The sequence below is a fragment of the Pseudoalteromonas sp. HL-AS2 genome, from assembly GCF_031198805.1.
GTDB classification, from domain to species: Bacteria; Pseudomonadota; Gammaproteobacteria; order Enterobacterales; family Alteromonadaceae; genus Pseudoalteromonas; species Pseudoalteromonas nigrifaciens.
In genome coordinates this window covers 1,614,803-1,845,488 of the sequence record NZ_CP133571.1, presented here as the reverse complement: position 1 = coordinate 1,845,488, position 230,686 = coordinate 1,614,803, and the positions used below count along the sequence as shown (strand labels likewise).

Annotated in this window: 197 protein-coding genes and 4 tRNA genes (2 of these 201 cut by a window edge); 124 read left to right on the top strand and 77 right to left on the bottom strand. The window is 39.4% G+C overall.

Annotated elements, in window-relative coordinates; all coding sequences use genetic code 11:
* The 4 genes from RB215_RS08655 to RB215_RS08640 all read left to right on the top strand — a co-directional run.
* Window positions 1-186 carry the final stretch of a UDP-glucose--hexose-1-phosphate uridylyltransferase gene (locus tag RB215_RS08655; protein ID WP_192532089.1) on the top strand. It extends 858 nt beyond the left edge of the window, so the window shows 186 of its 1,044 coding nt (coding positions 859-1,044); its start codon lies off the left edge, out of view; the stop codon is at window positions 184-186.
* Window positions 186-1,331: a galactokinase gene (gene galK, locus RB215_RS08650; protein ID WP_309216224.1), complete on the top strand. Its 1,146-nt coding sequence runs from the start codon at window positions 186-188 to the stop codon at window positions 1,329-1,331. The genes RB215_RS08655 and galK overlap by 1 nt, the downstream gene beginning before the upstream one ends.
* A gap of 41 nt (window positions 1,332-1,372) precedes the next feature.
* A complete protein-coding gene (locus tag RB215_RS08645; RefSeq protein ID WP_011328444.1) occupies window positions 1,373-2,935 on the top strand; it encodes a sodium/sugar symporter in 1,563 nt (520 codons plus the stop codon).
* 135 nt (window positions 2,936-3,070) lie between these two features.
* Complete coding sequence (locus RB215_RS08640; RefSeq protein WP_197182547.1) at window positions 3,071-4,045, top strand: aldose epimerase family protein; 975 nt, start codon at window positions 3,071-3,073, stop codon at window positions 4,043-4,045.
* Window positions 4,046-4,104: 59 nt separating this feature from the next.
* On the opposite strand, the gene RB215_RS08635 is transcribed toward RB215_RS08640, so the two are convergent.
* The 11 genes from RB215_RS08635 to RB215_RS08585 all read right to left on the bottom strand — a co-directional run bounded on the left by RB215_RS08635 (window position 4,105) and on the right by RB215_RS08585 (window position 13,830).
* Complete coding sequence (locus RB215_RS08635) at window positions 4,105-4,308, bottom strand: hypothetical protein (protein ID WP_309216223.1); 204 nt, start codon at window positions 4,306-4,308, stop codon at window positions 4,105-4,107.
* A 106-nt stretch (window positions 4,309-4,414) separates the two neighbouring features.
* Complete coding sequence (locus RB215_RS08630; RefSeq protein WP_309216222.1) at window positions 4,415-5,902, bottom strand: bifunctional 2-methylcitrate dehydratase/aconitate hydratase; 1,488 nt, start codon at window positions 5,900-5,902, stop codon at window positions 4,415-4,417.
* Between the two features lie 409 nt (window positions 5,903-6,311).
* Window positions 6,312-7,577: a RidA family protein gene (locus RB215_RS08625; RefSeq protein WP_208833874.1), complete on the bottom strand. Its 1,266-nt coding sequence runs from the start codon at window positions 7,575-7,577 to the stop codon at window positions 6,312-6,314.
* Between the two features lie 188 nt (window positions 7,578-7,765).
* A complete protein-coding gene (locus RB215_RS08620; RefSeq protein WP_179807373.1) occupies window positions 7,766-8,350 on the bottom strand; it encodes a HupE/UreJ family protein in 585 nt (194 codons plus the stop codon).
* A 59-nt stretch (window positions 8,351-8,409) separates the two neighbouring features.
* Entirely contained in the window at window positions 8,410-9,048 is a 639-nt protein-coding gene (gene ureG, locus RB215_RS08615; RefSeq protein ID WP_089368417.1) for an urease accessory protein UreG, read from the bottom strand.
* Window positions 9,049-9,078: 30 nt separating this feature from the next.
* On the bottom strand, window positions 9,079-9,786 hold the full coding sequence (locus tag RB215_RS08610) for an urease accessory protein UreF (RefSeq protein WP_197108153.1): 708 nt from the start codon (window positions 9,784-9,786) through the stop codon (window positions 9,079-9,081).
* Window positions 9,776-10,288 (bottom strand): urease accessory protein UreE, encoded by a 513-nt coding sequence (gene ureE, locus RB215_RS08605; protein WP_197108154.1) that lies wholly within the window; start codon window positions 10,286-10,288, stop codon window positions 9,776-9,778. The genes RB215_RS08610 and ureE overlap by 11 nt, the downstream gene beginning before the upstream one ends.
* Before the next feature lie 20 nt (window positions 10,289-10,308).
* Window positions 10,309-12,012: an urease subunit alpha gene (gene ureC / locus RB215_RS08600; protein WP_309216221.1), complete on the bottom strand. Its 1,704-nt coding sequence runs from the start codon at window positions 12,010-12,012 to the stop codon at window positions 10,309-10,311.
* Window positions 12,012-12,344 (bottom strand): urease subunit beta, encoded by a 333-nt coding sequence (locus RB215_RS08595; RefSeq protein ID WP_011328434.1) that lies wholly within the window; start codon window positions 12,342-12,344, stop codon window positions 12,012-12,014. Before RB215_RS08595 ends, ureC begins: the two co-directional genes overlap by 1 nt.
* A gap of 11 nt (window positions 12,345-12,355) precedes the next feature.
* Window positions 12,356-12,658, bottom strand: a complete 303-nt coding sequence (gene ureA / locus RB215_RS08590; protein WP_011328433.1) for an urease subunit gamma — start codon at window positions 12,656-12,658, stop codon at window positions 12,356-12,358.
* Window positions 12,659-12,921: 263 nt separating this feature from the next.
* A complete protein-coding gene (locus tag RB215_RS08585) occupies window positions 12,922-13,830 on the bottom strand; it encodes an urease accessory protein UreD (RefSeq protein ID WP_179807370.1) in 909 nt (302 codons plus the stop codon).
* Window positions 13,831-14,879: 1,049 nt separating this feature from the next.
* Here RB215_RS08585 and RB215_RS08580 point away from each other — a divergent pair.
* The 15 genes from RB215_RS08580 (at window position 14,880) to RB215_RS08510 (ending at window position 33,957) form a co-directional block, all read left to right on the top strand.
* Complete coding sequence (locus RB215_RS08580) at window positions 14,880-15,047, top strand: hypothetical protein (protein WP_157696008.1); 168 nt, start codon at window positions 14,880-14,882, stop codon at window positions 15,045-15,047.
* 92 nt (window positions 15,048-15,139) lie between these two features.
* On the top strand, window positions 15,140-16,027 hold the full coding sequence (locus RB215_RS08575) for a LysR family transcriptional regulator (RefSeq protein ID WP_089368414.1): 888 nt from the start codon (window positions 15,140-15,142) through the stop codon (window positions 16,025-16,027).
* A 100-nt stretch (window positions 16,028-16,127) separates the two neighbouring features.
* Entirely contained in the window at window positions 16,128-16,823 is a 696-nt protein-coding gene (locus RB215_RS08570; protein WP_193038396.1) for a pirin family protein, read from the top strand.
* 1 nt (window position 16,824) lies between these two features.
* On the top strand, window positions 16,825-17,556 hold the full coding sequence (locus tag RB215_RS08565; RefSeq protein WP_192532094.1) for a sulfite exporter TauE/SafE family protein: 732 nt from the start codon (window positions 16,825-16,827) through the stop codon (window positions 17,554-17,556).
* A 58-nt stretch (window positions 17,557-17,614) separates the two neighbouring features.
* Window positions 17,615-18,238, top strand: coding sequence for a nitroreductase family protein (locus RB215_RS08560; protein ID WP_217896478.1), 624 nt, complete (start codon window positions 17,615-17,617; stop codon window positions 18,236-18,238).
* Window positions 18,239-19,297: 1,059 nt separating this feature from the next.
* A complete protein-coding gene (locus RB215_RS08555) occupies window positions 19,298-20,176 on the top strand; it encodes an NAD(P)-dependent oxidoreductase (protein WP_182683406.1) in 879 nt (292 codons plus the stop codon).
* 139 nt (window positions 20,177-20,315) lie between these two features.
* The gene (locus RB215_RS08550; protein ID WP_309216220.1) at window positions 20,316-22,577 is read left to right on the top strand and encodes a chondroitinase-B domain-containing protein; all 2,262 of its coding nucleotides are present in this window, start codon (window positions 20,316-20,318) and stop codon (window positions 22,575-22,577) included.
* A 4-nt stretch (window positions 22,578-22,581) separates the two neighbouring features.
* Window positions 22,582-24,798 carry a heparinase II/III family protein gene (locus RB215_RS08545; protein ID WP_309216219.1) on the top strand — a complete coding sequence of 739 codons (2,217 nt, stop codon included), beginning with the start codon at window positions 22,582-22,584 and terminating at the stop codon, window positions 24,796-24,798.
* A 5-nt stretch (window positions 24,799-24,803) separates the two neighbouring features.
* The gene (locus RB215_RS08540; RefSeq protein ID WP_011328423.1) at window positions 24,804-25,148 is read left to right on the top strand and encodes a cupin domain-containing protein; all 345 of its coding nucleotides are present in this window, start codon (window positions 24,804-24,806) and stop codon (window positions 25,146-25,148) included.
* A gap of 2 nt (window positions 25,149-25,150) precedes the next feature.
* Window positions 25,151-26,458 carry an MFS transporter gene (locus RB215_RS08535; RefSeq protein WP_011328422.1) on the top strand — a complete coding sequence of 436 codons (1,308 nt, stop codon included), beginning with the start codon at window positions 25,151-25,153 and terminating at the stop codon, window positions 26,456-26,458.
* 73 nt (window positions 26,459-26,531) lie between these two features.
* Window positions 26,532-27,464, top strand: coding sequence for a sugar kinase (locus tag RB215_RS08530; protein ID WP_309216218.1), 933 nt, complete (start codon window positions 26,532-26,534; stop codon window positions 27,462-27,464).
* Window positions 27,465-27,521: 57 nt separating this feature from the next.
* The gene (gene eda, locus RB215_RS08525) at window positions 27,522-28,142 is read left to right on the top strand and encodes a bifunctional 4-hydroxy-2-oxoglutarate aldolase/2-dehydro-3-deoxy-phosphogluconate aldolase (RefSeq protein ID WP_309216217.1); all 621 of its coding nucleotides are present in this window, start codon (window positions 27,522-27,524) and stop codon (window positions 28,140-28,142) included.
* Between the two features lie 10 nt (window positions 28,143-28,152).
* Entirely contained in the window at window positions 28,153-29,235 is a 1,083-nt protein-coding gene (gene fbaA / locus RB215_RS08520) for a class II fructose-bisphosphate aldolase (protein WP_309216216.1), read from the top strand.
* A complete protein-coding gene (locus RB215_RS08515; protein ID WP_309216215.1) occupies window positions 29,232-30,212 on the top strand; it encodes a class 1 fructose-bisphosphatase in 981 nt (326 codons plus the stop codon). Before fbaA ends, RB215_RS08515 begins: the two co-directional genes overlap by 4 nt.
* Window positions 30,213-30,906: 694 nt before the next feature.
* Window positions 30,907-33,957: a TonB-dependent receptor gene (locus RB215_RS08510; protein ID WP_309216214.1), complete on the top strand. Its 3,051-nt coding sequence runs from the start codon at window positions 30,907-30,909 to the stop codon at window positions 33,955-33,957.
* A gap of 65 nt (window positions 33,958-34,022) precedes the next feature.
* Here RB215_RS08510 and RB215_RS08505 read toward each other — a convergent pair whose 3' ends face one another.
* Complete coding sequence (locus tag RB215_RS08505; protein WP_041454459.1) at window positions 34,023-34,754, bottom strand: FadR/GntR family transcriptional regulator; 732 nt, start codon at window positions 34,752-34,754, stop codon at window positions 34,023-34,025.
* Between the two features lie 403 nt (window positions 34,755-35,157).
* On the opposite strand from RB215_RS08505, the gene RB215_RS08500 reads away from it, so the two are divergent.
* Window positions 35,158-35,601 (top strand): hypothetical protein, encoded by a 444-nt coding sequence (locus RB215_RS08500; protein ID WP_309216213.1) that lies wholly within the window; start codon window positions 35,158-35,160, stop codon window positions 35,599-35,601.
* A 309-nt stretch (window positions 35,602-35,910) separates the two neighbouring features.
* Here RB215_RS08500 and RB215_RS08495 read toward each other — a convergent pair whose 3' ends face one another.
* Window positions 35,911-37,431 carry a catalase gene (locus tag RB215_RS08495; RefSeq protein ID WP_192532102.1) on the bottom strand — a complete coding sequence of 507 codons (1,521 nt, stop codon included), beginning with the start codon at window positions 37,429-37,431 and terminating at the stop codon, window positions 35,911-35,913.
* Between the two features lie 418 nt (window positions 37,432-37,849).
* Between RB215_RS08495 and RB215_RS08490 the strand changes: the two genes are divergently transcribed.
* The 10 genes from RB215_RS08490 (at window position 37,850) to RB215_RS08445 (ending at window position 52,780) form a co-directional block, all read left to right on the top strand.
* On the top strand, window positions 37,850-39,445 hold the full coding sequence (locus tag RB215_RS08490; protein WP_309216212.1) for a hypothetical protein: 1,596 nt from the start codon (window positions 37,850-37,852) through the stop codon (window positions 39,443-39,445).
* 170 nt (window positions 39,446-39,615) lie between these two features.
* Complete coding sequence (gene csm6 / locus RB215_RS08485) at window positions 39,616-40,752, top strand: CRISPR-associated ring nuclease Csm6 (RefSeq protein ID WP_309216211.1); 1,137 nt, start codon at window positions 39,616-39,618, stop codon at window positions 40,750-40,752.
* Window positions 40,753-40,822: 70 nt separating this feature from the next.
* Window positions 40,823-41,026: a hypothetical protein gene (locus RB215_RS08480; protein ID WP_309216210.1), complete on the top strand. Its 204-nt coding sequence runs from the start codon at window positions 40,823-40,825 to the stop codon at window positions 41,024-41,026.
* A 68-nt stretch (window positions 41,027-41,094) separates the two neighbouring features.
* Window positions 41,095-41,781 (top strand): VWA domain-containing protein, encoded by a 687-nt coding sequence (locus tag RB215_RS08475; protein WP_309216209.1) that lies wholly within the window; start codon window positions 41,095-41,097, stop codon window positions 41,779-41,781.
* 3 nt (window positions 41,782-41,784) lie between these two features.
* Window positions 41,785-42,480: a PP2C family serine/threonine-protein phosphatase gene (locus tag RB215_RS08470; protein WP_309216208.1), complete on the top strand. Its 696-nt coding sequence runs from the start codon at window positions 41,785-41,787 to the stop codon at window positions 42,478-42,480.
* On the top strand, window positions 42,467-43,870 hold the full coding sequence (locus tag RB215_RS08465; protein WP_309216207.1) for a protein kinase: 1,404 nt from the start codon (window positions 42,467-42,469) through the stop codon (window positions 43,868-43,870). Before RB215_RS08470 ends, RB215_RS08465 begins: the two co-directional genes overlap by 14 nt.
* A 3-nt stretch (window positions 43,871-43,873) precedes the next feature.
* Window positions 43,874-47,197, top strand: a complete 3,324-nt coding sequence (locus tag RB215_RS08460) for an AAA domain-containing protein (RefSeq protein ID WP_309216206.1) — start codon at window positions 43,874-43,876, stop codon at window positions 47,195-47,197.
* On the top strand, window positions 47,181-48,656 hold the full coding sequence (locus RB215_RS08455) for a hypothetical protein (RefSeq protein WP_309216205.1): 1,476 nt from the start codon (window positions 47,181-47,183) through the stop codon (window positions 48,654-48,656). The genes RB215_RS08460 and RB215_RS08455 overlap by 17 nt, the downstream gene beginning before the upstream one ends.
* A 3-nt stretch (window positions 48,657-48,659) precedes the next feature.
* Complete coding sequence (locus RB215_RS08450; protein ID WP_309216204.1) at window positions 48,660-51,023, top strand: AAA family ATPase; 2,364 nt, start codon at window positions 48,660-48,662, stop codon at window positions 51,021-51,023.
* The gene (locus RB215_RS08445; protein ID WP_309216203.1) at window positions 51,023-52,780 is read left to right on the top strand and encodes a hypothetical protein; all 1,758 of its coding nucleotides are present in this window, start codon (window positions 51,023-51,025) and stop codon (window positions 52,778-52,780) included. Before RB215_RS08450 ends, RB215_RS08445 begins: the two co-directional genes overlap by 1 nt.
* Before the next feature lie 396 nt (window positions 52,781-53,176).
* Here RB215_RS08445 and RB215_RS08440 read toward each other — a convergent pair.
* The 4 genes from RB215_RS08440 to RB215_RS08425 all read right to left on the bottom strand — a co-directional run bounded on the left by RB215_RS08440 (window position 53,177) and on the right by RB215_RS08425 (window position 55,975).
* Window positions 53,177-53,253, bottom strand: a tRNA-Val gene (locus tag RB215_RS08440).
* A gap of 145 nt (window positions 53,254-53,398) precedes the next feature.
* Window positions 53,399-53,475 (bottom strand) — tRNA-Val (locus RB215_RS08435).
* Between the two features lie 114 nt (window positions 53,476-53,589).
* Window positions 53,590-54,642: a DUF3080 domain-containing protein gene (locus RB215_RS08430; protein WP_309216202.1), complete on the bottom strand. Its 1,053-nt coding sequence runs from the start codon at window positions 54,640-54,642 to the stop codon at window positions 53,590-53,592.
* A complete protein-coding gene (locus RB215_RS08425) occupies window positions 54,620-55,975 on the bottom strand; it encodes an MATE family efflux transporter (protein WP_011328411.1) in 1,356 nt (451 codons plus the stop codon). Before RB215_RS08425 ends, RB215_RS08430 begins: the two co-directional genes overlap by 23 nt.
* Window positions 55,976-56,146: 171 nt before the next feature.
* Here RB215_RS08425 and RB215_RS08420 point away from each other — a divergent pair, with 171 nt between their 5' ends.
* Entirely contained in the window at window positions 56,147-56,773 is a 627-nt protein-coding gene (locus RB215_RS08420) for a riboflavin synthase subunit alpha (protein ID WP_179807349.1), read from the top strand.
* Here RB215_RS08420 and RB215_RS08415 read toward each other — a convergent pair.
* Entirely contained in the window at window positions 56,770-56,973 is a 204-nt protein-coding gene (locus RB215_RS08415; RefSeq protein ID WP_011328409.1) for a CPXCG motif-containing cysteine-rich protein, read from the bottom strand. The two genes, RB215_RS08420 and RB215_RS08415, sit on opposite strands and share 4 nt — an antisense overlap.
* A gap of 135 nt (window positions 56,974-57,108) precedes the next feature.
* Window positions 57,109-57,969: a fructosamine kinase family protein gene (locus tag RB215_RS08410; RefSeq protein ID WP_309216201.1), complete on the bottom strand. Its 861-nt coding sequence runs from the start codon at window positions 57,967-57,969 to the stop codon at window positions 57,109-57,111.
* 109 nt (window positions 57,970-58,078) lie between these two features.
* On the opposite strand from RB215_RS08410, the gene RB215_RS08405 reads away from it, so the two are divergent.
* The 4 genes from RB215_RS08405 (at window position 58,079) to RB215_RS08390 (ending at window position 62,409) form a co-directional block, all read left to right on the top strand.
* Window positions 58,079-58,771, top strand: coding sequence for a DUF445 domain-containing protein (locus tag RB215_RS08405; protein WP_309216200.1), 693 nt, complete (start codon window positions 58,079-58,081; stop codon window positions 58,769-58,771).
* A 115-nt stretch (window positions 58,772-58,886) separates the two neighbouring features.
* A complete protein-coding gene (locus tag RB215_RS08400; RefSeq protein ID WP_309216199.1) occupies window positions 58,887-59,672 on the top strand; it encodes a hypothetical protein in 786 nt (261 codons plus the stop codon).
* A gap of 100 nt (window positions 59,673-59,772) precedes the next feature.
* Window positions 59,773-61,155, top strand: a complete 1,383-nt coding sequence (locus RB215_RS08395; RefSeq protein WP_011328405.1) for an amidohydrolase — start codon at window positions 59,773-59,775, stop codon at window positions 61,153-61,155.
* A 12-nt stretch (window positions 61,156-61,167) separates the two neighbouring features.
* A complete protein-coding gene (locus RB215_RS08390; RefSeq protein WP_309216198.1) occupies window positions 61,168-62,409 on the top strand; it encodes an amidohydrolase family protein in 1,242 nt (413 codons plus the stop codon).
* A gap of 154 nt (window positions 62,410-62,563) precedes the next feature.
* On the opposite strand, the gene RB215_RS08385 is transcribed toward RB215_RS08390, so the two are convergent.
* The gene (locus RB215_RS08385) at window positions 62,564-64,786 is read right to left on the bottom strand and encodes an NADP-dependent isocitrate dehydrogenase (RefSeq protein ID WP_011328403.1); all 2,223 of its coding nucleotides are present in this window, start codon (window positions 64,784-64,786) and stop codon (window positions 62,564-62,566) included.
* Between the two features lie 797 nt (window positions 64,787-65,583).
* The gene (gene cspD / locus RB215_RS08380) at window positions 65,584-65,802 is read right to left on the bottom strand and encodes a cold shock domain-containing protein CspD (RefSeq protein WP_011328402.1); all 219 of its coding nucleotides are present in this window, start codon (window positions 65,800-65,802) and stop codon (window positions 65,584-65,586) included.
* Between the two features lie 209 nt (window positions 65,803-66,011).
* Here cspD and clpS point away from each other — a divergent pair, with 209 nt between their 5' ends.
* Together clpS and clpA are read left to right on the top strand one after the other, a co-directional pair.
* Window positions 66,012-66,320, top strand: a complete 309-nt coding sequence (gene clpS, locus RB215_RS08375) for an ATP-dependent Clp protease adapter ClpS (protein WP_011328401.1) — start codon at window positions 66,012-66,014, stop codon at window positions 66,318-66,320.
* 68 nt (window positions 66,321-66,388) lie between these two features.
* On the top strand, window positions 66,389-68,650 hold the full coding sequence (clpA, locus tag RB215_RS08370; protein WP_011328400.1) for an ATP-dependent Clp protease ATP-binding subunit ClpA: 2,262 nt from the start codon (window positions 66,389-66,391) through the stop codon (window positions 68,648-68,650).
* A gap of 210 nt (window positions 68,651-68,860) precedes the next feature.
* Here clpA and infA read toward each other — a convergent pair whose 3' ends face one another.
* The 4 genes from infA to trxB all read right to left on the bottom strand — a co-directional run bounded on the left by infA (window position 68,861) and on the right by trxB (window position 71,631).
* Window positions 68,861-69,079 carry a translation initiation factor IF-1 gene (gene infA / locus RB215_RS08365; protein WP_002962494.1) on the bottom strand — a complete coding sequence of 73 codons (219 nt, stop codon included), beginning with the start codon at window positions 69,077-69,079 and terminating at the stop codon, window positions 68,861-68,863.
* A gap of 90 nt (window positions 69,080-69,169) precedes the next feature.
* On the bottom strand, window positions 69,170-69,874 hold the full coding sequence (locus RB215_RS08360; RefSeq protein WP_041454455.1) for an arginyltransferase: 705 nt from the start codon (window positions 69,872-69,874) through the stop codon (window positions 69,170-69,172).
* Window positions 69,867-70,583, bottom strand: coding sequence for a leucyl/phenylalanyl-tRNA--protein transferase (aat, locus tag RB215_RS08355; RefSeq protein ID WP_011328398.1), 717 nt, complete (start codon window positions 70,581-70,583; stop codon window positions 69,867-69,869). Before aat ends, RB215_RS08360 begins: the two co-directional genes overlap by 8 nt.
* Before the next feature lie 97 nt (window positions 70,584-70,680).
* Entirely contained in the window at window positions 70,681-71,631 is a 951-nt protein-coding gene (trxB, locus tag RB215_RS08350) for a thioredoxin-disulfide reductase (protein WP_011328397.1), read from the bottom strand.
* Window positions 71,632-71,919: 288 nt separating this feature from the next.
* On the opposite strand from trxB, the gene pssA reads away from it, so the two are divergent.
* Window positions 71,920-73,245 (top strand): CDP-diacylglycerol--serine O-phosphatidyltransferase, encoded by a 1,326-nt coding sequence (gene pssA, locus RB215_RS08345; RefSeq protein WP_011328396.1) that lies wholly within the window; start codon window positions 71,920-71,922, stop codon window positions 73,243-73,245.
* A gap of 128 nt (window positions 73,246-73,373) precedes the next feature.
* On the opposite strand, the gene ald is transcribed toward pssA, so the two are convergent.
* Window positions 73,374-74,495 carry an alanine dehydrogenase gene (gene ald, locus RB215_RS08340; RefSeq protein ID WP_011328395.1) on the bottom strand — a complete coding sequence of 374 codons (1,122 nt, stop codon included), beginning with the start codon at window positions 74,493-74,495 and terminating at the stop codon, window positions 73,374-73,376.
* Between the two features lie 137 nt (window positions 74,496-74,632).
* On the opposite strand from ald, the gene lrp reads away from it, so the two are divergent.
* The 8 genes from lrp to RB215_RS08295 all read left to right on the top strand — a co-directional run bounded on the left by lrp (window position 74,633) and on the right by RB215_RS08295 (window position 83,908).
* Window positions 74,633-75,118, top strand: a complete 486-nt coding sequence (gene lrp / locus RB215_RS08335; RefSeq protein ID WP_309216197.1) for a leucine-responsive transcriptional regulator Lrp — start codon at window positions 74,633-74,635, stop codon at window positions 75,116-75,118.
* 192 nt (window positions 75,119-75,310) lie between these two features.
* Window positions 75,311-77,797, top strand: coding sequence for a DNA translocase FtsK (locus RB215_RS08330; protein ID WP_011328393.1), 2,487 nt, complete (start codon window positions 75,311-75,313; stop codon window positions 77,795-77,797).
* A complete protein-coding gene (lolA, locus tag RB215_RS08325; RefSeq protein WP_089368369.1) occupies window positions 77,797-78,423 on the top strand; it encodes an outer membrane lipoprotein chaperone LolA in 627 nt (208 codons plus the stop codon). Before RB215_RS08330 ends, lolA begins: the two co-directional genes overlap by 1 nt.
* Window positions 78,416-79,759: a replication-associated recombination protein A gene (locus tag RB215_RS08320; RefSeq protein WP_309216196.1), complete on the top strand. Its 1,344-nt coding sequence runs from the start codon at window positions 78,416-78,418 to the stop codon at window positions 79,757-79,759. The genes lolA and RB215_RS08320 overlap by 8 nt, the downstream gene beginning before the upstream one ends.
* Window positions 79,752-80,132, top strand: coding sequence for a fluoride efflux transporter CrcB (gene crcB / locus RB215_RS08315; protein ID WP_041454454.1), 381 nt, complete (start codon window positions 79,752-79,754; stop codon window positions 80,130-80,132). Before RB215_RS08320 ends, crcB begins: the two co-directional genes overlap by 8 nt.
* A gap of 8 nt (window positions 80,133-80,140) precedes the next feature.
* Window positions 80,141-81,445, top strand: a complete 1,305-nt coding sequence (serS, locus tag RB215_RS08310; protein WP_058373536.1) for a serine--tRNA ligase — start codon at window positions 80,141-80,143, stop codon at window positions 81,443-81,445.
* A 490-nt stretch (window positions 81,446-81,935) separates the two neighbouring features.
* A complete protein-coding gene (locus tag RB215_RS08305; protein WP_182683456.1) occupies window positions 81,936-83,177 on the top strand; it encodes a hypothetical protein in 1,242 nt (413 codons plus the stop codon).
* 296 nt (window positions 83,178-83,473) lie between these two features.
* A complete protein-coding gene (locus tag RB215_RS08295) occupies window positions 83,474-83,908 on the top strand; it encodes a hypothetical protein (protein ID WP_309216195.1) in 435 nt (144 codons plus the stop codon).
* A 247-nt stretch (window positions 83,909-84,155) separates the two neighbouring features.
* Here RB215_RS08295 and RB215_RS08290 read toward each other — a convergent pair whose 3' ends face one another.
* Window positions 84,156-85,346, bottom strand: coding sequence for a PQQ-dependent sugar dehydrogenase (locus RB215_RS08290; protein ID WP_309216194.1), 1,191 nt, complete (start codon window positions 85,344-85,346; stop codon window positions 84,156-84,158).
* On the opposite strand from RB215_RS08290, the gene RB215_RS08285 reads away from it, so the two are divergent.
* Complete coding sequence (locus RB215_RS08285; protein WP_011328384.1) at window positions 85,331-85,771, top strand: hypothetical protein; 441 nt, start codon at window positions 85,331-85,333, stop codon at window positions 85,769-85,771. The two genes, RB215_RS08290 and RB215_RS08285, sit on opposite strands and share 16 nt — an antisense overlap.
* 106 nt (window positions 85,772-85,877) lie before the next feature.
* Here the strand turns inward: RB215_RS08285 and RB215_RS08280 are convergent, their stop codons facing one another.
* Both RB215_RS08280 and RB215_RS08275 read right to left on the bottom strand, forming a co-directional pair.
* The gene (locus RB215_RS08280; RefSeq protein ID WP_182683460.1) at window positions 85,878-87,077 is read right to left on the bottom strand and encodes an Nramp family divalent metal transporter; all 1,200 of its coding nucleotides are present in this window, start codon (window positions 87,075-87,077) and stop codon (window positions 85,878-85,880) included.
* Between the two features lie 301 nt (window positions 87,078-87,378).
* On the bottom strand, window positions 87,379-88,641 hold the full coding sequence (locus RB215_RS08275; protein WP_309216193.1) for a valine--pyruvate transaminase: 1,263 nt from the start codon (window positions 88,639-88,641) through the stop codon (window positions 87,379-87,381).
* Window positions 88,642-89,170: 529 nt separating this feature from the next.
* Between RB215_RS08275 and RB215_RS08270 the strand changes: the two genes are divergently transcribed.
* From RB215_RS08270 to RB215_RS08255, 4 genes are all read left to right on the top strand, one after another.
* Complete coding sequence (locus RB215_RS08270) at window positions 89,171-90,253, top strand: endonuclease/exonuclease/phosphatase family protein (RefSeq protein ID WP_086998694.1); 1,083 nt, start codon at window positions 89,171-89,173, stop codon at window positions 90,251-90,253.
* Window positions 90,254-90,493: 240 nt separating this feature from the next.
* A complete protein-coding gene (locus RB215_RS08265) occupies window positions 90,494-90,913 on the top strand; it encodes an MAPEG family protein (protein ID WP_011328379.1) in 420 nt (139 codons plus the stop codon).
* 366 nt (window positions 90,914-91,279) lie between these two features.
* Window positions 91,280-92,716 carry a sodium:proton antiporter NhaD gene (nhaD, locus tag RB215_RS08260; RefSeq protein ID WP_179807000.1) on the top strand — a complete coding sequence of 479 codons (1,437 nt, stop codon included), beginning with the start codon at window positions 91,280-91,282 and terminating at the stop codon, window positions 92,714-92,716.
* Between the two features lie 350 nt (window positions 92,717-93,066).
* Window positions 93,067-94,443: an NAD(P)-binding domain-containing protein gene (locus RB215_RS08255; protein WP_011328377.1), complete on the top strand. Its 1,377-nt coding sequence runs from the start codon at window positions 93,067-93,069 to the stop codon at window positions 94,441-94,443.
* An 82-nt stretch (window positions 94,444-94,525) separates the two neighbouring features.
* On the opposite strand, the gene RB215_RS08250 is transcribed toward RB215_RS08255, so the two are convergent.
* Complete coding sequence (locus RB215_RS08250; RefSeq protein WP_058373524.1) at window positions 94,526-96,373, bottom strand: ABC transporter ATP-binding protein; 1,848 nt, start codon at window positions 96,371-96,373, stop codon at window positions 94,526-94,528.
* Window positions 96,374-96,545: 172 nt separating this feature from the next.
* On the bottom strand, window positions 96,546-97,343 hold the full coding sequence (locus RB215_RS08245) for a hypothetical protein (RefSeq protein ID WP_309216192.1): 798 nt from the start codon (window positions 97,341-97,343) through the stop codon (window positions 96,546-96,548).
* Between the two features lie 199 nt (window positions 97,344-97,542).
* Between RB215_RS08245 and RB215_RS08240 the strand changes: the two genes are divergently transcribed.
* Both RB215_RS08240 and RB215_RS08235 read left to right on the top strand, forming a co-directional pair.
* Entirely contained in the window at window positions 97,543-98,961 is a 1,419-nt protein-coding gene (locus RB215_RS08240; protein WP_086998636.1) for a M28 family metallopeptidase, read from the top strand.
* A 125-nt stretch (window positions 98,962-99,086) separates the two neighbouring features.
* Entirely contained in the window at window positions 99,087-99,533 is a 447-nt protein-coding gene (locus RB215_RS08235; RefSeq protein ID WP_011328373.1) for a DUF4826 family protein, read from the top strand.
* 61 nt (window positions 99,534-99,594) lie between these two features.
* Here the strand turns inward: RB215_RS08235 and RB215_RS08230 are convergent, their stop codons facing one another.
* The 5 genes from RB215_RS08230 to mnmA all read right to left on the bottom strand — a co-directional run bounded on the left by RB215_RS08230 (window position 99,595) and on the right by mnmA (window position 104,411).
* Window positions 99,595-100,062 (bottom strand): GNAT family N-acetyltransferase, encoded by a 468-nt coding sequence (locus RB215_RS08230; protein ID WP_011328372.1) that lies wholly within the window; start codon window positions 100,060-100,062, stop codon window positions 99,595-99,597.
* Between the two features lie 9 nt (window positions 100,063-100,071).
* The gene (locus tag RB215_RS08225; RefSeq protein ID WP_011328371.1) at window positions 100,072-101,217 is read right to left on the bottom strand and encodes a cupin domain-containing protein; all 1,146 of its coding nucleotides are present in this window, start codon (window positions 101,215-101,217) and stop codon (window positions 100,072-100,074) included.
* An 89-nt stretch (window positions 101,218-101,306) separates the two neighbouring features.
* Window positions 101,307-102,677, bottom strand: a complete 1,371-nt coding sequence (gene purB, locus RB215_RS08220) for an adenylosuccinate lyase (RefSeq protein ID WP_089368359.1) — start codon at window positions 102,675-102,677, stop codon at window positions 101,307-101,309.
* Window positions 102,678-102,708: 31 nt separating this feature from the next.
* Window positions 102,709-103,311 (bottom strand): high frequency lysogenization protein HflD, encoded by a 603-nt coding sequence (gene hflD, locus RB215_RS08215; RefSeq protein WP_011328369.1) that lies wholly within the window; start codon window positions 103,309-103,311, stop codon window positions 102,709-102,711.
* Window positions 103,311-104,411 carry a tRNA 2-thiouridine(34) synthase MnmA gene (gene mnmA, locus RB215_RS08210; protein WP_011328368.1) on the bottom strand — a complete coding sequence of 367 codons (1,101 nt, stop codon included), beginning with the start codon at window positions 104,409-104,411 and terminating at the stop codon, window positions 103,311-103,313. Before mnmA ends, hflD begins: the two co-directional genes overlap by 1 nt.
* Window positions 104,412-104,709: 298 nt before the next feature.
* Here mnmA and RB215_RS08205 point away from each other — a divergent pair, with 298 nt between their 5' ends.
* Window positions 104,710-105,981, top strand: coding sequence for a sensor domain-containing diguanylate cyclase (locus RB215_RS08205; RefSeq protein ID WP_309216191.1), 1,272 nt, complete (start codon window positions 104,710-104,712; stop codon window positions 105,979-105,981).
* Window positions 105,982-106,046: 65 nt separating this feature from the next.
* On the opposite strand, the gene RB215_RS08200 is transcribed toward RB215_RS08205, so the two are convergent.
* Genes RB215_RS08200 through RB215_RS08175 form a run of 6 tightly spaced genes read right to left on the bottom strand, consistent with a single transcriptional unit; the run spans window position 106,047 to window position 108,776 of the window.
* A complete protein-coding gene (locus RB215_RS08200) occupies window positions 106,047-106,730 on the bottom strand; it encodes a pseudouridine synthase (RefSeq protein ID WP_208833839.1) in 684 nt (227 codons plus the stop codon).
* Window positions 106,730-107,059 carry a TusE/DsrC/DsvC family sulfur relay protein gene (locus RB215_RS08195; RefSeq protein ID WP_011328365.1) on the bottom strand — a complete coding sequence of 110 codons (330 nt, stop codon included), beginning with the start codon at window positions 107,057-107,059 and terminating at the stop codon, window positions 106,730-106,732. Before RB215_RS08195 ends, RB215_RS08200 begins: the two co-directional genes overlap by 1 nt.
* Before the next feature lie 3 nt (window positions 107,060-107,062).
* Window positions 107,063-107,329 carry a sulfurtransferase complex subunit TusB gene (tusB, locus tag RB215_RS08190; protein ID WP_041454715.1) on the bottom strand — a complete coding sequence of 89 codons (267 nt, stop codon included), beginning with the start codon at window positions 107,327-107,329 and terminating at the stop codon, window positions 107,063-107,065.
* A gap of 20 nt (window positions 107,330-107,349) precedes the next feature.
* Window positions 107,350-107,706: a sulfurtransferase complex subunit TusC gene (gene tusC, locus RB215_RS08185; RefSeq protein ID WP_041454449.1), complete on the bottom strand. Its 357-nt coding sequence runs from the start codon at window positions 107,704-107,706 to the stop codon at window positions 107,350-107,352.
* Window positions 107,703-108,056, bottom strand: a complete 354-nt coding sequence (gene tusD / locus RB215_RS08180) for a sulfurtransferase complex subunit TusD (protein ID WP_309216190.1) — start codon at window positions 108,054-108,056, stop codon at window positions 107,703-107,705. Before tusD ends, tusC begins: the two co-directional genes overlap by 4 nt.
* A gap of 54 nt (window positions 108,057-108,110) precedes the next feature.
* Entirely contained in the window at window positions 108,111-108,776 is a 666-nt protein-coding gene (locus tag RB215_RS08175; RefSeq protein ID WP_041454448.1) for a Bax inhibitor-1/YccA family protein, read from the bottom strand.
* 251 nt (window positions 108,777-109,027) lie between these two features.
* Between RB215_RS08175 and RB215_RS08170 the strand changes: the two genes are divergently transcribed.
* The 21 genes from RB215_RS08170 to RB215_RS08070 all read left to right on the top strand — a co-directional run bounded on the left by RB215_RS08170 (window position 109,028) and on the right by RB215_RS08070 (window position 138,139).
* A tRNA-Ser gene (locus RB215_RS08170) sits at window positions 109,028-109,118 on the top strand.
* Window positions 109,119-109,219: 101 nt separating this feature from the next.
* A tRNA-Ser gene (locus RB215_RS08165) sits at window positions 109,220-109,310 on the top strand.
* A gap of 167 nt (window positions 109,311-109,477) precedes the next feature.
* On the top strand, window positions 109,478-109,858 hold the full coding sequence (locus RB215_RS08160; RefSeq protein WP_182676611.1) for a hypothetical protein: 381 nt from the start codon (window positions 109,478-109,480) through the stop codon (window positions 109,856-109,858).
* Between the two features lie 128 nt (window positions 109,859-109,986).
* Complete coding sequence (locus tag RB215_RS08155; RefSeq protein ID WP_011328359.1) at window positions 109,987-110,445, top strand: GAF domain-containing protein; 459 nt, start codon at window positions 109,987-109,989, stop codon at window positions 110,443-110,445.
* Complete coding sequence (locus tag RB215_RS08150) at window positions 110,445-110,723, top strand: hypothetical protein (RefSeq protein WP_011328358.1); 279 nt, start codon at window positions 110,445-110,447, stop codon at window positions 110,721-110,723. Before RB215_RS08155 ends, RB215_RS08150 begins: the two co-directional genes overlap by 1 nt.
* 15 nt (window positions 110,724-110,738) lie before the next feature.
* On the top strand, window positions 110,739-111,377 hold the full coding sequence (proQ, locus tag RB215_RS08145) for an RNA chaperone ProQ (RefSeq protein ID WP_086998613.1): 639 nt from the start codon (window positions 110,739-110,741) through the stop codon (window positions 111,375-111,377).
* 26 nt (window positions 111,378-111,403) lie between these two features.
* Entirely contained in the window at window positions 111,404-113,428 is a 2,025-nt protein-coding gene (prc, locus tag RB215_RS08140) for a carboxy terminal-processing peptidase (protein WP_011328356.1), read from the top strand.
* 159 nt (window positions 113,429-113,587) lie between these two features.
* Window positions 113,588-115,072, top strand: coding sequence for a Na+/H+ antiporter NhaC (nhaC, locus tag RB215_RS08135; RefSeq protein WP_011328355.1), 1,485 nt, complete (start codon window positions 113,588-113,590; stop codon window positions 115,070-115,072).
* A gap of 48 nt (window positions 115,073-115,120) precedes the next feature.
* Window positions 115,121-117,715, top strand: a complete 2,595-nt coding sequence (gene pepN, locus RB215_RS08130; RefSeq protein WP_309216187.1) for an aminopeptidase N — start codon at window positions 115,121-115,123, stop codon at window positions 117,713-117,715.
* Window positions 117,716-117,718: 3 nt separating this feature from the next.
* A complete protein-coding gene (locus RB215_RS08125) occupies window positions 117,719-117,940 on the top strand; it encodes a DUF2835 domain-containing protein (protein ID WP_086998601.1) in 222 nt (73 codons plus the stop codon).
* A gap of 253 nt (window positions 117,941-118,193) precedes the next feature.
* On the top strand, window positions 118,194-120,293 hold the full coding sequence (locus RB215_RS08120; protein ID WP_309216186.1) for a DUF1302 domain-containing protein: 2,100 nt from the start codon (window positions 118,194-118,196) through the stop codon (window positions 120,291-120,293).
* A gap of 13 nt (window positions 120,294-120,306) precedes the next feature.
* A complete protein-coding gene (locus RB215_RS08115; protein ID WP_011328351.1) occupies window positions 120,307-121,671 on the top strand; it encodes a DUF1329 domain-containing protein in 1,365 nt (454 codons plus the stop codon).
* A 131-nt stretch (window positions 121,672-121,802) separates the two neighbouring features.
* On the top strand, window positions 121,803-122,798 hold the full coding sequence (locus RB215_RS08110) for a YCF48-related protein (RefSeq protein WP_011328350.1): 996 nt from the start codon (window positions 121,803-121,805) through the stop codon (window positions 122,796-122,798).
* Window positions 122,798-125,119, top strand: a complete 2,322-nt coding sequence (locus tag RB215_RS08105; RefSeq protein ID WP_011328349.1) for an RND family transporter — start codon at window positions 122,798-122,800, stop codon at window positions 125,117-125,119. The genes RB215_RS08110 and RB215_RS08105 overlap by 1 nt, the downstream gene beginning before the upstream one ends.
* A gap of 210 nt (window positions 125,120-125,329) precedes the next feature.
* On the top strand, window positions 125,330-130,159 hold the full coding sequence (locus RB215_RS08100) for an NAD-glutamate dehydrogenase (RefSeq protein WP_011328348.1): 4,830 nt from the start codon (window positions 125,330-125,332) through the stop codon (window positions 130,157-130,159).
* 136 nt (window positions 130,160-130,295) lie between these two features.
* Window positions 130,296-131,306 carry a quinone-dependent dihydroorotate dehydrogenase gene (gene pyrD / locus RB215_RS08095; RefSeq protein WP_011328347.1) on the top strand — a complete coding sequence of 337 codons (1,011 nt, stop codon included), beginning with the start codon at window positions 130,296-130,298 and terminating at the stop codon, window positions 131,304-131,306.
* A gap of 179 nt (window positions 131,307-131,485) precedes the next feature.
* On the top strand, window positions 131,486-132,016 hold the full coding sequence (locus tag RB215_RS08090) for a cell division protein ZapC (protein ID WP_011328346.1): 531 nt from the start codon (window positions 131,486-131,488) through the stop codon (window positions 132,014-132,016).
* Between the two features lie 90 nt (window positions 132,017-132,106).
* Complete coding sequence (gene rlmKL / locus RB215_RS08085) at window positions 132,107-134,224, top strand: bifunctional 23S rRNA (guanine(2069)-N(7))-methyltransferase RlmK/23S rRNA (guanine(2445)-N(2))-methyltransferase RlmL (RefSeq protein ID WP_011328345.1); 2,118 nt, start codon at window positions 132,107-132,109, stop codon at window positions 134,222-134,224.
* Window positions 134,217-134,456 (top strand): glutaredoxin family protein, encoded by a 240-nt coding sequence (locus RB215_RS08080; RefSeq protein WP_041454446.1) that lies wholly within the window; start codon window positions 134,217-134,219, stop codon window positions 134,454-134,456. Before rlmKL ends, RB215_RS08080 begins: the two co-directional genes overlap by 8 nt.
* A gap of 15 nt (window positions 134,457-134,471) precedes the next feature.
* Entirely contained in the window at window positions 134,472-136,388 is a 1,917-nt protein-coding gene (locus RB215_RS08075; RefSeq protein WP_309216185.1) for an ABC transporter ATP-binding protein, read from the top strand.
* An 11-nt stretch (window positions 136,389-136,399) separates the two neighbouring features.
* A complete protein-coding gene (locus RB215_RS08070) occupies window positions 136,400-138,139 on the top strand; it encodes a DUF3466 family protein (protein WP_182676626.1) in 1,740 nt (579 codons plus the stop codon).
* Between the two features lie 93 nt (window positions 138,140-138,232).
* On the opposite strand, the gene RB215_RS08065 is transcribed toward RB215_RS08070, so the two are convergent.
* Window positions 138,233-138,739: a DUF2062 domain-containing protein gene (locus RB215_RS08065; protein ID WP_011328341.1), complete on the bottom strand. Its 507-nt coding sequence runs from the start codon at window positions 138,737-138,739 to the stop codon at window positions 138,233-138,235.
* On the opposite strand from RB215_RS08065, the gene RB215_RS08060 reads away from it, so the two are divergent.
* The 7 genes from RB215_RS08060 to tcdA are packed head-to-tail and all read left to right on the top strand — an operon-like array spanning window position 138,719 to window position 146,189.
* Window positions 138,719-140,986 carry a DNA internalization-related competence protein ComEC/Rec2 gene (locus RB215_RS08060; RefSeq protein ID WP_309216184.1) on the top strand — a complete coding sequence of 756 codons (2,268 nt, stop codon included), beginning with the start codon at window positions 138,719-138,721 and terminating at the stop codon, window positions 140,984-140,986. The two genes, RB215_RS08065 and RB215_RS08060, sit on opposite strands and share 21 nt — an antisense overlap.
* Before the next feature lie 60 nt (window positions 140,987-141,046).
* Window positions 141,047-142,792: a lipid A export permease/ATP-binding protein MsbA gene (gene msbA, locus RB215_RS08055; protein WP_309216182.1), complete on the top strand. Its 1,746-nt coding sequence runs from the start codon at window positions 141,047-141,049 to the stop codon at window positions 142,790-142,792.
* Complete coding sequence (lpxK, locus tag RB215_RS08050) at window positions 142,789-143,769, top strand: tetraacyldisaccharide 4'-kinase (RefSeq protein WP_011328338.1); 981 nt, start codon at window positions 142,789-142,791, stop codon at window positions 143,767-143,769. The genes msbA and lpxK overlap by 4 nt, the downstream gene beginning before the upstream one ends.
* Complete coding sequence (locus tag RB215_RS08045; RefSeq protein ID WP_011328337.1) at window positions 143,759-143,956, top strand: Trm112 family protein; 198 nt, start codon at window positions 143,759-143,761, stop codon at window positions 143,954-143,956. The genes lpxK and RB215_RS08045 overlap by 11 nt, the downstream gene beginning before the upstream one ends.
* A complete protein-coding gene (kdsB, locus tag RB215_RS08040; RefSeq protein ID WP_011328336.1) occupies window positions 143,944-144,705 on the top strand; it encodes a 3-deoxy-manno-octulosonate cytidylyltransferase in 762 nt (253 codons plus the stop codon). The genes RB215_RS08045 and kdsB overlap by 13 nt, the downstream gene beginning before the upstream one ends.
* Window positions 144,702-145,382 (top strand): TIGR01621 family pseudouridine synthase, encoded by a 681-nt coding sequence (locus RB215_RS08035; protein ID WP_179807014.1) that lies wholly within the window; start codon window positions 144,702-144,704, stop codon window positions 145,380-145,382. Before kdsB ends, RB215_RS08035 begins: the two co-directional genes overlap by 4 nt.
* Window positions 145,383-146,189: a tRNA cyclic N6-threonylcarbamoyladenosine(37) synthase TcdA gene (gene tcdA, locus RB215_RS08030; RefSeq protein ID WP_179807015.1), complete on the top strand. Its 807-nt coding sequence runs from the start codon at window positions 145,383-145,385 to the stop codon at window positions 146,187-146,189.
* A 34-nt stretch (window positions 146,190-146,223) separates the two neighbouring features.
* Here the strand turns inward: tcdA and RB215_RS08025 are convergent, their stop codons facing one another.
* The 3 genes from RB215_RS08025 to RB215_RS08015 form a co-directional block, all read right to left on the bottom strand.
* Entirely contained in the window at window positions 146,224-146,640 is a 417-nt protein-coding gene (locus tag RB215_RS08025; RefSeq protein ID WP_011328333.1) for a SufE family protein, read from the bottom strand.
* Window positions 146,641-146,654: 14 nt separating this feature from the next.
* Window positions 146,655-147,881, bottom strand: coding sequence for a SufS family cysteine desulfurase (locus tag RB215_RS08020; protein ID WP_309216180.1), 1,227 nt, complete (start codon window positions 147,879-147,881; stop codon window positions 146,655-146,657).
* A gap of 125 nt (window positions 147,882-148,006) precedes the next feature.
* On the bottom strand, window positions 148,007-149,293 hold the full coding sequence (locus RB215_RS08015) for a citrate synthase (RefSeq protein WP_011328331.1): 1,287 nt from the start codon (window positions 149,291-149,293) through the stop codon (window positions 148,007-148,009).
* 406 nt (window positions 149,294-149,699) lie between these two features.
* Here RB215_RS08015 and sdhC point away from each other — a divergent pair, with 406 nt between their 5' ends.
* The 8 genes from sdhC (at window position 149,700) to sucD (ending at window position 159,581) form a co-directional block, all read left to right on the top strand.
* The gene (sdhC, locus tag RB215_RS08010; RefSeq protein ID WP_011328329.1) at window positions 149,700-150,077 is read left to right on the top strand and encodes a succinate dehydrogenase, cytochrome b556 subunit; all 378 of its coding nucleotides are present in this window, start codon (window positions 149,700-149,702) and stop codon (window positions 150,075-150,077) included.
* On the top strand, window positions 150,068-150,415 hold the full coding sequence (gene sdhD, locus RB215_RS08005; RefSeq protein ID WP_011328328.1) for a succinate dehydrogenase, hydrophobic membrane anchor protein: 348 nt from the start codon (window positions 150,068-150,070) through the stop codon (window positions 150,413-150,415). Before sdhC ends, sdhD begins: the two co-directional genes overlap by 10 nt.
* Window positions 150,416-152,188 (top strand): succinate dehydrogenase flavoprotein subunit, encoded by a 1,773-nt coding sequence (gene sdhA / locus RB215_RS08000; RefSeq protein ID WP_011328327.1) that lies wholly within the window; start codon window positions 150,416-150,418, stop codon window positions 152,186-152,188.
* 10 nt (window positions 152,189-152,198) lie between these two features.
* Window positions 152,199-152,915 carry a succinate dehydrogenase iron-sulfur subunit gene (locus RB215_RS07995; protein ID WP_011328326.1) on the top strand — a complete coding sequence of 239 codons (717 nt, stop codon included), beginning with the start codon at window positions 152,199-152,201 and terminating at the stop codon, window positions 152,913-152,915.
* Window positions 152,916-153,003: 88 nt separating this feature from the next.
* Window positions 153,004-155,823, top strand: coding sequence for a 2-oxoglutarate dehydrogenase E1 component (gene sucA / locus RB215_RS07990; protein ID WP_011328325.1), 2,820 nt, complete (start codon window positions 153,004-153,006; stop codon window positions 155,821-155,823).
* Window positions 155,824-155,826: 3 nt separating this feature from the next.
* A complete protein-coding gene (gene odhB / locus RB215_RS07985) occupies window positions 155,827-157,365 on the top strand; it encodes a 2-oxoglutarate dehydrogenase complex dihydrolipoyllysine-residue succinyltransferase (protein WP_011328324.1) in 1,539 nt (512 codons plus the stop codon).
* 177 nt (window positions 157,366-157,542) lie between these two features.
* Window positions 157,543-158,709, top strand: a complete 1,167-nt coding sequence (gene sucC, locus RB215_RS07980; protein WP_011328323.1) for an ADP-forming succinate--CoA ligase subunit beta — start codon at window positions 157,543-157,545, stop codon at window positions 158,707-158,709.
* Window positions 158,709-159,581, top strand: a complete 873-nt coding sequence (sucD, locus tag RB215_RS07975; protein ID WP_011328322.1) for a succinate--CoA ligase subunit alpha — start codon at window positions 158,709-158,711, stop codon at window positions 159,579-159,581. Before sucC ends, sucD begins: the two co-directional genes overlap by 1 nt.
* Before the next feature lie 68 nt (window positions 159,582-159,649).
* On the opposite strand, the gene RB215_RS07970 is transcribed toward sucD, so the two are convergent.
* Window positions 159,650-160,720 (bottom strand): DUF3083 family protein, encoded by a 1,071-nt coding sequence (locus RB215_RS07970; protein WP_011328321.1) that lies wholly within the window; start codon window positions 160,718-160,720, stop codon window positions 159,650-159,652.
* Window positions 160,721-160,936: 216 nt separating this feature from the next.
* Between RB215_RS07970 and glnS the strand changes: the two genes are divergently transcribed.
* Entirely contained in the window at window positions 160,937-162,595 is a 1,659-nt protein-coding gene (glnS, locus tag RB215_RS07965; RefSeq protein ID WP_011328320.1) for a glutamine--tRNA ligase, read from the top strand.
* A gap of 113 nt (window positions 162,596-162,708) precedes the next feature.
* On the opposite strand, the gene fur is transcribed toward glnS, so the two are convergent.
* The 5 genes from fur to RB215_RS07940 all read right to left on the bottom strand — a co-directional run bounded on the left by fur (window position 162,709) and on the right by RB215_RS07940 (window position 165,254).
* Window positions 162,709-163,152: a ferric iron uptake transcriptional regulator gene (gene fur, locus RB215_RS07960; protein WP_011328319.1), complete on the bottom strand. Its 444-nt coding sequence runs from the start codon at window positions 163,150-163,152 to the stop codon at window positions 162,709-162,711.
* Between the two features lie 196 nt (window positions 163,153-163,348).
* On the bottom strand, window positions 163,349-163,876 hold the full coding sequence (fldA, locus tag RB215_RS07955; protein ID WP_011328317.1) for a flavodoxin FldA: 528 nt from the start codon (window positions 163,874-163,876) through the stop codon (window positions 163,349-163,351).
* Between the two features lie 12 nt (window positions 163,877-163,888).
* Entirely contained in the window at window positions 163,889-164,167 is a 279-nt protein-coding gene (gene ybfE / locus RB215_RS07950) for a LexA regulated protein (protein WP_011328316.1), read from the bottom strand.
* 2 nt (window positions 164,168-164,169) lie between these two features.
* On the bottom strand, window positions 164,170-164,391 hold the full coding sequence (locus tag RB215_RS07945) for a DUF2788 domain-containing protein (RefSeq protein WP_011328315.1): 222 nt from the start codon (window positions 164,389-164,391) through the stop codon (window positions 164,170-164,172).
* 95 nt (window positions 164,392-164,486) lie between these two features.
* On the bottom strand, window positions 164,487-165,254 hold the full coding sequence (locus tag RB215_RS07940) for an alpha/beta fold hydrolase (protein ID WP_086994251.1): 768 nt from the start codon (window positions 165,252-165,254) through the stop codon (window positions 164,487-164,489).
* A 263-nt stretch (window positions 165,255-165,517) separates the two neighbouring features.
* Here RB215_RS07940 and seqA point away from each other — a divergent pair, with 263 nt between their 5' ends.
* The 6 genes from seqA (at window position 165,518) to RB215_RS07910 (ending at window position 172,950) form a co-directional block, all read left to right on the top strand.
* Window positions 165,518-166,111: a replication initiation negative regulator SeqA gene (gene seqA, locus RB215_RS07935; RefSeq protein ID WP_089368346.1), complete on the top strand. Its 594-nt coding sequence runs from the start codon at window positions 165,518-165,520 to the stop codon at window positions 166,109-166,111.
* Window positions 166,112-166,120: 9 nt separating this feature from the next.
* Window positions 166,121-167,758 carry a phosphoglucomutase (alpha-D-glucose-1,6-bisphosphate-dependent) gene (gene pgm / locus RB215_RS07930; RefSeq protein ID WP_011328312.1) on the top strand — a complete coding sequence of 546 codons (1,638 nt, stop codon included), beginning with the start codon at window positions 166,121-166,123 and terminating at the stop codon, window positions 167,756-167,758.
* 97 nt (window positions 167,759-167,855) lie between these two features.
* Window positions 167,856-168,911 carry a succinylglutamate desuccinylase gene (gene astE / locus RB215_RS07925; RefSeq protein ID WP_309216174.1) on the top strand — a complete coding sequence of 352 codons (1,056 nt, stop codon included), beginning with the start codon at window positions 167,856-167,858 and terminating at the stop codon, window positions 168,909-168,911.
* Between the two features lie 264 nt (window positions 168,912-169,175).
* The gene (locus RB215_RS07920; protein WP_309216173.1) at window positions 169,176-170,390 is read left to right on the top strand and encodes a thiamine pyrophosphate-dependent dehydrogenase E1 component subunit alpha; all 1,215 of its coding nucleotides are present in this window, start codon (window positions 169,176-169,178) and stop codon (window positions 170,388-170,390) included.
* A complete protein-coding gene (locus tag RB215_RS07915; protein WP_011328309.1) occupies window positions 170,390-171,367 on the top strand; it encodes an alpha-ketoacid dehydrogenase subunit beta in 978 nt (325 codons plus the stop codon). Before RB215_RS07920 ends, RB215_RS07915 begins: the two co-directional genes overlap by 1 nt.
* Window positions 171,368-171,375: 8 nt before the next feature.
* Window positions 171,376-172,950, top strand: a complete 1,575-nt coding sequence (locus tag RB215_RS07910) for a dihydrolipoyllysine-residue acetyltransferase (protein ID WP_309216172.1) — start codon at window positions 171,376-171,378, stop codon at window positions 172,948-172,950.
* 76 nt (window positions 172,951-173,026) lie between these two features.
* Here the strand turns inward: RB215_RS07910 and RB215_RS07905 are convergent, their stop codons facing one another.
* Window positions 173,027-174,199: a putative manganese transporter gene (locus RB215_RS07905; protein ID WP_309216171.1), complete on the bottom strand. Its 1,173-nt coding sequence runs from the start codon at window positions 174,197-174,199 to the stop codon at window positions 173,027-173,029.
* Between the two features lie 197 nt (window positions 174,200-174,396).
* On the opposite strand from RB215_RS07905, the gene RB215_RS07900 reads away from it, so the two are divergent.
* Complete coding sequence (locus RB215_RS07900) at window positions 174,397-175,158, top strand: IS5 family transposase (protein WP_024600859.1); 762 nt, start codon at window positions 174,397-174,399, stop codon at window positions 175,156-175,158.
* A gap of 42 nt (window positions 175,159-175,200) precedes the next feature.
* Here RB215_RS07900 and RB215_RS07895 read toward each other — a convergent pair whose 3' ends face one another.
* A complete protein-coding gene (locus tag RB215_RS07895; protein ID WP_089368342.1) occupies window positions 175,201-176,826 on the bottom strand; it encodes a M28 family metallopeptidase in 1,626 nt (541 codons plus the stop codon).
* Window positions 176,827-176,954: 128 nt separating this feature from the next.
* On the bottom strand, window positions 176,955-177,716 hold the full coding sequence (locus tag RB215_RS07890; RefSeq protein WP_024600859.1) for an IS5 family transposase: 762 nt from the start codon (window positions 177,714-177,716) through the stop codon (window positions 176,955-176,957).
* 106 nt (window positions 177,717-177,822) lie between these two features.
* On the opposite strand from RB215_RS07890, the gene RB215_RS07885 reads away from it, so the two are divergent.
* The 4 genes from RB215_RS07885 to RB215_RS07870 all read left to right on the top strand — a co-directional run bounded on the left by RB215_RS07885 (window position 177,823) and on the right by RB215_RS07870 (window position 183,910).
* The gene (locus tag RB215_RS07885; protein WP_309216170.1) at window positions 177,823-178,635 is read left to right on the top strand and encodes a DUF3025 domain-containing protein; all 813 of its coding nucleotides are present in this window, start codon (window positions 177,823-177,825) and stop codon (window positions 178,633-178,635) included.
* Window positions 178,632-179,420, top strand: coding sequence for an ATP-binding cassette domain-containing protein (locus tag RB215_RS07880; protein WP_309216169.1), 789 nt, complete (start codon window positions 178,632-178,634; stop codon window positions 179,418-179,420). The genes RB215_RS07885 and RB215_RS07880 overlap by 4 nt, the downstream gene beginning before the upstream one ends.
* The gene (locus RB215_RS07875) at window positions 179,413-180,621 is read left to right on the top strand and encodes an ABC transporter permease (protein ID WP_011328303.1); all 1,209 of its coding nucleotides are present in this window, start codon (window positions 179,413-179,415) and stop codon (window positions 180,619-180,621) included. Before RB215_RS07880 ends, RB215_RS07875 begins: the two co-directional genes overlap by 8 nt.
* Before the next feature lie 229 nt (window positions 180,622-180,850).
* Window positions 180,851-183,910: an ATP-binding protein gene (locus tag RB215_RS07870; protein WP_309216168.1), complete on the top strand. Its 3,060-nt coding sequence runs from the start codon at window positions 180,851-180,853 to the stop codon at window positions 183,908-183,910.
* A gap of 120 nt (window positions 183,911-184,030) precedes the next feature.
* Here RB215_RS07870 and RB215_RS07865 read toward each other — a convergent pair whose 3' ends face one another.
* From RB215_RS07865 to RB215_RS07845, 5 genes are all read right to left on the bottom strand, one after another.
* Window positions 184,031-185,755 carry a proline--tRNA ligase gene (locus RB215_RS07865; RefSeq protein ID WP_309216167.1) on the bottom strand — a complete coding sequence of 575 codons (1,725 nt, stop codon included), beginning with the start codon at window positions 185,753-185,755 and terminating at the stop codon, window positions 184,031-184,033.
* 94 nt (window positions 185,756-185,849) lie between these two features.
* Window positions 185,850-186,554, bottom strand: a complete 705-nt coding sequence (gene tsaA / locus RB215_RS07860) for a tRNA (N6-threonylcarbamoyladenosine(37)-N6)-methyltransferase TrmO (protein WP_089368339.1) — start codon at window positions 186,552-186,554, stop codon at window positions 185,850-185,852.
* A gap of 204 nt (window positions 186,555-186,758) precedes the next feature.
* Entirely contained in the window at window positions 186,759-187,328 is a 570-nt protein-coding gene (locus RB215_RS07855) for an outer membrane beta-barrel protein (protein WP_309216166.1), read from the bottom strand.
* A 261-nt stretch (window positions 187,329-187,589) separates the two neighbouring features.
* A complete protein-coding gene (locus RB215_RS07850; RefSeq protein ID WP_309216165.1) occupies window positions 187,590-188,054 on the bottom strand; it encodes an acyl-CoA thioesterase in 465 nt (154 codons plus the stop codon).
* 121 nt (window positions 188,055-188,175) lie between these two features.
* Window positions 188,176-189,822: an electron transfer flavoprotein-ubiquinone oxidoreductase gene (locus RB215_RS07845; RefSeq protein WP_309216164.1), complete on the bottom strand. Its 1,647-nt coding sequence runs from the start codon at window positions 189,820-189,822 to the stop codon at window positions 188,176-188,178.
* Between the two features lie 219 nt (window positions 189,823-190,041).
* Between RB215_RS07845 and RB215_RS07840 the strand changes: the two genes are divergently transcribed.
* Both RB215_RS07840 and RB215_RS07835 read left to right on the top strand, forming a co-directional pair.
* Window positions 190,042-190,791 carry an electron transfer flavoprotein subunit beta/FixA family protein gene (locus tag RB215_RS07840; RefSeq protein WP_011328296.1) on the top strand — a complete coding sequence of 250 codons (750 nt, stop codon included), beginning with the start codon at window positions 190,042-190,044 and terminating at the stop codon, window positions 190,789-190,791.
* Window positions 190,792-191,718, top strand: a complete 927-nt coding sequence (locus RB215_RS07835) for an electron transfer flavoprotein subunit alpha/FixB family protein (protein WP_086993365.1) — start codon at window positions 190,792-190,794, stop codon at window positions 191,716-191,718.
* A gap of 296 nt (window positions 191,719-192,014) precedes the next feature.
* Here the strand turns inward: RB215_RS07835 and asnS are convergent, their stop codons facing one another.
* A complete protein-coding gene (gene asnS / locus RB215_RS07830) occupies window positions 192,015-193,412 on the bottom strand; it encodes an asparagine--tRNA ligase (RefSeq protein WP_011328294.1) in 1,398 nt (465 codons plus the stop codon).
* A gap of 304 nt (window positions 193,413-193,716) precedes the next feature.
* Here asnS and RB215_RS07825 point away from each other — a divergent pair, with 304 nt between their 5' ends.
* Complete coding sequence (locus tag RB215_RS07825) at window positions 193,717-194,151, top strand: ATP-binding protein (RefSeq protein WP_309216163.1); 435 nt, start codon at window positions 193,717-193,719, stop codon at window positions 194,149-194,151.
* Window positions 194,152-194,206: 55 nt separating this feature from the next.
* Here RB215_RS07825 and RB215_RS07820 read toward each other — a convergent pair whose 3' ends face one another.
* The 5 genes from RB215_RS07820 to bioA all read right to left on the bottom strand — a co-directional run bounded on the left by RB215_RS07820 (window position 194,207) and on the right by bioA (window position 200,050).
* Window positions 194,207-195,226 carry an ABC transporter ATP-binding protein gene (locus RB215_RS07820; protein WP_309216162.1) on the bottom strand — a complete coding sequence of 340 codons (1,020 nt, stop codon included), beginning with the start codon at window positions 195,224-195,226 and terminating at the stop codon, window positions 194,207-194,209.
* Window positions 195,227-195,240: 14 nt separating this feature from the next.
* Entirely contained in the window at window positions 195,241-196,740 is a 1,500-nt protein-coding gene (locus RB215_RS07815; protein ID WP_011328291.1) for an iron ABC transporter permease, read from the bottom strand.
* Window positions 196,740-197,780, bottom strand: a complete 1,041-nt coding sequence (locus RB215_RS07810; protein ID WP_011328290.1) for an extracellular solute-binding protein — start codon at window positions 197,778-197,780, stop codon at window positions 196,740-196,742. The genes RB215_RS07815 and RB215_RS07810 overlap by 1 nt, the downstream gene beginning before the upstream one ends.
* Window positions 197,781-198,593: a hypothetical protein gene (locus RB215_RS07805; RefSeq protein WP_011328289.1), complete on the bottom strand. Its 813-nt coding sequence runs from the start codon at window positions 198,591-198,593 to the stop codon at window positions 197,781-197,783.
* 155 nt (window positions 198,594-198,748) lie between these two features.
* Complete coding sequence (gene bioA / locus RB215_RS07800) at window positions 198,749-200,050, bottom strand: adenosylmethionine--8-amino-7-oxononanoate transaminase (protein WP_309216161.1); 1,302 nt, start codon at window positions 200,048-200,050, stop codon at window positions 198,749-198,751.
* A gap of 100 nt (window positions 200,051-200,150) precedes the next feature.
* Between bioA and bioB the strand changes: the two genes are divergently transcribed.
* The 7 genes from bioB (at window position 200,151) to RB215_RS07765 (ending at window position 206,336) form a co-directional block, all read left to right on the top strand.
* Complete coding sequence (gene bioB / locus RB215_RS07795; RefSeq protein ID WP_309216160.1) at window positions 200,151-201,191, top strand: biotin synthase BioB; 1,041 nt, start codon at window positions 200,151-200,153, stop codon at window positions 201,189-201,191.
* A gap of 58 nt (window positions 201,192-201,249) precedes the next feature.
* The gene (locus tag RB215_RS07790; RefSeq protein WP_309216159.1) at window positions 201,250-202,401 is read left to right on the top strand and encodes an 8-amino-7-oxononanoate synthase; all 1,152 of its coding nucleotides are present in this window, start codon (window positions 201,250-201,252) and stop codon (window positions 202,399-202,401) included.
* Window positions 202,398-203,282, top strand: coding sequence for a methyltransferase domain-containing protein (locus RB215_RS07785; protein WP_309216158.1), 885 nt, complete (start codon window positions 202,398-202,400; stop codon window positions 203,280-203,282). The genes RB215_RS07790 and RB215_RS07785 overlap by 4 nt, the downstream gene beginning before the upstream one ends.
* Window positions 203,283-203,347: 65 nt before the next feature.
* Complete coding sequence (gene bioD, locus RB215_RS07780) at window positions 203,348-204,031, top strand: dethiobiotin synthase (RefSeq protein WP_309216157.1); 684 nt, start codon at window positions 203,348-203,350, stop codon at window positions 204,029-204,031.
* A gap of 154 nt (window positions 204,032-204,185) precedes the next feature.
* Entirely contained in the window at window positions 204,186-205,055 is an 870-nt protein-coding gene (htpX, locus tag RB215_RS07775; protein WP_089368331.1) for a protease HtpX, read from the top strand.
* A 116-nt stretch (window positions 205,056-205,171) separates the two neighbouring features.
* On the top strand, window positions 205,172-205,624 hold the full coding sequence (locus tag RB215_RS07770; protein WP_309216156.1) for a DUF302 domain-containing protein: 453 nt from the start codon (window positions 205,172-205,174) through the stop codon (window positions 205,622-205,624).
* Window positions 205,625-205,673: 49 nt separating this feature from the next.
* Window positions 205,674-206,336, top strand: coding sequence for an NADPH-dependent FMN reductase (locus tag RB215_RS07765; RefSeq protein WP_193038564.1), 663 nt, complete (start codon window positions 205,674-205,676; stop codon window positions 206,334-206,336).
* Window positions 206,337-206,421: 85 nt separating this feature from the next.
* Here the strand turns inward: RB215_RS07765 and gloA are convergent, their stop codons facing one another.
* The gene (gene gloA / locus RB215_RS07760; protein WP_179807031.1) at window positions 206,422-206,949 is read right to left on the bottom strand and encodes a lactoylglutathione lyase; all 528 of its coding nucleotides are present in this window, start codon (window positions 206,947-206,949) and stop codon (window positions 206,422-206,424) included.
* Between the two features lie 285 nt (window positions 206,950-207,234).
* On the opposite strand from gloA, the gene RB215_RS07755 reads away from it, so the two are divergent.
* The 3 genes from RB215_RS07755 (at window position 207,235) to RB215_RS07745 (ending at window position 209,314) form a co-directional block, all read left to right on the top strand.
* Window positions 207,235-207,846, top strand: coding sequence for an excalibur calcium-binding domain-containing protein (locus RB215_RS07755; RefSeq protein ID WP_309216155.1), 612 nt, complete (start codon window positions 207,235-207,237; stop codon window positions 207,844-207,846).
* Between the two features lie 266 nt (window positions 207,847-208,112).
* Window positions 208,113-208,511, top strand: coding sequence for a hypothetical protein (locus tag RB215_RS07750; RefSeq protein ID WP_309216154.1), 399 nt, complete (start codon window positions 208,113-208,115; stop codon window positions 208,509-208,511).
* A gap of 77 nt (window positions 208,512-208,588) precedes the next feature.
* Window positions 208,589-209,314, top strand: coding sequence for a hypothetical protein (locus RB215_RS07745; protein ID WP_309216152.1), 726 nt, complete (start codon window positions 208,589-208,591; stop codon window positions 209,312-209,314).
* Between the two features lie 277 nt (window positions 209,315-209,591).
* Here the strand turns inward: RB215_RS07745 and RB215_RS07740 are convergent, their stop codons facing one another.
* A complete protein-coding gene (locus RB215_RS07740) occupies window positions 209,592-210,308 on the bottom strand; it encodes a metal-dependent hydrolase (RefSeq protein WP_309216151.1) in 717 nt (238 codons plus the stop codon).
* Window positions 210,309-210,518: 210 nt separating this feature from the next.
* Here RB215_RS07740 and RB215_RS07735 point away from each other — a divergent pair, with 210 nt between their 5' ends.
* Window positions 210,519-211,061 carry a hypothetical protein gene (locus RB215_RS07735; protein WP_011328271.1) on the top strand — a complete coding sequence of 181 codons (543 nt, stop codon included), beginning with the start codon at window positions 210,519-210,521 and terminating at the stop codon, window positions 211,059-211,061.
* Between the two features lie 28 nt (window positions 211,062-211,089).
* Here the strand turns inward: RB215_RS07735 and RB215_RS07730 are convergent, their stop codons facing one another.
* The 4 genes from RB215_RS07730 to RB215_RS07715 form a co-directional block, all read right to left on the bottom strand.
* Window positions 211,090-212,691: an MASE1 domain-containing protein gene (locus RB215_RS07730; RefSeq protein ID WP_011328270.1), complete on the bottom strand. Its 1,602-nt coding sequence runs from the start codon at window positions 212,689-212,691 to the stop codon at window positions 211,090-211,092.
* Complete coding sequence (locus RB215_RS07725; RefSeq protein WP_089368324.1) at window positions 212,678-213,307, bottom strand: response regulator transcription factor; 630 nt, start codon at window positions 213,305-213,307, stop codon at window positions 212,678-212,680. The genes RB215_RS07730 and RB215_RS07725 overlap by 14 nt, the downstream gene beginning before the upstream one ends.
* 384 nt (window positions 213,308-213,691) lie before the next feature.
* Window positions 213,692-215,071: an NAD-dependent succinate-semialdehyde dehydrogenase gene (locus tag RB215_RS07720; RefSeq protein ID WP_309216150.1), complete on the bottom strand. Its 1,380-nt coding sequence runs from the start codon at window positions 215,069-215,071 to the stop codon at window positions 213,692-213,694.
* A gap of 118 nt (window positions 215,072-215,189) precedes the next feature.
* The gene (locus RB215_RS07715; protein ID WP_011328267.1) at window positions 215,190-215,378 is read right to left on the bottom strand and encodes a hypothetical protein; all 189 of its coding nucleotides are present in this window, start codon (window positions 215,376-215,378) and stop codon (window positions 215,190-215,192) included.
* A 268-nt stretch (window positions 215,379-215,646) separates the two neighbouring features.
* Here RB215_RS07715 and RB215_RS07710 point away from each other — a divergent pair, with 268 nt between their 5' ends.
* On the top strand, window positions 215,647-216,504 hold the full coding sequence (locus RB215_RS07710) for an AraC family transcriptional regulator (protein WP_041454433.1): 858 nt from the start codon (window positions 215,647-215,649) through the stop codon (window positions 216,502-216,504).
* 320 nt (window positions 216,505-216,824) lie between these two features.
* Here RB215_RS07710 and RB215_RS07705 read toward each other — a convergent pair whose 3' ends face one another.
* Window positions 216,825-218,018: an acetyl-CoA C-acyltransferase family protein gene (locus tag RB215_RS07705; protein ID WP_309216149.1), complete on the bottom strand. Its 1,194-nt coding sequence runs from the start codon at window positions 218,016-218,018 to the stop codon at window positions 216,825-216,827.
* A gap of 361 nt (window positions 218,019-218,379) precedes the next feature.
* Between RB215_RS07705 and RB215_RS07700 the strand changes: the two genes are divergently transcribed.
* Together RB215_RS07700 and RB215_RS07695 are read left to right on the top strand one after the other, a co-directional pair.
* Window positions 218,380-219,300: a transposase gene (locus RB215_RS07700; protein WP_182683497.1), complete on the top strand. Its 921-nt coding sequence runs from the start codon at window positions 218,380-218,382 to the stop codon at window positions 219,298-219,300.
* Window positions 219,301-220,156: 856 nt separating this feature from the next.
* Window positions 220,157-222,268, top strand: coding sequence for a TonB-dependent siderophore receptor (locus tag RB215_RS07695; RefSeq protein WP_309216146.1), 2,112 nt, complete (start codon window positions 220,157-220,159; stop codon window positions 222,266-222,268).
* Between the two features lie 97 nt (window positions 222,269-222,365).
* Here the strand turns inward: RB215_RS07695 and msrA are convergent, their stop codons facing one another.
* Entirely contained in the window at window positions 222,366-222,965 is a 600-nt protein-coding gene (gene msrA / locus RB215_RS07690) for a peptide-methionine (S)-S-oxide reductase MsrA (protein WP_086996973.1), read from the bottom strand.
* A gap of 814 nt (window positions 222,966-223,779) precedes the next feature.
* A complete protein-coding gene (locus RB215_RS07685; protein WP_086996965.1) occupies window positions 223,780-224,301 on the bottom strand; it encodes a TetR/AcrR family transcriptional regulator in 522 nt (173 codons plus the stop codon).
* Between the two features lie 448 nt (window positions 224,302-224,749).
* On the opposite strand from RB215_RS07685, the gene RB215_RS07680 reads away from it, so the two are divergent.
* Window positions 224,750-224,947 (top strand): CPXCG motif-containing cysteine-rich protein, encoded by a 198-nt coding sequence (locus tag RB215_RS07680; protein WP_011328257.1) that lies wholly within the window; start codon window positions 224,750-224,752, stop codon window positions 224,945-224,947.
* An 89-nt stretch (window positions 224,948-225,036) separates the two neighbouring features.
* On the opposite strand, the gene RB215_RS07675 is transcribed toward RB215_RS07680, so the two are convergent.
* On the bottom strand, window positions 225,037-225,240 hold the full coding sequence (locus RB215_RS07675) for a hypothetical protein (RefSeq protein WP_011328256.1): 204 nt from the start codon (window positions 225,238-225,240) through the stop codon (window positions 225,037-225,039).
* A gap of 151 nt (window positions 225,241-225,391) precedes the next feature.
* Between RB215_RS07675 and RB215_RS07670 the strand changes: the two genes are divergently transcribed.
* Both RB215_RS07670 and RB215_RS07665 read left to right on the top strand, forming a co-directional pair.
* Window positions 225,392-225,892 (top strand): GNAT family N-acetyltransferase, encoded by a 501-nt coding sequence (locus RB215_RS07670; protein WP_208835166.1) that lies wholly within the window; start codon window positions 225,392-225,394, stop codon window positions 225,890-225,892.
* A 298-nt stretch (window positions 225,893-226,190) separates the two neighbouring features.
* Window positions 226,191-226,481: a hypothetical protein gene (locus tag RB215_RS07665; RefSeq protein WP_309216143.1), complete on the top strand. Its 291-nt coding sequence runs from the start codon at window positions 226,191-226,193 to the stop codon at window positions 226,479-226,481.
* 214 nt (window positions 226,482-226,695) lie between these two features.
* On the opposite strand, the gene RB215_RS07660 is transcribed toward RB215_RS07665, so the two are convergent.
* Complete coding sequence (locus RB215_RS07660; protein ID WP_309216142.1) at window positions 226,696-227,907, bottom strand: porin; 1,212 nt, start codon at window positions 227,905-227,907, stop codon at window positions 226,696-226,698.
* 717 nt (window positions 227,908-228,624) lie between these two features.
* Here RB215_RS07660 and RB215_RS07655 point away from each other — a divergent pair.
* Window positions 228,625-230,214, top strand: a complete 1,590-nt coding sequence (locus RB215_RS07655) for an ABC-F family ATPase (RefSeq protein WP_080516828.1) — start codon at window positions 228,625-228,627, stop codon at window positions 230,212-230,214.
* A 151-nt stretch (window positions 230,215-230,365) separates the two neighbouring features.
* On the top strand, window positions 230,366-230,686 hold the 5' portion of the coding sequence (purE, locus tag RB215_RS07650; RefSeq protein ID WP_011328251.1) for a 5-(carboxyamino)imidazole ribonucleotide mutase. 162 nt of this gene lie beyond the right edge of the window; the window shows 321 of its 483 coding nt (coding positions 1-321); its start codon is at window positions 230,366-230,368; its stop codon lies off the right edge, out of view.

Genomic DNA, 230,686 nt, shown 5'->3' with positions numbered 1-230,686 from the left:
GGGCAAGAGCATAGTGAATGGCAGCTTCATGCAAGCTTTTTTCCACCATTATTACGCTCAGCTACTGTGCGTAAATTTATGGTGGGTTACGAAATGATGGCTGAATCACAACGTGATTTAACCCCAGAGCAAGCAGCACAAAGATTACGTGATGTACCAAACGTACATTATAAGGAGGCTAAGTAATGCCAAGAACTACAATGCTTATTAGCCAATTTGAACAACATTTTAATTGCCCGCCAGAACAGCTATTTCATGCACCTGGGCGCGTTAACCTCATTGGTGAACACACAGATTATAATGATGGTTTTGTGCTACCCGCTGCGATTAATTTTGGCACCGACATTGCTGCAAAAGCACGAGCTGATCGCAACATTAACGTCTTAGCAATTGATTGTAACAGCGAAACCAATAGTTTTAGCCTAGATAAAATAGAATTTAGCCAACAACAAATGTGGGTTAATTATATTCGCGGCACACTGCAAGCATTAATGCAAAGCTATCCAAATATTAGTGGCGCCGACTTAGTGGTATCGGGAAATGTGCCACAAGGTACAGGTTTGAGTTCATCAGCTAGTTTTGAAATTGCTCTTTTAAAAACGTTTGCAACATTAAACAATATTCCGCTCGATGGTGTTAAAGCGGCACTTATGGGACAAAGTGCTGAAAATAACTTTGTCGGCTGTAATTGCGGCATTATGGATCAATTAATTTCGTCGATGGGCAAGCAAAGGCATGCCATGTTGCTCGATTGCAGAAGTTTAACCTTTGAATATGCTGTGATTCCAAAGGGAATGTCGTTAGTTATTGTTAACTCTAATGTTAAAAGAGGGCTGGTCGACAGCGAATACAATACCCGACGCGAGCAATGTGAAGCTGCAGCAAAGCACTTTAATAAACCGGCATTGCGCGATGTTACTCTTGAGGAACTAGAAGCAGAGCAAGCTAATTTACCGCCATTAATATATAAGCGCGCTAAACATATAGTCACTGAAAATACCCGTACCGAATTAGCTCTCAAAGCGCTAAACGTCAATGATATGGTAACCATGAGCCAACTTATGGCACAATCGCACCTATCAATGAAAAATGATTTTGATATTACTACCTCTCAAATAGACTTTTTAGTGGATATTACTGCTCAAGTTTTAGGCGAACAAGGCGGAGTGCGTATGACCGGTGGTGGTTTTGGTGGTTGTATCGTTGCTTTAACACCGGATCATTTAGTTGAGCAAGTACGTAACACTATTGACACACATTATTATGCAAAAACAGGGCTTCAAGCAGACGTTTACGTATGCCTGGCTTCTCAAGGTGCTTTTAGTAATTAATAAAACACAATAAAAATCAATAAGACAACAAGGTTAAAGTTATGAAATTACAACCGCTCGACATTGCCATATTTTTTACTTATGTGGTGGGGTTATTAGTACTCGCGCTGTGGATCTCGCGAGAGGAGAAAGGTGCCAGTAAAAATACTGAAGACTACTTTCTTGCTAGTAAAGCACTGCCTTGGTGGGCAATTGGTGCATCATTAATTGCTTCAAATATATCGGCAGAACAAATTATTGGCATGTCTGGTTCGGGCTATGCGATTGGTTTAGCTATTGCATCTTATGAGTGGATGGCAGCAATTACCTTAATTATTGTAGGTAAATATATGCTGCCGATATTTCTTAAAAATGAAATATTTACTATGCCGCAATATTTAGAGCAACGCTTTGATAGCAAAGTTAAAACAGTGTTAGCGCTGTTTTGGCTAGCGGTATATGTATTTGTAAATTTAACCGCTGTTTTATGGCTTGGTGGTTTAGCAATAGAAACCGTTGCCGGTGTTGACTGGATGTACGGAATGATCTTTTTAGCCTTATTTTCAGTCGCTTATTCACTTTATGGTGGTTTGAAAGCCGTTGCTTATACCGATATTTTACAAGTAGTACTGCTGGTATTTGGTGGCTTGTTTTTAAGTTACTTAGCACTAGATGCAGTGGCAGATGGCGACGGAATAATAGCAGGTTTTGGTGTTTTAACTGAGCAGCTACCTAACCACTTTGATATGATTTTAAGCCCAGATAGCCCGCATTATATGAGTTTACCTGGTTTATCAGTATTAATTGGTGGCCTGTGGATAATGAACATTAGCTACTGGGGATTTAATCAATATATTATTCAGCGCGCACTTGCCGCTAAAAACCTTAAAGAAGCACAAAAAGGTATTGCCTTTGCTGCCTATTTAAAATTATTAATGCCAGTAATTGTAGTGTTGCCAGGTATTGCTGCGGTTGTTTTATACCCGCAACTTACCACGCCAGATCAAGCGTATCCGTCTATGATGGCGTTAATGCCAACAGGTATTAAAGGTCTTATTTTTGCTGCATTAGTGGCGGCAATTGTTTCATCACTTGCCTCTATGACTAACAGTATTTCAACTATTTTCACTATGGATATTTACAGCAAGTTAAAACCAGGTAAATCACAAAAACATTATGTATTTATAGGCCGCTCAGCTGCATTAATATCTTTAGCTATAGCCTTGGTTGTGGCAGAGCCATTATTAGGTAAGTTCGATCAAGCGTTTCAATATATTCAAGAATTCACCGGTTTCTTTACTCCAGGTATCGTAGTGATTTTTGTAATGGGTATGTTTTGGTCAAAAGCCAGTTCAGCGGGTGCGTTAGCTGCGGCAATTGGCTCGGCTGTATTCTCAATCCTGTTAAAAGTTTACTGGGTAGCGCTGCCATTTATGGACAGAGTAGGCTTAGTATTTTTACTGTGTTTAGCATTGTGTGTAATTGTATCATTAGCTAAGCCAGATAAAGGCCAAGACAGTAGCGTTAGCCTAGACGATGTTAACTTTAAAACCTCAAGCAACTTCAACATAGCGGCATTGGGTGTAGTTATCATCTTAATCGCTTTGTATACTACTTGGTGGTAATGCAGAATGCTTACTCAGTGAGTATGACAGCCATAGCTATCTGCTCACGTGTTTAACGCAAAATATAGTGAATCAAAGCAGCTTAGGTTGCTTTGATTTTTTTGTGTTCTAATAGACATAACAAGAAAACAGTAAATGAATCAATTACACAGTTATATATTAAGCAATGAGCAAGGCATGCGGGTCGAAATATTAAATTATGGCGCGCGGGTTAAATCTATTTTATTTCCGGTAAACGATACACCCACAGAAATGACAGTCGGGTATGCCGATAGCAGTCGTTATTTAACCGATACTTATTATTTAGGTGCTACCTGTGGTCGCGTTGCTAATCGTATTAGTGGTGCGAGTTTTGAGCTTGAAGGTGAGCAATATTTACTGAGTAAAAATGATGGTGAAAATTGCTTACATGGCGGTGCGGATAACTTTTCTCTGCGTTTTTGGCAAGTGCAATCGAGTACTGCCAACGAAGTGATTTTGAGCTTAAGCTCAGAAGATGGCGACCAAGGTTTTCCTGGCAAGGTTGAAATGCAAATACGTTATCTTTTATCACATGATAATAAGTTGACTATGAGTTTTAGCGCAACCACAAATAAAGCAACCCCTATTAACGCTACTAATCATTGCTACTTTAATTTAGGTGAGCAAAATTGCTTGCCACTCACGTTACAAATAAATGCGGCCAGCTATTTAGAGCGTGACAATAACAGCTTACCAACTGGTAGAGTGTTAAGTGTCAAAAATAGTGACTTTTGTTTTGACCAACCGGTTATTATTGGCCAGCGTCTGCAGTCAGCTCAGCACCCACAACTAACAGGGCCAACAGGGTTTGATCATTGTTTTGTTATAAATCAGCCACAAGCAAACAAAGCAGCAGCGGTATTAAGCTCATTACGCAATAAAGTTAAAATGTCGTTGTACACCGACCAAGCATCTATACAGCTTTATACTGGTGCATTTTTAGCCGCACCATTAAGCCCTGATCAGGGAGTGTGTTTAGAAGCGCAAAATTATAGCGATGCAGTAAACTTTCCAGATTTTGAAAACTCAATACTAAAGCCGGGCGAAGTTTATAATAAATATATTAGCTATCACTTTGAAAATATTTAAATAAAGCTGTGCTAATACATAGCACAGCTTTATTGGCTATTTAGTATAAGGGCTATGAGCTATTTTTTAACGGTAATATCTTCGAGTATCTTTAAAATAGCCTGATTACTGTTTAATTTGGCTAAATCGATTAGGTAACTTTTTTCAAGATCTTGCATAGGTTGCTTTGTTAATAGCGCTTTTACTGACTCTTCTTCTGCATTTACTATGGCGGTTTTTAACGCTGCAAAGTTTGCGATACTGTGTTCATTTTGCTCAGTCATATTAAATCCTCTTATTGGCGCGAGTTGTGACTTTTAAAGTTATGGCCTTAACTACTTGGCCATACAATTAAATTTACGCGCTTTAATAAACTAGCCAGCGGTGTACTTACTCAATAACAAATAAGTCCATAAAGCTATTTACAGGCATGGCCTCAAGCGCTGTTTGATTTTTACAAAGCGTGAAAATAGTGTGGCATTGTTGATTTTCAAAGCGGGATGCTAAATTAGCTTTAAATTTTTGCTCCAATAGTGGTATCCCTTCTTCACGACGGCGACGATGACCCACAGGGTATTCTATAACTGTGTCCTCGGTGCTACTGCCATCTTTAAAGAAAACCTGAATAGCATTGGCGATAGAGCGTTTATCATCCTCTAAATATTCTTTGGTAAAGCGTGCATCTTCTACAATGTGCATTTTGTTGCGCAGCTCATCAATAATCGGGTGTGCGTTATGAAATTCGTCTTCGTAATGATCAGCGGTTAAATTGCCAAATATTAACGGCACTGCAATCATGTATTGTAAACAATGATCGCGATCGGCTGCGTTAGCAAGGGAACCCGTTTTTGAAATAATACGAATGGCCGACTCGTGAGTACGCACAACAATTTTATCAATATCAGCTAACCGATCTTTTACCTGAGGATGTAAAATAACCGACGCTTCAGCGGCTGTTTGGGCATGAAACTCAGCAGGAAACGATATTTTAAATAAAATATTTTCCATAACATAACTGCCGTAGTCTTGGGTGAATAAAAACTGCCGTTCGGCCTCAGGTTTAAGTGCTTGGTCTTTGTTGGTTTTAGAAAAAGAGACATCATAAAACCCCCATTGCGGGGCTGTTAACACGCTTGGAATGCCCATTTCACCACGCATAGATATATCAGCTAAATGAACAGCTCGGGAAGTTGCATCGCCAGCAGCCCATGATTTACGAGAGCCTGCATTGGGTGCATGCCTATAGGTACGCAGCGCTGAGCCATCTACCCAAGCTTGTGATATAGCGGCCATAATTTGTTGTTTATTGCCGCCCATCATTTTAGTGGTAACCGCAGTAGATGCAACCCGTACTAATAATACGTGGCATAAACCCACCCGATTAAACGAATTTTTTAGCGCTATTACGCCTTGAATTTCATGCGCCATGATCATGGCTTCTAGCACTTCGCGCATTTTTAAAGGTTGTTCACCCTTGCTCAGTCTCACTTGAGATAGATGATCAGCAACGGCTAAAATAGCACCTAAGTTATCTGACGGATGACCCCATTCGGCGGCCAACCAAGTATCGTTATAATCGAGCCAGCGAATAATACAGCCAATATCCCATGCCGCTTTTACAGGGTCGAGTACCAAAGATGTGCCCGGTACGCGTGCACCATTAGGCACAATAGTACCTGCTACTATAGGGCCGAGGAGTTTGCTGCATTCAGGAAATCGCAGCGCTAATAGCCCACACCCTAAAGTGTCTATTAAACAGTTACGGGCAGTATTGAGTGCTTCCTTGCTGCTTACTTTATAATTTAATACATAATCAGCTATATCTTGTATTACATGGTCGTAATCAGGGCGATTATTAATATCTACATTATTACTCATTTTTTATCCTTATTCGTTTAATGTTAACGATTAGAATGTGCACTGAGTATTTAATACATATTTATTAAACACTTTTATTTTTAACTAGTTTACGTTTCAACCATAGCACGAGCCGTTACCAGCTAATAGGGAAGCAGGTAAACATAATGTCGTATATTTAAAATACACTTATGACTAGGTGAAATTATTATGTACACAGAAATATTGGGCAGCTTTTGTATTCAATATTGTGCAATCTGTATTTAATTACCTAAATTCAAGATAATAGTGGAGACGCAAAAATTAAAAAGGGCAGCGTAGAGATCCGAGTGGATTTTGCGCTGCCCTTATTTATGCAAACTTAACGTTTAAAGTCATGTTTGTATTTAGTTGGTGATTAATCACCATTGCTTATAAACCCAGTTTACAATTATAACTTAGGTGGCGTACCTTCAGCGTTAGACACTACCGCATCAATTTGTACTAGCGCGTTCATAGGGATAGCTGATACGCCTACCACAGTTCTTGCTGGCAAATCACCTTTAAAGAAGCTGGCGTACACTTTATCAATAGCGGCAATATCGCTAATGTTTTTAACTTGAATGTTAACTTTTACAAGGTCGTCCATAACATGATCAATACTCTCTACAATGGCTTTAATATTGTTTAAGCACTGTGTTGCTTGTGTTGTTACGTCATCAGCTACAAGATTAGCCGTTTTTGCATCAATGGGTAATTGTGCTGAAATATGGTTGTAGTGCGAAAATGCCACTGTTTGTGTAGATAGGGCATTAATTGGTGCATTTTGTGTGTTACTTGCTCTAATAATAATGCCGTGTCTGTCCTCAACTGCTTGTGGTGGTGTGCCATCTCCATGGGATATAACTGCATCAATTTGTACTAAAGCATCCATAGGTAGTGCTGCAACAACCATGGTTGATCTTGCTGGTACGTAAGCTACAGCTCTGGCAATAGCTGAGTCTGGAAAAAAGGTTGTATAAACTTCGTTTATTGCGTCAATATCTGCCGGGTTTTTAACAAATATATTTACCTTAACTATGTCGTCAAAGGGTACGTCAATACTCTCTAAAATAGCTTTAATATTACTTAAACACTGTTTAGTCTGATTTTTTATACCACCGGTTACTATTTCTCCCGATTTAGGATCGACAGGTAACTGAGCAGAAATATTATTGTAATGAGAAAAAGCAACCGTATGCGTAGATACTGGGCATATAGGTGCATTATTGCTATTTTTTGCTACTTTAATTAAATCGCAAGGCGCTTGTGGTGTAGTGCCTTCGCCATTAGAGATAAGCGCATCCATTTGTACTAATGCCCCCTCTAGCGGTAAAGCTGCCACGGCAACTGTTGTGCGTGTTGGTAAGTAGTCTTGGAAGAAACTAGCGTATACGTCGTTTACAGCATCAATATCTGTGATGTTTTTTAAAAACACATTAATTTTAATCACATCGTCCATAACATGATCAATACTTTCAATAACCGCTTTAATATTTGTTAAACACTGTTTTGCCTGTGTTTTTATATCATCAGCCACAATGTTACCGCTTTTAGGATCAATCGGTAATTGTGCTGAAATATTATTGTAATGCGAAAAAGCAACTGTTTGTGTAGCTACAGTGCAGCTTGGTGCATTATTGGTGTTTCTTGAAAGCTTTATGATTGTGCCGCTCATCTTGATATTTCTCCTAGCTGAGATAGTTATAATGAGGTTTAAATTGACCACATTAAAAGTGGGTTTATTCTCGCAGACTATCTAGCTGCTGCTCGATAGTCATTGATTTGAAGGTAAGGGTAACCATAGCATCAACTATGTTAGCGACAGTAAAGCTACCCTAATGGGGATAATAAATTCAGTTGCTATTAGCCAACTGCCAATACGCCACCAATTACAGCAACAACACCGCCAAGTGCACGGGTAGCGCGGTTATCAGCTTTTAGCATAAGTGTGCCTAAACCACGACCAATAAAGGTGATAGCTAAAGTAGCAATAACAAAGCCTGCCATGTAGCTCAATATACTTGCGCCTTCAGCCATTTCTGCACCGTGGGCATAACCATGTGTAAGCATAAATAAAGCGACTAAGCTTGCGCCTAATACGGTTGGTAATTTAGCCATAGTGGCAATTAAAATACCGGCTAGTAATACGGTCATTGCAATACCGGTTTCAACGCCTGCAAAGCTTAAGCCACTCCAAGCAAGGGCCGCACCTAAAACCATGCCGCCAACTACAAATAATGGCGCGCCGCGTTTCATTGCTGTGCTTTGGCGAATACTCCAAAAGCCAATTGCTGCCATTGCTAATAAGTGGTCAATACCCATAAGTGGATGTAACAAGCCACTAAGAAAACCGTTATGGGTTTCAACGCCATGACCAGGGTGGGCTAAAGCTGCAGTAGCTGTTAGCATTAGGCCTAATCCCATCAGTAATTTGGTCATTATTTTCATACTATTCTCCGTTTATATTTTTTACTATTGAATTGTGTTTTGATTAAAAGTTGTGTTGCTTAATTAATACTATTTGGTTTGCCAGGTCGGCGTTCAGGTAACATGCCTTGCTTTAAAATAAAGCTGATGATTTCTTCTAAGCCAACACCATCGTAAAGGTTAGCAAAAACGAAAGGGCGTTCACCGCGCATTTTTTTCGAGTCACGTTCCATTACCTCTAACGAAGCATGTACATATTCTGCGATATCAATTTTATTAATTATTAATAAGTCAGACTTAGTGATACCTGGGCCACCTTTACGTGGAATTTTGTCGCCAGCAGACACGTCAATCACATAAAGTGTTAAATCAGAAAGCTCTGGGCTGAAAGTAGCTGATAAGTTATCGCCGCCAGATTCAACCAGTACTATTTCTAAATTGGGGTGGCGTGCTTGTAAGTCGTCAATCGCAGCTAAGTTCATAGAAGCATCTTCACGAATTGCCGTATGTGGGCAACCACCTGTTTCTACTCCTAAAATACGGTCCGCTGGGAGTGCGTCGTGTTTAAGTAAAAAGTCAGCATCTTCGCGGGTATAAATATCGTTTGTAACCACGGCTATATCATAGTGATCTTTCAATGCTTTACATAATTGACGTAATAAAGCTGTTTTGCCAGAGCCAACTGGGCCGCCAACGCCGATTCGTAAACAATGTGTCATTGCTGTTTTCCTTGTGTATATAGAAGCGTATTAGCTTCGAAATAATCTTGAATATTGTGTTTCGTGCTGTGCACTACCAAGCGCTAAGCCAGGCATAATTGGCCCAAGTTGGTCGTCGGCTAATGCTAATGCAGTGTCGATTGCGATAACCATTTTAGGTCGTAATTGCTCAATTAAACGCTGCGCTGCCGTGTGCCCAAGCGGCATTGCTTTACAGGCAACCGCCAGTTGGTTTTCTAACCAGCCCCAAACAAACCCGAGTAAGCTTTGGCGTACTGGAATTTGTCGTTGTTGGGCTAACCAGGCAAAAACGGTGACATAACCTGGGTCTTGCGGTAATGCTGCATGACCTTGCTCGATTTGTGGCTGTAACTGTAAACTGTTGAGCAAACGCATCAGGGCTAAGCCTAAGCGAGTATCTTCATCGCTTAATTCGGCAGTTTCACGATTTGCATGTAGCCATTCGTTCCAGTAGCTTAAACCTTCGCTGTCGCTTTTAGCCCAGCAGTTTTGTAGCCGAGCAAGTACCGGTAATTCGCAGCGCGTTAAACCGTCGTCAAGCACACCTTCTAACCATTCGCCAAGTTGTTGCTCATTAGTAACCCAGCCAAGTTCAAACGCGCTTTCTAACCCCTGAGACCAAGCAAAAGCACCAATTGGCAGCGCAGGGCTGATCAATTGCATCAAGCCTAATAATGCCAGATCACTGCTTTGTGTTGGCTCAGTATTAGTGTGCATGAGTATGACCATCGGCATGTGAATGTTCATGGGAGTGAGCATGCGATTGCTCACGACCCGCGTGTGCATATGCACCAGATTCTGGATCAAACGGTGCTTGATGGTGCGTTAATTGCGCGCCTAAAAGTACCGCTAACTCTTCTAATACATGATCTGGCGGAAAACGTATCCAATGGCGACCATCGGCATCAACGCCAATTGCAAGTGACACATGGCGGTTACCTAAGTGGTAACATAAACGTGCCAAAGGCAAGCCGTTTTCTATGTATGCAGTGGTAACCGGCTCATCGGCAGCGCTAATACTAAATACTTCGCCGCTGCTGGCACGCAGTAAATCGCCATTTCGAAGCACTGGGCCACGGTCAAGAAATAAACCAACATCATGACCATTGTCAGTCACTGCTTTTAGGCGACCACGAATACGTAACTCGTATGGCAAGGTGAGGGTGTCAAACACAGCATCTTGTGTGTTGCTATCTATTCTTTTTGTTAATTCAAACATTAAATTGTCCTAAAAATGGATTAAAACAAATGGTAGCGCTGGGCTAACGGTAATTCAGTCGCAGGTTCGCAGGTAAGTAATACACCGTCAGCGTGAACCTCATACGTTTGCGGATCTACCGTTAATACCGGGCAAGCATCATTGAGCTTCATATCGCATTTACGCACTTGTCGCACATTTTTACAGGCCACAAGCTGGCTTTTCAAACCGAGCTTTTCTTCAAGCCCAGTATTCATAGCAGCTTGGCTTACAAAGGTCATACGTGTTGCACTTACTGCTTTACCTAATGCACCAAACATACGGCGGTAATGTACTGGTTGTGGTGTAGAAATAGCTGCGTTTGGATCGCCCATTGCCGCACCTGCAATCATGCCGCCTTTTAATATAATTGATGGTTTAACCCCAAAAAATGGCGGTTTCCACAGTACTAAATCTGCAAATTTACCCACTTCTATTGAGCCTACTTCATGGCTTATACCGTGAGTGATGGCTGGGTTAATAGTGTATTTGGCAATGTAACGTTTTGCGCGAAAGTTATCGGCGCCCAGTGCTTCATCTTCTGGTAATAAACCACGTTGCACGCGCATTTTATGAGCGGTTTGCCACGTACGACACACTACTTCGCCAATGCGACCCATGGCTTGCGAGTCAGAGGACATCATCGAAATAACGCCCATATCATGAAGAATATCTTCGGCCGCAATTGTTTCACGGCGAATACGTGAGTCGGCAAAGGCTACATCTTCAGGAATGGTAGGGTCGAGGTGATGACAACCCATCAACATATCAAGGTGCTCATCCACGGTATTAATAGTGTATGGGCGAGTCGGGTTAGTTGACGACGGCAACACATTAGGCATAGCACAAGCAACAATAATATCAGGGGCGTGGCCACCACCGGCACCTTCAGTATGGTAGGTGTGGATACAACGATCTTTAAATGCCTCTAAAGTATCTTGCACGAAACCAGATTCATTGAGGCTATCAGCATGAATGGCAACTTGAATGTCGTAGCGATCGGCAACATCTAAAGCATTGCTAATAGAAGCGGGTGCTGCGCCCCAATCTTCATGAATTTTTAAACTCATAGCGCCGGCTTTAATTTGTTGCTCAAGTGCTTCGGGAGTACTTGCGCTGCCTTTACCTAGAAAACCAATATTAATCGGTAAATCGTCCACGGCTTGCATCATTTTGCCTAAATGCCATGGCCCCGGTGTATGTGTTGTAGCTACTGAGCCTGTTGCTGGGCCAGTGCCGCCGCCAATCATGGTGGTTAGGCCACTCATGAGCGCTTCGTCAACTTGTTGTGGGCAAATATAGTGCACGTGGGTATCAACGCCACCGGCGGTCAAAATTTGACCTTCACCGGCAATAATTTCGGTACCTGGGCCAATAATAATGTCTATATCGGGCTGTGTATCAGGGTTGCCAGATTTGCCAATAGCAGCAATGCGGCCATTTTTTAAACCCACGTCGGCTTTAATAATACCCCACCAGTCGATAATCACTGCGTTAGTGATAACCGTGTCCATAACGGCGTCATCACAGCGTTGGCTTTGACCCATGCCATCACGAATAACTTTACCGCCACCAAATTTTACTTCTTCACCATAATGGGTATGGTCGTGTTCTATTTCGACCCATAATTCGGTATCACCTAAACGAATTCTATCACCCGTGGTTGGGCCATACATGTCAGCATAGGCTTGACGAGATATTTTCATTACACGCTCTCCTGTTTAGGTTTATTGTCTAAAGGTCCCATTACTTCACCACGAAAACCGTAAAGACGACGTAAACCTGAATAGGGGATCAAAGATACTTCACGGGTTTGTCCTGGTTCAAAGCGAATTGCTAAACCAGCAGCAATAGCTAAGCGATAACCATAGGCTTGCTCGCGATCAAAACTCAGTGCTGGGTTACTTTCGGCAAAGTGGTAATGAGAGCCAACCTGTACAGGTCGATCCCCTTTATTAGCAACATTAATGGTGATGCTTTTACGGCCAACACACAGTTCAATATCGCCACTTTTTAGTTGATATTCACCTGGAATCATAACGAACTTCCTTAAACTATAGGGTTATGCACAGTGACCAGTTTGGTACCGTCAGGAAACGTTGCTTCTACTTGTACGTCTTGAATCATCTCAGCAATGCCTTCCATTACATCGTCGCGGGTCAACATTTCACGACCCAATGCCATCATTTCTGCCACTGTGCGCCCTTCGCGCGCACCTTCCATAATAGCGCAGGTGATTAGAGCAATTGCTTCTGGGTAATTTAGTTTTAGCCCTTTGGCTTTGCGTCGCTCTGCAAGTAAACCTGCAGTGAATAACATTAATTTATCTTTATCTCTGGGTGTTAATTCCATCGCTAACTCCATAGTCCTCGATGTTGTTATATTAATTACCTATGACTAATTGGCACAGGTAGTGTGTTCGCCTAAGCAAAAGCTAAGACGATATGTTTAAAATATCGGTACAGTTTTCTTCAGCCAAGAGGCTAATCATAAGCAATAACTAGGCTCTGCTTATAATTAACACCTTGGTAAATAATAGTGTTTAATTAATCACCTAAAGAGCATAGGCGATAGAATTATTGTTGTTATTTTTAGCCATGACAAACAGTTAAAAATTAGGTTAACCAAATCCGTGGTATGGTGGCTTGATGTCCGCTTAATAGCGGGCGAAGTATGTTGCGTACCTGTTCAAATAATTTCCATACTTGGTTACGTTCGTGCCCTAAATAGCGCACTAATAAAACGTCACGGCGGTAGGTAGCGGCCCAATTATTACTGGGCGGTAGTTGTTCACGCAGTGCAGCAATAGCTGCTGCTGGATCGTTTAAGCCAACAGTCCAAAATGTGCCATGTACGGTAGCACCACCTTGGCCCCATTTACCGTTAAATCTAGGGTGAGTGGGGTCTAAATTTTGACGCTCTAACCACAATGGCTTACCGTCTTGGGTTAACTTAAAACGCTGCTCAATACAGCCAGTAGCAAAGGGCAAATCACTGGCAGGGCGACCAAGGCCTAGTATTTCCCAGCCTAGGCACTTAGCTGTTTTAGCCAGTTCAATGTTAAATACTTGCAGCCCACGAGAGCCATCAAAGGCGAGGGTTTCTTGCGGTAACCACTCTAAAATGGCGTTGTCATCCACTTTTAAATTAGTAGTTTGGCTCCATGCAACCCCGTTGCTGTCGGCTTTATAAAGCTTATTGGCAGCAGGTGTGGTAATTAAACTATGCGCACCTTTAGTGAGCGAAATATCGATATTGAGCGCATCGCCACTCACAACCCCACCGGGCGGATGCAGTAAATACACGTGACAGCAACCATCTTTGCCTTCAGGGTAAAAAGGTCTTTGCACACGTAATGGACCATAATGACGAGCAATATTCATGCGCGTAACACGTGTATCGCCGCTGTTTTGAGCACAGAAGCCGAGCGTTAAAGAAGCCGCCCAGTGGCGATTGGCATCAAAGCTATGCCCAGATTTAGCGTCTGCCCGATGTGTTACGGGCATGGAGGAAAGTGTCATCATTCCAACATATACCTTTTATATCGGCCCAGCAGTGCACCTTTCGCTAAATTTATGGCTTTTCTGACGCGCAGGGGTATAGCCTTAAGATAGCAAAATCTTTAAGAACGTCCACATGTGTGGATTCGGTCAAATTGACGGAGTTGGCTTGTTAGCCTTCGCCGGATGTCAGTATGCGGGCAATTAATTGCCTGAAATTGCAAAACTGATGAAGATAAACTTCGAATACATATCAGGGTGTGTATCTACTTCCCGCAAATAGAGTCTGTTAAAGCTCAAATCATAGGGCGTGTAGAGTTGTGAGGAAATAGCTATGTTCTAGCTAGATGTTAGCTGAGGAAAATAAATTGTTCAGAAAAAAATTAAAAAAATTGCATTTTTTCAATGTGTTTAACTATTTGTTGTTATTTATTAATTAGATACGAGCTTTTACTGTTGGTACGAAATATGTACCAAAGGTTAAATTTGATTAAAATAACGCCTGTTTAAGCATTAGTACAATGCAGTACTAGCGGTTTCTAAGCTTTGGATTAGTATAAATATTAAGCCTTTGAGGGTAAAAAACACAAGCTCAGAAATAGCAATTAATGCAAATATACTTTTGCGCTAGTGTACTATTTTAGTGTTAAAATTATATTTTAGCTTAAAATACAGGCAGCTTAATAAGTTAAATTCCCTGTATGCTATGAATTATCTTTGCGATAAAACGGGCTAAATTATTTGCTGTTTTGTGCTGCAGCACTATTTACAAGTTATAGGTATAAACATTTATATAGGTATATACGTTTTAACCTAAAAATAAGACCCTAATTTAAAAGTAAGAATAAAAAACGATTATGTAAATTACCTGCATCTTTTGTGTAATTGCAATGACGTGCCACATTCTCAAAGAGAGAATGGTGCGGGCTAAAGTAACGCTATTCATTAATTAAATAAGAACAAAGGATGTTGGCTTTCGTTAAACTACAATATGAATTATAGATAATCGACTGTATATAAAATCAAAATAACATACGTTTATTTTTATAAAGCAACTTAAGAGGATGTTTATTATGGCTAAAGTGCTTAAAGCGAAAGAGCATGATATTGGTGGGTTAAATGTAAAACGCGTTTTACCTCATCAAGAAAAACGCATGGTAGGTCCATTTGTTTTCTTTGACCAAATGGGGCCAAATAATTTCCCTGAGATCCGAATAAAACTCACACCTATTTATGCATAATAACTAGGTGTGGGTTGCTCAAACTTAACTTGTCTGAAGATAATCTGCAGAATTAACAACAAAAATAAAATATAAAGCAATAAGAGGTAATCATGCTTAGAGTCACACTAGAGCAATGGCGAATGTTTCGCTCTGTGGTGCAATTTGGTGGCTTTAATCAAGCCTCACAAGGAATTCATAAAAGCCAGTCAAGTATTCATAATGCGGTGGGTAAAATAGAAAGCTCGCTCGATGTTAAGTTATTTGAAATTGAAGGGCGAAAAACTGTTTTGACTCAAGCAGGTGAGCTAATGCTTAAGCGCGCCAACTTTTTGCTTGATGAAGCCGCTAAGCTGGAAATAGTGGGTCATACTCTTGGTCAAGGCACAGAAGGGAGCCTAAAAATTGCAGTTGATGAAATGTTTCCACAAGCAAGGCTGTATAAAGTGCTTGATACTGTTTCTGCCCAATACCCAATGCTGCAAATTGAGTTGGTGGAGTCGGTACTGAGTGGGGCAAGCGAACTGATTGAGAATGCTGATGTAGATATTGCTATTTCACCGGTTGCATTAACAGAAGGTTTTAGTGAGCAACTTTGCCAAATAGACTTTATTGCAGTTGCTAATCCAGATCACACATTACATTCTTTGGGGAGAGATTTAACCGCAGAGGATTTAAAAAGTCATCGTCAAATTGTAGTGCGCGACTCAGGTATGCATCGTAAAAGTGATGCAGGCTGGTTAGGTGCTAACCAGCGCTGGACGGTGAGTCATTTACGTACTTCTATTGATATGATCTGCAGTGGTTTAGGTTTTGCTTGGCTACCTTTAACTTCTATTAAAAATGAACTAGCACAGGGCAAACTCAAAACACTCCCTTTGCAACATAACAGCAAGCGCTCTATGCAGTTGCATTTAATCTTTAAAGATGGCGACAGCTTAGGTCCAGCAGCCAGAGCTTTTTTAGCTGAACTAAGATACCAATGTGAAGAATTACAATAAACATTCTTTTAAATAGAATGATTGATACTAAAACAGCTAATTTTAATCGTATAAACACAGTAGTAAACTGGCTTCATTGAAATAGATGAAGGAATTTATAATGAAATATATAAGAAAGTCACAAGAGCGCAGCTCTGTCGATCTTGGTTGGTTGCAAAGCAAACATAGTTTTTCTTTTGGCAGTTACTACGATCCAAAACATATGGGTGTTTCAGCACTGCGCGTAATAAACGACGACATGGTTATGCCAGGTAAAGGTTTTGGGACGCACGGGCACCGCGATATGGAAATTATTTCGTATGTTATGCAAGGCGCATTAAAGCATGAAGACAGTGAAGGCAATAAGCACACTGTACCGGCAGGCGACGTACAACGTATGAGTGCGGGCAGTGGCGTAATGCATTCAGAATATAATGCATCTAACACTGACCAAGTTAAGTTTTTACAAATTTGGATACAGCCCAATAAAATGGGAATTAAACCAAGTTATGAGCAAAAAAGTATTGCGCAAAATGGTCCACTAACGCCATTACTTACACCAGAGGGCGGCGAAAATGCATTGTCAATTAATCAAGATGCAAGCTTGTCACGCTTAGTTTTAAACGCGCAACAAACGTTTATGCTGGCCTCGGGTAAGCAAATTGGTTACCTGCACATTGTAAAAGGTAGCGTAATGGTTGATGGTAAAGAATTTGCTGCAGGTGATGCCTTTGCGGTTGACCCTGCGACAGAGTTAAACCTTGAAGCAACAGCTGAACTTGAAGCTTTATGGTTTGAATTACCGGCGGATTTCTAGTATGGATATTACAACACTTGTTTTAATAGCAGCTGTTGTTGTGTTGATAGGTGTTTCAAAATCAGCGTTTGCAGGGGCACTAGGCGTGTTTGCCGTGCCGCTGCTAATGCTAAAATTGCCAGCAGCGCAAGCCATTGCACTGATGCTGCCACTATTAATTATTGGCGACATGTTAAGCGTAAGAAGTTACTGGCGAAAATGGGACGATCAACTACTTCTGCCCCTAATTCCTGGGGCAATAGTAGGTGTGCTCATTGCTTATTTAATTATAGACGTTATTAATGCAAAGCATTTACGCTTGATAATCGCCTTAATATGTATTGTTTTTTCAATTAAAAATATTTTCTTTAAAAAAAGCTCGCTTAAAATTCTCAGTAATAAAATTGGCGCGGGGATAATGTCCATGTTCTCCGGTATTACCAGCAGTTTAGTGCATGCGGGTGGGCCACCCATTATTATTTATTTCACAGCGATAGGGCTTACTCCGGGTAAGTTTGTTGCTACCGCGGCGATATTTTTCGCAATGATGAATGTAATAAAACTTATTGCAGCTTTATCGTTCGGCTTGTTAACAGGTGAGACAATTTTAACTGCACTGGCCTTTTTCCCACTGGCATTTGTAGGTAATTGGTTAGGGGTAAAAATTAATGAAGTACTGGATAAAGTGTTATTTTTAAAGATAATGAATTATTTATTGTTAGTGCTCGGTTTTTGGTTACTTTTAGGTAAGTAACTGTAAATAGATTAGTTTTTTAATTACTTAAATATTTGAACAACCACAGGAGATACTCATGTCTGAATTGAAAATGTCAAACTTAAAAGATCTACAACAATTAGCACAGAAGCGTCGCTCTATCTATGCTCTAAGCGATCAGTTGCCAGTTTCTAACGAAGAAGTAGTTAAGCTTGTTGAGCACGCGGTTTTGCATACGCCATCAGCTTTTAACTCACAATCGGCACGTATCGTCGTTTTGTTTGGTGATGAGCATCACAAACTGTGGGACATTACTGAAGAAACGCTTAGAGTTATCGTTGGTGACGACGAAAAATTTCAAGGTACTAAAAATAAAATTGCAGGCTTTAGAGCCGGTGCAGGTACGGTATTGTTCTTCGAGGACAAAGCCGTAGTAAGAAACATGCAAGAAGCTGCACCTTTGTATGCTGACAAATTTCCAATTTGGGCACAACAAAGCAGCGCTATGCATCAGTATGCGATTTGGACAGCATTGGCTAGCTTAGACATTGGTGCCAACCTGCAACATTATAATCCAGTTATCGATCAAAAAGTTGCAGATGAGTGGAACATAGCTGCAGACTGGGAATTGAATGCACAAATGGTATTTGGCGCTATCGATCAGCCAGCAGGCGACAAGGAGTTTAAACCGGTTGAAGAACGTATGAAAGTATTTGGTTAATACACTTACTTTAATATAATTTAACCAATGAAACCGTTTTGATATATTTCTAGCGGTTTCATTTTTTATAAGTAACCAATTAATCTAACATTGATTTAAACAACAGCCAAAGCGTTTAACTTTAACATTTGTAATGTTAAAGTATGACTTACTTTCTTAGTGAATAAATCAGAATACCCGCCATAGCACCTAATACCTAGCAATAGCATTCAGTATAAAATGATAAGCACTACTTCGCTTTGTAACCTCTACTTAGCTTATATTTTTAAATTAGCAATTTATAGCTTCAATAATCAAACGCTTGGCAATATAGCTTTATCCTATAAAAACAATACCGTGGCTTTCATGGTTGCTTAGGTATAGTTAGTTTAAGTCATTGTTTTCATTTCTTATTAAATTAAATTTAGGTTTATTATATCTGTAAGAAAGCGCATCTACCCTGCATAGCTTTTCTGAGAGTTTTGTTAAATTTAATTAATATTAGTTCCTTAAATCATAAATTCCCCCTTTTTATTGTCTTGAAATAAGTTGAGCCATCAATTATGCCTGCTGCTTTTTAGTAACAAAGCAAAAAAGCTTTAAATTAAATTCACAGTGTTATTACCAATTTGTCTTTTTGGGTGCACTAGGTTGGGTAGGTGCGCAATAAATATAAGTCACTTAAAATCAAAGGCTTGCCTTCCGTGGTTGTTTTTTTGTCATATTAATAACTTTATTTTCAAATGAGGAGTATGTTTTAAACCTTACTTTGTTGTTGCTTGGTAAATTATATTGGTTGACAATTAAAGTGGTTGGTAATACGGTGTTTACATTCTCAAGGGTAATTCTTTACTAATGTAACGCTTTATCAATGTAGAGAAGAGCAGTTCTAAATTAAAATTAGATTGTTTATTAAGCTAAATTATTCAGGTTGATTAAAATTGGATACTTAATTTGGTTATGGCAGCCAAAGCTTTTTGGTAAATAATTTTAATGAATTTAAATTTAAATAAAGTGTGCTTATCAGGTGTATAAATAATTCGACTATAAGTATACGTCACAATTATTGGGAGTTTTTTTATGTCAAAACCTACTATTGGTTTTATTGGCCTTGGCTTAATGGGCGGCAACATGGCCGAGAATTTACAAAACAAAGGCTACGATCTTATTGTTATGGATCTTAACAAAGAGGCGGTTGCAGCGTGTGTTTCTAGAGGCGCAAAAACAGCAAGCACAGCAAAAGAGCTTGCTGCAGGGTCAGACATTGTTATGTTTTGTCTTACAACATCTGCTGTTGTTGAAAAAATTGTTTACGCCGAAGATGGCATTTTAGCCGGTATTAAAGAAGGCGCAGTATTAGTTGATTTTGGTACATCTATTCCATCATCTACTAAAAAAATTGGTGCAGATTTAGCTGCTAAAGGCGCAGGTATGATTGACGCACCATTAGGTCGTACACCTGCACACGCTAAAGATGGTCTATTAAATATTATGGCTGCGGGCGATATTGATACATTTAATAAAGTTAAGCCAGTGCTAGAAGATCAAGGCGAAAACGTGTTTCACTTAGGTGAGCTAGGTGCAGGGCATACTACTAAGTTAATTAATAACTTTATGGGTATGACAACAGTATGTGCAATGTCACAAGCATTTGCAGTGGCTGATCGTGCTGGTGTAGACCGCCAACAACTTTTCGACATAATGTCTACAGGTCCATCAAACTCTCCATTTATGCAATTTTGTAAAAACTACGCCGTTGATAATGTAAGCGATCTTGGTTTTTCTATTGCTAATGCAAACAAAGATTTAGGTTACTTCCTGCAAATGGTTGAAGACTTAGGCACAGAGTCAAAAATTGCCGAAGGTTCTTCTGCTAACCTACAAGCTGCATTTGATGCGGGTATGGGACAGGGCAACGTACCAGAAATTTTTGATTACTTTAAGCAATTAAATAAGTAATACAAAATGGCGTTTAAATTAGCGTTTAAACGCCGCAACACACAATATTATCGATTGATTAGATTGACTGCTTTATACAAAAACCGTTGTTCAACATTCATAAAGCCTAAATTTAAATCACAATAAAAAAGAGTTAACTATGCGTCTAATGAATATAATAAAGCTTAGTCTAGTTCTCACTGGTTGCTTATCGACACAATTAGCTGCCAAAGATTATTTTGTAGAGAATAAACAAGCCTTTAATAGCATCTCAGCCGATTTAGTAGCAGGCGATAAAGTAATATTAAAAAATGGTACTTGGAATGATTTCGAAATTTTGTTTTCAGGCCAAGGAAGTAAAGCCGCCCCAATTTTATTAACCGCGGAAACTAAAGGCCAAGTAATTTTATCTGGTCAATCTAACCTTCGCCTTGCAGGTAAATACTTAGAGGTTTCAGGCTTAGTATTTAAAGATGGCTACACACCAAGCTCAGCGGTAATAGAATTTCGTCGAAATAAAAGTGAATTAGCCTACCATTCACGCGTAACTCAAATAGTGATCGATAATTATAGTAATCCAGATAAGCGCGAGTCAGATTACTGGGTTGCTTTATATGGACAACATAACCGCTTTGATCATAGCCATTTAGTGGGTAAACGAAACAAAGGGGTTACCGTTGCAGTTCGTTTAAACTCAGTGCAAAGCCAAAAAAATTACCACCGTATAGATAACAACTATTTTGGTTATCGTCCTACTTTTGGCTCAAACGGTGGTGAAACCCTACGAGTTGGCACCAGCCATCATTCATTAACTGATTCGCACACATTAGTAGAGAACAACTACTTTGACCGCACCAATGGTGAAGTAGAAACGGTTTCTATTAAAGCCGGTAAAAACATTGTTCGTAATAACGTATTTTACGAGTCGCGTGGCACATTAACACTGCGCCATGGTAACGGTAATGTTGTAGAGGAAAACATTTTTATTGGTAATGGTGTTGACCACACAGGTGGCATTCGCGTTATTAATAAAGATCAAATTATTAGAAATAACTACCTACAAGGGTTAACCGGCTATCGTTTTGGTAGTGGTTTTACAGTTATGAACGGTGTGCCAAACTCATCTATTAATCGTTATCACCAAGTTGAAAACGCAACAATTGAAAACAATACATTTGTAAATGTTAGTCATATTCAACTTGCTGCAGGTAGCGATGCTGAGCGCAGTGCTGTACCAAAAAATAGTGTAATGAACAATAATTTAATTATTAATCAAGACGCTAAGCAACCATTTTCGACATTTGATGATGTTAGCGGGTTAGTATTAAGTAACAATATAGCAAATACTAAAGTGCTCTCTGAGCTTGAATATGGTGTAAAACAGCAAAGTATTACACTTGAAAAAGCAAGTAACGGCTTACTTTACCCTTCATCTAAAAGTGTAAATGTGGGTGCAAAGCGCGACCTAAAAGTACTTAAAAAAGAAGACACCGGTGTTAGTTGGTATGCAAAAGTACCAGCAATAGTTGAGTTTGACTCAGGTAAAACGCATGTTGTTAAAGCCAGTGCTAGTGCGTTATTAAATGCTATTGATAATGCACAGTCGGGTGATGTGCTTGAACTTGCACCAGGGCAATATGATGTGTCTAAGCTTGTTGAAATTAATAAAACCTTGACCATTAAAGCGAAGCAAAGCGGTAAATCAAAACTTACCTTTCAACGCTCTACCTTATTTGAAATACACGATGGCGGTAACTTAAAACTAGAAGGGCTACTTATTTCTGGTGAATATGCACCAGATGCTATTGATAATAGCATTGTGCGTACGCAAAAGTGGGGCATGCTTGATAACTATCGCTTTGTAATGACCAATTCAAAATTAATTGCTTTAGATATTAACCATTCATTCCACTTTTTTGTTACCGGAAAAGGCGCTATGGCTGATGAAATTATTCTAACAGGTAATAGCTTTACAAATGTGACAGGGGATATTTTACGCTTAAATACTGAAATTGAAGATTTAGGTGTTTATAACGCTGAATACGTAACGGTTAATAACAATACCTTTAATGATGTAGAAGGCAGCCTAATTAAGCTTTATCGAGGTGGTACAGACGAAAGTACATTTGGCCCTCATTTAGAAGTGATTAATAACACGCTTAATAATGTTGGTTTTGGGGCGCGTAATAAAGCACAAGCAAGCATTTATGTGCATGGTGTTCAGGTAACAAATATTAAAGAAAATGAATTTGTTAAATCGGCCCCAATTGTTGTTGAGCATACGGTAGGGGAGCCAAAAACTGAGATTTCAAACAATACATTTAATGCCACAAAAACACCTAATGTTAAAGAGCTAATAGTTAATGGCCCTCACATGGCGGTGTTAAAAAATAATAACGTTTTAAATAATAAGGCAGATTAATATTATGTATTTATTAAAATGCCAAACACGTTTTAAAACAGTTGCTATAGCGGTATCTACCTTGTTTTTATCATTGGGTGCGCATGCCGCGCACCCAAACTTGGTAATTACTACAGATGATGTTAAGCACATGCGCCAAGCAATTAGCATTAATAGCAGTGGCAAGTTTGCCACTGCGTTTGAGCTGTTTAAAGCGCAAGTAGATGAGCAAATAGCACACCCTATTACAGTGCCTGTACCTAAAGATGGTGGTGGTGGTTATACACATGAACGCCATAAAAAAAATTACCAACTTATGTACAACGCTGGCATTATTTATCAGCTAAGCCAAGACGATAAATACGCCAATTATGTGCGCGATATGCTACTTGATTACGCCAAATTATATCCAACATTGGATGTACACCCACAGCGTAAGGTTGACTCTCAAAACCCTGGTAAGTTTTTTTGGCAAAGCCTTAACGAAGCAATGTGGCTTGTGTACACAATACAAGCATACGATCTCGTTTATGATTCGTTAAATGCCGCAAATATTAAAACAATAGAGAACGATTTATTACGCCCGGTTTCATTATTTACATCGGTAGGCCAACCATCAACATTTAATAAAGTACATAACCATGGTACGTGGGCAACTGCGGGTGTAGGTATGGCAGGCTATGTGCTGGGTGAGCCAGAGTGGGTAGAAAAATCGTTATACGATTTAGAAAAGTCGGGTAAAGGCGGCTTTATTAAGCAGTTAGAAATGCTGTTTTCGCCACAAGGTTACTACAACGAAGGTCCTTACTATCAACGCTTTGCACTACTGCCGTTTGTAACGTTTGCGAAGGCAATTGAAAACAACGAACCACAAAGAAAAATATTTGAATACCGCGATGGTATTTTATTAAAAGCGATTGATACCACTATTCAACTTAGCTACAACGGTTTGTTTTTCCCAATTAACGATGCAATAAAAAGCAAAGGTATAGATACCATTGAGCTGGTGCATGGTGTTACTACTGCTTATGGCTTAACAAACGACGCGGGTTATTTAGATATTGCTAAACAACAAGAGCAAATAATTCTCTCTGGCGATGGCTTAAAAGTAGCACAAGCACTCGATAGCGATATGGCAAAACCTTATTCGTTTAAATCGGTTGCTTTTGGTGATGGTAATGACGGTAAGCAAGGTGCTTTAGTGGTTATGCGTACCCAAGTAGGGGGCGATCAGGCTTTATTGTTTAAGCCAGCAGCACAAGGTTTAGGCCACGGTCATTTTGATAAGTTAACGTGGCAGTTTTATGACCACGGTAACGAAATTGTATCTGATTATGGCGCCGCCCGTTTTTTAAATGTAGAGGCCAAATACGGCGGGCGCTACTTACCTGAAAACGAAACCTATGCCAAGCATACGGTTGCACACAATACTGTTGTGGTTGATGAAACCACACACTTTAATGCCAATGTAGATGTGGGTAATAACAACCATCCTACACTAAACTTTTTTGAAACCAATGAGTTTGGCACAGTATCAAGTGGTGAAATAAGCACCGCGTATAAAGGTGTTGAACTTGAGCGTACCTTGGCATTAATTAATTTACCAGAGCTTGAAAGCAGCATTGCACTGGATGTATTTAATGTTGCTGCCGATAACGCGCATCAATTTGATTTACCACTGCATTACAAAGGTCAGCTTATTGATACCAGCTTTGAATTAAAAGCCAGTACAACTCAGCTTGCTGCACTTGGGTCTAAAAATGGTTATCAGCACTTATGGCTAAAAGGGCAGGCACAACCACAAAATGGCTTAGCTAAAGTAACTTGGCTTAACGATAACGGTCGTTTTTATACGCAAACCAGTTTGGTGAAGGGTGACGAGTCGTTTTTGTTTACTCAAATTGGTGCAAACGATCCGCAATTTAATTTACGCAATGAAAACGGTTTTATTCGCCGTGTAAACGCGCAAAAGCAGCATACGTTTATATCGGTATTAGAACCCCATGGTGAATACAACCCAAGTAAAGAATATACATTAGAAGCGGTTAGTCGAGTGTCGGCACTTAAATATACCGAGCAAGATGACTTAGTACTTGTACAACTGAGTATTAAAGGTAAGTCGTATTTAGTGGCTATAAATAAAGCTCATAGCACAATAAAAAATACATTTAAATTTCAAAATAAAGTATTCACCTTAAATAGCCGACTGGGCGTTTATGCGATGAACAATAACCAGGAGTAAACAGGATGCAAAAGCAAAGTGCACACTTTTCATTTGGCAACGAAACTGAAATTGAAGACTTAGGTAATGGCTTAAAGCGTCAAATGCTGGGTTATAACGAAGAACTAATGGCCGTTAAAATTTGGTTCGAAAAAGGGGCTATTGGCTATAACCATGCGCATAGGCACTCCCAAGTTACTTATGTTGTTGAAGGTGAATTTCATTTTAATATTGATGGCGTGACTAAAATATTAAAGCCCGGTGATAGTTGTTTAATACCTCCTTTTGCTGATCATGGCGCAACCTGCCCAACGGGTGGTATTTTAATTGATACCTTTAGCCCAGCTCGTGAAGACTTTATTGAGGAATAATTATGCAACTTAAAGGCTTACGTTGGTGGGTTATCGCGCTAATTGCGCTTGCCACTATTATCAATTATATCGATCGCCAGGCACTGAGTGTACTTTGGCCAGACATAGTTGAGGATTTATTCCCGGATGAATCGGCGTTAGAGCGTAAACAAATATACGCTAATATCTCTATTGTGTTTGTGTTTTCTTATGCTTTTGGCCAAGCCATATTTGGTAAAATATTTGACTGGGTAGGCACACGACTCGGCTTTGTTTTATCAATTGGTGTTTGGTCGCTTGCAACAATTGCACATGCATTTGCCCAAGGTGTACTTAGCTTTAGCTTTTTCCGCGCTATTTTAGGTGTGGCCGAAGCAGGTAACTGGCCAGGTGCTGCTAAAGGTAACGCTGAATGGTTTCCGACTAAAGAACGTGCTTTAGCACAGGGTATTTTTAATTCTGGCGCGGCAATTGGCGGTATTATTGCCATCCCTTTAATTGCCTATTTAACAATTTACTTTAGCTGGCAAATGGTGTTTGTTGCTATTGGTGTTTTAGGTTTTCTTTGGTTAGTGCCGTGGTTAATTTTAGTTAAAGCGCCGCCTAGCTCTCACCCTTGGCTTACAGCTCAAGAACGAGAGTACATTTTAACGGGCCAAAGACGTGTTGATGATAATGGCGATGTAACAGACGAAGAGGAAGAAGAATACAACCCTTCTACCGCAGAGCTGTTGTGTCGTAAGCAAAGTTGGGGCGTAATTATTGCCTCGGCAGCGATTGATCCTATTTGGTGGCTGTTTGTTTTTTGGATCCCTATTTATCTAAACGAAGTGTATGGCATGGATGTTAAATCTATTGGTATATACGGATGGGTGCCTTATGTTGGTGCTATGTTTGGTGCATGGTTTGGTGGCTTGTTAGCGCAAAACAGGCTCAAATCTGGTTGGAATACCGATAAAACACGTAAACTTACCATAACATTGGGCTGTTTAATTATGCTACCGGCACTGCTTGCAATGGCTAACCCAGGTGGCCCAGTAACAGCGGTACTTATTATGGCGGTTATTTTATTTGGTTTTCAAACAGCCATTGGTAACGTACAAACATTACCGAGTGACTTACTGGGTAAAAAGGCTGTGGGCACACTATCAGGTTTCTCTGGTATGGCGGCAAAGTTAGGTGCTGTAGGCCTTACATCTTTGGTTCCTATACTTACTGCCGATGGTAATTATGCGCCAGCATTTATTATTGGTGCCTCATTAGCAATTATTGCAATGGCTGCTGTTTGGATCCTTATTCCAAAAATAGAACCTCTTAAAAAGCCTCAATAATCTCGATACTAACTGCTATGCCACTGTGTTTTATAAAGCGCATAGCAGTTAACTACATAGGATAACTTCCAAAATGAAAAATATTTACTTTCTTGGTGAATGCATGGTCGAGCTTAGAGCTATGAGTGAGGCAACACTGCACCAATCATTTGCAGGTGATGTTTATAATTCTGCCGTTTATTTAAAGCGTAGCTTTGCGCAAATTTCGACCTCTGTTGTAACCGCTTTAGGCCAAGATAACTTAAGTAAAAAAATGCTTGAACGCTTTGAAAGCGAACAGTTAGACACTCAGTTTGTATTTGCTCACGATACCAAAGTACCGGGCATGTATTACATAGAAACGGATGAGCATGGCGAGCGTAGCTTTATTTATTGGCGCAGTGATGCTGCCGCTAAAAAGATTGTTGATTTTTTAACTCCCGATCTTGTTGAGCAACTTTCACAAGGTGATATGTTTTTCTTTTCGGGTATTTCACTCGCTGTAATAGAAGAAGGAGCGCGTGAGCGCTTTTGGCAAATTGTAACGCAGCTCAAAAATGCCGGAGTAAAAATAGTATTTGATCCCAATTACAGAGCGCGTTTATGGAAAAACACAGAGGAGACGAAAGCGCAGTATCATTTAGCGTTTTCTGTTGCAGACATTACCCTGCCAGGCGTTGAAGATTTAGCCACACTTTATAATGTGCATAGCGTAGATGCGGTTATTGAATACTTACAAAAATATAAAATTGAAGAAATTGTTGTTAAAAATGGTCCAGCATCAGTTGTGACAAAACACGACAATACACTTCAGAGCCATACTATTATACCGGTTAAAAATGTTGTTGATACAACCTCCGCGGGTGATGCTTTTAACGGTGTATATTTAGGTGCGCGTTTATCGGGGCTAACTATTGAAAACGCAGTACAACTTGCTGCAAAAGCCGCCGGTGCAGTTATACAACAACCCGGGGCTATTGTGCCAAAAGATATATTTCAGTTAGCAATGGCTGAAGCCGGTATTTAACTAAATTTAAAGGCCGCATCAGTTCGGCCGCATTATCTTTAATAAAGGAACAAGGTTATGACTCGCTTTTCTGAACTTATGTCAGGGCAAACATTACTGCCTATAATTCAAGCCGACACACCAGAGCAAGGCGTTAAAATAGCTCAAGCTATGGCCAATGCTGGCCTTACTTTGGTTGAAGTAGTACTTAGAACTGATGCATCGTTAGATGCATTAAAAGCTATTAAAGAGCAGGTGCCAGCGCTTAAAGTAGGTGCTGGTACAGTAATAAATACTGACATTTTAGAGCAAGCACTTGCAGCAGGTGCCGACTTTATTGTTACGCCAGCAGTGTCTCCGCAATTATTAGCCGCGCTAACAAAATGCAATGTACCGGTACTTCCTGGTGTGTCTAACACGGGTGACATTTTAATGGCGCTTGAGTACGGTTTTGAAGAGCAAAAATTATTCCCTGCATCGCTCGCTGGTGGTGCACCATTCGTATCGGCTGTATCGTCAGTATTTAGAGCTGCTAGCTTTTGTCCTACAGGTGGCGTAAGCGAGCAAAATAAAATGGATTACTTATCTTTAAATAATGTATTTGCTGTGGGTGGTACTTGGATCGCAAATAAAGAGTGGGTTGCACAAGAAAACTGGCAAGCAATTACTGACTCGTGTATTCAAGCATTAAAGTACTAAGGAACAAACAATGAAAGATTTAGCCCCGGCAATATTGCCAGGTGTAGTAGTTGGCGACGATGTAAGAATTGTATACGAACATGCACGTGCTAATCAGTATGCTTTACCTGCGGTAAATGTTGTTAGTACAACGTCTATTAATGCAACGCTTGAAGCTGCAAAAAAAATGAACTCGCCTGTTATTATTCAGCTTTCTAATGGCGGCGCACAATTTTTTTGTGGTAAAAGTTTGGTATTACCTGAGCAACAATCTGCAGTACTTGGCGCAGTTAGTGCGGCTAAATATGTACATACAGTTGCTGCGCATTATGAAATACCCGTAATGCTACATACAGATCATGCTGCTAAAAAGTTACTACCTTGGATAGATGGTTTGCTCGATGCAGGTGAACAGCACTTTGAGTTAACGGGCAAACCACTTTTTAGCTCGCATATGATAGATTTATCTGAAGAACCTTTAGAAGAAAATATAGAGATATGTGCGCGTTATTTAGCGCGCATGAGCAAAATAGGGATGACGCTTGAAATTGAACTTGGTTGTACCGGTGGCGAAGAAGATGGTGTTGATAACTCTCACCTAGACAGTTCTGCACTGTATACGCAACCTGAAGATGTTGCTTACGCGTATGAGCGATTAAGCAAAATAAGCCCTAACTTTATTATTGCGGCGTCTTTTGGCAACGTTCATGGTGTTTATAAGCCGGGTAACGTGGTACTTACACCAACCATTTTAAAAGATTCACAAGCTTACGTATCAAATAAATTTAATTTACCCCCTAACTCAATTAACTTTGTATTTCATGGTGGTAGTGGCTCAGAGTACGACAAAATTGTTGAATCTTTAACCTATGGCGTAGTTAAAATGAATATTGATACCGACACCCAATGGGCGTGTTGGACCGGTATTTTAGATTATTACACTAGCAAGCAAGCGTACTTACAAGGCCAAATTGGTAACCCAGATGGGGACGATAAACCCAATAAAAAATACTATGATCCACGCGTATGGCTTCGCCATTCAGAGCATAGTATGGTTGCAAGGCTTGTTCAGTGTTTTAACGATCTAAATTGTGTAAATAGGTATAGCGCATGAAAAGACTAAATACAGTATTAAAAGAAGATGGCGTACAAACCGATCTTATTTTACTTATTCGTACAATTTTAGCGACCAGCAAAGAAATTGCTTTTAGAGTAAGCCAAGGTGAATTGGCCGGTGTTTTGGGTTCAACCTTAAATGAAAACATTCAAGGTGAAGTGCAAAAAAAGCTTGATGTAATAGCCAATCAACTACTTAAAGATATTTTGCTAGACGACAACTCAGTGAGAACTGTAGCGTCAGAAGAAGAAGATCACGCAGTCGGAGCCAACCCAGAGGGTAAGTTTATAGTGGCATTTGACCCACTTGACGGCTCTTCTAACATAGATGTAAATGGCCAAATAGGCACTATTTTTACTATTTATTTAGCCCGAGATGATGTGCCCTATGATAGCGATGAGCAATTTAACCAATTAGGTGCAAACCAAGTTTGCGCGGGCTATGTGCTTTACGGCCCCTCGTCATTACTTGTAATGAGTACTGGCGGCCCTACACGGTGTTATACATTAGACTCTACACACGGCGGTTACTTACTAACAAATAGCCAACTTAGTGTGCCAGAGCAAAGCAGTGAGTTTGCCGTAAATATGGCTAACTATCGCTATTGGGATGAGCCTACACAGGTATATTTTGACAAGTTGCTGTATACATGTAAAAGCTTTGATAAAAGCTCAGTGCGTTGGAACGCTGCTATGGTGGGAGATGTACATCGTATTTTATGCCGTGGCGGGTTATTTTTATATCCACAAGATAACCGCGCTGGTAATGAAAATGGAAAAATAAGACTCCTCTATGAAGCAAACCCATTAGCCTTATTAGTAGAAAATGCCGGCGGTAAAGCCACTTCAAAAGGGGCCCGAATATTAAATATAGCCCCGACTAACTTGCACCAGCGAGTGCCTGTTGTTTTAGGCTCTATAGCGCCAGCTGAATATTTTAATAGCACTGTTTATAACAGTAATGCTAAATATTAGTGTATATAAAACGTGTAGCGATGTGTTAAGGCCAATACATGCTATTTGGTTGCTCTTTTGTGCGTTACCCACATAGATGTAGGTAACGCGCATTACCCCACGTTTACTTGAGTCGGCTTACTCGGCTCTTGCATGGGTGTAAGGCTAAAATAACGCATAAGCAGTTATCGAGCCCATTAGAGGGTAAACTCGCGTTAATTTTATTTTTTGCTCCTCCTTATTACTCCTTAATTACTCATACCTTAATAAATCACACTTAAAAGCCTTACTTAAATTAATAGCCTCAAGTAAATACCAATACAGGGTAATAAATTGGTAATAACAAGAAGCCGTTGCTGGTAAGTTGTTTGTGGGCGTTTTATGCTTGTTTCGTTATTCTTTTGTGAATTAATTGTTCTTTTTTTGATTGTTTTTAGTGGCAAAAGTTATTTTATTATGGTTATATGACCAAGCTGGTTAACAGCGTAGGGTTTTATTTATACAAATTGGTAAAGTATAGGTTTTTATTTGGTAATGTAAGTGGGTTTGTAGCGTGAAAAATTGATTTACAAATTTTTAGCGTTAAAGAAAAAACCACACCTAATAATAAACGCAGTAATAAAAGTCCTTTAACAAAAAATAGCTGCCTTAGTTCATTTACACAAATAAACGGCTAGCAACACACTTCACACACAACTAGAAAGGAGAATTTGTAATGGCGTTGAACAAAAAACATATAAATAATGTTGAAGCGTACAAACAAGTTCGTAATCGATTTAAACTTAGCCCAGTAGCTAAATTAATTAAAAACAGCGTTATTACAGGTGTATTAGGCTCATTTGTTTTTTCCGCAAATGGACAGGAAGCCGTTGAAAATACTCAAGCAAAAGAAGACGTTGAAGTTATTAGTGTTACAGGTACTCGTAGAACTATACAAGACCAAATAGCAATTAAACGCGAATCAACTACTGTGGTCGATGGCCTTTCATCAGAAGACATTGGTGATTTACCGGCGTTATCTATCGGTGAAGCACTTGAATCTATTACTGGCGCTGCCTCTCATCGTGAAAATGGCGGTGCAACAGAAATAACTATTCGTGGTCTTGGTCCTTTCTTAAGTGCAACACATATTAATGGCCGTGAAGCGACTAATGGTAGTGGTGATCGCTCAGTTAACTTTTCACAGTTTCCATCTGAGCTGGTAAAAAAAGTAGCCATATATAAAACCCAAGACGCATCAATGATAGAAGGTGGGGTAGCAGGTGTAATTGCACTTGAAACCATTACTCCGCTCGACTTTGGTAAGCAAAGTATATCTGGCGAAGTTAAATTAAATTACAACCCAGATGAAGGTAACGTAGATAACTCACTACAAAGTGATATGGGCTATCGCGGTACGTTTAGTTATGTAGATCAGTTTGAATTTGACAATGGCCAAGCCGTTGGTGTGTCGTTTGGTGTACAGCGCCAAGATATTAGCCAACCAGAAGCTGAATATAGAAGCTCTAGCCCATCGGGTTCATCATTATGGGCTTGTATAAACGATCCTAACAATACCAATGAGGGATTTTATCGCAGTAAAGCTGGCGACTGTGAAGACCAAGTAGCGGGCGATGAATTAAAAAACCAAGGTTATCAAACCAAAATAGACTCGCAAACTGGTAAAGCAGAAAGTGACGGTACTCCATATGCTTGGACTGGCAGTAGCCGCAGCTTTCGTCAAAATGAAACGTCTGATGAGCGTGATGCGGTGTTTTTTGCATTACAGTACCAGCCATCGGCTGCGTGGGATATTAACATTGATACGCAAATATCAGATAGAACACAACAAGAAGCGCGTCACGATCTAATCTTTTTACAAAAACGTGCTACACCAGGTATAACAGGCCCTACATTGGTTACCAATGATGTAGGTGGTATTTTGCATTGGGAAGGTGAAGAGCGCATAGAGTCGGCGGGTGAGCAATTTTCTCGTGAAGAAAACTACCAAGGCTACGGCATAAACATTGAACATACTGTTACCGATAGATTAACAGTTGACTTAGATTTAGCCTATTCAAAAACTGAACGAGAAGAGCTGCAAATATCTAACCGCGGTAGGACTTCAAGCCAAAAATTCTTTACCTGGGATATGGGCACAGAAATACCTCACTTTACGTTAACAGACTTTGATGTTACCGATATTTCAAACTTTACAGATAGCTTAAGAACACGTTTAGATCGTGAAAACGTTCGTGAGAACGAAGTTATGTCAGCTCGACTAGATTTTGATTACTTACTCGAGGGTAATGTTTTTACTAGTATTAAGGGCGGCATTAGAACATCAGAATTGAGCTTTGTGCAATTTGGTGGCAGCCAAGGTAATGGTTCAAGAAACGAATTTACGTTAGATTCAGGCACTGATGCGCTTAATGTGCTACAAGGATGTCAAATCGACTTCCCTGAATCAGGTTTTTTATCAGGCGTATCTGATGGCAATATTGTAACCAATATAGATGCTGATGGTAATGCAATAGGCACTGGTACAGGCTCATCATGGGCAACCTACGATAACGTTTGTTTTTCTCAAGCAGTTGCCGGCTCTAACGTAGACGGGCAGTTTGCTTACCCCGATGTTGAGTACGAAAATACAGGTACAATAGATGTAACCGAAAAAACAACATCAGTATATTTAATGGCTAATTATGATACTGAAATGTTTGGTAAGTTTATTCGCGGTAACTTTGGTCTTCGTATTGTAGATACAGAAGTTACGTCGATTGGTTTTAGAAATAGCTTTGATATAGTAACAAGTGACACAGGTGTGCTTTCTCTTGTTGAATCAAGTTCAGGCTTATTAGATAGAATACAAAGTGGTGGCGATTACACTAAATACTTACCAAGCTTTAACTTAGTTATTGATTACAGTGAAGATATTTTACTTCGGGCGGGTATATACCGTGGTATGTCGCGTGCTGATCCATCAAATTTAGGTTACAGCCGTACATTTGAAGAAGATAAAGAAGGTACTGCAACATCAATTAGTGATTTACTAGTAGGCGTAAATGGTTCTGGTAACCCAAATACTCAACCACTTATGTCGTGGAACTACGATGCCGCTTTTGAATGGTACCCAAATGAAGACTCGATTTTTGCGTTAAGCCTTTACTACAAACAGTTCCAAGGCGGTTTTCAACTGCAAACAGTTATTGAAGACTTTATTGTGGGCGGTGAAACAGTATCTTTGCCCATTACTAACTCTGTTACCTCTGACGAAGATAGCGAAATATTAGGCCTTGAAGCCTCATTTTCATATCGCTGGGATAACGGAATTGGTATGAAGTTTGGTTATAACTTTGCCGACACTGATTTTGAGTTCCAAGATAGTTTATACGGCGACACGTATGAAACTGATGTAGATGGAAATTCAACTCAACTGCAAGCAGGTATTATTCCACCAGCTTCAGTACCTGGCTTTTCAAAGCATGTATTTAGTAGCCAGTTGTACTACCAAATTGGTGGATTTGATACCGCGGTTATTTACAAATACCGTAGCGAATACTTCCAACCTTACACATCTAATGGTACTCGCTTACGTTATGTAGACGGGGTAGGGGTGTGGGAAATGCGCGCATCTTATAAAATTAATGAGCACATTAGAATTAAAGCAGAGGCAATTAACTTATTTAGTGCACCTAAATCACAAGACTTCTTTGTTGAGGGGAACTTAGGTGAAGTGAATGACTACGGCCCACGCTTATTCTTGGGTATGAGCTTTAAGTTCTAAATTAAAGCAACTAACACAAAAAAGGCTCTAATTTAGAGCCTTTTTTATTTGGTGAACACACTAACTTAGTGGGTTAAATGGGTAATAGAATACAATCCACGCGTTTCATCTGTTTTACGCTTTATCTCTTCAAGCGCTTTAGCTTCACTCGCTGCAAATAATGCGTTAATTAATCGGTTAAAGTGGTTATGCATTGCTTTTCTTGCTGCTGATGAGTCATGCGATGCAATTGCTTCGTATATAGCAGTGTGTTCTTGTATTCGTTGCTCGTTACTTTGCGAACAAACATCTTCATGAGCCGAGATAATTTCAGGTTCGGTTAATCTCAACTTCCAAAGATTATTAATTGTTAAAACAATAGCGTTATTGCGGGTTGATTGCGCAATAATTTCATGAAAACGTTGATCGGCTGCATTCGCGGTTTCAGCAATACGCATGTCATCAAGTGTTTGTTTTAACAACGCTAACTCTTCACTTTGTATCGTTGCGGCAGACAGTGCTGCAGCCTCTGCTTCAACCAAAGCACGGGCTTGAGTTAGCTCAAATGCACTAATTGGTTTAGCGAAGCTTTCTGACTTTTTAGTGTCAGTAACAAAAACACCAGATCCCGTTTTTACTTCAACGCGCTCTCTGACTTCAAGTGCAATAATTGCCTCGCGTATAGTTGGGCGGCTTACTTGGTGAATTTCGGCTAACTCACGCTCTGCTGGTAACCGTGTACCCACAGGATAAATGCCTTGATCTATCGCGGTTTCTAATTTTTCAACAATTGTCCAAAAACGTCTGCGCCTTTTCATTTTCATATCCTCTGATTTAAATTGTTGTAAATTCATAATGTTGCCACAATAGAAAATTAATAAGGCTACTTTACGCCTACTTTGTAATCGTAAGTTAATTGGTAATTTTATAATACTAATTGGTAAGATAACTCCCTTCAAGAAGCTTGTCAAATTGGCTTCACTTTTCATGTAAGGTATTGATATACATTTCTCTATTGATAAATACCTAGCGTATTATTGCAAACAAAAACGCATTTATTAATCAATCTTATTTACAAATAAATCTAAGGCATAATACTGTGGTTTGAGGTAGCCTATTCAACACTTTAAAAATGCATTTATAAGCAATTAAAAATTTGGCGATTAAATACATGGCGTATTTAAATACATAAGTTAAATATATCAATAAAAGGAGTTTAGTATGAAAAGTTATAAAGCATTCCCGCTTGAAGTTAAAAATGACATAACAGAGTCAATTAAAAGTCAGTTTGGTGATACTTTTTCAAATGATTTAATTTTAACCTTTATTCGGATAATGGAAGAGTCAACATTTGTTGAATTTGACTTTGCGGATTTATTAGCATTTTTAGCCGAGTGTAAACATGGTTTTAAAACCTTTTCTAATCAAGATACGTTAACTGAATTTGTTAAATCAAATCAGTACACACCAAAGGCTTTATTTGGGCATAAAAAGTTGCTTGAAAACTCCGAGACTAATTTTATGGATGACTTTTCTGATAGTGTAAATAAGCTTAAACAGCTTGTAGCAGATGATGGTTTTTTATATGTGTCGGCTGGCTTTAATCAAGACTTAAGCGAGCAGCAAAACGGTTTTGAGTTTTTTATGATTAGCTGTCATGAATAGAGAAGGTTAATTATGTAGTGGAACTGGTATAAGGGAGAATATATAAGTGCATTATTTAAATAGGTTATATAAATTAAACCACAGACTAAGGTTAACTACATTTATTACTGCTGTAATTAGCTGGCTTTTTGTTAGAAAAGCCAGCTAGCAATAACTGCGTTTTAGCATAAAACTCACAAATAGACCGGGTTACACTATTAAGCCAATAAAATCATTTGCCCTTTAAGGGCAGCAAATATTACAAAGCATCCTTGCTTATTAAAACTGTGTTTCTAGCTGTAATATCAAAATTTAGATATAACTAATAGTTTATAAGCAGCCAGGTAAATGTTTTGCAGGGTCTGTTTCACGTGCTTTTATTGCATCAGCAACCGTCATTCCAAGGGCTTTAGCAACACCTTCACCATAGGCAGGATCGCACTGATTACAGTTACGAATATGACGATATTTAATAAAGTCATAGGTATCACCCATTTGTGCCGCCGTATTACTAAATAGCGCTTGTTTTTGCTCATCATTCATTAAGTTAAAAAGAGCGCGTGGCTGACTAAAGTAGTCGCTATCGTCTTCACGGAAGTCGTAATGTTTAGCATCGCCATTAATTTTAAGTGGCGGTTCAACATATTGTGACTGCTCTTGCCACTGGCCAAAGCTATTCGGTTCGTAGTGTGGCCTTGCGCCATAGTTACCATCAACACGGCCTTGTCCATCGCGCGCATTGCTATTAACAGGGCAGCGAGGTTGATTTACCGGCACTTGATTATGATTCACGCCTACACGGTAGCGCTGTGCATCAGCGTAGTTAATTAAACGGGCTTGTAGCATTTTATCTGGTGATACACCAATTCCAGGTACTAAATTACTCGGTGCAAAAGCAGCTTGCTCTACGTCAGCAAAGTAGTTATCAGCGTTTTTATTTAACTCATACTCACCTACTTCAATCAGTGGGTAATCACCTTTAGGCCATACTTTAGTTAAATCAAAAGGGTGATACGGCACGTTATCAGCTTCGGCTTCAGGCATAATTTGCACATACATTTTCCATTTAGGGAAGTCGCCGCGCTCAATCGATTCAAATAAATCTTTTTGATTACTTTCACGATCCATAGCAACTATTTCAGCAGCTTCTGCATCGGTTAAGTTTTTAATACCTTGCTGTGTACGAAAATGAAATTTCACCCAAAAGCGCTCACCGGCTTCATTCCACAAACTATAGGTGTGTGAGCCAAAACCATGCATATGTCTATACGAGGCAGGTATACCACGATCACTCATTACAACTGTTACTTGATGGAGCGCTTCAGGTAATAAAGTCCAAAAGTCCCAATTGTTAGTTGCAGAGCGCATATTAGTACGAGGATCGCGCTTTACCGCTTTATTCAAATCTGGGAATTTAAGTGGATCACGTAAAAAGAATACAGGGGTATTATTACCAACCATATCCCAATTGCCTTCTTCGGTATAAAACTTTAATGCAAACCCACGAATATCACGTTCAGCATCAGCAGCGCCACGTTCACCAGCAACCGTACTAAATCGAGCAAACATTTCGGTTTTTTTACCAACTTCGCTGAATATTTTTGCACAAGAATACTTACTAATGTCGTTAGTAACAGTAAATGTGCCAAACGCGCCAGAGCCCTTTGCATGCATACGGCGCTCTGGAATAACTTCGCGTACAAAATTTGCCAGCTTTTCATTTAGCCAAACGTCTTGAGCAAGTAATGGCCCACGCTTACCAGCGGTCATACTATTTTGGTTATCAACAACAGGCGCACCGCTGTTAGTGGTGAGAGGGGTATGGTCAAAAGGACATCTTTTATCACTCATACAATTGCTCCTTTAATGATTATTTAGAATGAAAACAAAATACACTGATTACTCAATACTATACTAATAGCCCAAATAGTATAGTACGAGAATTAGCCGAGGTAGATCCCTGTAAAAAATGGTATTTAAAGTTTTATAAAAAGGCTTTTAGATCAGCAGTGGTTGAGCACAATAAATTTAAAAATAACAATGTGGGGACGAAAAGCACGTTAAATAAACTTTAAAAGTAAAGATCATTTTATTTCTAAGGTATGTTTTGAGTCTTCTAAAGCAGTACGGCAAACATAAATAAGTATGCTATGAATGATATTTCCTTGTATTAAACAAAATAGTTAAAACTACTTTGCAAGCTTGCGATCCTCTTTAATAAATTTTTTAATTTAATATTAAAGGCCTTAAAGTACACAAGGCTTAAATAATGTTAACAATGCAACAAACAACTCATTCAGTTTCGATCACCAATTTTGAATTTATTAAATCAACTTTTCCGGAACTATATCGTTTAGCAAACGAAATGGAATATTATTATTCAACCGACCATAGTTGCGCTTTACTAAAAGCTCGCTTATTTGCTGAGGTTTGGTGTCATCAGACAGCACAATTTTTCAATTTAAAATTAGCAAAAAGCACAGATCTCAGTCAAAAAATAAATCAGTTAAAGCTTTTATCTACGGTCCCAACTTATATTATTGATGAATTAAATCTAATAAGAACGAGCACTAATCATGGGGTTCACGCATCTCAGGAGTGGGAAGGGAGTTGGCGTTCAGTTGTTAGTAGTAGCCGTACACAAGTAAAGCAAACACTTAAGGCTATTTTTGAGCTTGCTCAGTTTTCTTACTTTAATTTAGCAAATGAGCTAGGAGAGCAGGCTATATGGCAAGAGCCTGTTTTAGAAAATACCGTTTCTAATGTAAACCTTGCTTTAAATGGATGCCCCCAAGCAAACTTAGCAATTGCAGAACAAGCGTATTCGCAATTGCTCTCAATAAAAAATCAAGTATCTATTGTGAGCAATATAAAAAGTAAAAAGGCTTATAATCAGTTAAATAAAAAAGACTTAGAGTATTGGTTATCTCGAGCGCATTCATTAAATGCTTCGGGTACATGGCAACTATATGCACAAGCTTACGAGCAAAAATTTTTAGAAGAGTCTAAAACTATAAATGCAGAGTATTGTTATAAACAGGCTATAAAAGAATGCACTACGGGTAAATCATACTTTTTATATGCTAATTATTTAAATATAATAGGTCAGCCTAAAAGGGCGTGGATTCTTTGTGAGGAGTCTGCAAAGCATGGTCATCATCAAGCTATTATTACTTTGCAGAAAAAACACTATAGATCAGATGATAGTATTTATAATAATTGGGTAAAGCAGGGGGTTGAGCACAAGGAAATCAACTCATTTACCATAGATGCAGCAAGCAAACTCGAATTATGGTTAATAGATAAAGAAGATGATTTAGCAAAAAAACGAGCGCGTACGGCGTTAATTACAGCGCAAGCAACGCAAGCACCTGGCTATCAGTATTTAAAAGCATTTTGTGATTACTTTGGTTACTGGGGTAAAACACCAAAATTAAATGTAGTTAGCGAGCTTATTAATAATTATAAAAACTTGCCGAGTACAGTGTATTATCAAACTCGGTTATTTAGCATACTAAAAGAGCACACCGAACATAGAGTAACGGCTATAGAGATTGGCTGTGTCGCAATAAAGTTAGAAAAAAATATAAAAATAAAAGCACAAATTCAGTTTGAAATAGCAATGCTGATGAAAGAAGAGCTAGCAAGCTGTGGCAAAGTAAAATGCAGCTTTGGGTTAAAAGCGTTAATAAAAGAGTCGGCCCAACTGGGATACGAAAAAGCTAAACAATTTTTAAAACTTCCTGTAGGCAAGGCACTAATGCGCGATAATTCCTTTGTTACTCATACAACAACATTTAAACAACCCAATCGTAAAAAGCAAAAAATAGCTAAAAAACAGGCAAAAAAAGCAAACAAAAAATAGTTATACCAAAACAATGTTAACTTTAAATAGGTGTAAGCTTATTTAAAGTTAACAAAATGATGTTTAAAAACACAATATAAATTAATTAACTCAATAACATATGTTACTTCTAGTTTTACTTAAGCCGCCTTTGGGGTAAAATACAATTATCTCATACAAAAGGATTCTTGATGAAACATATCCTACTAATTGTTACTGGTGCAAGCCCACAAGTATTAACCGAAACTCTTTTTGCGCTTTATCAGCAAGGTAAGCCTATTCCCGAAGAGATTTTTGTTATTACTACAAAAAGCACAAAGCCAATGCTTACTAATGGATTATTTGAGCAAGGTCATTTAGCTAAACTAATAGCAGATTACCAACTTCCTAATATTAAACTTCCCGATGAAAATATATGGCTAATAGAAGATGACAAAGGCCAACCTATTAATGATGCTAAATCTGAAATAGAACAAACTTACATGGCCGACTTTATTACGCGTAAAGTGTTTGAACTTACCAATAAAAACGATATTAGTATTCATGCGTCTATTGCGGGTGGGCGTAAAACAATGGCGTTTTATTTAGGTTATGCCATGTCATTATTGGGTCGCGAGCAAGATTCGCTCAGTCATGTATTTGTGAATAACGAATTTGAATTTGTTAGAGACTTTTACTACCCAACACCTTACGACCACATTATTGATGGTAAAAATGGCGCGCAGGTCAATTGTATTAATGCAAAGGTAACTCTTGCTGAGATCCCATTTGTGCGAATGCGACAATCTATCGACGAAACCCTCATTGCAAATATGCAAAGTGCATCATTTAGCCAAACAGTAGCAAGCTTAAATTCAGCTCATAAAAAAGATTTAACCCTTGAAGTAAACGCAAAAGCAAAAACGCTCACCTTTGCAGGTATCGAAATTAAACTTACCGCAAAAGAAACCGCCTTTTATTTATGGTTAAACCAATACAGCCAAAGTGAACATAAAAAGCTAGTTGTGGGTCGTGATTTTGAAGAGTCTTTGCGTTACAGCAAAGAATATCTCATGCTTTTACAGCAAAATAGTAGTGATTTACGTATATTCCGCGATACGTTTGGCATAGAGCCCGAAGATTTTAGAGATGGTTTGCACAGTAATTTAAAGGTAATGGAAAAAACCTTTGTGCAGCAAACTTGCAGCCGCATAAAGAGTAAAATAAATAAGGTGTTACCCAACGAGCTTGCTAAAAAAATAGCGATTGACTCCAATAACCAAAGCTTTGAAACAAGCTACTGGTTAAGCGCAGTAACACACAATATAAAAATAAATATAACGGCTTAATATTCACAAGCTTGCAAACGCATAAAAATAATAACGCATGGTAAATTAGTTGATAAGGAAGTAATCAGGAATGAAGCAATCAATGAACTTTGAACATATTCAGCCTAAGTGGCCAGAGCTACACCAGTTAGCCGCTTTTGCAGAGGATTATGCGATTACCGATCCGCAAAGCTCATTGGTTAAGCTGCGTTGCTTTGCCGAAAAAGTAGTCGGCTACTTATATAAAGAACTTAGCTTACCTGTTTTACCAACGTCTGTTATCGCAAGCTTGTGAAGTTCATTTAAAATTTTAATACATTAGTATTGATTTTAACTTATCAATTTCCAAATAAAGGAATATAAATGTCTTTAAACAAATTTGTTGCCAATAAAGCGCGACCTCTCCCTGTCATTATCATGGCAGACACTAGTGGCAGTATGTCAGTTGATGGTAAAATTGACTCTCTCAATCAATCTCTTCGCGATATGATCGAAAGTTTTTCTGAAGAAAGCAGAAGCAGAGCTGAAATTAATGTTTCAGTAATAACGTTTGGTGGTCAAGCTCAAGTCCATTTGAATCTAACACCGGCTCATCAAATTGAACAAATAGAAGAGTTGAATGCAACTGGTGGGACTCCTCTTGGCCAAGCGTGCAGATTAGCGAAAGAGTTAATCGAAGATAAAGAAATTATCCCATCGCGCGCTTATAGACCTGTAATTATTCTATTGTCTGACGGGCATCCAACAGATGATTATAATTCAGCATTCAATGAATTAATTAATAGTGAACGTGCTCAAAAAGCGACTCGCTTTTCATTATCCATTGGTGCTGATGCAGATGACAGCGTGTTATCTGAATTTAACAATGACATTGAAGCTCCTGTCTTTCATGCCAAAAATGCAAGTGATATTCATCGCTTTTTCCGCGCGGTTACCATGAGTGTTTCTAATCACTCTAAAAGCCAATCCCCAAACCAACCGATGAAACTTGAATTTGCTGAAGTGAATACGGGCGAATTAGTCGAAGACGATTTTGATTTAGATTTTTAGCAAATGCTAAAGCTAATTAAAACATCAGTAATTGGACCAGGGCATATCGTTGATGATTTGCCCAATCAAGATGCTGTTGGCCATTACGGTGACAAACATAACTGGGCAATTATCGTTTGTGACGGCATGGGTTCAAGGCCTCTGGCTCATGTTGGGGCACGTACCGCAATTATCTCGATTAAAAATGTTCTTCGGAATTCACTATTTGATGCAACAGCTAAGTCGATAATTTCAGGATTGTACCAACACTGGCTTAATTCTTTAAAAACGATGAAGGTCACTCCTAATGATGCTGTAACGACAGTATTAATTGCTTGGGGTGATCATCAAGGGAATTATCGGACGTTTCAGTTAGGTGATGGGATTATCTGCACTCCATCTAAAGTAATCACACCAACAATAAACGATGAATTTTCTAATGTCACAACAGGTTTAGGCCTATCTAAAAAGTTTAGTGATTGGTCAATTAGCGAAGGAATATTATCTGATGAAGATAATAGTCTTCTACTTGTAAGTGATGGAATAAGCGAAGACATTATTGAACATTCTTCATTTACTCAAGCCTTGATGGAGTACTCAAAAAATAAATCATCAAGACGGATAAAAAAGCATTTAAAACAGATGTTAATCAATTGGCCTACACCAAATCATACCGATGATAAAAGTTTAACTATGGTAATTTACAATGACAAAAAATAAAAAAAAAATTGTTTATGACAGTCAGGGAAATGAATACGAACTGACAGGAAAGATTGGCGAAGGTGGTCAAGGAATGGTTTGTAGTACAGACCGTTCAGGTACGCTAGTTAAGGTTGTTAATACCAGAGATCCAAAGAAAATCGAGAAAATACTCAAACAAATAAAATGGATTGGTCAACAGAATCTTAGTGATTTAAATATGGCATTACCGCAAGTTGCGATTGTTAAACCAAAGCATGGCTATGTAATGGAATTAATGGATGGGCTTATCCCATTAGAAGAAGTCTTAAATACTAGTTTTAATGACCTTCAAGACAATGAAAGCACAGAACAATATTTACAAACTGGTGGCGTATCGAGACGAATCAAACTGCTCTTAGAAATTGCAAAAACATTATCTGAATTGCATTCTCGAGGTTATGCTTACGGTGATTTATCTCCAGCTAACATTTTTGTTTCACAATCAATAAATCATTCGCAAGTTTGGTTTATTGATTGTGACAATATCTGCTTCAACGAACGCGAAGGTGTTACCCACCTGTATACGCCTGGTTATGGTGCGCCGGAAGTTGTACGAAACGAACAGAATGTTAATAGCCTGACGGATGCTTGGGCATTTGCTGTAATCGCTTTTGAATTGTTAACACACCAACACCCGTTTAAGGGCTTAGGAGTTGAAGATGCAGAACCAGAAATAGGCGAGCAACTGGCTTTTGAAGGAAAATTCTCATGGGTGTATGACACTCAAGACGACTCAAACGAATCAACGGGCGGAATTCCGCTAAACGTTGTTAGTAATAAAGAAATCGGTAAGCTATTTCAACAATGTTTCGAAGAAGGCAAAGTTAATCCGTTAAAGCGCCCATCGTTAAGCCAATGGAGAGCAGTATTACAACAAGCTGTAGATAAAACACTTGATTGTCAGTCTTGTCGTCATCAATTTTTTTATAATGAACATGAAGTAGATCAAATTTGTCCTTTTTGCGATAAAAATGCAGCTCCTGATAGTTTTATTAAATTTGAACAAGTATTGGTGGTTCAAGAAGAAGGTAATGACCACTATCATTTTCTAAATAATATTCGAATCCTTAATAAAGACAGTAATATGAGATTTAGTTCTGCACCTTATGGAACTGAATTATGGGATAGTGCTGATGATTTATTAGAGATCAAATGGGTTGAAGATAAGCTGGAAATATTACCTATTAACTGTGCTAAATTTCATATTAACAATTCAACGAAAGGGATCGATTCTTTTCACAAAAAAAATATACCTCTAACTAGAATTAATCCCAATAATCCTTATTACGTTTCAGCTTGGCGACCTAGTGATATTGAAGATGATGAACATCTTAAATTAATACAGAGCTATCGCTGGAGTATGCAATAAATCATGGAATTATTAACATCTAAATTAATAGAACCTGATGTGGTGGAGTTAACGCTAGAGGATTCTAATCAGATAGGATTGGGTTGGGTCGTTGGTGAAACCGTTGAAATACTTGAAGACAATGATTTGTTCTATCTTAAACAAGGTGACTACTTTGAAGAAGTTACATTTCAACATGCATCATTATCGCGAGCGCTAAATAGGAATGAGCCACAAGATGTGATTGCCGTTATTTGTTATAAAACCTCTAGTGCAGTTGCTATCAAATTTATGTACGTACGTGATCTTTGTCCTGAAAAAATAACAATCAATCTTGATGCTGCTTCAATAAATGTTATCGCGAAAGCGGTTGATGGCGAACCTAATTTTGAAGAGATGCAGTTGTGGTTTGAACAAAATTTTTATTTAGATTATCGTCAACAAAAAGCGATGCTATGTGAATTTTCAGCGACTGCGTTAGGCGATAGTTATAAAATTATTAGTGATAAATATGCTGCTGGCGTTATTAAAAATGGTAAATCATGGTTTATCAATACGCTTACACCATTAACTAGAACACCTGAAAAATTAACGGTTTTTGTTGGTGAACATGAGTTAGTTAAATATGACTCAAGTGAGCAAATAAATGAACCTGTACAACAGTTAATGTTAGAGCAGCATACAAAATTGCATGGTAGCTACTTTCAGTTATGGCTCAAATATTCTGAAACTCATTGGTTACAAGCATCTCGTATAGCGAAAACGGCAGGTTTTCTTGCTTACAGTGACTGTGAATCAATTTCTGATGAAAAAATACGATATAAATTTATTTTAGGCGAAAATCCTATTCAAAACTTTCTTAATCACTACAAAGCTGAGCAAGAAAATATAGGTGAACGGTTTAATATTGATAACTTAGAATTACAAGTATCAATAGACGTACCTGATTATTTAACAGGGGAAGAAAGCTCACTAAATTCCTCTTCAGAAAAACCTAATAAGTTAGTGTTGTTATCTAAACTTAAATTTCATAATGGTAAGCTAGAAGCAACTGCTAACAAAAGACCACCTAAAAAAGGCGTTATTTACATCTCTCTTAATGGTATTAAAAAAGCACAAGAGAGAAAAATGTCAGCGTTTTCATTGCTTCGTGAAGGTAACAATCCACTCCCCCAAATTAAACATATTTTTGAAGGTTTACAGCCTCCAGAGTTAAGAGCTAAACGAATTAAGGCATTATCAGCTAAAGCTAAAGCGCGTTTTAAAGGCGAAGACCCTACTCCACTGCAAGAAAAAGCGATTAAAGTTGCGCTTAACACGCCTGATATCGCGTTAATTATTGGCCCTCCTGGGACAGGGAAAACACAAGTGATATCCGCATTACAGCAACGTATTGCTGAAGAAGGTGACAAATTTGGATCGCCAATTCAACACCAAGTATTGTTGAGTAGTTATCAACATGACGCTGTCAGTAATGTCGTCGAAAGATCAGGCGTTTTTGGGTTACCCGCTTTTAAAATTGGCGGACGTGAAAAAGACAGAAACTCTCAATCAGGTGTATCAAAGTGGTCACAACAGCAAGTCGATAAATTAAGCCCTGTTATTCAAGATGAATTACATAAATTTGATGAATATAAATCATTTGAAACAATCAACAAACTAATCTTGTCTATTAGGCTTTCTAACTCTCCTGCGCAGTTAAAAACGTTTCTGCTAACGCTTAGAAAAAAGCTTGATGAATGGCAAATCGATTATGGATTTAATATCCAAGCATCAGCTTTAAATGCTATTGAAACTTTAACTGACAGGTTTTCAGTGTTGAGTTGCTTCAATCTTTCTACAGAAGATAAAACAACGCTTTATCCTAAAGTGAGGGGCTTAAGAACAACGCAGCTTAGTTTTGATGATGATGGTTTAATGCGTGCAAATAGTTTGTTAACAGCATTAGAACGTTTGAATGAAGTCGATGAAGTCCTGAAATATGCTAAAGAGCTGAAAAACTTAATTAATGACAAAGTAAAGCCGTCACAATACAAATCAATTAAGGACAGCTTGCTAGAGGGATTGAAATCACCGTATGTCATAGCAAACTCACGTCAAATTACTGGTAAGGAAATTGATTGTTTAGAACAACTGCAAGAAACACTTGAAGTGTCACTGACAAGCAATCCAACATTGGGGAAACTCTATATACGCCAACAATATGTTGAGACATTACGTAATCAACCTGATTTGGTTGAGCGCTCAATTGAGCAATATGTAACAGTCCTTGGTGCAACATGTCAGCAAGCCGCTAGTGACAAAATGTCAAACCTTAAAGACGTTGAACATAGCACTAGTATTAATTTTGATTCCGTTATCATAGATGAAGCAGCTCGTGCTAATCCGCTTGATTTAATGATACCCATGGCGATGGCAAAAACTCGAATTGTGCTGGTGGGAGATCATAAGCAATTACCACACATGCTTGAACCTCAAGTTGAAAAAGAGCTTCAAGACAAGAGCGAACTTGAAATTACAGATCATGAATTACTCAAACAAAGTTTATTTGAACGACTTTATCATGATTTAAAAAAATTCGAAGATGAAGGTGGCCCTAAGCGAGTGGTGATGCTAGATACACAGTTTAGAATGCATCCTGTGCTTGGTGATTTCCACAGTAAAGAATTTTATGAATCAGCAGGTTTACCCCCAGTTCAGCCAGGTTTAAAGCCAAAAGACTTTCCGTTAGATATTCCTAACTATAAAGATAAATTAGCCGTGTGGATTGATGTTGGTAAAAAAGCAGGAAAAATGCAAACCCGCAATGGTTCTAAATACCGTGAATGTGAAGCTGAAATTGTTGCACAACAAGCAGCCGAAATTTTGAACGCTAGACCCGATTTATCCGTAGGAATTATTACCTTTTATGCCGCACAGCGTGAAACCATACAAAAAATGATGGTTGATAAAGGTATCATGCAAAATAACTTCGGTGAATATGAACCTAGTTCAGGCTATGACCTGCTATCTAACGGTGATGAGCGTTTTCGTGTCGGTTCAGTTGATGCGTTTCAAGGGAAGGAGTTTGACGTTGTTTTATTATCGACAGTAAGATCTTGGAAACGACCTTCAAAAACAACTATTGATATTGTTAATAAACAACTTGGCTTCTTAAGGATAATCAATCGAATTAACGTTGCCATGAGCCGGCAAAAACGCTTATTAATTGTGGTTGGTGATAAATCATTAGCAGATGAAGAATTAGCAAAATCTATTGACTTCGACGATGGGATAAAACAACAAATACTTCCAGGTTTTAACGCGTTTTATAAATTATGCGAAGGAGAATATGGCAGTGTTCGCTAATACTTATTTGTTACAAACAAAACAGCCAGTATTTGATGCCAAATCTATGTTATGGCCAGTTCACATGTGGCAAGTCTACACAAATAGTCCCAAAGGAAGAAAGCTAAACGTATTTGAAAAGACTATTTTACAGCTATTTAAAGTGTCCGATAAACGTAGTTTAAGTCATGATGATATTGGTAAATGGTTGGGATTAGAAAGTGACATGGTGAGTTATATCATCGCTGCCCAGCTTATTCCAAATGGATGGTTGACTGAAAAAGGAAAAATAACAGAAAGTGCCCTTAAAATGCTTGATGAAAAACCAAGCGAGAATTTAACAACGGCTTATGTTTTTCAATGTGCGATCACCAAACAATGGTTACCAAGAGTTTGTTTTGATCTTAATGAAATATACTCAAATAATGTATCTGGGAATCCGAGATTTAAGTTTAAGCGTGAAAGTGATTACGAATCTAGGCCTTTTGTCATCAATACTAAAAACGTTAATGTGCAACCGCCAAGAGAACAAGACTTAAAATCAATTGCTATTGATTATCAAGAAGCTATTTATGTTGCACAAAACACGCGTGATAATGACGAATGGAAACCACAACAATCTAGCTTTGATAAATTAACGCTTGTTGATAGCAGTCACGAGGCCGTTTATCTAACAGTTTGGGGTGATACACAAACTAGTTTTGAATGGACATTGTACGATCCGTTTGGCGTTTCAACTAAATCTACATGGATGAAAGAACTGTTTAAACACGGTTGCAAAGCTAATAAGGGATTAGGGCAAATGGCAGTGTCTGAGCTAGGTTCAGTGGATGCAAACATGAGCTATGAAGAGGCATGTGCTTCCTTTGCTGAAACCGCAAAGTTTGACTTGTTAGTTAAATATCCAAATACCGATAAAATAACGGGCCTAACTGATGTCTTATTTGAAATGGTTGAAGCTCATAAGCGTATAACACATGAACGAAATACAAGTCAAAAGATACCTCATAACAGTGCTAAAGCAAAATTAATCGTTAGCTGTGGTCAGGTTTTAGAAGTGATATGTGAACACTTGTTAAAAGAATATGAATTAACCGATAGCCACCGTTTGCCTAAACCTCATACAAAAAATGGTACTGAGATTATTTCACATTTAATAGTTGAAGCGACAAATATGTCCGTTGATATGCTGGCTGAATCAACGAGAGTGCAACCTTCGCGTGTGTATAGTGCAGCGATAGGTAAAAACAGTTCACTTCGAGCACAACTTGTCGCTATTTTTATATCAATGGCAACGCATCGTGAACATCCAATGAAGTTTCTGCTTGATGATGAAACATATTTTAAGGATTTTTACTCCTTAACCTTTCTCCGTGATGACTGTGCACACAAAAAGCCTCCAGCAGTTTCACTAGATACAGCGAATAACGCTGTTGATTTGATCCAAACTTTCGTAACAAAATTATTTAATGGAATTTAAAAAATGGCTAAGAATAAGAACAAAAGTAATACTAATAGTACTATTCCATCAAAAGCATCAAGTAAGAACAATCAAGTATCCGGTGCAATCAAAGGTTTACTAAGCAAAGCCGGAATAGAGTTGGATTCTGGACTTGAAAATAAGCTTAATGCAGAGCAAGAAATGCAATTGTCAGAATTAATTACCAATCTTACAATGTCAATTGACACTAATGAAAAAAAACAAACCGAGTTAACGACTAAGCAGCAGGTTCTTACAAAAGGTATTGACGAATTAGAAGATCGTAAGAAACGTGTCTTAGCACAAGACAAAGAAGTGACTCAATTACAGAACGATATACAAAAAAAATCAACATCGTTATTACAACGTGAAATGGAATGTGCCAATATTGAAGCAGATTTAATGGAGCGAGAAGCTAATGCGGAAGCTGGGTTTGTCATTGAACGTCAAGCATCTTTAACCACACATAAAGAAGCACTGATTCGATTAGATCAAGAATTAAAAGATTTGGAGCAACAGAAGATAAAGACAGATGTTGATCTAATTACAGAGCAACGTCAGCAAGCTAATGAATTTGAACAGTTGATGCAATCAAAGCTCGCTAAAGAAGTTCAGTTACTTAATGATGAAAAAGCTTCATTTGAACAACTTCAACGTAAATTAAAAGAAGACTACATAGAATTAAATACGGCAAAAGAAAAGTTTAGTATCAAGCTTGCTAGCCAAAAGCGAGAGACTCAAGCGTTACGTGATGAACTAACAAATGATTTTGAATTAGAACAGCAGCTATTAACGCAAAAGCTTGAATCACTTGAAACATTTCGTCAACGTGATTTAGAAAAGGTTAAAGCTTTACAGAACAAAATAGAAGGTTTTAATGAACTAGAGCGCGAAGCGAAAATGCGTGAATTCGCACACCCTAGTGATGTTTTAGAACACTTAGATAGCGTTGAACAAGAGTTAAAAGAAGCACGTTCAAAATTAAAAGGACGTGATGAAACAGATCTTGAAGAAGAACTTGAATACTTTAAAGAGATCGCAGAAGAAAAAACTGAATCATTAGAGCGCATGCGCCAAGATTTGGATGAAGCACAAGCCAAAGCACGAAAAAATCAGCTGAGCATCCGTGACAAACTCGAACTTCAAGCGCAAAACGATACCTTAGAATTACATAACCAAACATTAAAAGTTTCGATTGATAGCCTTAAAGCCACTTTAGATGACTTGATAGACAAACAACAATCACAACAAGCGTTTAGTGAATTGACCAAAATGGATCGAAAATACGCTGAGCCTACTGCAACAACATCAATAAGTTCATTAGGTGAGTTTTCAGATGAATTGCAACACAGAATAGCAACCGCAGAAAAAGGCGTTACGTTATATTACGACATGAACGTGTTACGTAAGTTTGTGGCTGGGCTTGCTATGAGTCAACTACACGTATTTGAAGGTATCTCAGGTACAGGTAAAACAAGTTTAGTGAAAGCGTTTGCTAAAGCGGTGGGTGGTCATGTAACCACCGTACCAGTGCAAGCTGGTTGGCGAGATCGTGATGATTTATTGGGACATTATAATGCGTTTGAAAAACGTTATTACGAAAAAGAGTGTTTACAGGGGCTGTATCAAGGCCATACGCCGAGTTTCAAAAATCGATTTAACATTGTGTTGCTTGATGAAATGAATTTATCACGTCCAGAGCAATACTTTGCTGAATTCTTGTCTGCTATCGAAATGCGAGAAGGCGAACGTAATATCGTACTCATGGATTCTAGCGTTACTCAACCGCCGAAGCATTTTGTGGAAGAACGAAAAATTCCACTTGGTAACAACACGTGGTTTATGGGAACGGCAAATCATGATGAAACAACCTTTGAATTTGCAGATAAAACACATGATCGTTCATTTATGATGGAATTAAAGCGTCAACAGAAACCTAACAACTGGAGACCCAAGAAAGTACCTAAAGATATTATCGATATAGCATCAGTCATTAGTTTGTTCGATGATGCACAATCGACCCACAAAACTGATGTCGATAAATTATTAACAACGCTTAAAGAATCAGAATTTACCAAGGTGCTAGAAAATGACTTTGGTATAGGTTGGGGAAATAGGTTCGAAACTCAAGCTCAGCGCTTTATCGCTGTATACATTGAATGTGGTGGCGAGGCGATTGAAGCCCTTGAACATTTGCTGATTACTCGTGTACTAAGAAAAGGTAAAGTCTTAGGTCGCTTTGACATTTCGCAAACGAAATTAGAAAAGCTGCATGAAGCATTGGAAAAATTACTGGGTAATAAATGTAATGAATCGTCGGATATTTTACAGACAGAAACAGAATTAAAAGAAGAAGGAGCTTTTTAATGAAACTCTATTCTCGGTTAACCGGGCAATGGATTAACATTAAACAAGATGAATCGCTACCATCAGGGCTTTATGCCGTGATGGTAGGCGACCATTTAACTCAGATAGTTGATGATGGTAGTGGTAAATATCAACAAGGCGAAACTAACTTTTACTTTGATATTGAACAACGTGGCCAAGCAGATAAAAGCAAAAAAAATGATGGTGAATCATTAACCATTGCGTTTGATGCCATTGAACATATTGTTGATAAATTCAAAGACAAAGATATTAGTGAATTTAGTCATTTATTACCGCCAGAAGTCTCACAATTTATTAAGCCAACAGGTTTAGATCAAGCGATAGAAAAAGGCTTTGAACAAGGTGTATTTCAAACGATAAATCAACGGCCTCGTATGAGCATGCGATACGACGTTGAATTAATGGCAACTAGCCGTGTTAAACGATACGCGTCTAACTATCAAGCGCATTTAGTGGCGCATTCTGAATGTTGGCAACAACGAACATTCACAGGCATTATTCCTAAAAAGCTCAAAGGGCAAATATCTGAAGACGAAATTATTATCTATGAAAATATTGTTTACGCGAGACTGATTGACCATTTATTGCGTTACATTGCTGGTGGGCAGGCAAGAATTCAACAAATATTAGATGTAATTAAAGCGTTTGGTGCGCTTGATACAGTAAATAGCACTCATCATTATGTCACTCAAATATCAAATGATTGGGGCCGTGCATTTGGTAATACTGATATTGATGAATTAGAAAAACAAAGTCATGACCAAATCGAATTTTTAAATGAATTAAAAAGTAAATTAATTCAAATGAAAAATGGCGCTTTACATCGCGCCATTCCACAAAAGTTACAAATAGCTATTAGCTTAAAATCTACCAATATATTAATGCATGATGAGCATTATCAACGGTTAGCGACTATTTGGCGAACGTGGTCAAAAATATCAGCGAATAGGCGTCTTAGTCCTAAACAATTACGAGCGATGAAAGAGCAACGTCAAATTAATTATACGGATTATGTTACATCAATCATCACACAAATATTCAGTAACACAGGCTGGAAAATCAATCCTGACATGACATCCGTAACATTAATGGGTGACTTAACATTAAACGTTGAAAATAATGAGCAAGGTGTTTGGGTGATAAGTCATGATAACGAAATCTTGCTTCGATTAGTGGTGAATGCTGAGCCATTAGAACAACGTGATATATCAATGTTAGGTTTAAAAGCAACGTGTGTCGTTGTGCCTCAAATTAAAATGAGTCAGGCACCAAAGAATGTTTTTGAATTATCGCCATTGAACCTTCATGGCAAAGAGAGCCTAGCAAGATATATTACTTCACAAATATGGTGCTGGTTACTTACCGTTTACATGAAACCGCTTCCCAATAATTTACCGACACCAGTTAAGAATGAATTGGACTCAAATCATACTATTTATAACCCACTTACTCATAAACAACTTGATGCTGTGTGTAAGCAAGCTAACTCAACCCTTGTAGAAAGAATTAAACTCAAAAGTAATGTTGCCCAGTTTGTGCGTCATTGCCCTTATTGTGGTGACGAGGCTAATGAACATTCATTTAACAATGATATTAATGGGTATTTCAAAGGCCAATGTAAGAATAAGTCATGCGGTTCTGTTTGGACACACGATCCCAATAACTCATCATATTTTAAGCTAAATGATGAAAGTGACACTAGCGGGCGTTATGCCTTTTCGTTAATTAAAACTTAGATAAATAGTACTTAATAAAACTTCGCAAGCTTGTAAACGCCACAATAATTGTGGCGTCTTTATGATGTAATCTCATTTAATAAAAGAGACTACATCATGACCCAGTTAGCCCATAACCTATCCACAGAAACATAATCTCAATCAAATAATTACCTGCTCAGTCCGCAGCGATGAAGTATATAAAGAAATCTTGGAACAAGCGGATAATTTTAAAAGAAACAATTTATAGCATTTAATAATATAATCAGTTGATTTATTGTCGATGCTTTTACTGATAGGGGACAATTATTTATCTGTTAACTAATACTATGATTTATGTGGTGGTCTCAACTTAGTATCAATTGATTTTGGCTTGGTATTTTTTTAGTTTAGGATAACGTAAGTGCCTGAAAAGATTGGTACGACTGAGTGGATTCGAACCACCGACCCCTACCATGTCAAGGTAGTGCTCTAACCAACTGAGCTACAGTCGTACAATTTTTGAATTCTTAAATAAATTTATTCTGTGATATTAGAATAAATTTGGTACGACTGAGTGGATTCGAACCACCGACCTTTGGACCGGGTGATCAAGGGTAGGTAGTGCTTTTTCCTTCAATTATACTTTTTCTTAAATGTTGGTACGACTGAGTGGATTCGAACCACCGACCCCTACCATGTCAAGGTAGTGCTCTAACCAACTGAGCTACAGTCGTATTACTTTAATTTAAGCTAAGTGCTAACTAGGTAGCACGGGCGCTAATATATAGCGTGATGGGAGTTGGATCAAGCAGCTTTATAGTTTTTGTGTTTATTTGCCGTTTTTTTATTCATATTGGGCTGATTTCACACGTTTTATAAAAAATTTGCCACCAAAGTACATGGTTTTTAGCTGAGTATTTTAGTTGGTTCAATAAGTTACTGTTTGCATTGGGCTGGAGTAAATTATTAATTGGTTTGCTGGTGATTGCTGTTTTATACCAAAGTTGTTGATATAGCGGTTGCAGGGTTTCTAAGTAGCCGGCGAGCTGTGCTTGGTAAGGTTGCACTTGTCCTAAGTAATATTTTTTAAAGATATTATTTATAATTTGCGCTTGGTTATTATTTTTACCTGCTTGGCATAGCTGGCTAATATTTATGGTGTTTATAAATTGGGTAGCACTGTTATTTAGGGCTATTTGCGTTCTTACTGATTGAATTAGCTGCTGGTTAAACTGGTATTTATTAAGCTGCTCTAGTGCGGCAAATAAATGCTCGGAGTTTATTTGTGCAAACTGCTGCTTGGTTATTTGTTGTTTAATATTTACCAGCTTTGTTACGGCATTTACTGTGTCGCTAAAGCCTGCTGGGGTTATTGAAAGCTCTCGCGAGCTCAGTTGCCAAATGCGATTAAGCTCGGACTCTTTATAGAGCATGCTATTAAAGTAGTGCATTAAGTTATTTTGTTTGTGTTCGGTTGCCGCCAAAATCTTTTTATAAATAGAAGAGTCTTTTTCAAGCGAAGTTAAGCACTGCTGCGCACTTTGTATAAATTTTATTTGATAGATTAATATGCTTGCCGCTGTGGCGGTTTTACCGAGTTGGTTATTATGCTCGCTAATGAGGACGTTAAGTTTGCAGTGGCTTAAACTGGCAAGTTGAATAATGCCCAAGGTGATGTTGCTATCACTTAATACAGTTAATGGTATTAAGCTTAGTGGCACTAGCGGTTTTGGTGTTACTGGCTGTAAATCAAGCGTGTTAGCTAGTCGCTGGATATAAGTATGGTTTGCATTACTGGGCTTATCGCTACAAGCGGTTAATGCAATAAAGCACACTACCAATAAACAGGTTATTGGCAGTGGCTTTACTAATAGCCGTTTAAGCTTGCAAAGATGGTTCATATTTAAAACGTCTATGTACTGTGTACATTAACAATACAGCAGCGAGTGTTAAGCCAACAATAATGCCCAACCAAAAACCATGTGGGCCCATTGCTGGGACGATTAAGTCGGTTCTGGCTAATACATAGCCTAGTGCAAAGCCAACTAACCAATACGATACAAATGTAATGTATGAAATAGGTGCGGTGTATTTTAATCCACGTAATATGCCATTTGCAGCAACTTGTAGTGCATCAGGTAGTTGATATATACAGGCTAAAATCATGATAGATGAAGCCAGTGCCAGTACTTCGGGGCTGTCGCTGTACAGTTGGCTTATTAAATCGCGGCCTAAAAAGGTAGTTACGGCAACAAATAGGGCAATGAGCGCTGCCAGTATATAGCTAGTTGAAACAGCAACTTTTAGCTGTTTTAAATGGTTTTGACCATATAAGTTACCTATGCGTATGCTTATAGCAATAGAAAGGCTAAGCGGCATCATAAACAATAATGTGGTAACACTGGCGGCAATTTGATGGCCAGATACGGCTACGGCGCCTAAATGGGCAATAAATAATGGAATGCAGGCAAATAAGGTTACTTCAAAAAAAGTAGCTAATGAAATAGGAATACCCAATTTAGTGATAATGCCAATAGTGGTTAAATTAGGTTTTTCAAATGGAGTCATTAAGCCTTTAGCATCTATTTTTTTACTCATTTGGCAATAAATAACCTGGGCTATTGCCATTACAGTTAATACTAATGCAGTAGCAATACCACAGCCTGCGCCGCCATAAGCGGGTAGGCCAAATAAGCCATTAATAAAAATATAGTTAACCGGAATATTAACCGCTAAACCTAACAGGCTGATATAAAAAGCGGGTTTGGTCATGCCCATACCTTCGGTCATATTTCTGTAAACGGTAAAAATTAAAAAGCCAAACACTCCCCATTTAACAAAGCGAATATAATCACTGGCAAGTGTTGCTATAGCAGGGCTGGTGTCGAGTTTTAAAATAATAATATCGGCAAATTGAGCAATACCAAACCCAGCAATACATAGCAGCGCAGTTAAATATAAAGCTTGTTGAAAATAATGGCTGATGCCTTTTTTATCGTTGGCCCCCGCAAACTGTGCAATAACACCGGTTAAAGCGAGTAAAATACCTTGCAGTGCAAGTAATAATGGGTTCCAAATACCAGTGGCAATAGATAAAGCAGCTAAATCAGTTGGGCTTACTTGGCCTGCCATAATCGTATCGACGACAGACATTAAAACAAGGGTAACCTGAGCTAAAAAAACGGGGATGGCAAGGGAAAGTAAGCGTTTAGCTTCCCAATTACTAAATGTCATAACAAACAGCTAAGAAATAATACAGGGCATAATTGTAATCTATTGCGGGGTGCCAATCCATTAAGATAATTATTAAGAGTGCATGATTTTATAACTTGATACGTTAAACTAGAGGCTATTAAGCAGCAAAGGCTTAACAGCCCCAATTTTGTAATAAACTTAAGAGATTATATGTTTACAGGAATTATACAAACCCAAGCGAGAGTCGTGTCGGCTAACCAAGTAAATGGCGTGATGCAATTAACCATAGCGGTTGAAAAGCAATATATACAGCAACTAAATTTAGGGGCGAGTATTGCTATTAATGGCTGTTGTTTAACGGTTGTTAAAGTATTAGCAAGTGATGATGATTTAATGGCGCAGGTATATTTTGATGTGATTGATGAAACACTCAAGTTAACTAACTTAGGTAAGCTTGAACTGGATAGTTTAGTTAATTATGAGCGTTCAGTAACCTTTGGTACAGAACTTGGCGGGCATATTGTGTCTGGCCATATTCACTGTACGGCTAAAGTGGTGCAAATAGTTAAACAGCAAAGTAATTATAAAATGCTATTGTGCATACCGCCGCAGTGGCAAAAGTATGTATTGTATAAAGGTTTTGTGGCTATAAATGGCGCAAGTTTAACTGTAGGTAATGTTGATGAGCAGGGCTTTTGGCTGCACCTTATTCCCGAAACCCTCGCTATTACCAACTTAGATGCAGCTAAGCTAGGTGATGAGTTTAATATTGAGGTAGATCAGCAAACCTATACCATAATAAATACGGTCGAGAACTACTTGCGTCAGCAGAGTTAAAATATTTGTTCGTCGCCGCTATCTACATGTAATTCTAGTTTATTACGAGCATGGTCAATGTGCATGTTTAAATGAATAGGGTTACAACAGGCGCTGCACTCTTCTATGTAGTCTTGATCTCCCATGCTGGCATCTAAATCTAAATGAATATGATGCCCGCAGTGCGGACATGAAATACGTTGCGATACAAAGTTTTTCATAATCACTCCATGTACATTATTAAGTAGGCTTTCAATAATATAATTACACTAATTAATCACTTACTTAATGCTATTGGTATAAGCTCAATATAGTCGGGTTTGAATGTTTACTGCGTTTAATTTAGTTTATTAGGATTACTTTATTAACCTTTCTATGTGTTGTTTTGCTTGGGTAAGGTAATGCCCCGCAAAAATATTAGCGTGGTTTAAAATAGGGTAAAGCTGGTATATTAATTTACGTTGCTCAAAACTTGCTAGCAACGGATATTGTTGATTATAAGCGCTGTAAAAATCATCTGGCAGTGGTGAAAATAGCTCGCTCATGGCTATATCAACCTCTCGGTCACCGTAATAACAGGCAGGGTTAAATATACTCGGTACTGTATTTATAAACCCTACATTGCCACGCCAAAAATCACCATGTAATAATGATGGCTCTACGGGGTGGCTGTGTAATTGCTCTTTTACTAAATTAATTAATCGTTCTGGCTCTATAAATATAATGCCTTTTTCTGCCAATAATTGTAATTGCCAGCCTATGCGCTCTTCGGCGTAAAATATATTCCACTTTTTATGCCAGCTATTAGGCTGTACTGTAGTGGCTAAATAATTATCTACATCAAAACCAAACATGGCTTGCTGATGCTTTTGATGCAACATTGCTAAGCCTTTACCCATTGCGTTCCATGTGGGGTGTGGTTGTTTGTCAAATTCTAACCACTCTAAAACAATAAACGAGAACTCTATATTTGCACCTGTTGTAATGCAATCAGGCACTATAAACACCCCGTTTTCTGTGAGCAGCTTTAAACCAAGCGATTCGCTTTCTAGGCGCTCAAGCTCATTTTTTAACGCTACTTTTACTAAATAGTTGTGCGTACCATTGGTTATATGAAAAAGTTTGTCTGTGTTGGTGCTCTGAAGTTGCTGTTTATGAGTATGTTTAAAGTCATAATGTATGGCTTGGCTTATTTGCTCGTTTACTGTTTTCCACATAACAATTGCTCGCTTTTTAAACCGATACTTAAACTATGGCAAAAAGGTATTAATTTAACAAACTAATCGTTGTAAAATTAATGCCATAAATCACTGAAATGGAATAAAAATGAATAAAAGTTTAATAACCAATTTGCTAGCGGGTATATTTGTTGTTCTCGGCTTTATATTTGATCAGGCAATTGTGCTGTCGGTTGGTTTATTTGCACTCTCTGGAGCAGTGACTAATTTATTAGCTATTCATATGCTGTTCGAAAAAGTACCTTTTTTATATGGTTCGGGAGTAATCGCGTTAAAGTTTCAAAGCTTTAAAGTAGCAATAAGAAACTTAATTTTAACTGAGTTTTTTTCAGAGCAAAAAATTAATAGCTTACTCAGCAAAGCGCAACCTAATATCGACTTTGAACCAATAATAAATAATGTTGATTTAAACCCCGCATTCGACAGTTTACTAGAGGTAATTGAGCAATCTCAGTTTGGCAGCATGCTTGCTATGTTTGGTGGCAGTGCGGCGGTTGAGCCAATGCGTGAAAAATTCATTGAAAAAATGCAACTGTCGCTTAGTGAGATTTCTCAAACTGACGACTTTAAAGCATTAGTAAGCCAAACACTTTCACAAGGTAATAGCGCAGAAAGCCTACATAAAACGGTGCTTAAACTAGTTGATGAGCGCCTTGATGAGCTAACCCCTAAAATGGTTAAAGAGATTATTCAAACCATGATCCGCGAGCACTTAGGTTGGTTAGTTGTATGGGGCGGCGTGTTTGGTGGATTGTTTGGGTTAATCGCTGCCGTGATTTAAATATAGTCTGAGCTATAAAATAATTTTATTAAAAGTATTTTATAGCTACTGACATATTTTTTCAGACTGTTATTATCGCCCCCTAATTTTTAGTGTTTAATTAAAAGGAGCCACTGTGAGTAAAACGCTAGCCAGTTATTATCAGCAGGCGTATGCATGCGACCAACAGCACTTTAACCAATGTTTTTATTGTGGCTGTGAAGCGACAGAGCGCGACCATTGTCCGCCATTACACATGCTACAAAGCATTATTGACCTAGGTGAAGAAGCCGACTTTGTATCAATACCGGCATGTTATGAGTGCTATGCGCTACTACATAACGAAAGGTTAATGACGATAGATGAGCGCTTTACTAAAATGAAAAAAAAGCTTTCTAATAAATACGCTAAACCACTGCGTGTTTATAACATGTGGGAAGAGAGTGAACTAGGTGATATGAGCGACGAGTTTGCGCATAGCATTCAAGCGGGTATGAAACTAGGTAAAGAAGCCGCAGAGCGCTTAGCATTTACTGGCTTTAGTTACGCCACTGAAGAGGCTAAGGTCACAGTGCGGGAAAAAACCAAAGAATTTGACGTAGAAGGCGTGTTATTTACTGATTTTAAAGAGGCACTAAGCTACTGCATTACCGACTTAAATGTTGATAAAAGTGATTTTTATAAAATATTGGTTGAAGACTATCAAGGCGATTTTAACAAAGCACTTAGCCAGTATCGTCATCGGCATGACAAAGTAACTGCCGCTAAAGATGGCAACACGTTAATTAAAGATTTTTCAAAGCTGCACAAACAAAACTCTGATTTTGTAACTCGCACTGTTAAGCACTTTATGGAAAAAGATCCAGTGTTAACAACCGAAGGCGCACTAGAGAAACTTTATAACAATTATATAAAAAAGTAATTACAGCAACTCATCTCAATTTATTGGTTTTTGGCCTGTTTTTTTAGCTTTATTAGTTAGCTTTAGCTAAAGTAGCAAAAAAACAGGAGAACCGAATAACATGCAAAAATTTGCTCCCTCATTGTTAGCTATTGGCTTAGCAACTGCACTTGTTGGTTGCCAAGAAAACGGCCCACAAGACGATAAAATAACAATAAACAAAAACCCTTACCCAAGTACTTATAAAGTGGTTGCTACATCAAGCACGCTGATCACTAATGCCACTGTATTAACAGGTACGGGCGAGCGCTTAGATGATACCGATGTATTACTTGTTGATGGTAAAGTACAACAAGTAGGCAAAGATTTAACTGCATCAGCAGATACCACAATTGATGCTCAAGGCAAGTGGGTCACACCGGGTATAATTGACGTTCACTCACATTTAGGTGCATATCCAAGCCCCTCGGTTGAGTCGCATCAAGACGGTAACGAAATGACCAGCCCAAATACAGCGGAAGTATGGGTAGAGCACTCTATTTGGCCACAAGATCCAGGCTTTAACCGTGCTCGCGAAGGCGGTATTACCTCACTACAAATATTACCTGGCTCTGCTAACTTGTTTGGTGGGCGCGGCGTAACACTTAAAAACGTACCAGCGCATACAATGCAAGCAATGAAATTTCCAGATGCGCCGTACGGCTTAAAAATGGCGTGTGGCGAAAACCCAAAACGCGTTTATGGTCGTAAAGGCACGTTACCGTCAACCCGTATGGGGAACATGGCCGGTTACAGAATGGCATGGGCCGAAACTGTAGAATACAAACGCGCGTGGGATAAATACGATAGCGATTATGCAGCGGGTAAAAACCCAGCAGCACCTACCCGCGATATTAAATACGATACATTGCGAGGAGTGTTAGAGGGCGAAGTGCGCATTCATAACCATTGCTATAAAGCAGAAGAAATGGCGATGATGATTGACCTTTCAAAAGAATTTAATTATCACGCGGGTACTTTTCATCATGGTATAGAAGCCTATAAAATTGCCGACATGCTAGCTGCAAATGGTTCATGTGCTGCGCTTTGGCCAGACTGGTGGGGCTTTAAAATGGAAGCCTACGACATGGTGCAAGAAAATGTGGCCATTGTTGATGCGGTTAAAAACTCGTGTGCGGTAGTTCATTCTGATTCAGATACGACTATTCAGCGCTTAAACCAAGAGGCCGCTAAGGTAATGTTCCGCGCTAATCAAAATGGTTTTGATATTTCGGAGCAGCACGCAATTAAGTGGATCACTGCTAATGCGGCAAAATCACTAGGAATTGATGATAAAACAGGCTCACTCGAAGCGGGTAAACAGGGCGATGTGGTTATTTGGAACCAAAGCCCGTTTAGTGTTTACGCTAAAGCTGAGCAAGTGTTTGTTGATGGTGCAAAAGTTTACGATAGAAACGATAGCACGTATCAGGCAACAAGTGATTTTATGTTAGGTCAACAATAAGGAGCACCCAGAATGAAAAATTTATCACGTTCGTTTTCGCTTTCTCTGGTTGCTGCAGGGTTATTAGCAGCAGGCGCGGTTAATGCGCAGTCACTGGCAATTATTAACGCCACATTACACACATCAACAGAGCAAGGTGTATTAGAGGGCGCGAGCATTGTAATGACTGATGGCAAAATTTCTGCCATTAATCCAAGCGCTGTAAAAGCCGACAAAATTATTGATGCTAAGGGCCAAATAGTAACGCCTGGCTTTATTGCCAGTATTAACCAATTAGGTTTAGTTGAAGTAGGTGCGGTTGCAGGCTCACGCGATGGCGGCGATGAAAAAGCCGGTATTGATTTTGATGCAAGTTTAGCTTTTAACGGCCACTCGGGGTTAATTCCTTACGCACGTAAAGGCGGAATTACACGCGATGTGATCACCCCACAGGGCGGCGAGAGTATTTTTGCAGGCCTTGCAAGTGTAGTTGATTTAAGTGGTAGCTTTGAAAGCGTACTGCAAAAACAAGTGGCACTAGTGGTTAATTTAGGTGAGCGCCGTAAAGGTTCGCGTGCGTTTACTTTGCAAACGCTTATAAATAAGCTTGATGAACATCAAACTAAAGCCGATAAAAAAGCTAAAAAAGATGACAAAAAGCCAACCGCCGAAGATAAAATAATGGTTAAAGTACTTAGCGGTGAAATGCCATTAATCGTTAATGTATCTCGCGCTGCCGATATAGTTGAGCTTATTAAAGTAAAGCAGCAGTTTGGCATTAACTTAGTACTTAATGGTGCGCAAGATGCTGTTGTAGTTAAAGAGCGTTTAGCTAAAGCAGACATTCCAGTGATCATTAGTGCTATGGATAGTTTGCCAGGTAGTTTTGACTCATTAAATGCGAGTTTAAATAATGCAGGATTACTTGAGAAGGCCGGCGTAAAAGTACTGCTAACAGTGGGCGGCGATGCCAGTCATAATGTTTACCAGCTACGTTTTGATGCGGGTAATGCTGTATCGTATGGTATGAGCCAACAAGGTGCGTTAAAAGCAGTTACAGCAAACGTGGCTGATGTATTTGGCATTAATGCAGGCAGCCTAGCAGTAGGTAAAGCGGCCGATGTGGTTATCTGGAGCAATGATCCGTTTGAGCTTAGCAGCCACGTGAGCAAAATGTTTATTAATGGGGTTGAGGTATCTACACAATCTCGCCAAGATAAACTGCGTGACCGTTATACAACTGAGTCAAGTATGCCACGCGCATATACTAAGTAATCAGAAACTAAGCTAAACATCCTATATATTGGAGGTTAAAGCTACTACTAAAAAGGCCGCTATTTTATAAATAGCGGCCTTTTTATTTGTAAATTTTAGACATAAAAAAGCCGCTTACTTTTGCAAGTAAGCGGCTTTTAAATTCATTTCAATATTATACTAATTTAGCAAGAATATCGTTAAAGGTAGTGCTTGGACGCATCGCTTTAAAAGCAGCATCGTCGTTAGGCTGGAAGTAACCGCCTAAATCTACCGCTGGGCCTTGCGCGTTGTTTAGCTCACTAACAATTTGTTCTTTGTTAGTTTCAAGGTCACTAGCAATTTGCGTAAACTGCGCTTTAAGTTCGCTGTCGTCATTTTGCTTAGCAAGTTCTTGTGCCCAAAATAAAGATAGGAAGAAATGAGAACCACGGTTATCAATTTCTTTTACTTTACGTGAAGGCGACTTGTTTTCTGCAAGGAAAGTACCAGTTGCTTTATCTAGGGTGTCAGCAAGTACTTGTGCCTTGTTGTTACCCGTCGTTACGCTTAGGTGCTCAAGCGATGCAGCAAGTGCTAAAAATTCACCTAAAGAATCCCAACGTAAGTGGTTTTCTTTTTCGAATTGTTGCACATGCTTAGGTGCAGAACCACCTGCGCCAGTTTCAAATAAGCCACCACCGTTCATAAGTGGAACAATTGACAGCATTTTAGCACTTGTACCCAACTCTAAAATTGGGAATAAATCTGTAAGGTAATCACGTAAAACGTTACCTGTTACAGAAATAGTGTCTTTACCTTCTTTAATACGCGCTAAAGAGAATAAAGTTGCTTCAAGCGGTGCTAAAATTTGAATATCTAGGCCAGCTGTATCGTGCTCTGGTAGGTATTTATTTACTTTTTTGATTAGCTGCGCATCATGTGCACGGTTTTCGTCTAACCAAAAAATAGCAGGAACGCCCGTTGCGCGTGCACGGTTTACTGCAAGCTTAACCCAATCTTGGATTGGTGCATCTTTAACCTGACACATGCGCCAAATATCGCCTTGCTCAACACTGTGCTCAAGTAAAGTAGTACCGTTTGCATCAACAACACGGATTGAACCGTCTGCTTTAGCTTCAAACGTTTTGTCGTGTGAACCGTATTCTTCTGCTTTTTGCGCCATAAGGCCAACGTTTGGAACGCTCCCCATAGTTGTTGGATCAAACGCACCATTTTCTTTACAAAAATCAATAGTTGCTTGGTAAATACCTGAGTAACAACGATCTGGAATTACAAAGCTAGTGTCTTGTAATTTACCATCGTTATTCCACATTTGACCGCTTGAACGAATTGCAGCAGGCATAGATGCATCGATGATCACGTCACTTGGTACGTGTAAGTTTGTAATACCACGGTCAGAATCAACCATAGCAATAGCAGGGCGGTTAGCGTAAACAGCTTGAATGTCTGCTTCAATTTCTTCGCGCTTAGCGTCATCTAATGTTTGAATTTTAGAGTACACATCGCCTAAACCATTATTTACATCAACACCTAGCTCTTCAAAAAGTTTACCATGCTTAGTAAATACATCTTTGTAGAATACTTTTACAGCGTGACCGAAGATGATTGGATCAGATACTTTCATCATTGTCGCTTTCATATGCAGCGAGAATAATACGCCTTTTTCTTTAGCAGCATCAATTTCGGCAGCTAAGAAAGCTTGCAGTTTAGCAGCGCTAATGCTTGATGCATCAATAACTTCGCCAGCTAAAAGCGGTGTGCTTTGTTTAAGCACAGTAACGTCGCCGTTAGTTGCAACATGTTCAATACGCACATCAGTGGCTGTATCAACAGTTACTGATTGCTCAGAACCAAAAAAGTCGCCTTCGCTCATGCTAGCAACGTAAGATTCAGAATCTTTGCTCCACGCACCCATTGAATGCGGGTTGTTACGTGCATATTCTTTTACAGAACCAGGTGCACGACGATCTGAGTTACCTTCACGTAGTACTGGGTTTACTGCACTGCCTTTAATTTTGTCGTACGCAGCTTGAATTGCTTTTTCTTCATCGTTTTTAGGCTCAACAGGGTATTCTGGAAGTGCATAACCTTTAGCTTGAAGCTCTTTAATTACCGCGCGAAGCTGTGGTACAGAGGCGCTGATGTTTGGTAATTTAATAATGTTAGCTTCTGGTGTTTTAGCCAGTTCGCCAAGTTCAGCCAGTGCATCGTTAATACGTTGTTCTGGTGTTAAATAATCAGGGAAGCTTGCAATTACACGACCTGCTAATGAAATATCGCGAGTTTCAACTTCAACACCTGCCGCATTTGTATATGCTTGGATGATAGGTAGCAACGAATAAGTTGCGAGTGCCGGAGCTTCGTCCGTTTTTGTATAGATAATTTTTGATGTCATCATCATTCCTAGATAGTTGGCCATAACGACCATATTCAACAATGCAAAGAAATCATTGCCACCAGTATTGGTAATACATTAAAGCGTTAATAATGGAGCAACGAGCAGTCAGTTAGGTGTTTATTGCCCTATATTTATATAAAGCAAAATAGTCACACCTGACCAGCTAGTACCGTATTTATAACTAAACATTTAATAAAAATAAATTAGCCTTTAGGCTAGCGTTAATACGTTATTTTTAGGGTAAAGAGTGTAACAAGCTTGGTTTAAAAGGGCTAGTTTTTGCAAGCACCATCCAAGTAGTTATACCAATTGAATTAAAAACATTGATCGTTCTAACGGACTAAAGTTTCATAATGGCATTAAAATTTTCATATAGAATAACTATACATTTAAATTTATGCTTAATTATTAAGCTTTTTTACTTGTCGCTATAGTAAATGCCAATTTTATTAAAAATATGAGCATGCTTGCGTATTAAATGACTTATTGGTTACTTTTAAAATAACTAAAGTAAAACAATGGGATACATTGTTTAACCCTATTGTTAAGCCATTTGTTTTGCACCGAAATTACTCATTAATTTAATGTTATTGGTATATTCGCGTATTTAATACAAATTGATATTTAACATTCAATACAGAAAATATTGGGGTAGATAAAATAAATTCAAGGAAAAGGGTTGAATTTGCAGATAATGAGGCTATTAATACAGAAGAAGAGATGATAAAAAAGATGTTGAAGGAATTAAGCGAGGATCTAAGCAGGTCACTCGCTTTAGTAGAACAAAATAACAGTCACTCAATAATATCACCGTTAGGCGCTATATTTTTAGCATGTAAGCCTTTAGGGCCTTGTTCTAATTCGAATGTTACATCTTGACCAGCTTTAAGTGTTTTATAGCCGTCCATTACAATTGTTGAGTAATGAGCGAAAATATCATTCTCGCAGCCGTCTTCTACGATGAAACCGAAACCTTTGGCATTATTGAACCATTTGACTTTACCACAAGCCATACTTCTACATCCTTCTATAAGTTCACTAATTTAGTTAATCTAAACTGTATAATTTGCTAGACTGACTAAGGTTTAATCAATCTATGTTTGACTGTAGTTTATTTAGCCAGTCAGTCAAGTGTTTTGATCTATTTATTAACATTTTATTTATTTTTTTATTCAAGTTTGCTTGAGTTACAAAGACAAGACTATATTTAATTATGAGTGGTATGAAAGATTCAGGTGTTATAGACATCGTTCGCGACAAGGAAAAGCAAAAGCTGCAACCACCGCGAAAATATAAAGTTGTTTTAAATAACGACGATTACACGCCAATGGATTTTGTGATTGAGGTCCTGATGACGTTTTTTAATATGGATAGCGATAGAGCAACCGACGTGATGCTGCAAATTCATCAACAAGGGAAGGGGATCTGTGGCGTATTTAGCTCAGATGTAGCCCATACAAAAGCTGAACAAGTTAACCGGTATTCAAGGGATAACGAGCATCCACTGCTATGTAGTTGTGAGCAGGAATAAATACCAAGCGAATGATCTTTCGTTCGATTGTAATGGTATAAAATTATTATCTCTGTAAGGGGTTGCCAATGCTAAATAAAGATTTAGAACTTACTTTGAACAGCGCGTTTCGCGAAGCGCGTACACGTCGTCATGAGTTTATGACGGTAGAACACCTTTTACTTGCGCTTTTGGACAATCCATCTGCTGGGGAAGCGCTAAGTGCCTGTGCAGTAAATGTTGCAGAGTTAAAAACTGAACTCCTTGAGTTTATTAACGAAACCACGCCGGTTATTCCAGATTTAGAAGAAGAGCGTGAAACTCAGCCAACACTTGGTTTTCAACGTGTATTGCAACGTGCTGTTTTTCATGTGCAATCATCGGGTAAGAACGAAGTGACAGGCGTAAACGTGCTGGTGGCTATTTTTTCTGAACAAGAAAGCCAAGCAGTCTATTTACTTAAAAAACACGACATATCACGTCTCGATATTGTTAATTTTATTTCGCATGGCATTGCCAAAGGCGATGATGAATTAGGCGATGACACCGACGATATTCACGAAGACGTACAAGAAGTGCAAAGCGAAGAAGCAAGCAAGCTCGACAGTTTTACCACTAATTTAAACGTACAAGCGCTCGAAGGCCACATTGACCCATTAATAGGGCGCGATAGTGAAGTAGAGCGTACTGTACAGGTGTTGTGTCGTCGTAAAAAGAACAACCCACTATTAGTAGGCGAAGCAGGTGTTGGTAAAACAGCAATTGCAGAAGGCTTAGCGTATCGTATTGTAAATAAGCAAGTACCCGAAGTAATTGCCGATGCAGTTGTTTACTCGCTTGATATGGGCGCATTATTGGCAGGTACTAAGTACCGTGGCGATTTTGAAAAACGCTTTAAAAGCTTACTAAAAGAGCTGCAAGCACAGCCGGGTTCTATTTTATTTATTGATGAAATTCATACTATTATTGGTGCCGGCGCGGCATCGGGTGGAGTTATGGATGCATCAAACTTACTTAAGCCGCTACTCTCTAGCGGGCAATTACGCTGTATGGGTTCGACAACTTATAACGAGTACAAAAATATTTTTGAGAAAGACCGTGCTTTGGTACGTCGCTTTCAAAAAATTGATGTGCTTGAGCCGAGTGTTGCCGATACCACTAAAATATTAAATGGTTTAAAAGAGCGTTACGAAGCGCACCATGGCATTCGTTATACGCAAAAAGCATTAAAAGCAGCGGCAGAGCTAAGTGCAAAATATATTAATGAACGCCATTTGCCCGACAAAGCAATTGACGTAATTGACGAGGCCGGTGCAAGCCAACGTTTACTGCCTAGCTCTAAACGTAAAAAAACCATTGGCGTTGCCGATATAGAAAACATTGTGGCTAAAATGGCGCGTATTCCACCGCAAAGTGTGTCATCTAGCGACAAAGAAACGCTAAAAAACTTAGACCGCAATTTAAAAATGTTGGTGTTTGGGCAAGATCAATCTATTGATGCGCTTACATCAGCTATTCGCTTATCGCGCTCTGGTTTAGCCAACGAAGAAAAACCGGTAGGGTCGTTCTTATTTGCAGGCCCAACAGGGGTAGGCAAAACCGAGGTAACTAAACAGCTAGCTAAATGTATGGGTGTTGAGTTTATTCGCTTTGATATGTCGGAGTACGTAGAGCGCCATGCAATAAGTCGACTAATTGGTGCGCCACCAGGTTATGTTGGTTTTGAGCAAGGTGGGTTACTCACTGAAGCGGTAATTAAAAACCCGCATGCGGTAGTACTGTTAGATGAGATTGAAAAAGCGCACTCAGATATTTACAACATATTGCTGCAAGTAATGGATCACGGTACATTAACTGATAATAACGGCCGCAAAGCCGATTTTAGAAATGTAGTCGTGGTAATGACCACCAATGCGGGCGTGCAAGAAACAACGCGTGCGTCAATTGGTTTTAGCGAGCAAGACCATACGCACGATGCAATGGGTGAAATTAATAAAGTATTTTCACCAGAATTTAGAAACCGTTTAGATAACATTATTTGGTTTAATCACCTTGATAAAGACGTTATTTTACTTGTGGTTGATAAGTTTATTGTGGAGCTTCAGGCGCAACTGGATAAAAAGTCAGTTAATCTTGAGCTAAGTGCTAAAGCACGGGAATGGTTGGCTGACAAAGGTTACGACAAAGCGATGGGGGCACGTCCTATGGCACGTATTATCCAAGAGCAGCTTAAAAAACCATTAGCCAACGAAATACTCTTTGGTGAACTTGTTGAAGGCGGTACGGTTAAAGTATCGGTTAAAGATAAAAAAATTCGCTTTGATTATCAAAGTGATTTAACACCAGCTTAGTTTAATATGCGCTAAATGAGTTAAATAAAAAGGCCTGCTTTTAAAAAGCAGGCCTTTTTTGTAATGTTTTATAGACAACAAAAAACCCAGCAAGGCTGGGTTTTTTGTTTATTAAATGTAATTGCTAGTTAATATCCATCAATTACATTTAATAAACGCTTAAAGCTAGTGAAACACTAGCCAAAAACTAAATCTCGTTTACGCACTTACTTAGCGAGCACGGAATACGATACGACCTTTCGATAAATCGTAAGGAGTCATTTCTACCGTTACTTTATCGCCGGTTAAAATACGGATATAGTTTTTGCGCATTTTGCCTGAAATATGAGCCACAACTACGTGACCATTTTCTAGCTCAACTCGGAACATTGTATTTGGTAAAGTATCAAGGACTGTCCCTTGCATTTCGATTACGTCTTCTTTCGCCATGTTTAGCGTAACACCTCTTTAATAGTTAAACGCTGCAGATTCTGCCCAAAATACGCCAATAAGTAAAGGCGCAGCGGCTATTTTTGCAAATTAAATAGTCAACCACTGGTCTTTGACTTGTTTTTGCGCCGGTAAAAATTGCGTTTTGTAGTTCATTTTAGGACATTCGTCTATTTGGTAGCCCAAGTACACGTAGTGCTTATTTTGTGCTTTAGCAAATATTAGCTGCTGTAAAATCATCACAGTACCCAAACTATACTGCTCATAGTCGGGGTCAAAAAAAGTATAAATAGCTGAAATAGCCTTGTCCATACAATCAGTTACGGCAACCGCAACTAAATTGTCTTGATCCCAAAGTTCTATAAAAGTGATGTTTAACCAACTGCATAATAAAAAACTCTGAAACTGTGTTTTATCAGGAGGATACATACTACCGTCTTGATGGCGCAAACTAATATATTTACTGTACAGCGCGTAGTATTGCGGGCGCTCTTGGTTAGAATATTTAACTTCAAAGCGTGTTTTTGCTTTGTTTAGTTTACGTTTGTGCGATTTTGTCTCAATAAACTCTTGTGCTAATACACGTACAGAGCTACATGCGCTGCAAGTTGGACAGTGCGGGCGGTAAATTTGGTTACCGCTGCGACGAAAACCTAACGCCAGCAAAGACTCAAATTTATCGCTGCTGTAGCAACTTGGATCAAGAATGACCAATAACTGCTCTTGGCGGTTGGGTAAATAACTACAAGCAAACTCTTGGCTTAAACCAGCGCGTGCAGGAATATGTTCATTCATAAATAGCGTTAAGCTCCTGTGGTATCCACATAGCAGGGTCTACTTTATAATTTTGCGCTGCGTGTAGTTTAGCTAAAAATGCAGGGCGTGGGATCACTGTCGCCCCTAACGACATTAAATAGGGGTTTTCGAGCTGACAATCAATAAAATGCGCGTTATGGCGCTTAAGCCAATTAACCAACGCCCACATAGCCAGCTTAGAGCAGTTTGTTTGATGATGAAACATCGACTCGCCACAAAAAACACCATTTTGCATAATGCCATATAAGCCACCTGCAAGCTCTCCCTCGCGCCACACTTCTACACTATGAGCAATGCCTGCGTTATGGGCGTTAATGTACGCAGTGAGCATGTCAGAGGTTATCCACGTACCATCGGTATCAATGCGTTGCTCGCAGCATGCTTCAATCACTTCAATAAAGGCATTATTTATAGTAACGGTGACCGGGTGCTTTTTTAAATGCTTGCGCAGGCTTTTACTAATATGAAAATTATCGAGCTCTACAATGCCGCGCTCACTGGGCGACCACCACATTATTGGCTCGTCTTCGCTAAACCACGGAAATATACCATTATTATAAGCGTTACTTAGCCGCGCTAAACTTAAATCGCCACCAATAGCGAGTAAACCGTCGGGGGAGTCGAGAGCGCACTCTATAGGTGGAAATGCTATATCGGTATTACTTAGCTGGTACAGCTGCTTTTTCATACAATACTTCAATAAAAACGAATAACAAAAGTGTAACTATAATTTAGACATAAAAAAAGGCTGATTTATCAGCCTTTTTCACTAAACACTTAACAGCTTATAGATTATCTAAAAAGCGCTCAGCATCTAATGCTGCCATACAACCTGTTCCGGCAGAAGTAATTGCTTGGCGGTAAATATGATCCGACACATCACCAGCGGCAAATACGCCTGGTACGCTAGTTTGTGTAGCGTTGCCATTAAGGCCCGACTCAACAATTATATAGCCGTCTTTCATCTCTAGTTGGCCAACAAACATATCGGTATTTGGCTTATGGCCAATAGCAATAAATACGCCCGCTAGGTCTAACTCTTCGGTTGCATCAGAGTTTGCATCTTTAATACGCACACCGGTAACGCCCATTTGGTCACCTAATACTTCGTCAAGCGTACGGTTGTAATGCATTACCACATTACCGTTTGCTGCTTTTTCAGCTAGGCGGTCGGCTAATATTTTTTCACTACGGAAACTATCACGACGGTGAATTACATGCACTTCATCGGCAATGTTAGATAAGTAAAGCGCTTCTTCAACAGCTGTGTTACCGCCGCCAACAACCGCTACTTTTTGTCCTTTATAGAAAAAACCATCACAGGTCGCACACGCAGATACGCCACGGCCTTGAAAATTTGTTTCTGACTCTAAGCCTAGGTACTTAGCAGACGCGCCTGTTGCAATGATTAGTGCGTCACAGGTGTAAGTGCCTTGGTCGCCAGTTAAAGTGAAAGGGCGTTTAGACACGTCTACTTTATTTATGTGATCAAATATAATTTCAGTTTCAAAGCGCTCAGCATGCTCTTTCATACGATCCATTAACGCAGGACCAGTTAAGCCATGCGCATCGCCAGGCCAGTTTTCTACTTCGGTAGTGGTGGTTAATTGGCCACCTTGTTGCATACCAGTAATTAATACCGGGTTTAAATTTGCGCGGGCTGCGTAAACTGCGGCAGTGTAACCAGCGGGGCCTGAGCCTAAAATAAGTAACTTACAATGTTTTGCTTCAGTCATGGTTTTTTCCTAAACGTTTAATTCACTCTGTAATGCGCTCGATTCTAAGAAAAACAAGCAGGAAGTAAACAAAATCCGTGATTAATTTTTTTAACAAATTTTAAAGCTGTGCAATATTGTGTACTTAAAATGGAGTAATTTATGTCTAATAAGTAAAATTAGTTCAATAAACAGACTAATACGCAACAAAACTGCGTTAATTCATGACCGGTTTGATTTTTTTTGATATGTTTTACCTAATTTTGATTTGTCACTGAAAGATTATGTGACCTAAGTGAATAGGCAACTATGTTATTTTGGCAGGAAAAACCCGCATTTGGGTTGACTTCAAAAGACCTTAACGTCTTAACCAATGCGCAAGAGTACCGTACGCAATTGCTACGTTTAATTGCCAACGCAAAAAAACGAATTTATATAACCACGCTTTATTTACAAGATGATGAAGCCGGACGTGAAGTTTTAGAGGCACTGCACCAGGTGTCATTAGCTAACCCAGCGCTTGAAATAAAAGTGCTGGTAGATTTTCATCGCGCGCAACGTGGCCTTATTGGTGCCGAAAAATCTGAGGGGAATGCCAGTTTATATTGTGATTACCTCGAAAAGTTTCAATCGAACGTGCAGGTATACGGTGTACCAGTAAAAGCGAAAGAGTTATTTGGCGTATTGCATTTAAAAGGTTTTGTGATTGACGACACCTTGCTTTATAGCGGCGCGAGTATAAATAATGTGTATTTAGAGTATAACGACCGTTATCGCCTCGATCGTTACTTTTTAGTTACGCAAAACGCATTGTGCGATGCTGTAATAGACTTTATTGAAACAACATTACTTAGCTCAAATGCAGTGCCGCGTATTGATAGCCGCCCGCTGCCAAAGCTTAATGATTTTAGATTAGATCAAAAGCAATTAATGCGTGATTTAAAAACAGCAAGGTATAACAGCGCCGAGCTGCATAATACTCAGTCCTTAGGTATTCGTTTGTTTTTAGGATTAGGGCGACGCAATAACGAACTTAATCGTTTAATTAAAACCATGTTTGACGCCACCGAGCAAGAGCTAGTGTTGTACACGCCTTACTTTAATTTTCCGGCGCCATTAATGCGCTCATTACGCCGCTTATTAAAACAAGGTAAGCAAGTCACTATTGTAGTAGGCGATAAAACGGCTAACGACTTTTATGTACCGCCTAGCGAGCCATTTAGTAAAATAGGCGCGTTGCCGTATTTATACGAAACTATTTTGCATAAATTTGTTAAAACACAAAAACGCCATATTGATAACGGTAATTTAAACGTTTATTTATGGAAGCACGACAGTAATTCGTTTCATTTAAAAGGCATTTGTTCAGACAGAAAAGTACATTTACTCAGTGGTCATAACCTTAACCCGCGGGCGTGGGGACTGGATGTTGAAAATGGTATTTTAATTGAAGATCCACAACAAACAATAATGCAAGATATTGACAACGAAAAGCAAGAAATTCTGCAGCACTGTCGCCGTTTAACTGGCCCAGATGATTTAGAAACCATGGACGATTATCCGCAAGCGGTTAAAAAGTTACTTGGCCAAGCAAAACGTGTAAAAGTAGATTTTATAATTAAACGTTTTATATAAGTAACCTTATAAAATTTAAAATCTATACAACAAAAAAGCAGCTAATAGCTGCTTTTTTGTTTGCACTAATGTTTACTCTAAAGTTTAAAGCACTCAAGTAAATTAATGCTTGAGTGCTTTACGCTAAATTAAACGTTTTCTAGCGCAGTACGAGGATCAACATATTCCATGTTAAACGCTTGTGCTACTTCTTTGTAAGTTACTTGGCCTTTTATTACGTTTAAGCCTTTTAAGAAGTGAGCGTCGTCAAGCAATGCCTTTTTATAACCTTTGTTTGCAAGGTTAATAATAAACGGCAAGGTTGCATTGTTAAGTGCAAACGTAGAAGTACGTGGCACAGCGCCCGGCATATTAGCAACACAATAGTGAACAACGTCATCAACAATGAACGTAGGATCAGCATGGGTAGTTGCTTTAGAGGTGGCAATACAGCCACCTTGGTCAATGGCAACGTCAACAATTGCAGAGCCTGGTTTCATGGCTTTAATGTGCGCAGCAGTTACTAGTTTAGGTGCAGCTGCACCTGGAATAAGTACACCACCAATTACTAAATCGGCCTCTAGTACGTGTTTTTCAAGTGCGTCGGCAGTTGAGTAAATAGCGCGTACTTTGTTGCCAAACTGTGCGTCTAGTGCGCGTAATACGTCAATGTTACGATCAAGTATTACTACGTTTGCACCTAAACCAACCGCCATAAGTGCAGCGCTACGGCCAACCATACCGCCGCCAATAATAACTACTTTAGCTGGCTCAACGCCCGGTACGCCACCAAGTAACATACCACTGCCTTTATTTATTTTTTCAAGTGCTTGTGCGCCTGCTTGAATAGACATACGACCTGCTACTTCACTCATAGGTGCTAAAAGAGGAAGGCCACCGCGAGAGTCTGTGACTGTTTCGTATGCAATACAAATTGCTTTGCTTTTAACTAGGTCTTCAGTTTGTGGTAAGTCAGGGGCAAGGTGTAAGTAAGTGAAAAGAATTTGATCTTCGCGCAGCATGGCACGCTCAATCGCTTGTGGCTCTTTTACTTTAATTATCATCTCGGCTTTTGCGAATACATCAGCAGGTGTTGCTAAAATTTCAGCACCGGCTTGTACGTAATCGTCGTTAGTAAAGCCAATGCCCATACCCGCATCTGTTTCCACTAATACTTGGTGGCCGTGATTAACGAGCTCACGAACACTAGCAGGAACCATACCTACGCGGTATTCATGGTTTTTAATTTCTTTAGGTACACCTATAATCATAATTTTGCCTTGTTAGAACGGGATAAGTTTTTCACTATTATATTCATGAGTTGCTAGTGTGTCTTACCTTTTTTTTAACATATTATAGTGATAATATCTGTTTTTGGCTTTTAAACAGAATAATAAACTAGGTGAGTATGCATACACTATTAGATAGAATAGATCGAAAAATATTAGTGGAATTACAACAGGATGGGCGGTTATCTAATGTGGAACTGGCCCGACGAGTTGGCTTAAGTGCGACACCTTGTTTAGAGCGTGTAAAAAAGTTGGAGCGAGAAGGTTATATACTTGGTTACAAGGCTGTGGTTGATCCGGCTAAGCTTGGCCAAGGTTTATCGGTATACGTTGAGGTAACTATTACTAAAACATCGGCAGATGTATTTGACGAATTTAGTGCTGCAGTTAAAAAGCATAACGAAATAATAGAGTGCCATTTAGTATCGGGTAATTTTGACTTTTTACTTAAAACGCGGGTAAACGACATGTCAGAATATCGAGGAGTACTGGGCGATATACTCTTAAAGTTACCCAATGTTAGCGAAAGTCGTACTTATGTAGTAATGGAAGAAGTAAAAGGCGAGGAAGGCGTAATTATTCGCCCCCTATGTTGCTTAAGCTGATTTACAATATGTGTGTTATTTATAGGCTAATATAGTAATTTATAATTAGTTTCGCATAATATAAGTTTAAATTATAAAAACTTGTTCATAATCAGGCCATCAAGGTTAAGATAAAGTGCAACAAAATACATTTCCTGCTAAGGTATTCCACTGCTAAGTGAGTGTAAAAATAATAAAGAGGAATAGGGAATTATGCGCCTAAACGGTGTGCAAAGGCTATTAGAAACAGGGCTGATAATCAGCACTTTTACAGCAATATTTATTTTATGTGCCTTAATCAGCTTTGATCCGGCGGATGCTGCATGGTCGCAAACTAGCTTTAGCGAAGTAAAAAACATTACTGGCGCTGCGGGTGCATGGATTGCTGACATATTATTACTCACTTTTGGCTGGTTGGCTTATTTAGTACCGGCCGCAATTCAGATATTTGGTTATTTATTATTTAAACAACCGCACCGAATTTTACAACTCGACTACACCACCTTAGCATTGCGTGTTATTGGTTTTGCTTTATTTATTACCTCAGCTACCGCTATTAGCAGCATTAATTTTGATGATATTTATAACTTTTCATCAGGCGGGGTAGTGGGCGATGTGATTGAATCGGCAATGATGCCAGCATTTAACTTTACCGGTACTTCAATACTATTATTGTGCTTCTTTTTTGCCGGTTTAACATTATTAACGGGCGTATCGTGGGTTGATTTTGTTGATTATTTAGGTGATTTAATCGTACGTTTTTATCGTTACATAAGCAATTATGTAAAAGGCTGGCTAAACCGAGAGCGTTTAGCTGGTAATGATAATCAGCAAATAGACGCACAATTTGAACCAGACGCCAACGAGCAAGCCGATGAAACAAATACTAAAAAAGTAAATAAACAAAAATCAATTAACAAACCGCAAACGCCATTTAATGAGCCGCAAATTAGCGACGAATTTATGCCGTTTGACGAGCTAGATGATATTCTCGATCAAGAAATTGGCTTTAGCGCCATAGATGACGATCCAATGGATACAGAAGCTGCACTTAATGCACTTGATCAGAGCCCAGTAGTAGAGCCAGAAAAGCCTGTAACTACAGTAGTATCGCCAGCAAGGCCAATGAACAAGCCAAAAGCTGCGTATCAGCCGCCGCCAACAGCCAAAGAAAAATTTGAACAATTACTTAATCAAGAGCCGCCACTAGGGCCATTACCATCGCTTGATTTACTCGACAGACCCGACAAAGCTAAAAACCCTATTTCGCAAGAAGAGCTCGATACAGTATCGCGGCTAGTAGAGACAAAACTGCTCGACTTTAACGTACAAGCAAAGGTTGTAGCAGTATACCCAGGGCCAGTTGTAACGCGCTTTGAGCTAGATTTGGCACCCGGTATAAAGGTGTCTAAAATTACCGGTTTAGCAAAAGATTTAGCCCGTTCGCTTTCGGCAATTAGTGTACGTGTGGTTGAGGTTATTCCGGGTAAAACCTATGTAGGCATAGAGCTGCCTAACAAGTATCGCGAAATAGTGCGTTTATCAGAAGTAATAAACGCCCCTAAATTTGAGCAAAACCCATCGCCACTCACCATGGTCTTAGGTAAAGATATTGCCGGGGAGCCGGTATGTGCCGACCTTGGCAAAATGCCGCATTTACTGGTAGCCGGTACTACAGGCTCGGGTAAATCAGTGGGCGTTAATGTGATGATAGTAAGCTTACTGTACAAATCGGGGCCTGATGATGTACGAATGATCATGATTGACCCTAAAATGCTTGAACTTTCGGTATACGAAGGTATTCCGCATTTATTGTGTGAAGTAGTTACCGACATGAAAGAAGCCGCTAATGCACTGCGTTGGTGTGTAGGCGAAATGGAGCGTCGTTATAAGCTAATGTCGGCTTTGGGTGTACGTAACTTAAAAGGTTACAACCAAAAAGTGCTTGAAGCCAAAGAAGCGGGCTATCCAATAATGGACCCATTATTTAAAGACACCGATGGCATGAAAGATGGCCCAGATGAGCTTGGAAAACTACCTAGTATAGTGGTAGTAATTGACGAATTTGCCGACATGATGATGATTGTAGGTAAAAAGGTAGAAGAGCTAATTGCCCGTATTGCGCAAAAAGCACGTGCCGCAGGTATTCATTTAATACTGGCAACACAGCGCCCATCGGTAGACGTAATTACCGGTTTAATTAAAGCAAATATACCAACGCGTATGGCGTTTCAGGTATCGAGTAAAATAGATTCGCGCACTATACTTGACCAACAAGGTGCCGAAAATTTACTAGGTATGGGTGATATGTTGTATTTACCGCCAGGTACAAGTGTTCCTGAGCGTGTGCATGGCGCGTTTGTAGACGACCACGAAGTACACGCAGTAGTAAACGACTGGAAAGCCCGTGCTAAACCAAATTACATAGACGAAATACTTAATGGCGACGCGAACGAGGATATTTTATTACCGGGTGAAGCCAGCGAAAACGCAGATGAAGAAAACGATCCGCTATACGACGAAGCCGTGTCGTTTGTAATTGAAACCGGTAAAGTATCGGTGTCGTCTGTGCAACGTAAATTACGTGTTGGCTATAACCGCGCAGCACGCTTAGTAGAACAAATGGAAACATCGGGTATCGTGAGTTCAGCTGGCCACAATGGCGCTCGCGATGTATTAGTACCTAATGGAGCAAATTAATGAAAAAACTTAACACCTTGTTATTAGTACTTGGCAGCTTAGTTGCTACGCCAAGCTTTGCAGACGACAGCCAAGCATTACAAGATCAACTCGCAACGCTAAAAAGCTTTAAAGCGCAGTTCTCGCAAAAAGTAACAGACAAACAAGGCCAAGCAGTAATGCAAGGCGAGGGCACAATTGCCCTGCAACAACCTATGATGATCCGCTGGCAGCAAACCAATCCAGACGATACATTATTTGTATCAAATGGGGATAAAACATATTACTTCGACAGTTTTGCCGAGCAAGTAACTATTATGCAAACTAGCAGCCTTATAGATTCAACGCCGTTTGTGTTACTTACCTCAAAAGACCCAGCGCAGTGGGAAAAATACAGCGTACTGGCTACAAATAGCGGCTTTAGCGTAACGCCAAACAAAGGCGTAGAAAGCCAAGTAGAGCAGCTAGATATAACCTTTGCTGGTAACGAGCAAGGTTTGGCTAAATTAGTGGTAACCGATAATTCAGGGCAGTTATCGTCGTTTACTTTTAATGATGCACAAGTTAATACGCCGCTTGATAAAAGCACCTTTGAATTTACGCCTCCTGAAGGTGTTGAAATAGACGATCAGAGTAACGGTGAGTAACTTAGGATTTAACTTTGGGCCCGATGTGCGCCCACTCGCAGCGCGTATGCGCCCAACAACGCTTGATGAATACATTGGCCAGCAGCACTTACTCAGCGCTGATAAACCACTGCATCAGGCAATTGTTGCAGGGCGCTGCCATAGTTTAATATTGTGGGGCCCGCCGGGCGTAGGTAAAACAACGCTCGCGCAAATAATAGCTAATCATGCCGATGCTGCGCTTATTCAAATGTCGGCAGTTACTGCAGGCGTTAAAGACATTCGCGACAGCGTTACGCAGGCGCGCGAAAACCTACAAAGCCGTGGCCAACGCACCTTAATGTTTGTTGACGAAGTACACCGTTTTAATAAATCTCAGCAAGATGCATTTTTACCGCATATAGAAGACGGTACGTTTATATTTGTAGGTGCAACCACCGAAAACCCATCATTTGCACTTAACAACGCTATTTTGTCGCGGGCGCGGGTGTATGTTTTAAAATCGCTTGCCGATACCGACCTATACACAGTAATAGATCGTGCACTCAAACAAGACGAACAATTAAACCAAAAACACATAATAATTGCCGACAACGCAAAAAAAGCACTGTGCCAAGCAAGTGGTGGCGACGCGCGCAAAGTACTTAACTTACTTGAGCAAGCGGTTGATTTAACCACAGAGCAAAACGGCCAATACAAGGTAGACGAGCACGTACTTAGCCAAGTGCTGCCCACACATTTAGCTAAATACGACAAAGGCGGCGATGAATTTTACGATTTAATCTCAGCCTTTCATAAATCAGTACGTGGCAGCTCTCCCGATGGCGCGCTGTATTGGTATTGTCGTATTTTAGCCGGTGGTGGCGACCCTTTATATGTAGCTAGGCGCTTACTTGCCATTGCCACAGAAGACATAGGCAACGCTGATCCGCGCGCTATGGAAGTGGCGCTAAACGCATGGGATATTTTTCAGCGAGTTGGCCCAAGCGAGGGCGAACGCGCAATTGCCCAAGCCACACTTTATTTAGCCAGCGCACCTAAAAGTAATGCGGTGTATATGGCGTTTAATCAAGCCAAGGCCGATGCCCAAAACGAGCCAAGTTACCCCGTGCCCGAGCATTTACGTAATGCCCCAACCAACTTAATGAAAGACTTAGGGTATGGCGCTGAGTATCGTTATGCGCACAACGAAGAAGGCGCTTTTGCTGCCGGAGAGAAGTATTTACCACCAGAAATGCAAGGTAGGGAGTATTACTCACCGAGCGATCGTGGCCTTGAGCAAAAAATTAAGCAAAAGCTCGATTACCTAAAAGAGCGCGACGCGCAAAGCCCACTTAAACGATACGAAAATGATTAAACTTTATATGATGATCGCCCTTGGCGGAGCCTCAGGAGCGTGTTTACGGTTTTTTATTAGCGAAAGCATGCTAAAACTCCTCGGTAGGGGATTCCCTTTTGGCACGTTGGCGGTTAATATTCTGGGTTCATTGTTGATGGGCATTTTGTACGGTTTACTAGATAAAGATATAATCGCCGAAAGCCCTGCTAAAGCCCTGATCGGGGTTGGCTTTTTAGGTGCGTTAACCACCTTTTCAACATTTTCAATGGATTCGCTGTTGTTGTTACAACAAGGTCACTTTATTAAAATGGCCCTCAATATCATCTTAAACGTGATGGTGTGTATTTTTATGGCTTGGCTGGGCCTTCAGCTAGTAATGCAAAAAGGTTAAAAACTAACATGTTAGATTCTAAATTTTTACGTCAAGATATCGAACAAACGGCAGCACGCTTAGCGGCTCGCGGTTACGAACTCGATGTAGCGACGGTCACGGCACTTGAAGAAAAACGCAAAACATTACAAGTAAAAACGCAAGAACTTCAAAGTCAGCGTAATGCAAGCGCAAAAGCAATTGGCCAAGCTAAAGCCAAAGGCGAAGACGCTCAACCGCTACTAGATGCAGTTGCTAACTTAGGTAGCGAGCTAGACGCAGCAAAAGCGCAGCAAGATGTAGTATTAGCCGCAATTAACGACATTGCCTTAGCAATTCCAAACTTGCCAGACGAATCAGTACCTGCAGGTAAAGACGAAGACGACAACGTTGAAATACTAACGTGGGGCACACCTAAAAAGTTTGATTTTGACGTGAAAGATCACGTTGATGTAGGCCAAGACTTAAACGGCTTAGACTTTGAAATGGGCGTTAAAATTAGTGGCGCACGCTTTACTGTAATGCGCGGCCAAGTAGCGCGTATGCATCGTGCATTAACGCAATACATGCTAGACACCCACACAGACAAAAACGGTTACACAGAAATGTACGTACCGTACCTAGTAAATAGCGCAAGTCTATACGGCACTAGCCAATTACCTAAGTTTGCGGGCGATTTATTCCACACGCTAGGCCTTGTAAACGACGATGGCGAACAGCAATCAGGCTTTAGCTTAATCCCTACAGCAGAAGTACCACTTACTAACAGCGCCCGCGATGAAATTTACGACGAAAGCGATTTGCCAATTCGTTTAACTGCGCACACGCCATGTTTTAGAAGTGAAGCCGGCAGCTATGGTCGCGACACTCGCGGCTTAATTCGCCAGCACCAGTTTGATAAAGTAGAACTGGTACAGCTGGTAAAACCAGAAGACTCAATGGCAACGCTTGAAGAGTTAACAGGTCATGCGGAGCAAATACTACAAGAGCTTGAACTACCGTACCGTAAAGTAATTTTATGTATGGGTGATATGGGCTTTGGCTCAGCTAAAACCTACGACTTAGAAGTATGGTTACCAGCGCAAAACACCTACCGCGAAATTTCATCATGTTCAAATATGGTAGATTTTCAGGCACGTCGTATGCAAGCACGTTTTCGCCGCGAAGGGGCTAAAAAGCCAGAGTTACTACATACACTAAATGGCTCAGGTTTAGCCGTTGGCCGTACACTAGTAGCCATACTAGAAAACTACCAACAAGCCGATGGCTCAGTAGTAGTACCAGAAGTATTACGCCCATACATGGGTGGCCTTGAAGTGATTGGCAAGCAATAAAACGTAAACTTTAAGTCAGGTTTTAGGCTTGTGAGCTTAAAAAGAAAGCCGCTGTTTGTAATAAACAGCGGCTTTTTTATTGTAGGTTAAAAGCAAAAAGGTTCAGCTAATATGTAGGGCGTGCTTTAGCGCGTTACAGTTATTTGCCAAAGTTATGCGCTGTCCTTTTTATATGTTACGACTTTTTATCTGTTATGGAGTCAGGTGAATGAGCAGTGGCAACTGTATTGCCTTGTTCATAATATAGAAAAGCTGCAAAACACGATGCATTAAGAGGGGTAAGCCCTTTTAACCTCAATAAAGCCACTTAAACACCAGTAATACCTTCTAAAATGCCAATTAAAACAACATCAAACTCCCACTTTATATTCTGCATAAAATACAGTAATCGATTGAACCAAAATAGGAACTCAGCTATGGTTTATTAATCAATAAAAACAAATAAAAAACGAGTTAATCTACAGGCTCGTTATAAGCTACTGGAGCTGAGATGAGTCGATACGGGCATAATTATTTTGTAGCCTTTTATGAGTTAGATGGATTTGGCGTAATCGAAGGCAGGAAGGAACAAGCCCTTCAAGCTATAAAGGGCCAGGCTGACGATTACATTCTGAATGTAAACAAGACGGAATACCTTGATCATTTGGGTTCGGAGTTTTCAATGCAGCCATTGGAAATTCATCAAGAGCAACTATCGGTTTCTGTTGAAGAACGGATGATTCCTGCCAAACGACATCCCAGTTCATACTGGGTGGACAATGGAAAATCCTATCCAAAAGATGTGTACACCTTCCATCTGCCGTTTTCTGGGGATGCTCAGTTGCTCAAGGTTCGTGCAAGTACATACAGCATGTCATCTCCGCGTATTCAGACTGATGGTCGGGAAATTCAGTTTGAAATTATTAACTTTAACCAAGAAGCGGAAGCGATAAAGCGCGAGGCTGATAATGTTGTGGCGCAGTTAACGTCGCAAAACCAGAATCTTACGAACGATCTAGTAAGATTCAACGGGTCGTTGGAGTCACTGTTGAGCAAAGCATTCGATGCACGAAAAGAACAGTTGTTAAAGAAACATGACGTGATTTCGGCTTTGGGTATTCCTGTTCGAAAAGCTCACAGCACACCTTCTACGTTCTCAGTTCCAGCTAAACGAACCCCAGCCATACCAAGCAAGCCCAAGCCCGAAGTTACTGCCAAAGGCTATAAGCCGGAACCAACTCTTGATAACGCAATTTACTATCAGATTCTCAAAATTATCCACGATGTTGGCAAGCAATTTGAGCGGTTGCCGAGTACATACGCTGGAAAAGGTGAGGAACATCTTCGTGATCATATGCTTCTGATTTTAGAGCCAAATTTTGAGGGTTCTGCAACGGGCGAAACATTTAATAAGAAAGGTAAAACAGATATTTTGCTTCGTCACGAGGGCTCAAATGTGTTCGTGGCCGAATTGAAATATTGGCATGGGAAGAAAGGCTATCTCGAAACAATAACTCAGTTGCTTTCGTATCTCACTTGGAGGGATTCAAAGGCAGCAGTGGTTATGTTCATATCCAACAAGGAGTTCAGCCCCGTTCTCGAAACTATTCGTGAAGTTACTTCAGAACATCCGAATCATTTGGGATTTGTCAAAGAGGTGGAAGAAGGTTGGTATCAGTATCGGTTTCACATTAATGATGATTCAAATCGAGAAGTTCACATTGCTATCCAAGCATTCCACTTGCCGCGGTAAGGTTGCATATAACAACACGCCCTGAGGTGGACGACTAGTAAAATTTAGCTATTAATTGCAAATTTTAAAAGTGGTGAACCTCTGCGTTTTAATGCTGCTAAATACGTCGATTCATCGTAGGGTGCATTCGTTTTCCAACACCTAAATACAATCCTTATCTATTTAAATGTCAGTGGTCTAAAAGTAAAATAGGACAGGCACAAATTTTATATACAAGAACAAATAACAGCTGGCAAAGCATTATATTTATAGTTGAACAATAGCCACCAAGAATTGATTAAATAAGGGGTATTACAATGGATAAAATGTCAGTTAACATAACGTCTAAACCTTTAGAAACTTACCCGAAAAAACAAATTTTAAAGGTGGTGGCTGATGACGCTTCTGAAAAAGAGACAGTGCAAAAGGGAGTGGCTCAAGGCGTCCAAGTAGACATATCTGAAGAGGGGGCGGAAAAAAGTCTGGAAGATAAAAATCAAGCGGCGTTTCGCAAGTTATTAGGTAATGAAGATGTAGATCAAGCATCACAATCTGAAGGTGACCTCCTTGATGAACTAATTGCTGAAATACAAGAAAAGCTTGAAAAACTACTGCAGGAAACTGCATTGTTACGCAGTAAAGATGATGAAGAGTCGCAGGCAAAAGTGAAGGTGCTAGAAGGTGAAATTACCGGGCTTAACATTCAACTTATTGAATTATTAAAACAGAAATTAGAATCGGGTAAAAACTAGGTGTAAAGCTCCTGTAATTACCTTTAATACACTTTCCGGTTACTGCATAACGCGGTAAGTCGGGTTGTTTCTAGTAAACTCATCACTTTTGTCGGATGGCGTGGCTTCGCCACTTATCCGACTTACGTCAAAAGGTAGGTTGGTTAAGCCGAAGGCGCCACCCAACAGAGTTATTAAACCTATTAAAGCGGCTTACTAAAAGGCGCTATCCCCCCTAAAAGCGAAGTCTCTCTAACCCTCTTGTGAACTAATTTGATTTAACTAACATCAGCTTTGCATCTTCCCCATCGGTTAATATCGCTACATTACCCTCAGTGGTTACAAACACATCTCTTAATCGGCCTGTGGCCTCTGGGAATATATGAGACTGGGTAAATTCACCATTAGCTAAATTTACAGCGTAGAGCTTTTTATCAACCAAAGTCGTAATTAACACATGGTTTTGTAGTGAAGGGAAAGCCGCGTGCTTAGAGCCGTAATATGCCATGCCTGACGGGGCAATTGAAGGCGTCCAATCTAGGCTTGGTTTAGCCATACCGGGGTAGTCTCTAAACGGTGAAATACGTGCTTGTGAATAATCGTCACCATTGGTTATTACCGGCCAGCCGTAATTGTTACCTGCGGTTAAGTAGTTTAGCTCATCACCGCCTGCAGGGCCGTGTTCGTGGCTTACAATTTGCTGCGTATCGTAATCATAAACTAAGCCTTGAGGGTTACGATGACCAAGTGAGTAAACAGCATGGGCATTTGGATTTGTATGGTTAATAAATGGGTTATCTGTTGGAATACTGCCGTTTAAGTTTATACGTAATATTTTACCAAGCTGGCTGGTAATAACTTGTGCTTGCTCTCTAAAGTCAAAGCCATCGCCCGTTGAAACTAATAACGTATTGTCGGGTAGGACAAGGGCGCGCCCAGCGTAATGCTGTGGTGTGTTTTTATTGGTAGCTACTTTATAAATAATTTGCGGCTTTGAAAAACGAGTACCATTAAAGGTGGCTTTGGCAACAACAAGCCTGTTTGCGTTGGCATCGCCTTGGGCGTAGGTAAAAATTACTTCTTTGGAATTGCTATAATCTGGCGATAATACTATATCGAGTAAGCCACCTTGGCCTGCAAGGTATAAGCCCTCTAGGTTTAGTTTTACTCTTGATTGCGCATTATTTTTAATTATAACTACGTGGCCATCGCGCTCTGTAATTAACCATGTACCGTTTGCTAGTTCAACCATGCTCCACGGAGACTGTAATTGTGTAGCAAGGGTTTTTGTACTGTATTGCTTTTTTGGTAACGCAGCGCCTGCATTAACAGAAAACGCAAAAAGCGAAAGCAGAGTAAAAAAAGAGATACATTGTTTACGGGGTAAGCCTTTGCTAGCATGGCTTATATAAGAAAAAAACTTTATTTTAAGTTGAGATAACCATGTCATTTTTAACACGTATATTGCCCTCATTTTTAGTTTCTTGGTTATTTACATTCACACTTGCTAGCTTGTTTCATAGCCAATACGTTGTCAATCAATTAGTTAATGTAGGTGTTGTAGTGAGCTTTAGCGACCGTGTTAGTTTAACACTGGATGATTGGCTGGGCTTATTACCTACCTATGGTGCTATTATTGCCATTGCACTTGCCATCGCTTTTTTAGTTACGGTGCAGCTAAATAAAAAGGTTAAAAAATACCGTACTCAGCTATTTGTTATTGCTGGCATTGTGGCGTTTGCTATGGTGTTAATTGCCATTGAATCGATTATGAATATACATATTATAGCGGGTGCAAGAGGTTGGGGGTTTTATGCTCAATTGCTTGCAGGTGCGGCCGGTGGCTATGTGTTTTCACGCTTAACAAAAACAAATATTATCTGATTTTAATTACTGCAGGATACAGGTAAGGTTTTTTTATAATAGTGAATAAGGTAAAAGCCACTGTTTTTAATAAACAGTGGCTTTTAATTAGGTGTTTTTAGTTTAATTAAAAAATCAAACTAATCAGCTTGTAGCTGCTTAAGCCAAAAATAAGCAGTAATATAGGCACAGTGATAAGGTTTAATAACACAGAATTGGTGTAATTGCCCATCACCGCTTTTTGATTTACCAACCAGAGTAAGTAAACAGTAATAATAGGCAGTAATAAGCCATTAGCAGCTTGGGCAAAAATGATCACGGCAACCGGATCTAACCCCAAAGAGGCAACAGCTGCGCCAAACAATAAGATAACTAATGCTACCGATTTGAAACGGCTACTCTGCATTTTGTTAGACCAACCAAGCATTCCGCAAACTGCATAGGCTCCCGCTAAAGGAGCAGTAATTGCACTAGTTAAACCTGCAGCAAATAAACCAATAGCAAAAAAGTAATGGGCAGCGCCACCTAATAATGGCTCAAGCTGTACAGCCATATTGGCTGCGCTAACTTTACCTGCGTCGGTACCATAAAAAGCCACCGAGGCGGTAGATAAAATAGCCAAAGTGATCACTCCACCTAAAGTGATTGATAAGCTGGTATCGATATTTGTTTGCTTAATTATTTTACGTTTATCGCTATTATTGTTGTACTTTGCTGCGAGCACTCCTGAATGCAAAAATAAATTATAAGGTACTATGGTGGTGCCAATCAGTGCAAGTACAGTGGTAACAGAGCCCTCAGGCATAGTAGGAATAAAACCCGCTAGTACTTTGCTTATAGGCGGAGCAGCCATAACTAAAGTAGAAATAAACACTAAGCTCATTAAAATCACTAATAAAATGAGCGCGTTTTCTACCACTTTATGTTTTCCGCTGTACAGTAACAATGCGCTAATAAAAGCAATGAGCGGCGTCCATATTTGCGCATTTATTGTCGGAAATATCTTTATTAAACCCATGCTAGCGCCACTAAGGTTACCCGCTTCATAGGCGGCGCTGCCCACGCCAATGGCGCTTATTACCAAAAAGCTAGCGAGAATTTTAAGCACTGGGGTATGAATATGCGCGCGCAGTGCTTGAGCAAGATCTTTGCCTGTTGCTACGCCAAGGCGAGCAGCCATAGATTGTAATAATATAGTGGCTATTACTGAAAAAAGTAATGTCCAGATAAGTGCAAAGCCAAAGTTTGCACCTGCTACGCTAGCAGTCGTTATGGTGCCTGGTCCTATAAAGGCTGCGGTGACTAGTAGTCCTGGTCCTAATCGCATAATTTACCTGTATGTTGGTGTTTAAAGTGTGCACCTGTATGGGCGCGCGTTTTATTACTGCCACTTAGTAAGCGTTTGCAGCCTGAACTACCTTTTATGCTACCCGCTAGTAAATAGCGTGTAAAAAAGGTCGCGTAGAATAACAGTTTATATATAAATTTAAAGAGTATAGCGCGCGTTTGCACAAAAAGAGTACAGTATTACAGAGGTAAATAAGGGATAAAGGCAACACTTGCTCAATAGCGTGCCGTTATAGTGGATGTTAAGTTATAGCCAAAGCGTAGATAGCATAAGCATTAATTTACGCCATTAAATACTTTATGGTTTGTAAACCTTTGCGTAGTGTTGCTTCATCGGTTGCATAGTTAATGCGAATACACTCGTGCTTGTGCGCCCAGCTCTCGTCAATGCCAATAAAAAAGTTGTGTCCAGGAATTACATACACATCTTGCTCTTTAAGCTTTTGGTATAGTGTTTCGCTTGTTATTTTTGCATCTTTAAACCACAGCCACATAAAAAATGCGCCTTCAACTTTATGCAAGTAAACGCTCATATCGGCAAATATTTCATCAAACAGTTCAATCGCTATTTGTGCTTTATTACGATAAAAAGGCAACACAACATTACGACACAGCGGCAGTAATTCGTCGTCGTTAATTAAACGGGTAACTAAGCTTGGGCCTATACTATTTGGCGATAAAACCATGCTGCCATTTACGCGGCCAATTGCTTTAATAATTTCATTGTTTGCAACCACAATACCGCTGCGTAAACCCGGTAAGCCAAGCTTTGAAAGCGACATACATAAAATTATGTTTGAGTTCCAGGTTAGGTTTGCGTCGGTGTAAATACAGCCCGGGAATGGATCGCCATATGCGTTATCTATAATGAGTGGAATGTTGTATTGCTTAGCGAGTAAATCAAGGTGTTTTACTTCATCATCGGTTATTACATTACCGGTTGGATTGGTAGGGCGCGATACGCACAGCGCACTGATACTGCTGTCGTTTGCTAATATTTTTTCAACCGCTTTAAAATCAATAACGTATTTAAATTGTTTAGATGTGCTACCGGTATTTAAAATTTCGATATCGGGCTTTATGGCAACAAACATATCGTCCGATAAACCTTGGTCGGCATAACCTACGTATTCTGGCGCGAGGGGAAATAAAATCTTTTTATGGCTGCCATCAGGCATTTCGCCTGCAAACATATTAAACAGCACAAAAAAGTTAGCTTGGCTGCCATTACCAAGTGCTACGTTATTGGCACTTATATCCCATGCATATTCTTTACTTAGTTGGCTTGCTAATGCAGCTCTAAACTCGTCGTTACCGGTTGGGCCGTCGTAAAGGCCAAATACTTGCGATACTTTATTACTGGCAACGAGCTTTTGTAACTCACTTAAAAAAACCTCATTTACTTGTGGTACTAATGCAGGGTTACCGCCACCCAGCATAACAATATTAGGATTGTTACTGCTTTTAGCACTGCCTAAGTCTTCCATTAACTGAGTAATGCCGTTGGGTTGTGTAAATTTAGTGCCAAAGTTTGAGTAGTTCATAATACATAGCGTTTGTAGGTAATGGAAAGGGCAGTATAGCCTAAATAAAGGGCTAAAATAGTAAGTTGAGAATTATTCAATGCGTAGTTTTAAAGGTTGTTACTGCAACCTCATTGCATATAAGCATAATAAAGCAGTAATAAAATAGGCACTGTGCTTTTTGGAGATATTTTAAAAGATGAGGGGGGGTTTGGTTTTAATAGCGCGTAGCGATACTCAAGGGTAAAAATAAAGCGTACGAATACGTAAGCAGCTAAATTTGTAATGCTATTGTTTGATGTATGAAATTGAATTGATTTGCCATGTATGATCTTATTTTTACAAGTTTACTGAAATAGCACAGGTTTTGAACACCCCCCTAAAGCCTTAAAAACGATAAGCAATAGGGTATACTGCTATTACATACTTTTACGTATTCATTTAAGCAAGCATTAGGGCTAATAACTCAGCGATGTTTGTTATTTTAAAATGTACAGTAGTGGAACCTCTTTTGATAAAAAACACTCAACTAAAAATAGCCACATTTAACTTGTTTAATTACCTTGAGCCACCCAATGCATACTATGAGTTTGAGAAAATTTATACCGCGCAACAGTGGGCTAAAAAGCAGCAGTGGGTTATTGATTATTTAACAGAGCACGCACCTGATGTGATTGGTTTTCAGGAAGTGTTTAGTATTGAGTCGTTACAAGAATTAGTACGTGGGCAAGGTTATGAGCACTTTGCAGTGGTAGATACGCCCGAGGTGATTGACGACTTTATTTATAAACGCCCCGTAGTGGCAATTGCCGCAAAATATCCTATTGTTGAAGTGGCTGCGGTGCAGCACGATAATGAACTTGTAGCTACCCTTGGGCTTAGTGCTGATTTTACATTTAGCCGCAAGGTATTAAGAGCCACAGTAACTTTGCCGCACATAGGTAATACAGATTGTTATGTGGTGCATTTTAAATCTAAACGCCCAATGATTGAGGTTGATGAGCACAATAAAGCACTTTCGCCCGAAAAGAACATAATTGAGATTTTAAAAGCGAATGTAGCGGGTGGCTGGGGATCAACTATTCAACGCGGCAGCGAAGCCACATTATTAATGATACAAATGATTGCGCGCCGCGAAGCTACGCAGCAGCCTATGATTTTAATGGGCGACTTTAATAACAGCATAGCCGATGGTGTGTTAAGCCACATGCTTACTAATACACTGCGTTTTGCACCTGCTTTTGACGCTAAAACTTACCTTGCTAAATATTGTTTAAATGATGCATGGGACTTATTTACAAAGTCGCAATTGGCAAGTGCTGAGCCACAAGCACCAACAGACGACTTGCGTGTTGATGGTGATATAGCGAGTGTTGTAATTGAGCAAGGTGATACAAATAATGTGGCTAAGCCAGCAACTCCACGCACGCCAACCCATTATTATGGCGCGAGCAGTTCAGTGCTTGACTACATTTTATTGTCTAGTGAATTTGATGCCAGCTACCATGATAGCTTTTTTGAAGTAAGTGACTATAACACTTACGATCGGCATTTAATTAACCCAGTATTTGAGCGAGACGATTTAAGTACCGACCATGGGGTGGTTATAGTTAGTTTAACTTTGAGGTCGTAGGCTATAATTTTAATGATTGATATTGCTAAGAATATTTGTTTAACAATATTACTTTTACGGTTTTTAATTTAAGTATTAAGTGCTTTTATGTAAAAACGTCGGAATAAATTACTGAGTTTAAACGATAGCTTTAATTATTTGTATAACTATCAAATAATTAAACTCGGCCTAAAACTTGCCTGTTATTAATGTTAAACATCTAAAAATTGATAATCTTTAATAAAAACAAGGAAATTAACTATGACTAATATTGCACTTTCGGCGTATTTGGCGTTTTACCTGTATTTAATTATGTTGCTTGTACAGTGGGCGGTAGCAACTTTTAGCAAAGCAAAACAGCCTAATGCAGTGCCGGGTAAAATAAGTGACGACTTATCGCATGATAGTTTTATATTTAGAGCACACCGTACTTTTCACAATACCCTTGAAAATAGTGCGTTATTTATAGGAACAGTGTTGTTTGCTTTTGTAATAAATTATCAAAGCCCAATATTTGCACTATGTGTATGGATATACGTTATTGCGCGATTAATTCATATGGTGCTGTACTACGCAATTGCTACTAATAAAAATCCTAGCCCACGTAGCTACTTCTTTTTAATTGGCGTACTTGCCAATGTTGTGATGCTAGTAATGGTAGGCTTAAGGTTAATTGCCTAATACAAATTAAATAACAAACAACAATTAACCAAGAGCGAAGTTGCTTACATAGCAACTTCGCTTTTTTTGTAAACTACTTTCGCAGCACTAAATAAAAATAATGTAACCAATTGAATTTTAAATGATTAACCTGTAAATATTAAAGCTTGCACAACCACCATTCACACACTCTATTTACAATATAGCAACCATCTATGCATATATAGACCTCAGTACAATAGCCACTTGGTAATGCTGTGCTATTTTATTGTGGTGAAAAAATAATAACCAATAAATACTCACCAAAATGCGTATCAATAAAGCAGATAAATTGCTTTATTGTAATTAAAGCCAGCTGATTTATGTAATTAAAACAGGAAATGTAAAATGAAGAGTTTGTTACGGGGGTTCAACATAGTATGTATTGCTATGTTGTTTTTTTGCTCGCCAGTTTGGGCTGCGCAAGGGCAGTTAGATTTAACATCATCGAGTATTGGTTGGTTATGTATTGGTATATTTTTAATTGCTTATACCGTGGTTATGCTCGAGGAAAAGCTACATTTAAGAAAGTCGAAACCAGTATTAGTTGCAGCAGGATTAATTTGGATATTAATAGGTGCCTATTACGTTAGCCATGATATTACTGAACTTACCGAAACTGCATTTAGGCATAATTTACTTGAGTTTGCCGAGCTTATGCTCTTTTTACTAGTCGCTATGACCTACATAAATGCGCTAGAAGAAAGAGGAGTATTTGATGCATTGCGCGCTTGGATGATCCGTAAAGGCTTTAACTATAAAAATTTATTTTGGATAACCGGTTTTTTAGCATTTTTTATCTCCCCGATTGCCGACAACCTTACCACCGCGTTATTAATGTGTGCAGTGGTAATGAAAGTTGCCGAAGGTGATAAGCCATTTATAAACATCAGCTGTATTAATATTGTTATTGCGGCTAATGCGGGCGGCGCATTTAGCCCCTTTGGCGACATAACCACGCTAATGGTGTGGCAAGCTGGATTGGTGCATTTTAACGAGTTTTTAGTGCTGTTTTTACCTGCTTTAGTTAATTACTTAGTGCCCGCAGCCATTATGAGCTTTTATGTTGCCGATAAGCACCCAACCGCACAATACGAAGCGGTTGAGCTAAAACGCGGCGCAGTGCGAATATTAGTGTTGTTTTTACTTACCATAGCCACTGCCGTTGCTTGCCATAGCTTTTTAAACCTGCCACCAGTATTAGGTATGATGATGGGGCTAGGCTATTTACAGTTTTTTGGTTATTTTTTAAGAATGACTTTACCAGGATCACTGGCACGTAAAAGAGCCCATGCAGAGCAGTTGGGCGATCAAGAACGATTAGCTAAACTAGGCAGTGTTGTACCATTTGACGTATTTAGTAGAGTGCAACGGGCAGAGTGGGACACGTTATTATTTTTTTACGGTATTGTTATGTGCGTGGGTGGCTTAGGGTTTTTAGGTTATTTAAACTTTATGTCTGAGATGCTATACGGCAATTGGTCTACTACAACGGCAAATGTTTTTCTTGGGGTGATTTCTGCAGTGATCGATAATATACCGGTTATGTTTGCGGTATTATCTATGGATCCTGAAATGTCGCATGGGCAATGGTTGCTGATCACATTAACTGCGGGGGTAGGCGGTAGTTTACTCTCGATTGGCTCGGCTGCGGGAGTGGCATTAATGGGGCAAGCACGCGGCTACTATACTTTTTTTGGTCACCTAAAGTGGACGCCTGTGATTGCGTTAGGTTACGGGGCCAGCATAATACTGCACTTATGGCTTAATGCATCATTATTTTAAAGATACTAGCAAACGCTATAAGCTATTTTTTATCACAGTAACAATACTATAAAGCTTTAATTTAAGTATTTAATGGTAGTAAAAGCGAAGGAGCATAAACAGCATCTTCGCTTTTTTATTACTTAAATTTAAGCCGTTATAAACTAATGGCTGAGTGCTTACTGATTAAATTTTTTAAGCCAAATAAGTTGTGGTGATAATAGACGGCTGGTTAATAAAATATTGATTTATTTTATGTTTTTTTAAAGGTAAATGTTATAAAAAAGGATTTATTTTTATTGTGGCAAATAATTTGCATGAAAAAATGTTATAGTAAGGCTCGTATTAGCTATTAGGAGTCGACTTTTATAATGAAAAAAATTGCTATTTTGGGCGCAGGTCCAAGCGGTTTGGCACAATTACGTGCATTTGAAGCAGCTCGTTTAGCCGGTATTGAGAATTTACCGGAAGTTGTTTGTTACGAAAAACAAAATGATATTGGTGGCATGTGGAACTATACATGGCGCACTGGGCTAGACAGAAATGGTGAGCCGGTACATGGCAGTATGTATCGTTATCTTTGGTCTAACGGACCAAAAGAATGCTTAGAATTTGCTGATTATTCTTTTGAAGAACATTTTGGTAGACCTATTCCTTCGTATCCCCCTCGTGAAGTGCTTAAAGACTACATAATGGGGCGTATTAACAAGCAAGATATTCGTAAATACATTCGCTTTGAGTGCCCGGTTCGTTGGGTTACATTTGACGACGAAACACAAATGTTTACTGTAACGGTTATGAACCATAAAACCGGCGAGCAGGAAGTGAATGAGTTTGATTATGTTATTGTTGCTACAGGTCATTTCTCTACACCAAACATGCCTTATTTTGAAGGGCTAGAAGAGTATTCTGGTCGAGTATTACATGCTCATGACTTTAGAGATGCGCTAGAATTTAAAGATTCAGAAGTTTTACTTATAGGCAGTAGCTATTCTGCCGAAGATATAGGTACGCAGTGTTATAAGTATGGCGCTAAATCGGTAACTATAAGCTACCGTACTAAAGCACTTGGCTATAATTGGCCAGACGGCATTGCAGAAATGCCACTTGTGACCCACTTTGAAGGGGACGTTGCGCATTTTATAGATGGCACTAGTAAGCGCTTTGATGCTGTGATTATGTGTACTGGGTATTTATTTCATTTTCCATTTTTACCTGACGAACTACGTTTACAAACACATAACTGTTTGTATCCGGCAAACTTGTATAAGGGTGTTTTTTGGCAGCCAAACCCTAAGTTAGTTTATTTAGGCATGCAAGATCAGTACTTCACTTTTAATATGTTTGATGCGCAAGCATGGTATGTACGCGACGAAATTTTAGACAGAATAAAAATACCAGCATTAGCAGCACGACAAGAAGATGAAAAAAATTGGTTAGCTAAGTACGATGAAGTAACGAATGTTGAAGGCTCTATTGATTATCAAGCAGCGTATATTCGTGATTTAACTAATGCCACAGATTACCCTGAATTTGCAGTTGAAAAACAGGCAGATATTCTCAAAGAATGGCAAAAAGATAAACAACAAGACATTATGTGTTTTAGGGAAAAAGCGTATCGCTCTACTTTAACAAATACCTTGGCACCTGAGCTTCCTGTGCCGTGGTTAGATGTACTTGATGATTCATTAGAATACTTTTTAGAATTATCGGCTACTCACACCATAGAAAAAAGTAAAGCGAGCTAGCACGTAATAAAACAATATTAAACCATAACGCATTTTTCGTTATGGTTTAATATTTTAAGTTTGTTGTTAATACTTAAAAAAACTATTCAACGCCAATAAACCCACCTGTTTGATGTGCCCAAAGTGCAGCGTAAATCCCATTCTTAGCTATTAACTCATCATGTGTGCCTTGCTCAACAACACCGCCGTTATCAAGTACGATAAGCCTGTCCATTTGCGCTATGGTTGATAGCCTGTGAGCAATAGCAATTACTGTTTTATCTGTCATTAAATCATCAAGACTTGCTTGAATAGCGGCTTCTACTTCTGAATCAAGCGCGCTGGTGGCTTCGTCGAGTATGAGAATAGGGGCGTTTTTAAGCAGTACGCGCGCAATAGCAATACGTTGGCGCTGCCCACCCGATAAGGTAACGCCACGTTCGCCTACTTGCGCGTCAAAGCCTTTATTACCTTTGCTATCAACTAAGTCGGTTACAAACTCTAGCGCTTTAGCTTGCTTGGTGGCATCGATCATTTCGGCTTCAGTGGCATCTGGTCTGCCGTATAAAATGTTGTCTTTTACTGAGCGGTGCAGCAGGGAAGTGTCTTGAGTTACCATGGCAATGTAACGGCGTAAGCTTTCTTGGCTCACATCGGTAATGTTTTGGCCGTCAATTTTTATACTGCCAGAGTCGGTGTCGTAAAAGCGTAGTAATAAATTAACTAGCGTTGATTTACCCGCGCCAGAGCGACCCACTAAGCCAATTTTTTCACCGGCTTTAATATTTAAGTTTAAACCGTTAATAACTGGGCCACGCAGCGTTTCACTCGCTGCTTTGCCGTAGTTAAAGTGCACATTGTTAAATTCAATTGCACCTTGGCTAACGTTAAGAGTGCTGGCATTGGGTTTATCGGCTACTGCAATTGGGTTAGAGAGGGTTTGCATGCCATCGGCTACGGTGCCAATATTTTCAAATAAGCTGCTTATTTCCCACATGATCCACTGCGCCATACCGTTTAATCTAAGGGCTAAACTTACCGCAACGGCAATTGCTCCTGCGCTAATGGCACTTAGCGACCACAAGTAAAGTGATACCGCAGTAACCGAAAACACTAATAAGTAATTTAAAGTTTGAATAACAAAGTTGAGGCTGGTAACTAAACGCATTTGCTTGTACACCGGCTGTAAAAAAACATCCATACTTTGTTTTGCGTATTCTTCTTCGCGTTGGGTGTACGAAAATAGTTTAATGGTAGCAATATTAGTGTAGCTGTCGACAATGCGGCCGGTCATTTCTGAGCGGGCATCGGCTTGTGAGGTAGCCACTTTTTTAAGACGCGGTACAAAGTAAAGTTGAATGCAAATATACAAAACAAGCCAAACAAGTAAGGGTAACATTAAGCGCCAATCGGCCTCGGCTACTAAAAACAACATAGAGCCAAAATAAACGATTATGTACATTAATACATCGAGTAGTTTTGTTACAGCTTCGCGCACAGCCAGAGAGGTTTGTAATACCTTGGTGGCGATGCGTCCGGCAAATTCATTTTGATAAAAACTAACACTTTGGCGCAATAAATATCTATGTGCTAACCAGCGAATCGACATGGGGTAATTGCCCAGTAATGCCTGGTGCAAAATTGCAGAATGAAAAAACACCACTACAGGCAGCACCACAAGGAGCATAAGGGCCATTTTTGTCAGCTCGGACTGCTGCTCTACAAAGAGTGTTTGTGGTGTATAAATTGCCAGCCAATCAACTAGTTGCCCCATATAGCTAAATAGCGATACTTCTAAAATAGCGAGCAAGGCGGCACTTAACGAGAGTAGTGCTAGCGACAGCCCCATGCCTTTGGTGTAATGAAGACAAAACGCAAGCAGCGTGTTAGGTGGCTGCGTTGGTTTATCTTGTGGGAACGGCTTAGTAATGCGCTCAAATAATCGATACATTTTAATAGCTTAAATGGCAAGTAATTGCAGCTATCATAGCATTTTTGTGTTTTTAAATGCAGCTTAGTAGAGGCTTAATTACTCATACTCTAAGGTATAATTAATATTAGTAAGCATTAAAACAATACTAAGATTGCTATTATCAGCCGTTATTGAACAGCCCCATTAAGTTTTATTTTGCTTCTATATGGTAAATAGTATTTATATTGCTATGCAAGTTTGGCGCTATGCTTTGCATTACTGTTGAGGCTTGTATTGCCTCTACCGTTATATGCTTTAACGACAGGTTACTTAGTATAAGAACAATGTTTTTGTATTCAAAAAACTCTATAAGTGCAATACAGTTAAAGTAATGGCGTAACAGTACTAAAGTAGTTTGTAATTCTTGCCCTGTTTTAGGATTTAGGTTAATGATTGCCTGGCCGCTTTTATTAATGCAGTGGTTAATGGCGTGCCAAAACGACTCGCTTTGAATAAACGTTTGGTGGTGCTCGCCACTAAATATATCTATGTAAATTAGGTCGTATTGTTGAGTGCATTGACTAATAAATTGCTGAGCACATTGCTGGTGCACAGTATGATCAATGGGTAATTTAAAAAATTGCTTAGCGATACTTATAACATCAGGGTTTATTTCTACACTTTCAAACGTATCAATTAAATTACGGCGGCTAGATTCAATGTGTTTAAGTGCGCGCTCTATTGCTGCAGTGCCTAAGCCCAAATTTAAAATACGTAGCTCACTAACCGGGGCTAATAAAAATAACAACATGCTTTGATATATTGGTACACATAATAGTTCAGGCCGGGCTTTGCTCATTACTCCTTGAAGAGTAACGCCTAGCAGCGGATCGTTATTAAAAGTGAGCCATCTATAATCTTTATTTTGATAAACGCGTACCGGACCAAACTTACTGTCGGCATGATAGATTTGATTACTAAGCTTGGTATCGTTTTTTAATTGGCGCATAAAGTTTTTAATACATAAAGAAGCTAGTGTGACATAAATAAAATAACTATATTACTAAATATTGTAGTTGCTAATTATTTGGCTTAATTAAACCTTTAACCTGTACTCTAGCTTACTTTTTTGTGGTGCCTACCGCAAAAGTATTGCGCAATAAGCTTACTTGCGTAATGGTGATTATAATAAAAATAAGGAGCTATAAATGCTTAAAACACCTTTTAAAATAACAACAAAATTACTTAGCGTGAGTACCCTTACAGCTGCTTGTTTTGTGGGTTTAACTTCGCAAGCATTGGCAGCGGGCGAGATTAAATACACTGATCAACAAAAATTGCATGCTATAGCCGGTGATATTTCAGCGCAGCGTATTGGTGGCGATATTCAAACGCTGGTGGATTTTGGTACGCGCCATACATTATCAGACACTAAATCGGAAACCCGTGGCATTGGTGCAGCAAGGCGCTGGATAAAACAAGAGTTCGAAAAAATATCAGCACAATGCGGCGGATGCCTAGAGATTATTGAAGTAAAAGACACTATATCGGGCGAAAAACGAATTCCTGATGCAACCGAAGTGGTTAATATTGTCGCTATTCAGCGCGGTATAAGCGAGCCTAACCGTATGGTAATAATGTCGGGCGATATAGACTCACGCGTAAGCGATGTGATGGATTTTACTAGCGACTCGCCGGGGGCTAACGATAACGCCTCTGGTGTGGCGGGCGTAATAGAGGCGGCGCGTGTATTGAGTAAACATAAATTTAATGGCTCTGTGGTGTACGCGGCGCTGTCGGGCGAGGAGCAGGGTTTATTTGGTGGTAAAATTTTAACCGCTTATGCGCAAAAACACGACTGGCAAGTACACGCAGTACTAAACAACGACATGATAGGCAATATTACCGGGGTTAATGGCGTAACCGATAACACCACAGCGCGGATATTTTCTGAAGGTACGCGCGTAATAGAAACTAAAGAGCAAGCACGAACGCGGCGCTTTACGGGGGGCGAGGTTGACTCAGCTAGTCGTAACTTGGCGCGTTACATAGATACCATTGCCGACAGATACATTGCTAATTTAAATACTATGTTAGTTTATCGGTTAGACCGATTTGGTAGAGGTGGGCACCATAGACCTTTTAATGACGCGGGCTTTGCTGCAGTGCGCATTATGGAAACAAACGAGCATTACGATCGCCAGCATCAAGACTTACGCATTGAAAACGGCATTGAATATGGCGATACGATCAAAGGCGTTGATTTTGACTATGCGGCCAAATTAACCGCACTTAATGCTGTAAGTTTAGCGTCGATGGCGTGGGCACCAGCCCCTCCTAAAGACGTGAAAATCGCGGGTGCGGTAACGGCTAATACGCGTTTGTCGTGGCAGGCATCTAAAGACAATAATATAACCGGTTATCGTATTTATTGGCGTTATACCAGCGAGCCACAATGGCAGTTTAGTAAAACCGTGGGTAAGGTTACTCAAGCTACACTTAACAATGTAGTAATTGATAATTACTATTTTGGTGTTGCAGCCATTAATAAAGAAGGGATTGAGTCGCCGGTGGTATTTCCGGGGGATGTGGGCTCATTCGATCATAATATTAAAATAGTTAAGTAAAGCTTATAAATTTGGCTAAAAACCAGGCAAACAGCGGGTTTGAGGCTAAAAAATACTATTTTTGTACTTGCACCTTATTTGTTAAGCCCTTAAAGTGTTAAAAAAGAAGTAAAAGGTTATTAATAATGACACAACAAGAAAAAAAACCGTTAACAGCACAAGAACAAGCTCAAGTAGAGCAGCAAAATATATTATGGCAGCGTGAATGCTTTCAAAACGCACAAAAGCATTTAGCTGAAAAAGGCATTATGCCTAAAACGTTGATTGAAAAAGACAGTCGTTTTTTAGCCCCATTTTGTGCTCTATGGAAATTTAAGGCGCAAAACGGTAAAAACTATTGGGTAATTACCGGTCGTTTACCAACTGATCATGCTGAAGTGAGTGCTGCAAAAGATGCTCGCGATGCAATACGTTATTTTTCACTGCAATGGCAGTTAAAAGCTGATCAAATAATGCAAACAGGGGCGAGTGATAAAACCAAGGTTGATTTTGCCAATTTACTGATCAATCGTGCCCATGGTTTATACGAAATGCACGAAAATGAACAACTGTGGGCTAACGAGCCTAAATAAGTTTAATATGTTTGTATAACAAATTAAAAAGCGAGCTACTTTATTTATTGTAGCTCGCTTTTTAATGCGTTAACGTAAATGGACGAGTTTCAAAGCTGGTAACAGGGCATTGCATTCGTAGCTTTGCAATGCCAGCCTCCATGAATACATTGCCTTGTTGGCTAAAGCCATTTTGTTTAAATAATTCAACTTCTTCTAAAATGCAGTTAATACTCAGTACTTCAATATTTTGCTCTGCAGCAAGTGCAACAATAAAGTTAAGTAGGGATTTGTAAACATTGCGATTGCGGTGGGCGGGTAATACAGCTATACGGCCTATAAGGCCATCGCTACACAGCCTGCCTGTGGCTACAGGAGACTGTGTGTCGTTGGTAATACAGGTGACAAGAATATGTTGGGCAAGTGGGTCTAGGTTGTCAAATTCAATATGTTTAGGAATATGTAACTCATAAACAAATACACGCTCTCTTATTTGCTGCAGTAGCGCTTTTTGGCTGTGCCAATCGACCTGTTCTACCCGGTAGTCCATAATACACCTCTAATTGAACCAAATACCCTCATTAATTAGTGTAGTGAATATTTCAATAAAAACTAGGCTTGGGGCCGTGTTTTTTAGCTGTTGCGCATTAAAACCTGTAAAATCAGTAAGTAACTTAACAGCATTCAAGTCACTATTTGGTACAGAGTAGTTTTCTCCGTTAACACTTACTAATAATTCATCAGCTGTTTGCTGATATATAGCACGCGTTCCACCTAGGCGTTCAAAGCTTATGTCGTCACTGTTTATTGCATCGGCTATTTGCGCCGCATTAAACGGTTGCTCAACAGGCATTAAGTCCATATCGTGCTTTGGTTGGCTTAAAGTTGTGCCAAGCCATTGTTTAAATAAGGTGTGGTCGTTTAGTAATGCCTGCATTAGCACTTTTACTTTATCAACCTCAGTATCGCTCAGCTCGCCCTTAGACTCTCTTAATGTAAGGTTGTGGTCGGTGTAACGCTTTTGTCCGCTTTCGGTATCAATAATATGATCGGCAAAGCTAGAGAGTAAATCTTGTTGATTTGGCGCTCTAAAACCCACCGAATAATTAAGGGCGTTTTCTACGGCATAACCTTCGTGCGGGCAACCTGGTGGAATATATAAAATATCGCCGGGTTCTAAAATACAATCAATAACCGCAGTAAACGCTTCTACTTGCAATAATGTTTTATTTTGGGTGAATTGTTTAAGGCTAGGATCTGGTAGGCCTACTCGCCAATGGCGTTTGCCTTCACCTTGAATAATAAATACATCGTATTGATCTAAATGCGGGCCAACACCACCGCCAGGCGTTGAATAGCTGATCATTAAATCATCTATGCGCCAGTTTGGGATAAATCGAAACGGCTCTAGCAGCTGTGCTGCATCGTTATGCCAATGATCAACCGCTTGTACTAATAAAGTAGAGTGTTGCTCTGTAAGCTGTTCAAAGTCTTCAAACGGCCCTTGGTGCGATTGCCATTCATTATTATGATTAGTAACAATACGCGACTCTATGCTGTCTTCCATTGCAAGGCCTGCAAGTTCATTCGCATCAAGCGGGTCTTGAAAATTACTAAAACCTTGTTTAATTAAGAGTGGTTTTTTTTGCCAGAACTGAGTTAAAAACTCTTGCTCTGATAAGTCATTTATTTTTAATTGATACATACAGTGGCCCTACAAATTAGTGCAAGTGGTATTAAAACAAAAAAAGCGAAAGGAGACCTTTCGCTTTTTCATTGATTTTAGTTTAGTTATTAAACTAAATCATCAATAAACTCAACAGCGCGGCCAATATAATTAGCAGGTGTTAGTTTTTTCATTTCTACTTTAGCGTGTTCAGGAAGGTCTAAACCATCGATGAAGTCTGCCATTATTTCTTGGTTTACACGTTTGCCACGGGTTAAGTCTTTAAGCTTTTCGTATGGCTTTTCGATACCGTACTTACGCATAACTGTTTGAATTGGCTCTGCTAGCAATTCCCAGTTTTGATCAAGCTCTTCTAATAAACGTTGCTCGTTTACTTCAAGCTTACTTACACCTTTAAGTGTTGATTGGTATGCAATAAGTGCATAACCCATACCTACACCTAAGTTACGTAATACCGTTGAGTCGGTAAGATCACGTTGCCAGCGAGAAACAGGCAGCTTTTGTGCAAGGTGAGAAAAAATAGCATTTGCTAAACCTAAGTTACCTTCTGAGTTTTCAAAATCAATAGGGTTAACTTTATGTGGCATTGTTGATGAGCCAATTTCGCCAGCAATGGTTTTTTGCTTAAAGTGATTAAGGGCAATGTAACCCCACATGTCACGATCAAAATCGAGCAGTATTGTGTTAAAACGGGCAATAGCATCAAAAAGCTCAGCAATGTAGTCATGCGGTTCAATTTGTGTAGTAAACGGGTTTAGAGTTAAACCTAGGCTTGATACAAATTTGTCTGCATGTGTGTGCCAATCGTAATCTGGGTATGCACTAAGGTGAGCGTTGTAGTTACCTACAGCACCGTTAACTTTACCTAGCATTTCTACTTGTGCAATTTGGTCGCGTTGACGTTTTAAGCGCATGTAAACGTTAGCAAACTCTTTACCCATAGTAGACGGTGTAGCAGGTTGTCCGTGCGTACGTGTCATCATAGGGATTGTTTTGTACTCAATCGCTTTTTCTTTAATTGAGCTAAGTAACTGATCGCAATATGGTAGTAATACATTATTGCGTGCTTCAGTTAGCATTAAACCATGAGATAGGTTGTTAATGTCTTCAGAGGTACATGCAAAATGAATAAATTCGTTAATTGCATGTAGTTCTGCGTTATCGGCTACTTTTTCTTTTAGAAGGTATTCAACCGCTTTAACGTCGTGATTTGTTGTGCGTTCAATATCTTTAACGCGCTGTGCATCAGCTTCGCTGAAGTTATCAACAATGGCGTTTAGTAATGCATTAGCTTGTTCGCTAAATGCAGGGACTTCTTTAATATCGCTCGCTGCAGCTAACGCTTGCAACCAACGCACTTCAACGGTTACGCGGTATTTGATTAGGCCAAATTCGCTGAAAATACTGCGTAGTTCAGTGGTTTTGCTGCCGTAGCGACCATCCACTGGAGAGATAGCCGTTAACGCTGAAAGCTCCATAATAACTCCTAAATTTTAGTTTGAACGATAATTAAATTTTTGCTTTAGCAATGGCGATTATTTTTCTTTTTGCAAAGAAAAAGTGACGGCGTTTACCGCCCATTTGTCGCCATAAAACTGCACTTCTAATACCGGCTAATAATAATGCGCGGATTTTATTTTGAGTGAGCTGCTGCTTTAGTAACTCAGGTTTACCATAAACCTGTATACGGTGCCCAAGGGGGCTTAGCACCGTTGAGTATATATCCGCTAAACCGGCGACAACGCTCTCGTCGGTTATAGCAAAATGATCTAAACGTCGATGAATGTCATCAATACGTTTACCTAATTCGTTTAAGCTTTTGTCGTTTGCACTCAAGGCACGTTCTAGCTGCATTAAACCACCGACGTATTTTACAATTTCAACATCTTTTTGCGCGCCAGCACTTAGCTGTGCCAATAATGTTTTGTAGCCATCGCGTAGGTTATCTGTGCCTTGGTATACATCCTCTGGCGATGCCGGCGAGGTTTGAATAATACTCGAAAGTAGTATTTCTAAATCGTGTTCATTATTATTGCCGTACTGAGCAACTTTTTGAACTTGTTTAGCAACTTGGCACATGGCGGCAAGCGCCATGACTTGGTGTTGATTCATTATTTGATCACCGAATCAATAATACCACCACCTAAACACACATCTTCTGCATAAAATACGGCAGATTGACCTGGAGTAACGGCTTTTTGTGGCTCGTCGAATAATACGCGTGCCATGCCGTCTTCGCCTACAAGTAGCGTACAGCTTAAGTCTTCTTGGCGGTAACGGGTTTTAACTGTGCAGCGAGTAGTGCCTTTAGGGCCAATACGGTCAACCCAGTGCAATTGGTTAGCATTAAGGCCATTACTGTATAGGCGAGGGTGATCTTTACCTTGGCCAACAATAAGTACATTTCGCTCAAGGTCTTTATCTACTACATACCATGGCTCGCCTGAGCCTTCTTTCATACCACCAATTAGCAAGCCTTTGCGTTGACCTAGTGTGTGATACATTAATCCTTCGTGCTCGCCTACATTGTTACCATCAGTGTCTTCGATAACACCAGGTTGGGCAGGTAAAAACTTTTGTAAAAAGTCTTTAAATTTGCGCTCACCAATAAAACATATACCTGTGCTGTCTTTTTTATCGTGAGTAATTAGGTCTTGCTCTTCAGCTATGCGGCGTACTTCTGGCTTAGCAATATCGCCAACAGGGAATAATGTTTGGCCAATATGTTCGTGGCTAAGCGTGTATAAAAAGTAGCTTTGATCTTTATTATCATCTAACCCGCGGCACATAACGTATTTGTCATCGCGTAGTTCGCGGCGTACATAGTGACCGGTGGCAATAAAGTCGGCGCCTAATGCTTGGGCCGCAAATTCTAAAAAGGCTTTAAATTTAATTTCTTTATTGCACATTATATCTGGGTTAGGTGTACGACCTGCTTTGTATTCAGCTAAAAAGTACTCAAATACGTTATCCCAATACTCAGCGGCAAAGTTAACTGTATGCAGTTCAATACCGAGTTTATCGCAAACTGCTTGCGCGTCTTTTAAATCATCAGCTGCGGCGCAATATTCATCATTGTCGTCTTCTTCCCAGTTCTTCATAAACAGGCCTTCTACCTGATAGCCTTGTTGCTTTAACAAATATGCAGATACAGAAGAATCAACACCGCCGGACATACCTACGATGACTTTAATGTGACTATTTTCGCTCATGAATAATTTCGCTTATACAGATTACTGTTATTAATAACATCTTGGAAAGGCCGCGATTATAGCATGTATTTAAGCAGCGCTTAAAGAGGCTTAGCCTTAATGCAGCGCTTTTGTAGTTATTTTTATAGCGTCAGCAAAACGTTTTTGCTATTTGCAGTAAGCAAAATAAATATAAATAGTAAATAAGTGTGAATATTAGCTGTGTAATAGTAGGAGGAGTTATAGCTTTATATTGCTTTATAGTGTTATATTTAAGCGTAACTAAGGTTATTATTAATATACTCAATGGAATGAATATATGAACTATGCTTCTCACGTCAACAAAGTAAAATCTTTTATTTTAGATTACCCAAAAAAAACCGATATAAGTGAGTTGCTTAACAACCCGTTGAGTGAACTTAAAGAAACAGCTTATTATTTGTTTGATGAATTGATCACAATAACTCCCCCTATTTTTTTCCAAGAGCCACATCCTATTGTTGAGTTATTTAAATTAATTGAACAGTCGTTGAGCCCTAATCTAAAAGTAGAAAAAGCATTATTAGAGCATTTAGAAACATGGTGGGTTGAATGGCATTTTGTAGCGACTATGAATGCCAAATTACTTAACGAACATAACGACCCACAACAAAAGTATTTAATTGCTCACACGCATCACCCTATGCGTAATCATGAGCTGAGCCATTATGCGAAATTATTTACAGTGCTTCCTATGCCTATTTGTAATGTGTGCGTTGAAACGGGTGATATATTAAAAGTTAACCAGCGTTATATTGATGTATTTGGTTTTACTATAAATGATACGCCCAATGTAGATATTTGGTGGGAAAAAGCCTACCCAGATATTGATAAAAGAAATGCTGCTCGGGCATTATGGAACGCATCGCTTGCACAAGCCGAAAGTAATAAAGGCGATATTCCTGCAAACGACTACCAAATAACCTGCAAAAATGGTGAGCAAGTCATTATGCAAGTATCGGGTATTAATATTGGTAATGAATTTTTGGTTGTTTTTAATGACGCCACTGAGCGGATTAAAGCACATGAGATTTTAAGCGAAATGGCGTTTTTAGATTCGTTAACCAAAATTGCCAATAGGCGCCGCTTTGATGAAAAAATTGTTGATGAATTTTCCCGTGTTAAATTAGCAAACTGTCAGCTTTCACTCATTATAATTGATATTGATAACTTCAAAAAATTTAACGACCGTTACGGGCATATTGCAGGCGATAAGTGCTTATACGCTGTGGCACAAAAACTTGCCGACACAGTGAGTCGTCCAGAGGATTTTGTTGCCCGTTATGGTGGTGAAGAGTTTGTTGTATTGCTACCACAAACAGATAAACAAGGGGCGCTATTTGTGGCTGAACAAATTCAAAAAGCAATTGAAATGTTGGCAGTTGTGCATGAAGATAGCTTTACAGGGTATTTATCAGTAAGCATGGGAATTAATACTGTTAATCATCATCAGTGTGATGATCATTTAACATTTATTCAAGCTGCCGACGATGCTCTTTATTATGCAAAAAACCAAGGAGGTAATTGTATTGCGCTAAGCCCTGGCAAATAGCTTAAACGCTAATTTAAAGTTAATAATGGCTTATAAATTAGCGATTGTAAGTTGGTTTACATCAGTTAGGTATGCTTTATACCTGTCATTACTTTATACTCGCCGTTTTTAATGCCATCTAGGGTGTACTTACCAATACTATAGCGAATTAAACGCAAAGTAGGGTGCCCAATATGTGCTGTCATGCGTCTAACTTGGCGGTTACGCCCTTCACTTATTGTTATGCTGAGCCAAGTTGTAGGTATTAGTTTTCGCTCTCTTACTGGCGGGTTACGCGTCCATACTGTTGGCTCACTGATGATGCTCACTTTAGCGGGTAATGTAAGGCCATCTTTTAATTCTACGCCTGTGCATAGTGCAGCAATTGACTCTGAGCTTGGCTCACCTTCTACCTGAACCCAATAAGTTTTACTGGTTTTTTTACCCGGTGCGGTTAGGGTGTTTTGTAATTTACCGCAATTGGTGAGCAGTAATAAACCTTCACTGTCTCTGTCGAGTCTGCCTGCAGCGTAAACTTCTTTTATAGGAATAAATTCAGCAAGGGTTTTTCTGTTGGCATCATCAGTAAATTGGCACAAAACGTCGAAAGGCTTATTAAATAAGACTATTTTTATATCTTGTGAAGCTATTGCTGGTTTTATTTCTCTTTTTGAAGCGACGCTTTTTAGCGTGCTGCGAGAATAGGTTCTGCCAGTATTACGTTTGGGTTTAGCTGTGTACTCTTGCTTATTAGCTGACTTATTATTCATTATATGCACCTGGCAGGTTTTGGTAAGCCGGCAATTTTAGTCGCTTGTTTTGCCGGGCCTTTAGGAAATAATTTATATAAATATAGGCTATTACCTTTATCTTCACCGAGTGCTTTAGCCATGGCTTTTACCAGCATTCTAATAGCGGGGCTGGTGTTGTATTCTAGGTAAAAGTTGCGAACAAAGTTAATAACTTCCCAATGCTGCTCAGTTAAACTAATGTTTTCTTGCTGTGCAATAATGGGCGCTAATTCTTTTGACCATAAAGTATGGTCAAGTAAATAACCTTGTTTGTCTGTTTCAAGCTGTTGGTTGTTAATTTCAAGCATAAGTTACCAGGTAATAGATTGATTGGTTGATAAGCTAAGGGTTACAAATTCGTCATAGCTAATTACTTTATCGTTATTATTTAGCTTTATAGCGCGAGCACTCGCATCAGGCGCTAAAATAAACAATGATTCGGCAAATTGTCGATACTGCTTTGCTGCATAACAGGCATCGCCAACCAGAAGTACAATATCAGTTGCTTGAATTAGGTTTTCTAATCGATTGGCGCTGTAGTAGCTAAGTGGTTTAGAAAATATATGTAAGGTGCTCAAAGCATTAGTTTGTAGGTTACTCATAGGTTCACCACATGTTGCTGGGTTTTAATTAGCGCTTTTTGCTGATCAAAGTTTAGTGCTTGCACATCTAACAATAAATCATTTTTGTTTAAGCCATAATCGAGTAGTGACTTTTCGCAGACGTAAATATTTTCAACGTCATAAATTTCCAATGTTTTAATGTTTTTAAAAAAATCTTTTATACCAAGCATATTTGGTTGTTGTTGCTTTTTTAGTGCCAGTACAGCTGGGCCACTAAATAGCCAACTGATATTCTGATCGACAGCTGCAAATATGAGGGTCATGTCTAGGGCGTCGCGAATATGCAAGTCATCAAAAGGACTGCATTGGCTCATTACGAGTACGTTAATCATTTAAACTGTATCCATTTGTCGGCATCACTAGCAAGCATGGCAAATTCAGCAAGCCCAGCAACATTAAACACATTGGTGTGTTTAATGTCTAAACCACGTTTTTCAGCGGCGGTTACACATAACATTAAATTAATTTTTTGATCTGCTAATTGCTGCCACAACATCGGAATTTGTAGCTCATCAGTGGGAAGAGCAAAGTGGTTTGAAGCATGATAAACCCCTTGCTGATATAAAAATATAGCGTCTATGGTGTGTCCTTGCGCTAAGCAAGCGTGCGCAAATTTAACTAAACGCTGCGTAGTATCGTGATCAGAGGGTGGAGTATGTAAAGACAAGACGAAACGCGACAAAATTATTCCAAAAAAAAGCCCCAATTAAGGGGCTATTTTAACAGAACTTTTTAATTAGTCATTATTTGCGCCAAGCAGAGCAAGTAATGAAGTAAATAAGTTATATACACTTAGGTAAAGTGACACAGTTGCGCGAATATAATTTGTTTCGCCACCGTTAATAATACGGCTGGTATCAAATAAAATTAAACCAGACATAATTAATACTACAGCAGCATTAAGTACCATAAACATCAGTGAACTACCGATGAAAATATTAACAATGCTTGCCACAATAACAACGATTAAACCAACCGTTAAAAAGCCACCCATAAATGAGAAGTCTTTTTTAGTGTTAAGTGCATAAGCCGATAAACCAAAAAATATCAGCGCGGTAGAGCCCAGCGCTTGCATAATTAGCATAGGGCCATTAGGCATTTCTGCATAGTGGTTAAGCATTGGGCCAAGGCCTGCGCCCATTAAGCCGGTAAAAGCAAATACCCAAAATACACCAGATGCAGTTTCTGCTTTTTTATTTACTACAAATAATAAGCCGAACGAGACAAGTGTGAACACTAATCCCATAAAGTATGGTAACTGTAGTGCCATTGAAATACCCGCTGTAACAGCGCTAAATGCGAGTGTCATAGCAAGTAATAGGTAGGTGTTTTTAAGCACCTTGTTTGTTTCAATGGTAGACATTACCGGTTTAGCGGTATTGTACGATTGATTAAACGCCATTGTAGAGCTCCTGTGGTTGAAACTGAGTAGTTCCGATAATTTAACTAAATTTAGATTAACAACTCTTATATGTTTGGGCAAACCTTTGTAGTTCAATAGAGTGAAATATTTAAATAAAAGTTCAATTACAATTAATGCAGGCCACTTTTGCTTTAACTTTAAACAAATTAGTTGTTTTTTAATCACTTAAACAATTAATTTAAAATAAAGCTTCACAAACCTCTGCGCTTTCCCTATTATTCAGGCCGTGCGGAGAGATGGCAGAGTGGTCGAATGCACCGGTCTTGAAAACCGGCATGGGTTTATAGCCCATCTAGGGTTCAAATCCCTATCTCTCCACCACTTATTTAACAAATAAATGGTGTTTTGGTTTTTAAAATCAATAATAAGCATTTATTTAAAATAGTTAAAAATACACTCTTATTTTTAACTATAGCAGTATCGGAGAGATGGCAGAGTGGTCGAATGCACCGGTCTTGAAAACCGGCATGGGTTTATAGCCCATCTAGGGTTCAAATCCCTATCTCTCCACCATATAACAAAACAGCCCGCTTAATTAGCGGGCTTTTTTGTGCCTCATATAAAATAATGCGTTTGTTTTGCAAGTTTAAATTACGACCATAGTCTCTATTTATAAGCTACCTCGCTTAGGGCATGCTTATATTATTGAGGCTTATGTTTGTATATTTAAGGATTTTACGATGAAACATCAACTTGCAAAAAGTGTCGGGCTTTCATTACTCTCCCCAATCATTATTGGTGGTATGTTGGGTGTTTATTATGGCCTTGCTATGAATGGTGACTTTTTATCAATATTTTTTCAATTATTGATGACGGCAATAGCAAACGCACATATTGTAGGGTTAACGATGGCCGCATTTGTAGTGCCAGGTTACTTACTTATGTTTAAGTACGCTAAAGTAAATTATTCAGGGGTTTTAACGCTTGGTTTATTAGGCGGCGCTATTTTTAGTTACTTACTTAGTGCTACTACGGGCGAGATATTTTTAATAAATAGTGTGATGTCTGGGTTTGCTGCAGGGCTGTTTTTGTTTGGGCTGCGTAAAACCGCAAAAAAATAATCGTAGCATTATTAAGCAAGCATGCTGATAAAGCGTGCATTTTCCTTTTTTTTAGCCGCAAAAGGTTTCAATTTTTCACGACAAAGAGTACCTTTAGCTACTGTATGTTTAATAAGAAGTAGTTTGGTATGCAAAAGCACGATTTTTACCAGTCATTAGTTAAGCAAACGCAATCGCTGATAGGCGGTGAATCGAATGTAATTGCTAATATGGCAAATATAAGCGCGCTGTTATTTACTTCATTAGATGATGTAAATTGGGCGGGCTTTTATTTTATGGATTCACCTACCGAATTAGTGCTTGGTCCGTTTCAAGGTAACCCAGCTTGCATTCGAATTCCGGTAGGAAAGGGTGTATGTGGAACCGCCGCTGCAACCGGACAAACACAATTAATAGAAGATGTTCACGCTTTTGATGGGCATATAGCCTGTGATGCAGCGTCAAATTCTGAAGTAGTTGTACCTATTATGAAAGCTGGTAAAGTATTTGCTGTACTTGATATAGATAGCCCAAGTATTAGCCGATTTGATACTGACGATCAAGCGGGTCTTGAAGCATTAGTAAAATGCTTAGAGGCAAGCCTATAATGAAAGACTTGCTAAATGTTCAAGACTACCTTTTTGCCGTACAAGATGTGGGCGATTGGGAAGGCGATGAAGAACATGTAGCGGAAACGCTCAATGATTTGATTCATATTGCTTGGGATCGTCTACCAGACGAAGCCGAGTGTGAATTTATCGATGAAACAATTAATGGTATTTGGGAACACCTTCGTGGTGATATGGCTGTAATTGAGGCCGACTTCGAAGAATTGGTCGACTGGGTAATACACTATGTTGATTCGTCCCTTGATGAAAAGATGTGAAAAATAGGTTCTAAAATGGAAACCACAAACAAGCTAAAAGATATGAACGAAGTGTTGGAATTTTTATATCAAGAATTCCCGCAGTGTTTTAAACAAAAAGACGGTATCAAACCGCTTAAAGTCGGTATTTTTAAAGATATTGCTGAGCGTATTGAAGGGTCTGAAAAAGTAAGCAAGACTCAAGTGCGCCAAGCGCTTAGAAAATACACGTCTAACTGGCGTTATTTAGAAGCTGTGACTAAGTCAGAGTTTCGTATTGATCTTGATGGTAATCAAGCTGAAAAAGTTGAGCAAGAGCATATCGACCATGCACAAAAAGCATTGGAAGAAAGCCGCGCGAAAATGGCTAAACGCAAAAAGCAGCAACGTCCGCGTCCAGATGCAGATGCAAAATCTTTCAAAAAGAAACCTGCTCATGCCGCTAAAAATGCTACTTCAGCAGATAAAACAGCTAAAGCCGCACCGGTTAAGCGTTCAGGAAAAATTGAACCTTTACCAGCAAGTGAGGTCAAGGTTAATAATAAGGTTAAGGTTAAACTTGGCCAAGCACTTGTTAATGCAATAATCACTGAAGTGAACAAAGACGACGTTCATGTTGAATTAGTGACTGGTATGCAAGTTAAAACCAAAGCTGACAGCTTATACATTATTTAAGCTGAAAATAAATTAAGGAGTTGTGTATGAGTAAAAAGTTTACGCTCATTCCGTTAGTTGCTGCCCTGTTTTCAGGTTCATTATTTGCTGCCGTTGAAGCCGTTACGTTAAAAGACTTACCGTTGCTCAAGCAAGAAAGTCAACATGCTACAGCCAGCAAACGAGTGGTTAACTTATTTACTCGTTCACACTATACACCGGTTCGATTTAACGATGAGCTTTCAAGTAAAGTGTACGATCGTTATATCGAATCCCTTGATTTTAATAAAAGTGTATTCTTAGCCAGCGATATTGCGTCATTTGAGCAATATCGTAATGGCTTTGATAACGCATTGGTAACCGGCAAGTTAGGCTTTACGTTTGATATTTTTAACCTAAGCCTTAAACGTCGCTTTGAGCGTTATGATTACTCGCTTTCATTACTTGAAAATGAGATGACGTTTGATAAACAAGATGAATACTTTTTTGATCGAGAAGATGCTGATTGGGTAACCACCCAAGACGAACTTGATGAAATATGGCGTGAGCGCGTTAAATATGACGCACTACGCTTAAAAATGACCGGTAAAGATTGGGAAGGTATAAAGGATGTACTTGTAAAGCGCTATAAAAATGCACAAAAGCGTTTAGTACAATCAAAATCCGAAGATGCCTTTCAAATAGTAATGAATTCGCTTGCACGCAGTATAGAGGCGCATACCTCTTATTTATCGCCGCGCCGTGCAGAGCAATTTAAAATGGATATGGACCTAGAGCTTGAAGGCATAGGTGCAGTATTAAGCCCAGACGAAGACTATACCGTTATTCGCAGTTTAGTACCGGGTGGTCCTGCCGATAAATCACAACAAATTAAAGCCGATGACCGCATTATTGGCGTTGCCCAAGACGGTAAAGAGTTTGTTGATGTGATAGGTTGGCGCTTAGATGACGTGGTTGATTTAATTAAAGGCCCTAAAGGTACAAAAGTACGTTTACAGTATCTAAAAGGCGCTGATGCGCACGGTACGCCTAAAATAGTTGAAATAACCCGAGATAAAATACGCCTAGAAGACAGAGCAGCTAAATCTGAAGTGTTTGAAGCACAGTATTCCGATTTAACCAGTAAAATAGGCGTTATTGAAATTCCTGGCTTTTATAATAACTTGTCGCAAGATGTAAAAGTTGAACTAGCTAAACTAAAAGAAGCTAAAGTAGACGGTGTTATTATAGATTTACGTCAAAATGGTGGTGGTTCTTTATACGAGGCAACACAGCTTTCTGGATTGTTTTTCGACCAAGGTCCTGTGGTACAAATTCACACTCTTAATAATCGTATTGAAGAGCAGAAAGACCGCGATGGTATTACGTACTACGATGGCCCGTTAACTGTTCTAGTAGACAGATACAGTGCATCTGCTTCTGAAATTTTTGCAGCAGCGATACAAGATTATGGTCGCGGTATTGTGATTGGCGAGCAAACCTTTGGTAAAGGCACTGTACAACAGCACAAAGGCTTAGGGCGAGCGTACGACCTGTACGACAACGAGCTTGGCAGTGTGCAGTATACAATTGCTAAGTTTTACCGCATAAATGGTGGTAGCACACAACACAAAGGCGTTATTCCTGATATTTCGTTTCCATCTGCAATTGATCCCGCAGAGTGGGGAGAAAGCAAACAAGATAATGCACTGCCGTGGGATAGCATAGTACGCGCTAGATACCAAGAAATGGGTGACTTAAAACCGATTATTACGTATTTAGATAAGCAACATGCGCAGCGTATTCAGTCAGAGCCAGAGTTTAATTATGTATTTGAAGACATTACTCGCTACAACGAAGAGAAAGACCGCAAAACTATTTCGTTAGTAGAAGCTCAGCGTATTAAAGAAAAAGATGAAAATGAAGCACGCGCTTTAGTGCGTACTAATGAGCGTTTAGCGCGTTTAGGTGAAAAACCAATCGAAAACCTAGATGATGTGCCGGAAGTAATTGAAAAGCTGGATCCATTTTTAGAGGAAGCAGCCCTGATCACTCAAGACTATATTAAATACGGGCGTATAGCCAAAAAGTAATAATTGGTTTACCTCTATAAAAAAAGGCGCAATTGCGCCTTTTTTGCTACCCATAATTTACAAGATTGTTATAATCGCTGATTACACAAAGTTGAGCTAGATCAATGTTGCTCGATTAATGCGCTGTATGTGCTAAGAAGAATAATTAACATGCATTAGATGTGTGTAGGAGTCTTTATCTTGAAGTCATTAGAAGAAAAACCAATAAAACCCGCCTCGTTTTTTGATGCACTCATTCCAATCTCAGTTCTCATTTGTTTACTTGGTGCGGCTGTTTATCTATTTGGTGATAATTCCTCTTCTGGGCCAAATCAAATAGCTTTGTTATTTGCTACTTTTGCAGCAGCATTAATAGGTCTAAAAAATGGCTACAATTGGAAAAAACTAGAAGATGCGATGATTGAAGGGATCACCTTGTCGTTAGGTGCTATCTTAATTTTACTTATGGTAGGTGCGTTAATAGGCACTTGGTTGCTTTCGGGCACAGTACCTACGCTAATTTACTATGGCTTACAGGTTATTAATCCGAGTTGGTTTTATGCAGCTAGTTGTTTAATTTGTGGCATTGTAGCAATGAGCATTGGTAGTTCGTGGACCACAGCGGCTACAATAGGTGTGGCTTTATTAGGCGTTGCTACAGGCTTAGGGTTAGAGCAAACAGTAACGGCTGGTGCGGTTATATCGGGCGCGTATTTTGGCGATAAGCTTAGTCCACTATCAGAGACTACTAATTTAGCGCCTGCGGTTGTGGGGGCAGATTTATTTGAACATATTCAGCATATGCTATGGACTACAGTACCGAGCTTTGTAATTGCCTTAATAATCTTTATATTTATGGGGTTTAACGCGACTGCATCGAGTGAAGCAGGGCGTATTGATGAAATTACTGCTATTTTGCAGCAAAACTTTAATATTGGTTTAGAAATGCTAGTGCCTTTAATTGTACTTTTAGTACTTGCGATACGCAAAATGCCAGCGTTTCCTGCTATATCGATAGGCGCGGTACTTGGCGCTGTGTGGGCTGTGTTGTTTCAATCTGATTTAATTGCCAGCCAAATAGACATAAGCCAAGGCCAGCTAATAGGCTACTTTAAATTAATTTGGACCACTTTTTTTGATGGTTTTAGTATTAGTACCCAAGACGACAATATGGATGCACTCCTCAGTGGGGGCGGTATGTCAGGTATGCTTACAACAACCTGGCTAATTATGACGGCACTGATGTTTGGCGCTATTATGGAAAAAACGGGGCTGTTAGATGTGTTTGTTAAGAGTATTCTTAAAATCGCAAAAAGCACAGGGTCGTTAATCACTGCAACTATAGCGACTTGTATTGGTACAAACGTCATTGCGGCGGATCAATATATTGCTATTGTGGTACCGGGGCGGATGTTTAAAGAAGAATATGCAAACCGTGGTTTAAAACCGGTTAATTTATCGCGTACCTTAGAAGATGGCGGCACAATTACCAGCCCGCTGATCCCATGGAATACCTGTGGTGCCTATATGCAAAGCGTGTTACTGATCAATCCATTTGACTATGCACTGTATGCTTTCTTTAATTTAATTAACCCTGTATTGGCAATTATTTATGCTTATTTAGGTATTAAAATATTACGTATTAAACCAAAACAGACTGCTTAATTTAAACAGCCTCTTTTAAACATAAAAGGGGCTTTTTTTGGAGTATTTATGACTGCCGCACAAAAACCGCAAACACAATATTTAAAAGATTACCAAGCGCCAGACTTTTTAATTAATCACACCGAGCTTAACTTTGATTTACAGCCGTTAACAACAAGAGTCACTGCGCTACTTACATTGAGCCGCGTGGGCGCTAAAACGGCACCTTTAGTACTCGATGGCATTGATTTACGCTTAGTGTCGCTTTCAATAGATACTCATGATATTAGCGATTATAAAATAGTGGGTGAGCAACTCATTATTAATAACCTACCAGATCACTGCCAACTTAGTATAGTGACCGAAATTTCTCCGCAAACAAATACTTCTCTAGAAGGACTTTATTTATCGGGTGGGGCTTATTGTACTCAGTGTGAAGCGCAGGGTTTTAGAAAAATAACTTACTATATGGACCGTCCAGATGTTTTATCAACATTCGATGTAACCATAATAGCAGACAAAAAATACCCGCAGTTACTCTCTAATGGCAACATGGTAGATAGTGGTGAAACGCAAGACGGTCGTCATTTTGCTAAGTGGCAAGATCCGTTTAAAAAGCCAAGTTACTTATTTGCGTTAGTGGCGGGTGACTTTGATGTATTAAATGACAGCTATACTACAAAAAGTGGTAAGAATGTCGATTTAGCCTTATTTGTAGATAAAGGTAACTTGTCAAAAACACCGCATGCAATGAGCTCACTTAAAAAAGCGATGCAGTGGGATGAAACACGCTTTAATTTAGAATATGACCTTGATATTTATATGATTGTTGCCGTTGATTTTTTCAACATGGGAGCGATGGAAAATAAAGGGCTTAATATTTTTAATAGTAAGTGCGTTTTGGCAAATCAAGAAACCGCTACCGATAAAGACTATCACACCATTGAATCTATTGTTGGGCATGAATACTTTCATAACTGGACCGGCAACCGCGTAACCTGTAGAGATTGGTTTCAGTTATCGTTAAAAGAAGGTTTAACAGTATTTAGAGATCAAGAATTTAGCAGTGATTTGGGCTCGCGAGCGCTAAACCGTATTGATGCCGTTAAAGTAATGCGTACTCACCAGTTTAGTGAAGATGCAGGGCCTATGGCGCATCCTATTCGTCCAGAAAAAGTAATTGAAATGAATAACTTTTACACTGTGACTGTATACGACAAAGGTGCTGAAGTTATACGTATGATGCACACCTTGCTTGGTGAAACTAACTTTCAAAAGGGCATGACACTTTACTTTGAACGCCACGATGGCCAAGCGGTTACCTGTGACGATTTTGTAAGTGCTATGAGTGATGCATCTAATATTAACTTAGAGCAATTTAAACGTTGGTATAGCCAATCGGGTACTCCTCGTTTAAATGTACAACAAAGTTACCATAGCGAGACGCAAACGTTTAGCCTTACCATTGAGCAGGCTGCGCCAATTAATCAGCCACAAAACGATACTTTGCATATTCCTTTTGCAATTGAGCTGTTAGATAGCAAGGGGAAAAGTGTACCGTTACAATATAAAGGTCAGAGCGTTGATCATGTGCTTGATGTAACTAAAGCAACGCAAACATTTAATTTTGATCAGCTAGCAGAGCAACCTGTTGCCGTTTTATTGGAAGACTTTTCAGCCCCGTGTATATTAAAGCAGCACAGTAACGATCAAGACCTATTGCACATAATGCGCTTTGCGCGTAGCGACTTTTCGCGTTGGGATGCACAGCAACAGCTATTTATTAATGCGGTTAAGCGTGGTATTGCAAGCAAAAACCCTGAACCATTAAGTAATGAAATAATAGCAGCATTACAGGTATTAATAGCCAGTAGAGCAGGTGACTTGGCATTACTTGCTGAACTGTTAAAACTCCCTAGCTTTGATACCTTAGCAGCTGAGTTTGAGACGATCCCAGTTGATGCCATTCTTACTATTACGCAGCAGTTTGAACAGCAAATAGCCGATACCCTTGAACAAGAATTTATTAATTGTTACCAAGCACTTGAAGACGATGGCAGTGTTAATGCGGCTGCTGTGGCAATACGTTCATTAAAACAACAATGTTTGTATTACCTAGCAAAAACAGACAGTTTACCAGCGGCTGAATTTATAAAAGAAGCTGCAAGCTCAACTAATATGACCAATGTGCTCGGTGCGCTCAGTGGTGCTATAAAAGCGTCGCATACATTAAGTGACACCTTGCTTGCACATTTTGATAGCCAATGGCGACACGACGTATTAGTAATGGACAAATGGTTTGCACTGCAAGCCATGCAGTCGGGTGATGATGCAATTGACAATATTAAAGCACTGTATGAACATCCTTGTTTTGACTTTTCAAATCCTAACCGAGTGCGTGCTTTAATTGGCAGTTTTAGCCACTTTAATACCGCGCAATTTCATCGCCTAGATGGTAAAGGTTATGCTTTGCTTGGTGATTTACTCATTAAGCTCAATACTATTAATCCGCAAAATGCATCACGCATGTTAACGCCTTTTATGTCGTGGAAACGTTACGATAAAGTACGTTCTGCAGCAATGAAAACACAACTGCAGCGTTTAGCTGATTTAGATACGCTGAGCGACGATTTATTTGAGAAGGTTGAAAAAGCCTTAAATTAAATCATGATTGAATATTATTTTAGATTAAATTTGAGCTACAACGAATGCATGGATTACTACCATGGACGTTATAGCTCAGTACAAGTTGTAGATGACAGCGGTAAAACCATTCGATTTGCCGCAAACTACCTGCGCCCCTACATTTCTAGTTTAGGGGTGCGAGGTAGGTTTAGATTGATACTTACCCCCGAAAATAAGTTTATCCGCCTCGAACGAGTAGCCTAAGCGCTTGTATTTATGTTATAGATATACATAAATATTGCCTTTTTGTTAATTTCGATTTGTCCTATTGTTAATTTGCGTGTATAAATTACTGGTATGACGTCTTACCATTGCGTAAACGTCAGTGAATAAAAAAAGATTATGACTGATTGAAGGCGACTGTTTGTAATTTGTTTAATTCGCTTCTATCGTTACGATTACACTAAAAACAATAACTTGATCACACAAAATGACCCGCGACAGGGGGGAAACCAAAATGATAAGAAGATCGCTTTTTGTTAAAAATAAAATCGCTATAGGTTTAGCAGCCGCAAGCTTAGGGTTATCTGCAATGACTGCACAAGCGGCAGTTTTTGAAGCTGGAGGTTTTGATATAACTTTCGACTCCACTTTTTCTTATGGGCAAAGTATTCGTGTAGAAGACCGAGACTTTGGCTTAATAGGTAAAAGTAACAACCCTTCATTCGATTGGACGGGTTATAACCCAGCCTTAAACAATACCGTTTACTCATCGCAAGATGTTTGGGCGCAACCAGGATCATATTCAAACAATGGTGATGCAGGCGATTTAAACTTTGATAGTGGTGATTCGTTTTCAAAACTATTAAAGGGCACCCATGATCTATCTATCAGTAAAGATAATTATGGTTTGTTTACTCGATTTATGTATTTTTATGACTTTGAGTTAATGGATGGCGATCGTGCTTATGTAAACCCTACCTCAGGCCAAGGCGTCGATCCATGTGATGACAAAGATACAAAAGCACAAAGCTGTGCTGACATCCGTTTATTAGATGCGTATGTATGGGCAAGCTTTGATTTAAATGAAGGAAAAAACCCGCTATCAATTCGCGTTGGTCAACAAGTAATAAATTGGGGTGAAAGTACATTAATATCGCATGGTATTAACGTTAACCCAGTTGACATAGACCGTTTAAAAGCGCCTGGTGCAGAGCTTAAAGAAGCCTTTATACCTGTTGGTATGTTATGGGCATCGTTAGGTATTACTGATAACGTAACCTTAGAGGGTTTTTATCAATACCAATGGCAAGAAACACGCTTACCAGCAACGGGAACGTATTTTTCTACCAATGACTTTGCCTCTGAAAATGGTTATCAGCAAAATGTGCAGTTAGGTTTTACTTCAAATCCTGATATTGATTTAGCATTTTTAACCGACAGTTTAAATAATTTAACCTCTGACTTTGCCCTAGCAGCCTCACTCAAAGGCGTTGATCCTTCAAGTGCTCAAGGCAAAGCGCTACTGGCCGAAATGTATTTAGCCTATCCAACTAAGGTAGCACTAAAAGGTAAAGGCGATGAAGGTAAAGTAGAGCCGGATGACGGCGGCCAATACGGTTTACGTTTAGGCGTGTTTTTACCTGAATTTAATGACACGGAAGTGGCATTTTATCATGTGAATTATCATAGCCGTCGCCCGTTAGTATCTGGTCGAGTGTCTAATTTCACTCAAGCTTCACTTGCCCAAGATTTAGCAATGATTACAACGACTGAAATCACTGAAGATAATATTCATAATTTAAGAGCTTTCTCTTTAGCAAAAAATGAATACCCAGAAGACATTAAACTCTATGGTTTGAGCTTCAACACATCTTTAGGTGAAACTGCGTTTGCCGGTGAGTTTACTTTTCGCGAAGATGAACCACTACAAATTGACGACGTAGAGCTACTTTATGCTGCAATGCCAGAGCAGTTAGCTGTAGCAGGTTTACGCCCTGAATTTGCGGGTATTTCACAAATGAGCCCAGGCAATGCAGTTAGTGTTGTTGGCCCAGGTGAATTAGCAAAAGGTTATATAGAGCGTAATACCAGTCAATTACAATTTACCGCGACGCATTTATTTGGCCCATCTTTGGGTGCAGATAGCTGGGCTGTGGTAGGTGAGGTTGGTGGCGTGCGTATTCATAGTATGCCGGAGTACGATGAAATGCGTTTAAACGTTTCTGGTACTGGGCGTAGTGGCATTATGACCGGCCCAGGCAGTTCTGATTATTCTGCGCTACATATGGCGTTATCAAATGGAGCAGAGCAAAAAGAGTTTGCTACGGCTACATCGTGGGGTTATCGCTTAATTGCTAAAGGTGATTATTATAACCTGTATAACGGTATTAACTTTTCGCCACGTTTTGTATTTTCTCATGACGTAAATGGTAGCACGCCAGATCCTATGTTTTTGTTTATAGAGGATCGTAAATCGTTAGGTGCAACCATGAACTTTAACTATCAAAATGCGTGGTCATTAGATGTTAGCTACAACTCATTTTGGGGTGGCGGCGACATTAATACCTTCTCTGATCGCGATTACATTTCATTTAACTTAAAATATTCTATTTAGGGGTAATATTATTATGATTAAAAAACCTACCCTCATTGCTACTGCATTTTGTAGCTTGTTTGCAAGTCACGCTGCTTTAGCTAAAATTAGCAGCGAAGAAGTTGCGCGCTTAGGTGCAGACTTAACGCCACTAGGCGCTCAAAAAGCAGGCAATGCAGATGGTTCTATTCCTGCGTGGAATGGTGGTATTACCGCAGCACCGGCAGGTTATAAAGCAGGTATGCATCACTTAGACCCGTTTAATACGGATAAAGTGTTGTTTACTATTGATAAAAGCAATATTGAAAAATATAAAGCGAACTTAAGCCCTGGCCAAATTGCGTTATTTGAAGCGTATCCTGATACCTTTAAAATGCCAGTATATGCAACTCGTCGCTCTGCTTCGTTCCCGCAATTTGTATATGATGCAACTAAGCAATTTGCACCCACTGCAGAGCTAATAGAAGGCGGTAATGGGATTAAAAGTACAGCAATTGGTATTCCATTTCCTATTCCTAAAACTGGTTTAGAGGCAATTTGGAATCACTTGCTACGTTACCGTGGTCAGTCTATTGAGCGTTTTGGCGGCCAAGCAGCACCTACCGCTTCGGGTTCGTATAACTATGTTGGTTTTGATGAGCAACTACTAGTTAAATACTCAGATCCAAGTGCTACACCTGCGCAACTGCAAGACTCAAATATTTTGTTTAAGTTTAAACAAAAAGTAACAGAGCCGGCACGCCTAGCGGGTACTGCGTTATTAGTGCATGAAACCATGGACCAAATATTAACGCCACGCCAAGCATGGACCTACAACAGTGGTCAACGTCGTGTTCGTCGTGCACCTAACGTTGCTTATGATGCACCAGGTACAGCAGCTGACAGCTTACGTACTACTGATGACTTTGACATGTTTAACGGGTCACCAAACCGTTACACCTGGACATTAAAAGGTAAGCAAGAGCTTTATATTCCATACAATAGTTATAAGCTCCATAGCGATAAACTAAGCTATGACGAAATATTAATGCCAGGACATATTAACCCTGAGCATACACGCTACGAAAAGCACCGTGTGTGGGTGGTTGAAGCTAACTTAAAAGATGATACGCGCCATATTTATAAAAAACGTGTGTTTTATATTGATGAAGATAGCTGGCAAGTACAGGTTACCGATATTTACGATAACCGTGACCAACTTTACCGTGTAGCTATGGCTTATGGCCTTAACTACTATGAAGTACCAACGCAGTGGAGTACGTTAGAAGTTTATCACGATTTAAACTCTCGTCGTTACTTAGCAATTGGTTTAGATAACCAGCACAAAATGTATGATTTTTCTCAGTCGTTTAACGACAATGAGTTTACATCAAGCGCATTACGTCGCGAAGGTAGATAGTTAATAGTAGGCACCTAACCGATTGGTTAGGTGCCTTTTTTCCTTTCTCATCGCGTTTGTCTTTTTGACGCGCAGGGCTTTTCCTCACCTAAATAGACAAACAATTCCCCAGTTCAAGGCGATTTAAATTTATGAAGTATTTGGTATATGCCAGCCTGATCCTCAGCGGTGCGAGTGTTGCACAAGAAACTCCTCAATTTGCTATTAGTGCAATAAACGCCGATAAAACGTTATTGACTGATATTACCCAAACTAAAGCGGGTTTAGTGGCTGTTGGTAAGCATGGCACTGTAATTACAAGTATTAATGGTATTGATTGGCAACAAGCAGAATCGGTGCCAACTCAAGTATTGTTAACTGCGGTTGATTTTACTAATGAAAACAATGGCTGGGCCTGTGGGCACGATGCAACAATAATAAATACTACAAATGGTGGTAAAACGTGGCATTTACAACAAGCTAAGCCAGAGATAGATAAACCGTGTTTAGATATTTTATTTAAAGATGAGCTACATGGTTATGCTGTGGGGGCTTATGGCATGTTTTATCAAACCAGTGACGGTGGTAAGCACTGGCAAAAACGTTTTTTAGACTCGCTATTATTTAGTGACGATAGAGAATATTTGAGTGATTTAAAAGAACACGACCCAGAAGGTTATGAAGCAGAAACAGCCTCAATTTTGCCGCACTTTAACCGCATTGAGCAAACTCCAGACGGTTTAATGTTAGTGGGTGAAATGGGCTTAATGGCAAAAAGTACCGATGCAGGCTTAACATGGCAGCGAGTTGACGAAATTTACCCAGGATCATTTTTTGCATTTAGCGCCAATGCGCAGCAAGAGGTAGTGGCAGGATTACGAGGCAATGTTTTTACTCGCCAGCAAGGTGATCAAAATTGGCAGCACCTTGATAATAAAAAAACAGCAACGATTAACAACATCATAAATTATAACAATGAACAATGGCTAATGTTGGCCAATAGCGGCGTGATTTTTCATTTGCAAAACGCTGAGCTTACACATGAGCAGTTGGCCGACGGTAAAGCAATTCTAGATGGTGTGATTTTAAATAATAAACTAATCATGGCAACAGAAGATGGCATTAAAGTGAAGGAGTTGACCCCTTAATGCATAAGATTTTAGACTTTATAGAAAATGCGATATTTAAACATCGCTTAATTATGCTTATAAGTTTTGTGCTTATAACCTGTTTATTGGCATTTAAAGCGACACAAATTCAACTTGATGCCTCGTTTAATAAAAACATTCCGTTAAACCACGATTATATGAAGGTATACACCAAACATGAAAAGCAGTTTGGTGGCGCTAACAGTATTTTAATTTCGGTGTGTGACGACAGCGGCGATATTTTTAATCCTGAATTTTTTACCCAATTAAAAGCGGTACACGACCAGCTATATTTTATCCCTGGTGTTAATCGACCTTTAGTAAATTCAATATTTTCACCCAGCGCTCGATTTGTTGAAGTAGTTGAAGATGGTTTTGCCGGCGGGCCAATAATTCCTGCTAATTTTAAAGCCGATAAACAGGGTTTAGGGGTCGTTAAAGAAAATATCGAAAAAGCGAAAGTAGTTGGGCGCATGATTGCCAGTGACTATTCGTGTGCGATGGTGACAGCGCAATTAATGGAAACCGATCCGCAAACCCAAGAAAAGCTCGATACCTTAGCATTTGCGCAAAAACTCGAAACACAACTACGTGAACCGCTAAGCACCGACAAGGTGAGTATTCATATAATTGGTTTTGCTAAAATGGCCGGTGATATAGCCGAAGGTGCAAAAGGTGTGGTGGTATTTTTTGCCATCGCGATTGCCTTTACTTTTATTATGGTTTGGCTATTTTGTGGCAGTTTAAAGCTGACTATTTTACCTATAATGTGTTCGATCATTGCTGTAATTTGGCAATTAGGGCTACTGTCGAGTTTAGGCTTTGGCTTAGATCCTATGTCTATTTTGGTACCTTTTTTAGTATTTGCAATTGGTGTGAGCCATGGTGTGCAGATGATTAACGCGATAGGTAAAAAAGTAGGCGAAGGTAAAAGTACGCGAGAATGTTGTCAGTCAAGCTTTAGAGCATTATTGATCCCAGGCGGCATTGCGTTGTTATCGGATACGGTTGGCTTTTTAACTCTGCTAACCATTGACATTGGTATTATTAGAGAGCTTGCTATAACAGCTAGTTTAGGTGTTGCGGTAATTATATTTACTAACCTGATTTTACTCCCTGTATGGGCGTCGTATATGCACTTTGAAAATAGTGTACATATTCAATCGGGTGATGCTAAAAAACCAAATATGCTTGATGCAATTAGAGATTTATTGGTTAAAGCCACCGATCCTAAAATTGCTAAAATGATAATTGCTTTTACTTTAGTGTTATTTGCACTTGGTTATTGGCAAGCAGATAAAATGCGTATTGGGGACTTACATGCTGGCGCACCATCATTGCACCAAGATGCACGCTATAACCAAGACACATTTTTAATCTCGGACAAATACACCATTTCGTCTGATATCTTAAAGGTAATTGTAGAAGCGTATCCTGCAGCATGTACTGAGCATGATGTGATGCAGCGTATTAGCCGTTTTCAATACAAAGTAGAGAATGTTGCCGGTGTGCAATCAGCGGTAAGCTTAAGCTCGGTAGCGCAGTCGGTAAATGCCGGTTATAACGAAGGTAACCTTAAATGGCAAAGCCTGCCACGTAACTCTGCAAGCTTAGTACAATCTACCTCGCGGGTAGAAACCAGCACGGGATTACTCAACGGCGATTGCTCAGTGATGCCAGTGATTATCTTTTTAGATGATCATAAAGCGCAAACAATTGACCTTGTAATTGAAAGTGTTAAACGCTTTGCACAAGAAGAGGGCACAGATAAAGTTGCGTTTAAACTCGCATCAGGCCCAGTAGGTGTAATGGCAGCCACAAACGAGTCAGTGTCAGCGGCGCAAATTCCGATGATGCTGTATGTTTACGGCGCTGTAATTGTTTTGTGTTTACTAAGCTTTAGAAGCGTAAAAGCAACCATTGCAGTAGTGTTACCTCTGTATGTGGTATCTACTCTTGCACAAGCACTAATGGTACAGCTGGAAATTGGCTTAACCGTATCTACACTGCCAGTTATTGCATTAGGTGTGGGTATAGGCGTTGATTATGGTATTTATATATTGTCGTCGATGATGGGACAGTTAAAGCAAAATGTACCGCTGAGTGTGGCTTATCGAAATGCGTTAATTGAGCGCGGTAGTGCAGTATTATTTACCGGTATTACACTTGCTATTGGCGTGAGTACTTGGATTTTCTCTGATTTGAAATTTCAAGTTGATATGGGAATTTTGCTTACCTTCATGTTTTTAGTAAATATGCTGGGTGCAGTGCTGCTTTTACCAGCAATTGGTAGCTTGCTCTGGACTGACCAGAAAAAATAAAGTGAATAAGTTTGCTCCTAAATGGCCTGTAAAGGCCATTTATATCTATAATTTGTGAATAGATGACCAAATAGCTGAAAAGCTAAAAATGTTTTCATCGTAAAAGGCTGTTTATTAGTTGTAAACGAGTTAGAATTTGCTCGACTCCACGCTAATAAATGCTGTACAAATATTCTGCTATTAAGCAGTAATAGATTTAAGGAATAAACAATGACACGAAATGAAGGTCAAGCCTCAGTTATTTTAGATAATGTTTGTAAGCTTATCCACAAAAAAGTTCGCGCTGATAATGTGTTACTCGTTGAAAAATTCGCCAAAGCCTTGTACAGCAATATGTCTAAAGAGGATTTGGCTAATCGTAACGATAGTGACTTATATGGTGCTGCACTAAGCCTTTGGAATTCGCTAGAAAAGAACACGTCTGATGACGCGGTTATTCGCGTTTTCAACCCAGAAGTGGCAAAAGATGGCTGGCAGTCATCGCATACCATTGTTGAGATTATAGCTAAAGACATGCCGTTTTTAGTTGATTCAGTACGTATGGCCATGACTCGTGAAAATATTGCCTCTCACTTATTACTACATAGCCCGCTTAAAATCCAACGAGATGAAAATGACAAGATCTCAGGTTTATCTGGTTTAAAAGCAGAGCAAGAATCAACCTCGACCAAAACAGTATTCTTTATTGAAATTGACCGTCAAACAGATTCAGCTGTGATTGAGTCTTTCAAACAAGAGTTAGAGTCTGTACTTACAGATGTATCGGTAGCGGTAGAAGACTGGCAGCCAATTCGCGAAAAGCTAATTGCAGTTAGTAAAGAGCTACCAAAACGTCGTGCTGGCAAAAATAATGCTGAAGTAGATGAAACGGTTGAGTTTTTAGACTGGTTAGTTAAAGACAACTTTACCCTAATGGGCTATCGCCAATATGAGTTATCGCCAATACAGGGTGATTACGAGTTAAAAGGCGTAATGGAAACCAGTTTAGGTTTGATGAAAAATGCCGGTGTAGAACACACTCGTCTACTTTCGGAATTACCAGAAGCTGCTCGCCAAGATGCGCGTAGTAGTAACTTACTAATTTTAACTAAAACTAACTCATTATCACGCGTACATCGCCCGGCTTATATCGACTATGTTGGTGTAAAACGTTTTGATGACAAAGGCAATGTTATTGGTGAGGATCGCTTTATTGGCTTGTTCTCGTCAAACTTTTATAACTACAGTGCGGCAGACGTACCGGTTCTTAAAAGTAAAATTGACCGTATTATGCAAATGTGTGATTTTGCCAAAGGCACCCATGCTTATAAAGCGGTGCTTAATATTTTAGAAACCTACCCGCGAGATGAACTTGTACAAGCCCGCGAAAGCGAATTGCTAGAAGTTGCAATGGGCGTGTTGCAAGTACAAGAGCGTGATATGTGTCGCTTGTTTGTACGTAAAGATGCCTATGGACGTTTTTTCTCATGTATGGTTTATGTACCACGTGAGCGCTATAACACGGCACTGCGTCATGAAACGCAAAATATTTTAGCAAATGCATTTAATTCTGACGAAAAAGTCGAATTTACAACCTATTTCTCTGAGTCAACACTAGCCCGTACTCATTATACCGTGCGTGTGACTGATAATAATATAGAGTATAAAGTGAAAGACATTGAAAACAATTTAGTTGAAGCGGCCCGTACTTGGGAAGATAAATTACAATCAGCCTTACTAGAGCAAGCTGGCGAAGCACGCGGTAATGAATTAAACCGTAAGTATGCTCAAGCATTTGCTCGCTCATATAAAGATGAAGTATTACCAAGTGCAGCTGTTGTTGATATTGAAAAGCTAGAAATGCTTAACGATGAAAACAAACTTGAAATGTTATTTTATCGCCCGCAAGAAGAAGCTAACAGCAATGTTGTGCGTTTAAGCTTATTTCATAAAGATGAGCCTATTCACTTATCTGATGTGATGCCGATGCTAGAAAACTTTGGCTTACGTGTCGTTGGCGAAACACCTTATTCAGTTAAAACTAGCGATGGTAGCATTAATTGGATCATGGATTTCTCTATGCTAATTGATAGCAAAGGGATGGCAGATTTTGATAAAATTTCAGCACGTTTTCGCGCTGCGTTAACCAGTGTTTGGAATAACCGCTTAGAAAACGACGGTTTTAACCGTTTAGTATTAATGGGTGGTCTTACTGGGCGTGAAGCGTCAATATTACGTGCGTACGCTAAATACATGCGCCAAATTGGGGTTACCTTCTCGCAAGCTTACATTGAAGGCACTTTTGCAAATTATCCACACATTGCAGCAAAAATTGTTAACTTGTTTACTAAAAAGTTCTCAGTTAAAAGCCCTGCAAGTGAAAAAACACTTGAAAAGCTTAGTACAGAAATATATTTAGAACTTGAAAACGTAGCCAATCTTGATGATGACCGTATTATACGTTTATACGTTGATATGATAGTGGCAACACTGCGTACTAGCTTCTTTCAAAAAGATGGCAATGGCCAATTTAAATCGTATGTATCGTTTAAAATTAAGCCAAGCTTAATTCCTGGCGTACCATTACCATTACCGGCGTTTGAAATTTTTGTATATTCTCCGCGTATTGAAGGTGTGCATTTACGATACGGTAGTGTTGCCCGTGGTGGCTTGCGTTGGTCAGATCGCCGTGAAGATTTCCGTACTGAAGTACTTGGCTTAGTTAAAGCACAACAAGTGAAAAATGCGGTAATTGTGCCAGTAGGTTCAAAAGGCGGTTTTGTTTGTAAACAATTGCCAACTGAGCGTGAAGCATTCTTAAAAGAAGGCCAAGAATGTTACAAAATCTTTATTCGTGGTTTGTTAGATATCACAGATAATATTGTACAAGGTGAAATTGTTGCGCCTGTAGATGTAACTCGCCACGATGGCGATGATGCTTATTTAGTTGTAGCAGCCGATAAAGGTACTGCAACTTTCTCTGATATTGCTAATGGCATTGCAAATGAATATAACTTTTGGCTAGGTGATGCGTTTGCATCAGGTGGCTCAGTGGGTTATGACCATAAGAAAATGGGTATTACAGCACGTGGCGCGTGGGAATCAGTTAAACGTCATTTCCGCGAAATGGATATTGATTGTCAAACAACCGATTTTACCGTGGTAGCTATTGGCGATATGGCAGGGGATGTATTTGGTAATGGTATGTTGTTATCTAAACATACTCGTTTACAAGTTGCATTTAACCATATGCATATTTTTATTGACCCAACACCAGATGCAGCAGCAACGTATCCTGAGCGTGAACGTTTATTTAAATTACCGCGTTCATCGTGGGAAGACTTTAATAAAGATTTAATTTCTGCCGGTGGTGGTGTTTTCTCTCGTGCGGCTAAGTCGATTACACTAAGCCCAGAAATGAAAAAAATGTTAGGCACTAAAAAAGCCAGCATGACACCAACTGAACTGATCAAAGCTGCGCTAATGATGGATTACGATCTATTGTGGAATGGTGGTATTGGTACTTATGTTAAGAGCAGCAAAGAAACTGACGCCGATGTAGGGGATCGTGCAAACGATGCACTGCGTATTAACGGTGGCGAGCTAGGTGCTAAAGTATTTGGCGAGGGCGGTAACTTAGGTGCAACTCAGTTAGGACGTATTGAATTTGCAGCGAAAGGCGGCCGTGTTAATACTGACTTTATTGATAACGTAGGTGGCGTTACTTGTTCAGATAACGAAGTTAATATTAAGATTTTACTTAATGGTTTAGTTACCTCAGGTGACTTAACGCGCAAGCAACGCGATGAACTTTTATACGCTATGACAGACGAAGTGTCTAAGCTGGTATTGAATGATTGTTATCGTCAAACACACACTATTTCAATTACTCAATCTAAAGGCTCATCAACGCTTAAAGAGAAAATTCGCTTTATTCATGCTCTTGAAAAAGAAGGCAAGCTAAATCGTGCGATTGAGTTTATCCCAAGTGATGAAGAATTAGCAGAACGTGCAGCAGCTGGCAAAGACTTAACACGTCCAGAGTTAGCGATTTTAGTGTCGTACTCTAAAATGGTACTTAAAGAGTCATTTGTTACAGATGAAATTACTGAAAATCCATATTACCGTCAATTGTTAGTTAATTCGTTCCCGTTACCACTGCGTGAGAAGTTTAACGAAGCGATGGATAATCACCCACTTCGTAAAGAAATTATTGCCACTAAACTGGCTAATCAAATTGTTAACGATATGGGCCTTAACTTCATGGTGCGTATGCATGAAGAAACCGGTGCAAATGAAGCTGAAATTGCTTTATGTTATTCAATTGCCAGCGAGTTGTTCCAAATGAGCGATACGTGGGCCTCGGTTGTTGCACTTGATAATAAAATTCCGGCTGCTGTACAAACCGAAATGCTATACCAATTACGTCGCACGGTTCGTCGTGTAACACGTTGGTTCTTACGTCATCGGAACAAAGCACAAACAATTACCCAAACAGTTGAATTTTTTGCGCCAACATTTGCAGATTTAAGTGCTAATTTAACAACGTATATGGTTGATAAAGAAGGCGAGCTTTTAGTTGCAGCTGCCCAAGAGTTAACACAAAGTGGTGTGCCTGCAGAACTAGCTAATCGCATTACTGGTTTATCTAGCTTGTTTTCTGCTATGGACTTAGCTGAAATCTCAGCAAGTTCGAAACAAAGTATCGATACTGTATCGCATACTTACTTCAAGCTTGGTGCAAACATGGGCTTACATTGGTTCTTAGAGCAAATTACTAAGCAACCAGTAGCAAACCATTGGCAGGCATTAGCGCGTGCATCGTACCGCGAAGAGCTTGATTGGCAACAACGTACATTAGCAGAAGTGGTATTAAACGGTTTTGCTGATGATAACAAAGATGTTAATGGCCAAATTGAGCAATGGATGGATAGCCAAGAGTTATTATTACAACGTTGGAAGCAAATGCTTGCAGAGTTTAGAACATCACAAACTCACGATTTTGCTAAGTTTTCAGTAGCACTACGTGAACTCATGTTATTAAGCCATAACTGCGTGTAATAGAATAAAAACCATAATTAATGCCTACTCATTATTTTCCTTGGTGAAAATAATGAGTTAATGGTTAAAATTGTTATACAATACCTCGGCCTAGTCTGAGGTATTTTTTTGTCTGCATTTTAAGAGGATTATATTCATGTTTTACGATTTAGCTCGCCGTTTTATGTTTACCCGTGATGCGGAGTGGGCGCATGAGTTCGCTCTTAATAATTTAAGTCGTTTTGCCAATACACCATTAAGCGCTGCTTGGTCACAAAATATTGTGAATAAACCAGTTAATTTTTTAGGCTTAGAACTTAAAAATCCCGTTGGTCTTGCTGCAGGGCTTGATAAAAATGCAGAGTGTATTACTGCATTTGCACAAATGGGCTTTGGTTTTGTTGAAGTGGGTACAGTTACTCCGCGCCCACAAGCTGGTAACGATAAACCACGTATGTTTAGATTGCCGCAGTCAAATGCCATTATCAATCGCATGGGATTTAATAACAAAGGCGTTGATAATTTAGTTAATAACGTTAAAGCAGCCAACTATACCGGTATTTTAGGTATTAACATTGGTAAAAATAAAGACACACCGAATGAGCAAGGCAAAGACGATTACATACATTGCATGCGCAAGGTATTTGAACATGCCTCGTATATAACTGTTAATATTTCATCGCCAAATACCCCAGGGCTTCGTGATTTACAATACGGTGCAGCCCTTGATGATTTACTACAAAGTTTGAAAAACGAGCAGCTTGATCTTGTTGCTAAACATGGTAAACAGGTACCTATGCTGGTAAAAATTGCGCCAGATTTAGATCCAATCCAAATTGCTCAAGTAAGTGAATCTTTACTAAGCAATAAAATAGATGGGGTAATTGCTACCAATACTACACTTGAGCGTAGCATGGTTGCGGGTCAGCAATATGCTGACGAAGCCGGTGGTTTATCGGGGCAGCCAGTTAGGGAGCGTGCGACGCATGTAGTTAGCGAGTTAAAGCGTTTAACTAATGGGCAGTTACCTATTATAGGTGTAGGCGGTATTGACGATGTGTCATCGGCGAAAGAAAAAATAAACGCAGGTGCCGATTTAGTACAGATTTATACTGGCTTTATTTATAAAGGCCCACAATTAATTAAATCGATAGTTGATAGTTTATAAAAAATAGGGCTACTTAGCCTTAAAAGTTAAGTTTGTTTTAACACTAAAAGGCTAACTTGCCCTCTAAGCTTTTGATCGTTCAATAAATGTTCTAATAAAACATTTTAAAAATGATTAAAAGCGGCTATACTTTGTGCTTATTGTTTTTATTATATTTAAATGCTAAGCGTGGAGGGGATATGTTACAAGCATCAAAGCAATGGCAGTGGATATCTTGCGCCAAAAAAAACCGCTTATTACTTGATTTAAATGAAGATATGCAGCTCTGCACTCCTTATAAGTTAAGACAACTTACTGACAGCACATTTAAAAACCCTTATTTTAGCTTAGAAGATGCCGCTTTTTATGAACAAGTTTATCAATATCTTGTGCAATTTAAGCTGTGGAATCCAGCGCAATTATGTCAAATATCACTCAATGCAACCGCAGTGAAATTTCAATTAAAGCCAGTACTTGCTAAAAGTTGGTTTTTTGAGCAATACACAGGAAGCACTCCAAGTACTGAAGCCGTTATTAATTTAACCTCTAAAGCGCAGTCGGGAGAGTTTTTAATTGTAGAGCACAGCAGTGATGCATCTGTATGTATTAACCTAAGTGAAAATTTTCAATTAGATGATAATTTATCATTAGTACAGTTTGAAGCCATTCGCGTTTTAAACAATCGTGTACATCCTCTCTTAAATCAGCATATTCATAGCAAAATAGCTTAATCTAATTTTATTTTCAGCCCGTGTTTATGGCGTGTTTGTATGCAAACCTATGTTATAATCCTGCGCAATTAGCTATTAAGGGTTACTACTTTGCAATTTATCGCACTTACTTCTATCGGAATCGAAAATTTATTGGTTGATGAACTAACAGAACTTGGCGCAACTGTGTCTAAGCAAACTGTTGGTTCTGTTCGCTTTGAGGCAGACTCATTATTGGCGCAAAAGGTGTGTTTATCGACTCGCTTTGCTACGCGCGTGCTTATGCTTATTGAAGAAAAAGAAGGCGTAGATGACAAAAATAGCCTGTATAACTTTGCTCGCTCACAACCATGGCAAGAATGGTTTGGGCCTACACAAACGTTTGCTGTCGACTTTAATGGCACCAACGACTCATTAAAAAATACACAGTTTTCTGGTTTAGTTATAAAAGATGCCATAGTTGATTACTTTAACGACTTATTCGAGCAGCGCCCTAATGTTGATAAACAAGACGCTAATGTGCGTGTGGTTGCGCGTTTAAATCGTTATGGCGTATCTATGTATATAGATTACTCTGGCCCGCGTTTATCTGAACGTGGTTACCGACAGGGCCAAGGTAAAGCACCTATAAAAGAGCATTTAGCAGCGGCATTAATCAAACGCAGCGGCTGGCTTGAAAATGTAAATCAGCCTTTGTTTGACCCATGTTGTGGTGCAGGTACTATTTTAATTGAAGCTGCCGGTATGGCGCGCAACGAAGCTCCCGGCTTATTTCGCGAAGGCTTTGCATTTGAGCGCTTACCAAGTTTTAGAGCTGCGAAATTTAAAGAGCTAAAAGAAGAATTGCTGGGCAATATTATAGACCCTAAATTATGGCTCATTGGCCACGATTACGACGCTCAAGTATTAGGTAAAGCAATTGATAACGCAAAACGTGCTGAGCTAGACGATATTATTAAGTTTAAACAAAGTGATGCAACTAAACTAACCGCAGTGGCTAAATTACCTGGCGTAGTTATATCTAACTTACCTTATGGTGAGCGTATTGGTTCTATGGCTGAGCTTGTAGATTTACATCGTAATTTAGGTGTGGGCTTTAAAAAGCACTTCAATCATTGGAAGCTTGCTTTACTGGGTATGGATGAGAGCTTATTTAAGCTGTTAAAGTTGGTTAGGCTGAAACGTTATAAATTTAAAAATGGCCCGTTAGATGTTGAACTTAACTTGTATCAACTTGATGACAAACAAGTAAGCCTGACAACCGATGATAAAAAAGCGCTGAATTTTGAAGGTTCAATGTCTTTTGCTAATCGATTGAAAAAGAACAAGCAGGGTTTAAAAAACTGGCTTAAGCAAAACGAAATTACAGCATACCGTGTATACGAAGCTGATATTCCTGAGTACAACGTTGCTGTAGATATTTACGGTGACTCAGCGGTTATTTTTGAATACGCAGCCCCGAAAGAAATTGATGAAAAAACGTCTGAAAAACGCTTACAAGATGTGATCAGCTTAACCGCTGAACAACTCAAAATAGCACCAGAGAATATTGCTGTAAAAGTACGTAAAAAGCAAAAAGGCGAAGAGCAATACACGCCAATGGCTAAACAAAACCGCACTATGGTGGTTGAAGAGTTTGGCGCTAAGTTTAAAGTGAATTTATTTGATTACTTAGACACTGGCTTGTTTTTAGATCACCGTTTAATGCGTCGTTATATTCAAGAAAACGCCAAAGATAAGCGCTTTTTAAACTTATTTGCCTACACAGGTACAGCGTCAGTACATGCAGCACTTGGTGGCGCTAAAGCAATTACCACGGTTGACTTGTCAAAAACCTATTTAAAATGGGGCCAAGACAACTTTGATTTAAATAATATTAGTAATACTCGCTACCGTTTTGAGCAAGCAGATTGCTTAAAGTGGCTAGAGCATGCGACGGCGCAGTACGATTTAATCTTTTTAGATCCCCCGACGTTTTCAAACTCTAAGCGTATGAAAGATGCATTTGATGTGCAGAGCGATCATATTAAGTTATTAACTTGGGTTAAAAAAATATTAAGCCCGTCGGGTACGCTTATTTTTTCTAATAATAAACGTGGCTTTGTTATGGATGAAGTGGGTTTAATTGGCTTGGGCTTAAAAGCGGTTAATATTTCTGACAAAACCTTATCGCCTGATTTTAAGCGTAATAAAAAAATTCATAATAGCTGGTTAATTACCCATGGCTAAGTGGATTTTATATCACACAGATGGTTGTCATTTGTGTGAACAAGCTGAGCAATTAATTAAGGGATTAGTTAATAGCCACAATGAATTATTGCTAGTAGATATTATGACTGATGATCAGCTTATTGCTGATTATCAGGTTAGTATTCCGGTATTTAAAAGTGAGCAAGGCCAACAATTATTTTGGCCTTTTACTGCACTAGACGTGCGTGAATTTTTAGCGCAAGCAGAATAAGAGCAAAGAAGAATTATGGATTTAATTAGAATTTTAAAAGCACAACTGGCCTTTGGTACTCATGCATTGCTTAATAAAGCAGATGCAGTGATTGAAAGTGGCGAGCGTGTGTGTGTTGTAGGTCGAAATGGTGCTGGTAAGTCAACGTTATTAAAAGTACTCGATGGTGAGGTTTTATTAGATGATGGCGAAATAAACCAGCTTGGCGGTATAAGAATTTCTCGTTTAGAACAAGATCCACCAAAAGGCGCAAGCGGCACTGTATTTGATTATGTTGCTCAAGGTATGCCTGAAATTGCCAACTTACTGATTGATTTTCATCATGTGAGTACAGAGCTACAAACCGTATGTACCGATAAGTTATTAAATAAACTTGAGCGTTTATCAAACCAATTAGAAGCGGTTGATGGCTGGCGTTTTGACAGTCGCATTCAAGTTGTTTTAACCCAATTAGAGTTAACACCTGATGCTAAGCTTGAGTCACTTTCAGGTGGTTGGTTACGTAAAGTTGCACTTGCTCGTGCACTGGTTAGTGAGCCAGACTTATTATTACTCGATGAGCCTACTAACCACTTAGATATGGCAAGTGTTATGTGGCTTGAGCAATTTTTAAAAGAATTTAAAGGCGGCATTGTATTTATATCGCATGACCGTGCCTTTATTCGTGCTGTTGCAACGCGTATTTTAGATTTAGACCGTGGTAAATTAATATCATACCCTGGCGACTATGCTACTTATTTAGAGCAAAAAGCCCACGACTTAAAAGTTGAAGAAAGCCAAAATGCTTTATTTGATAAGCGTTTAGCCGAAGAAGAAACGTGGATACGCCAAGGTGTTAAAGCACGAAGAACCCGTAATGAAGGGCGCGTACGTGAACTTAAGCAACTACGTAACGAGCGTAAACAACGTGTTGACCAAGTAGGTAAAACAGACTTTAATATTGAAACCGCAGATCGTTCGGGTAAATTGGTATTTGAAGCTAAGCATCTTTGTCATGCATTTAAAGATAAAGTGATTGCAGATGATTTTTCAACCTTGGTTATGCGCGGCGATCGTATTGGTTTAGTTGGTCCTAATGGCATTGGTAAAACAACGTTATTAAAATTAATGTTTGGTAGCCTAGCCCCAGATAGCGGTGAAACTAAGCAAGGTGTTAATTTAGAATTTGCTTACTTTGACCAATACCGTGAAAAATTAGATGAAGAAGCAACAGTACAAGACAACGTTGCTGAAGGTAAGCAAGAAGTAATGATGGGTGGTCGCTCGCGCCATGTATTAGGTTACTTACAAGACTTTTTGTTCCCGCCAGCACGTGCCCGTACACCAGTTAAAGCGCTTTCGGGTGGTGAAAAAAACCGCTTGTTATTGGCGAAACTGTTTTTAAAACCGTCAAACATATTGGTACTCGATGAGCCAACTAATGATTTGGATATAGAAACATTAGAGCTTTTGGAAGATATTATTAACCAGTATCAAGGCACAGTATTAATAGTAAGCCATGACCGTGAGTTTATTGATAATACCTGCTCTAGTGTTTGGGCATTTGAAGGTAATGGCAAGATTACTGATATTGTTGGCGGCTACAGTGATTACGAAGCCTATGTTAATTACTTAGCAGAGCAACAAAAAAATCAACCACAGCAAGCAACTAAAAAAGTTGAAAAAGTACCTGCTGCGCCAGTAGTTAAAGCAGAGGCTAAAGGTAATAAACTCTCTTACAAATTAAAACTTGAATTAGAGCAACTGCCTAATAAAATGGAACAACTCGAAGCCGATGTTGAAATTCAACAAGCCATAGTTAGTGATGTTGATTTTTTTAAGCAAGACAGTGATATAACGGCTAAGGCATTGAACCATTTGGCAAAACTTGAGTCAGACCTTGAGGCCGCGTTTTCGCGCTGGGAAGAACTTGAAGAATTAAAAAATCAGTAGTAAGGACTAAAATGAAATATAAATTACTCGCTGCCAGTATTTTAGCAACAATGAGTACTTCAGCATTAAGTGCGACTTATCAATTAACGGAATTGGGTGCACTTGAAGGCGCGAAATATTCTTATGTTACCGATGTAAGTGAAAGTGGTCATATTATAGGTATAGCTAATGGCTTATATAATTTACCTGTAGATATTGAGCATATTGATTTTTCACTGAGTTTAATTCAAAACGCTTACACTAATGAAGTTAATGCATTTGAGCTTAGTGATAAAGAGATTACTTTTACGTTAGAAGACATAGAAAAAAACAATGCTGTAGCAACAAATGCAGATGCGCATAGCTTCATGATTCGTTTTTTAGCTAATGTGTCGGCTAATTATCAGTTTCAAAAGTTAAGCTCACTAACGGCAATAAAATATGATAGCGGCGCTGCTGTTGAGCAAACTTTGTTTGATATAAACACGCCTGATTACCCAGGCGTTACCCGCTCTGTGACTAACTTTTACAACGCTGTTGCAGAAGATGGCACTACAGTTGGGTGGGGCAGTGCTCCATTTGATAAAATAGAGTTTACTATAGAGGACGAAACTGATCCTACATCGTGGTTTACTCGTGACTTTATAGAGCGCGGTATTATTATATCTGAAAGCGGTATGGAAGTTCCTTTGGTACCCCAATTTAGTGAATATGGTGGTACTAGCCAAGCCTCTGATATTGTAAAAACCGCAGATGGTTATATTGTTGTTGGTAATATGTCACTTGGTATACCGCAAACGCGTCAAACCAATATTACTGATAACTGTGATGATAAATATCAGCCATTTTCAACCTGTATTGAAGTTATTAATAATCAAACAACCCGTGGGATATTTAATAAGCAAGCAACTAAATGGACGCTTGATAACGCATTTAATATCACGTCTACCGAGGTACTAGGTTTAGCCTTTACTCCTTATGAAGACGAAGTTGACTTTGCGTTTATTAGTAATGCATTTGCGGTTAATAAGAACGGTATTGCAGCAGGTGTATCGAACACGCGTTATTATGATAAAGATACTACTATTATAACCATGCCGGTGTATTTTAAAGATGGCAAAGCGGTTGAATTTATAAATCAACCAGACGGTTGGCAAGGCGGTAAATCTTTAGCAATTAACGATAATAATATTGTGACAGGTTATGCCACAAGACGTGTTGATGGTGCTTTACGTAATAAGTTTTTCTATCATGATATAGCAACAGGTACTACCGTTTATCCAGATAGCTATTTTACGAGCTCAAGCTCATACGGTAACAGTATAAATAATCAAGGTTATATTGTTGGCGAAGGTGAGGTTGGTATTTCTGATAGTTCACGTCGATCAGCTGCGTTCATTTATAAAATAGGTGATGATAAAATCACTAATTTAAATGACTTATTGCCGTGTTACGACATGGACGGTACAAGTAGTTATGGCTATAGCATGAGTGAAGCTAAAGTGATTAACGAAAACAATGAAATATTTGGTGTGGCCACTAAAACTGTTGAAAAGCGTAACTCATTAGGTGAAGTTGTAACCGATGTTAACGGTAAAACTGAATATGAAAGTGTTGCTGTAGCAGTAAAGCTTTCGCCAATACCTAATGGCACGATAGAGGATTGCGCACCACCTGATGCCGAAGTGTATGAGCGTCGATCTGCAAGCTTCTCTTGGTATGGATTATTATTATTACCACTGATTGCGTTTAGACGAGTATTTAGATTTTAATAGAATTTAAATCGAAAATTTAAGCCGAGAAACTAAAAAAGCCCAAACTTGTTAAGTTGGGCTTTTTTTGTCTATAGTCATTATAACTATTGGCTACTTGTTACGTATTAACCATGCTTTTCTAACTGAACGCCGCCAAACAATATCTATTCCAAAATAGCCGATAATCGCGGCAACTGATGCCGACACCAAGGAGCCAACTAAAAATGCTGGACCAATAGTCGTTAAGCTTTCGATAAACCAAGGCCAGCTTGCTTCAAAGGAAAAATGTTGTTCTGGCTGGTTTAGTACTAGGGTGCCAATAAGATAAGAGCAGTAAAAAATAGGTGGCATGGTAACGGGGTTAGTTATCCACACTAAGGCCACTGAAATGGGCAGGTTTACCCTAAACACTATAGCGGTTGCTGCAGCTAGGACCATTTGAAAAGGAACAGGGATGAACGCAAAAAATAACCCGACAGCAAATGCACCACGCGCAGAGCGTCTATTTAAATGCCAAAGGTTCGCGTCTTGTAACAAACGGCCAAATATTTTAAGTGATTTGTGATGCCTAATTTTATTTGGATCGGGTAAAAATCGTTGGATCGTTTTTTTAGCCATTTAAAGCAACCATTTACATCAATGTGGATTAGTCTTGGATTTGTGTGCGGAAGTATTGCAACCGTATTTTATTTTCAAACCCTCGAATTTATACTCATCACAATTTCAATCCTAATTGCGAGCGCTTATTTTAAGCCGTTTTCAAATGTTTTGTTAGGCTTTATTTGCGCTATTTTTGCTATCTTAGTGCATTTCACACTTTTTTACTCGTTTGAGCTACCAGCGCAGGGTGAAAAGTATGCATATTCAGTAAAGTTAGTTGTTGAAGACGTTGTATCAGCTAATGCTCCGCAATATATAAAAGCAAAAATTCTTAAGCTTGATGAGCAAGATTACGCTTATTTTACTGCCCCCAGTGCTATGTTAAGTGTTGATTCAGCGCAAATATTAGAAGTAGGCGCAACTTTCAGTGCTCACGCACATTTAAAAAACTTTAGAAGCACAAAAAATTTTACTGTTTTTGACAATCAACTTTATGCATTTACACAAAAAATATTTTTTAAAGGCAAAGTACTCAATAAAAATTTAATTATTACAGATACAAAAAGAAACCAACACGTTATAGCTTATCGCCACTATATTAAACACATATTTAAAGAGTCTAAGCTTAACTGGCTTTATTATACGCTGCTGACGGGCGACAAGTCCTTAATGAACTTTGAACAAAAGCTGACCATGCAAACGCTGGGGTTAAGCCATTTACTGGCAATTTCTGGGTTGCATATTTCGTTAGTTTTTGGCTTTGCTTTTTTTGTAACACGCTCACTTGTAAGCCACGCCAGAATTAGAATAAAACAAACAATTAACCTTGCAACTTGTTATAGCTTAATGGGCTTTATAGCGGCATTTATTTATGTATTTTTAAGCGATTTTATTGTCTCTGCGACCCGGGCTTTAATAATGTTAGGGTGCTACTTATTATTGTATTACCTAGCTAAACAATCGCTACGTTGGCGCAGTATTTTATACGCCTTGGTTTTAGTTTTAATGATTAACCCTTTTAATGTATTAAATCCAGGTTTGTATTTTTCATTTTTAGCTGTGGTTATCATCTTTATTGTTATTACAAAAGTACCTTTTAAGGGGGCTTCTGTTATCGCTAAAGTAGGCATGTTATGTGCTATACAAGGGGCACTATTTATAGGCTTATTGCCTTTGTCGTTATACTTTTTTAATGGTGTGAGTTTGGCAGGGTTAGTCTTGAACTTAATCGCTATTCCGTTGCTCGCCTTTATCATTATGCCATTATTATTAGTGGTTGCGATATTGAGCAGTGTTATTGATATGAGCCTGATAGTGTCGTTATTTGACCCCGTATTGTATTTTTTGTATCAACAATTAATGGCAATACCGCCAGGCTGGCGTTGGTTTAATGTAGGAACAATTACTTTAGATATAGTAATGTTTAGTTATGTAACCATGCTACTACTATATTTAGTGAAATTTAAATGGCTTGCTTGTATCCCGTTAAGTGTATTGCTGGTTGATAGTTACTTTACTTCCAAAAGTGATTGGCAAGTAAACATATTTGATGTTGGCCATGGTTTGATGGTGTTGTTAGAAAAAGATAACAATGCATTAATTTATGATTTTGGCCCTAGTTATTTTAACCGCTTTAGCCGTACACGTAGTATTTTACTGCCGTATATAAAAGCTAATAATCTGAATGTTGCGACCGCTATTTTAAGCCATCAAGATAACGACCATGCAGGAGGAGTTAAACATTTTATTGAGGCAGGCTTTGAATCGACTCTCAGTGCTTTTCATCCAAATGGTATACCGAGTTTATGTAAAACCATGACTATGGATTTTTATGGGCTTAAAATACAAACGTTTAGTTCAATTACTTTTAACAATAACAACGATGACTCCTGCGTAGTTAAAATTAGTAGCGCGCAACACAGTGTACTTTTTACTGGTGATATTTCTAAGCAACGAGAGCACGCACTAATTGCCGCAGGATATAATTTAGCAAGCAATGTATTAATAAGCCCGCATCATGGTAGTGGTACTTCATCAAGTAGTGAGTTTATCGCGGCTGTTAACCCTAAAGTTGTGGTGCATTCGAGTGCTTACAAAGGGCAATGGCATTTTCCTAATGATGAAGTGGTTGCACGGTTTAACAAAATTGGCGCTGCGCAATATATTACTGGGCAGCAAGGACAAATTAGAATTAAATTTTATAGTACTAATCTGCATGTTGAAACGGCCAGAGAGCGTGAAAGTTATTGGTTTATTAAAGATTGACGTTTTGTTTTAGCCTCCCTGAGGATACAATAGGGGCTGTAACTGTATAAAGAGAGTGTTATGGATCAAAGTACTACACAAATTTATAAACGTCTTATTTCTTACGTTGGTGCGTACAGAACAGTCGCCATCGTCGCTATTATTGGCATGATAGGGTATTCAGGTATGGATGCTTTATTTATTCAGCTTATGAAGCCGTTTATTGACGAAGGTCTTAATGAGCGCAATGCTGATGTACTAAAATATGCACCATTTGTAGTTATTGCTTTGGTAATAGGGCGTGGTGTATTTAACTTTATGTCGTCTTATTGTTTGAGTTATGTAGGCTCACAAGTTGTACGCTCGCTGCGCCAAGAGTTGTTTGAACATATTCTACATTTACCGGTATCGTTTCATGATAAAAACTCCACCGGCGATCTTATTTCCAAAATAACCTTTGATACCGAACAAGTACAACAAGCTATTACCAAGGCATTATTAATTGTAGTGCGTGAAGGCGCTTTTGTGGTGTTTTTACTCGCAGTTATGTTTTATACCAGTTGGCAATTATCGCTGATATTTTTAGTTATTATTCCTTTAGTTGCTGTCATAGTCACTGTGGTGTCAAAGCGCTTTAGACACATTTCTAAAAGTATTCAATCAGCTATGGGGCAAGTTACTCGTAGCTCAGAGCAAATGCTAAGCGGTCATAAAGTGATCCATGGTTTTGGTGGCCAAAATCAAGAAATAGATCAGTTTTCAAAAGTAAATAATCATAATCGTCAGCAACGAATTAAAATGGACGCAACTAAAGCCTTGAGTGTATCAATCATTCAAGTATTGGCTGCCAGCGCTATGGCGGTTATTTTATGGGTTGTGTCAATGCCTTCGATGATTGACACCATAAGCTCAGGCGACTTTGTAGTATTAATTTCATCAATGATGATGTTACTTCGCCCGCTTAAACAGCTAGCTAATGTAAACAGTGATATGCAGCGAGGAGTTTCAGCCGCGCAAAGTGTGTTTTTAATACTCGACGAGGAAGTAGAAAAAGACACAGGTACTGTAAGCGTAGATAAAGTAAAAGGCTTGATTGAAGTTAAAAATGTCACCTTTAAATACCCAACTAAAGATGAGCCGGTATTAAACAATTTATCGTTAACGATTAAAGCGGGTGAAAGCATTGCTTTAGTTGGGCGTTCGGGCTCAGGTAAATCTACTATTTCTAACCTATTGCCACGTTATTATGATTTAGAAGCGCCGAGTGAAATTTTACTCGATGGCATTGCACTGCATGATTATAAGCTAACCGATTTACGTCGTCAGTTTGCGCTAGTGTCGCAACAAGTGGTGTTATTTAACGACTCCATTGCCAATAATATTTGTTACGGTTTACAGCGTGAAATATCGGAGCAAGAACTGGAAAAAGTAGCCAAGCAAGCGCATGTATGGGAGTTTGTAAAAGACTTACCAGAGCAGCTAAATACTATGGTTGGCGAAAATGGGGTAATGCTCTCTGGTGGTCAACGCCAACGTATTGCTATTGCTCGTGCAATATTAAAAGATGCGCCTATTTTAATCCTTGATGAAGCAACATCTGCGCTCGATACTGAATCAGAAAAACTAATTCAGCAAGCACTCGAGGCATTAATGAAAGACAAAACCTCGATTGTAATTGCGCATCGCTTATCGACGATAGAAAATAGCGACCGAATTTATGTTATAGATAATGGCAGTGTTATTGAAAGTGGCGATCATTTAAGTTTACTGGCAAATAATGGCACTTATTCAGCATTATGCAAAATGCAATTTGGTGAGCAAGGGTGAGCAAAATTGAACAAAGCTGGTATCAGCCCGTCAGTTTAATTACTATATTATTACTGCCTTTAGCTGCACTGTTTTGGCTAATATCAACATTACGTAAATGGCTTTATACATGCGGTATACTAACGCAATTTAGTAGCAAAACACCTGTAATTGTAGTGGGTAATATTAGTGTTGGCGGCAATGGTAAAACGCCATTTGTACTGTGGCTACACGCTCATTTAACTCAGCAAGGTTTATCTGTAGGTATTATTAGCCGAGGCTACGGCGGGCATGCTAAGCAATATCCATTGCTTGTTGATCATAACAGTACTACGCTTGAGGCGGGCGATGAACCGATACTTTTATATCATCGTTTGCAGTGCCCCATAGCGGTTGGCCCAAACAGACAACAAAATATAGAATTACTGGAACAAACCTCTGCTATTGATGTAATTATATCTGACGATGGCATGCAACATTATAAAATGGCACGCAGTATTGAATGCTGTATTGTTGATAGTGCACGTCAATTTGGCAACGGTTTGTTAATGCCAGCAGGCCCGCTTCGCGAAACTAAAAAGCGCTTAAAGAGCGTTGATTTAGTGATAGAAAATGGCGGCAACAACCCACAACGTTATAATTTGCAGCCTGCAGCTTTAAAATCTGTGCTCAATAATAGTACGCTAACAGAGCCTATATTAACAGCCCACGCTGTGAGTGCTATTGGTAATCCGCTGCGTTTTGAACAGTCATTACAAGCACAAGGCATTACCTTAGTATCAACCCATCATTATCGAGACCATTATGCATACACTGCTGATGATTTTACTCAGTTTGGTGATGAAAATGTGTTAATGACCGAAAAAGATGCTGTAAAGTGTAGTGCTTTTGCAAAACAAAATTGGTATTACTTACCAGTGGATGCTCAACCTACCGATAGCGTTATAAACAAATTAAATTCATTATTAAAAGATAAAGGGATCCTCAATGGCCTTTGATACAAAATTACTCGAAATTATCGCCTGCCCAGTATGTAAGGGTAAATTACGTTTTGATAAAGAAAACAGCGAACTAATAAGTACAGCCGCTAAGTTGGCGTATCCGGTTATCGATGACATTCCAGTATTGCTTGAAAATGAAGCGCGTGAATTGTCACTTGATGAGGTACAAAAGTGGAATTCGTAGTTGTTATTCCTGCGCGTTACGCTTCTAGCCGTTTACCAGGCAAACCACTAGCCGATATTTGTGGTAAGCCAATGATCCAGCATGTTTATGAAAAAGCCTGTTTATCGGGTGCGAGTAAAGTTGTTATTGCGACCGATCATCAAAAAGTATTTGATGCTGTGAGTACCTTTACAAGTGATGTATTAATGACGCGTGAAGATCATCAGTCAGGCACGGAACGTTTAGCAGAGGTTGTTGATTTACTTAAGCTTGATAACAACACTATTGTAGTTAATGTGCAAGGTGATGAGCCATTATTGGCACCAGAAAATGTATCTCAAGTTGCCACGTTATTAAATGAATCAACTGCACCTATGGCCACTTTAAGTGTAGCGATAGAAGAGCAAGAAGACGTTTTTAATCCTAATGCAGTTAAAGTCGTTAGCGATATTAATAAAAATGCATTGTATTTTTCGCGTGCCAGTATTCCGTTTGATCGTAGCGCCATGATGGGCGAGCAGAGCACGCTGGATTTAACGCCGTTTCAACGCCATGTGGGTATTTATGCCTACCGAGCTGGTTTTATTAAGCAATATATTGAGCTAAGTGTGTCACCGCTAGAGCAGCTAGAATCACTAGAACAATTACGTGTGCTTTACCATGGCTACAATATTAAAATAGAGCAAGCGCATATTACTCCACAAGCGGGTGTCGATACGCCAGAAGATTTAGCTAAAGTAATTAGCTATTTGCAAAGTAAACACGCGTGAGCATTACGAATAAAGCCTATTTAAAAGTTGTGCATAGTCATAGAGACTTTTATATTTTAGCAAAACCTGCAGGGCTGAATTTTCATTCAGAAGACGCCGCAGGTTTTGTGGTATTAGCAGAGCAGCAATTAAATGAAAAACTCTTTGCAGTACACCGCCTCGATAAAGTGACCTCAGGCTTGCTTATTTTAGCGCGCAATAAACTCGCCGCCGCTAAATTTACGCAAATGTTTACTGAGCACACAATTAATAAGTTTTACTTGGCTATTAGCGACGCCAAGCCTAAAAAAAAGCAGGGTTGGATAAAAGGCGATATGGCAAAATCACGCCGTGGTACTTTTAAGTTACTTACAACAACAGCTAATCCTGCTATTAGTCGTTTTTATTCTGTAAGTTATAAACCCGGTTTTAGGGGGTATATTTTAAAACCTTACTCAGGTAAAACGCACCAATTAAGAGTAGCGCTAAAAAGTATAGGCGCACCTATATTAGGTGATACCTCTTATGCAGGTGCGCATAGCGCACGTACTTACTTGCATGCATTTGCGCTTGATTTCTTATGGAATGAGCAGCAAATACAATTTACTCTTTTACCCGATAATGGGGATGAGTTTACACAATTAATTAAACATCAAGATTTTCAAGCATGGAAAACACCATGGCAACTGGATTGGTAAATGACTGAAAAAGTAACAGACATACGTTTTGGCGGGATCAAACGTTTATACGGACAACGACAGTTTGACTGGTTACAGCAGGCACATTTTTGTGTTGTTGGCATTGGTGGTGTTGGTAGTTGGGCCGCAGAAGCATTGGCGCGCACTGGGGTTGGCAAATTAACCCTAATAGATTTAGATGATATTTGTGCCACTAATGTAAATAGACAAATACACGCACTTACCGGCACCATTGGCCAAGCTAAAGTGGAGGCGATGAAAGCGCGTTGTGAGTTAATTAACCCACAATGTGAAGTGCAGGTGATTGATGACTTTATTACTTTAGATAACATTCATGAGCATATTCAGGGCTTTGATTATGTTATTGATTGTATTGACGCAGTGAAAGAAAAAGCGGCATTAATTGCGCATTGTAAACGCAATAAACTAGCTGTAATTACTACCGGCGGCGCAGGTGGGCAAACTGATCCGGGGCAAATTACGTTTGGCGATGTGGCTAAAACTACCCAAGATCCACTCTTAGCTAAAGTGCGTTATATTTTACGCAAGCAATATAATTTTAGTAATAACCCTAAGCGTAAGTTTAATATTGATTGTGTATATTCAACAGAGCAGCTGGTATACCCAGGCAGTGATGGCAGTGTTTGCCATGCTAAGCAAAATGCCGATGGTAGTATGAATATGGATTGTAATAATGGCTTTGGCTCAGTGACTATGATCACCGGCAGCTTTGGCTTTTTTGTAGCTGCAAAAGCCGTTCGTAAATATTTAGATAAAAAACAGCGTTTACTTAGTTCCCAAGCATAACGCTGCTTATAATTTAACCTGATCTTGGGTTAATTTAACTTATTTTTTGTTTAGCCATGGTTTGAATCGTCTCTACCATGGCTTTAATACCATTCCCTCTAGATGGACTTAAGTGGCTAATTAACCCTAGTTTTTCAAACTCTTGATAGGCGTTTATCTCCAGTACTTGCTCTGGGGTAAGGCCATTGTATAGCGCTAATATTAAGGCAAGTAAGCCCTTTACAATACGGGTATCAGAATCACCTATCACCACGAGTGTATTTTCGGTTAAATCAAACTCCACAAATAGCCACACTTTACTTTCGCAGCCAGGGACTAATGCGCTGTCTATTTTCAAAACGTCAGCAAGTACTGGTAATGTTTTACCAAGTAACATTATTTCTCGGTATTTTTGCTGCCATGCAGGTGCATTTTTTATCCCTTGGGCTGCTTTATTAAAAGTATTTGTCATATTCTTATCCAACATTAGTCTAATAGAGCAATGCATTTTTGTAGTGCATCAATAAAATTATCTACATCTGTATGGTTATTATAGAAAGCTAAGCTTGCTCTAAGGGTGCCATTGACCCCTAAATGCGCCATTAAAGGCTGAGTGCAATGATGGCCACTGCGCAGTGCAACCCCATATCCGTCAAGTAAAGTTGCCAAATCGTATGGATGCTCATCTTTATAGTTAAAACATAAAGTGCCAATATTATGCTTAAGGTCACTAAATAGGGTGATGCCATCAATTTGCTGTAGTCTATTGGCTGCATAATTAAATAGCGTTTGTTCATATTCAATTAAAGCAGGGTGATTTAATGCATTTATATACTCAAGTGCTGCACCAAAGCCTAATACGCCGGCAATATTTGGCGTCCCCGATTCAAACTTTGCCGGTGCATCGCGATAAGTGCTGTGCGTTAAGGTTACGGTTTGGATCATTTCTCCCCCGGTTTGGTATGGGGTGAGGGCATTTAATTGCTCGTAGCGGCCATATAAGCCGCCTAAACCGGTTGGCCCCAGCATTTTATGGGCAGAAAAAACGTAAAAATCACAATTAAGTGTGCTTAAATTAGCTTTTAAATGCATTGCTCCTTGTGCGCCATCAACCAGTACTAATGCGCCTACCGCTTTCGCACTGGCAATTAACGGCGCTAAATTAGTGATATTACCAAGCGCATTAGAGGCTTGGCTAATGGCCAATAACTTAGGTTTATGCTGCTTTATAAATTCACAGCATGCAGGTATATCAAAGGTGGCATCGTCGTTAAGCGGTAAAATAGCAAGCTTAGCACCAGTTTGCTGAGACAAAACCTGCCAAGGTACAATATTAGCATGATGCTCAATAGGCGTAATAATGATGGTATCGCTGGCTTTTATTTGATTTTTTAAGCCATTAGCAATTAAGTTTATAGCTTCAGTTGCCCCTTTAGTCCATACAATTTCATTACTATTAACACCAAAAAATTCTGCAGCTTTATCTCGTACTTGCTCATAACGATAAGTAGCCTGCTCACTGAGGGTATGGCGTCCACGATGTACGTTCGCGTTTTGCGCTGCATAAAACTGTGCCGTGGTATCAATAACGCATTGTGGCTTTTGTGTGGTTGCCCCAGAGTCTAAATAAGTTAAAGTTTGGCTATTAATCGTTTGATTTAGGATAGGGAAATCATTACGTATTTTAGTGATATCAAACGTGGAAACAGACATAAGCTCATTTAATTAGTCAATTTAGGGCGAGAATTGTAATCTGTTTAAGATAATTCTCAAGTGCTGAGTAACAAAAAAGGCCGCAATAGCGACCTTTTAAAATACTTAAGCAATATTACAGCGAATTAACGCTTGTCAGTTGCTTTGTAGTCACGTTGTGTGTAACCCGTGTAAAGCTGACGTGGGCGGCTGATCTTATGACCAGGTTGAGATAGCATCTCATCCCAGTGAGTGATCCAACCAACAGTACGTGCCATTGCAAAAATTACAGTGAACATGCTTGTTGGAATACCGATCGCTTTTAAGATAATACCTGAGTAAAAATCTACGTTAGGGTAGAGTTTCTTCTCAACAAAGTACGGGTCTTCAAGCGCAATTTGCTCAAGCTTCATTGCAATATCAAGCAATGGATCTTGAATATTTAGCTCAGCAAGTACTTCGTGACACGTTTGACGCATTACCGTTGCACGTGGATCAAAGTTTTTGTAAACACGGTGACCAAAGCCCATAAGACGGAACGGGTCTGACTTATCTTTTGCTTTAGCTACGTATTCGTCAATGCGATCAACAGAACCAATTTCTTCTAACATGTTTAAACATGCTTCGTTAGCGCCGCCGTGTGCAGGGCCCCAAAGAGATGCGATACCAGCAGCAATACAAGCATATGGGTTAGCACCAGATGAACCTGCAAGACGTACAGTAGACGTTGATGCGTTTTGTTCATGATCAGCATGAAGCATGAATATTTTATCCATAGCTTTAGCCGTTACAGGGTTAACTTTATACTCTTCAGCAGGTACAGAGAACATCATATGTAAGAAGTTTTCGGCGTAGCTTAAATCGTTACGTGGGTATACAAATGGTTGGCCAATGTTTGTTTTATAAGCCATAGCTGCAATAGTAGGTAACTTAGCTACTAATTTAATTGCACTTGTTTTGCGTTGGCTTGCGTCTGTAATATCAAGATCTTCATGATAAAAAGATGATAAAGCACCAACCACGCCACATAGCATTGCCATAGGATGTGCATCAAAACGGAAACCTTGGAAGAAAGTTGCAATTTTTTCATCTAGCATAGTACTGCGAGTGATTTGTTGTGCAAATTCTTCATACTGCTCTTTTGAAGGTAACTCACCGTTTAATAGTAAGTAACATAGCTCTACATAGTTAGAGTCTTCAGCAAGCTGCTCAATTGGGTAACCACGATGAAGTAGAACACCTTTGCCGCCATCAATATAAGTAATTGTAGATTCACAAGAGCCAGTCGACATAAAACCTGGATCGTAAGTAAAGTGACCATGTGAACCTAATGTACGTACGTCAATTACATCCTGGCCAGCAGTACCTTGATAAATTGGAAGTTCGATTGGATCTAGACCATCAATATGGACTGTGGCTTTCTTATCCGCCATCTATGTATCTCCTATTAAGATAACTATTCTGATTTTATACTCTAAAATCTGTTTTAAGCACATCTTCTCATTTTAACGTGAAAGAGGGGTATAAAGTCAATTTTTATAAGCATTATGCGTATACGTATAATAAATATTCGGTATGGTTTGAATATTATACCATTGGCTAATTTGCAAATGGCTCTAACTAAACAAGAATTGTAAAAAGGCCTGCGGCTATATATACTGTCGAAGGTTTTTAACCGTATTGTATTTAGGTAAACATATTTTTACATTATAATTTTTGCATTATAGTGAACTTTATTTGTAAAGAGACGTTTATTTTGATAGTTCCATCAGAAATATTTGGTGGGTTTTAGAAAAACAAGTAGATGAGCCCCACTGTGGGCAAGATGGGCAAGTAACTGTGAAAAAGCAAAGACCTGTAAATCTAGATCTAACAACTATATCTATGCCGGCAACGGCTAAAGCGTCAATTTTCCACCGCGTCACCGGTGTTGCATTATTTTTTGCTTTAACGTTTGTCATTTGGGCTTGGTCAGAGTCTCTTTCTTCTGCTGAAGGTTTTGAATTCGTCAAGGGTCTGTTTAACGGATTCATTGCCAAATTTATTGCTTGGGGCACCGTGTCTGTATTGGGTTATCACCTTATTGGTGGTATTCGCCATATGATTATGGATATGGGACATTGGGAAGAACTTGAATCAGGTAACCTCAGCGCTAAAATTGCAATGGCTCTTGGCGTTGTGTTTGCCGTATTGGCAGGGGTGTGGATATGGTTTTAAATCAAGCAACTCTTAAACGTGATGGTGTACAAGATTTCGTATCTTTACGTACCACGGCATTAATAATAAGCGCGTATGCGATTTTTATTATCGGCTATTTTTTAGCAACGCCAGAAGTCACTTTCGAAGCCTGGACAGGCCTCTTCTCTAACCTAGCAATGAAAGGGTTTACTTTAATTGCCCTGGTTTGCATTATGGTTCATACCCGCATTGGCCTTTGGCAAGTTCTAACAGACTATGTTAAGTGCGCTAAGCTTCGTGCTGTTTTAGGCTTTGTACTAAACCTAATGGCCTTTGCTTACGTAGCTATTGGTCTAATCGTATTATGGGGTGTATAAGTGAAATATTCTGTTCGTGAATTTGACGCCGTAGTAATCGGTGCCGGTGGTGCAGGTATGCGCGCTGCTTTAGCTATTACTGAGTCTGGCAAAACGTGTGCTTTAATCTCTAAAGTATTTCCAACTCGCTCACACACTGTATCAGCACAGGGTGGTATTACAGTAGCGCTTGGTAACTCGCACGAAGATAACTGGGAATGGCACATGTACGATACCGTTAAGGGCTCCGATTTTATCGGTGACCAAGACGCTATTGAATATATGTGTCAAACAGGCCCAGAAGCTATTACTGAATTAGAAAACATGGGTCTCCCATTTTCTCGCTTTGAAAATGGCCGTGTTTACCAACGTCCTTTCGGTGGTCAATCGAAAAACTTTGGTGGTGAACAAGCTGCACGTACTGCGGCAGCTGCCGATCGTACTGGTCACGCACTATTACACCTTCTTTATCAACAAAATGTTAAAAACAAAACAAATGTATTCTCAGAATGGTATGCACTTGATTTAGTTAAAAACGATAATGGTGATGTAGTAGGTTGTACTGCAATTGAAATTGAAACAGGTGAAATCACTTATTTCAAATCTAAAGCAGTAGTATTAGCAACAGGTGGTGCGGGTCGTATTTTTGCATCAACTACTAATGCGCACATCAACACCGGCGATGGCGTTGGTATGGCAACACGTGCTGGTATTTCTATGCAAGATATGGAAATGTGGCAGTTCCACCCAACGGGTATTGCTGGCGCGGGTACGCTAGTAACTGAAGGTTGTCGTGGCGAAGGTGGTTATCTTTTAAATAAAGATGGCGAGCGCTTCATGGAACGTTATGCACCAAACGCAAAAGACTTAGCGTCTCGCGATGTGGTTGCACGTTCAATGATGACTGAGATCCGTGAAGGTCGTGGTTGTGATGGTCCTTGGGGTCCTCACCTTAAGCTAAAACTAGATCACTTAGGTGCAGAAACACTAAATCTGCGTCTTCCTGGTGTATGTGACCTTGCTAAAACATTTGCTCACGTTGACCCTGCAAAAGAACCAATTCCAGTAATTCCTACATGTCATTACATGATGGGTGGCGTGCCAACCAACGTAAATGGTCAAGCGCTACAAATCGACGCAAACGGCAAAGAAACAATCGTTGAAGGTTTGTTTGCGGTAGGTGAGATTGCCTGTGTATCAGTACACGGTGCTAACCGCTTAGGTGGTAACTCATTACTTGATTTAGTGGTATTTGGTCGTGCGGCCGGTAACTTCTTAGGTAAATACCTAAATGATGTTGAAATTTCTAAAGCGGCATCAGAGTCTGATTTAGAAACATCACTTGCACGTTACAATCGTTGGGAAAATTCAACGGCTGGCCAAGGTGAAGATCCAGTTCAAATCAAAAAAGACTTACAGCAATGTATGCAACTTAACTTCTCGGTATTTCGTGAAGGTGACTCTATGGCTGCTGGTCTGCAAGAACTTAAAGAAATTCGTGAACGTCTGCAACATGCACGTCTTGATGATAAATCATCAGACTTCAACACGCAGCGTATTGAATGTCTTGAACTAGATAACTTAATGGAAACAGCTTACTCAACTGCAGTAGCTGCAAACTTCCGTACCGAAAGCCGTGGTGCACACTCTCGCTTTGACTTCCCAGATCGTGATGACGAAAACTGGTTATGTCACTCAGTATTTAATCCGTTAACGGATGAAATGAGCAAGCGTGACGTAAACTACGCGCCTAAGTCGCGTGAAGCTTTCCCACCTAAAGCACGTGTGTACTAGGAGATAGACGATGGCACAAGTACAATTTTCAGTTTATCGTTATAATCCCGATGTTGACAACGCACCTCGTATGCAAGAATACACCTTGCAAACAGAGGAAGGTCACGACATGATGGTTTTGGATGCACTTATTCTTTTAAAAGAACAAGATCCAACATTATCTTTCCGTCGTTCATGCCGTGAAGGCGTGTGTGGATCTGATGGTGTTAACATGAATGGTAAAAATGGTTTGGCATGTATCACTCCTTTATCTACGCTGCAAAAAGGTGGCAAAGGTAAAATAGTAGTGCGTCCATTACCAGGCTTACCTGTGGTTCGTGACCTTGTTATTGACATGAGTCAGTTCTACACTCAATACGAAAAAGTTAAACCGTATCTAATTAATGACACGCCTGCAGCTGGCGAGCGTCTTCAAACAATCGAAGAACGTGATAAGTTAGATGGGCTTTATGAGTGTATTTTATGTGCATGTTGTTCAACATCGTGTCCTTCGTTCTGGTGGAATCCAGACAAGTTCATTGGTCCAGCAGGCCTTCTTCATGCTTACCGTTTCTTGGCTGATAGCCGAGATACAGCAACAGAAGAGCGTTTAGCTGACTTAGACGATGCTTTCAGTGTGTTCCGTTGCCACAGTATAATGAACTGTGTTAGCGTTTGTCCTAAAGGTCTTAATCCGACCAAAGCAATTGGACAAATAAAATCTATGTTATTAAACCGAGCGGTTTAATTACTTAGTAAATGTAGGATGGCTAATACTAATTAGTCATCCTGTTATCATAACTATTAATTTCTGCGCTAAAGAAAAGGGCTTATAAATGCACGAAGGTGTGATGAAGGCATGGCTAGAATCTTCACATTTAAACGGCGGTAACGTTGCTTATATTGAAGAGCTTTATGAAGCGTATTTAGACGATGCGACTTCGGTGCCAGAAGAATGGCGAGAAGTGTTTGAACAATTACCTAAAGTTGATGGTGTGGATGTTGAAGTAAAACATTCAGAAGTTCGAGCACAGTTTGCGGCGCTTGCTAAAAACAAGCATAGAGAAGTAGTGGTAGCAGAGGGCAGTGGCGGTGACCTTAAACAGGTTAAAGTATTGCAACTTATTAATGCTTTCCGTTTTCGTGGACACCAAAATGCTAACTTAGATCCGTTAGGTATTTGGCAGCGAGAGCGCGTACGAGATTTAGAGCTAGATTACCACGACCTATCCAATGCTGACTTTGACCGCGAATTTAATGTAGGATCGTTTGCTGTAGGGCGCGATACTATGCCTCTAGGTGAGTTATACCAAGCACTAAAAACCACATATTGTGGTTCTATTGGCGCCGAGTATATGCACATCACATCAACAGAAGAAAAACGTTGGTTACAACAGCGTTTAGAGTCTGTTCAGTCTAGGCCAAAATTCAATAAAGACGAAAAGCTACGTATCCTTAAAGGATTAACCGCAGCCGATGGTCTTGAAAAATATTTAGGGGCTAAGTTCCCAGGTGCTAAGCGCTTCTCACTTGAAGGTGGCGATGCGTTAGTACCTATGCTTAAAGAGCTGATTCACCGCGCTGGTGAAAGTGGCCAAAAAGAAGCTGTTATTGGTATGGCTCACCGCGGCCGTTTAAACGTTCTTGTGAACGTACTTGGTAAAAATCCATCAGAGTTATTTGATGAGTTTGCCGGTAAACACAAAGACACGTTAAGCTCGGGTGATGTTAAATACCACATGGGTTACTCATCTGACTTTGCTACTAAAGGTGGCAATGTGCACATGGCACTTGCGTTTAACCCATCGCATCTTGAAATTGTAAATCCAGTGGTTATGGGCTCAGTACGTGCTCGTTTAGACCGCTTAGGTGACAGCTCAGGTATTAAAGCACTGCCAATTACAATTCATGGCGACTCAGCAATTGCTGGTCAAGGTGTTGTACAAGAAACATTTAACATGTCACAAACAAACGCCTTTAGCTGTGGCGGTAGTATTCGTATAGTAGTAAATAACCAAGTTGGTTTTACAACGTCTAAACAAGACGATGTACGTTCTACTCCATACTGTACTGACATTGCTAAAATGGTGCAGTCGCCAATATTTCATGTTAATTCTGACGATCCAGAAGCAGTGGCATTTGTTACTCAACTGGCACTTGATTTCAGAAACCAATTTAAGCGTGACGTTGTAATTGACCTTGTTTGTTACCGTCGCCATGGTCATAACGAAGCTGATGAGCCTAATGCTACTCAGCCTGTTATGTATCAAAAAATTAAAAAGCATCCAGTTCCACGTTTAATTTACGCTGATCAATTAATTGCCGAAGGCTCATTCACTGAAGATGAGGTTAAAGCACTTGTTGATGATTACCGTAATGGTTTAGACGAAGGTAATTGTGTGGTTGATGAAATACAGCCAGAAACATCACATTCATCAGATTGGGCAAAGTATGTTGGCCATGAATGGAGTGTTGATTACGATGCAAGTGTCTCGGTTGAAAAACTAAAAGAGCTTGGCAACATAGTGTCTAGCTACCCAGAGAGTCATAAAGCGCAATCGCGCGTGAAGAAAATTTACGACGATCGTAAGCTAATGGCATCTGGCGAAAAGCCGCTTGATTGGGGCATGGCAGAAACACTAGCTTATGCAACTATTGCAGCAGAAGGCACAGATATTCGTTTTACTGGACAAGATTCTGGTCGTGGTACTTTCTTCCATCGCCATGCGGTAGTACATAGTCAAGCCGATGGTGCGACTTACACTCCACTTGAGCATGTTGGTAAAGATCAAGGTACTTTCCAAGTATTCGATTCAGTTCTTTCTGAAGAAGCGGTTGTTGCTTTTGAATATGGTTACGCAACGGCAGAGCCAACGTCATTAATTATTTGGGAAGCACAGTTTGGTGACTTTGCAAACGGCGCACAAGTTGTATTTGATCAGTTTTTAAGCTCGGGTGAGCAAAAGTGGGGGCGTTTATGCGGCCTTACTATTTTATTACCACATGGTTACGAAGGCCAAGGTCCAGAGCACAGCTCTGCACGCTTAGAGCGCTTTTTACAACTTTGTGCTGATCACAATATGCAAGTATGTGTACCTTCAACGCCAGCGCAAGTATATGCAATGCTTCGTCGTCAATCAGTTAGACCATTGCGTCGTCCACTGATTGTTATGACGCCTAAGTCATTACTACGCCATCCGTTAGCAGTGTCTTCGCTAGAAGAACTCTCTGCAGGTGTTTTTCATAATGTGATTGACGAAATTGATGATATTAACCCTGAGAAAGTAGAGCGCGTTATTTTTTGTAGTGGTAAAGTTTACTATGAACTATTACAAGAGCGCCGCAAGCTTGAACAAGATAATATTGCTATCGTACGTGTAGAGCAGCTTTACCCGTTCCCACACGACGAAATGAAAACTATTATAGAGCGTTACCAGCACGTAACTGATTTTGTATGGTGTCAAGAAGAGCCGCAAAACCAAGGTGCATGGTATTGCTCGCAACATCACTTCAAAGATGCTATTCCACAAAACGCTAAACTAACGTATGCGGGTCGTAAGGCTTCAGCATCACCAGCATGTGGTTATATGTCAGTACATACTAAAGAACAACAAGCGCTCGTTGCCGACGCGCTTACTATCGAAAATAAAGGATAAGCAATGAGCACAGAAATTAAAGTTCCTGTTCTTCCTGAGTCGGTTGCAGATGCTACCGTTGCTACATGGCATGTAAGTGTTGGCGACAAAGTAACTCGCGACCAAAACTTAGTAGACATTGAAACAGATAAAGTGGTTTTAGAAGTTGTTGCGCAACATGACGGTGTGATTACTGAAATTACACAAGAAGAAGGCGCTACGGTACTTGGCGATCAAGTTATCGGTTTACTTGGCGATGCTGATGCAGCACCAGCAAGTGAAGATGCACCAAAAGAAGACTCTTCAACTGAAGAATCTGCAGCAACTAAATCAGAAGACGCGCCAGCGGCGCAATCAGCACCAGCATCAGAAGGTAAAGAAGTGGATATTAAAGTTCCTGTACTTCCAGAATCAGTTGCAGACGCAACAATTGCTACATGGCATGTACAAGCAGGCGACGCAGTAACTCGCGATCAAAACTTAGTAGATATTGAAACTGATAAAGTGGTACTTGAGGTTGTTGCTCAAGAAGACGGTATCATGGGTGAAATAATCCACGGCGAAGGCGACACTGTATTAGGCGAGCAAGTAATTGGTTCGGTTAAAGCGGGCGGCGCTCCAGCAGCACCAGCTAAAAAAGCAGACGCAGCTGCACCAGCAGCAAGTGAGTCAAACGACAGCTCTGATGTGTTAACACCTTCAGTACGTCGTTTAATTGCTGAAAAAGGCCTAGACGCTGCAAAAATTAAAGGCACGGGTAAAAACGGTCGTGTAACTAAAGAAGACGTAGATACTTTCTTAAAAGCACCTGCACCAGCGGCAAAAGCAGCACCAGCGGCGGCACCTGCAGCAGCAATGGGCGATCGTACACAAAAACGTGTTCCTATGACGCGTTTACGTAAAACAATTGCTAAGCGCTTACTTGAAGCGAAAAACTCAACTGCAATGTTAACAACATTCAACGAAGTGAACATGGAACCTATCATGAGCCTTCGTAAGCAGTATCAAGAAGTGTTTGAAAAGCGCCACGGTATTCGTTTAGGTTTCATGTCTTTCTACGTGAAAGCGGTTACTGAAGCACTTAAGCGCTTCCCAGATGTAAATGCATCAATTGATGGTGACGATATTGTTTATCACAACTACTTCGACATCAGCATCGCTGTATCTACACCTCGTGGTCTAGTAACGCCAGTACTTAAAGATTGTGACAAGTTATCAGTTGCAGAAATCGAAAAAGGTATTCGTGAGCTAGCACTAAAAGGTCGTGATGGTAAGCTAACACTTGATGATATGACGGGTGGTAACTTCACTATTACAAATGGCGGTGTATTTGGTTCTTTACTATCTACTCCTATCATTAATTTACCGCAGTCTTCAATTTTGGGTATGCATAAAATCCAAGATCGTCCAATGGCTGTAAACGGTAAAGTAGAAATACTTCCTATGATGTATTTAGCACTTTCTTATGACCACCGCATCATTGATGGCAAAGAATCTGTTGGCTTCTTAGTAACAATTAAAGAGTTACTTGAAGATCCAACACGCTTATTACTGGATGTTTAATTTAGTTGTATGAAATGTAAGCTGTGAATGAACATTCACAGCTTTTTTTTTGCGCCTTTGGTCATACTGGGGTTTTCATGTTAAGCCTTGGGATCTATACTATGGTCGCAATTTGGGATAGTTGTTTATTTGAAAAAATATTCGGCTCTTTTAGTATAAAAATTTGGATAAAGCATCATGAATTTGCATGAGTATCAGGCAAAACAACTTTTTGCCGAATATGGTTTACCAGTTTCTACAGGTTACGCTTGCGATACACCTGAAGAAGCTGCAGCTGCTGCTGAAAAAATTGGCGGCGATATGTGGGTTGTTAAAACTCAGGTTCACGCAGGTGGACGTGGTAAAGCTGGCGGTGTAAAGCTAGTAAAAACTATCGACGAAGTTAAAGCGTTTGCAGCTAACTGGTTAGGTAAAAACCTAGTTACTTACCAAACAGACGAGAAAGGCCAGCCAGTTGCTAAAATTTTAGTAGAAAGCTGTACTGACATCGCCAACGAATTGTACCTAGGTGCAGTTGTTGACCGTGCATCTCGCAAAGTTGTTTTCATGGCGTCTACTGAAGGCGGCGTTGAAATTGAAACTGTTGCTGAGGAAACACCTGAGCTTATCCATAAAGCTGAGATCGACCCATTAGTAGGTCCTCAAGCTTATCAAGCACGTGAACTAGGTTTCAAATTGGGTCTTAACCCAGTACAAATGAAACAGTTTGTTAAGATCTTTATGGGTCTTGGTAAAATGTTCACTGATTTTGATTTCGCATTACTTGAAATCAACCCGCTTGTGATCACAGACGAAGGTAACCTTCACTGTCTTGACGGCAAAATCGGTATCGATGGTAATGCACTTTACCGTCAACCTAAAATCCGTGAATTCCACGATCCTTCACAAGAAGATTCACGTGAAGCACATGCAGCAAGCTTTGAGCTTAACTACGTAGCGCTAGATGGCAACGTTGGTTGTATGGTTAACGGTGCAGGCCTAGCAATGGGTACTATGGACATCGTAAATCTACACGGTGGCAAACCGGCTAACTTCCTAGATGTTGGCGGCGGCGCGACTAAAGAACGTGTTTCTGAAGCATTCAAAATCATTCTTTCTGATGATAATGTTAAAGCTGTTTTAGTTAACATCTTTGGCGGCATCGTACGTTGTGACATGATTGCTGAAGGCATCATTGGCGCAGTTAAAGAAGTAGGCGTAAACGTACCAGTAGTTGTACGTTTAGAAGGTACTAACGCTGAACTAGGCCGTGAAGTTCTTAAAAACTCTGGTCTAGACATCATCGCTGCTGAATCACTAACAGACGCTGCTGAAAAAGTAGTTGCTGCTGCGGAGGGCAAATAATGTCTGTATTAATCAATAAAGATACAAAAGTTATCTGTCAAGGTTTCACCGGTGGCCAAGGTACTTTCCACTCAGAGCAAGCGCTTGAGTACGGTACACAAATGGTTGGTGGCGTAAGCCCAGGTAAAGGCGGTCAAACGCACCTTGGTCTTCCTGTATTCAATACAGTGCGTGAAGCAGTACAAGAAACTGGCGCAACTGCGTCTGTTATCTATGTACCAGCACCTTTTTGTAAAGATGCAATCTTAGAAGCAATCGATGCAGGCATCGAGCTGATTGTTTGTATCACTGAAGGTATTCCTACACTTGATATGGTTGATGTTAAAATCAAACTAGATCAAACAGGTACACGTATGATCGGTCCTAACTGCCCAGGTGTTATTACTCCTGGTGAAACTAAGATTGGTATCATGCCTGGTCATATCCACAAACCTGGTAAAGTAGGTATTGTTTCTCGCTCTGGTACATTAACGTACGAAGCAGTTAAGCAAACTACTGATGCTGGTTTTGGTCAGTCTACATGTGTTGGTATTGGTGGCGACCCAATTCCAGGTACTAACTTTATCGACGTTTTAGAAATGTTCGAAAAAGATCCACAAACTGAAGCGATCGTAATGATCGGTGAAATTGGTGGTACTGCAGAAGAAGAAGCTGCAGAGTACATCAAAGCACACGTTACTAAACCTGTAGTATCTTACATTGCTGGTGTTACTGCACCAGAAGGTAAGCGTATGGGTCACGCTGGCGCAATCATTGCCGGTGGTAAAGGTACTGCTGATGAGAAATTTGCTGCACTAGAAGCTGCGGGCGTAAAAACTGTACGTTCACTTGCTGATATCGGTAAAGCACTTAAAGAGAAAACAGGCTGGTAATCGCTTTTTTGCTCTAAAAAGGCTCGCTAATGCGAGCCTTTTTGTTATCTGCACTTTTACTTTTACACTTAGTATAGGTAGCTTATATGCTGATAAAACCGCACTGATAAATCTTGGCGTTGTTTATTTATAGCTAACTCATCGCACAAAGTATGAATCGTTTTCTCTACTTGATTCATAAACCGCCCATAGCCCATTTCATTATTATTATGCTGCGCAGCTACCACTACAAAATGCAGTGTTTCTACTAATTTATCTTCATTAAATAGCGCTTTAATTTGCACTTGATCAGTCTCTATGTCAAAGCTTAACTTTTGTAATTCTTGATTACCGTCATTTTTATCAATGCTGCTATTACGAATAATTGGTATAGCGCCATTAGCAACCATAGCCCCGTGGGTTAACTTATTGGTATTACAAATTTGGGTAAATAAATCGGTAAAGTATGTATAAAATTGCTTAAAATCACGATTATTTATTTGTGTTTGAAATTGCGTTTTGATTGCTCGTGACACTGGAATAGCGAAGGTTGCATAGCTCATTTGGGCATGATCACTGGGAATATTACACTGCCTTGACTGGTAGCGAGGGTAGAGGCTACGCAGTTTATAACCGTAGGTTTGTTTATTGCCTTTATCTTTAGCAAATAAGTCATAGGTTAAATGTTGATGATCGCGCAGTTTAAACAGTGGTTGTTCTAAAAATAACTGCTGTTGTAAATTATTTAATACCTTTTGTACTTTGCTATGAAACAGTGCTGAATTTGCACGCAGATCGTCACCGGTTGCTAAAAATAACAGCCTGATTTTTTTACTGGCTATATTTTCAGTGTAGTACGCTTTATGTGCTTCGTGGTAGCGAGGGTTATAAAAAAACAACATTTGTTTATTCGTTTCAAGCTGATACGACTCATCGTTAAAGCGTACTACAGGTAGTTTGTCGTTCGCTAATAAATGCACATTGTGTAAGCCAAGCTCATCACAGCAAGAAAAAAGCTCACGTGCTATACGCTCATAACAACAGTTAATATTACTAAAGCTTTTATAAAAATCAGTGGTAGGGGTTATTTCAGCTAAAAGGTAGTGATTGGTACGGGCATTGGTTGGAATATAAACACGGTGTTGATTTTGTATAGCCATCATGGTTCCTTTAAGTCAGGTTATTTGCTTACTATAATGGCCTTTGATGACGTTATTATTGCGCTAAAACAAAGTTTATTCATTAACTGACTCGTTACTGAATTAAAGTTAACCAAGATCTAAAATAAACCTTAATCTATTGCTGTATGTTAGTGTATGTTTTTGTAATAATGCATTAGTTTTGTTATCACGCACTATTTTGAGGATCATACTCCTATGGCGGAAATCGAGAATCGCCCAAGTAATTTTATTAGAACCCGCATTGACCAAGATTTAGCAAGTGGAAAGCATGCGTCTACGCATACTCGTTTTCCACCCGAACCAAATGGTTTTTTACACATTGGCCATGCAAAATCAATTTGTTTAAATTTTGGCATCGCAAAAGACTATAACGGTTTATGTAACTTACGCTTTGACGATACAAACCCAGAAAAAGAAGATATTAACTACGTTAATTCTATTAAAGAAGACGTGCAGTGGTTAGGCTTTAATTGGGATGGCGAAATTAAATACTCGTCTAATTACTTCGATATATTATACGATTATGCAGTTGAGCTAATAAATAAAGGCTTAGCGTATGTGTGCTTTTTAACGGCAGATCAAGCCCGTGAATACCGTGGCACATTAAAAGAGCCGGGTAAAAACAGCCCATACCGCGATACAGCAAGTGATGAGAATCTCGCGTTATTTGAAAAAATGCGTAATGGCGAGTTTAAAGAAGGCGAGTGTGTACTGCGCGCTAAAATTGATATGGCAAGCTCATTTATGGTGCTTCGCGATCCTATTATTTATCGTGTACGCTTTGCTCATCATCATCAAACTGCAGATAAGTGGTGCATTTACCCAATGTACGACTTTACTCACTGTATTTCTGATGCGCTAGAAGGTATTACTCATTCATTGTGTACACTGGAGTTTCAAGATAACCGTCGTTTATATGACTGGGTACTTGATAACATCAGTTTAGAGTGTCATCCACAACAAATTGAGTTTTCACGCTTAAACCTAGAGTACACTATTATGTCTAAGCGTAAGCTCAGCGACTTAGTAGTGAATAATCATGTAGAAGGGTGGGATGATCCACGTATGCCTACGATTGCAGGCTTACGTCGTCGTGGTTATACCCCAGCCTCCATTCGTGAGTTCTGCTTACGTATTGGTGTAACCAAACAAGAAAACATGGTTGAAATGGGCATGCTTGAAGCCTGTATTCGTGAAGATCTTAACGAAAATGCACCACGTGCAATGGCGGTACTTGATCCCGTTAAAATCGTTATTGAAAACTATGATGCTGATAAAGTAGAAACCTTATCTGTGGCTAATCACCCAAATAAAGAAGAAATGGGTCGTCGTGATGTGCCATTTACACGTGAAATTTATATTGAACGTGAAGACTTTAAAGAAGAAGCTAATAACAAGTTCAAACGTTTAGTACTTGATAAAGAAGTACGCTTACGTGGTGCTTATGTTATTAAAGCACAGCGTGTTGAAAAAGACGAAAACGGTGAAATTACCACTATTTACTGTACTTATGATCCAGAAACGCTAGGTAAAAACCCAAGTGATGGTCGTAAAGTTAAAGGGGTTATTCATTGGGTATCGGCAAGTGAAGCGATTACAGCAGAAGTACGTTTGTATGACCGTTTATTTAGCGTACCAAACCCAGCAGCAGCCGATGAGTTTGAAAGCACCTTAAACCCTGACTCATTAGTTATTTTAACGAATGCTAAGTTAGAGCCATCGTTGGCTAATTCAGCAGCCGAGCAAGGTTTTCAGTTTGAACGTACTGGCTATTTTTCGCGAGATTCAAAAGCGAAAAACATAGTATTTAATCAAACAGTGGGTCTGCGTGACTCATGGTCAAAAACCCAGTAAAGGTTAACGCCTCTGTACTCATTATTACCTAGGAAGTGTTAGTAATGAGTACTGGGAATTTTACTGACAAAAAAACCTGCATTAAGCAGGTTTTTTTTGTTTATAATACAAGCTTAACTTATATTATTAGCAAAATTTTTGCACGCTTCTTTGTCTTCGCATTCACCATACAAATATAAAGAATGATTGGTTAATTTAATACCATTTCTTTCAGCAACTTCAAGTTGGCGACGTTCAATAACATCATCTTCAAACTCAACCACTTTACCACATTTTAGACATACTAAGTGGTCATGGTGAGTGCTGGTTGCAAGTTCAAATACTGATTTACCACCTTCAAAGTGATGGCGAGTAACAATACCAGCGTCATCAAATTGATTAAGTACGCGATATACAGTTGCAAGACCGATTTCTTCACCCAAATCTAGAAGAATTTTATAAACATCCTCAGCACTAATATGCTGGTTATCAGGTGATTGTAAAATCTCTAAAATCTTAATTCGCGGTAAAGTAACCTTTAAACCGGCTTTTTTTAATTCCAAATTATGATCAGTCATTAAATCTGTCTCAATTTTGTTTGGTTATACTAGACACCTTGCAAGGATGTACACGAATAGATGTACACGACACATCAACCGGTAAGGGTAACGTGCCTAGCTACTAAGTGCAAAGGTCAAAGCTAATAAATACCGATAAAAACGCATTTACTAATATATTGCTACTAATTTAAGCAAAAACCAAGAAAAAATAAAGTTAATCAGCAAGTTCGCTTAAACACATTTCTTCATAAACTTGGGCAGACCAGGCTTTAACACGCTGCTCAGTGAGTTCTGGTTGACGGTCTTCATCGATACCTAAACCAACAAAATGTTTGTCATCAGCAATACCTTTAGATGCTTCAAAGTTATAACTTTCACTTGGCCAATGACCAACCACAATAGCACCACGTTCAGTAACTATATCGTTAATCATGCCCATTGCATCTAAAAAGTACTCTGCGTAGTCTTCTTGGTCACCACAACCAAAAATAGCAACCAGCTTACCTTCAAAGTCTACTTCTTCAAGCTCAGGAAAAAAATCATCCCAATCACATTGCGCTTCGCCATAATACCAAGTAGGAATACCAAATAAGATTAAATCAAATTCCGCAATCTCTTCTTTAGAGCTTTTTGCAATATCATGTACAGCTACGAGCTTTTTACCCAATTCTTTTTGGATCATTTTTGCTACGTGTTCTGTATTACCTGTGTCACTTCCGAAAAAAATGCCTACACTTGCCATGGATTAAACCTTTTATCTATCAATAGCCAATCTTTCTTGTAAAATTGTTTCAATCAACACACTGCGGCTAATATTTTGTGCATCTGCCATATCACTAAGTGCCTGATATAACTGTGAAGAAACTTTAAATTCAACACGCTTTAAACCACGTGCTTTATCTCTTTTTATTTGATTACGTTTATTAACCTTTAACTGCATATCCCGTGGAAGGGGATTGGTTTTAGGTCTGCCTGGGCGTTTTTCGTATTCAAATAAATCGAGCGTTGTTCTATCTGTTTCTGACTTGGCCATGCTTAACCTACACCTGCGCCTTGCCAAAATACTTGAATAAGTCCTTTAGCAATAAAGCCAGAACACCCTAAAAAGAGTACAGCCCAAACAATGTAACGACCAAACTTGGGTACATTGCCGCTTTTTAGTACGTCTTTAATTGCCATACCGATAAATATAAAAATACCGGCTAAGCCAAAATACAACCCTAAGGTATCAAATTCGTTAATTAACTGACTGACCATCAACGTGTAACCTTTAAATTAAACGGCGCATACTATAGCATATAAATATACGACTTTTTAGTACGCAAAATCAAAAACAGGCGATTAAAATGAGTTTAAATCGCAGTTAAAAAGTCATTTATTGCTTTATTCACTGCTAATGGCTTTTGCGCATGCAACCAGTGGCCAGCACCGTGAATTATTTTGGCACTGGCATTACTAAAGCGCGCATTAATAGCCGCTCTATGCTCAGCTAATATATAGTCAGAATCATTACCTTTAATAAATAGAGTGTCGCACAAACAAGAATTGTTTTCATTAACATTGTCGGTAATTATCGAATAATTTTTATCAAGACTCAATAAATTAAACCGCCATGCAAAATTGCCTTCATCGTTTTTAGCTAAACTTTTTAATAAAAACTGACGCACACCCATCTCGTCTATAAAAGGCTGCATAATTGCATCGGCATGCTTTCTATCTGTAATAGATTCGTTTGCAACCGCTTTAAGCGCTTGAATAATTTTAGTGTGGCGAGCAGGGTAACTAACAGGTGCTATATCAAGCACAATTAATTTATTAACGTGCTCTGGATGGGTTAATGCCAATTCCATTGCTACTTTTCCGCCCATAGAGTGGCCTATAATGTGCGCTTTATCTATGTTCAAATGCGTTAATAATTCAATAATATCTTGGGCCATTGCCGCATAAGTCATTGTATCGCTATGGGGCGATTTGCCATGGTTACGTAAATCGACATTGGTTACGGTATAAAATTCACTAAGGGGTTTTGCGATCACGTTTAAGTTCTCTAATGATCCAAAAAGCCCATGAATTAAAATAACATGTGGGCCTTGCCCTTGTTGCTTATAATTTAACTGCATATTAGCCTCAGTGTAAAATTCGCCATAGTGTGACGAGCATTTGCTTAAAAAGCAAAAAATACAGTCACAAAATATAATATTGGGCTGTAGCCTGTTTTATCAACAATATTTAGCTATTTAATCGTGCTAAATAGTAATTTAAATAGCGCACATAAGTAATTTAAAATATATGTTTACAGCGGGGTTTGTTGTAACTCGCATTTCTAACTGGTTTGGGTATAATCACACGGAAAGAAAAATGTGGCCGTAATGACAGGAAGAACATGAAACAAATCGACATAGACGACGAGTTATATCAGTATATTGCCAGCAATACGCAAAGTATTGGTGAGAGCGCATCCACTATTTTACGTCGTTTATTAAATCTGAGCGGCGAAAAAATTCAGACCGCAAACGTAGAGCTTAATCAAAATAATCAAACAACAACTACCTTGCCTAAAATTACCCCTGTAGCAGAGCAAACACCTGCGCTTGCTGCTAAGCCAAGTGCAGTAGCTGAGAAGTCTGTGCAGCAAAAAAATGCGAATGTATTTAATGTATTAAATAAAGAAGAGTTGGCAATGCAGAAAGGCGTTGTGGGTCGGTTTTTATTTATTTTAAGTGCATTTTACCGTACCCATAAAACTGACTTTCGCGCCGTATTAGATATCAAAGGCCGTGATCGCGTTTACTTTGCTACTAGCAAAGAAGACTTAGTTAATAGTGGTAGCAGTATGAACCCTAAAAACATCACCGACAGTGAGTACTGGGTAATGACAAACTCTAACACTACACGTAAAAAAATGATGCTTCATGAAGTTGCTTTGTGTTTAGGTTATAGCACAGAACAAGCTGAAAAAATTCGCGACTACCTGTAAGGAAATACTATGGCTATTCATCCAGGTGCGGGCAAACCAGCTCCACAATCGGTATTAATAAATGTACCTAAATTAGTATCTGCGTATTATTTAAATGAGCCAGACCTTGAGCAGAATCCAGAGCATTGTGTTGCATTTGGTACATCAGGGCATCGTGGTTGCTCCTACGATGTTAAATTTAACGAATCGCACATACTCTCTATTACTCAAGCTATTTGTGACTACAGAAAACAAAACGATATTTTTGGCCCGTTATTTTTAGGAAAAGACACCCACGCTTTAAGTGAAGCGGCCTTTAATTCGGCAATAGAAGTATTAGTAGCCAACGAAGTGCAAGTGATCACCCAAGACGATGGTGACTTTACTCCAACACCGGTAATTAGCCACGCTATTGTAAGTTACAACAAGCTGCACCCAAATGAATTAGCCGACGGCATTGTAGTTACGCCTTCGCATAACCCACCAGAGGATGGCGGGTTTAAATACAACCCACCCGATGGCGGGCCTGCCGATACCGACGTAACTAAATGGATAGAAGACAGAGCTAATCAGTTATTACTAGAGGACTTAGTTGAAGTGGAATTATTTCCGTTTGCTAAAGCCTCGCGCTCAGGGTTTATTAAATATCAAGATTTAATGACCCCGTATATTAATGATCTAGAAAATATTGTTAATTTAAAAGCCATTAGCGAAGCGGGTATTAAAATTGGCGTTGATCCCCTGGGCGGCTCAGGCATTAATTTTTGGCCGGTTATCGCTAAAAAATATAATTTAGACATTAGCGTTGTAAATGATGTTGTTGATCCTCGTTTTGCATTTATGCCACTTGATAAAGATGGCAAAATTCGTATGGATTGCTCATCACCTTATTCAATGGCCAACCTTATTGCGCTTAAAGATGATTTTGATATTGCCATTGGTAACGATCCAGATTACGACCGCCATGGCATAGTAACGCCAGATGGTTTAATGAACCCTAATCACTTTTTAGCGGTTGCGATTGATTATTTGCTTAAAAATCGAGACTGGAACGCAAATGTGCAAATTGGCAAAACGTTAGTTTCCAGCTCCATGATCGACAAAGTTACTGAGCGTAATGGCCGTAAAGTAAAAGAAGTACCGGTTGGCTTTAAATGGTTTGTTGAAGGGTTAAATAAAGGTAAGTTAGCCTTTGGCGGCGAAGAAAGTGCTGGCGCCGCATTTTTACGTTTTGATGGCAGTGTTTGGTGTACCGACAAAGATGGCTTTATTATGGGCTTATTAGCGGCCGAAATACTTGCTGTTACCGGTAAAACACCGTCTGCTCTTTATAAAGAGTTAGAGCAAGAATTTGGCTCGCCGCTTTATAAACGTATAGACGCACCGGCTACAAGCACGCAAAAATCGCGTTTAAAAGCCCTCAGTGCCGACGACGTTAAAGCCGATACACTCGCAGGTGAACCTATTTTACAAAAGCTAACCCATGCGCCAGGTAATAATGCGCCAATTGGTGGTTTAAAAGTAGTTACCGAAAGTGGTTGGTTTGCAGCGCGTCCATCGGGTACTGAAGATATATACAAAATTTACCTTGAGTCGTTTAAAGGTGAAGCGCATTTAGCACTACTTGAAAAAGAAGCTAAAAAGCTAGTAGACTCAGTTATTAGCTAATATCGCTTATATTACTTAAAAACGGCTGATTTAATCAGCCGTTTTTGCTTTTAATTGCATAATAATAATTTCAATTTTACAAAGGGCTTTTATCCATATGTCAGCCACTACTCCAGATTACATCGAAGAATTAAAACAAACTGGCGACTTTTTGACGCTAAGCCGCAATAACGAATGGCACTTAGCCGCAGGGGAGTTCACCCTCAATAATGGCACAGTAGTTACTATTCATGATACCGGTGTTATAGAGTTTCAACCGGCCACTTTTTCAAGCAAAGACGTAGTGTACTCAAGTGCAGTGCACGGAAACGAAACCGCACCAATCGAAATATGCGACGAATTAATTAAACAAATAATCGCCGGTGAGCTGCTCTTAAAGCAGCGCGCTTTATTTATTTTTGGTAATCCGCAATCAATTAATATTGGTTTGCGTTTTGTGGAAGAAAACCTTAACAGGTTGTTTAATGGCTACCATAGTGTAGACGGCGTACCAATGAATAACGAACGTACCCGTGCAGCCAAATTAGAGCAGTACGTAAGTGACTTTTTTAGCCGAGGCGAGCAAGGTAGCAGCCGCTGCCATTACGATTTACATACTGCAATTCGTGGCTCTAAAAACGAAAAGTTTGCAGTGTATCCCTATTTACATGGTAAACCGTGGAAAAAGTCGCAATTACAGTTTTTATTAAGTTGTGGGGTAAATACCGTATTAATGATGAAATCCCCAGCAACCACCTTTAGTTATTATTCATCATTTGTGCATGGTGCCGATTCGTTTACGGTCGAGCTTGGCCAAGTTAAGCCCTTTGGTGAGAATGACATGAGCCGCTTTGCAAAAACCAAACAAACACTCACTGCATTAATTAGCCAAGATAAGGTTGAATATCCAGAATTTAATGCAGATGAATTCGAGTTGTTTACTGTGCACCGCACCATAAATAGAACGCAGAATGAATTTAGTTTTCCATTTTCAGATCAGGCCGAAAACTTCACAGGTTTTGCCAAGGGTGAGTTGTTAGCTACTGATGGCGATACACCTTACTACGCTGATGTGCAAGGAGAAGCGATTATTTTCCCCAATGCAAACGTAGCTATTGGGCAGCGAGCGCTGTTAACCGTTGTTCCAATGGCGATAGACAGTAATTTTATTTAAAACAGCTGATCAGACCACTTGTTGTAATAAGTTAACTATATGATTAATAAATAGTAAAATATCTGTATAGTTAACTTGCCATTTTTATACTCACTATTTAGTTTTGTTTCGTCACAGATTTGTTGAATAACACTTTACGTTAACGTAAAGTGTCGGCAGCTTTAATTAAAGACAGTGCGGATGTTGCAAAGTTTATTCGCAGCAATCAACCCACAATAATAATTTAATGGGCACTGTTTTATCGACAACAAAAGAAGGTAGGTTATGAGTAATCCAAATAACGTATCGCTGAATATTAACCATAAGCTTGAGTTTATCGATGGCAATGCGTTAACTATTCCAACCCTTAGTATTTTAACTGAGGACGGCGAGATTCATCCAGGTGCAACCACACCCGACATTTCAAAACATACCGCAATTAAATTATACGAAACCATGCGCTTTATACGTTTGTTAGATGAGCGCATGCAAGGTGCACAGCGCCAAGGCCGCATTAGCTTTTATATGCAATGTTTAGGTGAAGAAGCTGCAGTAACAGCCTCTGCAGCTGCGCTTGATCAAAATGATATGATTATGGCTCAGTACCGTGAACAAGCGGCGCTTCACTATCGTGGTTTTACGCTTGATCAGTTTATGAACCAAATGTTTTCTAATGAACTGGATTTAGGCAAAGGCCGCCAAATGCCGATTCATTATGGTTCTAAAGCATTAAACTATATGACCATATCATCGCCATTAGGAACACAAATTCCACAAGCGACTGGCTACGCTTATGGTCAAAAAATTAAACATATAGATGCTAAAACAGGTGAGCTTGCCAGCACTATAGATAACATCACTATTTGTTATTTTGGTGAAGGCGCAGCGTCTGAAGGGGACTTTCATGCCGGTGTAAATATGGCCGCAGTGCATCAAGCACCGGTAATATTTTTTGCCCGTAATAATGGTTATGCTATTTCGACCCCTGCAGATGAGCAGTTTAAAGGTGACGGCATTGCTTCTCGTGGCGTTGGTTACGGTATTAAAACAATTCGTGTTGATGGCACAGATGCCCTTGCAGTGTATGCGGCAACTAAAAAAGCCCGTGAAATTGCAGTAAGCACAGGCGAGCCAATTTTAATTGAATCAATTGCTTATCGCTTAGGTGCGCATTCGACCTCAGACGATCCAAGTGGTTATCGCTCAAAAGATGAAGAAGCTAATCATCAAGTATGCCCAATCGACAAGTTTAGAAAATGGCTAATTAAGCAAGACTGGCTAAACGAAGCCGACGATGTAAAAGCTAAAGAATCAATTCGTGAAGAAATTTTAGCTGCGCTAAAACGTGCCGAAGTAGTGGCAAAGCCAGCTTTAGAAGAATTAATATCAGATGTTTACGATACCCCAATTCCATCATTGCAACGCCAATATGAGCAACTAAAAGCGCATATAAAACTGCATCCAGATGCCTACCCAGTTACAGCAGGGAGAATTAAGTAATGGCTAAAATGAACATGCTACACGCAATTAACTCTGCACTTGACATTACTATGGCAGAGCATCCACAAGCTTGTATTTTTGGCGAAGATGTGGGTTACTTTGGTGGTGTATTTAGAGCAACCTCAGGCTTACAAGAAAAGTACGGTAAACACCGTGTATTTAATACTCCGCTTACAGAGCAAGGTATTTTAGGTTTTGCGAATGGTTTAGCGGCTTTTGGCGCTCCAGCGCTGGCAGAAATACAGTTTGCAGATTATATATTTCCAGCCTTTGACCAAATAGTCAATGAATCAGCTAAATTTCGCTACCGCAGTGGTAATGAGTTTAATGTGGGTAATTTAACTATTCGTACACCTTACGGCGGCGGAATTGCAGGGGGCTTGTATCATTCACAATCACCCGAGGCTTACTTTGCACATACACCAGGCTTAAAAGTTATTGTGCCACGTAACCCGTACCAAGCAAAAGGCTTATTACGCGCGGCAATCAAAGATGACAACCCGGTATTGTTTTTTGAACCAAAACGCTTATACCGCGCATCAATCGGCGAAGTGCCAGAAGAAGATTACACCATTGAGCTTGGAAAAGCCGAGGTAGTACAACAAGGTACAGACGTGACCTTACTTGCGTGGGGCGCGCAAATGGAAATAATAGAAGACGCCGCCAAACAAGCAAGTGAACAAGGCATTAGCTGTGAAGTAATTGATTTACGCAGTATTTTACCATGGGATGTAGAGGCAATTGCACAGTCGGTGACTAAAACTGGACGCTTGATTGTTAGCCACGAAGCGCCAATTACTAATGGCTTTGGTGCAGAAATAGCGGCAACCATTGGTCAAGAATGTTTCCTACATTTAGAATCGCCAATTATGCGCGTGTGTGGCTTAGATACGCCGTATCCGTTAGCGCTTGAAAAAGAATATGTACCGGATGCATTAAAAGTATTGGCCGCAATTAAACAATCAATGGATTTTTAGGGGATACCATGGCTAAAGATTTTATATTACCCGATATTGGTGAAGGCATAGTTGAATGCGAAGTTGTTGAATGGCTTGTGGCAGAAGGTGACACTGTGGCTGAAGATCAGCCTATTTGTGATGTAATGACAGACAAGGCATTAGTGCAAATACCCGCTGTACATGATGGGGTAATTACCAAGCTTTATTATCAAAAAGGTGAAATTGCCAAGGTTCATGGGCCATTATTTGCTATGAATGTAAGTGGTGAAGCAGTTAGCGAAGAAGCTGATGCAGCACCTGAAAAAGCAGCTCAAACGGTTGTCAGTAATAATAGCAGCGAGCACTTAGAAGATTTTATTTTGCCAGATATAGGCGAAGGTATTGTTGAGTGTGAAATTGTTGACTGGTTAGTTGCCGAAGGTGAAGAAATAGTTGAGGATCAAGCGGTTTGTGATGTAATGACAGACAAAGCCTTGGTACAAATACCGGCAAAATATACAGGTGTTGTAAATAAGCTGTATTATCAAAAAGGTGAAATAGCCAAAGTGCACAGCCCGTTATTTCAAATGACGGTAGCAGGGCGTACAGCTAAAGCCGATGCAGATATAAATCAAGCAGTGGTAAAAGCACAAACTAATGCAGCAGATAAACCAGCGGCTATTAAAGCTGAGCAAACAACTAAAATTGTGAATAAAAAAGCAGTTGCATCGCCAGCGGTTCGTCGTAAAGCACGCGAGCTTGATGTTGATTTAACCTGTGTACCGGGCAGTGGTAAAAATGGCCGTATTTATAAACAAGACATAGAAGAGTTTGTAAAAGGCGAAGTTCCTAACACTATCGATACTTCACCATTACACAGTGGTAATGAGCAAAAAACATCAGCTACACACTCAGGTGGTACACGTGTAGAGCCAATTAAAGGCATAAAAGCGGCAATGGCTAAACAAATGGTGGCGTCGGTTTCGACCATTCCACACTTTACCTTTAGTGATGAAGTAGACTTAACTAAGCTAATTGCGCTTCGCTCTAGTTTAAAAGAGCAGTATAAAGCGCAAGGTATTAAACTAACCATGATGCCGTTTTTTGTTAAAGCATTATCGCTTGCAATGAAAGAGTACCCAGTACTTAACTCTAAAGTAAATGATGAGTGCAGCGAGCTTACCTATTATAACGATCATAATATTGGAATTGCAGTTGACTCAAAAATAGGTTTATTAGTGCCTAATATTAAATCGTGTCAGAGCAAAAGTATTGTAGAAGTTGCAAACGATTTAACCCGTTTAACCGACTCAGCGCGAGAAGGTCGTGTTGCGCCAGATGATTTGAAAGGCGGTACTATTAGTATTTCAAATATTGGTGCAATTGGCGGCACTATTGCTACGCCTATTATTAATAAACCAGAGGTGGCTATTGTTGCTTTGGGTAAATTACAGCACTTACCGCGTTTTGATGAAAACGGCCAAGTGGTAAGCAAAGCTATAATGCAGGTGAGCTGGTCTGGCGATCATCGCGTGATTGATGGCGGCACTATTGCCCGTTTTAATAACCTTTGGAAGTCGTACTTAGAAAACCCATCGGTAATGATGATGGCGATGAGCTAAACATACGCGCTTATTGTTATTAAAAAAACCAGCTTCGGCTGGTTTTTTGTTTACTGTATTTAAAAGTATTATTTACTCACCAAAAATATAAACCATAACCCACGGCTAAAGCCGGTATTGCAGTATAAAAAGTTGCTATGAGCGCGGCTTTTGGTGCCATTGCTATGGCAGGAAACAGCGCATCGCCATCGTTAGAAATAGCATTTGCAGTTAAAGCACTAAATGGAATAATACCTTGAATGTACAAAGTGGTAACAATTATTTGTGGCCCGCAACCGGGTAAAAAACCGATTAATACCGCTATAAGTGGTGCTAAATACGCATAGTGTAAAAACCATGCTTTTAAATCAAGTCCTGCCACATTTACTAATATTTCAAATAACATAAATGACGCAACGACCCACGCAGTTACAAAGTGAGTGTCTTGTAATACCTTGGTAATATTAGAGGGAGGATTACGCTTACATGCATCGTCTTCTGCGGTGACTTCTTTATAGCTCTCTCCTTTAGACGAATACGCCCAAATACTGACAATAAACAGTGCCATTGCAGCACCAAAAAAGCTAATAATGTTAGGTATATTAGTATCCCACTTGTTAAAATCAACATTAAACGCAATTAACAAAGCAATAATTAAGCTTGGAACAATAGCAACCATCCATACCGGCTTAGATATTTTAATAATAGCTGTTGGTAGCTGTATAACCTGTTGTTTATGCTGTTGTGGGAGTGGTCGCAAAAAGTCTTTTTTATGAATAGCATTTACTATCAACCCGCTTAAAGTTCCTACAACCAAGCCAATACCCATAATAATTACTCCTTCGGTAGGGCGAGTAGCAAGTAGTAAAAATGCCGCATCACCCATTGTTGCAGCTAAAACCGCGACAATAGCGCCAAAACTGGCTTGGCCTTTTGTAAATTGGGTAACAACAATAATTGCACCACCACAGCCTGGTAATGCACCTAGTATAGATGCAAAAGCAACTTCTAAAATAGGCGACTTAGCGCTTAAATAACTAAGCTCTAATTGTGGTAAACGTGCTATGGCATAGTAGTAAATTAGTAAGGTAGCTGCTACAAAAACACTGACCTGAAAAAATGCGTCACTGAGTGCAGTAATAGTAATAGCGCGTAAATTAGGTAGGGCTAAACACACTAATATAAAGAGTGGTAATAATAAGCGTTTGTTTTGACCCATAAAGCGTTTTGAATTGGCTGTTATAAATCCACTATGTGAGAGTAATTGCATAAAGTGTGGCCTAGTAAGTAACTAAGCTACACTTTACATTGCACTCAAATGGTAATCAATATCATTTGAGTGCAATTATATCGATTACTCTATTTGAGTTTTTCGATTAGGGCGTGTTGATCTTTGTGGTATGAAAAACAAACAGCATGAAGATAAGGTATAATTGAATTCGCCAGAAAACTTTACACCGAACCTACATGCCAAGATTAATGTTAACAGACGGGACATGGAATGTCTTATCAAAAGTAATGTACTTAAGTGGTCGAATTTATAATAAGCCCGACCATAGAAAAACGCTCGAAGGCATACTGTATAAGATGCGCACAGGTATTCCATGGCGAGATTTACCTTCTGATTTTGGCCGTTGGAGTGCTATCTACAGACGGTTTAATTTATGGTCCAAAAAAGGGATTTTGAATGAACTGTTTCGCGCATTATCTCGTGATGCGGACATGGATTGGGTCTTCATTGATGGCAGTATTGTCAGGGCTCATCAACATAGTTGCGGTGCAAGAACTGCTGACAATGAATCAATTGGAAAGAGCCGAGGTGGAAATTCTACGAAAATTCATCTTGCAGTCGATAGCGGAGGGTTGCCTGTTTATTATGAATTATCCTGTGGAAATACGCATGATATCGTCCATGCAGAGTCACTCGTAGCTAATTGCCCAACAAGTAATATGGTTGTCGCAGATAAAGGCTACGACAGTGAAAAACTGAGAGCGTTTGTTCGTGATAATAACGCTACACCCGTTATTCCACGTAAGGGCAACAGTTTAGTAGGCAATGAAGATATTGACTGGTGCATGTACAAATATCGGCACTTGGTTGAGAATGCATTTGGCCGTATTAAGCAATATAGAGGGATAGCCACGCGGTATGAAAAGCTTGAACGAAATTATCATTCAATGCTCGCTTTAGCATTTACTATGATGTGGCTACCAATGTGGGCTGATTGATATATGTACTACAAAGATCAACAGCCCCTAGATAAGATTAAATTACTTACGTTGGAACTCAGAGTTAGTGTTCCACGTTGGCCATTGCTCTTGCTCAGAAATATTAAAACCTACTTTATAAAATAATTGTAGGTCTTGCACCGCGCCCGATAAATCCCATTCATCACGGTAGCGATCGCATGGTTGATGATAACAACCACGCAGTACTAAGCTCATACGCTTACGGTAGTTTGCAGTTTCTTCGTCAAAGGCTTGCGTGCCACCACCTGCGTACATGGCTGGAATGCCCATGTTTGCAAAAGCAAAGTGATCAGAGCGATAGTAACCACCCGAAGAAGGATTAGGATCGCCAGATATTGTTCTGCCTTGCTCAAGCGCAACCGTTGTTAATAAATCATCCATTTGTGATTTACCAATACCTACCACGCTAATATCTTTTACTTTGCCTAATAAATTTAAGCTGTCCATATTAATGTTAGCAACGGTTTTATTTGCAGCAATAACAGGGTTAGCTGCATAATATTTTGACCCTAATAAGCCTTGCTCTTCAGCGGTTACCGCTAAAAAGGTCATTGAACGGCTAGGGTGCTTAGGTAATTTAGTAAAGGCTTCAGCCACTTCAATTAAACCAGCCGTACCGGTAGCATTATCGTGCGCGCCATTAAAAATTTGATCCCCTTTGCGGTTTTTATCAGTGCCTAAGTGATCCCAATGTGCAGAATAAATAACATGTTCATCTGGTTTTTCACTGCCCGGTAAAGTGGCAATAAAGTTATACGAGATAGACTTTTTAATGGTGTTTTTGATCTTTATAGAGGCAGTCAAATCGCCCATATCAACGTGGTAAGCGCCTTTTGCAGCATTGGCTTTTAGTGTATCAAAATCAAGCCCTGCTTTATTAAACAGCTCTTTGGCTACGTCTGTTGTTACCCAGCCTTCAACGGCTACACGGTCCATATTGTTGTTTTCTTTTTGAAAACCAAACTGCTCACCACTCCACGAGTTTTCTACTACAGACCAAGGGTATGAAGCTGGTGCTGTTTCGTGAATAATAATTGCGCCCGCTGCACCTTGACGACTCGCTTCTTCGTATTTATAAGTCCAACGGCCATAATAGGTCATGGCATCGCCAGTGAATAAATCAGGGTTTTTAGTTGCAAAGCCCGGATCGTTTACCAGCATTACTACCGTTTTGCCTTTAACATCTAAGCCTTCGTAATCGTTCCAGTTATACTCTGGTGCATTAACGCCGTAACCAACAAATACTAGCTCAGAGTTTTCAATTGCTTGGTTTTCGCTAATACGACTACTGCCCATTACCATGTCTGTTTTGTATTGGTAGTTTTTACCACCAATTTTTAATACCATGTCTGAGTCTGCTTCAAGCGAAACCAGCGGAACTTCTTGTAAAAAGCTATTGCCATTACCGGGCTTTAAACCCAAGGCTTTAAATTGCGCTGTTAGGTAATCAAGCGTTAGCTTTTCGCCTGGCGATGAAGGGGCACGGCCACCAAATTCATCCGATGCTAACACTTTTACATGCTTAGCAATTTCATCAGCTTGAATACTGTTGTAGCCCTTAGTTACATCATCGGAGGTAATACTTGTTGTAGCGCAGCCCGCTAATACGGCAGCAGTGATAAGGGTAAGAGAGAAATAACGTTTCATATTGGCTCTATTTTTGTTTTAAGATAACCCAGTATATGAAGTTCTATTAATTAGAACCAGTTTTTGCGGTAAACTGTTACAAAATTTAAGGTATAAACTAGGGGCTGTTGATCTTTGTAGTACATATATCAATCAGCCCACATTGGTAGCCACATCATAGTAAATGCTAAAGCGAGCATTGAATGATAATTTCGTTCAAGCTTTTCATACCGCGTGGCTATCCCTCTATATTGCTTAATACGGCCAAATGCATTCTCAACCAAGTGCCGATATTTGTACATGCACCAGTCAATATCTTCATTGCCTACTAAACTGTTGCCCTTACGTGGAATAACGGGTGTAGCGTTATTATCACGAACAAACGCTCTCAGTTTTTCACTGTCGTAGCCTTTATCTGCGACAACCATATTACTTGTTGGGCAATTAGCTACGAGTGACTCTGCATGGACGATATCATGCGTATTTCCACAGGATAATTCATAATAAACAGGCAACCCTCCGCTATCGACTGCAAGATGAATTTTCGTAGAATTTCCACCTCGGCTCTTTCCAATTGATTCATTGTCAGCAGTTCTTGCACCGCAACTATGTTGATGAGCCCTGACAATACTGCCATCAATGAAGACCCAATCCATGTCCGCATCACGAGATAATGCGCGAAACAGTTCATTCAAAATCCCTTTTTTGGACCATAAATTAAACCGTCTGTAGATAGCACTCCAACGGCCAAAATCAGAAGGTAAATCTCGCCATGGAATACCTGTGCGCATCTTATACAGTATGCCTTCGAGCGTTTTTCTATGGTCGGGCTTATTATAAATTCGACCACTTAAGTACATTACTTTTGATAAGACATTCCATGTCCCGTCTGTTAACATTAATCTTGGCATGTAGGTTCGGTGTAAAGTTTTCTGGCGAATTCAATTATACCTTATCTTCATGCTGTTTGTTTTTCATACCACAAAGATCAACACGCCCTAGTAAGTACAAATAATAATGAAGCGTTTTACTCCCCCAGAAGAATTTCAGCCAAGCTGCTTACAAAGCGGCGCTTTTGAGCATTTGCGTACGTTGTTTAATATACATGAGCAAAAAAATTGGCCTCTGCCTAGCTGGTTTAGCCCACACTTAAACGCAATTAATGCCAATAACTTGGCTATTAGCTTTGTCGATGATGCAAAAATAGATTTTGCTGAGCGTTATTACGAGCAAGTTATTTTTGAAACAGGGCAGGTGCCTACGCGTACTGAAAATTGGCACGACTTATTTGGTGGCTTTATTTGGTGTTTATTTCCTAAAACCAAAGCGCTCATTAATCAACGCCACGTAGCAGATATTGCAGTACATGGCACAAAGCAGCGTACCAAACATCGCAATGCCCTAACCTTATTTGACGAATGCGGTGTTGTACTGGCTATTAGCAATACCCAATGGCAACAGTGGTTGCGCGATCATCAATGGAAAACAGCGTTTGTTGAGCATAGAGCGCAGTGGGGAAAAACCATCAAACCATTTATGTTTGGCCATGCAAATTACGAAATGCTAACTAAACCCTATATTGGTTTAACGGGTAAAGCGTTGTTTGTAACTGTACCCGATGAAATATTTTGTAAAAATTTAGTTACCCAATACCAGTACCTAGATCAAAGACTTTATGAGATGATAAAAACCGATCAGTGTTTAGCCGACAATAAACTCCTTTCACCTTTACCACTACTAGGTGTTCCGGGGTGGCATGAGGACAACACCGACGACACATTTTATAATAATACGGATTACTTTAGAAAAAAACGAAGGATACGAACATGATAGAAGTTATTGGCCTTAAAAAGAAATTTAAGCTAACTAAAGATCATAAAAAAAACAAAGTAGATGAAATAGACCCGCGCGAAGATAAAGATTACTTTCATTCAGTTAGAGATGTTAGCTTTCGTTGTGCAAAAGGCGAAGTACTTGGACTGCTAGGACCAAATGGCGCTGGTAAAACCACCACGTTAAGAATGATTTCTACTGCCTTAAAACCCGATGCCGGCAGTATTACCATTGCAGGTAACGACATAATAAAACAGCCATTGCTGGGGCGTAAATCGATTGGGTTTCTATCGGGTTCAACCGGCTTATACGGGCGTTTAACCGTAAAAGAAAACATTGAATACTTTGCAAAACTCCATGGTATGAGCAAAAAAGATATTGCAACCCGCTGCGAAGAGCTATTTACCTTGCTCGATATGCACAAATTTATAGATAAGCGTGCCGAAAACCTCTCAACCGGAATGAAACAAAAAGCCAATATTGCCCGTGCAGTAGTGCATTATCCTGCTGTAGTGGTTTTAGATGAGCCAACGACCGGGTTAGATATTATGACCACACAAACGGTAATTAACTTTATAAAGGGTTTAAAAGCGCAAGGCACACCGGTTGTTTTTTCAACGCACCACCTCGATGAAGTTGCTTTACTGTGTGACCGCGTAGCAGTGATTAACGAAGGCGTAAGCTGTTTTGATGGCAGTGTAGAAGAGTTTAAACAAACAGGTAACAGTGAAGAACTTAACCAAGCGTTTATGAACATATTAACGGAGAAACGTGATGTTTGAAGTATTTAAAAAGGAATTAAGAGAGTTACTACGCGATAAAAAAACGCTCATATTTGTAGTGGCTGTGCCAGTTGCAGTGTTCCCACTTATTTTTGCCGTTGTTGCCTTTATTAGCGCACAAGCAGCTATGGATGCAGAGCAAAAAGTAAATACCTACGCTATTGTAAACGGCGACTATGCGCCAGAGTTTACCGACAAAGTGTTTTACCATAAAAGTTTTGAGCAGTATAAAGGCACTAAAACCTTTAATAGTGTTGCACAGCTTAAAGCCGCAGTGATTGCTGGCGATATTGATATGGGCATTTATTTGCCAAGCAATGCACAGCAAACGTTAAATAATGCACAGCAAAGCAAATGGCAGGTAGTGTTTAACGACGCTAAGTCTATTAACTTTTTGTTTCAGCGGGTGAAAGAGCTAGCGCAAGAATACAGCGATGCGTTACAAGTACAAAAGCTGCTTAGTTTTGGCATTGACGAAGCAACGCAAAAAGCAATACTTGAACCAATTGAAGTTGTAAAAGTAGATACCGCCGACAAACGTGAAAACCTAGGTGAAAAAATAGGTGGATTTTTACCGTACTTATTAGTACCTTTAGTATTAATGGGAGCAACTTATCCTGCCATTGACTTAGGAGCAGGCGAAAAAGAACGTGGCACCCTAGAGACATTATTGTTAACACCTATCACTCGTACACAACTTGTTTTAGGTAAATTTATTACCCTTTTAACTACTTCGATTGCCTCTACAACCATTACTGTGCTGAGTATGGGAGTGTGGATAGCCTTGGCGATTACTTTTGCGGATCTTGAATTTATTAAAGTTGCATTTAGTAGCTTAGCCGTTTCTGATTTATTAATGATTTTTGTATTACTGTTACCACTGGCGGCTATATTTTCTGCGCTAGCGTTAGCTATTTCAATTTACGCACGTACCTTTAAAGAAGCGCAAAACTACATGACACCGTTATCTCTGGGCGTTATTTTTCCGGTAATAATTGCCTTAATGCCAAATGTGGAACTGACTGTTAAAACAGCGTTTATTCCTGTCACTAATGTAGCGTTAGCAATAAAAGAAATAGTTAAAGGCACAGTAGATTACACGCTAATAGGGCTAATATTTTTAGCTACAGCTATTATTGCCGGTATTTTATTAGCTTTTTGCGTTAAATGGTTTAACCGCGAAGATGTGTTATTTAGATAGTTAATAGACAAAGCTTTAAGTTTTGAAGGCAGCACTCGCTGCCTTTTTCATTTATAAACAAATATAAATAGCGTTTAGTTTATTTCATTAAGAGCAATGGTAGTGGTAGAATACACTTCATAATTTGGCACTATTTATTGCAAATAAAAGAGGTAAGTAATTAATTTTGAGGTTTATTGTTTCTCAATCTAGACTACTTATGTAAGTACTATAGTGTAGGTAATAGTAGATGTTAAAACGAAATTTTTTATCTAGAGTTGCAAAAAGTAATAAGCTAATACTTTTTGCCGTAATGATTTTTATGATCATTGCGTTGCCTTCAATGTATATATTTGAGCAAAAAGTAAGAAGTGAAATTTATCACACGGCGCAAATAGAGCTAAAACGCGAACTCGAAACTAAAACATTATCGTTAAAAAAACACTTTACCGACAGTGTTAACGCCATTCGATTTTTAGATGCAACCCCACCTATAAAAGCAATATCACGCGCTAGTGAAAATCAATTGTCAGATCCAGCATCTGCAATGCCTATGGCCATTTGGAAAAATCGCTTAGCGAGTATATTTTCTGGCTTTATGCGCACCGACGAAAGCATATTACAAGCGCGTTATATAATGCTAGCAGAAGGCGGGCAAGAAGTCGTAAGGGTTGATCGGACCGAGCAAGGCAAAATTACCATACTCGAAGGCGAGCAATTACAACAAAAAGGCCAACGAGATTACGTTATTAAAACCAGTATGCTTGATGAGCACACTGTTTATATTTCGCCAATAAATTACAACCGTGAAAATGGTAAAATTCAGCAGCCTTATATCAGTACCTTTCGGGTAGCAAAACCTGTATTTGACAAAAAAAAACAGGTTTCTGCGGTTTTAGTTACGAATTATTATGCAGAGCAACTATTTAAAAGCCTCACTTTTGAGTCTCCGCAAGGCACTGCAATTTATTTAATGAATAACCAAGGTGAGTTTTTATATCATCCAAACCCAGAGCTGCGCTTTGGGTTTGAGTTTAATAAAAGCAGAACCTGGGAGCAAGAGTCTGTTGGCGCGCAAAATATGGCTGCAGACAAAACGCTGCCGTTAAATAACTACCCACAACAATACACACTGCAAAAGCGTATTTATTTTGGTAATGATATTGCCATGCTGCCACTCGAGCTTGCTGTGAGTGTAGATACGCAAACATTATTAGCAAAAGTGAGCGAGAGACGCCAAAGCTTTATTACTACATTAGCTGTATTTTTTGGTGTGTTTTTAGTTATGACCATGCTGTATCAGCGCTTTATAAACCGAAAGTTACTTATTAACTCGTTAAAAGAGCAAAATAACAGAGTAATAGAAAACTCCTTAGATGCTATTTTTAGCATTTCAGAGTCGGGTAAAGTGGTGCAATTTAATAACACAGCTAAGCAAGTGTTTGGCGATATACTAGAGAGTGATAACGTAAATTTTATTTCTTTATTTACTTTAAATAAAGAAGATGAGCAATGCATAAGAGAAACCATTAAAAATGGCTCTAAAAAGCCCTTTGAAGCCATGCACACCGACAGTTCGGGCAATAAATACTACTACTCAATAACCCTCAGCAGTATTTATGATGTGTTTAATGAGCGTTATCAAGTTGCGGCTATTTTAAGAGACATAAGCTCGCTTAAAAATATTCAAGCTGAACTTGAGGGAGTTAATACCACTTTAGAGCTTAAAGTTTCGCAAAGAACCCGAGAGCTTGAGCGCGCAATAGATGAAGCATTAGCAGCAAGCCAAGCTAAAAGTGACTTCGTAGCTAATATTTCTCACGAAATACGCACCCCTATGAACGGGGTATTAGGCATGCTAGAAATGCTTAAAGAAGATGGCTTATCAGAGCAACAGCATCATTATTTAAAACTTGCAAATAGCAGTGCTAATTCTTTAATGAATTTAATTAATGATATTTTAGATTTTTCAAAAATAGAAGCGGGTAAGCTCGATATTGATAATCACAGCTTTGATGTTGTTACCGTGTGCAGCGATATGATTAACTCATTAGCGCTACAAGGGCAACGCAAAGGACTTGAAGTATTTTTACACACCCACAATATTGTTGATCGTATGGTAGTAGGTGACAGCCATCGCCTTAAGCAAATTTTAATTAATTTGGTTAATAATGCTTTTAAGTTTACTCACAAAGGTGAAGTTAGCTTAACCATAGGCTCTAAATACATTACCGATACTAAATTACAGATGAGTTTTGCGGTTAAAGACACTGGAATTGGCATAGCAGCTGAAAATATAGATAAACTATTTGAAGTGTTTACCCAAGAAGATTCAAGCACCACACGCCATTTTGGCGGTACCGGCTTGGGTTTATCAATTTGTAAAAAGCTAGCGCAATTAATGGGTGGTAATATATCGCTAACAAGCGAAAAAGGGGTAGGGAGCACTTTTACTGCAACCGTTGAGCTGCATGTAGCACCCCAGAAAAAGCTAAATACCGGCATTGAGCTTGCTACCAGTATTGATGTTGCTGCATTAATTGCTCGCGATAATGTGTATAACAATGTGTGTGATTTATTACTGCAAACATGCAAAGTAGATAAAAGTAATATTGTTAGGTTAGATTACTTTAGTGAGCATGATGAGTTTGAAGCGGACTTATTAATTATTGACGACGACCATCCACAAGTTAATGCCCTGATTAGCTTTTGCAAACAGTACGATAAAAAATATGTACTAATTTTGCGTGATATGGTGATGAACAAACAATCGAAAAAAGTATTTCCTGATCATCTACATATTTTAAATAAACCGCTTACCCAAGATGAGTTTAGTTACAAATTAGCGAGTTTATTTGGTGCCAGTAGCGAGTTTGTTATTACCCCACCAAAGAGCTTAATTGAAGAGCCTTTAGATGCAGACTTATCAGCTTATCATGTGCTTTTAGTTGACGATAATATGATCAACATAGAAGTGGCTAAAGCGATTTTAAAGCACACTAAAGTTAAAATCACCTGTGCATCTGACGGTCTTGAAGCTTTAGAGGTGTTAAAGAGCAATAAACAGCAACCTTTTAACGTTATTTTAATGGATTGCCAAATGCCTAATTTAAACGGCTACGATACCACCAGCGAAATTAGAAACGCCAAAGCCGGAATAGAATATATTCATGTGCCTATCATTGCGATGACAGCAAGTGCAATGGAAGGCGACAGAGAGCGTTGTTTAACGGCCGGTATGAACGACTACATTACTAAACCAATTAAGCCGCAAACGTTAAAAGACAAGCTTATTACGTGGTTGAGTTAACACTAAAGCGAAATAGGCGGCTTTTAATAAGTCACCCTTTTAGCTGAAGTGATTATATTTTAGATATAAAAAAACCGCTTTAAAGCGGTTTTTTTATTTATAGTTAAGTGTATTTTATGCTTAACCTTTAACAGCTGCTTTAATTGCATCGATTGCTGTATCAATATCAATCATTAGCTTTTCACCAGTGCGGCGGTTTTTAAGTTCAACTTTGTTTTCATCAAGGTTGCGCTCGCCAATAACTAATGTAAATGGTACGCCAATTAATTCCATGTCGTTAAACATAACGCCAGGGCGCTCTTTACGGTCATCAAATAACACATCAAGGCCAGCATCTTTTAAGCCTTGGTAAAGGTTGTTAGCAATATCTGGAATGCGATGCGACTTATGCATATTCATAGGCACAATAGCTAAATCAAACGGTGCAATTGGTTGTGGCCAAATAATACCGTATTGGTCGTTGTTTTGCTCGATTGCTGCAGCAACAATACGCGACACACCAATACCATAACAACCCATAGTCATTATTTGGTTTTTACCTGATTCGTTTAATACGCCAGCCTTCATTGCTTGTGAGTATTTAGTGCCAAGTTGGAAAATATGGCCAACTTCAATACCACGTTTAATTTGTAAAGTGCCTTGGCCACATGGGCTTGCATCGCCTTCTACAATATTACGTATATCAGCAACTTCATAATCAGTTACATCACGATCCCAGTTAATGCCGCTGTAATGCTCGTCGTCTTTATTAGCGCCGGCAACAAAGTCAGCTAGTATGTTAGCGCTTCTATCAACAATAATTGGCATAGACAGGCCAACTGGGCCTAATGAGCCAGGTTTTGCACCAATAGCAGCAACAATGTCTGCCTCTGTTGCCATTTCAAGCGGAGAATCTACTAACGGGTGTTTTTCAGCTTTTAGTTCGTTAAGGTCGTGATCGCCGCGTAAAACTAGCGCAACTAAACCACGTACCCCGTTTTCATCAGGCGCAGCGTAAACGATTAATGTTTTAACACCGCGATGTGGTTTAACACCGTAGTGCTTTTTAAGCTCGTTAATTGTTTTAGCGTCAGGCGTTGGAAACGCTTTAAGCTCTTTTGTTGCAGCTGGGCGTGGCTCGTTTGGTGCAAGTGCTTCTGCTTTTTCAATATTTGCTGCGTAGTCGCTGCCATCACTAAATGCAATAGCGTCTTCACCAGATTCTGCAAGTACATGAAACTCATGCGATACGCTACCACCAATAGAACCCGTGTCGGCAATAACAGGGCGGTAGTCTAAGTTTAAACGCTCAAAAATATTACAATACGCTTTGTGCATTACTTGATACGTTGCATCTAAACACTCATCACTTAAGTGAAATGAATAGGCATCTTTCATTGTAAATTCGCGGGCGCGCATTACACCAAAACGCGGACGACGTTCGTCGCGCACTTTAGTTTGTATTTGGTATAAAGAAATTGGTAGCTGTTTATAGCTGCTAATTTCTTTACGAACAAAATCAGTGATCACTTCTTCGTGAGTTGGGCCAAGCGCAAAGGTACGATTATGACGATCGGTAAAACGCATAAGTTCAGGACCAAACTCATCCCAACGACCTGATTCTTCCCATAAATCTGCTGGTTGAATTACTGGCATCAGCATTTCAATCGCATTGGCTTTATTCATTTCTTCACGTACGATATTTTCTACTTTTCTAAGTACCCGTAACCCAGTGGGTAACCAAGTGTATAAACCCGAAGCGACACGACGGATCATACCGGCTCTAAGCATTAATTGATGCGATACAATTTCAGCATCCGAAGGCGTTTCTTTAAGTGTGGCGAGTATATATTGACTGGTACGCATGTTGTTTCCGAAATTAGAGTAATTATGTACATATTGTAAGGGCTTCAGTCTACCAGCGGTTGCATTTACACTAAAGCGCTAAGTGATAAATTATTTAGGTATTTTCTATACTAGTAACTAAATTATGCGACTCATTAACTTGCCAGCAAATATTATAGTTATACAAAGTCATACCGTAGCTTTGCTGTCCGTCTTTTTGCTTTTTATAAGCAGGGCGAGGATCTTGCTTTAGCACATTACTTATAAACGCCTGTAAATCTGGATATTGCGTTTGCTGCGCAATAAAATTAAGTACTTCAGGGGTAAATTCAACGCTCATGTGGGTTTCTGGGCGGGTGTCGGCAAACCCCGCACTGGCCTCTGGCATAGAGTCAGAATAGGGTAAGTAAGGCTTTATATCGATTATTGGTGTGCCATCGAGTAAATCTATTCCGGCGAGTAATAAGCTCAGTTGGCCATTTTTATACTCTATACCTTCTAGTTTTACCGCGCTCATACCAATGGCGTTAGGCCTAAAAGTGGCTCGCGTGGCAAACACGCCTTTGCGGGCATTACCACCTAAACGAGGCGGGCGCACCATAGCTGAATAGCCTTTGTCGGCTGTTTCATGAAAACGAAATAGCAGCCAAATATGGCTAAACTCATCGAGCCCGCGTACAAATTCTTCACGATTAAAGTCAGGCGCAAAAATAAGCTTTGCTTTAGCTTCTGGCACTAAACGAGGTTGCCTAGGTATAGCAAACTTTTGTTTATAAGGAGATTGAATGTGGCCAATAGCCGAAATGGTATAATCGCTCATAGTACTCGGGTGCAAATGAAATAGAGCGCTATTCTACCCATATTTAGCGTTTATGGCATTACTTGTAAGTGAGTTTATTACTCATAGAAGCCTAGTCTAAAAGGTATTGATTAGACTAAGTGGTTTATATGCATGTGCGTTTAAACCACTCAAAACAAAAAAGGTAAGCCTAAGCTTACCTTTTACACACGTTTTAGGGTTTAATTAAAACATGTACTGCACTGATACAGACGCTACATCCATATCTGGGTCAATATCGTCATCAAGTTTATAGCGTTCATACTCTAAACGAAATTGAACGTTTGTTGTAAGTGCATATTCAATACCTGCACCGTAAAACGCATCACCACCATCTGTAGAAGCTGAAACAGAACCTACTGGTAAATCTTGTGTGTATTCTGCATCCCACTCAAGCCAACCGCCTTTTGCATACACAGAAAAACTCTCTGTAATAGGGTAGCTCAAGCGTGCGGCAAGCGATACGCCATCAATTTCAGCTTTGCTGTCCACATCACTTACTTCATCAAAGTTTTGATAAGCAAGCTCTAAGCTTAAATACTCGTTAAATTGTGCGCCAACGTAACCTTTTAGCATTTGTGCATCGTCGTCAAAGTCAGTGTCTTTGTCACTGTCTTCAAATTCAAAAGAATATTGACCGTAACCAACACCCGTGTAGATACGTGGAGAATCGAAATCAGCAATATCAGCCTTAGCTGCAGTATTAAAACCCAGTGTTACTAAAGCAAGTGTAGAAAGAGAAAGTGTTTTAATCATGAATTAGCTCCTTTAATAATAAAAATCAAATGCTTGAAAAAATAAGATGTAATTAAATCAAACGTCATCAAGGTAGGTGCAGTGAGCATGCCAATTATTAAAAACATAAAAAAACGGCCATAAAAACCTACTTTAGTATTGGTTTTTATGGCCGATTGTATGATACGTGTACAGCAGTGAACTTTTATTAGTTGTTACTTTCTAAGCTCTATTGCATGTTTTACAAAAAGTGTGAGGTTTTTACAGGCACACTTTAGTTACTTATACCTTATGCAGTAAGTTTTCCGTCTCTATTGCAATTTCTTTCATTTTTATAGCGTAGTTTTCTAATTTTAAATCTTCTTCGGTAATCGCTTTAAAAGAAGGCACAGCTACTGGGTAACCGGTTTCATCCATAGCAATAAAGCTAATAACACAGTGGTTGGTTTCAACCATATTTTGTGTTTTGGGGTCGCCACAACGCACTTGAATAAATATTTGCATACTGGTTTTACCGGTATGCGCTATTTTAGCTTCCACTTCAACAACTTGGCCTACTAAAATAGGGCGTCTAAACTTAACCCCAGCAACAGATACGGTAACACAGTAATGGCCACTCCAGCCTGCAGCACATGCATAGCCAGCTTGGTCAATCCACTTCATGACGGCTCCACCATGCACTTTACCACCAAAATTTACATCAGTAGGCTCTGCTAAAAAACGAAAAACAACTTTTGACGACGGCATAACTAATTCTCTTTTATAAAAACTAGGGTAAGCATAGCGCAAAACAGGGGCACAAGCCCCTGCAAATTAGTGTAGGTTTATAATTTATATGTAAAAACCTACTTTTTATTAACAATAATAACTACATATTAGGATAATTTGGCCCGCCAGTCCCCTCCGGAGTTACCCAAGTAATATTTTGGCTCGGATCTTTAATATCGCAGGTTTTACAATGCACGCAGTTTTGCGAGTTAATCACAAACTCTTTAGTGCCAGCAATTTCTTGAATTTCATAAACCCCAGCAGGGCAATAGCGCTGCGCTGGCTCATCAAATTTAACTAAGTTTACAGCAACTGGAATACTCGGATCTTTTAATTGCAAATGACACGGCTGTGACTCTTCGTGGTTAGTATTTGATAAAAATACCGACGACAACTTATCAAAACTGAGTTTACCATCGGGTTTTGGATACACTATTTTATCGGCATCCGCCGCATCAACTAAAGTATCGTGATCTGGGGTGTTATCTTTAAAGGTAAATGGCAAGCAACCATTAAAAATATTTTGATCTAGGGTGTTATATGCGCCACCAACAAACTTACCTAACTTGTGCATAACAGGGCCAAAGTTACGTGATTGCTGCAATTCTTTATAAGCCCAAGATTGCTCAAACGCGTCTTTAAACTCGCTTAAGTCGGTATTTGCTTGCTCATTTTCTAATGCTTTAAAAATAACTTCAGCTGCCACCATACCCGACTTCATTGCAGTATGATTACCTTTAATTTTTGCAAAGTTAAGCGTACCTGCATCGCAGCCTACCAATAACCCACCAGGAAAATGCATTTTTGGTAATGAGTGCAAGCCGCCTTTAGCAATAGCACGAGCACCATAAGCAACACGTTCGCCGCCTGCTAATACATTTTTAAACACCGGATGGTGTTTCATGCGCTGAAACTCATCAAACGGGCTTAAATGCGGGTTTGAGTAGTTGAGATCAACAATCAGTCCTACCACAACTTGGTTGTTTTCACAGTGGTACATAAATGCGCCGCCGTTAGTATCGCCTTGTAACGGCCAGCCTGTACCGTGTACTACTGTGCCTAATTGATGCTTACTTTCATCAATTTGCCAAATTTCTTTTAAGCCTAAGCCATAGTGCTGCGGTGATGACTCATCATCGAGGGCAAATTCATTAATGAGTTGTTTGCCCAAATGACCACGACAACCTTCGGCAAATACGGTGTATTTAGCGCGTAGCTCCATGCCAGGCATGTAACCATCTTTTTCGTTGCCGCCTTTATCAAGGCCCATATCGCCAGTAATAATGCCTTTTACTGTGTCGTCTTCAATAATAAGCGAATGCGCACTAAATCCAGGAAAAATCTCGACTCCCAGTGCTTCTGCTTGCTCAGCTAACCAGCGACAAACATTCCCCATAGAGACAATATAATTGCCATCATTATGAAAGGTTTTTGGTGTGGCAAAGTGCGGAATAGCGGTGGCTTTTTGTTCGTTGTTAAACCAGTAAATTTCATCCTTTGCTACTTTGGTGGTTACAGGGGCGTTGAGCTCTTGCCAATTTGGCAGTAATTCATCCAGCGCTTTGGTTTCAAACACGGCACCAGAGAGTATATGAGCACCCACTTCTGAACCTTTTTCAACGACACAGATCATGCATTCTTGTTGTTTATTTTGCGCTTGTTGTGCCAGTTTTATTGCACATGCAAGACCCGCTGGGCCTGCACCTACAACAACTACATCAAATTCCATGGTTTCCCGGGTGATCATAAATACCTCTTATTCGAATGGTTAACGTACCCTATATTTAACTACACGTTAATGAAATACATAACCCATTTGATAGATGCTAATAAAAAGTTATGGGTTGTGAATGTTTAAAGGTTATTTTAGGTTGATGTTTACGTCAATAGACAGTAGTCTGATTTCATAAAATAAATAGGTTGACGTGCACGTCAGCTTGTAGGTTTAAATAACGATGGAGTCCATATGAAAGTTCTCGTACCAATAAAAAGAGTTATAGATTACAACGTAAAAGCGCGAGTTAAGTCAGACAAAACAGACGTTGATTTAACCAACGTAAAAATGGCGATGAACCCATTTTGCGAAATTGCAATTGAAGAAGCGATTCGCTTAAAAGAAGCGGGTACAGCAAGCGAAGTTATTGCCGTAACAATTGGGCCAAAAGCCTCGCAAGAACAGTTACGTACGGCATTAGCCCTAGGCGCCGACAAAGCCATTCACATCGAAACCGATGAAAAGTTAGAGTCGCTGCACATTGCTAAATTACTTGCAAAAATTGTAGAACAAGAAGCACCAGAATTAGTTATTTTAGGTAAGCAATCAATTGATTCAGACAATAACCAAACCGGCCAAATGCTAGCTGCATTGACTAAACGTGGCCAAGGTACGTTTGCTTCAAAAGTTGAAGTGGTTGATGGAAAAGTTAATGTTACCCGTGAAGTTGATGGCGGCTTACAAACAGTAGCGCTTAATTTACCGGCTATTGTAACTACCGATTTACGTTTAAACGAGCCACGTTATGCGTCGCTGCCAAATATAATGAAAGCAAAACGTAAACCGCTTGAGGTTATTGCAGCCGATACTTTGGGTGTTGATTTAACGGCCCGTGTGCAATTAATTAGCGTTGAAGAGCCAGCTAAACGTACTGCCGGTATTATAGTTGAGGACGTGGCGCAACTTGTAGAAAAATTAAAAACAGAGGCGAAGGTAATCTAAATGAAAACACTTGTAATAGCAGAACACGATAACGGTGTATTAAAACCAGAAACCTCAAAAACAATTAACGCAGCAGCAAAACTTGGTTTTCCTATTGATGTGCTTATTGCGGGCGAAAACCTAGGTGTATTAAGCGAAGAAGTTGCGCTTATTAATGGCGTAGCCAGTGTACTGGTAGCAGATAACGCAGTATATGCACATCAATTAGCTGAAAGTATGGCAGATTTAGTGCTATCGCTTGCTGATTCTTATAGCCACATAGTGGTAAGTGCTACCACTACAGGTAAAAACTTTATGCCGCGCGTTGCAGCCTTGCTTGATGTTGCACAAATTTCAGAAATTATTGACGTTGTTGACGCAGAAACATTTAAGCGTCCTATTTATGCGGGCAACGCAATTGCCACGGTTAAGTCACTCGATAGCAAAAAAGTTATCACTGTACGTGCTAGTAGCTTCGACTTACAAACAGAGCAAGCAAGCGCGCCAATAACGGCAGTTAATACGGTATCCGATTCTGCGCTAAGCAGCTTTGTAAGCGATGAGCAAACTAAATCAGAGCGCCCAGAATTAACCGCAGCTACTGTGGTTATCTCAGGTGGTCGTGGTATGCAAAATGGCGAAAACTTTAGTTTATTACACGGAATAGCCGACAAGTTAGGCGCTGCTATTGGTGCTTCGCGCGCAGCAGTTGATGCAGGCTTTGTACCAAATGACATGCAAGTAGGGCAAACAGGTAAAATTGTAGCGCCAAACTTGTACATTGCAGTGGGTATTAGTGGTGCAATTCAGCATCTAGCCGGTATGAAAGACTCAAAAGTAATTGTCGCAATTAATAAAGACCCAGACGCACCTATTTTTCAGGTTGCAGACTACGGTTTAGTTGCCGATCTGTTTGATGTTTTACCACAGCTAGAGCAAGCTCTATAAGTTAATAACTAAAAATTATATTTATAGTTATAGTGATAAATTAAAAGCCGCAGTATCATTTTATGATGCTGCGGCTTTTGATTGTGCCTAATAAACCTAATAAACCTAATAAACCTAATAAACCTAAGATACTTATTCACTTAACCTGACTGGCCTATTGCAAGAAAATTCAACGCAGTTAGCGCTGAAAAATAGCTGCTTGAGATAAGTTTATTATCCGGATCTCAGGTTACTTAGGCATAAAAAAACCAGCCATCGGCTGGTTTTTACTATGGTACACAGTAAGCGTTAACGTATTAGTACGTTGCGCTGCCTTTAGTACGAGGGAAGGCGATAACGTCACGTACGTTGCCCATACCAGTAACATAAGCAACTAAACGCTCAAAACCTAAGCCAAAGCCTGAGTGCGGCACAGTACCGTATTTACGTAAATCGCGGTACCAGCTGTAGTCGTCTTTGTTTAAGCCCATTTCGTCTAAACGAGCATCGAGAATATCTAGGCGCTCTTCACGTTGTGAGCCACCAATGATCTCACCAATACCTGGCGCTACTATGTCCATTGCGGCAACGGTTTTACCGTCTTCGTTTTGGCGCATGTAAAACGCTTTAATATCGCGTGGGTAGTTTTTAATAACAACCGGTGCTTTAAAGTGTTCTTCTGCTAAGTAACGCTCGTGTTCAGACTGTAAATCTACGCCCCATTCAACAGCGTACTCAAACTTTTTACCACAGGCTTTTAATATTTCTACCGCTTCGGTGTAATCAACTTGTGCAAAGTCTTTTTCTACAAATTCTTCAAGGCGAGTAATGGCTGTTTTTTCTACACGTTGTGCAAAAAATTCCATGTCATCGCGGCGCTCTTCTAGTACGGCTTTAAACACATACTTCAACATCTGCTCTGCTAGTTTTGCAATATCTTCTAAATCAGCAAATGCTAATTCAGGTTCTACCATCCAAAACTCGGCAAGGTGGCGCGAAGTATTTGAGTTTTCTGCGCGGAAGGTTGGGCCAAACGTATAAATTTTTGACATTGCCGACGCGTAAGTTTCACCATTTAACTGGCCAGATACAGTAAGAAATGCTTCTTTACCAAAAAAATCTTCGCTGTAATCTACTTCGCCTTTATCGGTAAGCGGTAAGTTTTGCATATCAAGCGTTGATACGCGGAACATTTCACCTGCGCCTTCACAGTCACTTGCTGTGATAATAGGGGTGCTTATCCATAAAAAACCTTGCTCATGGTAAAAGCGATGAATAGCTTGAGCTAAACAGTTACGTACACGGGTTACGGCACCAATCATGTTAGTACGAGGGCGAAGGTGAGCGTGCTCACGTAAGTACTCAATACTATGACGCTTTGCAGCCATAGGGTACGAATCTGGGTTTTCTACCCAACCTAATACAGTAACCGAGTTAGCTTGAATCTCATAAGACTGACCTTGGCCAGCAGATTGCACTAAAACACCGGTAACCGACACAGAACAACCGGCTGTTAGGCTAGTGACTTCATCATAATTATTAAGTGAATTAGGAACTACCGCTTGAATAGGATCAAAACACGAACCGTCATGAACGGCTAAAAATGAAATTCCTGCTTTTGAATCGCGGCGAGTACGGATCCAGCCTTTTACTGTAACTTGGCTGTCTACCGATACCTTGCCTTTTAATAGCTCTGAAATCGCTAAATGGCTCATCTTCACTCCAATGATATAAGTTGCCTAACTATATAATTTAACTACGCACCACACGCTGGCAAAATTGCTCTTAAACGGCGCTGCACTTGAACCCTGTATCTTACCTAGTAAAGTAAGATAAAAAAACTATTGTGGGCAACTCTTTAAAAATTTTTATAAATGCGCTTTATTTTTATACAGTTTTAAGGCCTAAATGTGAGTATTGTTATTTGTTGCTCTTATGTTTACCCATTTTGTGGCATTATGAACATTCAGATATTTTTATATTAATCGTTTTACCATTACATACTAAAAAATGGATGCTATGAAACAAGTTTTTATTTTACGAGGACTACCAGGAAGCGGTAAGTCTTATTATGCGCAAAATCTTGCCGATGAACTCGCCGGTGCAGACGAAAGCCAATATGTTATTTGTTCAACCGATGATTATTTTATTAATGATCAAGGTGAATACCAATTTGATAAGTTTAAATTGCCGCAATACCATAATTTAAATTTAGCGCGCTTTATTAACGCTTTATCACAAAATATCCCGTTGGTGATTGTAGATAACACCAATATTAAAAAATGGGAATTTATTGCCTATGCACAAGCGGCAGTTGCTTTGGGTTATCAAGTAAAAGAAGTGATTGTGGGCGAAGTAAAAGACAAATCTATGCAGCATTTATATGCCAAGCGTAACAGCCATAACATTCCACTTAAAACTATTAGTAAAATGGCCTATATGTTTGAATGGTAATTTATACAGATTAAAAAAGCCCATGTTAATGGGCTTTTTAGTGTTGCATACTTTATTATTGCGCGAGTTGTTTATAAACCGCTAACGGGTGTGAGGTACTTAAAGATACATGTACAGCATCACCGGGGTTTACCACTATTTCATGGCTAACGCGGCTGGTTACTACAGTTCCGCAGGCAAGCTTTATAGCACATAAGCGGCTGCCACCTTCAAAGCGCACCCAAATAATTTCGCCATTATTACCCACACTACTTTGCACTAGTAATACATCATCGGGGCGCAGCAGCACATCTACATCGCCACTATCGCAATCAACACCGTGGGCAGGGGCATTACCAATACTTGTGGTTGCTTGGCCTTGGCTAAACTGGCCGCTTATAAAGCTGGCTTCCCCTAAAAAGCGTGCCACAAATCGATTGTTAGGCATACTAAAACAGCGCTCTGGTGTATCTATTTGCTGAATTTTACCGCCTTGCAGTACACCCACACGATCGCCTACCGACAATGCTTCTTCTTGGTCGTGCGTTACCCAAATTGCAGGTACGCCCGCCGCTTTAAGCGCGTTGCGAATATCCCAGCGCAGCATGTCTTTAAGTGCGGCGTCTAAGTTAGAAAGCGGCTCATCTAATAATACAAAGTCGGGCTGGTGGGCAAGTGTGCGCGCAAGTGCTACGCGTTGTTTTTGTCCGCCTGAAAGCGTTGCTGGTTTTTTATTTCTAAACTCATCAAGGCCAAGTAACTTTATCCAATGCTCGCCTGGGCTGGTGTCTTTTAACCTAAAAAAAATATTTTGCTGCACGGTTAAATGCGGAAATAAAGCAAAATCTTGAAACACCATACCTACACTGCGTTTTTCCGCAGGCACAGTAATTTTAGGCGTTGCCCACCATTTACCACTGTTTATTTCGCCTTCGCTTATAGGTATAAGGCCGGCTAATGCCTGCAAAATAGTACTTTTACCGCAGCCAGTAGGGCCTACAAGCATAAGTATTTCGTTATTACCTAATGATAGGTTTAAATCGCTTACTACACGGTTACTGCCATAATCTATAGACAACTGACTTACAGATAGCATTTGTTATTAAATCCTTAATGTTCGAGCTGGTTGCGTTTTTCGCCAGTGAGCATAATAGCTAACGCGCACGCAGAAATCACCACTAATAATAACCCCGGAATAGCAGCGCGGCCAAAATAGCCGGCTTCGTATACACGCCACAAATAAGTAGAGAGGGTTTCAAACCCCGTAGGGCCAAGTAATAAGGTGGCCTCTAGTTCGCGCATCGACTCTAAAAACACTAATGCCGCACCGGCAATAATACCGCGCATAGTTAAGGGCAGTGTTATACGCATAAATGCTTCGCGTGGGCTGGCACCAAGTACCCGAGCCGATTTTACCAAGCTTGGATCTAAGTGTTCGGTGCTGGTACGTACTGAGCCTACAGCAAGGGGTAAAAAGCGCAGCGTATAAGCGATAATAAGCAACCCTAATGTTTGATACAAAAAGGGCAGTTGCAAGCCGCCATAAACAAGCGCTGTGCCCATTACTATGCCCGGAATACCAAAGCCAAAGTAAGTTACGCGCTCCATTACTTTACCTGCTTTACCGCTAAGAGCCGCATGAGCAACCGGAATGGCCACAATTACAGCTACTACAGCAGCAATTGCTGAGGCATATGTTGAGTTCCAAGCAATACTAAAATCAAAGCCGCTAAAACCATCCCGTGCCAGCCACAACGAAAATATAGCTAAAGGTAAGCCAATGGCTAATAACAAAATAGGCGCAAAAGTTATAAACATAGCGCTTAACTGCCACTTTTTAGGGAATAAAATAAGTGGTCTGCCTTGGCGTTCAGTGGCGGTTTTTATTTGTGATTCAATCATTAATAAAAAGCCAACAATAACCATTAATTGCAACGAGAGCATAGCCGCACGGCCCAAAGCAAAGGCGTTGTATTCCACATAAATAACTCGGGTAAAGGTATCTAAGCGCATCATTGCCGGTGTACCAAAGTCAGATAAAGTATAAAGTGCAACAAGCAAAGATCCCGCGGCAATACCATTAACTACGCGGGGTAATATTACTTTAAATACACTTTGTGTCATCGACATACCCAGTGTACGTGCAGCATTTACCATACTGGCATCAAGGCTGAGTAAGGACGAGCGGGTGGTCATCATTACAAACGGAAATGTGTACAAGGTCATTACTATGGCTGCGCCGCTAAGGCCGTCCATTGAGGGCGTTGGAATGCCAAGGAGGTTATTTATTTCCCCCCCAGGGCCAAAAGCTGCATAAAGCGTAAACGCCCCTATATAACTAGGTATAGCTAAGGGAGCTGCAAATATAACCAGCCATAATTTTTTAAATGGCAAATGTACATAAGCGCTAATAAACGCCAGTGGCACGCCAATTAAAATAGAACCCAATACAGTTAACGCCATTAACGATAAGGTATTAGCTAAAATGTCGAGGTTATGGCTGTCAAATACTGAGCTTGTGTCGCTGGCAAGGGTAATTAACACATAAATAGGGGTAAGCGTAATGAGCGCTGCAAGCAGCGCCATTGGGTAGGATGCTGGTAGTCGCATTACAGTACGCCGCTACTGCGCATTAAATCGATAGTGGGGCGTAAATCGGCGAGCTGAGTTAAATCAATTTTAGGCGGCGAAATACTCGATAAAGACGGTATGCCCTGTGGCACACTAATGCCATTAACAAGTGGGATTTCGTAAGCTTCACTGGCTAAATAGCTTTGCACTTCGGTGCTTAGTAAATAACGCATAAAATTAGTTGCTAACGGATCGTCACTTAAAGCTAACACCCCTGAGGCATTGACCAAACAGCCCGCATCGTTTTGGGTAAAAGCTAAATCTAACTTAGCATCTGGCTTGCCCGACTTTAACCTAAGTGTGTAATAGTGATTTGCAAAACCAATATCAACTTCACCGCGCTCAACGCCCATAACTACACCTAATTCACCGGCATAGGTTTTAGAGCGTTTTTTAATTTTTTTAAGCCACTTAGCGGTTTTGTCATCACCTTCTAAAATTCGCATTGCAGTTACAAACGACTGGAACGATGCATAAGCAGGGGCCCACCCAATACTTAAATCGCTGTCGGCAATTTCCATAATGCTGGTGGGAATTTGCTCTTTAGTTAAACGCGACGTGTTGTATGGCAAGGTACGAATACGGCCGGTTACCGGCGTCCATTCTTTATATCTAAATTGCGGTTGTAACTGAGCCGATAAATCACTTGGTATTGGCTGTGCAAGGCCAGCATCGGTAACTAAACCAATCGCGCCTGAGTCAACCGCCCAAAATAAGTCAGCACGGCGAACGCCTGCTTTTGCTTCAGCTACTATGGTATTTGCTAATGCAGCAGTTGGGCCTCGGCGTATACCGAGTTTAAGGTTTGGATTTTTTTTCTCGATAGCTTGTAATACGTTTTCGTATAAGCCACCTTCACCACGCCCTAAATAAAGCGTAAGCTCACCCTCTAGTTTAGGTAAGCTATCTACAGACACAGGGTTTGCTATATTGGCCGCTAGTGCGCGAGCAAGAGGCAGTGGTAATGCACCCACAGCCCCAAGCGCAACCAGGCCTTGTATAAAGGTCCTACGCTTCACTTAAAATACATCCTTACGTGTTTTTTCGGCTTTTTCGATCAGCGTTTTAGCGCGATCTAATTTTGTTTGCATGTCGCTTATTACATTACGTACTTCGTCTACGCTTTTGTTGCTAGAAATAGCAAGTGGCAGTGTTACATTAAAGTCTTTCTCTAACACTTCAACTAAGTTAGCGTCTTGCGCTATTAGTGTGCCTTCTACGCCTTCAAATAAGTGTAGGTAAGTGTCGTGTACAATTTCGGTGGCTTCGTCGTTTAAACGCTCAGCAAATTTTGCAACAACACGATCGAGTCGGTGCTTAATTTCGTCGATAGTGGCACTTTGGGTCATTTCTTTGGTTGCAGTTGTTGTTACATTTGCTAATAAACCCTGTTGCTGAAATTTTGCCGCTAATTTAACAGCGCCAAGGCCTTGCCATAGGGCATTGTTCATGGCTTGTTGTTGTTTACGAACTTCAGCTGCAGGCTGTTTGTTTTCGATAGCCATTTTTACGCCGTAAATACCTTGCCAAATAGAAGCGTAAACAGGTACAAAATTGGTTTCTATGGCGCTGTGAAATTTAACCGACTCCCAATATTCAATAAGGTCATCTGTTTTTACCGCTTTAGCACCTTTAGTATCGTAGTCGCTTACCATGGTATCGACTTTGCCAACCATCCACTCTACTTCTTCGGCGTAACTTTTAAGATTAGCCTGAAGGTGATTAACATGCTCGCCAATAGGGCCGTTTGCAAGTACCGGTTGCGTTATAAAAGCAGAGGCTAATAACAGGCTTACGCCTAACGCTTTAGCTGGTTTAAATAATAAGTTCATAAAAGAGTCCGAAAAGGTAACTGTAAATGATAGGTATTATCATATAGGTAAAGATCACTGAGATCAATACTCTAAAGGTGAGTTAAGGGGCTGTTTGTTTATTAGGGCAAAGTGTGTACAACTTTTAACCCTAAAACTTTAATTTAGCGGTAAGTTTAAGCGTAATGCTTGCCTTTAATGGCGTTATAAATGGCATCACAAAGGGTTTTTATGCTGCTCTGGTCTGAAATATATGGCGGCATTAAATAAATAAGTTTACCAAAGGGGCGTATCCATACACCTTGTGCTACAAAATAAGCCTGAATTTTAGCCACATCAACATTGCCTGCTTCCGCTGTTAGCTCTACCACCCCAATAGCGCCTAAAGTACGTACATCGGCTACGTCATCAAGCTCTTTGCATTTATTGAGTTGTTGCAGTTGGCTGTTTAGATTGGCAATGCGCTGCTGCCAGTTTTGCTCAAGCAGTAAATCTATACTGGCACAGGCCACAGCGCAGGCAAGCGGATTGCCCATAAAAGTAGGGCCGTGCATTAATACACCGGCTTCGCCTTCGCTTATACCTGTGGCTATTTTGTCACTGGTAAGAGTGGCCGATAGGGTCATAGCGCCGCCAGTAAGTGCTTTGCCTATACACATTATATCGGGCTGAATATTAGCATGCTCTACGGCAAATAATTTACCGGTACGGCCAAAGCCAGTGGCTATTTCGTCGCATATAAGTAACACCTTATATTGCGTGCATAACTTGCGTACGCAGGCTAAGTACTCAGGGTGATAAAAGTTCATGCCACCAGCATTTTGTACAATTGGCTCAATAATAAATGCCGCTACGCTCTGGTGGTGCGCTTTAAAATACGCTTCAAGCTCGGTTGCCTCAGCTTGGTTAAACTCACTATTAAATCGGCTTACCGGGGCTGGTACAAAAATATGCTCGGGTAAAAAGCCGCTGTACAAACTGTGCATTGAATTAACTGGATCGCAAACGCTCATAGCCGCAAAGGTATCGCCATGATAGCCCTTGTAGGGAGTCATTAATTTTTGTTTGTTAGTAATGCCTTGGCTAAGCCAATACTGCAGCGCCATTTTTATAGCTACTTCAACACTTACCGAGCCGCTATCGGCTAAAAATACCTTAGTTAAGCTAGCAGGGGTAATGCTTACTAGCTTTTTACACAGCTCTACAGCGGGTTTATGGGTAAATCCGCCAAACATAATGTGGCTCATAGAGTTAATTTGCTCAATCATGGCGTTATTTAAAACTGGGTGGTTATAGCCATGTATAGCGCTCCACCATGAGGCCATGCCATCAATGAGTTGCTCGCCTGTTTCAAGCTCAATAATATTATGATTTGCGTGGGTAACAGGGTAAACCATTATAGGTTTGGTCATAGAGGTATAAGGGTGCCAAATATGCTGGCGATCAAAATCTAGGTCAATCGTATTCTTTTTAATCATATGTAAACTTAAGTGAGCTTGGTTTTGTTGACAATGGTACTTCAAGAAGTAGACTAAGCCAATATCACCGTTATGAAAAAAATAAAGAGAGTAGAAAACTATGGAACTTGCACCTGTTCGTCACAACTGGACCCACAGTGAAGTTAAAGCACTATTTGAAATGCCATTTAACGATTTACTATTTAAAGCCGCATCGGTTCATCGTGCTAATTTCAACCCAAATGAAGTGCAAATTTCTACTTTATTATCGATTAAAACCGGTGCCTGCCCAGAAGATTGTAAATATTGCCCGCAGTCTGGGCATTACCGAACCGACTTAGAACGCGAACGCCTAATAGAGGTAGAAAAAGTAGTAGAACAAGCGCGTTTAGCCAAACAAAAAGGCGCAACTCGTTTTTGTATGGGTGCCGCGTGGTCAGATCCAAAAGACAGAGACATGCCGTATATTTCGCAAATGGTTAAAGAAGTAAAAGAGCTTGGCCTAGAAACCTGTATGACCCTAGGCATGCTTAATAACGAAAAAGCCCATGAACTACGCAATGCTGGGCTTGACTACTACAACCATAACCTTGACACCTCGCCTGAGTATTACGAGCAAATTATATCTACCCGAACTTTTCAAGACCGCCTAGATACCATAGGCAATGTACGCGACGCGGGTATGAAAGTATGTTCGGGCGGTATTGTAGGTATGGGCGAGCAAGCAGCCGATCGCTATGGCTTATTAATGCAACTGGCCAACTTAGATCAACAACCAGAAAGCGTACCCATTAATATGCTGGTTAAAGTTAAAGGCACACCGCTTGAAAACGTAGATGACTTAGATCATTTTGAGTTTATACGCACAATTGCAACCGCGCGCATTATGATGCCGCAAAGCTATGTGCGTTTGTCGGCAGGGCGCAACGCCATGAACGAGCAAATGCAGTCAATGTGCTTTTTTGCAGGTGCTAACTCTATATTTTATGGCGACAAACTGCTTACCACCGAAAACCCAGATGCCGATGCCGATATGGCCTTAATTAAAAAGTTAGGGATGAACCCAGAAACTCGTCACGACTATTCAGATGAAGCCGTAGCCGCGTCGCTTTCATCGCAAGTGGCCGACAAAGCAACGTCTAAGTTATTTTACGAAGCATAACCATAATTATAACTAAGTAATAACTAAGCTATAACTAAGCCTAGGTAAACACAGCCAAATGTCATTTGAATTTATAAATACGCATCTGCAAGCTCGCTTGCACGATGCGCTACTGCGTAAACGCCACCAAGTACAGCATGCTACGGCGCGCAAAATTACTATTAATAACAAAACCTATCTTAATTTTGCCAGTAACGACTACTTAGGCTTTGGCGATAACGCAATTGCTTTAAATGAATTACCGGCATTAGGGAGTCACAGCTCAGCGTTAGTTACCGGTTATCAAGTTCAGCAACACACACTAGAGCAGTATTTATGCGCACAGTTAGGTTACGAAGCCGCTATGCTGTTTAGCTCGGGCTTTAGTGCTAATAGCAGTGTAATAAAAGCGCTGTTTCAAGATAAAACCGTAGCGCAGCACAGTGCTGTTTTTCAAGATAAGCTTAATCATGCCAGCCTAATAGACGGCGCACTGCATGCTAACGCCGCTTTAATCCGTTTTAATCATAACGACATGAACCATTTACGCGCCCGCTTAGAAAAATCAACAGCGCAGAATAAGCTAATTATAAGCGAAGGTGTATTTTCGATGGATGGCGACAAAGCGCCACTTAGCGAGCTACTGGCGTTAGCCAAACAGCACAATGCTTGGCTAATGATAGACGACGCTCATGGTTTTGGCGTATTAGGTAAAACCGGATTAGGCAGCTGCGAGGCGCTTAATACCGAGCAACTACCTGAGTTACTGGTTATTACTTTTGGCAAAGCGGTAGCCAGTAGCGGCGCGTGTGTATTAGGCAGTAAACATTTTATTGATTACATGCTGCAATTTAATCGCGATTACACTTACTCCACGGCTATGTCGCCGCTTATTGCAGGGCTTACTCTTGCACGTATTAAAGCGATTAAAACCGCAGATGATAAACGCGCTAAATTAAAGGCAAATATTAGCTACTTTAAGCAACTTGCTAAACAACATAATATTGCCGTAATGGAGTCAAGTACCGCTATTCAGCCTATTGTTTTAGGCTGCGCCGAGTACACCTTAAACGTGGCTAATAAACTTAAAAAATACGGTGTTTGGCTTACTGCTATTCGCCCGCCAACCGTTGCTCATAACACCGCACGTTTGCGAATTACTCTCAGCGCAGCGCATACAAAGCACGACATTAACCATTTAGTTAATAGCTTAGTAGGTGCATTAGTATGATTGCTCAAACACTTTTAAATGCTGCCTCTATAACTACACAGCCATTAAATACAGAGCCAAATAGGCAGCCGTTAAATATACAATCATTATCAGCAGGGCCTATATTATTACCAAGCTGTAGCCTTAAAAAGGGGGCGCAGAGTAAATTTTCAAAAGCAGCCAGCAGTTATAACCACCATGCTAATGTGCAAAAACAAGCCGCAGATGATTTATTTAAACTTATAAAAGCGAATGCAAATAGCAGTAATAAAGCCAAACTGTGTATCGACTTAGGCGCAGGGCCATTAGTTAATACACATACTTTGCAAACATTATTTGGCAGCGTTATTGCCATGGATCTTAGTTTAAACATGCTACAAAGCAGCGCACTAAATACGCCACGGCTATGCGCCGATATGGATAATCTGCCACTGCAAGCCAATAGTATTGATATTATTTACAGTAACTTTGCAGTGCAATGGTCGGCCGATTTTGCCCAATTATTAAAATCGCTTTATACTGCGCTCAAACCAGGCGGGCAAGCCTATATTAGCTGCGTTATTGAAGGCTCGCTTAACGAGATAAAAACCGCATTTAGCGCACTTGATAACAACAGCCATATAAATACCTTTAATAGCGAACAGCATATAAACCAATCAGTCCAAAAGTCTGGGTTTACTATTAATACAATACAAAAAGCCTTGTATAGCGATGAGTTTACATCGCCATTAAATGCCATTCGCTCTATTAAGGCCATAGGTGCTACAGCGCAAAATCACAGTAATACGCGCAGAGGCTTGTTAACTAAGCACGCTTTGCAGCAGGTATGCAGCGCATATCCGCTTAAAAATAATAAAGCGCACGTGTCGTATCACGTTATGCTATTAGCACTTGGTAAATAAAAACCAGTTAAATAAAAATCGCTAAATAAAAACCGTTAAATAAAACAGCAAAGGTAAATAACGCCATGAAAGAATTTTTTATTACCGGCACCGACACCGACGCCGGAAAAACCCACGTTACCAGTTTATTACTAAAGCTACTTGCGCAACATAAAAAGCAAGCAATTGGTTTTAAACCGCTCGCGTCTGGCTGCGAAATGGCGTTTGATCAGCTAGTAAATGCCGATGCACTAATATTAATGGAAAGCGCAACGGTAAGTGCCAAGTACGATATAATTAACCCGTTTGCATTTGCACCAGCTATTGCCCCGCACATAGCCGCCGAGCAAGCAGGGGTTACTATTACTGCAGATAAGCTAAGCAGCGCGTATAAAAACGTAAAACAGCAAGGTGCCGATTATATACTTACCGAAGGGGCTGGTGGCTGGGCGCTGCCTATAAGCAACACAGATTATTTATACAATTGGGTTAAAGCAGAGCAACTGCCGGTAATATTAGTAGTAGGTATGAAGTTAGGCTGCTTAAATCATGCGCTACTTACGGCTGCACATATGCAAAGTATGGGTATAAATTGCATTGGCTGGATTGCAAATCAGGTTGATCCAAACATGGACGAGTACCAAGCTAATCTTGATTCACTTAAATTACGTTTACCCTTTCCTATACTGGCAATAAGTCCATACAGTGAGCAAACCCCTAAATTACAAATATATAAAACACTGCTAGAAAATTTCTCACTAAACACATAAAAAACACTTGTTTTACGACATAGTTTGTCACAGAATAGCGCTGACGTTGTGACATACTGTGTCATAACGCAGTGATTGCTTTTAATCAATTTAGTGCCAAACGCACTAAACATATTAATAGTACCGCAATCGATATTATTTTTTGAGGACAAGTATGAAACGTGTTTTTTTATTTTTACTAACAAACCTCGCGGTTATGTTGGTATTAGGTGTAGTGCTTTCAATAGTGATGAGTGTATTTGGACTAAGCAACCGTAGCTTAGGCGGTATGCTAATGATTGCCACTGTGTTTGGTTTTGGTGGCTCGTTTATTTCGTTATTTATGTCGAAATGGATGGCTAAAAAATCAACCGGCGCACATGTTATTACCCAACCACGTAACGAAACCGAACATTGGCTAGTAACTACGGTTGCAGCACAAGCGCAAAAAGCCGGCATTAAAATGCCAGAAGTGGCCATTTACGACAGCCCAGAAATGAACGCATTTGCCACCGGCCCAAGTAAAAACAACTCACTAGTGGCAGTAAGCACAGGTTTATTACACAGCATGAGCCAAGATCAAGCCGAAGCCGTACTTGCCCACGAAGTATCGCATATTGCTAATGGCGACATGGTAACGCTTACACTTATACAAGGCGTGGTAAACACCTTTGTTATATTTGCCGCTAAAGTGCTAGCAGGCATAGTCGATAACTTTATAAACAGTAACAACGATGAACAAGAGGGCGGCAACAGCTGGACCTACTTCCTGTTCGATATGTTGTTTCAAGTAATTTTTGGCATTTTAGCCAGCGTTATAGTGGCTTATTACAGCCGCCAACGTGAGTTTGCTGCCGACAGCGGCGCTGCCAAACTAGTAGGCGCAGACAAAATGCGTTCAGCCCTTGAGCGATTAAAGCAAAATCATCCTTCGCAACTAGAAGGCTCAATGATGGCGTTTGGTATTGCCAGTGGTAAAGGTATGGCTGAGTTGTTTTCGTCGCACCCACCGCTTGACGCCCGCATAGACGCACTGCGTAAATAATGTTTTAGCGCAAAGTTATTGCATATATACCAAGCCAGCTTAACCGCTGGCTTTTTTGTGGCTAAATTACATGCTAAGTTGGTTGCTCATATGTTTAACCAAACCAGAGTTTATACATGAAACTATTAAGCACCACTTTTGTATTTGCGTTATTTTTTGTGTTTTTTCCGGCTAAAGCAACAAACGGCCTAATAACACTACAAAGCCAGCAAAGCGCCAAAGCCACTATGAATAAGTTTGAGCTACTGGCTAAAAATAAAGGACTGACAATTTTTGCACGTATTGATCACACCGCAGGGGCTAAAAAAGTAGGGCAGCAGCTTGGCTATACCGAAGTTATTATATTTGGTAATCCACAAGGCGGTACTCCTTTAATGCAGTGCGCGCAAACAATGGGGATTGATTTACCGCTTAAAGCACTTGTTTGGCAAGACGCCAATGCAAAAGTATGGTTGAGCTACAACGATCTCAGCTATTTAACTAAGCGCCATGGTGCAGGGCAATGCGCTGTTGCTACAAAGCTTGCCAATGTACTTGCAGAGCTTGCTGCACAGGCACTGCAGCCCTGAGCTTAATTACCAATCCTAAAAAAGTAATTTAAACAACGAGGGAATATACATGAAGTTTTTAGTATTTTTAGGCACCGTACGCAATAGCACACCACCTAAACCAGCAAGGCTTGGCGAGCGCGTAGCCCAAGCATGTATAGCGTGTTTGCAAAGCCAATTTAGTACACACGAAATAGAGCTAATCGACGCGCTAGATTACCCGCTCGAACCGGTATTTAAACCACACTTTGCTTACCCCAAAAGTAAAGCTCCCGAGCAGCTAAATACCCTAGCCGATAAAATTGCCGCAGCCGATGGCTATATTATGATCAGCCCAGAGTACAACCATTCTATGAGCCCAGCACTGGCCAACTTATTAAACCATTTTGGCAGCTCACTGTTTTCGTACAAACCCAGCGCAATTGTTACTTATTCTGCTGGGCAATGGGGTGGTATGCGCGCCGCAATGGGTATGCGTAACTTTTTAAGTGAATTAGGCTGTTTACCCGTATCAGCAATGATCCATGTACCAAAAGCGCAAGAGGTAATGGCTGAAAATGGCTCGTTCAATGAGCAAAGTGAACAAGACACTTGGTTTAATTACTTCTCACGTACATTTACCCAATTAGCCTGGTGGGCAGAGGCTGCTCAACAGCAAAAACTAACTCAAAATCCAACTGAAGTATTAAGCAGCTTTACTAAAGATCCTTCACAGCGAAACGCTCCTAAATAAACTAAGTTTAATAATAACGCCTGCAAACAATAAAGCCAGCTTAGCTGCTGGCTTTGTAATTTAAAACATACATACAGTTTAGTTATTACTGAGACATAATAATTTCGGTAATGCCCTCGGCCGAGAGTATTTCAATCCAATAACCGTCGGGGTCTTTAATAAACGCCAAACCTTTCATCGAGCCATCGTCTGGTTTTTTTACAAACTCCACATCGTATTTTGTAAAACGTTCGCACGCGGCGTATACATCGGGTACGCTAATACCAATATGGCCAAAGCCTTTAGGCTCTTCGTTACCACTTACATAGCCTGCAAAGCTATCGTCGTTTTCTGTGCCCCAATTATGGGTAAGCTCAATTAGTGCAGGGCGGCGAAACACCCATTCAGCTTTGGTTTTATCATCGCCCGCAGGCAGTTGTTGCTCGTAACCTAAAAAGTACAGGGTAAACTTCATACCAGGAAAGTCATATTTGCCCAACAACTTCATACCTAATACGTTTTCATAAAATGCTAATGACGGTTTTGGGTCTTTAATTCGCAGCATAGTTTGCTGCATTACATAACCTTCGGTCGCTTTAGTAACTTGCTCTGGAGATTCGTTATAGCTAGACATAAGATGATCCTTACTAAAAATTTAAAGCACAACAGACTTATTAAGTATTTCTAGTGCCATCATAATCAACAGCACCGCAAATTAAAACCACCCTATGTAATTCATTCGTTATTCAATCACTATTCAATAATTAGTTAATTAAAATACCGCCAAGCAATAGCTATAAAGTAGTTTAATTTTAAAATTACTTAAAATAAGTTTACCGACCACTTTTAGAAACGTATAGTTTGCATAAGTAACACATAAAAAAATAACTAATAAAAAGTATAAAAATCAGGAACACCAATGAACAAAGGATTGTTAACGTCGTGGAACGACAACCGAGGCTATGGTTTTATTAAATCTAGCAGTGTTGCACACGACACCTTTATACACATATCTTCGCTTAAACACATGAGCCGCAAACCTAAAGTAGGCGACACTATCTATTTTGAGGTAGCTACTGATCCCAATGGTAAAAGCAAAGCCGTAAACTGCCGCATTGAAGGCGTAATTGAAAGCAAAGTACAAAGCAAATTAGAAAAAACAGCTGCTTTTAATAAACCCTTTAAAATGAGTAAAGCAAAAAAGAAGTCGAGCACTTTAGCTAACCTTGTTGCGCTGGCAATTATATTAAGCATAGGTTTTAGCGCATACAATAGGTACTTCGCAAACACTCATGCAGGCAATAAAAACAACACCCCCGTTATTACCAATGCCGACTTAACCACCTTTGATGAGAAATACCCAAAAATCGTTATTCCTAAAAGCACCCAAAACTTTACATGCGATGGCAGGCAACATTGCAGCCAAATGACCTCACGAGCCGAAGCTGTATTTTTTATTAATAACTGCCCGAATACAAAAATGGATGGCGATAACGACGGAATACCTTGTGAAAATGATTCAAGGTTTTAAATAGGTGATAATTGCAGATGCGTTTTTATAAAAAATAAATTTAATTTGATACTGTATATAAATACAGTGCTGTAGGTTTTGTCCCATAACATTATTAAAAGTCGTTTTGGGATTAAATTATAAAGGTTACAAAATAGAAATTGTAACTACTTGTTTGTAAATGAGTTGTTTAATGTAATTATCGAACAACGTAATATGCGCCGTTTTGGGGTGTTATAACCCCCCAAGGTGGTGTTCAATAAGCTGTTAGTTTTTTAGAGGATTCTATGAGTACGTTTTTCAAATTGAGCATGCTAGGTGTTGTATTTTTTGTATCAGGTTGTGCTAACTTGATTGGATTTACCGGCGCAGATACAGGTAAGCGAGTTGGTGATTGGGTGGAATATAATGTCAATCACCCAGGGCTAACCATCAAAATTATGGAACCCTATAGTGAGGAACTTATGCCTATTTCGACTGTAGGCAAAACGTCACCTTCACCTTTACGGCATACCGTAATATTTGGCACACAATCGAGTCAGCATAAATTGGAAATTGTTGGTCGGTACAGTAAAGAACTGTATTTGGACAATAAATTTTACGGTTCAGTGTGGCTTGGAGATGTATTAATTCGCGATGGCAGTCTTTCAATTGACGGTAAATTGGTAGCGACAGTTGAAAACTAACAAGTTAAATCACCGGAAACCCACTCGCTACGCTCGCGTTTTCCGCTGTTTAAAGCGTTATGCTTTTGGAGTAAGACTTGAGCTGCTTTGATGTAATTGTTACATTTTCAAATGAAATTTTTAGGCCATTCCTCTTATTAGTAAGTTCTGTATTTGCAATATACTTTGCTTATAAAAAGATTGGTAACAGAGTCGCTGCTCAATACTCTTTTGGCGGTGCAAGTTTCACTCCTTCACATATAACAGAAGTAGTCTTATCTAATAAAAAAGATAAGCCCGTAAATATTTATGCCATACATGCAGTTTTTCACAATGATTTGTGGCTAGAACTCGATAAATATTCCCCTCCAAAAGTATTAAAGCCTTACGAGTCATTGTCAATGAATCCATACAGCTCTTTAAATGTCGGTTCAGATAAATATGAACCTGATTTTATGAATGCTGAAATTTATATCGAATCAGATGATAAAGTTATAAAGTGTGAGTCAAGGTATCGCCCTGAATTGTTAGAAAAGTATGCTAAAGTTTCTGTAAATAGATGTTCATACAATGGATTTGTTTACGATGAAACGGTAGCTTATATTCTTGTTTATATTTTAGATAACAGTATGAAAACAGCTTTTATTCATAAGTCGGGGTATATTGGCAATGAATGGGAATTAAGCCCAAATCACTTAGGCCAAAATGCTACTGATCAAAGTGTATTGGGTATGATAGCTGCTAATAAATTTGATAAGGTTTTTAGCTCGCATGTTATTTACAGGGTACAGTCTCTTGGAAATTTAGTGGCAGTCAAAGCATAACAAGCTGTTAAACAAAGACAAAAAACAGTTGGTTTTGCTCCTTCGTTGCCAATTTTAACCAATTATTTAAAGGGACAGGCATAAAATAATCAACAGTGCCGTAAATTAAATCCTGGTATTTTATAAACTATTTTCCGAGGTGGAATGAGTTTAATTGAAACAAACACAAAGAAGAAAATTATGATGACAGCCACGCTAATCACTTTGAAAAAACTAGGGTGGGTGTCAATGTTATTCACTTGATTTCGCTATGCGTATCATTATGCGTATAGAGAGCTTAAAATCTAATTTTTAAAGATTGAAATCTAAAGTGAGACCAATCACTTAACGCTGTGATAGTTTGTTTTGTAGGGGGAGCGACATAGATTAAACCTGCAATGGCAATAATTGACGACAATGTAATTAATTTATTATCGAACTCAGCTATTTTTAGAGCGGTCCCGAAAGAGCGTTTAATTGTGACATTACTTAAATCTACACTGTAAATTTCATCCAGCAATAAATGAATTAATCCTCCTAGTAAAATAAACCCACCCGTTAACCAGGCAAAGGTGGCTGCTTGTGGGGTTGATTGATCATTCAGTTCCCATGTTACTTGTGTTGTTAATAGCGCGCATAGCAGTATAAATAGTAAAGAGTGGCAACTGCCTCTATGTACTGTGATCCATTCAAAAAGTGGTCTAATAATATATTTCATAAATCCGTAAACTAATAAGGGCACTACAATTAACTCGATAAAACTAATTTTAATAATTAGCTCAGTGGTTATGTAATGCAGTACCAGTAATACAGCGCTCAGTGCAAATAAGTTAAAAATAGTGTCGAGTGATGTGGAGTTATCTGAATCTATATCTGGTAATAAACCGCCGATTGAGCCTAAAAACCATAACCAGAGCGCGCCCTTTAAATCAATATGTTCTGCAGATAATAAGGTGGCTGAGGCTAAGCCTGTGATGATTAGCGCAGTATTAAGATGAGTATTGAAATTTGCCATTGTGTCTCTTGATGGGGAAATAGGTGGGCATTCTAACAATTATGTTCTTTAAGACAAATAAAGGGACAGGCATAAAATAATTAACAGTGCCGTAAATTAATCCACTTGTATTTTCTAAGCCATTTTCCTAGATGGATTAGGAATATGGATGATTTTATACCAGGCTATTTGCTAATAAACTCAATTTAACTAGGACGTTAGGGAAGTAAAATGAGTTTAATTGAAGCAAGCACAAAGGAATTTGGCAATATTACGGTGTTTTTACATAGCCTAGGCTCATTTTGCTATCGTATTGAGTGGTATAGCAAAATGACAGGTGCCTCAATTAGTTTAGCGCGTATTAAAAAGGGTAAATATATAGTCATTCGAAAATGGGCAGCTATACGGGGTTTAACTGATGTGTCTACAGAGTTTGATAGAGCTAATCAAGCATTTATCCATTTATTAAATAATGTTGACGTGGTTAAAGGTAAAGACGATTTGATAGTTGCAGCTAAGCAGCACTGCGTAAACTTATTTGCAAAGTCGGAAGGGTTAAAACCAATTAGCAAACCTAGTTTGCCAAAGCCACGATTACAAGGCGCTATAGGCAAGCAAGTGGTGGTAAAGTCAAGGCTTGGCAACAGCCAAATAGCACAAGGTATGCTACTGCAGCTAATAGGTAACCAAGCTGAAATACAAGTTAATCCCGAACATATAGAAGCAGGCCAATTAAGGCAAAAGTTTTATACTAAACAAGTTTTTATTTGCTAAGCAATTTACAAATTAAGCAATGTGCTAACTAATCAAAGTAAAAAGGAAGCTTTACCTTAATGGTAAAGCCATTTTTTACACACACTTCAAAAGTTCCGCCCAATGCCATTGCGCGCTCTTCAATAAAAGCTAAACCATAATTACCCGAGTTGTTAGCAGGTGTTGCTAAACTGCCATTATCACTAATGGTTAGTGTAATAAAATTATTATCGGTTACGAGTTCTATATGCATTTTGCTGGCATTACTATGCTTAACACAGTTAGTTACAGCTTCTTGGCATATTCGATAAATAGCTATTTCATGATCTTTTGACAGGGCTTTATGAATTTTAAAGTCGGCCTGAAAATTAATTTTTGCCTTATGCAGTAAACTTTTTAGTCGCCCGGCTGTTATTGCCTTATTTAAGCCAAGTTCGTCTAATTCGCGTGGGCGAAGGTAATGCATTAATTGGTATACCGAATCGTACATGGTATTGGCATTCGTTTTTAAGCTTTTAACAAACGACTGAGTATCTTTATTACTCATGTGAGACAAAATAGATAAGTCAGTTTTTAAAGCAGTGAGATTTTGACCCAACTCGTCGTGTAACTCTTGAGAAAGATGTTTTCGCTCATTTTCTTGTACGCTAACCATTTTAGCCGCAAGGTGTGTGTTTTTAGTTAACTGCTTTCTGAGTTCTAGGTTCGTTTTATATAACTCATTATTTTTACGTTTTAGTTCAGTAATTGCAGCGCCTAAAACCATACTGGTAATTGCATTTGCTAAAATGAATAACTGGCTTATATAAGTGTTTTCAGGGGCATGAGTAAAGCTTGCCTCGAGTATAATTAAGCTATTAATTAACGTGGCACTGGTTACAGCGCCCAAAGAGCCAAACCTATACGAAAACCAAATAATGGGTAATAACGAGGCGAGCCTTAGTAGTGGGTAGGTGTCGGGGCGTAGTGCATATACAAAAATTACAATTAATAAAAGGCACAATAAAGCAGCCCCTAAATGCATCATTTTTAGTAATAGCGATTTATTTAATTTATGCCTCACGCTAAAAATTAGCATCATTAGCGGAGTGACTAATAGTGTGCCGGTAATATCCCCAAGGCACATATTTAACTGGTACTGTAATAATTCTGTAGCAACCAGTATATTGGTAAATTCAAACGCACTAGCAAATACAAACCATTTAATAGATGTACTAGCAACAGCCAGTAATATTAACGAAAGTATACCTTGGCTATCGTTAATACTGGGCGGCCAACGGCTGTTTTTTAAAATATAAATAAGCGCAACAAAGCAAAGCTCCTGCCAAAAACCATGAAATAAATTAAAATCCCATTGTGCAAGAGCTAAAACTTCATTATTAAAAGCACCCACAAAGGCAGCGAGAAGACGAGATGTTACCCATAAAGTTAGCCAATACTTTGTAGGTAAAAGTAAAAAGAAGGCAATTTTAATGCCCGCAGGAATAAAAATTGCGCTGCTTTCGGGGACTGTTTCTAGATTTTTGCTGAGCCAAAAAGTTGCAGCAAATATAACAAAATAAACAAGCCCAACAAGTAACTGCTTGGTTACTTGTTTAAAAGCTGTAGTAATAAAAAAACTAAACGAGGGGGATAGGCTAAGTAAGCTCATCTAGTTGTATTACTCCTACATCTATTGCAATTTTTAACAGCTCGAATGAAGTTGTAACGTTAAGCTTAGTGTATATATTTGCCTTATGGACATGAGCAGTTTTAGGCATTATTCCTAATGCTTGTGCTACTTGCTTGGCATTAAGCCCCTTAGAAAATAATGGTAAGGCCTCTATTTCTCGATTTGTTAGTAGCGTAAGTGCGCTACTTTCTGTGGTTAGGGCAAAGTTTACGTCTTCGCTTATATAGCGCTTACCCAAAGCTACAGACTTAACCGCATCTATTAATTCTTCAGAAGCCGAGCGTTTTGACACATAACCTAACGCGCCAAGTCGCAAAGCGTTACTCACATAGGGTTCGTGGTCATGCATGGAGGCAACAATGGTTTTAATGTTAGGAAAATGCTCAAAAAGGTAAGATAAAAAAGTAAGCCCGGTTTCTTTACCGTTAAGCGATATATCCACTATAAATATATCGGGTTGTTCTAGTTCAACCGCAAGCTTTGCTTCATTTACGCTGCAAGCTTCTATTATTACTTTCCAATCTGGCTGTAATTCGAGTAGCTTTTTAAAGCTATCTCTTACTAGTTGATGATCTTCTATGATACCAATGTGCATTTATATCTCCCTTTAAAATTATTATACATGGTAATAGGTAAGTATTGGCTAGGAAAAAATCTTAGAAAGGGTAATTAGGTAGAAAAATAAAGGAAGGAAATAAAGGGACAGGCATAAAATAATTTACAGTGCCTAAATTTTTGAATACTTCACGATCTTACTAAAAATAAGCTGTGGAATTTAATGTCAGCTAGCTTAATCTCTAGAAGATTTATTTTGGGCTGGTGGTTATTTGAAAGTTTATGTTTGCTCTTAGATGGATAAGTCTATTTATAAGCTCCTTGTTTGTAAAGTTATTTCAGGACGGGTCAGTGAGCAACAAAAAAGCCTAGCATGTTAACGCTAGGCTTTTTGTTATTTATTTATAAGAATTAAACTTTAAATCTATGCACTGGTTTTATTACGAATCAATTTGTAGTTTAAGAATTCAGTAATACCAAGGGTACCAAGTTCACGACCGAAGCCTGAGCGCTTAACACCGCCAAAAGGGGTGTTGGCTTCAGTACCAGAAGGTGCGTTTATGGTCACCATGCCGACTTCTAACTGATCAGCAATCTCAGCTGCCAATTCTGAGTCTTTAGTCTGGATTGACGCACCAAGACCAAATGGAACATCGTTGGCAATTTTGATCGCATCAGCGATATCACGAGCTTTATAAATAACAGCAACAGGACCAAATAGTTCTTCGCTATAAACAGCCATTGAGTTATCGACATTGGTAAGTACTGCTGGAGCAAACCAAGCGCCTGGCTTGTCTTTGACAATGCCGCCTTCAATTAGAACGGTGGCACCAGCTTTTATTGCTTCATCTAACTGCTTTTGTAAATTGACTGCAGCGCTTTTTGAGGACATCGGTCCGATAAAGGTTGTTTGATCTAATGGATCAGACAACGTCATCTCACGAACCGCATCGGCAAAGCCTTGTACAAACTTATCATAAACGGCTTCAACGACAATTAGGCGCTTAGCGGCGTTACAAGCTTGTCCAGTATTGCCAAAGCGGCCGGTGATGGCATCTGCTATTGCTTGCTCAATATCAGCATCTGCTGCAACGATAAAGGCATCTGAACCGCCAAGCTCTAAAACGACCTTTTTAAGGGCGCCGCCTGCTATTTTAGCAACTGCTTGTCCTGCACGCTCAGAACCTGTTAATGAGATGCCTTGTATTCTGCTGTCTTCGATGATAGTTGCGGCTTGATCATTGGTAGCAAATACATTGTTATATACGCCATCTGGTAAACCGGCATCTTTAAGAATTTCGACAATTACTTCTGCCGTTTTAGGGCACTGTGGGGCATGCTTTAAAATAATTGTATTGCCTGCCATAAAGTTAGGTGCTGCAAAGCGTGCTACTTGATAATGCGGATAGTTCCACGGCATAATTCCTAACAATGCGCCTACTGGCAGTTTCTCTACGAAAGCTGAGCCTTCGGCTACATTGATTTGGTTATGTGCTAATAGCTGTTCTGCGTTGTCTGCATAATAGCGATATATTTCAGCGACTAGAGCGAGCTCTCCTTTACCTTGGGCTACAGGCTTGCCCATTTCTACAGCGATCATGTTTGCCAGCTCATCTTGACGCTCAATATAGATATCTGCAATTTTGTGCAGAAGTGCGCTGCGCTCGCTAAGAGAGATGTTACGCCATTCTTTATAGGCATCATCAGCTTTTGTGATGGCTTGCTGAATATCTTGTTCATTTGCAGTAGGGTAGCTGGCTTCAACTTTGCCAGTTGCTGGATTGGTTACTTTATATTCGCTCATAAATATTCCTTGGATTAAAAGTTCATTTATAGTGACTCACTGAGTACAACTATTATTTATACAACTGCAACATGTAAGCGTACATCAATACTAAATGTTGCATTAGAGTAAGGACAGGTTAGATGAGATTTTGTGATTGCACATTGTTAATACGTGATACTTCAACAGACAGATCTATATATATTAAGTTATAGCTATTATCGGCTTTCATACCAAGACCGACTTGAGCAGATGTATTGAAGCTGTAATTGGTAATTTTAACTGTTGTGCTGCCATGTTCAGGGCGCGCTATCGAAACGCGCTGCATAACCCATCACAAACAGCTGTTCTGGATTAAAACCCTTTTTATCTGGTTCTTGAAAGAACACCAAATCAAAAACTTAGTGAACCATCGACAAGACTTGTATGCCCAAACTGATCACAGGCTGCTATTGCCTAAGCTGTGTAATACTTTCATTTTGTGATGCGATCATTATAAGGGACAGCTTAATAATTCGTTATAATAGTCCTACAAATGTGTTGCCTAATCCTATAAAAATTTGTACTGTCAATCAGGTTCTAAAAATAAGTAAAATATGATGCAGAAAACAAACATTGAGCAACTACTTAGATTAATCCCTAAGAACCAAACCATCGAATCAGATATTCCAGACTTAGTATTTCATTGTGCCGACAGGCCAGAAAAAATAATCGGTTATGTCCTAGAGCCTAGTATATGTATTGTTTTACAAGGCGAGCGCGAGGTTTACTTAGGAACAGATTGTGTAAAGTTTGACAATACTAACCTGATGTTTTGTCCAGTAGACGCTCCATTGAACATACATATTAAACAGGCTTCGTTAGACAATCCTGTTGTTGTATTATCTATGAAATTAAATTTGCTAATGATTCGCGACGTTCTGGCTAAAATACCACCTAAAAAACATATAGACGAGGGTTATTTTGGAATCAAATGGCAATTAGATGACTCTATCATGCCATCGTTTGATCGATTGATAGAGTTACTTAATTATCCAAATGATATTGAATTTCTATCTCCTTTAATACAGCAAGAAATTTATTATCGATTACTATCAGGAAAACAAGGCGATAAGCTGCGCCAACTGGTAACGAATGGCAGCCATATTCATCGTATTGCTCAAGCAGTCGATTGGTTGAAAGCACATCTAGATGAACCTTTGGTTATTGCAGACTTGGCAAGCCGCTGCGGTATGAGTGTTTCAGGGTTTCACCAACACTTTAAGAAAATTACTCAGTTGAGTCCGCTACAGTATCAAAAAAACTTACGATTAATGGAGGCGCGACGGCTGATTAAAATCAATGACGCGCAAATATCATACATTGCCTTGCAAGTAGGATATGAAAGCCCTAGCCAGTTTAGCCGAGAATATAAACGACTGTTTGGCATCAGTCCAAATAATGACTTGGATTAAAGCATCGCAACAGCAGTCTTCCAGATGGTCACAAAGCAGAAATAAAGGGACAGGCATAAAATAATTAACAGTGCCGTAAATTAAACCCTGATATTTTCTAAGCCATTTTCCTAGGTGGGATAGGAATATGAATGATTCTATACCCCAGGCTATTTGCTAATAAACTCATTTTAACTAGGAAAATAAAGGGACAGGCATAAAGCAATTAACAGGTTTATGCCTGTCCTTTAATAATCATGTCCTTTACTAATCAAAACTTTATTTTTACTAAATTAAAACGGCTTATTTTTAGCCGCTATTTCTTTTAAAATCTTTTATAACTAAAGCGCTTCAAAAATAGCAGCTATACCTTGTCCGCCACCAATACACATAGTGACCAAGCCGTATTTACCGTTAATGCGTTTCAGTTCGTACAGGCATTTGGTCGATAAAATAGCACCGGTTGCGCCAACAGGGTGGCCAAGTGCTATAGCTCCGCCATTGGGATTTACTCTATGCTCAGGAAAGTTTAACTCATTGCCTACGCATAATGCCTGTGCGGCAAAGGCTTCGTTTGATTCTACTACGTCCATGTCATCAATAGTTAATCCAGTTTTGTCAAACACCTGTTGCACAGCAGGAATAGGCCCTGTGCCCATTAATGAAGGCTCAACACCTGCTCTGGCATAACCGACTAGGCGACCGAGTGGTTTTAAGCCTTGTTCATTGGCCTTTTGCTCCGACATAAGCACTAACATGGCTGCGCCATCATTAATACCTGATGAGGTGGCTGCGGTGACTGTACCATTTTGTTTAAAGTAGGGTTTTAAGGTGGCGAGTTTTTCGACCGTTGTGTCAGCACGAACATGCTCGTCAGTATCAAAAACTTGATTACCGTTACGAGATTTAATTTCGATGGGCATTATTTGCTGTTTAAAATAGCCTGCGGTAATGGCTTTAGCCGCTTTATGATGGCTTTGTGCTGCGTAAGCGTCTTGTTGCTTGCGGCTAATGCTATATTTTTCTGCAATGTTTTCAGCGGTAACGCCCATAGGTGTGTTGTCCCATGGGTCTTGTAATGTGGTAGTTAGCTCATCAACTACTGTACTATCACCCATTTTTTGGCCCCAACGATTACTTGCTAGAGTATAGCCTGAGCTACTCATGCTTTCTGCTCCGCCTGCTAAAGCTGCGTTTACATCACCTAATTGAATTTGTTGTGCTGCTTGTATAATGGCTTCTAAACCCGAACCACACAAGCGGTTGAGTGTTACCGCGTGACTGCTAATTGGTAACCCTGCATCTAGCCCAATAACTCGCGACAAATACGCGTCTTTAGGACCGTTATGTATCACTTTACCTACCACACATGAACCAACTTGCTTTGGTGAAATATTGGCTCTTGCTAATGCTTCTTTGGCGCACATAGTGCCTAACTGAGCGGGAGTGAAGTTTTTAAGGCTGCCACCAAAGCCACCGATAGCAGTGCGTACTGCGCTTAATATTACTACGCTATTGTTATTAAATTTTGTCATTGTGTTCTCTTTATTATTTTTTTTGCTTGTATCCACTTTATTCTAAATGATATTAAAAGAGCAAAAGGATAAAGGTTGACTTTAATTCATCAAAACATAATTTTAAAATAAACTAAAGCTGCAGGCGTTGAGTTGATATACAACTTTGTAAATCATTTTATGTTTTTGCTTTAAAGAGATTTAAAAAGAGGATTTAAAAGGACAGGCACAAAGTATTTGCAAAACTCACATTAGATACTACTGTTATTATATCCAGTGGTTGTTGGTTTTGTATTTTATGACACGCGCAAGAAAAAATCTCATTGATTTGGCATCAACATCTTATTATCACTTAATAGCTAGATGCGTTAGGCGAGCTTTTTTGTGTGGTGATGATAAATACACAGGTAAAAACTTTGATCACCGCAGAGAGTGGCTAGTAGAGCGTATAAAGTTGTTAAGTAGTGTGTTTGCCATAGAGATTGCAGCTTACGCAATTATGAGTAATCACTATCACTTAGTTGTAAATGTTAATAGAAAGCAGGCACTAGATTGGGCAAATAGTGAAGTAATTGAACGCTGGTATAGGCTTTATAATGGCCACGCTTTGGTGGATAGTTACTTAAAAGGCGAGCAGTTAGATAATGCGAGTTTAGTTTGCGTTAATGAAATTATAGCTAAATGGCGAGAAAGACTTTACGACATAAGCTGGTATATGAAAAACCTAAATGAATACATTGCCCGTGAAGCAAATAAGGAAGATAGCTGCACAGGTAAGTACTGGGAAGGGCGCTATAAATCACAAGCATTATTAGATGAAACCGCATTGCTTAGTTGCATGGCCTATGTCGATTTAAATCCTATTAGAGCAAACATGGCCGGTACGTTAGAAGACAGTGATTTTACTTCTATTCAAGAACGTATAGCGCAATTGACAGCCTTTACTAAAAATACGGTTCAAACAAATAACCGCTCAAAACAAAAAGATAGTGTTCAAGATCAAAGTCAACCAAGTCAGCTAAAGCCATTTTGCGCTAACAACATAAAACACACTATACCTTTTGCGTTACTAGATTACCTAGAATTAGTAGATTGGAGTGGTCGTCAAATTTCTCCAAACAAAAAAGGATATATAAATAAAGCAATTCCTAAAGTGCTAGTTACTCTGAATATAGAAGAAGCACAATGGCTTGAATCGATTCAACGATTTAGGCATAAATATTCAAACTTTGCAGGGAGTAAACAACGATTAAAGCAGCAAGCCGCGAATAACGATGTTAAATGGTACAAAGGTGCAGGGTGAGCGCCACACCTTCAGCGATAACTTAAACAACAACTTTAACAAACCACCTTTGAAACTAACTTTACCTGCCTGATATCCCTACTAAACATATATCTACTAATAACTTAAATTATATAAACTAATAGAGCGTAGAAGTGAGAGGGAATTAGTAAATAACGATGACGAACTTTGAGGTTAAATAAACCAGGTAATATGTGCCTGTCCCATTATAATTTTATAATCCCTTTTTAATATGCCTGTCCCATTTTTAATAATACCATTTTTAATAATATGCCTGTCCCATTTTTAATATTATTTTTAATAATAAATAACTTCATGCCAATATTGCAATAAACACCGTTTATGGTATAAGACTGCCAGCTTTAGTTTACTCAATATAGTATGGATAATAGCAAGGGTGAACAAGCCAATTTAATCTATTGAATTTTTTTGACTTTTATCGAAAAACGGCGCCCAGTATTATCTTTAATATAAAGCCGCTTTGCAGCAACAGCACTTAACCAAACACACCGAATTTATTTTAGCCTACTGCTACACCTTAAATCATACGTACCGCACGAATGCTTATATGAGCACGTACCTGGGTATTTAGTATTAATTACACGCCGCTGGTGATGATCACGCTAGGCATGTCATTTTGTAAGTTAATTAATTCTAATCACACGGATATGGCCGTAAATTTGTGTAACCAGTTTATAAGCTACAGCACCTTATAAACGTCAATGCTTTAAACGTAATCCAACAAAAGCGGCATTACCTCACATGCCAAGCTTTGCAAACAGCCTATAAGTACTAAGCACTAGTTACTGCTTTAGGCTGCAATTCAATTTTAGTTATGTAATTAACAAGGTTAACAATGAACACCAATTTTAAAGAGCGTAAGCTTACTTATTTATCTGCTTGTTTAGTTTTCTTATTTACCAGCCAAACAAGCTCAGCCTTTGAGCAACCACCGCTATTTAATCAGGCTAATACAGCTATAGAGAGGGTTGCAGTGATAGGCTCGCGTCATGTATACAGCAGTAACTTTACGCCTTTAGAAACACCACAAGCTGAGCAAACAATCGATTTAGCAACGCTTGAAAATGCTGGCGCATGGGATTTAAACCAAGCATTGGATCTATCTGCTTCGGTTGCTAGGCAAAATAACTTTGGTGGCCTGTTAAATAATTTTGCTTTACGTGGTTTTACAGGAGATGAAAACCTCTCGAGTAACTACTTAGTTAATGGCTTTAATATAGGCTGGGGCTTGGGTGGTACGCGAGATCTGTCAAGTATTGCCTCGGTTGAGGTGCTAAAAGGGCCGCGTGCTGCGTTATTTGGTCGGGGAGAACCTGGCGGAGTGGTTAACTTAATAACTAAACGGCCAGCATTTGATACCGCAGGCGAACTAAAACTTGCTGTTGCAAGTGAGGATACCTATAGGGCTGATATAGATTACACCACTGGGGTTTCTGATGATGTTGCAATTAGACTGATCGGTTTTTATGAAGATTCAAATAGCTTTAGAGACACCATTAAAAAAACCAAACAAGGCGTTAGCCCATCAGTAGCTTGGTATATTAACGACAATAGTGAACTGATTTACGAACTTGAATACAGTAAGCAAACAATACCTTTTGATAGAGGAGTGTTAGCAATAAATGGTGAGCTTGGGGTTATTCCTGCAAACCGATTTTTAGGTGAGCCGGGTGATGGCCCTATTACAGCACAAGTAATTGGCCATCAGCTTGAACTTAAGCATGATATTAATGACGACTGGAGTGTATTAATTGCTGCTAATTACCGTGATACTAAGTTAACCGGTTTTGCCACTGAAACTGGTTTTGCAGGTGTAGTGAATGATGAGGTTAATCGCTTTAGGCGTTATCGAGATTACAGTGCAAACTATAAGGTTTTACGCGGCGAAGTTACTGGCGATATTAATTTTGCAGGATTTGAGCATCGTTTAACTATAGGGGCTGATACCGATAAATTTGAAAACGATCAGTTTTTACTACAGGTAAAGGGCGATCAATATATTAATGTATATAACCCAGAGTATGGTGCTTATGTGCTACCTGCACCTACCACTCATACTGATCGTATTGAAATTCAGCAATCATTGGGCGTATTTATACAAGATCAAATAAGTTTAACCAATAAGCTAGATATACGTCTTGGCGCGCGTTTAGACGATTTTAAGCAAACACTTAATAATCGTTTAACTAATACAGGGTATAAACAAACAGAATCGCGTATTAGTCCGCAATTAGGGGCTGTGTATGCGGTGTCTGACTTTATATCGGCTTATGCGGCTTATGGTGAAAACTTTCGTCCGCTTTCGGGTACCGACGCCCAGGGAAACGGCTTTAAACCAAACCAAACAACTTCAAAGGAAGTTGGCGTTAAGGTTAGTTTAAATAACGGTGCGCTGGTGGGCACCTTAGCCTTATTTAAAGTTGAGCAACAAAATATGTTGGTAGTAGACGATCCAACAGCATTTACCAGTGCCGCTATTGGGGAGGCGCAAAGTAAAGGGTTTGAAATTGATATAAATGGTCAACTAACGAATAACTTAAACCTGTGGGCGTCTTATGCTTATGTTGATGCAACAACCAAAAATTCATTTTACGATAGCAACTTTGGCCTAAATATAGCTGCAGGCAGCTCACTGTTAAATATTCCTCAGCATCAATTGAGTTTACAGTTGGTAAAGTCGACAGAAGTGAATGGAAAAGCACTAAAATTGGGTGGTGGTTTACTTTATGTGGGAGATCGAAATGGCTTTTTTGGTACCGACTTTACACTGCCAAGTTATATAACTGCTCGGGCATTTATGCGTTACGCCGTATCAGACTCAATAACGCTAACAGGGGAGCTAGATAACTTATTTAATGAAACTTATTATATCAGCTCATTTTCAGACGCTTGGGTGCAACCTGGCACGCCTCGTAGTGTTAGATTTTCTGCCTCGTTTAAGTTTTAATACCTTACACGTATTTTAAAAACGTATAACAGGCTGGTTAGTATAAGCAGCCTGTTAGTTAATCTAGTATTGAGTAAGGTATTTTATTGTGGGTACTTTAATGGCTTGCTTTATCGCCCCAAATTTCTTCTAGGCGGTTGTCGCGCCCACAACGCCAGCGATAGGTATTGTAGCGAATAGGATTGTTTTTATAATAATCTTGATGGTAACTTTCATCGCCTTTAATTGGGTAAAAAGTACTGGTGTTTAGTATAGGGGTAACCACGGTTTTATTTGGGAACTGTTTGCTCACTGCTTGTTTAGATTGTTCTGCTAATTTGCGCTCTTGCTCGTTAGCTACAAAAATAGCGCTTAAGTAACTTGGCCCTTTATCGCAAAATTGGCCTTTAGCATCAAAGGGATCAATGTTTACCCAGTAATGGTCGAGTATAGCTTTATAGCTAACTATTGCAGGATCGTAAGTAATTTCTACAGCTTCATAATGACCACGATGATTGCCGTTATAAGTTGGGTTTTTAAGTTTACCTCCCGTAAAACCCGATATTACATCGGTTACACCTGCTAGCTTTTCAAAATCACTTTCCATACACCAAAAGCAACCTCCGGCTAAAACGGCTTTTTCGGTTTTGTTTGCATGGGCGAGCGAGGCATAAAATATAACGGATGATGTTAACGCTAAGGCTAATATTCTTTTCATAAAATCTCGCATCTGTTTGATGAATGTATAAATAAATATATTGGTATAGTTACTAGACCCGCTATTAGTAAAACGTATATCATTTTTATTTGTAAGCCGCAACGCGCTTTAGTGAATGAGGCCACTTTAATAAAACCCACTTTAAAGCCTAAACCCTATTTTTGAGACTAACGCAAAGCTTGTTAGCTAATTTTAAGAACAGTAAAACTAATAAAATGCTTATTGCCGGTGGATCACAACTAGGCATTAGCAAAAAGATAGCGGGTAGGTGCTTAGTACACAAGCTTATAAAATGTTAACTGCCAATACCGCTGGTGGAGGTATGTATTTAAAAAGTAGGGAAGTGAGATATTTAGCACAAATGGCGTTGACTGTGTGCGTACAGTGTTTGTTTTTATATAATAAACTTTATGTATAAATTCAGTTTTATAATAGGTTGTTATATATAAAGTTTTAACTTTTAATGGTGCCGGTTTACTTAGCTGGGTTACAACATTGTAGATAACTGTGTTTATATACAGTATTGCTTGGAGGTGTATAATATTACCTGTACTTATTAAAGTGCAGAATAGGAGTTTAATAAGAAATGGCTAGTGTATTAAACACCTTATTCAGAGCTTATTTTATTTATACTGAATGCTATTAGCTTTAATGGACAAAGTTATGAGCAAAAAGAACACATCATGCTTTGTTGTGGGTGAGTATAGTTTAGCAATAGCGCTAATCTTTATGTTTTCTTTATCATAAGTAAAGGGCGGGGCTTACCGCATAGCGATGCTCCGTTTTAGTTACCAGTAATTATATAGTGCTCTGTTTATAGTAAGGCTATTTTTTGGGTAAGTTGCCTTAACATAGCATCGGCATTGGGAGATTGCTCGTTTAACCCGCTAATTAAAGTCATAAAGTAGCAGTCAATCATTACGCTTGCTTTTACGTCATCAATTTGAGTTTGCTGCTGAAATAATAACTGTTTAAACAGGCTTACTTGCTCACTAAAAAAGGTTGCTTGCCAAATAACATTACTGATAAGTATTTTACTAAATTCACTGTTTTCACAATAAAAATAATACAGGGGATGTGCATAATGACGCAGCTTTAATCTAGGAGAGTGTTGTTTATCGGATGCGCGAGCTTGATTAATTATAGCGGTAATTTGTTGCTGCATTCCGGCAATTAATAAGTCTATTTTATTTTCGAAATGACTAAATACAGTGCCCACAGCCACACCAGCAGCTGTTGCAATTTCTCGGGTTGAGGTATGCTCGTAACCTTGTAATAAAAATAGCTCCCAAGCAGATACTAAAATTTTATTACGTGTTCTCTGTTTTTTATCCATTATATTTGTGTATTGCTCTCTACTAGTTTTATTAAGTAATGTTTGTAAGTGCAAAATAAGTGTTTATAAAACTGCATTAAAAACAATTGAGTACCCTATTTTAAGCTTGCAAATGCTTATTGACTATTCGCTACTTACTAAATTAAGTAAATAGTAATTGAGTGCGCTCATTTTTATTGTGAGCATGCTCAATTAATAATCTGCATTGTTATTATTATAGCAAACATGTATTTGTTCATTCTACAGGTTCTAGTTTGTTTATCTAACTCTCAAGTTAGAGTTTATTGCCTTATTTAAGCGCATTAAAATAAACCAGTAGCTTGGTTATAAGTGATAATATTTACTCGCGTAAATGCTATAAAAATTAGCTCAGTGTAATACTTAGGATATGTTGTTTAATAGCTGCATTTTAACTAAAATAACATTATTTATAATGGTTGGTGTGTAAATGAATCAATTAACCGAAAAATCGATTGGCTGCCCTTATTGCGGCGAAACAATTGACGTTTTACTAGATGCTGCAGATTTAGACCAGCAGTATATTGAAGACTGCCAGGTATGTTGTAAGCCAATTATTTTTAAAGTTTTTGAAGATGCTGATGCTGAGCTTGGTGTTAATGTATACAGTGAAGATGATGCATTTTAACTTTTATAATCACGCAGATTTAATTTAAAACCAAAAGGCTGCTTTTTATCAAAGCAGCCTTTTGGTTATTTATGTAAGCTAAAAAGTCGTTATTTATTTTGCTGCTCTCTTGCTAATTGGTTTGGCAATAACTGCTCTATAATTTCCCGAGCGGGAAGGGTGTAGCGCGTGCCGTCAAACATCACCGAAGTGAACTCGTTAATATTAGTAATCCCCGTTAGGGTCCAACCTTCGCCGCGCTCAGGGCAATAAACCGTGGTAGTGGGCTGTATTACTTTAAAATCGTCACTCATGGCTAATTACTCTCAATATATTGCTTGTTAATGCAGTATGGTAAGTTAATAATACTGTTATATAAAGTGCTATTTATTGCTTAATAGCTATTTTTACAAATACTGAATTTAAGTAGTAGGTAGCTCAAAAATTTATAATTTTGGTAATTGCATGTTTAAAACAATAACACTACCGCGAGTTACCTTGCGTTTAATAACTCACAAACATGGCGCAGCTTTGTTTGGCATTTTAAATCATCCTTTAGTGTCTCAATATAACGATTACCAAACACCGCTTAGCCAGCAACAGGTAAAGCAATTAATACAAAACGATATTAGCGGCTATTACGAAGGGGGTGTATTGCGCTTAGCAATTGAGCATAACAGCAATGGCCAATTGTTAGGCTCGTGTGGTTTATACAAAATAAATACAGACAAGCAAACTGCTTTTATAGGTTTTGAGCTACACCCAGATTTTTGGCAACAAGGAATTATGCAAGAAGTGCTTTTAGGTTTTATGGCAGTAATGCCTGCATTACAATTAAAACATTTGTATGCTGAGGTGAGTACACACAACCAACGTTCACACGCTTTGCTAATAAAGCTAGGGTTTACGCCAAAGTGTAGTGTACAAAATAGTGATAACAGTTCACTTTGGTATAAATTATTATAGAGTTAACGTGCTACAATAGCCGGTTTAAATCTAAACGTTACCTCCGTAATTACTGTAATTATTTATAAGCAAACACAATAAAGAACACATCATACTTATTATTGGGGAGCAATACCTTAGCAAAGGAGTTAAATTTATAAAGTAGCAGGGCAGTAGTAAATGCTAAGCGCTGATATTTATCTCAAATTACAATATCATGAGTTCATGACGACTTATCCGGTTCACTTAAATTGCATATTTGAGTTCGGCGTGTTTAACCTTTATGGTGGCTTTGGTCCGCACTTATAAAACCTACTATATGCAAGTGCACGTAACGTTATTTGAAATGACAGCTACAGAGCAAATTGATATAGCGTTTTCAAGGCCATTACTAAGAAGCACAATTAGCAATGAATTTATTAGCCATACGGTCTATCCAGATAAGCTAGTTGCTCTTGTTAATCAAGGCCATAAATGTGAAAGTAAACAAGTCGGGTTTTCGCCAAATAGTGTTAGCAAACCTAGGCATATGCAAACATTAGTAACCGAGATTGTAATGTTTAGGAGTGGGGTGATAGGACTGTATTGTGCACAAGAAATTTTACAGTGAGGATGTCATTTTATAACGCTAGAGAATGTAAGTACGCAAAGTCCACTACAAATTCAATTTAAAAAATGACGTAAGTACAACATTTGTAAATATAGTTTTAAGCGCCAAAATAGACATTCAAAGCAGCATGGCTGAGTGATACTATAAACTTAAAATCAATAAAAAAGGCCTTGTTATGCTCTATAACAAGGCCTTTATAAAGCTATGTTAGGCTTTAAAGTATATACCTAAAACCAATTGCGATGCCGTCATCTTCCGATTGTTCCATAAGTGCTTGTTGTTCTTTATTAGCACTTTCAAAGTCACCAAAATCTTTACGTGCTTCTATGTAAAGCTGGGTACTGTCGTCAAGTAAGTAATGAACACCAATAACGGCAAATTGACGCTTAAATACATCGTTAGGGTCGGCGTTAAAGTTAGGTTGAATTACGTAATCGTCGCCAGCATCAAAAAGGTTGTATGCAATAAATGGTCTAAAGTCATTATCGAAACGGTAAGATACAAATGTTTCTATACCAACTGCTTCTTTAATTAAGCGACCCAGATTGTCGGTATCATGGTTTTCGTTTTTATTAATGTTAGCGGCAGCGTATAAACCTGGTGCGTTAATGTTACCCCAAATAATACCAGCGCCATAAATTATATCTTCTACTGAGCGAGTTGTGCCATCGCCAAAGTGTAAGTCAAACTCGCCGCGGTTAATGCCGGCAGTTAACGTAAGCATATTGGTTACGTTATAAGTTACTGCGCCACCAAAAGTGTAATTAAACTCTACTTTTTGTGCTGTCGCATCGCCAGCTTCCCATTTTGTTTGGCACTGTGCTTCTGTAATATTGCTTACATCACAAGTGTAAAACTCACTGTTTTTTAGCTGCGTTTGTACGCTAAATTCAAAGTCGTTGTAAGTATTGCGATATTGCAGCGTTTTATCACCGCGACCGGTACCATTTACTGCGCCATCGTCTTTATTATATGTGTAAACACCTGCTGCGTTACCATCCCACACATAGCTGTAGTTGGTGGCGTAAACAACATCGAACCACGAACCCCATTGTTTACCAATGGTAATTTGACCATATTTATCATGCGATAAGCCGGCATAACCTAAGCGGTTATATAAAAACTCATCTTGAATAGATTCAAAACGGTTATTATAAACAATATCACTGTTACCAACAGGGTTTACACCCCATTCAATTAAGGCCAGTGCTTCCCAATCATTTTTTAATTGGCGTTTAAAAGCAAAGTTAATACGCGAGGCACCATTTACTATTTCAGTTTGGTTTTGGGTATTGATCGCACGAACGTCAATATAACCACCAATAGAGACAGCATTTTTATCGTCTTTATAAACTTCTACTGCTGATACAGCTGGAGCCGCTAAAATACTTACGCTTAGTAGAGTTGCTAACTTGTTATTTATCATTTGTTGCCTTGTGTAAATTTGATGCTTTTTTATTGGGGTATATCTGTGGGGTTGAAGACTAACAAAGCAATAATATGCTCAAAAGTGAAAAATAATCACCCGCAATAAACAAAATAAATGGCAAATATTCACCTAGCGTTAATTTTGTTTTTGTGGTGTTGCTTTTTTTAATGCTTTAAGTTGCTGGGTAGTTGTTTGGTATTAGAAATTAAAAAAATAAAGGTGAGTTTTTTTCAAGTTGGCTAAAAAGTAAAGGGTAGTGCAAAAGCTCTAAGTGGCTTTTATATCATCAATATATACAAAAATATTTTTAATAAAAACTAAATGCGACAAACAAGCTAACAAACAGGTTAAACAGTTGTATTAAATAATTTTGCAGATGTTAACAACGACGAATGAAATTCAGTCAGCAAAAATTTATTAATTAAATACGCACCAGCAGCAATATCAATTGCTGACTGATGTTGTTTTTGGATACAAATATAAGGAGGTGCTAACTTTTCAAAATTGAAATTTGTTTAATTATGCGGCAATTTAATCGCTTTGTAAGGTGCGTTACCTAGTGTGCGTTAAGTAATATTTCACAACTTAATTATAGTTATTAAAGCAGGCTCTTATTTGCGTATTTAGCCTTTAAACTTTCATAGAAAAAACGATGAATTTGGTTTAAACTGCGCGCAATTAAAATACATCATGTCTCCCTTGGAGGGTAGCGCTATTATTAGTACAGCTAACATCACCATGCAATTTGGTGCTAAACCATTATTTGAAAACATCTCAGCAAAATTTGGCGACGGCAACCGTTACGGTTTGATCGGTGCTAATGGTTGCGGTAAATCAACATTTATGAAAATTCTAAGTGGTGAGCTTGAGCCGTCTTCGGGTAACGTTAGCACTGATCCAAATGAACGAGTTGCTAAACTAAACCAAGACCAGTTTGCGTACGAAGAGTATTCTGTAATTGATACTGTGATCATGGGTCACAAGCAGTTATGGGAAATTAAACAAGAACGCGACCGTATTTACTCTTTAGCTGAAATGAGTGAAGCGGATGGCATGAAAGTAGCTGATTTGGAAACTGAATTTGCCGAAATGGACGGTTACTCTGCAGAATCTAAAGCGGGTGAGTTGTTATTAGGTGTAGGTATTGCTACTGAGCAACACTATGGCCCTATGTCAGAAATTGCGCCAGGTTTTAAATTGCGTGTACTTTTAGCACAGGTACTGTTTTCAGATCCTGAAATAATGCTACTCGATGAACCTACTAATAACTTGGATATTTATACAATCAAGTGGTTAGAAGATGTATTGAACCAACGCGATTGCACCATGATAATAATTTCGCATGACCGCCACTTTTTAAACTCGGTTTGTACCCACATGGCTGATATTGATTACGGCGAGCTGCGTATTTATTCAGGTAACTACGACGAATACATGTTTGCTGCAACGCAAGCACGTGAGCGTCTGTTAAGTGAAAACGCCAAAAAGAAAAACCAAATTGCTGAACTTCAACAATTTGTATCACGTTTTTCTGCTAATGCGTCAAAAGCTAAGCAAGCAACGTCGCGTGCTAAACGTATCGACAAAATTCAGTTAGATGAAGTTAAAGCGTCATCACGTCAAACGCCATTTATTCGTTTCGATCAAGAAAAACAATTATTCCGTAATGCGCTAGAAATGACTAACCTTAGCCAAGGTTTTGGCGACAACACTTTGTTCTCTGGCCTCGAAGGTTTAGTAGAAGTAGGTGAACGCATTGCTATTATTGGCGAAAACGGTGTAGGTAAAACAACACTGTTAAATACCTTTGCTGGGCGTTTAGCGCCTAAATCGGGTGAGTTTAAGTGGTCTGAAAATGCCAATATTGGTTATTACGCGCAAGATCATGCAGATGAATTTGCCACCGATATGAACTTATTTGAGTGGATGGAGCAATGGCAGCAAGAAGGCGACGACGAGCAAGTGGTGCGCAGCTTTTTAGGCCGTATGTTATTCTCTCAAAACGATATTAAAAAGTCGGTTAAAGTAATATCGGGTGGTGAGCAAGGCCGTATGTTATTTGGTAAAATTATGATGCATAAACCAAATATATTACTAATGGATGAGCCAACCAACCACATGGATATGGAATCTATTGAAGCACTTAACTTAGCACTTGAAGCATACGAAGGTACTTTATTGTTTGTGTCTCACGATCGCCAATTTGTATCATCGGTTGCTACGCGTATCTGGGAAGTTAAAGACGGTAAGGTTATTGACTTTAGAGGTACCTACGCTGAGTACCTAGCAAGTAAAGAGGCGTAAATAGCGCTTTACTGCTAACTTTAAAAAGCCATGTTTAACATGGCTTTTTTTGTTTTTGTTAGTCGCAATTTAATGACTTTTGGGTATAATACCCGCCATAAAAGCGGACATAAGTCCGCTAGTTAAAATAGTATATTACTGAGGAGTATTTATGAAAGTTGGCATTATTATGGGTTCTAAATCAGATTGGCCAACCATGGAACATGCGGCGCTCATGCTAGAAAAATTTGGCATTGAGTACGAAACAAAAGTAGTTTCTGCCCACCGAACTCCTCAACTCCTTGCTGATTACGCAAGCTCAGCAAGTGACCGTGGTATTAAAGTTATAATTGCAGGCGCAGGCGGCGCGGCCCATTTGCCGGGTATGGCAGCTGCATTTACCTCATTACCAGTACTTGGTGTGCCAGTTAAATCAAAAGCGCTTAATGGTATTGATTCGCTACTTTCTATTTGCCAAATGCCTAAAGGTGTT

Coding starts and splice junctions, on each gene's coding strand:
- galK (WP_309216224.1), top strand. CDS start 186: ATGCCAAGAACTACAATGCTTATTAGCCAATTTGAACAACATTTTAAT.
- RB215_RS08645 (WP_011328444.1), top strand. CDS start 1,373: ATGAAATTACAACCGCTCGACATTGCCATATTTTTTACTTATGTGGTG.
- RB215_RS08640 (WP_197182547.1), top strand. CDS start 3,071: ATGAATCAATTACACAGTTATATATTAAGCAATGAGCAAGGCATGCGG.
- RB215_RS08635 (WP_309216223.1), bottom strand. CDS start 4,308: ATGACTGAGCAAAATGAACACAGTATCGCAAACTTTGCAGCGTTAAAA.
- RB215_RS08630 (WP_309216222.1), bottom strand. CDS start 5,902: ATGAGTAATAATGTAGATATTAATAATCGCCCTGATTACGACCATGTA.
- RB215_RS08625 (WP_208833874.1), bottom strand. CDS start 7,577: ATGAGCGGCACAATCATAAAGCTTTCAAGAAACACCAATAATGCACCA.
- RB215_RS08620 (WP_179807373.1), bottom strand. CDS start 8,350: ATGAAAATAATGACCAAATTACTGATGGGATTAGGCCTAATGCTAACA.
- ureG (WP_089368417.1), bottom strand. CDS start 9,048: ATGACACATTGTTTACGAATCGGCGTTGGCGGCCCAGTTGGCTCTGGC.
- RB215_RS08610 (WP_197108153.1), bottom strand. CDS start 9,786: ATGCACACTAATACTGAGCCAACACAAAGCAGTGATCTGGCATTATTA.
- ureE (WP_197108154.1), bottom strand. CDS start 10,288: ATGTTTGAATTAACAAAAAGAATAGATAGCAACACACAAGATGCTGTG.
- ureC (WP_309216221.1), bottom strand. CDS start 12,012: ATGAAAATATCTCGTCAAGCCTATGCTGACATGTATGGCCCAACCACG.
- RB215_RS08595 (WP_011328434.1), bottom strand. CDS start 12,344: ATGATTCCAGGTGAATATCAACTAAAAAGTGGCGATATTGAACTGTGT.
- ureA (WP_011328433.1), bottom strand. CDS start 12,658: ATGGAATTAACACCCAGAGATAAAGATAAATTAATGTTATTCACTGCA.
- RB215_RS08585 (WP_179807370.1), bottom strand. CDS start 13,830: ATGATGACACTTTCCTCCATGCCCGTAACACATCGGGCAGACGCTAAA.
- RB215_RS08580 (WP_157696008.1), top strand. CDS start 14,880: ATGGCTAAAGTGCTTAAAGCGAAAGAGCATGATATTGGTGGGTTAAAT.
- RB215_RS08575 (WP_089368414.1), top strand. CDS start 15,140: ATGCTTAGAGTCACACTAGAGCAATGGCGAATGTTTCGCTCTGTGGTG.
- RB215_RS08570 (WP_193038396.1), top strand. CDS start 16,128: ATGAAATATATAAGAAAGTCACAAGAGCGCAGCTCTGTCGATCTTGGT.
- RB215_RS08565 (WP_192532094.1), top strand. CDS start 16,825: ATGGATATTACAACACTTGTTTTAATAGCAGCTGTTGTTGTGTTGATA.
- RB215_RS08560 (WP_217896478.1), top strand. CDS start 17,615: ATGTCTGAATTGAAAATGTCAAACTTAAAAGATCTACAACAATTAGCA.
- RB215_RS08555 (WP_182683406.1), top strand. CDS start 19,298: ATGTCAAAACCTACTATTGGTTTTATTGGCCTTGGCTTAATGGGCGGC.
- RB215_RS08550 (WP_309216220.1), top strand. CDS start 20,316: ATGCGTCTAATGAATATAATAAAGCTTAGTCTAGTTCTCACTGGTTGC.
- RB215_RS08545 (WP_309216219.1), top strand. CDS start 22,582: ATGTATTTATTAAAATGCCAAACACGTTTTAAAACAGTTGCTATAGCG.
- RB215_RS08540 (WP_011328423.1), top strand. CDS start 24,804: ATGCAAAAGCAAAGTGCACACTTTTCATTTGGCAACGAAACTGAAATT.
- RB215_RS08535 (WP_011328422.1), top strand. CDS start 25,151: ATGCAACTTAAAGGCTTACGTTGGTGGGTTATCGCGCTAATTGCGCTT.
- RB215_RS08530 (WP_309216218.1), top strand. CDS start 26,532: ATGAAAAATATTTACTTTCTTGGTGAATGCATGGTCGAGCTTAGAGCT.
- eda (WP_309216217.1), top strand. CDS start 27,522: ATGACTCGCTTTTCTGAACTTATGTCAGGGCAAACATTACTGCCTATA.
- fbaA (WP_309216216.1), top strand. CDS start 28,153: ATGAAAGATTTAGCCCCGGCAATATTGCCAGGTGTAGTAGTTGGCGAC.
- RB215_RS08515 (WP_309216215.1), top strand. CDS start 29,232: ATGAAAAGACTAAATACAGTATTAAAAGAAGATGGCGTACAAACCGAT.
- RB215_RS08510 (WP_309216214.1), top strand. CDS start 30,907: ATGGCGTTGAACAAAAAACATATAAATAATGTTGAAGCGTACAAACAA.
- RB215_RS08505 (WP_041454459.1), bottom strand. CDS start 34,754: ATGAAAAGGCGCAGACGTTTTTGGACAATTGTTGAAAAATTAGAAACC.
- RB215_RS08500 (WP_309216213.1), top strand. CDS start 35,158: ATGAAAAGTTATAAAGCATTCCCGCTTGAAGTTAAAAATGACATAACA.
- RB215_RS08495 (WP_192532102.1), bottom strand. CDS start 37,431: ATGAGTGATAAAAGATGTCCTTTTGACCATACCCCTCTCACCACTAAC.
- RB215_RS08490 (WP_309216212.1), top strand. CDS start 37,850: ATGTTAACAATGCAACAAACAACTCATTCAGTTTCGATCACCAATTTT.
- csm6 (WP_309216211.1), top strand. CDS start 39,616: ATGAAACATATCCTACTAATTGTTACTGGTGCAAGCCCACAAGTATTA.
- RB215_RS08480 (WP_309216210.1), top strand. CDS start 40,823: ATGAAGCAATCAATGAACTTTGAACATATTCAGCCTAAGTGGCCAGAG.
- RB215_RS08475 (WP_309216209.1), top strand. CDS start 41,095: ATGTCTTTAAACAAATTTGTTGCCAATAAAGCGCGACCTCTCCCTGTC.
- RB215_RS08470 (WP_309216208.1), top strand. CDS start 41,785: ATGCTAAAGCTAATTAAAACATCAGTAATTGGACCAGGGCATATCGTT.
- RB215_RS08465 (WP_309216207.1), top strand. CDS start 42,467: ATGACAAAAAATAAAAAAAAAATTGTTTATGACAGTCAGGGAAATGAA.
- RB215_RS08460 (WP_309216206.1), top strand. CDS start 43,874: ATGGAATTATTAACATCTAAATTAATAGAACCTGATGTGGTGGAGTTA.
- RB215_RS08455 (WP_309216205.1), top strand. CDS start 47,181: ATGGCAGTGTTCGCTAATACTTATTTGTTACAAACAAAACAGCCAGTA.
- RB215_RS08450 (WP_309216204.1), top strand. CDS start 48,660: ATGGCTAAGAATAAGAACAAAAGTAATACTAATAGTACTATTCCATCA.
- RB215_RS08445 (WP_309216203.1), top strand. CDS start 51,023: ATGAAACTCTATTCTCGGTTAACCGGGCAATGGATTAACATTAAACAA.
- RB215_RS08430 (WP_309216202.1), bottom strand. CDS start 54,642: ATGAACCATCTTTGCAAGCTTAAACGGCTATTAGTAAAGCCACTGCCA.
- RB215_RS08425 (WP_011328411.1), bottom strand. CDS start 55,975: ATGACATTTAGTAATTGGGAAGCTAAACGCTTACTTTCCCTTGCCATC.
- RB215_RS08420 (WP_179807349.1), top strand. CDS start 56,147: ATGTTTACAGGAATTATACAAACCCAAGCGAGAGTCGTGTCGGCTAAC.
- RB215_RS08415 (WP_011328409.1), bottom strand. CDS start 56,973: ATGAAAAACTTTGTATCGCAACGTATTTCATGTCCGCACTGCGGGCAT.
- RB215_RS08410 (WP_309216201.1), bottom strand. CDS start 57,969: ATGTGGAAAACAGTAAACGAGCAAATAAGCCAAGCCATACATTATGAC.
- RB215_RS08405 (WP_309216200.1), top strand. CDS start 58,079: ATGAATAAAAGTTTAATAACCAATTTGCTAGCGGGTATATTTGTTGTT.
- RB215_RS08395 (WP_011328405.1), top strand. CDS start 59,773: ATGCAAAAATTTGCTCCCTCATTGTTAGCTATTGGCTTAGCAACTGCA.
- RB215_RS08390 (WP_309216198.1), top strand. CDS start 61,168: ATGAAAAATTTATCACGTTCGTTTTCGCTTTCTCTGGTTGCTGCAGGG.
- RB215_RS08385 (WP_011328403.1), bottom strand. CDS start 64,786: ATGACATCAAAAATTATCTATACAAAAACGGACGAAGCTCCGGCACTC.
- cspD (WP_011328402.1), bottom strand. CDS start 65,802: ATGGCTTGTGGTAAAGTCAAATGGTTCAATAATGCCAAAGGTTTCGGT.
- clpS (WP_011328401.1), top strand. CDS start 66,012: ATGAAAGATTCAGGTGTTATAGACATCGTTCGCGACAAGGAAAAGCAA.
- clpA (WP_011328400.1), top strand. CDS start 66,389: ATGCTAAATAAAGATTTAGAACTTACTTTGAACAGCGCGTTTCGCGAA.
- infA (WP_002962494.1), bottom strand. CDS start 69,079: ATGGCGAAAGAAGACGTAATCGAAATGCAAGGGACAGTCCTTGATACT.
- RB215_RS08360 (WP_041454455.1), bottom strand. CDS start 69,874: ATGAATGAACATATTCCTGCACGCGCTGGTTTAAGCCAAGAGTTTGCT.
- aat (WP_011328398.1), bottom strand. CDS start 70,583: ATGAAAAAGCAGCTGTACCAGCTAAGTAATACCGATATAGCATTTCCA.
- trxB (WP_011328397.1), bottom strand. CDS start 71,631: ATGACTGAAGCAAAACATTGTAAGTTACTTATTTTAGGCTCAGGCCCC.
- pssA (WP_011328396.1), top strand. CDS start 71,920: ATGTTATTTTGGCAGGAAAAACCCGCATTTGGGTTGACTTCAAAAGAC.
- ald (WP_011328395.1), bottom strand. CDS start 74,495: ATGATTATAGGTGTACCTAAAGAAATTAAAAACCATGAATACCGCGTA.
- lrp (WP_309216197.1), top strand. CDS start 74,633: ATGCATACACTATTAGATAGAATAGATCGAAAAATATTAGTGGAATTA.
- RB215_RS08330 (WP_011328393.1), top strand. CDS start 75,311: ATGCGCCTAAACGGTGTGCAAAGGCTATTAGAAACAGGGCTGATAATC.
- lolA (WP_089368369.1), top strand. CDS start 77,797: ATGAAAAAACTTAACACCTTGTTATTAGTACTTGGCAGCTTAGTTGCT.
- crcB (WP_041454454.1), top strand. CDS start 79,752: ATGATTAAACTTTATATGATGATCGCCCTTGGCGGAGCCTCAGGAGCG.
- serS (WP_058373536.1), top strand. CDS start 80,141: ATGTTAGATTCTAAATTTTTACGTCAAGATATCGAACAAACGGCAGCA.
- RB215_RS08305 (WP_182683456.1), top strand. CDS start 81,936: ATGAGTCGATACGGGCATAATTATTTTGTAGCCTTTTATGAGTTAGAT.
- RB215_RS08295 (WP_309216195.1), top strand. CDS start 83,474: ATGGATAAAATGTCAGTTAACATAACGTCTAAACCTTTAGAAACTTAC.
- RB215_RS08285 (WP_011328384.1), top strand. CDS start 85,331: ATGTCATTTTTAACACGTATATTGCCCTCATTTTTAGTTTCTTGGTTA.
- RB215_RS08280 (WP_182683460.1), bottom strand. CDS start 87,077: ATGCGATTAGGACCAGGACTACTAGTCACCGCAGCCTTTATAGGACCA.
- RB215_RS08275 (WP_309216193.1), bottom strand. CDS start 88,641: ATGAACTACTCAAACTTTGGCACTAAATTTACACAACCCAACGGCATT.
- RB215_RS08265 (WP_011328379.1), top strand. CDS start 90,494: ATGACTAATATTGCACTTTCGGCGTATTTGGCGTTTTACCTGTATTTA.
- nhaD (WP_179807000.1), top strand. CDS start 91,280: ATGAAGAGTTTGTTACGGGGGTTCAACATAGTATGTATTGCTATGTTG.
- RB215_RS08255 (WP_011328377.1), top strand. CDS start 93,067: ATGAAAAAAATTGCTATTTTGGGCGCAGGTCCAAGCGGTTTGGCACAA.
- RB215_RS08250 (WP_058373524.1), bottom strand. CDS start 96,373: ATGTATCGATTATTTGAGCGCATTACTAAGCCGTTCCCACAAGATAAA.
- RB215_RS08245 (WP_309216192.1), bottom strand. CDS start 97,343: ATGCGCCAATTAAAAAACGATACCAAGCTTAGTAATCAAATCTATCAT.
- RB215_RS08240 (WP_086998636.1), top strand. CDS start 97,543: ATGCTTAAAACACCTTTTAAAATAACAACAAAATTACTTAGCGTGAGT.
- RB215_RS08235 (WP_011328373.1), top strand. CDS start 99,087: ATGACACAACAAGAAAAAAAACCGTTAACAGCACAAGAACAAGCTCAA.
- RB215_RS08230 (WP_011328372.1), bottom strand. CDS start 100,062: ATGGACTACCGGGTAGAACAGGTCGATTGGCACAGCCAAAAAGCGCTA.
- RB215_RS08225 (WP_011328371.1), bottom strand. CDS start 101,217: ATGTATCAATTAAAAATAAATGACTTATCAGAGCAAGAGTTTTTAACT.
- purB (WP_089368359.1), bottom strand. CDS start 102,677: ATGGAGCTTTCAGCGTTAACGGCTATCTCTCCAGTGGATGGTCGCTAC.
- hflD (WP_011328369.1), bottom strand. CDS start 103,311: ATGAATCAACACCAAGTCATGGCGCTTGCCGCCATGTGCCAAGTTGCT.
- mnmA (WP_011328368.1), bottom strand. CDS start 104,411: ATGAGCGAAAATAGTCACATTAAAGTCATCGTAGGTATGTCCGGCGGT.
- RB215_RS08205 (WP_309216191.1), top strand. CDS start 104,710: ATGAACTATGCTTCTCACGTCAACAAAGTAAAATCTTTTATTTTAGAT.
- RB215_RS08200 (WP_208833839.1), bottom strand. CDS start 106,730: ATGAATAATAAGTCAGCTAATAAGCAAGAGTACACAGCTAAACCCAAA.
- RB215_RS08195 (WP_011328365.1), bottom strand. CDS start 107,059: ATGCTTGAAATTAACAACCAACAGCTTGAAACAGACAAACAAGGTTAT.
- tusC (WP_041454449.1), bottom strand. CDS start 107,706: ATGATTAACGTACTCGTAATGAGCCAATGCAGTCCTTTTGATGACTTG.
- RB215_RS08175 (WP_041454448.1), bottom strand. CDS start 108,776: ATGGCGTTTAATCAATCGTACAATACCGCTAAACCGGTAATGTCTACC.
- RB215_RS08160 (WP_182676611.1), top strand. CDS start 109,478: ATGAAACATCAACTTGCAAAAAGTGTCGGGCTTTCATTACTCTCCCCA.
- RB215_RS08155 (WP_011328359.1), top strand. CDS start 109,987: ATGCAAAAGCACGATTTTTACCAGTCATTAGTTAAGCAAACGCAATCG.
- RB215_RS08150 (WP_011328358.1), top strand. CDS start 110,445: ATGAAAGACTTGCTAAATGTTCAAGACTACCTTTTTGCCGTACAAGAT.
- proQ (WP_086998613.1), top strand. CDS start 110,739: ATGGAAACCACAAACAAGCTAAAAGATATGAACGAAGTGTTGGAATTT.
- prc (WP_011328356.1), top strand. CDS start 111,404: ATGAGTAAAAAGTTTACGCTCATTCCGTTAGTTGCTGCCCTGTTTTCA.
- nhaC (WP_011328355.1), top strand. CDS start 113,588: ATGTGTGTAGGAGTCTTTATCTTGAAGTCATTAGAAGAAAAACCAATA.
- pepN (WP_309216187.1), top strand. CDS start 115,121: ATGACTGCCGCACAAAAACCGCAAACACAATATTTAAAAGATTACCAA.
- RB215_RS08125 (WP_086998601.1), top strand. CDS start 117,719: ATGATTGAATATTATTTTAGATTAAATTTGAGCTACAACGAATGCATG.
- RB215_RS08120 (WP_309216186.1), top strand. CDS start 118,194: ATGATAAGAAGATCGCTTTTTGTTAAAAATAAAATCGCTATAGGTTTA.
- RB215_RS08115 (WP_011328351.1), top strand. CDS start 120,307: ATGATTAAAAAACCTACCCTCATTGCTACTGCATTTTGTAGCTTGTTT.
- RB215_RS08110 (WP_011328350.1), top strand. CDS start 121,803: ATGAAGTATTTGGTATATGCCAGCCTGATCCTCAGCGGTGCGAGTGTT.
- RB215_RS08105 (WP_011328349.1), top strand. CDS start 122,798: ATGCATAAGATTTTAGACTTTATAGAAAATGCGATATTTAAACATCGC.
- RB215_RS08100 (WP_011328348.1), top strand. CDS start 125,330: ATGACACGAAATGAAGGTCAAGCCTCAGTTATTTTAGATAATGTTTGT.
- pyrD (WP_011328347.1), top strand. CDS start 130,296: ATGTTTTACGATTTAGCTCGCCGTTTTATGTTTACCCGTGATGCGGAG.
- RB215_RS08090 (WP_011328346.1), top strand. CDS start 131,486: ATGTTACAAGCATCAAAGCAATGGCAGTGGATATCTTGCGCCAAAAAA.
- RB215_RS08080 (WP_041454446.1), top strand. CDS start 134,217: ATGGCTAAGTGGATTTTATATCACACAGATGGTTGTCATTTGTGTGAA.
- RB215_RS08075 (WP_309216185.1), top strand. CDS start 134,472: ATGGATTTAATTAGAATTTTAAAAGCACAACTGGCCTTTGGTACTCAT.
- RB215_RS08070 (WP_182676626.1), top strand. CDS start 136,400: ATGAAATATAAATTACTCGCTGCCAGTATTTTAGCAACAATGAGTACT.
- RB215_RS08065 (WP_011328341.1), bottom strand. CDS start 138,739: ATGGCTAAAAAAACGATCCAACGATTTTTACCCGATCCAAATAAAATT.
- msbA (WP_309216182.1), top strand. CDS start 141,047: ATGGATCAAAGTACTACACAAATTTATAAACGTCTTATTTCTTACGTT.
- RB215_RS08045 (WP_011328337.1), top strand. CDS start 143,759: ATGGCCTTTGATACAAAATTACTCGAAATTATCGCCTGCCCAGTATGT.
- tcdA (WP_179807015.1), top strand. CDS start 145,383: ATGACTGAAAAAGTAACAGACATACGTTTTGGCGGGATCAAACGTTTA.
- RB215_RS08025 (WP_011328333.1), bottom strand. CDS start 146,640: ATGACAAATACTTTTAATAAAGCAGCCCAAGGGATAAAAAATGCACCT.
- RB215_RS08020 (WP_309216180.1), bottom strand. CDS start 147,881: ATGTCTGTTTCCACGTTTGATATCACTAAAATACGTAATGATTTCCCT.
- RB215_RS08015 (WP_011328331.1), bottom strand. CDS start 149,293: ATGGCGGATAAGAAAGCCACAGTCCATATTGATGGTCTAGATCCAATC.
- sdhD (WP_011328328.1), top strand. CDS start 150,068: ATGGTTTTAAATCAAGCAACTCTTAAACGTGATGGTGTACAAGATTTC.
- RB215_RS07995 (WP_011328326.1), top strand. CDS start 152,199: ATGGCACAAGTACAATTTTCAGTTTATCGTTATAATCCCGATGTTGAC.
- sucA (WP_011328325.1), top strand. CDS start 153,004: ATGCACGAAGGTGTGATGAAGGCATGGCTAGAATCTTCACATTTAAAC.
- odhB (WP_011328324.1), top strand. CDS start 155,827: ATGAGCACAGAAATTAAAGTTCCTGTTCTTCCTGAGTCGGTTGCAGAT.
- sucC (WP_011328323.1), top strand. CDS start 157,543: ATGAATTTGCATGAGTATCAGGCAAAACAACTTTTTGCCGAATATGGT.
- sucD (WP_011328322.1), top strand. CDS start 158,709: ATGTCTGTATTAATCAATAAAGATACAAAAGTTATCTGTCAAGGTTTC.
- RB215_RS07970 (WP_011328321.1), bottom strand. CDS start 160,720: ATGGCTATACAAAATCAACACCGTGTTTATATTCCAACCAATGCCCGT.
- glnS (WP_011328320.1), top strand. CDS start 160,937: ATGGCGGAAATCGAGAATCGCCCAAGTAATTTTATTAGAACCCGCATT.
- fur (WP_011328319.1), bottom strand. CDS start 163,152: ATGACTGATCATAATTTGGAATTAAAAAAAGCCGGTTTAAAGGTTACT.
- fldA (WP_011328317.1), bottom strand. CDS start 163,876: ATGGCAAGTGTAGGCATTTTTTTCGGAAGTGACACAGGTAATACAGAA.
- ybfE (WP_011328316.1), bottom strand. CDS start 164,167: ATGGCCAAGTCAGAAACAGATAGAACAACGCTCGATTTATTTGAATAC.
- RB215_RS07945 (WP_011328315.1), bottom strand. CDS start 164,391: ATGGTCAGTCAGTTAATTAACGAATTTGATACCTTAGGGTTGTATTTT.
- RB215_RS07940 (WP_086994251.1), bottom strand. CDS start 165,254: ATGCAGTTAAATTATAAGCAACAAGGGCAAGGCCCACATGTTATTTTA.
- seqA (WP_089368346.1), top strand. CDS start 165,518: ATGAAACAAATCGACATAGACGACGAGTTATATCAGTATATTGCCAGC.
- pgm (WP_011328312.1), top strand. CDS start 166,121: ATGGCTATTCATCCAGGTGCGGGCAAACCAGCTCCACAATCGGTATTA.
- astE (WP_309216174.1), top strand. CDS start 167,856: ATGTCAGCCACTACTCCAGATTACATCGAAGAATTAAAACAAACTGGC.
- RB215_RS07920 (WP_309216173.1), top strand. CDS start 169,176: ATGAGTAATCCAAATAACGTATCGCTGAATATTAACCATAAGCTTGAG.
- RB215_RS07915 (WP_011328309.1), top strand. CDS start 170,390: ATGGCTAAAATGAACATGCTACACGCAATTAACTCTGCACTTGACATT.
- RB215_RS07910 (WP_309216172.1), top strand. CDS start 171,376: ATGGCTAAAGATTTTATATTACCCGATATTGGTGAAGGCATAGTTGAA.
- RB215_RS07905 (WP_309216171.1), bottom strand. CDS start 174,199: ATGCAATTACTCTCACATAGTGGATTTATAACAGCCAATTCAAAACGC.
- RB215_RS07900 (WP_024600859.1), top strand. CDS start 174,397: ATGCCAAGATTAATGTTAACAGACGGGACATGGAATGTCTTATCAAAA.
- RB215_RS07895 (WP_089368342.1), bottom strand. CDS start 176,826: ATGAAACGTTATTTCTCTCTTACCCTTATCACTGCTGCCGTATTAGCG.
- RB215_RS07890 (WP_024600859.1), bottom strand. CDS start 177,716: ATGCCAAGATTAATGTTAACAGACGGGACATGGAATGTCTTATCAAAA.
- RB215_RS07885 (WP_309216170.1), top strand. CDS start 177,823: ATGAAGCGTTTTACTCCCCCAGAAGAATTTCAGCCAAGCTGCTTACAA.
- RB215_RS07880 (WP_309216169.1), top strand. CDS start 178,632: ATGATAGAAGTTATTGGCCTTAAAAAGAAATTTAAGCTAACTAAAGAT.
- RB215_RS07875 (WP_011328303.1), top strand. CDS start 179,413: ATGTTTGAAGTATTTAAAAAGGAATTAAGAGAGTTACTACGCGATAAA.
- RB215_RS07870 (WP_309216168.1), top strand. CDS start 180,851: ATGTTAAAACGAAATTTTTTATCTAGAGTTGCAAAAAGTAATAAGCTA.
- RB215_RS07865 (WP_309216167.1), bottom strand. CDS start 185,755: ATGCGTACCAGTCAATATATACTCGCCACACTTAAAGAAACGCCTTCG.
- tsaA (WP_089368339.1), bottom strand. CDS start 186,554: ATGAGCGATTATACCATTTCGGCTATTGGCCACATTCAATCTCCTTAT.
- RB215_RS07855 (WP_309216166.1), bottom strand. CDS start 187,328: ATGATTAAAACACTTTCTCTTTCTACACTTGCTTTAGTAACACTGGGT.
- RB215_RS07850 (WP_309216165.1), bottom strand. CDS start 188,054: ATGCCGTCGTCAAAAGTTGTTTTTCGTTTTTTAGCAGAGCCTACTGAT.
- RB215_RS07845 (WP_309216164.1), bottom strand. CDS start 189,822: ATGATCACCCGGGAAACCATGGAATTTGATGTAGTTGTTGTAGGTGCA.
- RB215_RS07840 (WP_011328296.1), top strand. CDS start 190,042: ATGAAAGTTCTCGTACCAATAAAAAGAGTTATAGATTACAACGTAAAA.
- RB215_RS07835 (WP_086993365.1), top strand. CDS start 190,792: ATGAAAACACTTGTAATAGCAGAACACGATAACGGTGTATTAAAACCA.
- asnS (WP_011328294.1), bottom strand. CDS start 193,412: ATGAGCCATTTAGCGATTTCAGAGCTATTAAAAGGCAAGGTATCGGTA.
- RB215_RS07825 (WP_309216163.1), top strand. CDS start 193,717: ATGAAACAAGTTTTTATTTTACGAGGACTACCAGGAAGCGGTAAGTCT.
- RB215_RS07820 (WP_309216162.1), bottom strand. CDS start 195,226: ATGCTATCTGTAAGTCAGTTGTCTATAGATTATGGCAGTAACCGTGTA.
- RB215_RS07815 (WP_011328291.1), bottom strand. CDS start 196,740: ATGCGACTACCAGCATCCTACCCAATGGCGCTGCTTGCAGCGCTCATT.
- RB215_RS07805 (WP_011328289.1), bottom strand. CDS start 198,593: ATGAACTTATTATTTAAACCAGCTAAAGCGTTAGGCGTAAGCCTGTTA.
- bioA (WP_309216161.1), bottom strand. CDS start 200,050: ATGATTAAAAAGAATACGATTGACCTAGATTTTGATCGCCAGCATATT.
- bioB (WP_309216160.1), top strand. CDS start 200,151: ATGGAACTTGCACCTGTTCGTCACAACTGGACCCACAGTGAAGTTAAA.
- RB215_RS07790 (WP_309216159.1), top strand. CDS start 201,250: ATGTCATTTGAATTTATAAATACGCATCTGCAAGCTCGCTTGCACGAT.
- RB215_RS07785 (WP_309216158.1), top strand. CDS start 202,398: ATGATTGCTCAAACACTTTTAAATGCTGCCTCTATAACTACACAGCCA.
- bioD (WP_309216157.1), top strand. CDS start 203,348: ATGAAAGAATTTTTTATTACCGGCACCGACACCGACGCCGGAAAAACC.
- htpX (WP_089368331.1), top strand. CDS start 204,186: ATGAAACGTGTTTTTTTATTTTTACTAACAAACCTCGCGGTTATGTTG.
- RB215_RS07770 (WP_309216156.1), top strand. CDS start 205,172: ATGAAACTATTAAGCACCACTTTTGTATTTGCGTTATTTTTTGTGTTT.
- RB215_RS07765 (WP_193038564.1), top strand. CDS start 205,674: ATGAAGTTTTTAGTATTTTTAGGCACCGTACGCAATAGCACACCACCT.
- gloA (WP_179807031.1), bottom strand. CDS start 206,949: ATGTCTAGCTATAACGAATCTCCAGAGCAAGTTACTAAAGCGACCGAA.
- RB215_RS07755 (WP_309216155.1), top strand. CDS start 207,235: ATGAACAAAGGATTGTTAACGTCGTGGAACGACAACCGAGGCTATGGT.
- RB215_RS07750 (WP_309216154.1), top strand. CDS start 208,113: ATGAGTACGTTTTTCAAATTGAGCATGCTAGGTGTTGTATTTTTTGTA.
- RB215_RS07740 (WP_309216151.1), bottom strand. CDS start 210,308: ATGGCAAATTTCAATACTCATCTTAATACTGCGCTAATCATCACAGGC.
- RB215_RS07735 (WP_011328271.1), top strand. CDS start 210,519: ATGAGTTTAATTGAAGCAAGCACAAAGGAATTTGGCAATATTACGGTG.
- RB215_RS07730 (WP_011328270.1), bottom strand. CDS start 212,691: ATGAGCTTACTTAGCCTATCCCCCTCGTTTAGTTTTTTTATTACTACA.
- RB215_RS07725 (WP_089368324.1), bottom strand. CDS start 213,307: ATGCACATTGGTATCATAGAAGATCATCAACTAGTAAGAGATAGCTTT.
- RB215_RS07720 (WP_309216150.1), bottom strand. CDS start 215,071: ATGAGCGAATATAAAGTAACCAATCCAGCAACTGGCAAAGTTGAAGCC.
- RB215_RS07715 (WP_011328267.1), bottom strand. CDS start 215,378: ATGCAGCGCGTTTCGATAGCGCGCCCTGAACATGGCAGCACAACAGTT.
- RB215_RS07710 (WP_041454433.1), top strand. CDS start 215,647: ATGATGCAGAAAACAAACATTGAGCAACTACTTAGATTAATCCCTAAG.
- RB215_RS07705 (WP_309216149.1), bottom strand. CDS start 218,018: ATGACAAAATTTAATAACAATAGCGTAGTAATATTAAGCGCAGTACGC.
- RB215_RS07695 (WP_309216146.1), top strand. CDS start 220,157: ATGAACACCAATTTTAAAGAGCGTAAGCTTACTTATTTATCTGCTTGT.
- msrA (WP_086996973.1), bottom strand. CDS start 222,965: ATGAAAAGAATATTAGCCTTAGCGTTAACATCATCCGTTATATTTTAT.
- RB215_RS07685 (WP_086996965.1), bottom strand. CDS start 224,301: ATGGATAAAAAACAGAGAACACGTAATAAAATTTTAGTATCTGCTTGG.
- RB215_RS07680 (WP_011328257.1), top strand. CDS start 224,750: ATGAATCAATTAACCGAAAAATCGATTGGCTGCCCTTATTGCGGCGAA.
- RB215_RS07675 (WP_011328256.1), bottom strand. CDS start 225,240: ATGAGTGACGATTTTAAAGTAATACAGCCCACTACCACGGTTTATTGC.
- RB215_RS07670 (WP_208835166.1), top strand. CDS start 225,392: ATGTTTAAAACAATAACACTACCGCGAGTTACCTTGCGTTTAATAACT.
- RB215_RS07665 (WP_309216143.1), top strand. CDS start 226,191: ATGCAAGTGCACGTAACGTTATTTGAAATGACAGCTACAGAGCAAATT.
- RB215_RS07660 (WP_309216142.1), bottom strand. CDS start 227,907: ATGATAAATAACAAGTTAGCAACTCTACTAAGCGTAAGTATTTTAGCG.